Below are 228,255 nucleotides of genomic sequence, written 5' to 3' on the forward strand. Positions count from 1 at the left end.
GCGACGAAACGCTGGATGTAATCGTAGCGGTTCGTGCAGATGCCGGAAGAGAGACCATAGGCGGTGGAGTTCGAGATCCGGATCACCTCGGCGATGTCGTYSGGCACGCGGATGATCGGGATCACCGGGCCGAAGGTCTCCTCATGCACCAGCTCGCARGTGTAGGGGATCCTGTCGACCACGGTCGGATGGAACAGCGCCCCTTCAGCCCGCTTGCCATGGAGAACCTCGGCGCCCTTGCTCACCGCGTCGTCGACGCGGGCCTGGAAGAGCGAAGCCGAGCGGGCGTTGATGACGCAGCCGACATCGGTGGCGGGGTCCATCGGATCGCCGCATGTCAGCTTCCTGGCCTTCTCGACGACGAGCCTGGAGAAGGCGTCGGCGACGCTCTCGACCACCAGGATGCGCTTCACCGCCGTGCAGCGCTGACCCGAGTTCTTGGTCGCGCCGGTGACGGCGAGTTCCGCCGCCTTGTCGAGATCGGCATCCTCCATGACGATCAGCGGATCGTTGCCGCCGAGCTCCAGCACGATGCGCTTGTAGCCGGCGGTGTTGGCGATGTGCTTGCCGACGCGGACCGAGCCGGTGAAGGTCACCAGATCCGCATCGGGATCGGTGATCATCGCATCGCCCATGGTCGAGGGGTTGCCGGTGACGACCGAGAGCATCTCCGGCGGCAGCCCGGCCTCGTAGAGCACGTCGGCCAGCGCCAGCGCGGTCAGCGGCGTCAGTTCGGTCGGCTTCAGCACGAGGCGATTATTGGTCGCGATCGCCGGGGCCAGCTTGTGGCTGACCATATTGAGCGGGTGGTTGAATGGGGTGATCGCCGAGATCACGCCGAGCAGCGGCTGGCGCGTCGTGAAGATCTTGCGCGCCTTGCCGTTCGGCGAGATGTCGCAGGAGAACATCTCGCCATCGTCCTTGATGGTGAGTTGCGCCGCGAAGGACCAGACGTCGTAGGCGCGGCTGGCCTCATAGAGCGAGTCCTTCCAGCACAGGCCGGCTTCCGCCGTGATCAGCCTGGCGAAGAGTTCCTTGCGGTCGCGCAGCAATTCGGCGGTCTTCTGCAGGATCTGCTGGCGCTCGTAGCGCGAGAGCGTCGGCTTGAACGCCTTCGCCTGGGCGAAGGCCTCGCGGACATGCTCGGGCCGGGCGGCCGGGATCAGGCCGACGACGCTGTCATCGTAGGGGTTCCTGACCTCGACCATGTCGTCGGTCGTGACCAGCTTTCCGGCGATGCGCATCGCCTCGCGCCGCACCGGCGGCTTCACCGTCGCGTTCATCTCAGTTCACCAGGTTCAGGGCGACGTCGAAGACGTCGAAATTGCGCAGCGTGCGTCCATCAGGCACCGTGATCGGCCGGTTGGCGATCATCGGCACGCGCTGCTCGGTGATGCCGCCATGCGAGCGCAAAGGCTCGGTCAGGCCCGAGAGATCATGCTTGTCCGGCGAGGTGCCGATGACCTTCTGGCGGGTCGAGACGACCACGACATCGCCGATCCGGTCGGCCGGCAGTTCGAAGCGCTCGCAGGCTTCCGCCGACGTCACCGCCAGCGCGATGCCGTCGAGGCCGGAGATGCGCGCCGCGACCTCTTCCTGGCTCACGCCATCGGGCAGATAGACCGTGGCGAAGGAGCCGAGCGCGCCGTGATGGACCACGTAAGGGTCGGTGATCGGCAGGATCACGCGCATCGTGCCCCGGCCGTACCACTCGTCCATCAGGCTCTGGAGATAGACGACATCCGGCTCGCCATTGGCGAGATGCTTGTCGTTCATGCCGTGGTCGGCGGTGATGACCAGCGTGCAGCCGAGCGCGTCGAGCTTGCCGACATAACCGTCGAACATGGCGTAGAACGAGTCCGCCATCTCCGAGCCCGGCCCCGCCTTGTGCTGCACATAGTCGGTGGTCGAGAGATACATCAGGTCGGGCTTGAAGGTCTCCAGCAGCTTGACGCCGGCGGCGAAGACGAACTCCGAGAGATCGGCCGAATAGACTGACGGCACCGGCTTGCCGACGAAATCGAGCACGTTCTCGATGCCGTTCTCCGCCTTGTTGGCCTTGTCGGCCTTCTCCGAAGAGAAGGCGATCGCGCTGCCCGAGGCGAAGTCCAGGCCCTTGCCGAGCAAAGTGCGCAGCTTGTCCTTGGCGGTGACCATCGCGACCTTGAAGCCGGCCTTCTGGAACTCGGCCAGGATGGTGGGCGCCCGCAGGAAGCGGGCGTCGTTCATCATCACCTCTTCCCTGGCCTCGCGGTCGTAGAAGAAGTTGCCGGCGATGCCGTGCACGGCCGGCGGGCGGCCGGTAATGATCGAGAGGTTGTTCGGGTTGGTGAAGCTCGGGATCACCGAATAGGCATGGGTACTGGCGCCGGTCTTCATGATCCGGTCGAGGTTCGGCGTCAGGCCCTTGGCGCTGGCGGCTTCGATATAGGCCGGCTCCGAGCCGTCCATGCAGATCACCACCGTCGGGCGCCGCGGCCGCGCATAGTTGCGACCGTTCGCAACAACATCCGAGCCGATCTTGGAATGTGCGTTCATGACCAACTCCTTGGGTTCGGCGTCAGGCCCTTGGCGCTGGCGGCTTCGATATAGGCCGGCTCCGAGCCGTCCATGCAGATCACCACCGTCGGGCGCCGCGGCCGCGCATAGTCGCGACCATTCGCAACAACATCCGAGCCGATCTTCGTGTGCATTGTCATCTCAGGGCTCCTTACGCGGCCGACTTCAGGCCGACGCCCATTTCATCAAGGACATCCGACACCGTGGCGACGAAGGCGCGCATGTCCTGTGCGCCCAGCGCGCCGATGCAGCCGATGCGGAAGCTGTCCGCGACCGTCAGCTTGCCGGGATAGATGACGTAGCCGGCATCCTTCAGCGCATCGTAGAAGCGCTGGAAGACGAAGTTCTTGTCCTCCGGCATATGGAAGGTGACGATGATCGGCGCCTGCCGGGCCGCCGGCAGCAAGGTGCGGAAGCCGAGCCCTTCCATGCCCTCGATCAGGATGCGGGCGTTCTCGGCATAGCGCTCGCCGCGGCCTGCGACGCCGCCCTCGGCCCAGAACTCCTGCAAGGCCGCGTGGAAGGCGACGATGACATGGATCGGCGGGGTGAAGCGGTACTGGCCGGTGCGCTCGAAGCCGGCATTCTGGTCATGGAGGTCGAGCACGAGCGTCGTGGCATTGCCCTTGGTCTCGGCCAGCGCGCTCTTGCGGGCGATGACGAAGCCGAGGCCGGGAACGCCCTGGATGCACTTGTTCGAGGAGGCCGCGACGGCGTCGAAATAGACCTCGCGGCTGTCGAGCGGCAGCGCGCCGAAGGCGCTCATCGAATCGACCAGCAGGCGGCGGCCATGGCGCTTGGCGAGCGCGGCGATCGCCTCGACCGGGTTGCGGATGCCGCTCGTCGTCTCGCAATGGACCGTGAAGATATGGGTGATGGCGGTGTCCGCCACCAGCATGCGGTCGATCTCGGCGAGGTCGGGCGGCGTGTCCTCGGCGGTCTCGTGCACGGCGACGGCGCGGCCGGCGATCTCGACGATGCGCTTGGCGCGCTGGCCATAGGCACCGTTGATCAGGATCAGGATCTTGCCGTCGCGCGGCACGAAGGTGGTCAGCATCGCCTCGACGGCAAAGGTGCCGGAGCCCTGCATCGGCACGGTGACGAAGTCCTCGCCGCCATGGATGATCTTCGGAAGCTCCTCCAGGACCGCCTTGTTGATGCCGACAAAGGTCGCGTCGCGCGAGCCCCAATCATGCACCATCGTCTCCTTGATGGCCTTGCTGGTGGTCAGCGGGCCGGGCGTCAGGAGGAGCGGATCACCGGTTTCGGAGGAGGCAGGGCGGCGGGCCTGGGCCATGATGGTCTCGCGATGTCGTTGCGGCGGATGATCGCGAAGCTAGGAGTGCCGTTGACATAGGTCCAATACATCGTTTCCATATCCCCTATAGACAGGATCTATAGAATATGGCCATCAGTTATTCCGGACTTGCGGCCTTCCATGCCGTGGCGGAGGCGCAGAGCTTCACCGGCGCGGCGAAGACGCGCCATGTCAGCCAACCCACCCTCTCCGCCCAGGTCCGCGGGCTGGAGGATGCCTATGGCGTCAGGCTGTTCGACCGCGCCGGCCGGCAGGTGAAATTGACCCCGCTGGGGCAGAGCCTGTTCGTGGTTACGGCGCGGCTGTTCGCAGCCGAGGATGAGGCAGAATCGCTTCTCGCCGGCAGCCGCACATTGCAGCGTGGCCATCTGCGGATCGCGGCCGACAGCGCCACCCATGTGATGCCGGCGCTGGCGCGGATGCGCGAACGCTATCCGGGCCTGACCTTCTCCCTCAGCATCGGCAACTCCTCCGAAGTCGTTGACCGGATCATGGATTTCGCCGCCGACGTCGCGATCACCGCGCGCGCCAATTCCGACCCGCGCATTCACAGCGTCAGGCTGCGCTCGGACGATCTGGTCGCCTTCGTCTCCGACCAGCACGAGCTGGCACGGCACGACCAGATCCCGATCGAGGCTTTCGCCGGCCAGGACATCGTGCTACGCGAGCGCGGCTCGATCACGCGGGAGGTCTTCGAGAGCCGGCTTTCGCTCGCCGGCATCAAGCCTGCGAACCTGCTGGAGGTGCAATCGCGCGAGGCCGTGCGCGAAGCCGTCGCCTTCGGTTTCGGGATCGGGGTGGTGTTCGCGGCGGAGTTCAAGCCGGAGGCCGGCCTGAAGCGGATCATCATCACCGGGGCCGATTTCGATGTTGGCGAATACATTGTCTGCCGGGCCGAGCGCCAGCGCCTGCCGCTGGTGCGCAGCTTCTTCGAGACCGTTCAGGACGTGATCGGTTCGCGCTGAGAAAGCCTGCGCACGCGCTTGTTCGAAAGCCCGTCGGCGGAGTACCCTTTGCGGGTTTCGGCCCCTATCGCGGCCCTGCGACCGGAGCTGCCGTTACCGCGCAACCGAATTCCGCCGCCGATGCGGTGAACCAGGCCCAGAAGCTTCCCGCCATGCTGCGCGGGACCAGGATCTCAAACACAGAACCATCCGGCCCGTCGGCGAGCCGCCAGATCTGCACGCCGACATGGGCGATGCTGGTCAAGGCGACATCGCCCACCGCGAAGGCCGCAGGGTGGAGATCGAGCATCACGCCCTTCGCCAGCAGATCGCGGACACGCGGCCCCGAGAGCCTGACGGCGGCGCGCGCATCGCTCTGGTCGCTGACGGCGCCATGGGGGGCGAGCTCGGCGAGGAGCCCGGCAAAGCCGTCACGCGAGGCGGCGCGCAGCAGCCATTGGTCCGGACCAGCCCAGATCGCATCATGAGCCTGACCCGAGGCGATCTTCGGCGCCTGCGGCAGCGCGATGCCGAGCCGCGCCTCGACGATCCGCGACAGGGCCGGCGCCGCGCCCGGCGCGGCGATCAGGGTCGCCAGCCCGAAGCCGTCGAGCAGCGTCGCGAGGACGCCGGCCCCTCCCGTTGCACCGAAGGAGCCGGGCTGCGCGATGCCGGCCCAGGCACCGCGCGGCGCCCAGGAAACCGCTGTCGACACGGTCGCGATCTCAGCCATGGAGGCGGGCTCCTTCCGGATCGACGAAGATGGGCGAACAGATCTCGACGACGATGTCGCCGTTGCGGACGGGGTCGTAGGCGCGCACGCGATCGCCGATGCGGGCTGCGCCTCCCTTGATCAGGCCGAGCCCCATCCAGTGGTTCAGATGCGGGGAATAGGCGACGGAGGTCATGTAACCCTCATCGTTCTCCATGATGTCCGCCTTGCCGATGCCGATGAAATGGGCGCCGGCGCGCAGGCGCTGCGTTGGATCGACCGGCCTGAAGCCGACGAAGGACGGCCTGTCCTTCTCGACGAGAGCCGGACGGCCCGCCATCAGGCGGCCGAGATAATCCTTCTTTCCGGACATCATCTTGCCGAGGCCGAGATCGCGCGCCGTGGTCTGGCCGTTGAGCTCGTTGCCGGCGACATGGCCCTTCTCGATACGCATCACGCCGAGCGCCTCGGTGCCGTAGGGCGTGATGCCAAAGCGCTCGCCCGCGCGCATCAGGGCTCGCATCATCGCGTCGCCATAGTCGGCCGGAACGGCGAGTTCATAGGCCAGTTCACCCGAGAACGAGATCCGGAAGAGCCGGGCCGGGATGCCGCCACCGACAGTGACAGCGCGCGCCGCCAGATAGGGAAAGGCCTCGTTCGAAATGTCATGCGCGGGATCGACCACGCCACGCAGGGTCTCGCGCGCCTTCGGCCCGGCGACAGCGACCTGCGCCCATTGCTCGGAGACCGAGACCATGCGGATGTCGAGCTCCGGCCAGAGCACCTGATGGCAGAATTCCAGATGCTGCATCACCTTGCCGGCATTGGCCGTCGTGGTCGTCATCAGGAAATGGCTGTCGCCGAGGCGGGAGGTCGTGCCGTCATCCATGACGAAGCCGTCCTCGCGCAGCATCAGGCCGTAGCGCGCCTTGCCGACCGGCAGCGCCTTCCAGCCGTTGATGTAGACGCGCTCCAGGAATTCGGCGGCGTCCGCGCCCTGGATGTCGATCTTGCCCAGCGTCGAGACATCGCAGAGGCCGACGCCGGCCCGCACGGCCTGGACTTCGCGATTGACGGTGGTCAGCCAGTCGGTCTCGCCGGGCTTCGGATAGTACTGCGCCCGTAGCCACTGGCCGGCCTCGACGAAGACGGCGCCCTGCTCCTTCGACCAGTCATGGGTCGGCGCCAGCCGTACCGGCCGGAATTCCTTGCCACGGTGATGGCCGGCAAGGGCGCCGATCGCCACCGGCGTATAGGGCGGCCGGAAGGTCGTGGTTCCCGTCTGCGGGATCGTCTTACCCGTCTGCTCGGCCATGATGGCGAGGCCGGAGAGGTTCGAGGTCTTGCCCTGATCGGTCGCCATGCCGAGCGTGGTATAGCGCTTGAGATGCTCGACCGGCCGGAAGCCCTCGCGCGCCGCGAGCTCGACATCCTTGTCGGTGACGTCGTTCTGGTAGTCGACGAAGGCCTTGCCTTTCGCACCCTTCACCCGCCAGACCGGCTGCAGCGCCGTCGCCTCGGGATCGGTCATCGGCACCGGCCCCGCAGCGGCCGGCTTCAACCCAGCCTCGGCAGCGGCCTCCCAGCCAAGCCGGGCACCATCTTCCAGCGCCTGCGCCAGGGTGAAATGCCCGGCCGCGCTGCCGGCGACCGCGAGCCCCGCCGGCAGGGTTCCCGGCACGAAGCATTGCAGATCCTCGTCCCAAACCGCCTTGCCGTTCTGATGCGAAGTCAGGTGCAGCGTCGGGTTCCAGCCGTTCGAGACGGCGAGCAGGTCGCAAGCGAGCGCCGTCGTCGCGCCGGAGGCATCGCGAATGGTGACGCCGTCGAGCTGACGGCCGCCCCGCGTGCCTTCGATCACGCCGCCGGCAAACAGCCGCGCCCCGAGCTTGTCGGCGAGCGCCTTTCGTGCCGGATCGGCTTCACCGCGCGCATCGACGATCGCTGCGACCTTGCCGCCGGCAGCTGCGATGTCACGCGCCGTCGTCCAGCCATCGTCGCCGGCCGTGAACAGTACCGTCTCGCGCCCCGGCAGAACGCCATAGCGATTGACGTAAGTACGCGCCGCGCCGGCCAGCATGACGCCCGGCACATCGTTTCCGGGGAAGACGATCGGCCGCTCCAAGGCGCCCGCTGCGAGGATCGCCCGCCTGGCATGGATGCGCCAGCCGCGCTGACGCGGCTGATGGGGCGCCGGCTCGGGCAGATGATCACCGACGCGCTCGACGGCGCCATAGATGCCGTGATCGTAGAGGCCGAAGACGGTGGTGCGCGGTATGATCCGCACCTCCGGCAAGGTTTCGAGCTCGGCCAGTGTCGCGGCCAGCCATTCGGCGGCCGGCTTGCCATCGATCTCGCGCTTCTCCACCAACAGGCTCCCGCCGAGGCGGAAATCTTCGTCGCAGAGGATGACGCGGGCGCCGCTGCGCCCCGCCGCCAGCGCGGCCGCGAGGCCCGCAGGGCCACCACCGATCACGAGCAGGTCGCAGAAGGCGAAGGCCTTCTCGTAATGGTCCGGGTCTTCGAGGCCGGCCGCACGGCCGAGGCCGGCGGCACGGCGGATCAGCGGCTCGTAGAGCTTCTCCCAGAAGGCTGCCGGCCACATGAAGGTCTTGTAGTAGAAGCCCGCGACGAGCGCCGGCGAGACCAGCCCGTTGAGCGAGAGCAGATCGAAGGCGAGCGAAGGCCAGCGGTTCTGACTGGCGGCATCGAGCCCGTCGAACAGCTCGGTGACAGTGGCGCGGGTGTTCGGTTCGCGGCGCGCGCCGGAGCGGAGTTCCACCAGCGCGTTCGGTTCCTCCGGTCCGGCCGAGAGCACGCCGCGCGGGCGATGGTATTTGAAGGAGCGTCCGACAAGGCGCACGCCATTGGCGAGCAAGGCCGAAGCGAGCGTGTCGCCGGCAAAGCCCCGATAGGGCTTGCCGTCGAAGCTGAAATTCAACGCCCGATCGCGGTCGACCAGGCCGCCGGAGACGAGCCGGAAGGACTGCCCGCTCATGCTGCCGCTCCGGTCTTGCGCGACTTCGCGGCCTCGACCGCAGCGATCGCATGGTTGCGGGTATCGCGGGTCACGACCAGCCAGGCGTGGCAGCCGGCGCCGTGATACCAGAGCTCGCGATGCGTGCCGGCAGGGTTTTCGCGCTGGTAGACATAATCGGTCATCGCGGCTTCGGTCGCCGCCATGCCGTCGGGCCGCTTGAGATCGGCCGCGCCGAGATAGGTGAATTCCTGGGCGTCGCGCGCGCCGCAATGGGGACAGGTGATGCGCATGGCAAGGTCCTCGGCAGCGCGCGGTCAGTGCAGGTTCGGCTGGGCGCCGGCGCCCTTTTCGTCGATCAGTCGCCCGGTGGCGAAGCGATCGAGCCGATAGGCGGCCGCGACCGGATGCGGCTCTCCCGTCGCGATCAGATGCGCGAAGCAGAAGCCCGAGGCCGGCGTCGCCTTGAAGCCGCCATAGCACCAGCCGGAATTGAGGTAGAGCCCATCCACCGGCGTCGTGTCGATGATCGGCGAGCCGTCCATCGACATGTCCATGACGCCACCCCAGTGGCGCAGCATGCGCACCCGGCCGAGGCCCGGCCACAGCGCCATGGCCGATTCCATCACGTCCTCGATCACCGGCAGGTTGCCGCGCTGGGCGTAGGAGTTGTAGCCGTCGATATCGCCGCCGAAGACCAGCCCGCCCTTGTCCGACTGGCTGATGTAGAAATGCCCGGCGCCGAAGGTGACGACGGTGTCGATCAGGGGCTTGAGCCCCTCCGACACGAAGGCCTGGAGGACATGGGTCTCGATCGGCAGGCGCAGGCCGGCCATCGCCGCCACCCGCCCCGAGTTGCCGGCGACCGCCATAGCGATCTTCTTCGCCCGGATCGGCCCGCGCGAGGTCTCGACGCCGACGGCCCGTCCACCGACCATGGTGATGCCGGTGACCTCGCAGTTCTGGAGCATGTCGACGCCGCGACTGTCGGCGGCGCGCGCATAGCCCCAGGCGACCGCATCGTGCCGGGCCGAGCCGCCGCGGCGCTGCAATAGCCCGCCCTGCACAGGGAAACGGGCATTGTCGTAATCGAGATAGGGCAGCATCGCCCTCACCTGCTCCTGGCCGAGCAGTTCGGAATCGACCCCGGCGAGCCGCATCGCGTTGCCGCGCCGGGCGAAGGCGTCCCGCTGGGCGTCCGAGTGATAGAGATTGATCACGCCACGCTGGCTAACCATGGCGTTATAGTTCAGGTCCTGCTCCAGCCCTTCCCAGAGCTTCATCGACAATTCGTAGAACGGCGTATTGCCGGGCAGGAGATAGTTCGAGCGGATGATCGTGGTGTTGCGGCCGACATTGCCGGAGCCGAGATAGCCCTTCTCCAGCACCGCGACATTGGTGATGTCGTGCCGGCTGGCGAGGTAATGCGCCGTGGCGAGGCCATGCCCGCCGCCGCCGATGATGATGACGTCGTATTCGGCTTTGGGCTCAGGGTCGCGCCAGGCCGGCGTCCAACCCTTGTGGCGCCGGAAAGCCTGGGCGAGCAGTGAGAAAGCGGAATAGCGCATCGGATGATCCGGTCGATCTTGTCATCGAGAGATTGACCGACATAAGTTCGACGACATGCTTGATAGCGACATGCGATTGTCTGGAAGCGACGACGGCACACCGACCCATGTCGGCTTCCTGCTGATCCCGGATTTCGCGCTGCTGCCCTATGCCTCGTCGATCGAGCCGCTGCGGGCCGCCAACCGGTTGTCGGGGCGCCCGCTCTATCGCTGGAGCCATATCTCGATCGACGGAGCGCCCGCCCCCGCATCGAACGGCGTCGCCATCGCGGCAGATGCTCCTGTCGGGGCCGAGCTCCGGCTCGACTACCTGTTCGTCTGCGCCGGAGGAAACCCCGCGCTCTTCCACCACCAGCCGACCTTTTCCTGGCTGCGGCAGCTGGCAAGGCGGGGCGTCCGGATCGGCGGCGTCTCGGGCGGCCCTTATCTGCTGGCGCGGGCCAACCTGTTGAGCGGCTACCGGTTCACGATCCATTGGGAGCATGCGGCCGCTTTCCTGGAAGAGTACCCGCGCCTCGACCTGCGCCGCTCGCTCTACGAGATCGACCGCGACCGGCTGACCTGCAGCGGCGGCACGGCCCCGCTCGACATGCTGCACGCCGTGATCGCCCGCGAGCATGGCAGCGACCTCGCGCTCGCCGTCAGCGAGTGGTTCCTGCAGACCCAGGTCAGGGAGGGCGCAGGGCCGCAGCGCATGCCACTGCGCGAACGGCTGGGCATCGCGCATGCGCCTCTGCTGCGGGTCATCGCCCGCATGGAGCAGACGCTGGAGGACCCGGAGCCCCGCGAAGCCCTCGCCCGCCTGGCCAATGTCTCGCTGCGCCAGCTCGAACGCCTGTTCCGCCAGCATCTCGGCCGGTCGCTGGGCGAGCACTACCTGGCCTTGCGCCTCGACCGGGCGCGCGACCTGCTGCGGCAGACCAGCCTGTCGATCCTGGAAATCGCCCTTGCCTGCGGCTTCGCCAGCGCCAGCCATTTCTCCCGCAGCTATAGCGGGCGCTTCGGCCATCCTCCCCGATCGGAGCGGCTGCCCCACCACCCCATCGCTCGGCGCTAAACGTCAAGAATGCGTCGCATGGGGTCAATTCTGCGTACCGATCCACCTGAAGTCTAAGGCTTCAAATAAAACACAGGGGATCGCGACCGATGAACAAGCTCACCGCTCTCGCGCTGGCGGTCGCCGCCACGCTTGCCGCCGCACCTGCCATGGCGCAGGACACCCTCGCCAAGATCAAGGAGAAGGGCGTCCTCACCGTCGGCGTGAAGAACGACTACAAGCCCTGGGGCTTCCTCGATCCGTCAGGCAAGATCGTCGGCCTCGAAATCGATCTCGCGCAGGAGGTTGCCGCCAAGCTCGGCGTCAAGCTGGAGATGGTGCCGGTCATCGCCGCCAATCGCATCGAGTTCCTGCGCCAGGGCCGCATCGACATGATCGCCGCAACGCTCGGCGACACGGCCGAGCGACGCAAGCAGATCGGCATGATCGAGCCGAACTACTATGCCGGCGCCACCAACGTGCTCGCGCCCAAGAGCGCGGGCCTCAAGAAATGGGAAGACCTGAAGGGCCGCAAGGTCTGCGCCGTGCAGGGCGCCTATTACAACCGCCGCGTCTCGCAGGTCTATGCGCCGGAACTCGTCGTGTTCCCGTCGGTTCCGGACGGGCTGAACGCGCTGCTCGGCAACAACTGCGTCGCCTTCCTCTTCGACGACACGCTGATCGTCTCGACGCTCTCGGGCGGCGACCCGAAATGGGCGAATTACGAGATGCCGCTCGTCTCGGAAGACCCGCAGCTCTGGGCCATCGCCGTGCGTCTCGACGATCTCGACGGCGCTTTCGGCAAGCTGCTCAAGGAGATGTCGGTCGAGTGGCACAAGAGCGGCAAGCTGCTGGCGCTCGAGACCAAATGGGGCATCAAGCAGAGCCCCTACCTGATCGAGACCAACAAGAAGCTGAAGGGCTCGTAAAGCCGCCCGCCGATCCTGCTGCCTCCCTCGTCATTCCGGGCGAGCGAAGCGAGACCCGGAATCCATCGTAAAGCACCGACGCCGATCGATGGATTCCGGCTCCGCGCCGCTCGCGCGGCTTGGCCGGAATGACCCGGAGCCAAACGGAAGAGCTCATGATCGCAGCCTTCTTCGAGCGCCTGAACGATACGCAGGGGCTCAACTTCTCGATCTTCTACGATGCTTTCGATCGCTCCCGCTTCCTCACGGGGTTGTGGACCACGACCTATATCTGCGTCGTCTCGATCCTGGCCTCGCTGGCGATCGGGCTCATCGGCGTCTGGGTTGCGGGCAGCGGCTCGCGGCTCGGCCGCCTCGTGGTGCGGATCTATGTCCAGTTCTTCCGCAACACGCCGCCGCTGGTGCAGCTCTCCTTCTTCTATTTCGCCGTCGGCAGCATGCTGCCGACGGTCTCGGACGGTTTCGGCGGGCAGTCCCCGCTGGTCAGCGGCACGGGCTGGGCGATCATCGCCTTCTCGCTCTTCGCCGGGGCGTTCAATGTCGAGATCTTCCGCGCCGGGATCGAGGCCGTGCCCGAGACGATGGTCGAGGCGGCGGAATCGCTCGGCTACACCCGCTTCCAGCTCTGGCGCCAGATCGTGCTGCCGCTGGCCTTCCGCATCTGCCTGCCGGCACTCAACAACAACCTCGTCAATCTCGTGAAGACCACCACCCTCGCCTATGCGATCGGCGTGCCCGAATTGCTCTACGCGGCATCGCAGATCTGGTCTGAGATGTTCAACGTCCGCGAGATGATGAACGTGCTGCTCGTCGTCTATGTGCTGCTCGTCGCGGTGCTGGTCTGGGTGATGCATCGATGGGAGAAGGCCATGCGCATTCCGGGCTACATGCCATGAAGGCGGGCGCCACCGACCTCCCGGTCCTGAAACCGTTCCGCGCCGCGCCGATCGCGCCCAGCGGCCTTGCCGCACCGGCCCTGCTGAGCGCCGGCCTCGTCGCGGGCACGGCAATCGTCTTCGCCGCCTCGCTGGCCGTGGCGCAGGCGACCGGGCCAGCGGCGCGTGACGGCGCCGTAACCATCCTGTGGCGCTGGGCGCCGCTGATCTTCCAGGGCTTCCTGTTCAACCTGCTGATCAGCTTCCTCTCAATGGCGCTGGGCACGGCAGTCGGCGTGCTGTTCGGCATCGGCCAGGTCTCGCCATCCGCGGCGCTGCGCAAGCCGGCCTGGGCCGCGACGCAGTTCTTCCGCAACGCGCCCTGGCTCGTCCTGCTGTTCTACGCGATGTTCCTGCTGCCCTTCGAGATCAGGCTCGGCCCGGTCACCATCGCCTTCCCGGCCTGGATCAAGGCGATCATCGGACTGGCGCTGCCGGTGGCCGCGAACGTCTCCGAGATCGTGCGCGGCGGCATCCGCTCGATCCCCTCCGGCCAGTGGGAATCGGCCGAGGCGCTCGCCTTCACCCGCCGGCAGACGATGTGGATGATCATCCTGCCGCAGGCCTTCAAGCGGATGCTTCCGCCCTGGATGAACCTCTATGCCATCCTGACCATGGCGACGACGCTGATCTCCGTCGTTGGCATCCAGGACGGGCTGACGGTGACGCGCGCCGCGCTCGTCGCCGAGAGCCGGCCGGAGCTGATGCTGCCGATGTACCTGCTGCTGCTGCTGATGTTCTTCGCCTATTGCTACCCGATCGCACGCCTCACCATGGCGCTCGAACGCCGCTTCAACGTGAAGGGATGACCATGGTCGCCAGACACCAACTCGGCGAGCCGGTCGTCGTCATCGAAGGGGTCGAGAAGGCCTTCGGCGCCTTCCCGGTCCTCAGGGATGTCAGCCTCACCATCCGCCGCGGCGAGACCGTCTGCGTCATCGGCCCCTCCGGCTCGGGCAAGTCGACGCTGCTGCGCTGCATCAACGCGCTGGTGCCGATCAACAAGGGCTCGATCACCGTCGCCGGCCGGCAGGTCAACGATCCCGCGCTCGACAAGCTGGCGCTGCGCCGCGACGTCGGCATCGTCTTCCAGCAATACAATCTGTTCCCGCACAAGAACGCGCTGCAGAACGTGATGATGGCGCCGATCCATGTGCTGAAGCAGGACCGGGCCGAGGTCGAAGAGCGGGCCAGGCGCCTGCTCGCCAAGGTCGGGCTCTCGCACAAGCACGACGCCTATCCGGGCGAGCTCTCGGGCGGCCAGCAGCAGCGCGTCGCGATCGCCCGCTCGCTGGCGATGAACCCCAAGGTAATGCTGTTCGACGAGGTCACCGCCGCGCTCGACCCCGAGACCAAGAAGGAGGTGCTGGTCACAATCCGCGATCTCGCCGCCGAAGGCATGACCTGCATCCTCGTCACCCACGAGATGGGCTTCGCGCGCGAGGTCGCCGACCACGTCTATTTCACCGATGGCGGCGTCATCGTCGAGCATGCGCCGCCGGCAGACTTCTTCGGCGCGCCGCGCGAGCCGCGCACGCGCGCCTTCCTCGAACAGGTGCTCTGACACGCCACACCGCACCAACCGGGCCGAACCTCAGCCGGTATCGACCCGAGACTGAACAGCGTCATTCGCAAGGGTGATCCATGAACGTCCCGGCCTCAGACCCCAAATCCGTCACCGGCAAGCCCCTGCCCATCGACGAGACTGTCGACGTGCTCGTCGTCGGCGGCGGACCGGCCGGGCTTGAAGCCGCGATCGGGGCCGCGGCGCGCGGGCTCGGTGTCCTGCTGGTCGACGAGAACCCGGTCGCGTTCACGACGATGGGCGACGATGTGCCCCTGCATTTCGGGCAGGGCATGGCGGCGAATGCCCGCAACCGCAACGCCATGATGGAGGCCTTCATCGCCTCCGAACCGCGGATCGAGGAGGCTTTCGAAGCGGGGGTCGACGTCCGCCTCGGGACGGCCTGCTGGGGGCTCTACGCGAACGGGCCGACGCTCGGCTGGATGCCCGGCCTCGTCGCAGGCCTTGCCGACGCGGAGCGCAGCGTTCTGGTGCAGGCCCGGCACGTCATCCTTGCCTGCGGCCGGCGCGACATGGGCCTCGGCTTTCCCGGCTGGGAGAAGCCGGGGGTGCTGGGCGCCACCGCTGCCCTCAATCTCGCGACGCGCTACGGCGCCTTCGGCCCGCGCAAGGTGGTCATTCTCGGCTCGAACACGGAAGCGCTGGCCACCGCGATCGCCTTGCGCGAGGCAGGCGTCACGATCGCAGCGATCGTCGAGCAGGCGCCGAAACCTGTGGGCGACGAGGACCTGCTGGCCAGCCTGCGCCAAGGTGGCACGGACATCCTGACCGGCCATGTCGTGCGCGAGGCGACGGGCCGCGACGCGGTCGAGGCGGCGATGGTCGCAAGACTGGATGAAAACGGCCGGCCGACCGGCGACGAGCGCGCCATCGCCTGCGACGGCATCGTGCTCGCGGTCGGCACCACGCCGGTCGTGGACCTGCTCGATGCGGCCGGCGGCAAGCTGTCGTTCCAGGCCGGACGTGGCGGCTATGCCCCGGTTCTGGATGCGGATCAGCGCACCAGCCTCGCCCATGTCCATGCGGTCGGCGATTGCGCCGGGATCTGGCCGGCCAAGATCCGCGACCGCGCGATCGCCGAGGCAGAGGCCGCGCGCGCCGTGGCGGCGCTGGGTCAGGTTGCGACGGGAACCAAGTCCGAAAACCCACCGGCGCCCGCCTATGATATCGGCGACTACCGCCTGGCCTGGGTTCGGACGAGCGTGATCGAGGCGCGGGCCGAATTCCACGTCTGCCAATGCGAGGAGGTGACGGCCCGCGAGATCCTCGAGGTTCGCCCGCCGCGCTATCTCGACTGGCGGGACGAGCGCCGCAACGACCGCTCGCTGTCGGCGCTGCTCGGCGAGGGCCCGCCCAATCCCGACCAGGTCAAGCGGCTGACGCGGGCCGGCATGGGGCCCTGCCAGGGACGCCGCTGCCGCGAGCAGGTCGCAGGCCTGCTGGCGCTGGGCGCCGCGCAGCCACTTTCCGCGATCCCGCTCGCCGGCTACCGCGCCCCGGTCAGGCCGATGCCGCTGGCGATGACGGCGCATGTGCCGGAGGCGCCCGATCAGGCCGAGCATTGGGACACCTGGTTCGGCATGCACGCGCAATGGGTGCCGTTCTGGGAGGTGCCGGAGCGCTACACCGTCGCGAGCAATGACGCGACCGGCCCCGTCGCAAGCGAGTGAGAGCCATTATGAGCGCGATCAAGGGAGCTTCGGTCGTCATCGTCGGTGGCGGCGTCACCGGCCTCTCCGCCGGCTGGTGGCTGGCGCGTGACGGCGTCGACGTGCTGGTGCTGGAGAAGGGGCTGATCGGCTGGGAAGCCTCCGGCCGCAATGGCGGCGGCTGCTCGCACCACCATTCGCCTCTTTTCGTCGAGGAGCAGCGGCTCTGGCCGCTCATGGACGAATTGCTCGGTTACCCCACCGAGTTCAGGGGCGAGCGCATCCGCCTCGCCGCCAGCGAGCACCAGATGGCGCTCTATGGGCGCGCGCTGCGCAATGCCGAGCGGCAGGGCTTCCAGTCGGCGGTGCTCGACGTCAAGCAGGCCAAGGAGATGGTGCCGCTGGCGGGCGACACCGTCGTCGGCGGCTATCACTACAAGTTCGGTGGCCATGCCAATCCTCACCGCACGCTGCAGGGCTATGCCTGGGCGATGCAGGACCATGGCGGGCGTATCCTGCAGCACACCACCGTCACCGGGTTCCGCAGCGAGGGCGGGCGTGTCACCGCGGTCGAGACCGATCGCGGCCCGATCGGCTGCGACAGCCTCGTGCTCGCGGCCGGCCCGCAGACGGGGCGCTTGTCGGCGATGCTCGGACAAGAGGTGCCGGTGCAGTCCGCCCGCTGCGAGATGATCGTGACGGAGCCCCTGCCCCTGATGCCGCTCGGCGGCGTTGACGGCTGCGGCCTCTACGGCCGCCAGACGCTGCGCGGCAACCTCGCCTATGGCGGCGGACCGCATGAATGGCTGGCCATGGCCGAGGAAGGCACGCCGGCGAAACCGACCACCCCGCTGATGCTGCACATGGGCAAGCGCCTCGCCGAGCTTCTGCCGAAGGCCGCCCATGCCCGCATCATCCGCTCCTGGGCCGGGGTGATCGAGAACACGCCGGATGGCCGCCCGGTGATCGACCGGCTCGATGCGCAGGCGAATGTCGTGGTCGCCACGCTGTCGAGCGTCGGCTTCGGCCTGTCGCCGGCGAGCGGCCACGCGATCCGCGATCTCGTGCTCGACGGGGCCTGCAGCTTTGCCGACATCTCCTCCTTCAAGCTGTCGCGCTTCGCCGAACTGGAGCCTAACTGGCGCGAGCTGCAGGGCTGGCAGGCATCAGCCGCGACGGCCATGCTGAGTGCGTGAAACCCCGCTCGACGGCCGTTGTCAGCCGCCCTCCCGAATTCGGTCGAGCACGGCATCCTTGAAGGCAAACCGTTCGGACCTGATATCGATGTCGTAGCTGGCTGCGAACGGGGGCTGGGGCTGGCACGACAGCGTCACGATGACGACGTTGGCCTTGCGGTTCACATAAAGCGTCTGCCCGGCGAAACCCACGGCGACCATGGCGCCGTCGGGGTCGATCCACCAGCTGTAGCCGTAGCCATCGGCACCATAGCTGTTGGTCGACGGGTCGAGGGTGAACACGCGCGAACCGGCGTCGTCGAGCCAATTCGGTGGCAGGACGGTCTCGCCGCCGATCACGCCGCCATGCAGCAGAAAAAGCCCGAACCGGCCGAAGTCCCGCAGCGCCATGCCCGCACGGCTGCCGCCGATCTCCTGGCCGCCCTCGGACTCGAGGGTGTAGAAGGCATCGAATTCCATGCCGAACCGCGACCAGATCTTGCTGGACATGTAGTCGGCCAGCGTCCGGCCCGTAGCTGCCGAGAGCAACGCACCGAGAACATAGGTATCGCCGGTGTTGTACAGAAACTGCGAGCCCGGCTTGTGCAGGCCGCGCACGCTTCGCATCAGGGCCAGGACGCCTCCCGGGACCTTGTCGCCGAGCGACTTGCTGTAACGATTCACATGGGAATTGCGGTCGGTGTAATCCTCGTTCCAGTCGACGCCCGACGACATGGTGATGAGATTGCGGACGCTGACCGCGTCATAGGCGCTGCCGCGCAGCGCCGGCAGATAGAGCGAGACCGCATCGTCGAGGCTCGCGATCGCCCCATCCTGAAGAGCGGCGCCGACCAGCGTCGACGTCAACGACTTGATCATCGACATGGATGACCATCGCAGATGCTCCTCCAGGCCCAGCGCATAGCGCTCGAGCCGGATCGCATCGCCCTGCAAGACGAGAAGCCCGGCGACATTGGCCCGATAGATATAGTCGTCGATGCCCCGGCGCTCGCCGCCCGTTTCGTATTCGACCGCGATTTCGGCAGCCCGCTTGAGCGGAAAGGCCTGCTGGCCTCGCCGAATGGACCGGGTGGCGAACATGCTGTCGACATTGCGGTAGGCATGGGCCTGCCATGTCGGCGAGAGCAGGAGGAAATCTTCGCCCCGCGGAACGTAACGACGCGGCTCCGCCTTGTCGGTGCTCATGTCCGGCGCACTCCATAGAACAGCGGCAGGCCCTTCTGCACGCCCGTCAGATTGCTGCGATAGGCGGTCTGCTGGTAGTAAAGGCCGGTCGGTGCGTATGGAACCGCCTCGAAGGCGACCCGCTGGATCTCGGCGCAGATCGCGGCCTGGGCCTTTTCGTCCGCGGCCCGGAACCAGTCCATGCGGAGTTCTTCGAGCCGCGGGATATCGGACCAGCCGAAGATGGCGGAGGTGCCGCTCCCACGCAGGAAGTTGTTGCTCGACGGGTTGAGCAAGCCGACGCCCGCGGTGAACGTCCCGACAATGTGCCATCCGCCCTTGTCGGGGGTCTCCCGGTTGTTTGCGCGGGCAAGCACCGTGCCCCAGTCCATCACCTGCATGTCGATGTTGAAGCCGGCCCGCTTGAGCGCGTCGGTCACCACCTCGCCCTGTGCCTTGAGCGTGGCGATATCGCCCGGCACGAGGTAGACGAGAGGCTCTCCCTTGTAGCCGGCCTCCTTCAGCGTGCGCTGCACGAAGTCCCGATCCGGCGGCTCCTTCTGCGCGTCGAGACCGATCGTGCTGGCCATCGGTGTGCCGGGAAGGAAATACCCGACCTTGTCGCGCCAGTATTTCGGGTCCTCGCCGATGACCGCGGTCATCACGTCCTTCTGGCTGATGGCTGCCAATGCGGCCCGCCGGATGCGCACATCGCTCGTCGGCCCCTGCAGGAAGTTGAAGCGGATCACCCCGGCCGAGCCGAACGTGTCGATCAGATCGAGCTTGACGTTGTCCTTGGAGGCGAGCAGGTCCCAGTAATCGGAGGCGGGCTGCTCCCACCAATCGATTTCCCCGGTCTGAAGCGCCGAGGCGGCGGTCGCGACATCGGGCATCACCACCCACTCGACCCTGTCGAAATGAGCGATCTTGGGGCCGGCCAAGGCGCTGGTCTGGCCCCCCTGGCGCGGCACGTAGCCCGCGAATTTTTCATAGGCGAGGCGACTGCCCGGCACCCTCTCGCCGGGAACGAAGCGATAGGGGCCGCTGCCGACCATCTCCGTCACCTGGACGGTCGCCTCCGTCAGCGCGAGCCGCTCCGGCATGATGACCGCATTGTTGGTCCCGAACTTGCCCAGGGCATCCGGCAGCATCGGGAACGGCGCCTTGAGCCGAAAACGGACCGCCCGATCCGAAACGGCCGAAAGCTCGTCCGTGAGCGCCGCCAGGACCTGGCCGACATTGTCGCGCTTCCACCACCGTTTCAGGCTTGCGACCACGTCGCGGGCGAGAACCGGCGAACCGTCATGGAAGCGCAGCCCCTCCCGCAAGGTGAGCGTCCACTCCAACCCGCCCTGCTCGACGAGATGGCCCTCGACCATCTGCGGCTGGGCCCGGTTATGCTCGTCGGCTCCATACAGCGTGTCGAAGATCAGCATCGCGTGGTTTCGCGTGACATAGGACACGCTCATGATCGGATCGAGAATGGCGACATCCGATTGCGGGGCGAATTTGAGGACGGAGGCACCTTGGGCTCGCACGATGGACGGCATGCTCAGGGCGGATGCCATGCCGGCGAGAAATCCGCGTCTTGTGGCCATTGTCGTTCCCCTCCAGAATTTGTTTGTCGTCATGTCAGCGGGTGCCGCCCGGCGCGCGCCGGTTCCGGCAGGTCGAGATCGAGCAGTGCCGAGCTGAGGCCCTTGCCGTGGGCGTCAAGCGCCAGCGAGCGTGTCACGCCGCCGCCGAGGGCGCCCTTCATGACGAAATTCAGGGCGCCGAGCGCAGGCAGCTCGTAACGCGAGACAGGGCCGCTCGCGACGCCGGCGAAGAGCGCCGCCACGCGCGCTGCCGTGACGTGTTCGGCGATGAAGGGGTAATCGCCTTCATCGAAGGCAATGACGGATATGGTCGCGACGTTGCCCTTGTCGCCGGTCCGGGAATGCGCGATCTGGCGAAGCTTCATGGCATCAGGCCTCGAAGAAGCTGAGCTGGGTGGAGACGATGCTCTGGGGCACCAGGGCCGAAGCGATCGCGATGACCGGCCTGACCGATTTCCAGCCCCCGCCGCCGCCGGCCGGGCCGTTGGTGTAGAGCGTCTCGACCTCGTCCCCGATCGCCCTGGCGCTGTCTGCGGCATCGGTGCGCGCGGCAACCCGGATGCGGACCTCGTAGGGCTCGCCGCCGCGCGACAGCTCAGCGCCGTGCAAGGCGTCGACGCCGATCAGATCGAAGCGGGCTTCCGTCATGGGGACGCCGCAGAGCGCTAGGCGTTCCCGCACGATCTCGAGCGCCAGGCGGCCACGCTCGACTGCGCCGGCCCCCGCATAGGACATCTGCCCCTCACCGACGAACCCGTCGCGATAGCCGATGGAGACCTTGAGCAGGCCGGTGCTGGGCTCTCCGCGCCCGCCTTCGACAGCCACGCGATCGGCTCCTGCCGAATGGACACGCACGCGCGAGAAATCGGCGACGACGTCAGGCTCAAGATAGCGGGCAGGATCTTCGATCTCGTAGAGCAACTGTTCCTTGACCGTGGCGGTCGTCACGGCTCCGCCGGCCGTGTCCAGCTTGGTGACGATCAGGTCGCCGTTTTCGCTGACTTCCCCGATCGGAAAGCCCAGCCGCGCGAGACCGGGAACATCCTTCACGCCCGGATCGGCGAAGTAGCCTCCGGTGATCTGTCCGGCACATTCCAGCAGATGGCCGACCAGCACGCCCTTGCCGAGCTTCTCCCAGTCGTCCGGCTTCCAGCCGAAGGCATGGATGAGGGGCCCCAGGAACAGGGCGGGATCTGCCGCGCGACCGGTAACGACGACATCCGCCCCACGCCCAAGCGCATCGGCGATCGGGCGCGCGCCGATATAGGCATTGGCCGAGATCACGCGATCCCCGAGATCGGCCAGCCTGCCGCCTTCAAGGAGCGCGATGTCGCTGCCGCGAATCTGTTCGAGAACGTCGTCGCCCGTCACCGCCGCAACCTTGAGGCCGGTCAGTCCCTGGCGGCGCGCGACGTCGCGGACGAGTTCGGCAGCCGCCAGCGGATTGGCGGCCCCCATATTGGTGACGATCCGGGTCCCGGCGTCGCGGCATGGCTGAAGCACGGCGAGCATGCGCCGTTCGAGCAGGGGATCGTATCCTTTGGACGGATCCGCGAGCCGCGCCTGCTGGGCCAGCGCGATCGTCCTCTCGGCAAGGCATTCGAAGACGAGATAGTCGAGGCGCCCGTTTCGGGCGAGCTCGATGGCGGGCTCGATCCGATCCCCCGCGAAACCTGCCCCAGCGCCAAGTCTGATCGATCTCATGCCGCACAGGCTGAGGGCTCAGTTACGATTAAACAATTGAAATAATTCAATCTCTACAATAGCTTTTTCCTATGAATGTCAGCTTCCGCCAGATCAAGGCTTTCGTGGCCGTCGCGCGATTGAACAGCTTCACGCGCGCAGCTGCGTTGCTGCATGTCGCCCAGCCGACCTTGACGGTGCAGATCCGGAAGCTCGAGGAGGCGCTGTCGGTCCGGCTGTTCGAGCGGACGTCGCGGTCGGTCACCCTGACCCAGACCGGGCGGGACCTGCTGCCGGTTCTGGCGCGTCTGGTCCAGGACCTGGATGGCGTGATCGGGGACGTCCGCAACCAGGGAACCGGCTATCAGGGCCTGGTCAGGATCGCCGCGCTGCCGACCGCCGCCGCAGGCCTGCTGCCCAGGGCCATCAAGTCATTCCGCACGGCCCATCCAGGAGCCGATTTTCGCATCCGGGATGTCATCGCACGCCGCATCCTGTCCCTGGTCGAGGCGGAGGAGGTCGATCTCGGGATCACCGGCGGTCCGGCGAACACAGGTAATGTCGACGTGCTGCTGGCTTTCGAAGACAGCATGCATGTCGTCTTCCCCCACGCCCACCCGCTTGCGGAGGCGCAAGCGGTGACGCCTGACCTGCTCCTGCTCTACCCGCTGATCATGATGGACCCCGATACGAGCGTCCGGGCCGTGGTGGAGGCGGGCTTCCACGCCGCCGGCCTGATCCCGACGGCGGCGGGGGAAGCGACCTACATGATGACGGCGGCCGGGATGGTGCAGGCCGGGCTGGGCATCACCTTCCTGCCTTCCTCGGCCAAGGAGATCGATGCATTCCCGAACCTGCGCTCGCGCCCGATAGAGGCCGTCGGCTTCGTCAGGCAGATCAGCCTCGTCAAGAAAAGCGGCAGGCCGCTGCCTTCGCTGCCCGCCCTGTTCGCGCGCCATCTGCGCGAGATGATCGGTCCGTGATGGCGAGCGCCGCAAGAGCCGTCATTCCAACGGCACCCGGCCAATGTCGCAGCGGGCGGTCGCTCATCAAGGCAGCTTGGCCGCCTCGGCGCGAAGCGCCACGACCCGAGATTGGATCAGCACGACCTACCGCGAGCCGGCCGAAAGCAGCGCGCGCGGCGCCGACGTCAGGCGCCGCCCACCGCGTGCCTCCACGACAACGGTCTCGCTGAAGCCCAGGCCACCGGCCGACACATACATGTGAAAGACCATGCCCTCCTCCAGCTGCCAGCGCGCGTTCGGCAGGAAGACGCGGGAGAAGTCGCTGGTGCGCGGGGTACGGCCATAGAGACCGAGCGCATAACCGGTGACGTTGTCATAGACCGGGCGCAAGCCCTCCGCGAGCACGGCGCCGCGCAGGATCGCATCGACCTCGCAGGCCAGGGCGCCCGGCCGCATCGCCGCAATCTGCCGATCCTGCAAGGCGACGAGACGCGCGGCGAGCGGCGACAGCCCGCGCCGGTCCGTCCCGATCAGCACCGGCCGCATCAGCCGCGCACCGTAGTTGCGCCGCTTCGGGATCAGCTCGACATGCAGGATGTCGCCTTCGGCCAGCGGCTGGGCCGTCATCACGCCATGAAGAAACTCGTGATCGCCGACGCCCGGCACGATCGGGCCGGTCTCGCCGGTATCGGCTCCGTTCTCCAGGAAACAGGCGGCCGCGACCGCAGCCGCGGCACGCGGCGAGATTCCCGGCAGCGCCTTCGCGGCAATGGCCGCCATCGCCTTGTCGGCGATTGCCGCCGCCTCTACGATCAGGGCGATCTCGGCCGGCGACTTCACCGCCCGCAACAGATCGCTCGCACGCGGCAGGTCGACGAAGCGCGCATCGGGCAGGAGCGCGGCGAGGCGCTCGCGCGTCGCCGCGGTGAAACCGTAGGAGGCGTGGTCGGCGCCGATCCGAGCCTGCGCGAAACCGCGCCGGCGGATCTCGTCGGCCATGGCCTGATGCGGCTCCGATGTATCCGCGAAGCCGACGATATCCCCGAACCAGCAGGCATCCCGGCACGGGCCGGCGTCGAGTTCGCGCAGCACGAACCAGGGCTCGCCCTCCCTTGGCAGGAAGGCGGCCCGGTACATCGTCTCGGAGACCGTGTAGCCGGTCAGCCATGCCAGAAACTCGGCATGGTCGACGAGCAGCAGTTCGGCGCCCGCCTCCGTCATCGCCGCGCGGGCCTTGGCGACCCGCCCTGCGAACTCCTCGGACGGAAAGAGCGGGCTCACGCGACTTCGCAGATATCGAGGATGGTCAGCAGGTAGATGCGGACCATGTCCAGGAAGTCGCGGATATCGACGCGCTCGTCGGGCATGGTGTTGTAGCGCCCACCCGGCCCGCAGACGATGCCCTCCATCCCGGCCTCGGCATAGAGATGGCCGGCATCGGTGCCGAAGAAGCCCGGCGGCTTGATCGCGCCGGTCGGCTGCTTCTCGCCGCGCACCGCCTCGTAGGCCGCGTTGACGGTCTTCACGATGCGGGCGTCCTTGGCGACCTCGAAGGCCGGCATCGACTGATGTCCTTCCTTCTTCTCCACGCGAATGGAGGTCTTCAATCCCGGGAAGCGCTGCTCCAGCCCGGCGAGTTCGCGCTGCATGTCGGCGAGCGCGCCCTCCTGCGTCTGCCCGGGCGCGAAGCGGCCCGAGCCCTTGAGCTTGCAGTAATCCGCCACCTGCGGCGCGCGCCATTCATGCAATTCCTTGCCGAGCGCGCCGTGAACGACGCCGACATGGACGCGGTTGATCGATTCATGCTCGGCCGACGGCGCGCCCGAGAACGTCATGGCGTTGAGCCGCGGGATCAGGTCGCAGGCTGCCATGATCGCGTCGACCGCCTGCTCGCGCTTGGAGAGATGGCGGGTGTTGCCGGTGAGTTCGATGATGAAGGAGAAGGCGCAGGCGTGCATGGTGACGGCCTGCAGGTCGGTCGGCTCGCTGTTGACGAAGTAGTCGGCGCGGATGCCGTTGCGGATCGCCGCGACCGTGCCGACGCCGCCCTGCAATTCGCCGACGACGAAGGTCAGGATGACGTCGCCCTTCAGCTTCACGCCGGCGTCGATCAGCGTCTTGACCGCGCAGTAATAGGCCGCGTCGCCCGCCTTCATGTTGGAGACGCCGATGCCGTAGATGAACTCGTCGTCGACCACACCGCCCCAGGGATCGACGGTCCAGCCCTCGGTCGCCGGATTGGTGTCGAGATGGCCGTTGAACAGCAGGCTCTTGCCGCCGCCCGTGCCCTTCCAGCGGCCGATGGCGTTGGCGCGGCGGCCCTCGTCGAAGGCCTGCGCCTCCGCCTCGATGCCCATCGCCTTCATCTGGCCGACGACATGGTGGACGAGCGCCTTCTCGCCCTCGGTCTCCGAATAGCTCTTGTGCTTCACCCAGTCGGAAAGGAGCGCGAGGCAGGCTTTCTCGTCGAGCGAATGGATCAGGTCGCGGGGATTCATGCGTATGGCCTCGAATGTCAGGCGGCCGTGGCCGGGGCGGGCACGGCTTCGAGCAGGGATTGGGTGTAGGGGTGGAGGGGGCCGGTCGAGAGCGCGGCGATATCGACGAGATCGACGAGGTCGCCGCGATACATCACCGCGATCCGGTGGGCGATCTGGCGCACCAGATTGAGATCGTGGGTGATGAACAGATAGGCCGTGCCGAAGCGCTTCTGCAGATCGACCAGAAGCTCGACCACAGACGCCTGCACGGAGACGTCGAGCGCCGAGGTGATCTCGTCGCAGATCACGAGCCTGGGCTTGGAGGCGAAGGCGCGTGCGATGGCGACGCGCTGCTTCTCGCCGCCGGACAACTGATGCGGATAGCGCTCGGCGTAAGCCGCCGGCAGCCTGACCTGCTCCAGCAATTCGCCGATCGCAGCCGCGTCCCGGCGGGAGCCCGGCTCGCCATAGAGCGCGAGCGGCCGCGACAGGATCTCCCGGATGCGCTGGCGCGGATTCAGCGAGGAATCCGGGTGCTGGAAGATGATCTGGACATCGCGGCGATAGGCCCGGTCCATGTCGGAGAGCCCGGTGATCCGGCGGCCGGCGAAGCGGATCTCGCCCTCGAAGCGGTTGAGGCCCGTCATCGCCTTGGCGAGCGTCGACTTGCCCGAGCCGGACTCCCCGACGATGCCCAGGATTTCTCCGGGCATTACCGACAGGCTGACCTCCCGGTTGCCCGTGAACTGCGTGTTGGCGCGACCGAGCAGAGCCCCGAGGAAGGGCTTGCGGCCATAGAGCACGCTGACCTTCTCGACCTCGACCAGCGGCTTCGTTGCTTCGGGCGCGCTTGTCTCGACCAATCGGCGGTCCGGCCGCGGCACGGCAGCGAGCAGCTTGCGGGTATAGGCATCCTGCGGCCGGGCGAAGACGTCACCGAGCGCCCCCTCCTCGACGATCCTGCCGCGATGGATCACCGCGACCTTCGTGGCGATCTGCGAGACCAGCGCGAGGTCATGCGAGATGTAGAGCGAGGCGACGCCGGTCTCGGCCTGCAGCTCCTTGAAGAGGTCGAGAATCTGCCGGGCCGTGATGACGTCGAGCGCGGTCGTCGGCTCGTCGAAGATGATGCATTCCGGCTGGCAGGCGAAGGCGGTGGCGATGACCACGCGCTGCTTCTCGCCACCCGACGCCTCATGGGGGTAGCGCCGCATCATCTGCTTCGGGATCTTCAGGCCGACACGGGCGAGCCGTTCCTCGCCCTCGGCCCAGGCCTGTTTCCGCGTCAGGCCACGATGGCGCACCAGCACTTCGGCGAGCTGCTCGCCGAGCGGCAGGGTCGGGTTGAGCGAGGTGCTCGGGTCCTGGAAGACCATGCCGATGCGCTTGCCGCGGATCGCCTCGATCTCGGCTTCCGAAGCCTTGAGCAGGTCCTGCCCGGTCAGGCGGATGGCGCCGGCCTCGCGCGCGCTCGCCGGCAGATAGCGCATGATCGCCCAGGCGAGCGAGGTCTTGCCGGAGCCGGATTCGCCGACGAGGCCGAGCACCTCGCCCTTGGCGACCTGGAGCGTCACGTCGTCGAGGGCGCGCATGAAGCCGGTCGGCGTCGCGTAGTCGAGACCGTAGCCGGCGATGTCGAGGATCGTTTCGCTCATCGCTCAGGTCCTCGGGTTCAGCGCATCGCGCAGGCCGTCGCCGAGCAGGTTGAAGCCGATCGCGACCAGCGCGATGGCAAGGCTCGGCCACAGGATCATCCAGGCGCTCAGATGCATGAAGCGGCGGGCCTCCGAGACCATCAGCCCCCATTCGGACGCCGGCGGCTGGGCGCCCAGCCCAAGGAAGGACAGCGTCGCGAACAGCATCACCGCGAAGGCGACGCGGATCGTCATCTCGACGATGATCGGCGCCACCACGTTCGGCAGCATCTCGCGCCCGACGATGAAGGCCGCACTTTCGCCCCGCGCCACCGCGGCATTGACGTAATCCTGCTTGCGCACGGACAGCGCGACCGAGCGCGTCACCCGCGCCATGCCGGGCGCGAAGGCGAGCGCGATGGCGAGCAATGCGTTGAGGCTGCTCTTGCCGAGCAGGTTCACGATCAGGAGCGCCAACAGCAGGCTCGGGATCGACATGATCGCGTCGACCGTGCGCATGATCGCCTCGTCGCTGCGCCCGCCGAGGAAGGCCGAGACGGTGCCGATCACGGCGCCGACCAGTGTGCCGAGCGCGGTCGCCAGCACCGCCATCACGACGGTGGCGCGGGCGCCGTGCAGCAGGCGGCTGAGGATGTCGCGGCCATACTGGTCGGTACCGAGCCAGAACTGGGCGCTCGGCGGCTTGTAGCGCATCAGCGGCGCCATCTTCTCGGGATCCTGCGGCGCGACCCAGGGTCCGGCGATCACGACGAGCAGGATCAGCCCGACGATCAGGAGGCCGAGCGCGCCTTGCGGCGAGCGCAGCATGCGCCTGAGGATCTCAATCATACTGGATCCTCCGGTCGAGCCAGGCATAGCAGATGTCGGCGAGGAAATTGGCGACGGCATAGGTCGTTGCCATGATCAGCACCCCGGCCTGGATCGAGGGCAGGTCGCGCGCCTGGATCGCGACGATGAGCTGGCGGCCGATCCCCGGCAGGGCGAAGATCTCCTCGACCACGATGACGCCGCCGAGCAGATAGCCGACATCGAGCGCGACGATCGTAATCGTCGGCAGCAGTGCGTTGCGCAGGCCATGCTTGAACAGCACCTGCCGCTTCGACAGCCCTTTCAGACGTGCGGCGCGGATATAGTCGGAGTGCAGCACGTCGACGAGTTCCGAGCGCACCATGCGCGAGACATGCGCGATCAGGATCATCGAGACCGTCAGCACCGGCAGGACGAGATGCTTCAAGCCGCGCAACGGGTCCTCCGTCAGCGGCACGTAGCCCGTCGCCGGCAGCCATTGCAGCCAGTCGGCCAGCACGAGCACGACCAGCGTCGCCGTGACGAATTCCGGCACGGAAACGCCGACATAGGACAGGAAGCTGACGCCGAGATCGGCCGCCCTGCCCCTTCTCACCGCCGCGACGATGCCGAGCGGGATCGCGACGGCCAGCATCAGCAGGATCGAGAACAGGGCGAGCAGCAGCGAGCGGCCGAGCGCCTCGATCATCGCCGGCGCGACCGGCTGGCCGGTGCGCATCGAGACGCCGAAATCGCCGCGGACGACACCGCCGAGCCAGTGCAGATACTGCATCCAGATGGGGTCGTTCAGCCCCATCTTGGTCCGCAACGCCGCCAGCGCATCAGGCGTCGCGTTCTCGCCCAGCATCATCACGGCAGCGTCCGCCGGCAAGACCTGAGTGATCGCGAAGACGATCAGCGACACGACGAGCAGCGTGTAGCCGATCAGCAGGATCCGCTTGAGGATATAGGCCGGCGACACGCTGGCTCGCTCCGCTCGGGCTCAGCCGCGCTTCGGCGCGTTGGCGCCGAGCGAGACGTGGTCGAGCCGGAACACGGCGCCGCGCGGGTGAAGCTGATAGCCCTCGACCCATTCGCGCTGGGCGCCGAGCAGGTCGAAGAAGGCCGGGATGATCGAGGGCACCTCGGCATTCATCAGCTTCTGCGCCTCGGCATAGAGCGCACGGCGCTTGGCTTCGTCGACGGTGGCCCGTGCCTCGAAGACGACCTTGTCGAAGGCCGCATTGTTCCAGCGCGTCTCGTTCCAGGCGGCGTTCGAGGTGTAAAGCAGCGAGAAGATGGCGTCGGCCGTCGCCTGCATGTTGTAGAAGCCGACATAGAAGGAGCCCTTCTTCCAGACCTGATCGAGATAGGTCGCGTGCGGCATGGTCTCGACCTTGATGTCGAAGCCGGCGGGCTTGGCCATCTCGCGCAGGGCGACGGCGAGCTGGGTGCGCTGGCCGGGCCGGTCGGAGGCGATCAGGGTCGCCTCGAGCCCCTTGGGATAGCCGGCTTCCGCCAGCAGCGCCTTGGCCTTGGCGATGTCGGCCTTCTTGGCCGGGAGATCGGCATAGAAGCGATAGGCCGGGTTGAGCGGCGTATCGTTGCCGGGCGAGCCGAAGCCCTCGGTGACGAAATCGACCATGGCGGCGCGATCGACGGTGAGAGCCAGCGCCTGGCGCACGCGCACATCGTTGAAGGGCTTCTGGTCGCAGCCGAAATTGACGTTGCAGAACTGGCCCGACGGCACGCGCAGCGCCTTGACCCCGCTCGCCTTCTGCAGGCGGCCGAATTCGGTCGGCGGGGTCGTCGAGATCAGGTCGGTATCGCCAGCGATGAGCGCTGACGCCTCGGCGCTGACATCCGGGAAGACGAGGATCTCGATCCTGTCGAGATAGGGCCGGGCCTTGTCGTAATAGGCGTCGTTGCGGGCGACGACGATCTGCCGCTCCGGCTCGAAGGAGACGAGCTTGAACGGGCCCGTGCCGACGGCTTCGCGGTCGAGCTTCTGGAGACCGCCCTTGATGACCGCGGCCGGCACGATCTTGGCGTTGGTGTAGGCGAGCGTCACCGGCAGATCGGCGAAGGGAGCCGAAAGGCTGAAGACGACGGTGGCATCGTCCTTCGCCACGACCTTGGCGATCGGGCCGACGTTCTGGCGGGCCGGCGAGGCGGTCTTGGCGTCGAGGATGGCCTCGAAGGTCGCGACGACATCGGCCGCCGTGCAGGGCGAGCCGTCATGGAAGCTCAGGCCCTTGCGCAGGGCGAAGGTCCACTCGGTCAGGTCAGCGGAATTCGTCCAGGATTCAGCAAGATCAGGCTCGGCGCTCATGTCGGGCTTGAGCCGGGTCAGGTTGGAGTAGAGCAGTTCGGCGACGAGGTATTCCGGGTTCACGCGGGTGACGAGCGGATTGAGCTTGGAAACCGCCTGGTCGACGCTGACGCGCAGCGTGCCGCCCCGGCGCGGCGTCTGCGCGAAGGCCGGAACGCCGGACAGGGCAAGGCCGCTGAGAGCGGCGGAAGCGGCGAGGAAATCGCGACGATGGATGCTCGGCATGGAACGCTCCTTCAGCTCTTGGGGGATAGATCGGGGTTGATGTCGGGCCTGAAATCGGCGGCGAGATAGGACAGCACCGCCTGCGCCAGCGAGACGATGTCCGGCACCGTGGTGTATTCGCCCGGTGAGTGGACGTTGCGGTCGGGCCGGCCGAGCCCGCCGAGCAGCACCTCCTGCCGGCCGGTCGCGCGCTGGACCCAGCCGAAATCGGAGCAGCTCGCCGCGCCCCATTTGCGGAAGTCCTCCGGCGCATAGCCGAAGCCCTGCCCCATCGCGGCCTGCCAGCGCGGCCAATGCGGCCCGACCGGGTCCGCGGTCGGCATCAGATGCCCGACCAGCGCCGTCTCGACCGAGAGACCCGGCACGGCGGCGGTGCTGCGGCGGATCACCGCCTCGATCTCGGCCAGAGCCTCCTCGAAGCGCTCCTCCGGGGCATAGCGCCGGTTGAGCGTCAGCTCGACGAGGGCCGGAACCTGGCCGCCGGCCGTGCCGCCCTGGATCGCGGCGAGGTTGAGCTGCGCCGCGAGCGGCGGCTTGCCGGGCGGCGGCGGCAGGGCCGAGATCCGGGTCGCGATCTGCGCCTTCAGCTCCGTCAGCGCGTTGAGCAGCGGCAGCGTTCCCTCGATCGCGTTCAGGCCGGAGCCCTTGCGGTTGCCTTCGCCGGCATGGACGGCTTGGCCGTGGATGCGGACGAGCAGGTTGAACAGGCCGAAGCAGCCGGCCCAGACCCGCGCCTCGGCGCTGCCGTTGAAGTTGAGGATGTGCTCGGGAAGGCGGCCCTGCTCGGCGAGGTAGCGGATGCCGGGATAGAGGCCGCCCTCCTCGTCGGTGCAGAACAGCAGCATCGGGTCGTAGGCGAGTTCGACGCCGCAGGTCCGGGCCGCGCGCAACGCCAGCAGGATCGCGGCGACGCAACCCTTCATGTCGGCCGCGCCCAGGCCGATCAGGCGATCGCCGTCGCACTCCATGCGCAGCGGATCGGTTTTCCAGCCCGCCGCGGCCGGCACCGTGTCGACGTGGAAATAAAGGCCGCAGACCGGCTTCCCGCCGGCGCGACTGGCGATCAGGTTCGTGCGCGGGCCGGCTGCCGGTCCATTCGGCACCTTCCACAGGCTCTCGGGCACCGTGACCCGTTCGGCCTCGAAGCCGAGCGGGGCGACGAGCGCCTCCATGAGGTCGGCGAAATCATCATAGCCCAGGCCGGGCGGGAACGAGGTGTCGACCGCGATCATCCGGCCGAGCCCGGCGACCGCATCGTCGGCATTGGCGGCAATCCAGCCGCAGGCCTCGGCCAGCGCCGTCTCGTTTTGTCGGAGGGATACAGGCTCGACCATCGTTCAGCCCAGCGACGCCGCGCTTGTCCGGCGCCCGTGTGATCTGCGATGGAGCAATCGAAATGCCGCTTCTGGCAATGCCATTTGCGGTCCCCTCTCTTTCATATAAACTATATAGAAATAGGACTCAGCGGCATGCCCCCTGTCAATGCCAAAAATGCGACGGCCTCTGCGGCCGGAACGGGCAGCGATGCCAGAGCCGCGGCGCCGACCCTGCCGAATTTCGGCGCCGGCGAAGCCGCGCCGCTCTATGAGCGCGTGAAGCGCCATATGTCGGAAGCGATCCTGGTCGGCGAATGGCAGCCGGGGATGGTTCTTCCCAGCGAGACGTCCCTCGCCCAGGGCTTCGGCATCGCGGTCGGCACGGTGCGCCGCGCGATGAGCGATCTGGTGGCGGAGGGATTGCTGACGCGCCGCCGCAAGACCGGCACGGTCGTGACCGGCCGGACGCCGCATCACAGCCTGCGCTTCTTCTTCCAGTATTTCCGCCTGCACCGGGCCGATGGCAGTCTCGTCCACTCGACCAGCCGATTCCTGAGCGTCGAGGCCCTGCCCGCTACGCCGGCACAGGCGGAGGCGCTGCAGATCAGGGCCGGAGGCGTGATCAGGATTCGCCGCGTTCGCCATGTCGATGGCCGCCCGGTGATGCACGACAGGATGATCATGGCACAGGAACGGCTGCCGGACTGGCCGTGCGGCACCACCGACCTGCCGCCCCTGCTCTATCTCCACCTGCTGGAACGCTACGGTATCCGGATTTCCGCGGTTCGCGAACAGATCACCGCCGATCTCGCCGATGACGAGGATATCGCGCTGCTCGAACTCGGCGGGCGTGAAGCCGTGCTCACCATCGACGAGGTCGCCTACGATCAGGCGGGCGTGCCCACCATCCTCGGATGGCACCGCGCGACGACGGCCGCTCACGCCTATGTCAACGAAGTCAGATAGGCCCGTGCCACATCCGGACGCGGGTTCGGCGCCAGCCTCCGGGTGGTCTCGCTAGCCGAGCGCTTGACTGGCGAGCGCGATGCGGCGCGGACCGCCCGGGATCGACGGCATGTAGGGGGCCCGTCCCAGCCCCATCGATGTGGCGCTGTCGTGGATCTGCATGCCGCTGGCGACGAGGAAGTTGGTGAAGGCGGTATTGCAGGCCGGCGTGTCGGCTCGCAGGAACCTGCCGGCATGGACCTCGACATAGGGGCGCGAGACCGCGATCGCATCGGCCTCGGTCGCAGCGATGACCGGGCCGATGACGTGCCCTCGTCCGAACGGCCGGCAAAGGGCGAAGGAGACGATCTCCTCGTTGCGGATCAGGACATGTCCCTGGGATACCGGAAGCAGGGAACCGAAAACGGCGGAGCGATCCAGGCCGATCGCCGCGCAGTCGAGCCGCAGAAGACCGTCGTGATCCTCGGCCTGGAGCGGACGAAGCGAGCCTTCCGTCCTGGCGAAAGGCATGACCTTTCCAGGATTGAGCGCATCCGGGGCGGCCTCCCCCTGACAACGCAGGACCTTCTGCTCGTACCCGTAGCCGAGCGAGCGATAGAGCCGCTTCGCCTCCCGCGTCGCGGTGAGACCGAAAACGACTCCCGGATTCAGCTCATGCGCCTTCTCCATGAGCCAGCTTCCCGCCCCTTGCTCCTGCAGGCGGGGCAAGGTGATCAGCATGCAGACCATGGCGAAATCCGGCCTGTAGCGGAGCCACATCACGGTTCCGACGACCCGTCCGATCTCGTCGACGGCGGCAAGCCCCTGCCCCAGATCGAGCAGCATCTGCCAGTCGCCTTCCCGATGCGGCCAGCCCACCGAAACGGACAGCGCATGCAGCAGCGTGGGATCGACCTGCCTGATGTCGCGCAAGCTGAGCTCGAACGTGTCGATATGCAGTCGGGCGATCGTCTCCAAATCGCAGCCTCCGCCGTGTCCACGGCTCTGCCCGTCTGTCGATTCCAGCCGGGTACCGATCGGTTCTAAACCAATCCCGCAACAGGAAGCACCGTTATTCCACGGCAATTCGGCAGGGAAGTCCGCGAGGCGGTGCCGAAACGATGCGAAGGCCGGTGCGCCGGCCCTATCATGTCGCCAACGCCGCCTTGACCCGGAGCCGCCCGTGACGGGATGCGCGAACGGCTCGGCGCAGAATTCGTGCAGGAACAGCCTGATCTTCCGATCTCACGGAGCCCGCCTTGACCTTCCTCTTCAACTCCACCGATGAGCGGGCCCGGGTGTTTTCGGCGCGCTTCGCCGAGGAATTGCCGGATATCCGCTTCCTCAAGGCCGGCGATGCCTATGATCCCGCCGATATCCGCTATCTCGTCACCTGGACGGCCCCGGACGATCTCCACCGCCTTGCCAATCTCGAAATCCTGTTCTCGATCGGCGCCGGGATCGACCAGATGAAGACGGACGGATTGCCGCCCGGCGTCCTCGTCGTCCGAATGGTCGAGGAGGGCATCACCCGGATGATGCAGGAATACGTGACGCTCGGCGTGCTCGCCCTGCATCGGCAATGGCCACTCTACATCGCCCAGCAGAACGCCGCGCATTGGGAGGCGTATGATATCGTATCCGCCACCGACCGCCGGATCGGCGTGCTCGGCCTGGGCATGATGGGATCGGCCGTCATCGACCGCCTGAAACCTTTCGGCTTTCCGATATCCGGCTGGAGCCGCTCGCCGCGATCGATCGACGGGATACGCTGCCTTCATGGCGCGGCGGGCCTGTCCACCCTGCTCGCCGAGACCGATATCCTGATCTGCCTGCTGCCGCTCACGCCCGAGACGACCGGCATTCTGGATGCGGAGCTCTTTGCGCAACTCCCCGTTGGGGCGGGCCTCGTGCATGTCGGTCGCGGCCAGCATCTCGACCAGGCCGCCCTGCTCGATGCACTCGACAGAGGCCATCTGTCCGGCGCCGTGCTCGACGTCACGGAGCCGGAGCCGCTTCCGCCCGGCCATCGCCTGTGGAGCCATCCCAAGGTGATCCTGACGCCGCATATCGCCAGCAAGGTGGAGGCCGAGCCCGCGGCCAGGGCCGTCATCGAGAATATCCGTCGCCATCGCTCCGGCCTGCCGCCGATCGGCCTGGTCGATCGCAGCCGCGGCTACTGAATCCCCCCTGCCCAACGAAAGGCTTTCCCATGTCTCTCCTCGTCAAGCTCGACCTCGCCGGAACCGGCGAGCCCAAGCATTCAAAGGCGGCCGCAGACCGCCTGATCTCCGGCGATCCCTCCTTCAAGACCTGGGCGCAGGACGAATCCCGCAAGGACCCCGTCCGCACGGGCGTGTGGGAAGCCACGCCGGGCGAGACCCGCTCGATCAAGGGCGAGACGATGGAGTTCTGCTGCATCCTCTCCGGCGTCGTGGAGCTGACCGAGGAAGGCCAACCGCCGCGCATCTTCCGCGCCGGCGACAGCTTCGTGATGAAGCCCGGCTATGTCGGCGTCTGGAAGACGATCGAGACCGTCCGGAAGATCTACGTCATTGCCGGCTGACGCCGTGCCGAAGAATCGGCCGCACCGGGCGGGGCAAACGGGATTTCCGATCGGCGCCGGCACGTTCAGAGGCGCAAACTGCGGGTGTGGCCGATCTAGCCTGACACGCCCGCCAGCTGGAGATCCGCCGTGTCGCTGAGTTTCGACCCCTCCTCGGTCACGCTGCCGCGCGGCCATTTCATCGGCGGCGAATGGGTCGATGCCAAGGATGGCATCGACCTGCATCGCCCTTCGGACGCGGCCGCTTTCGCCGCTTGCCCTGTCGGCGATGCCAGCCTCGTCGACCGCGCCGTGGCCGCCGCGAAGGCAGCCCTGGCCGAGAGCGGCTGGGGGCGCCTGGCGCCGCGGGAGCGTGCCCGCGCGCTGCATCGCTGGGCCGACCTCATCGAGGCGGAAGCGGAAACGCTGGCGCGGCTGGAGGCCGTCGCCTCGACCCGGCCGATCTCCGAGCTCATGGCGGGCGACGTCCCTGTGACGGCCGAGCAGATCCGCTTCTTCGCCGAATTCGCCGATAAGGAAGGCGGCAATCTCGTCCCGACAGGCTCCGGCAGCTTCGGCATGATTGCGACGGAGCCCTATGGCATCGTCGGCGCGATCACGCCCTGGAACTTCCCGATCAACATGGCCGGCTGGAAGCTCGGCCCCGCACTCGCGGCCGGCAATGCCGTCGTGCTGAAACCTTCGGAGATGACGCCTTTCGCCACGCTCTACCTGGCGGAACTGTCGGTGCGGGCCGGCTTGCCGGCGGGCCTGGTCAATATCGTGCTCGGCGACGGCCGGACCACCGGCACCGCGATCACCGGCCATCCCGACATCGCCAAGGTCTCGTTCACCGGCTCGACCGCCGCCGGCGCCGCGATCATGGAAAACATCGCCCGTACAGGCATCAAGCCGATGACACTCGAGCTCGGTGGCAAGAGCCCGCAGCTCGTCTTCGCCGATGCCGACCTGCCGCTCGCGGCCGGCGCCATCGCCCGCAGCATCCTCGGCAATGCCGGCCAGGCCTGCGTCGCCGGCTCGCGGCTGATCGTGGCGGAGAGCGTCGCGGAGGAGCTCGTCGGGCTCATCGTCGAGCGCATGCGGGCAGTCCGGCCAGGTCCGACCTGGGACGCCGCGAGCGCCTATTCGCCGATCATCTCCGAGCGACAGATCGGCCGCATGGCTGGCATCGTCGATGCGGCAGTGGGGCGCGGCGCCAATTGTCGTCTGGGCGGCGAACGCCTCGACCATGCCGGCTATTTCTATGCGCCGACCGTGCTGGAGGGCGTCGACGCCAGTTCGCCCGCCGTGACCGAGGAAATCTTCGGACCGGTCCTGACCGTCCAGACCTTCCGAGAGGAGGAGGAAGGGCTCGGGCTCGCCGATCATCCGACCTATGGGCTCTGCGCCGGCCTCTACACGCGCGACCTGTCGCGGGCCCTGCGTGCGATCGACCGCCTGCAGGCCGGCACCATTTGGGTCAACCGCTATGGCCGCTCGCGGGACCACATCCTGCCGACCGGAGGCTACAAGCAGTCCGGTCTCGGCAAGGACCTCGGCCGCGAGGCCTATCTCGCCAATCGCAAATCCAAGAGCGTCCTGATCGCCGTCTGAGGAGACTGCACCGTGAAATCCTACAAGATCGCCCTGATCCCGGGCGACGGCATCGGCATCGCCGTCATCGACGCGACCTGGCAGGTGCTGAACAAGGCGGCGGCCGGCGCGGGCTTCGCGCTCGACGGCACGAGCTTTCCCTGGTCCTGCGATTTCTACGAGAAGACCGGCGCGATGATGCCGCCGGACGGCATCGAGACGCTGCGCGGCTTCGACGCGATCCTGCTCGGTGCGGTCGGCTGGCCGAAGCGCGTGCCGGATTCGGTCTCTCTCCACGGGCTCCTGCTGCCGATCCGCAAGGCCTTCGTGCAATATGCCAATATCCGCCCGCACCGGCTGCTGCCTGGCGTCGAGGGGCCGCTGCGCGCCAGTGCCTTCGACATCCTCTGCATCCGCGAAAACACCGAGGGCGAGTATTCGGGCGCTGGGGGCCGCATCCATAACGGCACGGGCGACGAAGTCGCGGTCGAGACGGCGATCTTCACCCGCAAGGGCGTCGAACGCATCCTGCGCTTCGGCTTCGAGCAGGCCCGCAAGCGCCGCGGCAAGCTCGCCTCGGTGACGAAGTCGAACGCGCAGAAATATTCGATGGTGTTCTGGGACGAGGTCACCGCCCAGGTCGCGGCCGACTATCCCGATGTCGAGGTCGCGAACTACCATATCGACGCCATGGCGGCGCGGATGGTGATGGCGCCGGAAAGCCTCGACGTCGTCGTCGCATCGAACCTGTTCGGCGACATCCTGACCGATCTCGGCGCAGCCATCCAGGGCGGGCTGGGCTATGCGGCTTCCGCCAATATCAACCCCGAGCGCAACGCGCCCTCGATGTTCGAGCCGGTGCATGGCTCGGCCCCGGACATCGCCCATCTCGGCATCGCCAACCCGATCGCGGCGATCTGGTCCGGCGCGATGATGCTGGACCACCTCGGGGAATCGCGCGCGGCAGCCGCCGTGATCAGCGCTATCGAAGCCGCAACCGCTCGTGGCATCGGCACGAAGCCCGGCCAGCACAAGACAACCGAGATCACCAGCGCCATCGTCGCGGCGCTGGGTTGAGAGGACAGCAGAGATGACCATCGAAGGCCTTCGCGACCCCGGACTCGTGCAGGAAGCCTGCCTTGTCGGCGGCGAGTGGATCGGCGCGGCCTCGGGCCGCACGCTCGACGTCGTCGATCCCGCCACGCAAGCGGTTCTCGGCACGGTGCCGGACGCCGGCACGCCTGAAACCCGCGCCGCGATCGACGCCGCCACGGCCGCTTTCGAGAGCTGGCGCGCCCGAACCCCGGCCGAGCGCGCGGTGCTGCTGGAAGCCTGGCATGGCCTGATGCTCGAGCATCTCGAGGACCTCGCGCTGATCCTGACACGCGAGCAGGGCAAGCCGCTCGCCGAGTCCCGCGGCGAGATCCGCTACGGGGCTTCCTTCGTGAAATGGTTCGCCGAGGAAGCCCGGCGCATCTACGGCTCGACCATCCCCGCCCCGACCGCCGACCGGCGCATCGTCGTGCTCAAGCAGCCCGTCGGTGTCTGCGGCATCGTCACGCCCTGGAACTTCCCGAACGCGATGATCACCCGCAAGGTCGCGCCGGCGCTTGCCGCCGGCTGCACCGTCGTGATCAAGCCTTCGGAGCTGACGCCCTATTCGGCGCTCGCGCTCGGCGTGCTGGCGGAGCGGGCCGGCATCCCGGCCGGCGTCGTCAACATCGTCACCGGCCTGCCGACCGAGATCGGCGCCGAGCTCACCGGCAATCTCGGCGTTCGCAAGATCTCCTTCACCGGCTCGACGCGCGTCGGCGCGCTCCTGATGCGACAGGCCTCCGACAGCATCAAGCGGCTCAGCCTGGAGCTCGGCGGCAACGCACCCTTCATCGTCTTCGACGATGCCGATCTCGACCTCGCGATCGACGGCATCCTCGCTTCCAAGTTCCGCAATGGCGGCCAGACCTGCGTCTGCGCCAACCGCATCCTGGTGCAGGACGGCATCTATGACCGCTTCGCCGAGAGGCTTTCGGCCCGCGTCACGGCGATGAAGGTCGGCCCGGGGACCGAGGCCGGCATCGATATCGGCCCGATGATCAATGCCGCGGCGCTGGAGAAGATCGGGCGCCATGTCGATGACGCCCTGGCGAAGGGCGCCAGGCGTCTCGCAAGCGCGGCCGGGATGCCGAACGGCAAGCAATACGCCACGCCGACAGTCCTGGGTGAGGCGACGACCGAGATGCTGCTGGCGAGCGAGGAGACTTTCGGCCCGGTGGCGCCGCTCTTCCGCTTCCGCAGCGAGGCGGAGGCGATCGCCGTCGCCAACGGCACGCCCTTCGGCCTGGCCGCCTATTTCTTCACGCAGGACATGCGCCGCTCCTGGCGCGTCGGCGAGGCGCTGGAATTCGGCATGGTCGGCCTCAATACCGGCGCGATCTCGATGGAAGTCGCCCCCTTCGGCGGCGTCAAGCAGTCCGGCCTCGGCCGCGAGGGCTCGCAGCTCGGCATCGAGGAATATCTCGAGGTCAAGGCCTTCCACATCGGCGGTCTCTGAAAACAGAATGGGCGCCGGGAGTTTCCCGGCGCCTGTTCACGCTGTCGCGACAGTGCGATGCGCTCACTCAATCCGGTCGAGCGCCTTGTAGTAAAGCCCCACCAGCGGCAGGAACCAGGGCTTGCCGAAATGGCCCGGAACCGGCGGCCAGGACAGCCCCTTCAGCGGGTTGCGATCCGGCCGGCCGAGGATCGCATCGGCCATGATCATGCCGAGATGGGTCGACATCTGCGCGCCGTGCCCGGAATAGCCCATCGCGTACCAGACACCGTCTTCGTAGCCGGCGCGCGGATAACGATCCTTGGTCATGTCGACCAGCCCGCCCCAGCAATAGTCGATCTCGACATCCCTGAGCTGCGGGAAAATGCCGGCAAGGCTCGCACGCAGGATGGCTCCGCTCTTTGCATCGGAGGTCTGGTCGGAGGTGGCGGAGAAGCGCGCCCGGCCGCCGAAGATCAGCCGGTTGTCGGGGGCGAGGCGGAAGTAGTTGCCGATGTTCAGCGAGGTCACGGCCGTGCGGTTGCCCGGCATGGTCGCAGCGGCCTCGGCTTCGGTGAGCGGCCGCGTCGCGATCAGGAAGCTCCCGACCGCGATGACGCGCCGGCGAAACCAGGCGAAGGGGCCGGAGGTATAGGCGCCGGTCGCGACCAGCACGTCCCTGGCGGAAACGCTGCCGCGCGGCGTGTCGAGGATATGTCGCCCGGCCTCCTGCCGCCGCCCGGTGACCGGGGCGTCTTCATGGATGACCGCACCATGACGCACCGCGGCGGTGGCAAGCCCGGCGACGAAGCGGCCCATATGCATCATCGCGCTCTTCTTCGAGAGCATCGCGCCATGGAAGCCATCGGAGCCGATTTCGCTCTTGAGCTCGGCCCGGCTCAGCATCGCGGTATCGGGATCGGCCTCGCGATGCAGCACCTCGAAATTGCGGGTGAGCGAGGCGACATGCTCCGGCTTCGAGGCGAGCTTGAGCTTGCCGGCGCGGCGGAAGGCACAGTCGATGCCCTCCTCCGCCACGATCCGCTCGATCGTATCGACCGAGTCGTCGAAGGCCTTGTAGAGCGCGACGGCGCGCTCTGTGCCGAGCGCTTCCTTGGCACCGACGAAGCTGTGGGCGAGGCCGTTGTTGAGATGGCCGCCATTGCGGCCCGAGGCGCCGTAACCGACGCTTCGGGCTTCCAGGACGACGACTTTCGCACCGGCCATGGCCAATTGGCGCGCCGCCGCGAGACCCGTGAAGCCGCCGCCGATCACCGCCACGTCATAGCTGCCCTCGACCGGCCCGGAAACGGCGCCGTCGAAGGGCGCCGCCGTATCATGCCAATAGGACTTGAACTGCATCGCGCCTATGTCCCCTGCCCTTGCCTCAGAGGCCGAAGACGCCGGGCAGGCCGCCGATGTCCTTGATCTCGGTATAGCCGTAATACGGGTTTGCCGGCTCGTGCCCGCGATTGACCCAGACCTTGTTCCTGATGCCGAGATCATGGGCCGTCATCAGATCGTAGCGGAACGAGGACGAGACGTGGCAGACGTCCTCCGGCCCGCAGCCCAGCATGTCGAACATGTACTCGAAGCCCTTCATGCGCGGCTTGTAGGAGCGAGCCTGCTCGGCCGTATAGACGGCATGGAAGGGGGCGCCGAGCCGGGCGACATTGTGCGGAATCTGGTCGTTATCCGCATTGGAGAGAATGACGAGCGGGATTTCCTTCGCCACCTTTGCGAGCCCGGCCGGCACGTCCGCATGCGGGCCCCAGGTCGGCACCTGCTCGTAGATCCAGCGCGCATCCTCGGGGCGGAAGGCGACGCCGTTGCGGCGACAGGCGCGCTCCAGCGAATTATAGACGACCTCCTCATAGGGCTTCCAGTCGCCGAGGATCTCGTCGAGCCGATAGGCCGAGAAATTCGTGATGAAGCGCTGCATGGCCGGCTCGTCCAGCTTGTCGCCATAGAGCGCGCGCGCCGCCTTATCCATCGCGAAATAGATCAGCGTGCCGTGGCAATCGAAGGTGACGAATTTCGGCTTGAAGACAGTCATCCGCGCAAATCCCCTGTGGCGAAACGGTTGTGGCCGTTGCACGGATCATAGACGGGCCTCAAACGGCGCGAGCACCGCATTGCCCGCGGCGGGAAGCACAAACTGCCGTCCGCCCCCGGGGCTGTGGCACAGTGTTGCGCCTCCCCACCGCGGCCGATGTGCCTCGCGAGGCGGCCCCCGCCCCTTTCCGCCTGGCCGTGGCATTCCATGCGGTCGCCGCACGTTCCTACGGCCGAAGATATCGCCTGAGCCCGTTCCTCGGGAGGAACTGCGCCGGCATGCGGCTTATCCATGATGCAACGGATACGAAGCGAAGCAGCATGGACCAGGAAACGATCGATCTCGTCGCGTTCGAGGAACGCCATCTCGACGGCGCCCTTCAGCTCTCGCGCGAAGCGGGCTGGCCTCACCGGCGCGAGGACTGGGCGATGCTGCTCGCGCTCAGCAATGGCTTCGTCATGCTCCAGGGCGAGGTCGTGGTCGGCACCGCCATGATGACCCCGTTTGCCGACGAATCCGCCAGGATCGCCATGGTGATCGTGGCTGCAACGATGCGGGGCCGCGGACTCGGCCGCCGGCTGATGGATGCTGCCTTGCAGGCTTGCGGCGAGCGGGAATGCTGCCTCACGGCGACTGCAGACGGCCTGCCCCTCTACGAGAAGCTAGGTTTCCGCGCGGCTGATGAGATCCGCCAGCATCAGGGGCATCTCCGCGAGGGGACAGCGATCCCGGTCCCGATGCGCGGCATCGCATGGGCGCGTGCCGAGGATTTCGCCACTATTGCCGCCCTCGACCGCCAGGCGCTCGGATTCGATCGCCGCACCCTGCTCCACCTCCTTGCCGAGACCGCGCAGGTCGCGATCCTGCGCGAAGGAGACCGCATCACCGGCTTCGGAGCCTTGCGCCCGTTCGGGCGCGGCGAGGTGATCGGCCCCGTGATCGCGGAGACCGAAACGCAGGCGCAAGCCATTCTGTCGTTCCTGATCAATGCCCGGGCCGGCACCTTCCTGCGGGTCGACACGCCCTTGCCCGCCGGGCTCTCCCCCTGGCTCGCCGCGTGCGGCCTCGCGCATGTCGGCGGCGGCATCGCCATGCGCCGCAACGCGGCAAGCCGACAGCCGATCGGGCCCGCGAAACCCTTCGCTCTCGCCAGTCAGGCGCTCGGATAAGCTGGAGAACCGCCATGTTGAGCAATTCCCTGATCGAACTCGATCGCGAACACTGGATTCATCCGGTCGCCTCCTATCGCGGCCATGAGAAGGCCGGGGTTCGCGTGCTGCGCTCGGCGAAAGGCGCGACCATCACGGATGCCTCCGGCAAGCAGCTCATCGACGGATTCGCCGGGCTGTGGTGCGTGAACGCCGGCTACGGGCATGACAGCATCGTCGAGGCCGCAGCGAACCAGATGCGCGAGCTGGCCTATGCGACGGGCTATTTCGGCCTCGGCTCCGAGCCCGCGATCCGGCTGGCGGCCGAGCTCGCCGAGCGTTCGCCGGGCGATCTCAACCGCGTCTACTTCACGCTCGGGGGCTCGGACGCCATAGACAGCACGGTCCGCTTCATCCGCTACTACCAGCAGGCGCGCGGCAAGCCGCAGAAAGACCAGTTCATCTCGATCGAACAGGGCTATCACGGTTCGTCGACCGTCGGTGCCGGCCTCACCGCCCTGCCCGTCTTCCATGCCGGCTTCAGCGTGCCCTATGACTGGCAGCATAAAATTCCGTCGCATTACACGTACCGCAACCCGGCGGGCTCGGCGCCCGACGCCGTCATCGCCGCGTCGCTGGCGGCGCTCAGGGCCAAGGTCGAGGCGGTGGGCGGCGCCGAGCGGGTCGCAGCCTTCTATTGCGAGCCGATCCAGGGCTCCGGCGGCGTGCTCGTTCCGCCGCCCGGCTGGGTCAAGGCGATGCGCGAGCTCTGCCGCGAGCTCGACATCCTCTTCGTCGCCGACGAGGTCATCACCGGATTCGGGCGCACCGGCCCGCTCTTCGCCTGCGAGGACGAGGACATCGTCCCCGACCTGATGACCGTCGCGAAGGGGCTGACCTCCGGCTATGTGCCGATGGGCGCCGTGCTGATGTCGCAGAAGGTCTACGCGGTCATCGCCGACGGCGCGGGCGCGGCGGCGGTGGGCCATGGCTACACCTATTCGGCCCATCCGGTCAGCGCCGCAGTCGGCCTCGAGGTGCTGCGCCTTTACGACAACGGCCTGCTCGACAATGGCCGCAAGGCCGGTGCGCGTCTGATAGCCGGGCTGGAAAGCCTCGGCGATCATCCCCTCGTCGGCGAGGTGCGCGGCCGCGGCATGCTGGCCGCCGTCGAACTCGTGACCGACAAGGCGAGGAAGACGCCGCTGCCGGCCACTGCCGCGCCGGCCCAGCGCATCTTCGACCGCGCCTGGGACAAGGGTCTGGTGATCCGGGCCTTCGGCAACGGTGTGCTGGGCTACGCGCCGCCGCTGTGCTGCACCGACAGCGAGATCGACGCGATCGTCGAACGGACCCGTGCGACGCTCGACGAGACGCTGGCCGACCCGGATGTGCGCGCCGTGATGGCGTGACCGCCAGGTCCATCACGTCATCGGGAGCGGACGCAGCTTCTCCTCGCGCCCGCTTCCGCAACAGCCGATATTCCGCGAACTCCGCGAATTCGGAATTTTGTGCCGCCCGGTTTTCGACATTCGGTGAATCCGGCGAGCCAGCGGTGGGAAACTCATTCACGGCCGGCGCAGAGCGGCCGGGGAACAGAACGCAACCGTCGCGACCAGCGACCGAGCAACCCCGAGGCGACGCGACCGCGCTCGCCGACGATCACGGATACCCGCGCGCAAAAGCGGGAGAAGCGGAGAAGCGATGGCTAAGGGTTTCGGCGACTTCCGCTACATGACCTTCGACGTCGTGGGCACGCTGATCGATTTCGAGGGCGGCCTTGTCGGCAGCCTCGAAGCCATCGCCCGCGAGGCCGGGGTTCCCTTCGACGGCGGGGAGGCACTGAACCTCTACCGCGCCGCCCGCTATATGCCGGATGTCCAGCACTTCCCCGACGATCTCGTCCGGGTCTACGGCGTGATCGCGCCGAAGCTCGGCCTGCCGGCAGGCGAGAGCCATGCGCGGCGCCTGCGGGACGCCGTCAAGGACTGGCGCCCGTTCCAGGACAGCACTGATGCCCTCGCCCGGCTGGCAAAGCGCTACAAGCTGATCGCGATGACAAATGCCCAGCGCTGGGCTTTCGAGCATTTCTCCCGCGCCCTCGGCAACCCGTTCCATGCCGGCTTCACCGTCGACGACACCGGCACCGAGAAGCCGGACCCGGCCTTCTTCGAGCAGGTCTTCGCCTTCGTCGAGAAGGAGGGCGGCTCGCGCGAGCAGATCCTGCATGTCGCGCAGAGCCAGTACCACGACATCGGAATCTCCCGGAAGCTCGGCCTGACCAATTGCTGGATCCAGCGGCGCCACGCGCAAGCCGGCTATGGCGGCACGATCGAACCTGAACGCTTCACCGAGCCTGACTTCCACTTCACCTCGATGGGCGCGCTCGCCGATGCCGTCGAGAGCCGTCTGGTGGCTTGAAGGAACCCGCAACGAAGAAGACCAACGCCGGCGCAACGGCGCAAATCAGAAGAGGGGAATGAGCATGACCGACAAGATTTCTTCCAGCTGGACGAGCGCCGACGACGCCATCGTCGAGAATGCGATCCGCCGCGGCGCCAGCCGCCGCGACCTCCTGCAGATGCTGATGGCCGGCGGCCTTGCCGCTTCCGCCAGCAGCCTCGTGCTGGCGCGCGCCACCTCCGCGCTCGCCGCCACGCCGGTGAAGGGCGGCAACCTGAAGGCGGCCGGCTGGTCGTCCTCGACCGCCGACACGCTCGACCCCGCCAAGGCTTCGCTGTCGACGGACTATGTCCGCTGCTGCGCCTTCTACAACCGCCTGACCTTCCTGGACGGCGAAGGCAAGCTGCAGATGGAGCTCGCCGACAAGTTCGAGACCAAGGACGCCAAGGTCTGGACCGTCACGCTCAAGAAGGGCGTCACCTTCCATGACGGTAAGCCGCTGACCTCGGCCGACGTCATCTATTCGCTGAAGCGCCATCTCGACCCCGCCGTCGGCTCGAAGTCGAACTCGCTCGCCAAGCAGATGACCGAGTTCAAGGCGGTCGATCCGCTGACCGTCGAGATCACGCTCGCGGCGCCGAACGGCGACCTGCCGACCATCCTGTCGACACACCACTTCATGATCATCGCCGACGGGACCACGAATTTCGCCAAGGCAAACGGCACCGGTGCCTTCACCTGCGAAAGCTTCGAGCCCGGCGTGCGCTCGATCGCCGCCAGGAACAAGAACTACTTCAAGTCCGGCGGGGCGAACCTCGATTCCTTCGAGTTCTTCGCGATCACCGACGACACGGCGCGCGTCAATGCGCTGCTCTCCGGCGATATCCATATGGCCGCCGCGATCAATCCGCGCTCGATGCGCCTGGTCGAGAGCCAGCCGAACGTCGTCTTGTCGAAGACCACGACCGGCAACTACACGAACCTCAACATGCGGCTGGACATGGCGCCCGGCAACAAGGCGGATTTCGTCGCCGGCATGAAGTATCTGCTCAACCGCGAGCAGATCCAGAAATCGGCTTTGCGCGGCCTGGCCGAGATCGCCAACGACCAGCCCGTTCCGCCGATGAACGTCTATCACAACAAGGATCTGAAGCCGAAGGCGTTCGATCCCGAGCGGGCCAAGTCGCTGTTCCAGAAGGCCGGCGTGCTCGGCCAGTCGATCCCGATCGTCGCCTCGGACGCCGCCGGCTCGTCGGTCGACATGGCCGTGCTCGTCCAGCAGGCCGGCAACGCGATCGGCATGAAGTTCGACATCCAGCGCGTTCCCTCGGATGGCTACTGGTCGAACTACTGGCTGAAGGCCCCGGTCCATTTCGGCAACATCAACCCGCGGCCGACGCCGGACATCCTGTTCTCGCTGCTCTACGCCTCCACGGCGCCGTGGAACGAGAGCCAGTACAAGTCCGAGAAGTTCGACAAGATGCTGCTGGAGGCGCGCGGCTCGCTCGACGAGGCCAAGCGCAAGCAGATCTACGGCGAGATGCAGGTGATGGTCGCCGACGAGGCCGGCACCGCGATCCCGGTCTACATCTCGAATGTCGACGCGATCTCGAACAAGCTCAAGGGCCTGCTCCCCAACCCACTCGGCGGCATGATGGGCTACGCCTTCGCCGAGTACGTCTGGCTCGAAGGCTAAAGCCCTTTTTCTCCTGCGGGCCGGGCGCGTGCGTCCGGCCCCCTTTTCGTGTCACACTCCACCTGGAGGTGTCAGCTGCGGGAGCGTCGATGAACCTTCACCTGTTGTCCCTGCTGGGCGGACGGCTGCTCGTCGCGCTGCTGACGCTGCTGATCGTCTCGTTCGTGGTGTTCTGCGCCACCCAGATCCTGCCCGGCGACGTGGCCGAAGTGCTGCTCGGCCAGGCGGCGACGCCGGAGGCCGTTGCAGGGCTTCGCACCGCGATGCATCTCAACGACCCGGCGATCCTGCGCTTCTTCCGCTGGCTCGGTGGAATGCTGACCGGCGATCTCGGCATATCCTACGCCAATAACCGGCCGATCGCGGAGCTCATCGCTGGGCGGCTCGGCAATTCGCTCCAGCTCGCGGCCGCGACCGCCCTCTTCTCGGTGCCGATCGCGCTCGCGCTCGGGATCACCTCCGCCATGCTGCGCGGCACGCTCTATGATCGCTCGGTCACGATGGCGACGATCACGGTGATTTCGGTGCCGGAATTCATGATCGCCACGGCGGGCGTGCTGATTTTCGCCGTCTGGCTGAAATGGCTGCCGGCGCTGTCCTTCGCGCGTGACGTCCACTCCTTCGGCGAGATGCTGCGCATCTATGCGATGCCGGTATTCACGCTGAGCTTCGTCATCTCCGCGCAGATGATCCGGATGTCGCGCGCCGCCGTCGTCGAAACCCTCGACACGCCCTATGTCGAGATGGCGCAGCTCAAGGGTGCCTCCCGCACGCGGGTCGTGCTGCGCCATGCGCTGCCCAACGCGCTCGGCCCGATCGTCAACGCGGTGGCGCTGTCGCTCTCCTATCTGCTCGGCGGCGTCATCATCGTCGAGACGATCTTCAACTATCCCGGCATCGCCAAGCTGATGGTCGATGCCGTGGCGACGCGGGATCTGCCGCTGATCCAGAGCTGCGCCATGATCTTCTGCGTCGTCTACCTGCTGCTGATCACGACGGCGGACGTCATCGCCATCCTGTCGAACCCGAAATTGCGCTGACCATGGCAACCGACGCCACCACCACGACCCTCAAGCCGCGCCGGGCGGGATATCGGTTCAACCTCACGGGCTGGATCAGCCTCGTCATCATCCTCGCCTGGGCTGCGATCGCGATCCTTGCGCCCTACGTGACGCCCTACGGCATCAGTGACATCGTCGACACCGACTATTTCGGCCCGATGAGCCTGCAGTTCCCGCTTGGGACGGACTACCTCGGCCGCGACATGCTCTCGCGCATCCTGTTCGGCGCGCGCTACACCGTCGGCATCTCGCTGGCGGCGACGCTGATCGCCTGCTCGATCGGCGTCACGCTCGGCATGGCCGCTGCCGTCAGCGGCGGCTGGTTCGACACGGTGCTGAGCCGCTTCATCGATGCGCTCAGCTCGATCCCCAGCAAGCTGTTCGCTCTCGTTGCCGTTGCCGGCGTCGGTTCCTCGATCCCCGTCCTGATGCTGATCCTCGGCATCATCTACACGCCCGGCTCCTATCGCTTCGCGCGGGCGCTCGCGGTCAACGTCAACACCACCGATTTCGTCACCGTGGCGCGCATCCGCGGCGAGAAGCTGAGCTACCTGATCCGCGCCGAGATCCTGCCCAACATCATCGGGCCGGTGCTCGCCGATGTCGGCTTGCGCTTCGTCTTCATCGTGCTGCTCTTGTCCGGCCTATCCTTTCTCGGGCTCGGCGTGCAGCCGCCGGAGGCCGACTGGGGCTCGCTAGTACGCGAGAATATCGGCGGCCTGCCCTTCGGTGCGCCGGCTGTGATGGCACCCTCCTTCGCCATCGCCAGCCTGACGATCGCGGTCAACCTGCTGATCGACAACCTGCCGCAGAAAATCCGCGACCGGAGCGAATGATGAGCCCTCTCGTCGAAATCCGGGACCTCAAGGTCGAGGCGACCACCGATGCCGGCCGGCGCGTCGAGATCATCAAGGGCGTGAGCTTCGAGATCGCGCCGGGCGAGATCGTCGCGCTGATCGGAGAGAGCGGCTCGGGCAAGACCACGATCGCACTGACCCTGCTCGGCTATACGCGGACCGGCTGCCGCATTGCCGGCGGCAGCGTCAGCGTCGACGGGCGCGACATGGCCAACCTGCCCGAGAAGGATCGGGCGAAAATCCGCGGCGTCACGGTCTCCTATGTGCCGCAGAGCGCGGCCGCCGCCTTCAATCCGGCGCAGCGGATCATGGACCAGGTGATCGAGATCACCCGCATCCACGAACTGATGCCCCGTGCCGAGGCCGAAGCCAAGGCGGTGGACCTGTTCCGGGCCTTGTCCCTGCCCTCGCCGGAGACGATCGGCACGCGCTACCCGCACCAGGTGTCCGGCGGCCAGCTCCAGCGCCTCTCGGCGGCCATGGCCCTGATCGGCGACCCGAAGGTCGTGATCTTCGACGAGCCGACGACCGCGCTCGACGTCACCACGCAGATCGAGGTCCTGCGCGCCTTCAAATCCGTGATGCGCCAGGGCCGGATGGCCGGCGTCTACGTCTCGCACGACCTGGCGGTCGTCGCCCAGATCGCCGACCGCATCGTCGTGCTGAAGGGCGGCGTCATCCAGGAAATCGGCGCCACGGCCCAGATCCTGTCGGCGCCGGAACATCCATACACCCGGGAACTGCTCGCGGCCTTCGCGCCGCCCGGGCGCGTGCCCGTACAGGTCACAAGTCCGGAAGACGCGGTTCCGCGCCCGGTGATGGAACTCGCATCAGTCAGCGCCGGCTACGGCAAGCTGCAGGCGGACGGAACACCGCTGATCCTGGCGGTCGACAAGGTCAGCTTCAAGCTGGAGCGCGGGCGCAATCTCGGCATCATCGGAGAATCCGGCTGCGGCAAGTCCACGCTTGCGCGCGCGATCGCCGGCATCATCCCGCCCTCCTCCGGCACGATCGCCTTCGACGGCAAGCCGATGGCGCCCCGCGCGCAGGACCGGAGCGCCGATGAATTGCGCAAGCTCCAGATCGTGTTCCAGTCGGCCGATACGGCGCTCAATCCGGCCAAGCCGATCGAGGATATCCTAGGCCGGCCCCTCACCTTCTACCACGGCCTGCGTGGCGCCGCCCGCGACGCGCGCATCGACCGGCTGCTCGAGCTGGTGCATCTGCCCCGCGCCCTGAAGCACCGGCTGCCGAGCGAATTGTCGGGCGGACAGAAGCAGCGCGTGAACCTGGCCCGTGCGCTCGCCGCGGACCCCGAGCTGATTCTCTGCGACGAGATCACCTCCGCGCTCGACACGGTGGTCGCCGCCGCCATCATCGAACTGCTGAAGGACCTGCAGCGCGAGCTCGGCCTGTCCTATCTCTTCATCAGCCACGACCTGACGACGGTGCAGGCGATCTGCGACGAGGTCGCGGTCATGTATCGTGGCGTGAAGGTCGAGCAGCTGCCTGCGGACCAGGTCGGCAGCACCACCGGCCACCCCTATTCGCGCCTGCTGATGTCGTCCGTGCCCAAGCTCGACCCGGCCTGGCTCGACAAGCTCGAACGCGACCCGGAACTCGTCGCGGCCTTCGCGAAGCGCTGAGGCCGCCTCAGGTCGCGACCGTGGCCGTGACCGGAAACAGGCTGGTCAACGGCATATGCGGCTTCACGATCGGCGATTTCAGCACGACGAAGCTGAAATACTTGTCGATGCCGATATCGAGGTCGATCAGCCGCTCCATCAGGGTCTGGTATTCGATGATGCCGCTGGTGACGAACTTCACGAGATAGTCGTAACCACCCGAGACCAGATGGCATTCGATCACCTGATCGAGCTTCTCGATGGCGGCCAGGAAGCGGGCGAAGTCGATCTGCCGGTGGTTCTTCAGTGTCACCTCGGTGAAGACGGTCAGGGTCTGGCCGAGCTTGCCGACGTTGATGCGGGCGGAATAGCCGGTGATGTAGCCGTCCTGCTGCAGTTTCTTGACGCGCATCAGGCAGGGGCTCGGCGACAGATTCACCAGCTCGGCCAGCTCGACATTGGTGATCCGGCCGTTCTTCTGCAGCTCGTAGAGGATCTTGATATCGATCTGGTCAAGCTTCATGCGGGCCTCGTCGGGCTTGGCGCTGCCGGGGCGGCGCGCCCGCCGGCTCTTCGACGGACCATGCCGCAAACCGGCACATGCGGCAATCCGGCAGCAGATAATGCCGCGCTTAAAAAACAGGCGCGCAGGGGGCTTGCCCGATATTCATCGCGAAATCAGGCGATCAAAGCGAAGGAAATGCCGTGCGGGTGCGATCTGCGGTGCACGGACAGTTTCGCCGCCGGTTAGTCTCCTGGCAAGGAGACCGTGATGCCGGCGCCACTGTTCGAGATCGAGACCAGCCCCGCTTTGCCCGAGAGTGCCGATGTCGTCGTGATCGGCGGCGGCATCGTCGGCACCTGCGCCGCCTATTATCTCGCACGGCGCGGCGTGAAGGTCGCGCTCATCGAGAAGGGCCGGATCGGCGCCGAGCAGTCGAGCCGCAACTGGGGCTGGTGCCGGCAGCAGAACCGCGACGCGCGCGAACTGCCGATGGCGACCGAAAGCCTGACGCTCTGGGATCGTTTCGCCGGGGAGATCGGAGAGGATCTCGGCTTCCGTCGCTGCGGCCTGCTCTATCTGAGCGATGACGACGCACAGCTCGCCAGCTGGGCGAAATGGCGCGATTTCGCCCGCGGCGAGGGTGTCGTCACCAACATGCTCTCGCCGGAGGAAGCCTCGAACCGCGGCAGCGCGACCGGGAAGCGCTGGAAGGGCGGCGTGTTCTCGCCGACGGATGGCACGGCCGATCCTGCCCGGGCCGCACCGGTGATCGCGCGCGGCATCCTCAAGTCCGGCGGGACCGTGCATCAGTTCTGCGCGGCGCGGGGCATCGAGACGGCGGGCGGTCGCGTCTCGGGCGTCGTGACGGAGAAGGGCACGATCCGCACAACGACCGTGATCCACGCTGGCGGTGCCTGGGCGTCCTCATTCCTCAACCAACTCGGCATCCGCTTCCCCCAATCCTCTGTCAGATCGTCGATTCTATCCGTAGCCCCCGGCGCAACCGGCCTGCCGGACGCTCTGCATACGGCCGCGGTCTCGGTGACCCGGCGCAGCGATGGCGGCTACACGCTGGCGATCAGCGGCGGGGCCCGCGTCGACCCGACGCCTCAGCAATTGCGCTTCGCCCGCCAGTTCGTGCCGATGTTCCTGCGGCGCTGGCGCAACCTCGCCATCGGCGGGCTGGACGGCTGGAAGGCCGGCCACGAGACGCTCGGTCGCTGGAAGCTCGACGCGCCGACGCCGATGGAGGCCAACCGCATCCTCGATCCGACGCCCGATCCGCGCCAGATCGCCGAAACCCATGCGCGGGCGCAGCGTCTGCTGCCCGCCCTGAAGGCCGTGCCGGTCGCGGCGCGCTGGGCGGGCTATATCGACTCGACGCCGGACGGCGTGCCGGCCATCGGAGAGCTCACGGGCCTGCCGGGCTTCATCCTCGCAGCCGGGTTCAGCGGCCACGGCTTCGGCATCGGTCCCGGCGCCGGTCACATGATCGCGGATATCGTGACCGGTGCGAAGCCGATCGTCGATCCGGCGCCCTATCGGCCGGAGCGACTGGAGGGCTCGGCCTTCGGCAAGGTGGCCGAGTTCTAGACCGGCGGAACGGTACACGCCCGGATCGCATAAGCCCGGCTTATGGGCCCGGAAAAAATCCGTCTTTTCGCTCGCTGCGCCGGGCACGGATGCTGCATGGGCCAGTTCGGAAAGACGAGCGAATTCGAAGCAAAAAGGGGAATGGGATGATCGGGTTCAGGACAACGGTCGCGGCGCTCGCCATGATGGCCGCCGCGGCGACCGCCCAGGCACAGACGGTCTACAAGGTCGGTTCGACGCCGACGGGCACGCCGTTCACCTTCCTCGACGCCAAGACGAACACCATCCAGGGGATGATGGTCGACGTGATCGAGGAGATCGGCAAGGACGCCGGCTTCAAGGTCGAGATCCAGCCGATGCAGTTCTCGACCCTGATCGCCTCGCTGACCTCCGGCAAGATCGATATCATTTCCGCCGCCATGTACGGCTCGCCGGAGCGTGCCAAGGTCGTCGACTTCAGCGAGGACGTCTACGCCTATGGCGAGGGTCTCGTGGTCAAGTCGGACGACTCCAAGGATTATGCCGGCTTCGCGGATCTCAAGGGCAAGAAGGTCGGCGGCCAGATCGGCACGCGCTATATCGACGCCCTCAAGGCCTCGGGCGCGCCAGCCGAGGTCGGCGCCTATGACAGCCTGCCCGACATCCTGCGCGACGTCTCCAACGGCCGGCTCGATGCCGGCATCGGCGACTATCCGATCCTGGCCTACAACCTTGCGCAAGGGCGCTTCCCGCAACTGCGGCTGGTCAAGTCCTACAAGCCCTCGGTGCCGGGACCGATCAACATCGCCGTCAAGCAGGGCAATGCCGAGCTGCTGGGGAAGATCAACACCAGCCTCGCGAACATGAAGAAGGACGGCCGCTTCGAGACGATCCTGAAAAAGTGGGGTCTCTGAGCGCGCGCCATCGATCCAGTCATGACGCATTTTCTCAGCCAGGTTCCGACATACCTGCCGATCCTGATGCAGGGCGTCTACCTCACGCTGCTGGTCACGCTCGGCGCCTTCGTCCTCGCGACGGCGCTGGGCCTGGTCTGGGCCTTCATGCGGGTGAGCGGCATCGCGCCGCTCGCCTGGACGGCGCGCACGATCATCGTCATCGTGCGCGGCATCCCGGGTATCGTCACCCTCTTCTACATCTACTTCGTGCTGCCGGATCTCGGCCTGTCGCTGACGGCCGTCCAGGCCGCCATCATCGGCCTCGGCATCGCCTATTCGCCTTATATGGCCGAAGTCTTCCGCTCCGGCATCGAGGCGATCGACCGCGGCCAGACGGAAGCAGCGCTTTCGATCGGCATGGGCTGGGGCCTGCTGATGCGGCGCGTCGTCCTGCCCCAGGCGATCCGCGTGGCGCTCCCGCCCTATGGCAGCACCATGGTCATGCTGCTCAAGGATTCCTCGCTCGCCTCGACGATCACCGTCGCGGAGCTCTCTCTGCAGGGCAAGCTGCTGGCATCCTCCACCTTCGAGAACACCACGATCTTCACGATGGTCGCCCTGATCTACCTCGCGATGAGCCTGCCGCTCACCGCCTTCAACGGCTGGCTCGAACGCCGCCTGAGGCAGGCCCGATGAGCATCATTGAACTGCGCAACATCAGAAAATCCTTCGGCACGGTCGAGGTCATCCACGATGTCTCCTTCTCGGTCGAGAAGGGCGAGGTGGTCTGCATCATCGGACCGTCCGGCTCCGGCAAGTCGACCCTCCTGCGCTGCATCAACGGCCTCGAGACCTATCAGGGCGGCTCGATCGCGGTACACGGGCAACGGGTCGACACAGGATCCTCCGCCATCCGGCAGTTGCGGACCCGCGTCGCCATGGTGTTCCAGCGCTTCAACCTGTTTCCACACCGGACAGCACTGGAAAATGTCGCGGAAGGCCCGATCTTCGTGAAGAAGGAGCCGCGCGAGGAGGTGCTGAAGCGCTCGCGGGATCTGCTCACCCGTGTCGGGCTCGGCGCCAAGATCGACGCCTATCCCGCCCAGCTCTCCGGCGGCCAGCAGCAGCGCGTCGCGATCGCGCGTGCGCTCGGCATGAAGCCCGACGCGATCCTGTTCGACGAGCCGACATCGGCGCTCGATCCGGAGCTCGTCGGCGAGGTCCTCGCCGTCATGCGGTCGCTCGCCGACGAAGGCATGACGATGGTCGTCGTCACCCATGAGATGGGCTTTGCCCGCGAGGTCGCCGACCGCGTGCTGTTCCTCGATGGTGGCGTCCTCGTCGAAGAAGGGCCGCCCGACGAAGTTCTAAGCCGTCCGCAGAACCCGCGTACGCAGGATTTCCTGCGGCGCATCCTGCCTTCGTGAGGACATACGCATGGCTCGCCTGACCGGCCCGTTCTTCAGCGATGATGCGGTCGACACACCCTATTGGTGGGATGCTGCGAAACCGGCAGCCCCGGCAGCGACCGAACTGCCGGCGCAGAGCGAAGTCGTGATCGTGGGGGCCGGCTTCACCGGGCTCAACGCCGCGCTGACGCTGGCCCGGGCCGGCAAGCAGGTCACCGTGCTGGATGCGGAAGCGCCCGGCTGGGGCGCCTCCTCCCGCAATGGCGGCATGCTCGGCCCGGGCTGGGCCACCTTCGACACCGCGATGGCCTATGGGCCGGACAAGGCGCGTGCCATCGTCGAGGAAAGCTTCCTCGCCCTTCAGCACGTCAAGGATGTGGTGGCCCGCGAAGCCATCGCCTGCGATCTCGCGGTGGTCGGCTATTTCCGGGGCGCGATGACGCCGCGCCTCTATGAGGCGATGGGGCGCAATCTCGACCGCATCCGGCAGGTCATGCCCTGCGATGCCTACCTGGTCCCGCGCGCCGAGCAGCAGGGCGAAATCGGAACCGAGCTCTACCATGGCGGCCTCGCCATGCCCGGTTATGCCGGCTTGCACCCGGCCCGCTATGTCGCCGGCCTTGCCGAGGCTGCACGCCGCCTCGGCGTGCAGATCATCGGCGGCGCCCGCGTCACGGCCATTGCGTCGCAGGCCGGTGGGTTCAGCCTCTCCGTCGGGAAGCGGACGATCACGGCGAAGCAGCTCCTCGTCGCGACCAACGGCTATACCGGAGCGCTCCTGCCCTTCCTGCAACGGCGGATCATTCCGATCCGCAGCGCGCTGATCGCGACCGGACAGCTCCCGGCCGAGGTGATGGATCGCCTCATGCCGAAGCGGCGCATGCTGGCGGGCAGCCAGCGCGTCGTGACCTATTACCGCCCCTCGCCCGACGGGACCCGGATTCTCTTCGGCGGGCGCGTGCTCAAGGTGACCGGCGAGGATGTCGGCCACGCCAATGCTACCCATTTGCGCAAGCAGATGCTGCAGGTCTTCCCCGAGCTGGAACGGACGCCGATCACGCATTACTGGCACGGTCAGACCGGCTTCACCTTCGACAAGCTGCCCCATCTCGGCGAGCAGGACGGCGTCTTCTACGCCTGCGGCTACAATGGCACCGGCATCGCGCGGGCGAGCTGGTTCGGCCACAGGATCGCCCAGCGCATGCTCGGCAGCACGGACGCACCCAGCGCCTATGCCGACCTGCCCTTCCGCAGCCGGCCGCTCTATTACGGCAAGCCCTGGTTCCTGCCGCTCGCCGTGCTCTTCTACGAAATGCGCGATCGCTGGGACCAGCGATAGATCGGGGAGAACGCCCAGCGGCGGTTGAGACTGGACATCCGCCTCGACGGCGGCGATGTCTGCGCTATCGCCGTTGATGGGACGACAGATGCGGGCGCGCCAACTCGAAGTCTTCTGCACGCTGATGCGCTGCGGCACGGTGACCGGCGCGGCCGCGATGCTGAACATCTCGCAGCCGGCGCTGAGCCAGATCCTGCTCCATGCCGAGGACCAGCTCGGCTTCAAGCTGTTCAACCGCGTGCGCGGCCGGCTGGTGCCGACGCAGGAGGCCGAGGAGCTCTACTCCCAGGCCGAGCACATCTTCGGCGAGCTCGATGCGCTCAGGCGCCGGACGATCGACATGCGGCACGGCCGCACCGGCCTCGTCCGGCTCGCCGCCTCGGCGCCGCCCTCCATGTCGATCGTGCCGCGCGCCCTGACCGCCTTCAGGGAGGAGCATCCCGAGATCGTGGTGCGCTCGCTGATCGCCTCGCAGACGGCCATCGTCGAGATGCTGCGCAATGGCGAGGTGTCGCTCGGCATCGCCATGAACAACCTGCCGCATGCCGGCATCCACGCCGAGACGGTGGGGCGCGCCACGCTGGTCTGCGTCGTCTCGTCCGAGCATCGGCTGGCGGGGCTGGACTGCGTCCGTTTCGCCGATATCAGCGACGAGACCCTGATCTCCTATCGCGCTGACACCTTGCCGGGCCGGCTGCTGGCCGCCTCGGCGGAAGCCGAGGATTTCGCCTATGCACCGGCGATCGAGATCGATCTGTCGATCACGGCCCTGCCCTATGTGCGCGACGGGCTGGGCATCGCCATCGTCGACAGCCTCCTGCCCTGGGAGCAGTTCAACGGCGTCGTGACCCGGCCGTTCGAGCCCCGGATCGAGGTACCGATCGCGATCCTGACCAGCAATGACCGGCCGCTTTCGGCCAGCCATGAATTGATGCGCGATTGCCTGCGCGCCGCCTGCCGGGACCTCGGCCGGCCCGGCAACGCCTGAATACGCCGCTCTACCCCTCGACAACCGCATCCTGAAGCAAGGCTGCGACCGGAACCGGCCTCACCGGGGCCTGGCCGCGCAGCCGGCCCGCCGCTGCGACACAACCATGGCCCGCGCTGTCGGCGACGATCTCCGCCGCGGCGATCTCGCAATAGCGTCCCTGGCAGCGCCCCATGCCGACACGCCCCAGCGATTTCGCGCGATTGACCTCGCCGCCGCCGAAATCGACGGTCTTGCGCAATTCGCCGGCCGTCACGCCTTCGCACCGGCAGATCACCGTCTGATCAGGCAATCCCGCCGCCGTCTCGGCCGGCCAGGGAAAGGCCTCGGCGACGCCGCGTGCGAAGCGGCTCAATCGCGAGAGACGGCGCCTGTCGCCCGCCATGTCCGGTGCCGGCAAGCCAAGGTCCTGCAAGCATGCCGCGGCGGCCAGGCGGCCGGCGACCTCAGCCCCGTCGGCGCCGAGAATCCGGAGGCCGTCACCGGCAAGATAGATGCCCGGTATCGCCCGGCCGACCGCATCGGCCTTCGGCATCCATTGCCGCCAGGTTTCGTCATAGGCGAAATCGCAACCCGCCAGGTCCGCGAGGCGGGTCTCCGCCCGCAGATGCCAGCCCAGGCCGACCGCATCGCAGGCCGTGCGCTGCTCCCGGCCACGTGCGTCGCGCCAGAGCAAGGCAACCGGGCCGCGCTCATCGGCCTCGATACGCTCCAGTTGGACACCGGCATGGTAGAGCCCGGCAAGGCGCCGGCGCATCATCAACCCGCGCAAGGCAAAGAGCGGCCTCGCCGACAGACCGGGAAAGCCGCGCAACTGCCGGCGAATGGGCGCCGTGTCCAGCACCGCCGCGATCCCTGCCCCGGCCTTCAGCAACTGCACCGCGAGCAGGGTCAAGAGCGGCCCCGACCCCGCCAGAACGAGGCGCCGCCCCAGCGCCGCCCCTTGCGCCTTCAAGGCGATCTGCATCGCGCCGAGCCCGTAGACGCCCGCATTCTCCCAGCCCGGCACGGGCATGACGCGATCCATCGCTCCGGTCGCGAGGATCAGCCGATCATAGGCGATCCAGCGCGAACCCGCCCCGTCGAGCACCTGCAACCGCCCGTCCGCGATGGCGACGACGGAGCTGCGGGGATGATGAGCGAGGCGGCCTGCCGCCGCCATGGCGTCGAAGGTCTCGTGCAGCGCGACCGCCTTCGCGGCCTCCGAGCCGTAGAGGGTCTCGGGCGGGCGCGTGAAGCCTTGCGGCGGCCTGCGATAGATCTGGCCGCCCGCCCGCTCGCCCTCGTCGATGACAACGGGCTTCAGGCCTGCGGCGACCAATGTCTCAGCGGCGCGGATGCCGGCAGGTCCCGCGCCGACGACGACCACGCGCAGTTCGTCGGGACCGCTCACGGCCAATCGCCGGGAATGTCGGACAGGAGGCGCATGCCTTCAACCAGAGGCGTCGAGCAGGCCCGCAGCCGCGGCCCATCCTCCTGCCAGATCCAGCAATCCTGGCAGGCGCCCATCAGGCAGAAGCCGGCGCGAGGCTCCGGGCCGAACTCGGAACGGCGCAAAGCCGGCGCAACCGAGAGCACCGCGCTGAGCACGGTGTCGCCCGCCAGGGCGCGATGCTCGCTGCCGTCGAGGACGAAGCGCAGCGGCGCGCGATCCATCTCCGTCAGCCGAACCAGCCGCCCCATCGCCTTTCCTGCAGCCATGGTTATTCCGCAGCCTCGGCATAGGATAGCCGAGGCTGCGGCATCTCGGGAAACCGGACCCTGGCTGCGGCAAAGGCCTCATCCACACCCTGGGCACCGACCCTGCCGGTCATGCGACGGAAGATCTCGGTCTTGGCGAAGAAGCGCCAATGGGTCGGCAGGCCGGCGAGGATCGCCGTCAGCCTGTCATAGGCGCCGGGCGTCCATTGCGCCTCGTAGCCCTCGCGCTCCGGGCCGAAGTGGAAATGGCCGGATACCGGCGAGCGGTCGGCGCGCCTTGCCTTCGTCGCTTCCTCGTCCAGGACTTCGCCTTGCATGACGACGCCGTAATCCCGCTCCGCCGCTTCCGGCGAGACATAGCCACGCACGACATCCTCCGCGACGCGCCAGGCCTCGCGGTCGAACGGGTGCCCCCGGCCACCGCCGCCGGCCGAGCGGATTTCCAGCACGTCGCCGGGCTGGAGGACGGCGGTATCGATATTGCCGAGCCGCCGCGCTTCCGGCTGCCCCGGGTTGACCACCATGTCGGAGAGGCCCGCGGCCTTTCCGCCCAGCACGCCCCAAGGCCGGAAGAAGCTGCGGTCCCGGTTGCGGGCGGTGATGCGGCTGTCGGGCGCGAACACGCGGAACGCCATTTCGGTGGCAAGGCCACCGCGCCAGCGCCCGGCGCCGCCGCTGTCCTGCGCCAGCCCGTATTTGACGAATTCCACCGGCGTCTCGGTCTCGGTGATCTCGATCGGCGTGTTCTTGAGGTAGGCCGCGTCGGCGCCCGAACCGTTGGTGCCGTCGCGATGGGGCATGCCGCCGCCGCCGCCCACCACCGGGTTGACCGCGGCGATGACGGTCCGGCTGGTGCGCTCGTCGGTGGTCATCACGTTGACGATGCAATTGTTGCCGGCGGGCGCGGCCGGCAGCCGTTCCGGCACAGCCTGGGAGAACGCCCCGAAGATCACCGAGCGCAAACGCGCACAGGTGAGCGAGCGCATGCCGACCGCCGCCGGGAAGACCGGGTTCAGGACCGTCCCCTCGGGCGCAATGCAGGTGAAGGGGCGCGTCAGCCCGGTATTGAGCAGGATCTTCGGGTTCAGCGTGTAGAGCACGTAGTAGACCCCGACCAGCAGGATCGTATGCCGGGGATTGCCGCCGCTCGGCACGTTGAGCGAGGAGCCGAGTTGCGGATCGGAGCCGGTGAAGTCCAGTACCGCCTCGTCGCCGCGGATGGTGAGCTTGAGCTTCAGGCGGCAGGGATTGGCCTCGACCGAGTCCTCGTCGGCATAGTCGGCGAACTCCCAGGTGCCGTCCGGCATGCCGCGCAGCACCTCGCGCGCCTGCGCCTCGGCGTGGTCGAGCAGCGCGTCGACGCCTTCAAGGAAAGCATCACGGCCGAACTTCTCGATCATCGCCAGCACCTTGCGCTCGCCGGTGTTGAGCGCGCCGACCAGTGCCTTGATGTCGCCGATGTTGAGGTCCGGCTTGCGCACATTGGTCGTCATGATCCTGAGGATCTGCTCGTCGAAGACGCCTTCGTTGACGAGCTTCATCGGCGGGAAGCGGATGCCCTCCTGATGGATCTCGGTCAGCGCCCGCGAGAGCGAGGCGGGCACCGCGCCGCCCATATCGGTGTTGTGGATGTGGCCGCCGGTCCAGGCGACGATCTCGCCCCCGTGGAAGACCGGCTTCCAGAGATGGGTGTCGGGTGCGTGGGTGGCGACGAAGCAGGAATAGGGATCGTTGGTGAAGGCGACGTCGCCCGGCTTGTAATCGTCGACCATCGCCAGTGCTGGCGCCCAGGACAGCCCGGGGTACCAGGTCGCGCCCAGCTCCATCGGCACGGCGAAGGTGTCGCCGCGCCGGCTGATCAACATCACCGTGAAATCCTCCGTCTCCTTGACGAAGGCGGAATGGGCCGTGCGATGCAGCGTATGCGCCATGTTCTCGGCGGCGGCGCGCGCATGATTGGCGAGCACCTGAAGCTTCATCCGGTCGAACATCGGCATCACTCCGCGAAGGTCAGGTGCAGGTTGAGATGGCTGTCGATCCGCGCCGTGGCTCCGGCGGGGATGGCGACGGTGGTATCCTCCTGCGCGACGACGGCCGGCCCGGCGAAACGGCTGCCGGGTTTCAAGTCGGCCCGGCGATAAAGGCCGACAGCCCTCCGGGCGCCGCCGGTATGGATCGTCAGCTCGCGCTCCGGTACGGCGACCGCATCGACCGCCTCGGCCTCCGGGAAAGCGAGAGCCGGGCCGGCGCCGATGGCCGAGAGGCGCAGGTTCACGATCTCGACGCGCCCATCCGGATCGTCGAAATCGTAGATGCGCGCATGCGTGCGATGGAACTCGGCGGCAATTGCCGCCGGGTCGCCGGCCTCCAGCCAGGCTGGCAGCAAGGGGACCTCGATCTCGTAGCTCTGGCCGACATAGCGCATATCCGCCGAAAACCTGAGATCGGCGGGGCCGGCATGCCCCTGGGCCGCCAGCCAGTTGCGCCCATCCTGGATCATCACGGCCGCTGCCGCCTTCAGTTGCGGCAAAACCGCAGCCGAGAGTTCGGCGAAAAGCGTGCGGACGAAATCGCCGCGCAGATCGGCGACGAGGCCGCCCAGCGCGGAGACGACGCCCGGCCGGCGCGGCGCCAGCAACCTGTTCATGCCGAGCTCGCGTGCGAGGAAGGCACCGAGCATCGGGCCGCCGCCGCCGAAGGGCATCAGGGTGAAATCCTTCAGGTCGACGCCAGCCCGCGAGGACAGCTTCTCGACCTCGACGAACATCTCGGAAACGGCGATGTCGAGGATCGCCTGCGCCGTGTCCTCCAGCGGCCGCCCGAGCTTTTCGGCCAGCCGCCCGACGGCAGCGCGGGCGAGGCCGGCATCCATCTTCAACTGGCCATAGGCCATCTCGCTATGGCCGAGCCAGCCGCAGACCACCATCGCGTCGGTGACGGTCGCCTGCTCGCCGCCGCGGCCATAGCAGGCCGGCCCCGGCGTCGAACCGGCCGATTCCGGCCCGACGCGCAGCACGCCCTGTCCGTCGACCGAGGCGATCGAGCCGCCACCGATGCCGATCGAGCTCACCGAGACGGAGGGGATATAGAGCGGGAACTCGCCGATCATCTCGCCGGTGCCGTATTGGGGCTCGCCGTCGATGATCAGGGCGAAATCGGCCGAGGTGCCGCCGATATCGAGCGTCAGGACCCGCTTCTCTCCGGCCTGTCGCGCGAACCAGGTCGCCCCGATGACGCCCGAGGCGGTGCCCGAGAGCAGCATGGAGACGCAGGCGCGCTTGCCCTCGCCAGCGTTCATCACCCCGCCATTCGACTTGGTCAGGAGCGCGCGGGCCGGCACGCCACGATCCGCGAGCCGCTGTTCCAGCGCCGTCAGGTAGCCGGCGATGCGGGGGTGCACATAGGCGTTGAGAATCGCCGTCGTCGTCCGCTCGTATTCGCGGATGACCGGCCAGACCTCGGCCGAGGTGAAGACGAAGAGTTCCGGAGCCAGCCGGGCGATCTCGGCCTTGACCGCCTCCTCCTGCGCGCCGTCGCGCCAGGCGTGCAGGAAGGCGATGACGATGCCGACGGCGCCCCGCGCCTTCGCCGAAGCGACAGCGGCTGCGACCTCGTCGAGATCGGGCCTGACCGTCTCGCGCCCGTCAGAGCGCATGCGCGCCGGGATGCCGAACACCCTGTCGCGGGTGATGAGCTGCTCCGGGCGGCAGCAGAACAGCGAATAGGTCTCGGGCATGCGCAGCCGGGCGAGCTCGATCACATCCTCGAAGCCGGCGTTGGTGAAGAGCGCAAGCGGCGCCCCCTTGCGCTGGATGATGGTGTTGACGCCGACCGTCGTGCCGTGGACGAAGCGGGTGACGGCGCGGGGATCGAGACCCTCGCGCTCGGTCAGCAGCGAGAGGCCGGTCATCAGCTCCGCGCCGGGATCGTCCGGCGTCGTCAGCACCTTCAGCGACGCGACCTGGCCCGAATGCGTTTCGAGCGCGCAGAAATCGATGAAGGTGCCGCCGATATCGACACCGACCTTCCAGTCCGCACTCGGCACAGTTCCGCCGTCCATGTCCGCTCCTCTTGCTGGCGGCCGGAAGCTGACATGGAAGCGGCGGCGTGGTCCAAGAGACATGCGGGGCAGGACCATAGGTTGGACTTATGACCTGCCGGCCATCGCGTCTTTGACGGTTCCGTGCGCCCGCGTCAGGTTCGGTGGCGTGGACATTGCCGCCTTTGCGGCAAGAGGCTGGACATGGATGTGATCGTGCTCGGCGGCGGCCTGATGGGGACTGCCGCAACCTTCTTCCTGAGACGGCGCGGCCTGAAGGTCACGCTGATCGAACGCAACCGTGTCGGAACGGGCGCCACCGTCGCCTCCTTCGGCAATATCCGCCGGACCGGCCGGCATCTCACGCAATTGCCGCTGGCGCATCGCTCCCGCACACTCTGGGGCGAGGCGGAGCGCCTGCTCGGCCGCGACGTCGAATTCCGCTCCACCGGCCATCTCCGGCTAGTCTTCGAGGAGGACGCGCTGGTGGACATGCGCGCCTATGCCGATGCCGCACGGCCCTGGGGGCTCGAGCTGGAGGAACTCGGTGCCAACGAGATCCGCGCGCGCTTTCCCGGTCTCGGCCCCGGAGCGATCGCGGCTTCCTTTTCCCCGCATGACGGCTCCGGCAATCCGCGCCTGATCGCGCCGGCCTTCGCCGATGCGGCGCGGCGGCTCGGTGCGGAGATCGTCGAGGACTGCGAGGTCGGCCGCATCGAGAAGACGGAAACCGGTTTCCGCGTTTCCACGTCGAAGGGCGTGTTCGAGGCCGGCAAGCTGCTCAACACCGCCGGTGCCTGGGGCATGCAGATCGCCGCGCAATTCGGCGAGCCGGTTCCCCTCACCCCGCGCGGGCCGCAGATGGGCGTCACCGAGCCCCTGCCCCATCGCATCCTGCCGGTCGTCGGCATCTGGACCCGTCGCCACGGAACCGACGCCTATTTCCGGCAGGTCGAGCGCGGCAACATCGTCTTCGGCGGTGCAGCCGAGCGCGTCGATGTCAATCTCGATCCCGGCCATGCCAGGGCCGATCCGGCGCGGCTGCCGGCGCAGCTTCGCGCGCTCAGGCAATTGCTGCCGGCCCTGGAGAAAGTCTCGGTGATCCGCACCTGGTCGGGCTGCGAAGGCTATCTCGCCGACATGCTGCCGGTCATGGGTCCATCGGACACGACGCCGGGCCTGTTCCACGCCTTCGGCTTCAGCGGGCACGGCTTCCAGCTCGGTCCGGGCGTCGGCGACACGATGGCCGAATTGATCGCGACGGGCACCACGGAGATCCCGCTCCACGACTTCCGGATCGAGCGCTTCGCCAAGGCGGAAAGCGGCCGCAGCCCCGCCGCGGCTTGATCCTGACGACCGCTCAGAGCTTCGAGCAGAGCCGATAGGCCTCGTAGATCGCGGAATAGAGGTCCCGGCTCGAGACCGCGTCGCCGATGCGGTGCAGGAGGAAGCCTCCCGGCGCAGGAGCGGCCGCCTCCGCGCTGCCGAGCATGAAGGCGATATCGGTCACTCCGTCATTGGCGGAAAGATGCCGCAGGTCGTGATAGATCTCGGCGGCCGGCAGCGTGCCGTATTCGACGACGACCTGGCTGGCCTCGACCTGGGTTTCCGCGCCGGTCAACTCGTTGCGGAACGTGGCCTGCAGCGCGTTGCCGCGGCGCTCGACCTTCTCCAGCCTGACATCGACGAGCGAGCGGATGCCGAGTTCGGCGAAGCGCTTCCGGAAGCTCGACTTGTCGATATAGGACATCTCTACGGCTAGTGCGTCGTCGGGCGTCGCGATGCAGACGGCCTTGCCCTGCCGGGCGAGCTGTAGCGCACAGGACGCCGCCGCCTGCCGGCCGGTGCCGTCATAGACGAGCACGTCGGCCTTGCCCGGCACCGTGCCGGTCAGCACATCCCAGACGCTGTCGCAGAGGTCCGAACCTTCGAACCAGTCGGTATCGGGAATGCCGCCGGTGGCGACGATCACGAGATCCGGCATCTCGGCGCGAACCGCATCGGCCTCGGCATAGCAATTCGTCCGGACATCGACGCCGAGCCGTTCCAGCTCGGCGATGCGCCAATCGACGATGCCGATCAGGTCGCGGCGCTCCTCGGCAGCCGTGGCGACGAGCAACTGCCCGCCGAGCTTCGCCCCAGCCTCGAACAGCACGACCGAATGCCCCCGCTCGGCGCAGACACGCGCGGCTTCGAGCCCGGCCGGTCCGCCGCCGACCACCACGGCCTTCAGCCGGCGCGAGGTCGGCGCGACCTCATGGCCGAGCACGGTTTCGCGACCGCTGGCGGCGTTATGGATACAGTTGACCTTCTTGTAGAGGCAGTACGAGGCGCCAACGCAGGGCCTGATGCGCTCCTCCTCCCCGCGCCTGATCTTGTTGACCAGATGCGGGTCGGCGATATGGGCACGGGTCATGCCGACGAGGTCGACGACCCCCTCGCGGATCGTATGGCGCGCGGTCGCCACGTCGCGGATGCCGCCGGCATGGATCAAGGGCAGCTTCGTCTCGCGGCGGAACTGCGCCACCGAAGCGAGATAGGGCGCGTTTCGCTGGAATAGGCCGGGCATGTTGTCCTCGGCCAGCGCGAGGTCGGTATCCATGCGGCCATAGATGCAGTTGAAATAATCGATATGGCCTTCGCGTTCGAAGATCCGGGCAAGCTCGAGGCAATCGTCGAAATCCGAACCGTCTGCGACGCCCTCGTCGATCACGAAGCGGATGCCGACGATCGCCTCGTCGCCAACGCGCTTGCGGATCGCCTCGTGGACCATGAGCCCGAAGCGCGCCCGGTTCTCGGCCGAGCCGCCGAAACCATCCGCGCGCTTGTTGGTGCGCGGCGAGAGGAACTGGCCGATCAGATGGCCTCCGGTCACGGTCTCGACGCCGTCGAGCCCGCCCTGCAGGCAGCGCAGCGCCGCATCGGCATAGTCCCGGATGATCCGCGCGATATCCGCGTCGTCCATCTCCTTGGGGAAATTGCGGTTGCGCGTTTCCCTGACGCGCGAAGGCGCCAGCACCGGAAGCCAGTTCCAGCCATAGGAGGTGGCGCGGCGACCGAGATGCGACACCTGGCACATCACGGCGGCGCCATGGCCGTGAATGCGCTCGGACAGCGCCGCCAGATGCGGAATGATGCGGTCACTGGAGAGATCGAGCTGGCCGCCACCCCAGCTGGAATCCGGCGAGGTCATGGCGGAGCCGCCGATCATCGTCATGGCGAGGCCGCCGCGGGCCTTTTCCTCGTGATAGCGCTGATAGCGTTCGAGCGGCAGGCCGCCTTCGTCCAGCATCGAGGCATGGCTGGTGCTGACGATGCGGTTGCGCAGCCGGAGGCTCTTGATCGCGAAGGGTTGAAGCAGGGGGTCGCCGGCGACAGCCGAACGACGATCTGCTGTGACGATGGCCTCGTTCACCGAATGATCCCTCTGTGGCCGAACCAGTATTGGTACAACGCCACCCCGCGGCCTCGACGATGCAGGAGGCGCCGGCCCGATCCCGGGCCCGTCGACGCCGATGATGACGATGTTCCTGGAACAGGAACAGATTGAAAAAGCCTGGGAGAAGCATACGCTCAGCGTATGGCTCAACTGTCCCGTCTCGTCCCGTCCGCACGCGGGCTTCTGGTATTCGAAGCCGCGGCCCGGACCGGCAGCTTCACCGCCGCGGCAGCGGAATTCAACGTCAGCCAGCCTTCCGCCAGCCGCAGCGTCGCGGAACTGGAAGCCGCCATCGGAGCGAAGCTATTCGAGCGGCGCGCCCGTGGTCTAGCAATGACCGTGGACGGCAGCGACCTCTACGCCGTCGTCGGCGATGCCGTCGGACGCATCGCGGAAACCATCGAGGCGATCCAGCGACGACAGCACGGGACAAAGCCCATCGTCACACTGTCTATGTCGAGCTCTTTCGTGGCCCATTGGCTGCTGCCACGCCTCGGCGAATTCCATGCCGCCTTTCCGCAGATCGATATCCGGTTCGATCTGATCCCGGGCGTCCTGCGCGGCGTGCCCGACAATGTCGACCTGGCGACACGCATCATCGCGGACGATGACCCGAACTACCATCGCTGGTCCTTTGCGCCCGAGATCGTCTTCCCGGTCTGCAGCCCCGCCTATCTCGAGGCGCGCGGCAAGCTGGATCACCGAGGCGACGGCGCCGGGCATGTGTTTCTCTGGCTGAGCGACCACGCCACGCATGAATGGGCCAGGGAATGGGGCAATGTCGCCCATCGCAACGCCTCCAAAGGGGTCTGGCACGAGTTCACGGACTATTCCGTCATCCTCCAGGCGGCGCTGAACGGGGACGGCATCGCCCTGGGCTGGCTGAGCGTCGTGTCGAGCAGCCTGGTGAAGGGCACATTGGTGCCGGCTTCGGACCTCGTCATCCGGACCGGCCGGCACCACAGCCTGATCGCGCCCCGGTCGAGGCCCCTCAACCCGATCGTCGCCGAGGTCGCGCTCTGGCTTCGCAGCAATCTCGCCCGGGAACTCGAGGCGTTGGACGAGACCTTTCGCCCGCGCTGAGTTTGCCGGAATGCCGGGAGAACAACCTGCCTGTCGCCAGGGCGTGCGGCATCACGCCGATGGCCCAGCGCGGATGCAGGGCAACCTCGAGCCCGGCACGCCACGATGCCTTCAGGGGAATGCCGAAACCGTTGCGGGCGTGCTGGGCAAGAATTTCCGCGAGTTCCGTTCCATGGCGTTCGGCGAGGACGAAAGCTGCTCCTGACCGACCAAACGATGTGCGATCGCCGTCGTCCATCCCGGAAACCGCGATGGAATCAGCAACAAGAGCACCGTCTGCAGTCATCCATCTCGGAAATCGTCGTCCTAAGAATCCAAACCAACCTGAAAGTGATGGTTGTTGCCGTTCATCCGACGTGGTTCTGCGGAGATGATTTGGTCCACCTCCTGCTTGAACTCTCCCCAGCGACCGTAATCGCGACCGCAGCCGCTGCACCGTACAAGAGCCGAGTCGATGAGCTCCGTAGGAAGAATGACGGAGATGCTGCCACAATCATCGCACGCGAATTTCGATAAGGTTGTCACACCTAGCATGTGCGTCTCCCAGCATGTCCGGAGGCAACTTCAGCGCCCCTTGCGACCAAGTCCGTAGTCGAGCCTATCTCAAGAAAAAATTCTTGATGGTTGGCAAGATCACGGATGACCGGTTCGATCGTGAGCCGGCCTGCCCTCGACACCGGTTCGATGGCTGATGTGGGGTCGAGGACCCGGCAGGGGACGTTGGGGCGGAGGCTCCGAAGCAACTCCCCGCCGATCAGAACTGCGCGTTCGACTCCGAGGGCTCGGCGCCTATCTCTCCCGGAATGCTCGCGCGATCTGGTCCGCAAGCGGCTTGGCGAAATAGGAGAAAACCGTCCTCTGCTGCGTGCGCACAAAAACCTCGACGGGCATGCCCGGCCCGACCTTGGCCCCCTGGAGTCGTGCGAGTTCGCCGTCCAGGATGGCGACGCGAAGGGTGTAGAAGTCTTGCCCAGTCCGCTGATCGACGGTGAGATCGGGAGATACGCGGGACACTTCGCCCTCGATCTCAGGCGTGGTCCGCTGGTTGAGGGCCGAGAAGCGCAACCCGGCGCGCTGTCCAGAGTATACCTGCTCGATATCCTGAGGCCGCACCCTCGCCTGCACCGTCAGACGATCAGAGGCGGGCACGATCAGCATCAAGGTTTCGCCCGGAGAGGCGACGCCGCCAATTGTGTGAACCGCCATCTGGTGCACGGTGCCGGATTGGGGAGCCCGGATATCCACGCGCTTGAGCTGGTCCTCCGCTGTGACTTTCCGTTCAACCAGCTCGGAAATCTTGCCACGAAGATCGGCGAGCGTCTTGCCGACTTCGGTGCGAAGATCCTCATCGATCTGAAGGATCTGCAGCTCGGTCTCAGTGATCCTGCCTTTGGCCTGAGCCACTGATGAGACCAGGGTGCCTTTCTCGCCGGTGATACGTGCAGCATCCCGCTCCAGGGCGTTCAATCGGGTGATCGAAACGAGCTTCTTGCTGTGAAGGTCGCGCACGCCCTCGAGCTCCTGCGCGATGAGGCTGGCTTCGCGGTCCTTCGCGACGATCTGCTCCGAAAAGGCCCGGATCTGATCCCGCATCTGGCCGATGCGTTCGAGGTGCTGGGCCTTCAAGCCCGATCGCGCTGTCCCTCGCAGCTCGAAGAGCCTGCGCTCTCCGCTCAGGAGTGCTGCGACATCCGGCGATCTTTCTGCTGCTGTCGACAGCTCGCGGGGAAAGGCGACTTCGGTAGCTCCGTCGCGCTCGGCTTCGAGTCGCGCTTGTTGCGCGAGGGCCTCGTTGAGAGCCTTGCTCACGACGGCGAGGTTGGCCTGCGTCACGGTTTCGTCGAGGCGGATAATGACGTCGCCTGCTTTGACGCGGTCACCGTCCCGGACGCGCAACTCGCTGATGACCCCGCCAGTGGGGTGCTGCACCTTCTTCACTTCCGACTCGACAACGAGCGAACCATGCGCGACCACCGCGCCTGAAAACTCGGTTGTCGCAGCCCATCCGCCCACGCCGATCAGCAGGGTTCCAAGGCTGATTCCGACCGCCAGAACATGGCGCTGGATCGAAAGCCGCGTGGGGTGAGAGACGTCGTCCAATATTCTAAGCTCCATCAGCTTCTGCTCGCTGCGCGATCGAAAATGCCAGCGGATTTCGGCACCGCCTTCAAGCTCGTGGAGAGCACCTCGTCCTTGGGACCGAAGGCCTGGACTCGTCCGTCCGCCATCACGAGGACCTGATCCAACGCTGTCAGGGCGCTCGGCCGGTGGGCGATGACCACCACGACGCCGCCCCTTCGGCGAACTTGGAAGATGGCGTCGGTCAGGGCCTGCTCGCCTTCGGCATCAAGGTTCGAGTTCGGCTCGTCGAGCACAACCAGAAAGGGATTCCCGTAGAGAGCTCGCGCAAGGGCGATGCGTTGCCGCTGCCCCGCCGAAAGAGCCGTTCCGCGCTCGCCGATCTGGGTCTGATAGCCTTCCGGCAGGCGCTGGATAAGCTCATGGACGCCCGACGCCTTGGCGGCTTCAATGATGCGCTCGGCCGTCGCGTCGCTGCGGAAACGTGCGATGTTGGCGGCAACGGTACCTGAAAAGAGCTCGACCTCTTGAGGGAGATAGCCGACATGATGCCCAAGCTCCTCCGGCCGCCAATGACGCAGAGAAGAGCCATCCATGCGGACGGTGCCGGTCAGGGGCTGCCAAACGCCAACAAGCATGCGGGCAAGCGAGGACTTCCCGGACGCGCTCTGCCCGATGACGCCGAGCCCCTGCCCCGCCCGAAGCGCGAAGCTGACATTGGACGCCGTCAGGCGCTGCCCGCCGGGCGGAGAGACGGACGCAGCCTCGACGGTGATCAGTTCCGTCGGAGCAGGCAACGCGAGCGCAGGCGCCTGAGACGGCTGGGCTTCGAACATCTCCTTCAGCCGGCCCCACCCTTGGCGCGCCCTGACAAATCCCTTCCAGTTGCCGATGGCAAGATCCACGGGAGCGAGCGCGCGCGAGGTCAGGATCGAGCTCGCGACGATGATGCCAGCCGTCGCTTCCTGCTGAATGACGAGGTAGGCGCCGACGCCCAGCACGATCGATTGCAACAGCATGCGCAGCACTCGGGACGTTGAGGCAAAGCCCCCTGCAACTTCGGCGGCGCGCTGATGTTGAAGCCGATGCTCGTCGCTGACCACCTTCCAGAGCGCGCCCATCTCGCCGCCCATGCCCATCGCATGGACGGCCTCGGCGTTGCGCCGCCCGACTTCTGCGATGGAAATCCGGTGGGCGGCAGCCCCGCTCGCCGCCGTCGACGGCTTTTGTGTGAGCCGCTCCGTAAGGACCGTTAGCGCGACCAGAACGATGGTGCCGATGAGCGCCGTAGCGCCAATCCAGAAGTGGAATAGAAAGCACAGGCCCAGGTAAAGCGGGATCCAGGGAAGATCGAACAGCGCTCCCGGCCCGCCGCCTGACAGGAAGCCGCGAACCTGGTCAAGGTCGCGCATCGGCTGCAGGCCCTCGCCAGCATTCTTGGCCTGGAGCGGCCCCGAGAGGATCGCCTGGAAGACCTTTCCATTCAGCCCTTCGTCAAGAGCGCAGCCGATCCGCAACAGAAGGCGACCGCGCAGGATGTCAAAGAGCGCGTAGAACACGTACAGCATGACGATCAGCAGCGTGAGGCCCACGAGCGTCGGAATGCTGCGGCTCGGCAGGACCCGGTCGTAAATCTCCAGCATGTAAAGCGAGCTAGCGAGCGTCAGCAGGTTCAGGGCCCCACTCAGGACCGCGATCGCCACAAATGCTCCGCGCCATTGGGAGATAGCCGCGGTAAGCGGAGACCGCGCGAGCGTCTCTCCTAGACGGATGCCGAAAGCAACCATCTTCTCTCGTCCTGCGTGCGCACGCGTCGCGCCCTGGGCGGAAGGCGAAAGGCTGGCAAGGCGCCTGAAAAGCGCACGTCCGTGTGCCCTCAGCGTGACGGCGCCCTGAACGAGAAAAGTTGAAGCGGTCTGCTGGAGATTGCGGGCCGGGAGGAGATGAAGCAATGGAGCCTCGTCGGTTCAAAGGAAAAGGTGCGCCGCTCAAGACCCGCGACTCCACCGAGAAAGATTCTTGGCGGTGGCACTCCGCACCAGCCATTCAGGCGCTTGGACGCTCCGGCTCGAGGCGGCGCGTCATCCTGGTCGTTTTCGCTATCCCGAGCCTGGAAGCCACGGGAGGCCGTTTTTGACCGGCTCGCGCGGGCGCGAGCCGGAATAATGGTGATGGTCAATCCCGTCAGAGAATGAAGTGATCTCGGCTGAGGTTGATTGCCTGGTTGAGTTCGATCTGGAAGTCGGCGTGGCCGTCCCCATTCACATCGCCCTGGATGATGGTGTGGTGGCCGCTATGGAAGTAGGACACCGAGTTTGCCTCAACCACGCTCGTCTTGCCGGCAAAGTGGAAGACTTGATCTCCCCTGACAGCCGTGTTGGCGTCGATCAGGCTGAGGTCGAGCTTGTCCGCGCCGCGCTGGAACCACTCGATCACGTCCCGGTTGCCGGCTCCCGGAAGGCTCTCTGATACCGACCGGAAAATGAACGTGTCGGGCCCGGCGCCTCCCGACATCGTATCGGCTCCCAGGCCGCCGATCAGCTTGTCGGCTCCGCTGCCGCCGAGAAGCGTATCGTTTCCTGCACCGCCGTCGATGACGTCCGCACCGGCATTCCCGTGGATCCAGTCATTCCCGCTCGTGCCGACCATCTTGTCGGCCTTGTCGGTTCCGAAAACCTTGGCTGTCTCGACAGGATTGTCCGGCTTGGTTGCAGGATTGTCCGGCTGGGTTACGGGGGTGTCAGGCTGGGTCGCCGGATTGTCCGGCTGGGTCGCCGGATTGTCCGGCTGGGTTCCCGTACCAGGATTATCGGGTAGGGGCTTGGAACCCGTCGCCATGCCACTCTCGAAGCTCCCGAGATCCGGAGCCTTCCCGGCATAGGAGAGCCCGACATCCTTGCCCTTGTCGACCAGCGTGCTGCCGGATGAGAGGTGAAGGAAGTCCGTCGTGGGAAGCGAGCCGTCGGCAGCACGCGCGCCACGCGCACCCGCATCGTTGAGGGAGACGAAGTCGTTGCTCGTCGGGGCGGTAAAGTTCCAGGAGTTGTTCGACGCGCTTCCGGCACCTGAGACCGCGACCTTGCCGCTGCCCGCCGAGAGGTTGTTGACGAAGCTGTTGTGGCCAGACCAGTAGGCGTAGTTATACGCCCCGTTATTGTAGGCCGAATTATTCTGGAGAACGCTGTCGAGGGTGGCATCGTTCTGGTCGAAGCCGTTCGACAGATTGCCCCAGGAGACGTTGTTGATCACGGTGTGGCCGCCGGATTCGGCGCCGCCGCCCGGCCGCTGGCCACCGAGCTTGAAGCCGTTGCCATCGCCCTCGGCCTTGCCCGAGGCGTCGTAGCCGTTGTTGAAAGCCCAGTTGCCCTCGATGAGCACACCGGCGCCCTTCGTGCCATCCTGGATATTGAAGAAATCGAAGCCGTCGTCGGAATTGTTCCAGGCGCGGTTGCCGCGCAAGACGTTGCCGGCGCCGCTCGTGCTGATCTGGAAACCGTCAGCGTTGTCGCCGCTCAGGTCGTGATTGTCGTGGGAATCGATATTCTGGAAGAGATTGTTCGAGCCCGGCCCGAAGAGCGAGACGCCCTTGCCTTCCCACTGGGACAGCCGGCCGTTGTCGTGCACGTCGAGCCGCTCGATGATGTTGTTGTGGGACTCGTCACGGATCACGATGCCGCCCATCGGCCCGCCGCGAACCTCCAGCCCGGAAATGTTGTTCCAGGAAATGCTCGACCCATCGAGCACCCAGCCGCCGGCGCCGGAGCGCCCGTAGTACTCGCTCGACGTCATGTGCGAGCCGTCCAGGATCGGCTTCTCGCCGGGGTAGTTCGTGACCGTGATCGGCCGGCCGCTTTCCCCGTCATTCGTGAGCTGGATGCCATCTTTCAGGCTATAGACGCCACCCCGCAGATAGATGGTGTCCCCCGGCTTTGCCAGATCGTGGGCATATTGCAGGGAGGCAAAAGGCCGGTCGAGAGTGCCGGCCTGGCTATCGGAGCCAGTGGGTGAAACGTAGAAGATAGTCATAGCGCCCTTTCTCAACAGGGGAACATCCGGCGCCACGTCGCTTCGACGTGCCTCCGGCCCCTGATCAGTAAAAAGCTCGCCGTCCCCGCAGATGCAGGGCCAGTGAGCCGCGTTATGGGATTGACTCCCGCTTAAGCGGACGAGGAGGCATCGGGTGATCAACGCTGCCCGACACCGAACATCAGCAAACTCACAAGCCATGCTTGCTGATTGTTGAATGCTTACGAGTCAGGCATGCGCCACGACGTCAAGCATCCCTCGCATGGCGAAATAGCAGCCGCATCGTCGCGACTACGATTCCATTTATTGGGTAGCCATCGGCATGGGTTGCCCTGGATGTTTTCCAGGGAGCGGAGTTATGGCTGCCTCGATCTCCGGCAGCCGAATCAAACATAGGATATGAATGCGCGGCCGTCTTGGCCTGACCCGCCATATCCGTTGAGTTTCAAGCCAAGCGCGATTTGGGACAATGCGCCGCATCGCCATTCATCGGCCGGCGCCGCGCTTCAACTCCCGTCGAAACGCCGTCGGCGTCTTGCCTGTCCATCGCTTGAAGGCCCGCACGGAAGCACTCGGCTCGCGGTATCCGAGCAGCCAGGTCACCTGCGAAACCGTCGATGTTCCGTCGCGGAGATATTGCACCGCGAGCTGGTAGCGCAATTCGTCGAGGACCTCACTGAAGCTGATGCCCAAATCAGCCAGTCGACGCGTCAGGGTGCGGGCGCTCGTACCGAGGTCTCGCGCGATGGCCTCGACCTTTGGCGTCCCATGTCGTAGCCGCGGCATGATCGCATTCTCGACCCGGGTGCGCAGGGAGCCGGCTTCCCCAGCAGAATACGGAAACGCCTTCCGATGCAGCCCTGCCAGGAGCTCCTTCAAAAAGTGATCACCGGTCGTCAGAGGCAGTTCTTTGGTGTCCCGAGCGAAGGCCAGAAGGTCCAGCTCCGCGCCGAAGTCGATCTGAAGGCCAAAGTAGCGTTCCATCTCGGCGACCCGGCCCGGGCGTGAATGAACCATCGACGCCGAGGTCGGCACGAGTTCGCGGCCAGTGAACAAGCGGCATTGTCGCAACGTGGTTGTCAGCCAGAATTCGGCCTGGTGGCGATCGAGGTGCCGCTCAACCCCGACATAGCTAAGCTCAAGGGACACCCCTTCCCCGCTGCCTTCGCGGATCTTCAAGGCCTCGTTCGCGAACACCCCATACAGTTCCTGATAAGCCAGAGCCTCCGCGAGGGTCTCGGCCGACGCCATGATGTAGTGAACGAAGCCGAGCGCCCGCAGATCAAAACTCTGCGCGAGGTGAAAGCCGAGGAGATCATCGCCCAGCTCGTCGGCCGCGATATTGAGGAAGGCGATTTGCCGGCGCACGGGGACGCGCTCGTCGGGATTGTCCAAGAGCGAAGGAGATAGCCCGGCCTCGATCATCCGCGGCTCGGGATCGATGCCCTGAGCGGAAAGCTGAGCCGCCGCCAGTCTGGTGAGCACCGCGACGGCGGTCGGCGCCTGCTCACGCCCGCGCTCTGTCGAAGATCCGGGCGACGGAAACATGACTTTCTCGGTACAGGCGAATGACCGACATCTGGTTCTGCGGGTCTCGGTCCCGAGGTCGAGTTAACTAGAATGCCCCAGTGGAGCACTTGACCGGTATCAAGTCGCGTGAGGCTCGGGGATGAAACGTTCGTCAAACAAAATGACGAAACGGGATTCTTGCCGCGTCCGGTTCACGCGGCGCAATTCTCCCTTCGGTCGCGATTTTGCGCCTAATGGGAGGCAGGATCTGGTTCTCGTCCGGATGTTCTCGCGCCGAGCAATGGCTGGCTGTTGATGAGACACGCCTCATCAATTCGCTATCGCGAGTTTCGCTTCGCTGGGCTTCGGTTCGACACCAGGACCCGGGAACAAGGCGCCGGTTCGACCACTCAGACGATATCCGATCAGACCTAACCATTCCCGCGTGGCGAGATCCAGACGCTCAAGGCCCTGACTGACGACGGTGAACGGCTGCTCAAGATCCCGAGTTCCATTTGTCTGAAAGTCGACGGGATAAGGGATCACGCGGAAACCTACCTGCTCGAAGCTGCCCATCGCCCGCGGCATATGCCAGGCGGACGTCACGAGCAGCCAACGTTCGCCTGGGCTGGGCCGCACGAGATTCCGTGTTTCGCGCGCATTCTCCCAAGTGTTATGGGACCGGGTCTCGATGGTGAGACGGTCCCCGGGCAGTCCGAGAGTCTTCAGGTACTCGGTTGCCGTCCATGCTTCCGGCGGCAACCTCGATCCGATCCTGGAATTGCCACCGGAGTAGACCAGCCGCGCACCTGGATAGCGCCGCGCGAGATCCATGAAGGCAAAAATGCGCTCCGCAGCTCCGTTGAGCGCGAACTCGCGTCGCGCCGCGGATCTCGTCACTTCCAGCGCGCCCGACAGCACGATAATGCCGGTGATGGGGCGACCGTCGTCGACGAAAGCAGGAAAACGTTGCTCCAGTGGAAAGATCGCCCAGTTGCCGACAGGCAGGAGGCCGGCTGCCAGGATCCCGAAAATACCGCCCCCCGCAAGCGCCAACCCCACCCGTCGCCAAGGGGTCGCCACCATGACGATCAGGCCCAGAAGCCCCATCATCGCAATTCCGTTTGAGGGTGCCAGCAGCCCGCCAATCTGGGACATGACATGAAACATGCGTTCACCGAGGCCGGCACATCACGAAGACCTCACTTATGAGACGTGCAGGCCGGAGCCGCCGGAGCGCTGCGGGCGTTTCCCGAGGAACTCTCCTGTGTCGCCCCGACGGTAGCCGGCATGAGCCTTCAGGTTCACACGCGTGAGTACAGCGAAGATTTTAGGTCTTGGCCCACCGCTCAGCAGTGCGGGCTTCATCAGCAGTTCGATTGCGTTTGCAGCAACATCGCGGCGGGTGCTACCCCAACGGACGGCAAAGAGAACGCCGTCCACCCTTGCCGCGAGAATGCGGATACCAGCGGATTCAAAAACGCCCGGCGCGGCGATGATCATGTAGTCGTAGCGGTCACGCAGTTTGTCGAGGCTGTTTGCGAGCTGACTGCCGACAAGGGAAGCCGTGTTGGCATCTCCGATCTCATCGAGGGCGAGGCAGTCGAACCCGAGAGCGGAGTCGCGACGGATTTCCAACGAAGCGCGTTGAGCCGAGACGTCGCTATCCAGGTTCGTTTCGCTGCTGAGGCCGGTCAGTTTCACGTCCTGGCGCGGAGCGTCGGCACATATCAACAGCACCCGTCGTTGAAAGCGGGCAGCGTACGCCGCAATGCCGACCGCCAACGCCGTTTTTCCCTCGCCCGGTCCGCTGGATGTGACTGCCAGGATCTTTCCATCGCCCCGATGCTGAATGACCTCGAGCGCCACCGCGGCGACAGCCTCGATCGCCTGGTCATAGGGCGGAGACGGACATTCGGGCAGCCGCCAGCGGCCATTGTACCGCCCCTCTTCGGCCTCCGGGACCAGGCCGATGCACCCGATTCCCAGGGTGGTCGCGAGCTCACGCTCGCTTCGTAGGCTGCGATCCATGCGCTCCAGAACGGAAGCAGCCCCCCCTCCGAGCGCCGCGAACGCGATCATCGCGGCCGAGATGTAGAGGTAAGGGCTGAGCGAACTCGGGCGCTGCGGTACCGAAGCTTGAGCCAGGATCTGAACTCCCGTCGAGCTCGGATCTTTCAGCTGCTGTTGCTGACGTAGGAGATCCCGGACGACATCGGCAGCCGTCGTAGCACGCCTTTCGAGAGTCTGCCGCTCGCGACGCTGAGCGAGGTCGGCGCCGGATGCAGCCTGCAGCGAAGCAATGCGCTCAGCGAGGGAGTGCTCCTGCAAGCGGAAGACGTCGACATCGTGCTCCAGACGTTGCAGGCGCTGCTCGGAGTCCGCGCCAGACACTGTGGGCTTGGCTGCTATCGTTCCGGAGTTCACATCGGCTTGGCTTTCGGGCGCCGTGATCGGCGCGACGGCGCGCGCGAATTGAGTGCCAACCAGAGGTTCACGCAGAAGCGCATCGATCTTTTCCGGCGGTGCCCCCGAAAGCTGCAGCTTTCGAACCTGCTCGAGTCGCTCCTGCCGGCGCAACAGCTCGGATCTCACCAGCTCCAGCTGACGGGACGCCTCAGCGGTCAGCTCACCCGCTGCTGCGTCCGCGCTTGGCGTTCCGTGCGCCGAGACGTGCGCCCGGAGCGCCTCGTCCGCGGCTTCGAGCTCGGCCTGCGATTGGATCAGGCGATTGTCCAGCCCTGTTCGAAGCGCGTCCGCCTGCTGCTGCATCCTATCCGTCAAGCGATCGACATGCGTCTGCACGACCTGATTGACGATGATCGCTGCTCTTTCGGGGTCGACGTCCCTGTAGCTGATCGAGATCACGTTGGAGCGCCGTTCCTGCCGGACAAGAAGGGAGTTCTTCATGGCGTCCAGGCTTGGCAGCCCGTTGGCAGCCTGCAAGGCCTCCGGAGGATTTGGACTCGGAAGAACGACGTTCTTGAGGCCTTTCCCGATCGCGACAAGCGAGCCCCGCAGCCGATCCCCCAGCGTCGGGTGCGCCATCTGGGACACGGCACGCGCCGACACCGCCTTGTACTGCGGCAGGTCCGGCAATGCCTTCAGCACGTCGCGCAGGCGGGCGTCCGACGTGAGCGTCGCGATGTGCGTGTCCACGACGGTCTCAAGCAGGCCGGCCGCCATCTGAGCTTGGGTGGGCTCAAACATGAACTGCGCGGTGGCCGTATAAGCGGGGGGAACAACGAAGGCAGCGACGCCTGTCAGAAGCGTGCCGGCCAAAACAACCTTCGCGATGAAAAGCCTGCGTCGACGAACGAGATTGATGATCTCGTAGAACATCTGCTCTGGCGGCAGGGACGGCTGCGTGTCGGCCCCGAGGGCTGCGCGACTGGACAACCTCCCGATCGGGATGAACTCGCCTGGGTTCTGACTCATGCTGATCGACTCTGCTTTCGTTCATCGAACTGGCGTCGCAAAGCGGGCTAGCTGTCGAGCGAATGCTATTGCTGCGCAGGCAGCTGCAAGTTGACCGAAATCAAGACGAGTTGTGGCAGCGCGCCTAGCCTTCATGCTCCATTGAAGGAGGCTGGCATGAAGGCAGTCATTCAAGCAGGCGGCAAGGGCACGCGCTTGATGCCCTACACATCCGTTCTTCCGAAGCCGCTCATGCCGATAGGGGCGCGGCCAGTTCTCGAGCTCCTGCTTAGATGGCTTCGCCGCAACAACATCGAGGACGTCTACATCACGACGGGCTACCTCGGTCACCTGATCCGCAGCTTCTGTGGCGACGGTCAGCAGTGGGGCCTCAAGATCACCTACTCACAAGAGGTCGAGCCGCTGGGCACCGTTGGGTCGCTGACGCTGCTGCGGGAGCATCTGGACGGCACCTTTCTGATGTTGAACGGTGACGTTCTGACCGACCTCAACCTTCCAGCCTTCGGGTTGGCGCACCGCAAGCATGGCGGCCCGCTGACGATCGCCACGACGGTCCGATCCACCCGTATGGATTTCGGTATCATCGAAGATCTGGAAAACCGCATCACGAGTTTCACGGAGAAGCCCACGCTGTCCAACAGCGTGAGCATGGGCGTCTATTGCATGGAGCCCGATGTCATCAAGTACATCCCCGCGGGCATCCCCTTCGGCCTCGATGACCTGGCGCTTTGCTTGCTCGAGAAAGACGTTCCCATCCACGTCTTCAAGCATCAGGGGCTTTGGCTCGACATCGGACGCGTCGAGGACTTCCACAACGCGCAGGACATCAAGTGGGAAGAGCGGGCGCCTTCGCTGCTCGCAGTGGCCAGCTAACGCCACAACTCCGCACGACGTCCGAAACACTCGTCAGGAAAGCAGCGTACATGAAAGCAGAGCCCACGCTTCTCGTCTCGGAGCCCATCCTCGGATCGCAAGAAAAGGCCGCTCTCGCCGATGTCATCGACAGCGGCTGGATCACAATGGGCGAGCGGGTGAGCAGTTTCGAGCGCGCTTTCGCCGAGGCGCACGCAGCCGACGATGCTGTTTCGGTGAGTTCCTGCACAGCCGGGCTGCATCTCATCCTGCATGCTCTTGGGATCGGCCCGGGCGACGAGGTTCTCGTTCCGGCCCTCACCTTCGTGGCGACGGCGAATTGCGTGCTCTATGTCGGCGGCACGCCGATTTTCGTGGACATCGAGTCTTCGGCGCAGCCGCTGATGTCCATCCAGGACGCTGCCGCCAAATGCACGCCCCGGACGAAAGCCGTGATCCTCGTTCATTTCGCAGGATACATGGTCGATCCCGAGCCATGGCAGGCCTTCGCGCGTGAGCGGGGCCTGATGCTGATCGAGGACGCCGCTCATGCCTCCGGGCTTCCGGGCGCCGGTGCAATCGGCGACGCCGCGGCGTTCAGCTTCTACGGAAACAAGAACATGACGACGGCGGAAGGCGGGGTGGTCCTCGCCCGCGATGCCTCCCTGCTCGACACCATCCGGCGTGCGCGAGGGCATGGGCTGACGAGCGGCACCTTCCAGCGGCGCTCCAGCCGGACGCCGATCTACGATGTGACGATGCTCGGCTTCAACTACCGGCTCGACGAGTTGAGGGCCGCCATCGGCCTCGTCCAGCTCGGCCACCTTAAAGAGTGGAATGCGAAACGGAAGATCCTGGCGGAGTCCTATCGGCGGCGCATTGGTGAGAATTGCCCCAGCGTCGCCATCCCTTTCGAAGCGCGGCGACCTTCCGTCCATCACATCATGCCGGTGGTGCTGCCGGCTTCCTCCGACCGTCAGGATGTGATCGATCACTTACGTGCGAAGGGCATCCAGACCACGATCCACTATCCGGCAATCCATCGTCTTTCCTTCTATCGCGGCCTCTATCCAGACGTGAATCTTCCCCGGACCGAGGCCTTCACCGATCATGAGCTTACGCTGCCGTTGCACCCGCGCATGGGGCTCGATGATGTCGAAAGAGTTACATCGGCACTTGCGGACGCGCTTGGCGAGCGCGTTCCGCCCGCAGCGTTCGTAATGCGAGACAAAAGCAAGCACGCCAACCTCGCAAGTGGCTGAGGAGTTCCTTCACATGAACGGACAAGGCTTCTTGGGACTGCCGGTCGCCGAAACGGCGCAAACGTGGCTCAGGCGAGCCGCCGATATTCTGCTAGCCGGCGCTGCGTTGTTTTTGCTGGCGCCGCTCATGCTGCTCATAACGATCGCCATATGGCTGGAATCCGGGCAGCCAACGCTGTTCTGTCAAACTCGACTTGGACAGGGCGGCCGGCGTTTTCGTATGTACAAGTTCAGGAAGTTCCATGCAGACGCCGGCCAGGCAGGCTGCCCGTTGACGCTTGAGCAGGACCCCCGGATGACCCAGGTCGGGCGCCTGCTTATGAAGACGAAGCTCGACGAGTTGCCGCAGTTCTGGAACGTGATCAAGGGCGACATGGCGATCGTCGGACCACGGCCGGAGAGCCTTGCTTTCGCGGATTGCTTCCATAACGGCTGGGAAGAGTTGCTCAGATACAAGCCCGGCCTCGTCGGCCCGTGCCAGATCATATTCCGGAACGAGGCCGCCGCCTTCCCGAAAGGTGCCGACGTCAACGAGTTCTATCGCACCGTCGTGTTTCCGCTGAAGGCGCGCATCGACCTTGACTACTTCCGCAGCAGAAGCCTGGCATCGGATGTCGTGATCATGATCAGGAGCTTCCTGGCGATCTGCGGCTGGGCCTCGGTCGCGAGCGCAGGCCTCAGGCAAGTCGAACGCCGCGCCTGAGCCAGTGCAAGCCTAGAATATCTAGTCCAGGAGGTCATGCCATGTCCTATGATGGTGCAAAGGTGCTTGTGACGGGCGCCGACGGCTTCATCGGCTCGCATCTCACCGAGGCGCTCGTGAATTGCGGCGCCAGGGTCACGGCTTTAACCCTCTACAACTCCTTCGACAGCCATGGCTGGCTGGACGAAATCCCGGAGGCGACCAAAGCCCGGCTCGATCTCGTCCGCGGCGATGTCCGCGACGCTGCCTTCATCTCGCGCGTCGTGCCGGGTCAAGACATCATCTTCCATCTCGCAGCGCTGATCGCCATCCCGCACTCCTACGCCGCCGCGCAGACTTATGTCGAAACGAATATCCTCGGAACCCTGAACATCCTCGAAGCTGCCCGCCAGAGTGGGACGGAGCGGATCGTCCATACCTCGACGAGTGAGGTGTATGGAACGGCGTTGAAGATGCCGATCTCGGAAGAGCACCCGTTGCAGGGCCAATCTCCCTATTCGGCATCCAAGATCGGTGCCGACATGATGTCGGAAGCTTTTGCCCGGTCATTCGGGTTGCCTGTCGTGACGCTGCGTCCTTTCAATACATTTGGTCCGCGGCAGAGCGAGCGGGCGATCATTCCGACGCTCATCCGGCAGGCTCTGGATCCGAACTGCGACGCCATACGGGTCGGCGACACGACGCCGGTGCGCGACCTCACCTTCGTGGAGGACACCGTAGCTGCCTTTTTGATGGCGGGATCATCCCCGGATCTGGAGTTCGGCCGAGCTTACAATGCTGGAAGCCAGCGCGGCGTGACAGTGGCCAACCTGATCGACCTGGTGCTCGAACTCTCCGGCACTTCCAAACCGGTGGTCCAAGAGGGCGTCCGGATGCGACCTGCCAACTCGGAAGTGCGTGCGCTTCTGGCGGACTGCAGCCGCTTCGCGGCGGTTACGGGCTGGCAGCCACGGACCGGCCTGCGCGAGGGCATCGGGCGCACCACCGAATGGTGGCGGACCCGCCTCGCGATGGGCCGGGTGCGCTCGCAGAGCAATTTCATGACCTGATCTCGCCGCCCTGCCTGGACCGCCGCGCGGCACCGGCTCCAGAACCGATACGAGGCTCTCGATGGGACATCCATCTGCGCGCAAGGGCTGGGCAGCGACACTGCTCATGGCCGGCATGGCTTTGCTCTGGACGCATGGAGCTTGCCGCGCTGAATATCTGCTCTCTCCCGGCGACGTGGTCGAAATCGCCGTCGCGCCAATGCCGGAGCTGCGGCAGCGTATGCCGGTGCAGCCCGACGGAACCATCATCATCCCGATGCTAGGGGCAGTGATGGCGGCAGGATCGGCCCCGCAGGTGCTGCAGGACCGGGTCGAGACAGCCTTCGCAGCGAAAATCCTCCGCCAGCGAATGCCCGACGGGCGCGAGCGGATCGTGTTGCTTCAGCCTGGCGATGTCACCACGGCAGTCGTCGAGTACCGGCCCATCTACGTGAGCGGCGACGTGCTCAACCCGGGGCAGTACGCCTATCGGCCACAGATGACGGCGCGCCATGCCATTGCTCTCTCAGGCGGCCCGAGCACAGTACGGGGCCGTCCCGGGCAGTCAGGCGTCGAGATCGCGGAGGCGGAGCGCGAATACCGAACGGCGACAAGCGCGCTGGCCAAGGAGCATGTTGTCTCCTGGCGGCTTGCCGCGGAACTCGATGGATCCGAAACGATCAAGGAACAGCCCCTCGGGTACCTGTCCATATCGGCCGCTTCGCTTGCCGACTTTCTGCGCGTCGAGACCCGTTACCTGCAGGTTCGCCTCAAGGAAACCAAGAGCGAGCGGGCCTATCTGGAGAGTATGGTGCGACAGGCCGGCGAGCAGATCGAGACTCTCACCACGCAGGTGCAGGGGGAGCAGAGCGGCCTCCAAGCCGACATGGCAGAGCTTGAACGCGTGAACAAACTCTTCGGCACCGGCAGCTTGCCGAGCCCGCGCGTCACGGATAGTCGCCGGGCCGTCCTGCTGTCGTCGACCCGGCGCCTTCAGACGATTGCCAACCTGACCCAGGTCAAGCAACAGCGGGATGAACTGCTTTGGCGCCTGGACAAGGTCGACACCCAAAGGCGCATCGACGTGCTACGCGAAAGCAGGGAATCGCAGCTGCGTATGACCGAGCTGAGAGCGCGGCTCGACGGCGCGACAGAGAAGCTTCGTGTGCTTGGGCAGATGGTCGTCCTCGAGACGGGCGCCAACGTCGCGCGGCCGGGCGTCACGATCATCCGTAAAGCTCGAACGAACTGGGATCGCATTCCCGCGTCCGAGGACACGGAGCTGATGCCGGGCGACACCGTCGAAGTCGTGTTCCGGCGTGAGGATGCTTCGACGGCAGCGGTGCAGTGAACCCACTCCGGAGACCTTTTCTTCACGCGAACCGGTGTCCGCTGCGCTCGAAAATGCTCTCGCGATGACATGGCTTCGGTCGCACTGATCCACCGGTGCGACAAAGCAAAGCCGGCGTCAGTCGCTGTGAACCGCCTCCGGGAAACCCGGCGCGGTTCAGATCTCCTCTCAGAGCATGCTTGGCTGCCGGCCGCACGCACATGGGCGCCTGCCTTTACTGGATCGGGCGCTCCCTGGTGCGAGCCTCGTTCGCTATGTCAAGCATTGCCTCAAGCTGGGCGAGCGTCGCTGGCGAGAAGATCAAATTCATGATCTGGCCGCCGGACATCTCAAGGCTGATCATCGTTTCGCCTCGAGGGGTGGCCGTTATCGCGACCGCCTGGACATCGACGACATCAAGGTCGATCTCCGGCAACAAGATCTGCTTCTGCCCCATTAGTCCCCTACCGTCGTGGGGGCCCCACTGCGTCAGAGATGCGCTTTCCGATCTCGTGCTTTTCGGCCGTGCCGTCGGCTTCGAGTTGTGCTTCCCGACTTCCGGACACTATTGGCAGAACCTTTCAGCGAATTGATCCTCATCAAGACTGCGAAGCCCGGCCGACGTAGGGTTTCGATCGCAGCGAGAGGAGGCCGGCGATGAAAGCTGTCATCCAAGCAGGTGCCCGGCGCAAGCGGCTGATGCCCATCAGCGCCAAGCCTGTGCTGGAGTTCCTGCTGCGCTGGCTACGACGATACAACGTCGACGCCATGAACCGGGAAGCGGGCAAGAGCGCGCGCGTCTTTGTGGCCCGCCACCATGACTTGGCGGCTCACCTCGGCTACCTGCCCGTCGCCGTGGACATGCCCCGCCGCCGTGCATCGCGCGGAACCAGCGGGCCGCCTCGGGAGGTTACGCGGTGACGGCCCGAACGGCGCGGCAATCGCTCGTGCATGTCGCGTCCTGGGTCGGCGGTGCCGGTCTCCTGTCGCTCGTTGCCCTCGCGCTCCTGATCTTGAGGAACCCATCCGTCCCCGTAATGCTCATCGGCTTGGCCGTCGTGGCGACGATCGGCCTGCTGCTGCTGCGAAACCCGCTTGCCGCGCTCCTGCTCGCCGCGTTCGTGCTCCTGCTGCCGCCAGGGGACCTTCGGGTGGAGGGGATCTACATGCTCGCCAGCAACGGCACGGTCGTCGCAGCTCTTGGGATCTGGCTCGTCCGGGCGCTGAGCGGGAACGAGACGGTCAAATGGAACCCCACTTGCCTTCTCCTCGCGCTGTACATCGCATGGGGGCTCGTGACGCTGCTCTGGGCGCCGGATCTCGTCGAAGGTCGCCGCAAGCTGATCGCCTGGACGTTCAGCTTTATCCTGCTGTTTTTGATCTGCAACGAGGTGAGATCGCTGCCGGCAGTAGACCGCTTCATGCGGATGTTGAGCTTGATGGGCTGGCTCATGATCCTTTGCGGGATTTATACGGCCCTGTTCACCGATTTCGTGTTTGGAACCAGACTGAAAAGTTTCAACATGAATGAGAATACCTTGGGCGTCATGCTGATCATGGCACTTCCCGGGGTCATCTGGCCGGTGATGCGAAGTGACGGGCCTCGCCGGAGGTCCATGCTCATCCTGGCAATAACCTACATGCTTTGCGCCGTGGCGTTGATCGCACTCAGCGGATCGCGAGGAGGCGCGATCTCGGTCGGCCTCCTGTTGCTGATGCTGCTGTTCTTCAGACCCGCGCGGAAATGGGCCGTCGGCGGCGTCGCGCTCATTCTCTGCCTGTTCCTCTTCGCCCCGTTCCTCTTCGACACCCTCATTCAAAGGGCTGTCGAAGGAGATGGCGGCGAGCTCGGCGGACGGTCTGTCTTGTGGGAAGCAAGCCTTCTGTTCATGCGCGACCATCTGCTGACCGGAGCCGGCATCGGCAACGGCCCCTTCAGGCTGCACCCCTACATCGCGTCGCTGACCAGCGAGGTCAATCACCGCACGGATCTGCCCAGCCACCAGCCGTTTCTCGAGGTCGGTGTGGACACGGGTCTGGTCGGGCTGATCATCTACGTCTGCATGATCGGATCCGCGATACGGAGTTTCGTGCGCTCCCGCTCCTGTTGGTTGCTCTCTCCCTCCTGTCCGGACGGATACTACTTGACCGTGATCGGAGCCACGGCGGCGTACGGGTCCACATGGCTCAAGGCGGGAGGGTTGGAAAATCACGCCAGCCTCATCGTGATACTCGCCCTGCTCCTGATCCCGTCCTTAGTGCAGGAGGCCGACGATCGAAGCGCACAGGAGGGCGGCCCCTGGCTGTCGAAGCGTCGTCATGACCGCGGCTAGCGAGGGGGCGATGAACGCGCGCGCAGCCGCCCCGCCGCGTGACGAGGCCAGCGGGCGGTTCGTCGTCAACGTCGGCAGCAGCCTCGTTTACATCGTGCTGAACACCGGCATCATGTTCTGGTACATCCCTTTCCTGCTGAAGCATCTCGGGGTTGCGGCCTACGGGATGGTTCCCCTGTCGTCCTCCTTGGTCATGTTCGCGATGATCGTATGCGAGGGGGTGAACGGTGCGATCTACCGCAACCTGGCGATCGATCTGAACCGTGGAAATCTGCCCGCCGCGCAAAGGACGTTCAACAGTGCCGTGATGCTGACGATCGCGGTCAGTTGCTTCCTGCTGGTTCCGATGGCCCCGGCGGTTTGGCTCTTTCCCCAACTCTTCGAGGTGCCGCCGGACCTCGAGGGCGCGGCGCGGTTCCTGCTCGCGGGCTCCTTCTTCACCGCCCTGACATTCCTCGTCGGAAGCCCTTTCGACGCATCGAGCCTGATCACTCACCGGTTCGACGTCCGCAACGCCATTCGGTCCGCGGTTGCCTTGAGCAGGGTCGGGGTCGTGGCCCTGTGCTTCCTTGTCTGGCCGGCGAGCCTCCTGCACGTCGGCCTCGGCCTGATCGCCTCCGCCCTCCTCGGCCTGGGCAGTTGCGTGATCGCGTGGCGACGGCTGACCCCGCAGTTGCACCTGCATCTCGCAGATGTGGATCCCCACCACTTCCGGCCGCTGTTGAATTTCGGCGCCTGGTCGGCGGTGAACACGGCCGGAATGCTGCTGCTCATGCAGGTCGACCTCCTCATCGTGAACGCATTGTTCGGTTCAACCATGACCGGTCGTTACGGCGCATTGCTTGCTTTCGCGGTGCTCATGCACACGCTGGCCGAGGTGGTCACACCGATTTTCAGCCCGATGATCATGGCCCGCTACGCCATCGGCGATGTCACGGGTGTGCGCAGACTGCTGGAATCCGCCGTCGGCTTTCTCGCCTTCGGGCTGGCCTTGCCGGTCGGGCTCCTCTGCGGACTCGGCCGGCCGCTCCTGTCGCTGTGGCTCGGGCCGGATTTCGCCGAACTCGACACGCTCCTGGCAGTCCTCGTGGCTCATCTGGCGGTGAATCTGGCGGGCCGGCCGATCGGTTACCTCCTCACCGCGCACAACAAGGTGAAGCAGCAAGGTTTGGTGACGCTGGCGCTTGGCGTCGTGAACATTGGGCTGGCGGTCGCGCTCGCCCTCTGGGCCAATTGGGGCGTCCTCGGCGTCGCGGCGGCAACCGCGATCGTTTGGACCTTGAAGAACACGCTCATCCTTCCGGTATACGCCGCACGCGTGCTTGGCTTGGACTGGTGGGCGTTCCTGCCCCGGCTCGCGGGTGGAGCTGCGGCGGTGCTCGGGATAGCGCTGGCTTGCAGGGCACTTGCCGCCGAATGGCCACCGCTCGATTGGATCAGTCTCGCGGCGATGGCCGGCGCGATATCGGCACTATACTTGATCATACTCATAGGTTTCATCATCCGCCCCGACGATCGCAAGCTGATCTCGCGGCTCATACTTCGGAGGGCACATGATTAACTGGCGCCGCCCCATGCTGAAGTTCTACGACGAGCGCGTCATGAACCGCCCGATCCCGCGATGCCGCACCTTGATCTCGGACTTTTATGCCCTGCCCCGCGAAGCGCGGCGAAACCTGCGGGATCAGCGTCTGACGCAACTGCTCAGGCACGCAGCGCGACACGTGCCGCACTACCGAAAGTTACTGGTCGATCGGGAGATCGCGCGTGGTGACGTCATTGATCTCGCCAGCTTCGGGAAGGTGCCACCGCTAACGAGGAGCTTCCTGCAGAACTCCCCTGAGAGTTTGAAGAGCGACGACTTGAGCTCGAGACATTCGTACAAGAACAGTTCCGGGGGAAGTTCGGGAGAGCCCGTCGCCGTGATCCAGGACCAGGATTACAACGCGATGGGTATCGCCATGACCGAGACGTATCACGGCTGGGTCGGAAGGGACGCCGGCGAGTCCCTGGTCAAGCTTTGGGGGTCCGATCGGGACGTGGTGTCCGGTACTCTGGGGTGGCGCAACAAGCTCAGCGGCTTCGTTCGCAACCAGAAATGGGCGAACTCGTTCAAGATGAGCGAGACGGCGATGTTGCGCTATCTGGATTGGATTCGGCAATACCGTCCCGTTCTCATCGAGGCATACGCGGACAGCGCCTTCGAACTTGCTCGCTTCGCAAATGCCCGCGAGACCAGGGTCTCCGGCGTGAGACACGTCATTACCAGCGCGGGCACGCTGCACCCGTTCATGAGGGAGGAGATTTCGCGCGCGTTCGGCTGTCCGACGCTGAACAGATACGGGTGTCGCGAAGTTGGCGACATTGCCGGTGAGCGGACAGAGAACGGTGGCCTGGAGGTGTTTGACTACTGCAACCTCGTCGAGGTCGTGAAGCCTGACGGTCAGCCCTGCCAGGAAGGGGAAGAGGGCGAGGTCCTCGTCACCAATCTCACGAATTTCGCGATGCCGCTCATCAGGTACAGACTCGGGGATCGCGCCGTGGTCGGCAAATTCTCCGACGGTCCCTTGCCGTTCGTCGAACAATTGCAGACGGTGTCGGGACGCCAGACGGACGCGTTTATCTTGAGGGATGGAACGGCCGTATCGGGAATCTTCTTCGTTTATTTTCTCACAGTCTTTCACGAGGCCGGTTGGCTTCTCAAGACGCAGATCGTCCAGCGCGACTACGACGACGTCGTCGTCAAGATGGTCGTGAAGACGGCTCCGGCGCAATCCGCTTTGGACGAGATCGCCACCTCGCTTCGGATTTTGCTGGGCCAGTCGTGCAACATCAGTTTCGAGACGCTGCAGGAAATTCCCCCTCTGAAATCCGGAAAGCACAGCTACGTCGTTTCACTCGTAAAGCGACCATAGAAGGTGATCGCCCGGACAACCCAGGTCATGTAGATCTGTATCTGGAGCCATTGAAAAAGGCTGTCTTCGCGCGGCTCTCTTGATCCTGGTCGCGATTGGGGATCGGCCAGCTGGACATGGGTAAGAACCGACCGCTGTTTCACTCGCCCGGCAGCGCACTGGGCAGGCGGGCTTATGGAACAGCGGTCGGTTTTTGGGATGCCACAGCACAGGTGACGCCCTGACGCACTTACGCGACAGCGCCCTGTAAACGGGACTGCGCTCGCCGATGCTGAGCTGGTCCTGCCGCATAATGGCGGCACCAGGCTTCCAGCATCAGCAGGCGCCACAGCAGCAGGCCGAAATCCCGGCTCCGCCCCGAGCTGTGCAGATCAAGTATCCGCTCCACCCCTCTCAGGCTCCAGAACCCCCGCTCTCTGCTGTCGCGGTCGAGAAGCCTTTCCCTGACCATGGCGCGGCCGGCCGGTTCGCGAAACCAGTCGCCCAGGGGAACGCCGAAGCCCCGCTTCGGGCTTCGGCCGGTAACCTCCGGGAGAAATCGGGCGGCGAGAGCCCTTAGAGGCAGCTTCCCCTGGGAGTGATCCAGCAGGCATGCACGGGGCAGGCGCGCGGCCCATTCGACGATGCGGACATCGAGGAGCGGCGACCGAACCTCGATCGAATGAGCCATCGATGCCCGGTCGACCTTCACCAGCACATCGTCGGGGAGATAGAGGCTATAATCGAGTTTCTGCTGGCGCGCCGTCAGCGGAGCGCCGCGGCTCATCCGCCATCTCTCCCATACCGGGCTGCTGGCGTTCCGCAGAAGCGGCTGCAGATCCGGGTGAATGCAATGGTCCATCATCGGATCGTCAGGCAGCTCGTCGAAAACCGCCGCCGCTCCCCAATCCGGCAAGCTGAGCTTGGAAAGCTGGTAGCGGGCGAGCGACGCCTGCGGCAAAAGGCGGCTCGCCGCACCCAGCGCGAGGCCGAAACGGCCGGCTGCTCGGATCAAACCTTCCCGGCGGGCGCTCTCGACATAGCGGCGATAGCCGCCGAACGCCTCGTCGCCGCCGTCTCCGGAGAGAAACACCGTCGCATGGCTCGCCGCCGCCTCGCAGAGCGTGAAGCTCGGCAAGGCGGACGGGTCGCCGAAGGGTTCGTCGAAGAGCCAGGCCAGCCGGTCGATATCGCTGAGCCCGCCGGCGCGTTGCGGGATCACGCGGTGCTCAAGCCCGGCATGGGCCGCGGTTGTGCGAGCGAGCGCACTTTCGTCCCATTGCTCTTCCGCGAAGCCGACGGTCAGAGCGAGCGGGGCTTGTCCCGTCTTCGCCGCCATGGCTGCGACCAGGCCGCTATCGATTCCGCCCGACAAGAAAACACCGACGGGAACGTCGCTGCGGAGCCGAATGCGGACCGCGTCGAAGAGCAAACTCTCGAGTTCATCCAGTTCGGCGGGGCTGGCGCTTCGCCGAGCGGGATCGTCGTTGAGGGTCAGGTCCCAATAGGGTGCCAGCGATGCCGCATGGGGCCGGTCGAGCGAGCCTGCGAGGACATGGCCCGGCGGCAGCTTCCGGTATCCCTCGAAAATGCAGGTTTCGCCCGGCAGGTAGCCGAGCGCGAGATACTGCGCCACCGCGGAACGGTCGATCTCCCGGGGCGCGTCAGGACAGGCCAGCAAGCCCTTCAGTTCCGAGGCGAACCGCAGGTGGCCTTCCTGATCCCAGTAGTAGAGGGGTTTTACGCCCAGCCGGTCACGGGCAAGCATGAAGCTCCGCTGCTTCGTGTCCACAAAGGCCAGTGCGAACATGCCGTTCAGAAGCGGCAACGCGCCCGCCCCGAGGCGCATGAGCAGCCGCAGCAGCACCTCCGTGTCGGATCCGCTCTGGAACGCCTCGCCTGCGCGCTCGAGCTCGCGGCGCAGCTCGAGATAGTTGTAGATCTCGCCGTTGAACGCCAGCCAGCAGCTCCCGTCAGGGCTTCGCATCGGCTGATGCCCAAGGGGGCTGAGATCCAGGATGCTGAGGCGGCGGAAGCCGAGGCTCCAGCCGTCTCCCCCCTCGATTCCAAGATCGTCAGGACCGCGATGTTGCAGGGGCACAGTCATTGCGGCGGTCAGCTCGGGGCCTGCCGCTTGTGCCGGTCCGAACCAGCCGCAAATGCCGCACATCGTTTCTGTTTCGCCTTGCTCGCCTGCACGCCGCCGGGATGGAAGCGCATCGACGCCAGCCATGGACCCGAGCGGGTCAAGCCTGTCTGGCGTCAACCGAGTAGGCGCTATCGGCAGCAAACTGAATATGACGCGCGTCAACTCGGCTCGGAGGTCATTCGTTTATCAACTGACCCGCGCAGATAGCCGCCTCGCAATCACGGAGCCGAGTGCTCCGATGCAGAGGACAGCAGGAGCGCATGAAGACGCAGGCTTAGGCCAGAGGACGACTTCCCGCATGGCGCCGGGGGAAGCGGGCCCGGGTCCGGGACGTGGTCGGGAGACGTGCTCGATGCAACCTTCGTTAAAGGGGCAGAGCCTGCGGTGGTGCTTTTTCTCGCCTGGCCGCCGTTCGATCGACGTGCTCGGTGGCGATTCACGGACCTCTGGCGGGGCCGAGGCCCAGGTGGCCCATCTCGCAGCTGCGATGGCAGAGCTCGGCCATAAGGTGAGCCTGATCTACGGCGACGGAAGCCAGCGCTGCCCACCAACGGAACTTGCCTCCGTCACCTGCATCGACGCCGCGCCACGATGGCTGAAACCTTCGAGCATCGCAGCGTTCTGGCGCGTGCTGAGGGAAATTTCGCCAGATGTGATCTATGCGCGGCTGCCGAGCGATTTTCTGGCGCTGCAAGGGCTGCTTGGCCGTTTCGACGGGCGAGCGCGCTTCATTTACGCGCTTGCTCACGACGACCACAGCCGACCCTGGCAGGCCTATTCCTACAGGCGTTGGCTGCACGCTCCGCTTTACGCCCTAGGCCTTCACAGTGCTGAGGCGATCCTGGCGCAGCATGAGGGGCAGCGAGCTCGACTTGCCCACCGTTTGCAGGGCCGGACGATTTGCGTGCCGAATCTGGTGCGGTCCTTCGCCTCTGTCCCGAGAGATTTCGAGGGCACGTCGATCGACGCCATTTGGGTCGCTCAGATCCGCCCGGAGAAACGTCTCGAGAGATTCCTCGACCTTGCGGCTTCGACGCCGGATCTCTCATGCAGCGTCGTCGGCGGGTTCGATCCGACGTTGCCCGCAGCCTCCCGTGTCGAGCTCGAGCAACGGATTCAGTCGTTGAGCAACGTCACCTATCGGGGGCCGCAGCCGGCGGATGTCGTGCTGTCGCTGCTCGCTCGCAGCAAGGTCCTCGTGAACACCTCGAGCGGAGAAGGCTTTCCGAATTCGATGCTGGAGGCGTGGAGTCTGGGAGTGCCAGTCGTTTCGCTTGCAGTGGATCCTGGCGGCATCATTGAGCAGCAAGATATCGGCCTTCTCAGCGGAGGCGATGTCGAACTGCGCAACGACGTGCGGCTGCTGACGCGGCGTGGGTCGCTGAATGATCGGATCGGCGTCCGCGCGTTAGCCTATGTAAAGGGCCGGCACAGCCTCGAAGCTGTCTGCGCCGCTCTCTCGCCGGCGATCTTCGGGTCTCCCGTCACAGCCGGCGCCCATCGCGCTGAACATTCCAGAGAAGCCCTGTCATGATGCTGGGAAGCCTTCTCAGCGCGGCAGGCCGTCCCGGCACCGCTGCCGCCGCACGCCCCGGTGCCCCGAGGGCGGTCGCAGTCCTTATCGGGCAGCTTTCGCAAGGCGGCAGCGAAAGGCAGCTCTACATGTTCCTGGCCCACTGCGACCGCACGCGCTGGACGCCTACCGTCTACGTCTCCGGACAACTGGGTTTCTGGGAAGCTCCCATCCGGGCCCTGGGCATTCCCGTCGTACTGCTGGCCGGGGGTCGAATAGCCAAAATGGCGCAATTGCGCGCCGCCTGCGTGGCGCAGGGCGCGACATGCTTTTTCTCCTGGTCTTCGTACACCAACGCCTTCGGTCTGGCCCTCACTGGGACGGGTATTCAGCGCGTCGGATCTTTCCGCAATGCGTTGTTCGCCGACCTGCCCACGCGCCTCCGATCGGTCTGGGCTTGGGCCAGCCTCGCTGGCGTCTCCACGGCCATATGCAATTCCCGCGACACCTTCGAGCAGCTTTCGAGCCACAGAACCGTGTGTCCCAAAGCAGCTTACGTGCCGAACGGGGTCGAGACCCCAAGCCCGAGCGAGGTTGCTGCGTTGCGCGCGCAATGGCGGGGCCGGCTTGGTCTTCAAGAGGACACCGTCCTTATCGTGGGGGTCGGTCGGCTCGCGAGCCAGAAGCGCTTCGACCGCTTTCTCGACATCATCGACAAAGTCAAAACGGATGGCCCGGTGCAGGCTGTCATCGCCGGCGAGAACCTCGGCTGCCGTGGCGATCTCGAACGCCAGATCGAAGCTCTGGGCCTTCAGAACATCGTACGCCTCGTCGGCGCGGTGCCGGATGCCCGCGAACTGATCTGCGCCGCCGACATCTTTCTTCTCACGTCCGATTACGAGGGCACGCCGAATGTCGTCCTGGAGGCGATGGCAGCCGGAAAGCCCTGCGTGGCGACCCGCGTCAATGGAGTCGGCGAGTTGATCGAGGATGGCGCAACCGGGTTCACAGCGACGCAGGATACGACGGAGCTGGCGCAGCACGTTTCCCGTCTCGTTGCCGATCCGGAGCTGCGCCGACGCGTGGGTCAGGCAGCCTGCGCAGCCGTCGAGGAGGCGCGAAGTCCAGTCGAAATCGCACGCGAGCTTTGGTCATTCTGTGAGCAACCCACCTGAGACCTTGAAGCCAATGCATGTCGCCTTCTTTGTCGACCAAGTATTCTGGCGCGAGGGGCCTGTCCTCTCGACCGAGGAGTCGTTCATCCTCTTCCCGGCGAGCTTCGCTGGCTTCGTCGACCAGATCACTTTCATTGGACGCGAGGCGCCGACCCCTGGGCGGGCTCCTTACGTCCTGGACGGCTCCAACTTCTCTCTATGCGCGCTGCCATTCTATCCCAACCTGTACCGGCTCTGGCGGGCCGACCCCCGCATGTATCGTCGGATTCGCGAATCCGTGCGTGAGCAGTCCAAGAACTGGGATGTGCTCGTCATCTGCGGCCCCCACCCTATTGGCCAGCTGGTCGCCCGAATATGCATCGCTCAAGGCATCCCGGTTGTCCTGATGGTGCGCCAGAACCTCATCGAGCAAATGAGCGCCCACCGCGGGTTGGAGCGTCACGCCGCGATGCTCGCCGCCCACCTTCTCGAATGGGATTTCAAGCGGTTGGCCCGCGACCGGACGGTCTTTGCGGTCGGCGAGGAGATGACGAAGGCCTACAGCCGCTTCTGCAACCGCGCGCACAATCACTTTCCCTGCCTCGTCGACCGTGCACAGTTCGAGATGTTCTCGCAGATGTCCGCGGGATCCGATCCCAAGCGCCTCATCAAGGTCTGCCGGTTGGCTCCGGAGAAGGGACATCGGTTCCTGTTCGAGGCCATGGCGCAGCTCAACCAGCGCGGCCTGCGCTGCCATGTCGATCTCGTCGGCACAGGGGCCATGGACCAGGAGCTCCGGGAATTGGCTTCAAAACTCGGCGTTGCGTCGCAGGTGACGTTTCACGGCTATGTTCCCTACGGTCGGCCGCTCTTCGACCTCTACGAGAAGGCGGGAGCCATGGTCCTGTCCTCCACAACCGAGGGTTTCCCGCAGGTCATCAACGAGGCCTTGTCCATCGGCCTTCCAACGGTCGCGACGACAGTGGGGGGAATTCCCTCGTTTCTCACGGACGGAGAAACCGCTCTGCTGGTGCCTCCGCGGGACGTCCCTGCGTTGGCCGGGGCGATCGAGAAGATGGTGCGCGCGCCAGAGCTTCGTGAGCGCCTGCGACGAAACGGGCGTGCGCTGATGCAAGACAACATCCTTGAAGTGAATCGGGCCCGTGTTCTCGGGGGTGTTCATGACGAGATCGCTCGCCGCCGAGCATAACTATCGCTGCGCAATCGGTGACCACCCGAGCACAGCTCCACCGTGTCGCCCGACGGTCAGCGTTATCGTGCCCGTCTACAACGAGATCGATTGCCTTGACCGGCTCGTGGCAGACTTGCTCGCCCAAGATTACGAGCGGATTGTCGAATTCTGGTTCGCGGATGGTTGCTCGCAGGACGGGACCTACGAGGCTCTGCTGCGGCTCAGCGACGTGGATGACAGGGTCCGTGTGATTAGGAACCCGAAACGCGGACCGGCGGCCGGCATAAACTTGGCGCTGGAGCGGGCGACGGGGGACATCGTAAACCGGCTGGACGCGCATGCGCGCTATGACCCCGATGTCGTGACAAACAGCGTCGAGGCGCTGCTGGCAACGGGCGCCGGAGGCGTGGGCGCCATCGCACGCCCCTCTGCCGGCAGGACACTGATCGGCCGTGCCATCGTCGCCGCGCATAAGAGCCCTTTCGGAGTAGGCGTCGCGAAATTCCGCCGGGACGGCGCGGAAGGCTGGGCCGACGCGATTTGGAACGGCTGCTATTGGAAGCACATCGTGGATCGCGTGGGGCTGCTGCGGGAAGATCTGCATCGCGCCGAGGATAACGACTTCAACGCGCGCATTCAGGGTTTGGGGTATGGCCTCTACCTGTCGCCCGCAATACGGGCCTGGTACCTGCCGCGGCAAACTCTGAGGTCGCTCTGGAGGCAGTATTTCGCCAACGGCATCGGGGTGGTCAGAGCTGCCCGGGAGAGGCCAGATGCCGTTAGCTGGCGGCATTTCGCTCCGCTTGCGCTGGTCCTCACATTGAGCTGTGCCGCCCTGATCACAATTGCGTGGTCGGGGGGGCTTCCTGGTCTGATTGCTTTGCTGGCTTACCTGGGCGTTCTGGCTTTCGCCACCCTTCTCGCGGCGGCACGAGAACGCGGCGCGCATCTGCTGCTCCTCCCTGTGGCGCTGGCTACGCTTCACTTCAGCTATGGGTTTGGATCCCTCTGGGCCCTTGTGGCGAGCCCCTTGGCCGCGCTCTTTAAGCGATCTCGCCTCGTTTAACACTGTGTTAAGATCTCACATGCATGATTCGCGGTAGCGATCGGGCAGAGACCCCTTCATCGTCGCGCACTGACGAACTACGACGTTCGCCTTAGTCCGAGGGCTTACGCCTCGAGCGTAAGGTCTAATCCTTCTGCGTGATTGGCAGGGTTGAGAGAACGAATACCTTGGTTGCGATCAAGGGATCGCAACATGCTTCAGATCGCTACAGCTTCTCATTCGCTGCTGGAGGAACGCTCGCCAAGCGCGAGGGATATCCGCCACAGAGTGCTTGCTCGCAACGCCGTCCTCTTCTGGCAGGACGAACGACAGCCGCAAGCCATCGAGATTGTCGAGGGCACCGTTCGGGCCGCGCGTCTCTGGAGCGATGGTTCGCGCCAAATCCTGGCATTCTTTTGGCCCGGCGACATTATCCAGGCCGCGGCTCTGCAACGCTATACTGCGGAGGCCGTCACGCGCTGCGTGCTGAGGCCGCGCAGTCATGAGGAGGCCGGCGCTTTGGAGCCGTCGGGCACGGACCAGGCGCTTCAGGCGTCCATCTGCCTCCTTGCTGCCACCGGCAAGAAGAGCGCCACGAGCCGAATGGCGTGGTTCCTGCTCCAGATCTACGAACACCTTCCGCAGGATCCGCGGCGCGCGGAGGCGCTCCGTTTCACAATTCCCCGCAATGACGTCGCTGATTACTTGGGGATGTCGATGGAAACCGCGTGCCGAACACTAGCGGCATTCCGGGCGCGCGGTTTGATCGATCTTCCGACCCGGAAAACCATTTGCTACCGAGACATGGCGCAGCTCGCTCGGGTCGCTCAGTCACCCAAATGGGAAGATGCCGAAGCCTGAAGGCAATGGCCGTCCGCTTGCGACAATTCCAAAAATTTGTGGTATATGAGCGTCATAATAGGTCGAGGGGCATGTGCTGATCCGACGGCGCGGCAGACGCCAGGGAGCCAGGCACGACAATGTGGCGTATCCTGTTAGCCGATGACCATGGGATTTATCGCAAGGGCCTTCACCTGGCCCTTCAGCGCGCATTTCCCGATGCCGATCTCCTGACAGCGGACTCGCTTCCGACAATCCTGTCCACAGTCGAGGAGAATCCAGACCTCGATCTTCTTATTATCGACCTGCATATGCCGCGCCGCATTCCGGTCGAGGGCCTCAGCGACTTGAGCGCAAACTGCCGGAACATCCATCTGGTCGCGCTGTCCGCGTCCGAAGCAGCGACTGACATTCTGGAATGCCTTGCCTGCGGATTTCACGGATATATTTCAAAGCTTCAGACTGACGAGGAAATCATTGCGGGCATAGAGGACGTCCTTGCCGGAAAAATCTATGTCACGCCGCGCCTGGCCCTCACGAAGGGACTTTCTTCATGGCGCGAGATGGTAAAGGTGACCGAGTCCAGTCGCTCGCAACTCATCCGCCTGACGAACCGCCAACGGGATGTCCTCGCCCTACTGGCGCGGGGTAAGTCCAACAAGGAAATTGCGCGCGAACTCGCCATCGCGGAGGCGACTGTCAAGATCCATGCGGCGGCGGTCATCCGTGTGCTTGGAGCCACGAACAGGGCCTCCGCGGCGCTGTTTGCTCAACAGTGGCTTGAAAGGAAGGAGTAAGGGCCGTGATCGGGAGCCCCCATTCCGACGGAGTGCGGAGCCTACAAGTCCAGAGCTGTGGTGAGGACATACTCCAAGCCTTCCGGCGAAAGTCCGAGCGTCGAGGTCCCGCCGGTGATCGCTTTGCCGTCATCACATAAAATTGAGGTTCCGAACCCGCGTTTGCAGCTTCCCGTCGCTTGAGGCCCGTCCCGTTCAAGCCATTGCAGGCACAGGCTCGCGCGGGTGCTGTCAATAGGTTGAATGCTCCAACGGACCAGCACCTTCCCTGTCGGGCAGCTCAAGGCTCCATGCTTGACGGCATTTGTCGTGAGTTCGTGAATGATTATCGAGATCGACTGCGCAAGCCCACTACGGAGCCCAACCAACGGCCCGACCAAGTCAAACTGATTGGAGCGGCAATACGGAGAAAGCTCGAGGCGGACGAGCTCCTCCAACGAGCAATGATCCACGCCCATTCGCGTGGATACATCAGCGTTTGCGATAGCGCGAAGGCGCCCTTCCAACGCATCGCATAATTCTGCCACTGTCGCGCTACTTTCCGCTGTCAGCTTGATGATAGACAAAACTAACGGCACGAAATTGTCGAGCCGATGCCGAAGCTCCTTGTTATCGAGACTAAGAAAATAGAATTGATCAATAAGCTCTTCCACAGATCCAGGGTTGCAAGAATTCATCAATTCTCCATTACATTTAGAGATAACTTGGTATAACATAGAAAATGAATTAAATAGCTTATTTGATCGTGGTGAACTTGTATTCAAACTCGATAATTTCGAGTGAACTCTGACCGAGGCCTGTCTTTTTGCTATTACAGGCTTCGATTTATCTCTTGATGGACTTGAGCCCATGCGAGATCCTCGGCTGATGAATGTAGCCTGCACCAATAATATCTGATTTCGGTCAATAAAACAATTCTAAGGGGCAGTTAGGTTAACTCGCCGCTGCGCGGTTGGTTTCACTCGTAGCCCCAACGCGCCGACGCCGGTGGATCCCGGCTTTGGACCCTGGAGGATTTGCCCAATGGTGTCTCGCCGCAGTTTTCTCCTCAACGCTGGTAGCCTCGCTGCCTCAGGGCTTTATGGATTAGAGGCATTCGGCCAAGCTTCGGCAGTGAGCCGTAACGCTTCAAGTGCGTCTACCCCGAGCCAGGCAAACGGAACCTGCCGTACGTTCTACGTCGCGCCCACCGGCGAGGACGGCGACTATCCGGAGCGGGGCACGATCCAGCGTCCGTTCGCCACGCTTCCTCACGCCTTCGCCCATGCCTACGGCGGCGATACGATCCTGCTGCGAGGGGGAGAATACGGCTTCGACGGTGCCGCCGAAGGATGGCTTCTCGCTGGTCGCGACGGAGAGCCGGGACGCCCGATCGTCATCGAGAACTATCCCGGCGAGTCTCCCGTGATCGACGGAGCCGCAATGAGGCCCCCGACAGAACGGTATCAGGCGTGGCCTTCGCGCAAATCAGCGGGCGGGTTTGCGCTTGTTATCATGGATGCTTCCCACCTGACCCTGCGCGGGCTCACCGTTCGCCATGGCCCGCTGGGCGGATGCTTCGTCAACGGCACCCATCACGACTTGTTGATTGAGCGCTGCGTCTTTCGCGACAATGGCTGGCTCAACGACGAGTATGGCACCGGCCTGGGCATCCTCGGGAAAGGCGATCACAACATCGTGCGCAATTGCGACTCCTTCGGCAATCACGGCGGAGGACCGGGCGCAACGGGCGGAAATGCCGATGGGATCTCGGTTTCGCTCAACGACAGCACCGGCACCATCGTCACCGGTAACCGCGCTTGGCGCAACACGGACGATGGCTTCGACTTCTACAACACCTCGAGGGCCAAGGACAGCCTCAGCACCTCGCCATGCCTTATCGATCAGAACTGGGCCTTCGAGAACGGATACAACTCCGACGGCTCGATCGGCCCTAACGAGACTGGCGACGGCTGCGGTTTCAAGCTGGGGGGGCGGCGCCCAGGCGCCACCGGATTCTATGGCGGCCACACGGTGACCCGGTGCCTTGCTTGGAACAACAAGACAAGCGGCTTTGATGACAACAGCTATAATGGCGGGCTGCAGCCGATGGCCATCTTCAACAATGTCTCCTTCAACAATGCGCGCGGTGAGGTTGGCTACGCCTTCATCATCCAGCGTAATGCGAGCACGGTGCTTCGGAACAATATAGCCTTCACAAAAGACGGAAGGCACGACTTCGATATCGCGCTTGAGTCTCAGTCGCACAATGCAAGCAACGGTGCGGCCTTAAGGTCCCTCTCGCCAACGAATTTCAGCGTGTCTTTGAACGACTTTCAGTCCATCGAAGATGCAATTGCGCGCGGTCCCCGCCAGGCGGACGGTTCCCTGCCACTCTCGGGCTTTTTGAGACTGGCGAAGGGGAGCAGGCTGATTGGCGCAGGAAGCCCACTCGGGCTGCCCCCCAACATGCCTTCGAACGGGGACGTTGTCAGTCTCGGGGCCTTCGAGGCGCCATAGCAACGGCCCAGCGCTTCCTGCTCTGCGCGGCTCGCGCCGCGAAGGGCGAGAAGCACAGTAGGGATCAGGAAAGCCACGACGACTGGCTGCGCGCCTGGAAGGGGCTCGGCCTCGCGTTCGGCGACGTCAACCCGAGGACAAAGAACAGCCTCGCCGAGGGCTTCCGCGACATTCGAAATCTCGTTTATCCGGGGGGCAACGAGCGAATCCCCTGCCCTGTTGACCTTCGATCACTCGCACGCGACGGCCGATGACACCCCTGTCATCGCATGTCCTGTCCAGGTTGGTGGGCCGGGCCGGATCAATTTGCGAGCGCCTATGCGATTGAAATACTGACCTAATTCTCAATTACTCATCCTTGGCTATCTGATCCTTAAGCGGCTTGATGATGGACTGGAGCGCCGCCTGCACCTTGCTGACCAATGAGGACGTGCTGGCAGTCAAGGTTTTCCTCTTCTCGCCAGACCCGTTAGGCCGCAAAACAAGCCGAACGCCTTCGCCCTCCCGTATGCCGAGCGCGTGTTGCAGGTGAAAGCCGCCCGTCAACGGCCAAGCGCGACCGCTTCCCATGACGGTCATCGCTCACGCACTGTGACTGTATTTCCGCTTCTCCTTTCATAAATCGCCCCGAAACGCCGGTATCTCAAAGTCGTTCGTACCGAGATAATGAGCAGGACACCGCTATGGGGTTGCCCTGCATCGTTGCCTGTCGCTCCTATGCATGTACTCTTGGCACACTGAGGATCGTAACGATGACGATTGAACGAGCCGAAAGCCTCGACCGTCGCGATTTTATGATCGCGGCAACGGTCGGTGCGGCCGTAGCGCTGAAGGCGGAGCAGGCACAGGCGCAATCCGCCGCGGTAGCGCCGACGGCTTCTCCCAGCGCAGGATCGGGCACCGTCTATACGGGCGATATCATCGACGGCAAGCGCGTGATCAGCGCCCTCGATGTCGCGGACCTCGCGCCCGGCAAGCACAGCTTCTACTTCCAGGGCGTGCAGATGCCGACGGGCCAGCATTGGTACGTGTCGGTGATGGTGGCCAAGGGCGCCGCCCCCGGCAAGCGGCTCGGACTGATCAGCGGCATTCACGGCGATGAGATGAGCCCGATGCACACCGTCCAGTCCGTGATGAGGCAGCTCGAACCGGCCGGGATGTCCGGAACGGTGCTGGCCGTGTTCGACGTCTCGCGCCCGGCGATCGAAGGGATGGAGCGGCGCTGGCCGAGTTCCGGGCGCGGGATCGACCTCATCGATATCAACCGGCTGTTTCCCGGCAATGAAAACGCCCCCGACGCACCGAGCCGCCATGCGGGCCTGGTGTTCAATCGGTTGCTCCGCGCGAATCTCGATTACGGCATCGACTTCCATACCGCCGCCACGGGAATGGACATGACCGCGTTCCATCTCGCGCGCATGGATCTGCCCGAGGTCAAGGCGATGGCCGAGCTCTACCCGATCGAGCAGATTTTCGACAATCCCGCCTACCCCGGACTCCTGGCAAATGCGCTGATCGCGGCGGGCATTCCGGCCTTCACGCCCGAGATCGGCCGGCCGCGCGTGTTCGATCACGAGATGATCGCGCTCTTCGTCGAAGGGACGATGAATGTCCTCAAGCATCACGGCATCGTCGCCGGGGCCATCGGCAGGACGGGCAAGGATTCGAACGTCTTCGTCGCCGACGGCATGCTGCCGATCGTCACGAACAGAGGCGGTTTCGTCGAGCTTCTGGTCAAGCTCAACGAGGCGGTCGAAGCCGGGCAGAAGGTCGCGGTCCAGCGCAACACCTTCGGAGAGGTGGTCGCGGAATATACGGCACCGCGCAGCGGCAAGGTCGGCGCCCGCAGGACCGACGCCACGGCCGAGGCCGGTACGCCGATCGTATTCATGCTGTTCGATAGTGCTCAAGCGGTCGGCGGCGACGTGGTCGTCGAATGAATCGCCACATGCCAGGTCGACGAGCAGGAGGAAGCCAATGCTGAGACTGGGCGAGAAATACGGCCATCTGGCGCGTCGTGCCGGCTGCGGCTGCTGCAATCCCGACCTTCACAAGGCCTCCCGCCGCCTCGCGGCGTTCTCGCGGCGTGGCCTGCTCGGCGGCGCGGCCGCCGCCACGGTCGCCGGCTTGCTGCCCCGCTCCGCCGGGGCGCAGACCTCCGCGCCGCCCAGCCGGATTCTGTTCCGCGAAGCCCGGCTCTTCGACAGCGTCTCGGGCCAGGTGAAAGAGCGCGCGCAGCTCCTGGTCGAGAACAACCGGATCGCGTCCGTCGATTTCAGCAATGCTCCGCCCCCCGGCGACGCCACCGTCATCGCCTGCCGCAACGGGGTTCTCCTTCCCGGCCTCATCGACGCACACTGGCATGCGATCTTCGCCGCCGTGCCGCTGAACATCCTGCTCAACGGCGATCCGGGCATCATCTTCGCCGCCTCGACCGCCGAGGCCAACCGCACCTTGCTGCGCGGCTTCACCACGATCCGCGACCTGGGCGGCCCGGTCTTCTCCTTCAAGCAGGCGATCGACAGCGGCGTCATTCCCGGCCCGCGCATCTTCCCCTCCGGGGCGCTGATCACCACCTCCGGCGGCCATGGCGACCTGCGCTTGCCGAGCGAGATCCCGCGTGACGGCGGCCGGCTGAGCAAGGGCGAGCTGATAGGAGGGGCCGCGATCGTCGACAGCCTCGGCGATCTCAAGATGCGGGTGCGCGAGCAGCTTCTCCAGGGCGCCTCGCAGATCAAGCTCATGGGCGGCGGCGGCGTCTCCTCGCCGCGCAGCCCGCTGGACATCCTGACCTTCAGCGAGGACGAGCTTCGCACGGCCGTCGCCGTGGCGCAGGACTGGAACACCTATGTGACTGTGCATGCCTACACCTCCCGCGCCATCCAGCGCTCGCTGGCGGCCGGCGTGACCTCGATCGAGCATGCGCATCTCATGGACGAGGGCACGGCGAGGATGATCGCGGAGAAGGGCGCGTGGCTGAGCACGCAGCCCTTCCTCAGCATGGAAGACGCGGACTCGCAGAGCGGGCCGGGCGTCGAGCGCGCCCAGCAGATCTTTGTGGGAACGCCCAAGATCTACAAATTCGCTCGTAGCCTCGGCATCAAGACCGCCTGGGGCTCCGATGTCCTGTTCTCGCCGGCCCTGACCCAGCGCCAGAACATCATGCTCACCCATCTGAGCAACTGGTACACCAACGCAGAAGCCCTGCAGATGGCGACCTCGGGAAACGCTGCGCTGCTGCATCTCTCCGGCCCCCGCAATCCTTACCCGGCGCCGATCGGCGTCCTCGCGGAGGGCGCCCTCGCCGACATCCTCGTCGTCAACGGCAACCCGCTCGACGACTTCAAGCTGCTCGAAGACCCGCACCGGAACTTCACCGTGATCATGAAGGACGGCCGGCTCCACAAGAACCTGTTGTGACGCAATCGAGTCGGCTCCGGAGCATGCGCTGTCGTGGTTTTCTCACAGGGTAGAGCCAAGACGCGCGAGCGCCATGGCGGGTTCAAACCACGCCGCTTCGAAAGGCAATGGAGGATGGGGCGCGTGAATGAGCATGGAGCATGTTCAAGGCCCGGTTCGCACCGCCATCTTCGGCAAGCGCTCCACCAGAGCCATGGCGGCCTGATGTTCAACCCGCCGGCCCCGGGCACGGTGAAACGGAGAGCCGGGAGCGAGCCCGAGTGTCCGACACGGTACGAAACGCGAAGCAAATGACGAGAGAATCCGAAACAGTCATCCTGCTTCATGGTCTCGCACGAAGCAGATCGTCACTTCTGCTCATCGAAAAGCTGCTTTCGGCTGTTGGCTACAACGTCATCAACGAAACCTACGATTCAACGGACCACGCGATAGAAGGCCTGCTGAGCCACGTCGAGAACGCCGCCCGAAGCTGCAACGTGGAGCGGATGCATTTCGTAACCCATTCGATGGGAGGCATCCTCCTGCGTGCCTGGCTACGGCAGAACCGTCCGCGCGAGCTCGGGCGCGTCGTGATGCTGGCCCCGCCCAATCACGGCTCGGAACTGGTGGATGGGCTCGGTCGCCTGCCGGCTTTCGAGCTGATCAACGGACCCGCCGGCCGACAGCTTGGAACGGATCCGGACAGCCTGCCCAACATCCTGCCCAAGGCAGATTACGAGCTGGGCATCATCGCTGGAACACTCTCGCTCAACCCGCTCCTGTCGCATTTCTTCGCCGGCCCGAACGACGGCAAGGTCTCCGTGGAGAGCACGAAGCTCGATGGCATGACCGATCACATCGTGCTGCCGGTGACCCACACCTTCATGATGAACAACCCGCTGGTCGTCGCCCAGGCCGTGACCTTCATCAGGACCGGGCGCTTCAACCACGATCTGACGATGTCGGAGCTCGCCCAAAACGTCGCAGCCTATCTTCAGGGCGAGAAAAGCGGCTTCTGAAGCCTTCGTTCGGCGCGCTCGGGCGCGACACTCTTGCCGCCCCCGCGGTCAGCCCCCGCGATTGTCGTAGGGGCCCTCCTCTCCGTCCCCATCGTCGGTCCTGCGCTGAGCTTTTTCCAAGAGATGCCGCTTCAACGAAGCCAGGCTCTCCTGCGACCAGTTCCGGATATCGGCAACTGCGACCCAGGCATCGACATAGTGCTGGGGGGCATAGACGTGCCCGTAGCCCATCGGCGTCCGCGTCGCGAAAGCCATGTCGAGCGCGAGCTGCAGACCCGTCACGATCGGATACCAGCGGAACTCCGGGGAAACATCCGGGCCGCGCACCGGCTCGAGCCAGGCGGGCCGCCGGAAGAAGGAGTTCCGGTCGAAGAAGGTGACCGCGTCGCTGGCATATTGGAGATAGACGATCCGCAGGACGCCCCAAGGCGTCTCGGGGGTCACGCGCGGACCCTCCTGGTTCATGAAGCGGACGAAGCGACCGTCACGATATTCAGGAAGCCAGGCGGGGGAGCCGGGATTGCGCCGATCCGTGATGCTGCGCCAGAAGCGGCTGCCGAAGGGAGGGCCGCTCCACAAGGCGCCGTCGACCGGGTCACCGATCATGTCGAGCAGCTCGACCGAGCGCTCCGAATTCATCGAGCCAAGGCTCAGCCCGTGCAGATAGAGCCGTGGCCTGCGGTCCTTGGGCAAGCCCGTCCAATAGCCGTACACCTCGGCGAACAGCGCCTGCGCCGCCTCCGAGCCATATTCGGGTTGGGCCAGCAGCGACAGCGGGCTCGACAAATAGGAATACTGCAGTGCCACGCTGACGACGTTGCCGTCGCCGAGATATTCGATCGGGGCGATGGCGGAAGGGTCGACCCAGCCGGTGCCGGTCGGCGTGATCACGACGAGGATCGCGCGCTCGAAGGCGCCGGCGCGCTTTAGCTCCTCCAACGCCAACCGTGCCCGCGCCTGCGCAGATCCGGCGGCCCGCAGCCCGACATAGAGCCTGATGGGCTGCGAGGCGGGCCTGCCTGTCATCGCCGCAATCTCGGCCGTGCTCGGCCGCGAGGCTACGAATTCCCGGCCCGCACGCCCCAATTCCTGCCATTTCACAAGCGAGGCGGCACTTCCCGACTGGAGCGGGTCGATCGGTTGCGGGCTGGTCGGCTCGATCAAGGCGTCGCGCTCGCGGAAGGAGGAATCGAGCATGCGAAAGCTGATGCGGACCAGGAAACCATTCGCCAGCGTCCACAGCAGCAGCGTCGTGATCGTGAGGCCAGCGGCGAAGGCGACGCGCCGCGGCATGAAGCGCAGCGGTCGCCGCGCCAGGAACAGGGCGACAAGCCTGAACAGCCGCCCAAGAGCCAGCAGCACGGCGAAGGTCGCGAGCGCGATCAGGCTGACCTGAAGCGGATGGGCGCTGTCGATCGGCTCCATCGCCATCACCTTGCGGATGGAATTCTGCCACCGCGCAGCGTTGGCCAGAAAGATCACGGCCACCGGCAGGCAGACGCAGGCGATGACGATATTGCCGATGCGCCGCATGCGCTCGTTCGGCTCCGGCATCTCCAGATACGCCCAAAACCAACGCCAGGCCGTGCCGAGACCGTAGCCGATGGCAAAGCAGACTCCTCCAAGAACCCCTTGGGTCAGAGCAGTGCGCGGAACGAGCGTCGGGGTCAGCGAAGCCGCAAACAGGAACGTGCCCAGAGCCAGTCCGATGCCGGACAGGTTACGGCTCCAGCGCAGCGGAAGGAGAAGCATTCTCGTGCGATAGCCTGTCATCTTACCTGCCGAAAATGGGATTTGCTGCGTTCAACCAGCCGGTTGGGGTCCATAGCCGGCCTCGGAGAGCAAGTGGGTGAAGGCGGCGACATTCAGAAGCGCCAGACCAGCGGCACGTAGAATACGGCCATGACGAAGAACCAGAGCATCAGCGGCGCTCCGAGCTTCCAGTAGCTGGTGAAGCTGTAGCCGCCCGGCCCCATCACCATCATGTTGGTCGCGGTCGCGATCGGCGTCAGGAACGAGGCCGAGCCGGCAATGCACAGGCTCATCAGCACCGGGCGCGGCGAGACGCCCAGGCCCGCGGCGGCCGCCATGGCGATCGGAATCACCAGCATCGTCGTCGCCGTGTTGCTCATGACCTGGCCGAGGCTCGCGGTCAGCACGAAGAGGCCGCCGAGGAAGACGAAGGGGCCTGCTCCACCCGTCAGCGTCACCAGCTGGTCGGCCACCACCTTGGCCGCCCCCGACTGCACCATTGCCGTGGAGAGCGGCATCATCGCCGCGATCAGGATCACCGTCGTCCAGTTGATCGCGCGATAGGCCTGCTCCACCGTCATGATGCCGGCGAGGATCAGGGCACCGGCGCAGATGAGTCCGGCCACCGCGGGCGGCAGGATGCCCGTCGCGAGCATCGCGACGAGGCTGGCCAGCACGGCGAGCGTCACCCCGGCGCCGGCCCCCATCGGCACTGCCTGGCGCCGGACCAGATCGGGCGAGTTGACGACGAGCACGTCGGGGTCGTCGAGGCGCAAATCCAGCGCCTCCCAGGTCCCTTCGAGGAGCATGGTGTCGCCGGCAAGCAAGGTCTCGCCCGGCTCGACGTCGACGCCGGCTCGCTGCACGGCCAGCACGACGAGATCACCGCTATCGGTCACCATGCCCGGGAACAGCGCGCGGCCGATCAAGGCCGAGCGCGGCGGGATCACCACCTCGGCGAGGCCGGAACGGCGACTGAACAACCCCGGCTGCGTACCCTCCTCGCGCAAGGCCAGATGCTTGTCGGCAGCCAGCGTCGCGATCGCCTCTGCATCGCCGCGTACGAGCAGGTAATCGCCCTCGGAGACCGCCGGGGCCCGTAGCGGCGTCCGCGTTTCTCCCGCCTGTACGGCCATGAGGTTGAGCCGCCCGGCCGACCCGACATCGATCTCGTCGGGTGGGATGCCGACATAGGTGGAGGTCGACCGCACGCGCAGCCGGAAGACGCCGTCGCTCAGCCCGTAATGCTCGACCAGGGTCTGGGCGTGCCGGCTGAAATCGGCCGGCAGCCGCGCGCTGCTCTGCTGCGGCAACAGGCGCTTGCCCAGCAGCAGGATGATCGCGATGGTCCCGACCAGAAGCGGCAACCCGACCAACGCGAACTCCGCGAAGGCGAAGCCGGGGAGCCCCGCATCCTCCAGCGCCTCCGACACCAGGATGTTCTTCGGCGCCCCGGTCAGCAGCAGGTTCGCGCCGGCATGGGAGGCGAAGGCGAGCGGCATCAGGAGCTGCGCCGGCGATTGGCGCAGGCGGACCGCCGCCATGACCGCGACCGGCATCAGCGCCGCGACCGCGCCGCTGCCGCTGATGAGAGCACTCAGACAACCGGCCGCGACCATGATGATGACCAGCAGCCGTGTCAGCCCTTCAGTTCCCGCCTTCGCGATCAAGTATTGTCCGGCCCAGGCGGTGATGCCCGTTCTTTCGAGCGCAGCGCTGACAATGAAGAGACTGGCAACGAAGAGGGCGGCGCGGTCGCCGAAGCCGGCGAAGGCCTGGTCGAGCGTGACCACGCCCGTCGCCCACAGCGCCAGCGCCGCGCCGATCGCGACCACGACGACCGGCAGCCTGTTCCAGGTGAACAGCACGATCGCGGCCACGGTGACGAGGGCGGTGCTCTGGATCGGTGTCACGTCGAGGCCTCCTGCCGCCCTTTCAGGCCTGCAACATCAAAACGCCGCCAAGCAGGATGGCAAGAGCGATCAGGGCGAACCCGGCAACGGGCCAGCGGCGAAAATGGGCGTCGATACCCCCGATCCGATCCGAAAAGCGGCGGGCAACCGGTTGTGCGGCTTGTGCGAGGACGATGATGTCGCCTTCCGGAATCGCACCGAGCCGTTGCGGCAATCGATGGACGAACAGCATCGCGACCGCGCCGAGCAGCATCGGCCAGGTCACCTTCCAGAGCGCCTCCGGCTGGAGCAGGCCGGAAACCGTTTCGCCGGAAACCGCCGGATAGAGCGACCACGGGATGAGGAAGGCGGCAGCCACCACGACCAGCCAGGGCAAGAGCTGCCCGAGCGCCGGCGATCCCGCCGTATTGCCCGCCGTGTCGCGGCGCAGGATCAGCAGGAAATGCAGCATCAGCGCGGTGCTGCCGGCGCCGGCCAGCGTCATCGCGCCAGCGAGCCAGCCATAGCCGAACAATGGCTTGGTCGCGAGCTTGGCCAGCGCACCGCTGGTCAGCGGCATGCCGCCGAGGCTCAGCGCGAGCACCGCGGTGAGCAGCAGCGCGAGCCTGAGGCGGCGCCCTCCTGTCGTGGCGAGGACGCCGACGCCCAGGAACAGCGCGCCCTTCACCAGCGTGTGGTGAACGGCGTAATAAGCCGTCAGGTTTGTGACGGCAGGATCGGCGGTGTCGAGGCCGACACCAAGCAGCACGGCCAGCAGCCCCATCTGGCTCACAGTGGAATAGGCCAGCACTGTCTTCGCCCGCGCCTGGGTGATGCCGACGATGACGCCGTAATAGGCCGTGACGAGGCCGACCCCGATCAGCACGGAGCCCCAGAGCGGCGCCCCGGCCTCGAAGGGCAGGAAGCGGATCAGCCCGATCACGCCGGCCTTGACCACCACGCCGCTCAGCACCGCCGAAGCCGGTGTCGGCGCCGCCGGATGCGCCAAGGGCAGCCAGACATGCAGCGGCACCAGCCCCATCTTCAGCGCGAAGCCGATGATGAACAGCGCGAGGGTGCCGTCACGCATCGGCGAGGCCGGCAGCTCGGCGACGACGCTGCGGATCTGCGGATTGGCGTCGGGATGCATGGCCGACAGCATCACCAGCGCGATCAGCAGGAAGGCCTCTCCCAGCAGAGCGAGCCCGACATAGATGACACCGGCCCGGTGTGCGGAGGCGCTCTGCTCGTGGATGATCAGCCCATAGGCGGCAAGGCTCGCCAGGGTGAACAGCAGGTAGAAATTCACAACGTCGCCGACGATGAAGAGGCCGAGGCTCCCGGTGAGGGTCAGCAGCCACCAGATTGCGAAGCGCGACGCAGCCGGGTCGCGCGCCATGAGCGAGGCCGCGTAGGCGCCGGCAGCGCTCCACAGCAGCGCGGCGCCCCCGAGCAGGATCGCGCCCGGCTGGTCGAGCACCAGCGTCAGCCGGAACGGCGCCGGGAAGAAGGCGAAGCGACCTTCCGGTACGAGGACTGCCGCCGCGAGGGCCGGCAGCGGCGCGATGACGACCACGGCCAGGGCCCTCGCCCGGAACCGCGCGGACAGGCAGCAGATCGCGAGCACGAGCGGGAAGAACAGCGCTGCGGCGAGAAGCAGGCCGGCGCTGCTCATGGCGCCCATGCCATGTTGAGGCCATCGCGGCCGATCTGCAGGAAGCCGAAGGGCCGCAGCGGCACGAAACCGATCAGCACGGCTGCAATGGCCAAGGCGAGCGCCGCGCATTCGAGCCGGCGCGGCACGGCACGGCGCGCCACGATCGGAACGGTGGGGACGGCCAGCGCCTTGTCGATCACGCGGAAGACGTAGGCACCGGCCAGAACCCCGCCGGCCAGGATGGTTGCTGCCAGCCAGGGATTCCCCTGGATCACTGCGGCCGTCAGCAGCAGGCATTTGGCGATGAAGCCGCCGCTCGGCGGAATACCCATCAGCGACAGACCCGCGAGGCCAAAGGCGGCCGCGCTGATCGGCAGCACCCGGCCGAAGCCGCCGAGATCGGCGATGCGATCATGACCGAAGGCCTCGGCAATGACGCCCGCCGCCAGGAACATCGCCGCCTTCGCCAGCGCATGGGAGACCAGCTGGAGAGCGCCGCCTGTCCAGGCGATCGTGCCCCATGGCGGCAGGTCCGCGCTGCCGGCGGCCAATGGGAAGACGATGAAGAGATAGCCGATCTGCGCCACGGTCGAATAGGCGATCATCAGCTTCAGCCGCGCCTGCCGGAGCGCCATGACGCTGCAGAACAGGATCGAGGCGGCGCCGAGGACGGCGAGCATCTGGCCTGCGATCGCGGCCGCCTGCGAGGGCGCGACGTCGAGCACCAACCGCAGGATCAGGAAAACCGGCGCCTTGATCACCAGCGCCGACAGGACGGCGCTCGCCGGAGCCGGCGCCCCGGCATGGGCCGGCGGCAGCCAGAGATGCAACGGAAACAGCGCCGCCTTGGCCAGAAGCCCGACGATCATCAGCGCCAGCGCAACCGCGAGCGCCAGGTCCTGCCGGCCAAGCTGCGCCAGCGCGAGCAGGTCGAGCGTGCCGTACTGGCCGTAGATCAGGCCGGCCCCAAGCAGATAGAGCAGCGAGCCGATCAGCGCGAACAGCAGATAGCGCAACGCCGCCGTGACGGTCTCAGCCCGGCCGTCGAGGCAGACCAGCGGCACCGCCGCGAAGGTCAGCAGCTCCAGCGCGACATAGAGGTTGAACAGATCCTCGCCGACGAAGACGGCATTCAGCGCGCTCCAGAGCGCCAGCAGCATCACCCAGAAGGTCGTCTGCGCCCGTCCGCCGCCAGCGTCCGCCTGGAGCCCGTGCTGGATATGCGCGAACAGGCCGACCGCGACCACGACCAGCGCCGTCATGACCAGCATCGCCCCCGATAGCCCGTCGGCCCGCAGAGCGATGCCAAGCGGCGGCTGCCAGGCGCCGACGACATAGGAAAGCGCTTTCCCGCTCGATATCAGCTCGGTGGTGATGGCGATGGCGACGACGAGCCCTGCCGCAAACGTCGCCAGCGCGATCCGGGCCGCGCTGCGCGGCCCGCAGGCGAGGATGGCGAGCACCGCGCAGACCGGCAGGATCACGGCCAGGACCAGCAGGAAGCCGCCCGGCGTGGTGGCATGGACGAGCGGCGTCACAAGCCACTCCGCGATTCATCAGGTGCCGCTCGGTCGCCGACAGTCAGCTCGGCGAGCCGCTTCAGCAAGGCGACGGCCAGTGCGCTGGCAGAGAAGGCGACGACGATGCCGGTGATCACCAGGGCCTGCGGCACCGGGTCGGCGTCGAAGCCCGGGCCGGCGCCGCGCCGCGCGACGGCGCCGAAAACGAGGAAGATGCCCGCGCCGAGGATGTTGCAGCCGACGATCCGTCGCAGCAGCCCGGGATGGGTGATGACGGCGAACAGGCCGATACCGACGAGCGCTGCCCCGCACAGGCCGAACAGGACGCCGGGCTGAAGCACCGCCATCATCGCGCCGGCGCCTTGCGGGCCGGCCCCGCGACCAGCATGGCGAGCGCCGCAGCGACGGAGAGTGTCAACGCCGCCTCGATCGCCAGGATCAGGGGTTTCGCCAGTGCCTTCGGATAGGCGAGGAAGCCGTCGGCGAAGGCGAAGCCGAGGAAGGCGATCGCCAGGAACAGGATCGGCCCGCCGGCCAGCACCAGCCTTAGCAACCACCGGGCCGTGTCGGGGGGCGGATGAAGCCCCGCCATCATCACCAGCAGCCACATCGCCGCGAGCACTGTCCCGGCCTGGAAGGTGCCGCCCGGCGCATCCGCCCCGACCCAGAACATGTAGACGCCGATGACGACGCCGAAAGGCGGCAGGACACGCCCGAGATAGGCGAGCGGCCCCGGAACGGCGGCGGGCTTCACATCGGGAGCGCCGCCCCAGACCGCGTCGGGCGCCAGCGACCAGACCCCGATCAGGGCGAGCAGCACCACGACCTTCTCCAGCAGCGTATCGAGCGCGCGAAAGGCCAGCAGGACGGCGGTGACGGGATTGCCCAGGCCCGTCGCGGGAAGCGCCTGCGCGGCGGCCGGCGCGAGCGTCGGTGCCGGTGTGGAGAAGGTCAGCACGGCGAAGCCGAGCCCGGCGGAGATTGCGGCGCAGCCCGCAGCGACGGTGAGCTTGCCCGTGCGCGTCACCGGCTTCGCCTGCTTGCCGCGGCCGCGCAGGGCAGCTTCCGCCCGCAACAGCAGGATCCCGGTCGCGCCGCCGCCGATCGCGATCTCCGTCAAGGCGACGTCGGGCGCCGACAGCCGGACCCAGGCCAGCCCGAGCAGCAATCCGAAGGCGAGGAAGGTGATGATCGCGCTGCGCTCGTCCGGCTCGACGACGACGCGAAGCGCGAGCATCAGCAGCAAGGCAACGAGCGCAAGGTCGAACAGCGCCATCATCGCTCGGTTCGGTCGCGATGGACCGCACGGGCGAGCAACTGGCTCGCCGTTGCGGCCGAAAGCTGCGCGAGCAGCCAGATGCAGACGAGCTTCAAGCCGCCCGCGATACTCGCCGATTGCGGCAGGAGACCGAGCACGATCAGCCCGAGCCCGAGATTGTCGGCCTTGCTGATCGCATGCAACCGGCTCAGCGTGTCGGGAAACCGCAGCAGGCCGAGCGCGCCGGCCAGGAAGAGCAGTGCCCCCACGCTCACCAGGACGACGGTGACGGTGTCGAGAAGGGCGCTCATGGTTGCTCTCCCGACGAAGTGCGGTCCGCGTCCTGCCCAGCGGAGCCCAGGACGAAAGCCACGCAGGAGAACGCCGCGAACAAAGTGAGCAGCAGCGCGACATCGCTCGCAGCCGCAGAGCCGGATGCCACCCCCAGCAGCAGAAGAACCGCCGCTCCGCCGGTCCCGAGCAATTGCACCGCCATCATGCGTTCGGCCGTGATCCGGGAGCGCAGCACGCGCAACAGTGCGATGGCCGTGACCGCCAGGATGAACAACGCCGCAGTGGTCAGAAAATCAGCCATCACGCCGATCCCGTTCGAGGATTCGGCGGAAAGCGACCTCGTCGGCCGCAACCTGCTCGGCCACGGCCTCACGCAGATCGAGGCAATGGATATGCAGGGTCCCGTCGCTCTCAATGGCAACCGGCAACTTGCCCGGCTGCAGGCTCATCACCGCGCAGGCGGAATCGCGCGCCATGCCGTCGGGAATGCTGGAACGGCAGGTCGCGAAGCCCGGCCGCAAGTCGGGTTCGCGTGCAAAGGCGCGCCGCGCCACGTCGAGCCCGGCGGCCACCGATTGCGGCAGGAAGCGGATCAGGAACCGCGCGAGGCCCGCTGGCGAAAGCTTACCGCCGGGTGGCCACAGCGCCGTACTGGCCCAGACTCCGGCGGCGCTGGCGACGAGCCCGACCGGCAGGTCCATCGGTGCGGGGCCGATCAGGGTCACCCACAGCAGCAGCAGGCAAAGCCCCCGGATCAGGAGAGCCGGGAGCCGCACGTCGTCGGCCGCGGCCGCTCCACCCATCGTCTCGCCCGCCTCCGGTCGATACCCTGCCCCGTTCAGCATGAGGGTAGCGCCCACCTCCCCGGGCAACATCAGCCCGATGTCTCATGACTGTGCGCCACGTCCCATTTCTCAGTGCAGTGGCTGGCAGGAAGGCGCCCGATCTGCGCAGGATGGCGGCTCGCTCTGTCCGGGGACCGCATGCCGCAGCTCGATCTTCCCTCGACGCCTGCCGCCCGGCCGGCCGCATCATCATGCCGATGATCATCGAACCGCGGCACGGCGACGCGGAAGACGACGCGAGCAGCACCAAGAAGCACTCGCTGATCGCCATCGCGGGCAGCCTGCTTGGCGAGATCAGCCTGCCCAAGCTGGCGCTCGCCTGGGTTCTGGGTGCCCTGCTGCCGAGCCTCCTGCTGGGCGCGGCCCCCCTCGTCATGTCGGCCTGGGTCGCGTCCGTGTCAGGCCGCGTGACGGCACTCGCCGGGGTCGGCTCGCTGGTGCTGCTCGCTTTGGTCGGCGCCGTCGGCTGGTACGGTTTCCGGCCGCTATTCCGCCTGGCGGAGAAGAGCTTCTGGTCGCTGAACGCGCTTGTGGTGCAGCCGGGCTACGCCATCTGCCGCGAGGGGCTGCAGCATCTCGCCGAGCGCTTCATCCCCGCCGCCGCCGCTCCGGGCAGGCGGGCGACCTGGCGCGCGGGCAGCGCGATCGGCGCGGGGCTGGTCGGTTGCCTCGTTGCCGGCGCGGTTGCCGCCATCGTCTGGCCGGCCACGCGCTGGTCCGGCGGCTTCGCCGACTTCGTCGATCCGGTCCGGCTCGTCCTTCCCGCCCTCGCCAATGCCGTCGTGCTGATGTCGCTCTATCTGGCAGCGGCCTCGCTGCTCTGGGGTATCGCCGACGGGTTCATGGACCAGCCGCAGGATCTCGACGGCTTCGACACCGTGCCGGCCTCGGCCCGCCGGTGGCGCGTCGCGCATCTCTCCGACGTCCATGTCGTCGGCGAGCGCTACGGCTTCAGGATCGAGAGCGGGCGCGCCGGCCCGCGCGGCAACGAACGCTTTCGCCAGGCGCTCGAGCGGCTGGCTGAAATCCATGAGGCCGAGCCGCTCGACCTGCTGCTCATCACCGGCGACATGACAGACGCCGGGCGCTCGGCCGAATGGGCCGAGTTCCTCGACGCCATGTTGCGCCACCCCGCTCTCGCCGAGCGCAGCCTGATCCTGCCCGGCAACCACGACGTCAACATCGTCGACCGCGCCAATCCTGCCCGGCTCGAATTGCCGGGCAGCCCGGGCAAGCGCCTGCGCCAGATGCGCACGCTCTCGGCCATGGCGGCTCTCCAGGGCGAGCGCGTGCAGCTTTTCGACGACAGCCGAAGCCACCTCGCCGGCAGTCTCGCCGCCACGCTGGAACCGCATCGCGGCAGGATCGCCGCTTTCGCCGATTCGGGGGGCTTGCGCCTCTCAATCGGCCTCGCCGCGATCTGGGAGGATGCCTTCCCGATGGTGCTGCCACCGGCCGAGCCCGACGGACTCGGCGTCATCCTGCTGAACTCCAACGTGGAAGCGCATTTCTCCTTCACCAACGCACTCGGCCTCGTCGCCGAGGAGGATATGCAGGCGTTGCTCGCCGCGACCCGCGCCTTTCCGCAGGCGCGCTGGATCCTGGCGCTCCATCACCATCCGGTCGAATATCCGCGGCCGGCAAAAGCGTTTTCGGAGCGCATCGGCACGGCCCTGATCAATGGCAGCCGGCTCCTGCGGCTGCTGCGACCGGTCGCCTCCCGAATGGTCGCGATGCATGGGCACCGCCATATCGACTGGATCGGCCGTTGCGGCGCGCTGAAGATCGTCTCCGCGCCGTCGCCGGTGATGGAGGCGACGGATGACGAACCGACCTGCTTCTACATCCACACGCTGGCGGCGGCGCCCGGCGGGATAGCGCTGCTGGAACCGCAGCGCATCGTGATCGAACCCGCGCCGCCCGCCGTCATGGCGTGACGGACGAGCCTTCCGCGATCTTCTCGTCCTTCTGTGGCGAGCCGAAGATTTCGGCCAGCCACAGCGTCGACGGATGCAGGGCACAGAAGGTGAGCAGAGCGATGGTGATCGGCACGCCGATGAAGGCGCCGAAGACCCCCCAGAGATAACTCCAGAAGAACACCGAGAACAGGACGGTCGCCGGCGAGATCGAAAGGGCGCTGCCGGCGACCCGCGGCTCGACATAGCTCCCGACCACGAACTGGATCAGGTTGAGGCAGGCGAAGACCGCGATCACCGCTTGCCAGGAGCCGAACTGCGTCATGGCGAACAGGGTCGGGAAGACCGTCGCGACCAGCGGGCCCAGGAACGGGATGTAGTTGAGCAAAAAGGCGATGAAGCCCCATTCCTCGGCCAGTTGCAGGCCGACAGACTTAGCGAAGGCCCAGACCAGCACGCCGGTGATCACGCTCATTGCCGTCCGGACCAGCATGTAGCGGCGGATCTTGACCGCCGTCGCGATGCTGCCGCGCAGCAGCAGGTCGCCGGTGGCGCGATTGCGCATGCTCCTGAGCTTGCGGCCGAACTCATCGACTTCGAGCAGGCCGAGGAAAACATAGACCAGCACCACCAGCCAGAAGCTCATCGTGCTGTTGAGGCGCCCCGTGACGGTCTGGGCGGTGCGCAGCATCCAGCTGACGCTGAACGCCTCGGACCAGGCCCCGGCGACCGCGATCCCGTGCCCTTCGAGCCAAACCGTGACCTGGTCGTAGAAGGTCTGGAAACGGGCGGCATCGCTGACGATCCAGCGGCCGACACGGCCGAAGGCCCAAGCGATCAGGGAGCCGAAGCCGACGAAGGCGACGACCATGACCACGACGCAGACCGCCAGCGCCAGAAGGCGCGGCAGGACGCCCTGCAGGGCCTTCTGCAACGGCCAGACCAGCGCGATGATGAACAGCGCGAAGGCGACCGGCGCAAAGACCGAGCTCGCGATCGACAACGCCGCCACCACGATGATGGTGGCGACCACGACCAGACCGGCCTGATGGATATTGCCGCTCGTCATGATCCTGTCCGTCCTCGCATCGGCGGCAATATCGAGGTTGTGCGGCCGTTCAGCATGAGCACCGGTCAGACCCCCTTGGTGAGTTCGGCGAGATCGAGCGTCGAGCGCTTGCCGATCTCGTTGCGATTTGCCTGGTAGAAGGCCTCTGCCGAACGTCTGCCCTCGTCGTGCAGCATCGTCAGGAACTCCCATTCGGCATTGAGCTTCGAAGAGTAACCGAGCTCGGTCATGGCGTCGCTGGTGATGCGGTGGACCCGCATCCGCGCCCAACGCGCACCCTCGCCGCCCCCGGAAAGCGCCTCGCGTTGCAGGAGCGCCATCATGCGGAGCTCCTTCAACAGAACCGCGTTGAAGGAGACCTCGTTGAGACGGTTCAGAATGTCACGCGCCGTCCGCGGCGTTCCCGGCCGCTCCACCGGATTGATCTGGACGAGGATCGTATCGCTGGCATTGCTCTCCTCGATCAGCGGCGTCATGGTCGGGTTGCCGGAATAGCCGCCGTCCCAATAGCTCTCGCCGTCGATCTCGACCGCCTGGAACAGGGTCGGCAGGCAAGCCGAGGCGAGCAGCACTTCAGGCGTGATCTCGGCGTTGCGGAAGACGCGATTGCGGCCGGTGCGGACATTCGTCGCGGAGATGAACAGCTTGATCGGGCTTTTCGCGATGGCGTCGAAATCGATCACCTCGGCAAGAATCTCTGTCAGCGGGTTCGTGCCCGCCGGATTGAGGCTGTAGGGCGAGACGACCCGGGACATCATGTCCATCGCGACAAAAAACGGTGAGGTGTCGAGCGTCCAGCGCCCGAGCAGCACGTCCAGCGGCGAACGCTGGAACGGGCTGAACTTCGCCGCCTCGGAGACCTTCCGCCAGAACTGGTTCAGCGCCTCGCGCGCGCCACCCCGTCCGCCGGTGACATAGCCGGAGGCCAGGACCGCCGCATTCATCGCCCCGGCCGAGGTGCCCGAGATCGCCTCGATCGTCAGCCAATCCTCCTCGAGGATCCGGTTCAGCACGCCCCAGGTGAAGGCACCATGCGCGCCCCCACCCTGCAAAGCGAGATCGATATCGAGCGGCTGGCGCGGCGGGGCGCTCGCGCCGCCGGCTTGGCTGGAGGAAGCAGGCGTCTTGCTCACGACATCACCGTTGTTGGCGGAACCGGCCGCGTCATGACGACTTCACCAGCCCCGAGAAACCCGCGACCGCGAGCAGGCTCAAGGCCCAGCCGACGATCGATTGGAAGTAGAAATAGCTGATGGCGACGCGCCCTCCGGGCTTCGCCGGATTCGGTCGCCAGAAACTGCGCTGGCCCATGTCCAGCACCGGCAGCAACGTGTCGAGCGAATACATCCACGGGCTGAAGGCGGGGTAGCTCGAGGCTTCCCAGCGCTGCCGGAAGCAGTCAAGCTGGGTCTGGCCCGGCACAGCCAGCCCTTGTGACGGACCGCTGGCGACCAGCGGTCTCTGCTCCCCATGCGCGATGCCGCACAAGGTCCATTCCGGCGCGCGCAGCACGACGGCGCTGTTGGGCATCACCGCGCCCTGGCCCTCCGCATAGGCGAAGATCCCGACGCCTGCGAGCCAGAAGAACACAAGCCAGACGAGCGCGAAGAGCGGCCTGCGACCATAGCCGAGCGTGATCCCGAGGATACCGTCGGCGACGAAGAGAAGCGCCCGCCAGACCGGACTTTCCGTCCGCGCCCGGCGGGCCCGGCGCTGCAGCCTTTCCTTGATGACGAGCACCGAGCTGGCATCCTCGCCATGCCCCATCTCGCGGAAGACCGCCGCGAGCTGCTCGTAGGGTTGCGGCCAGAAATCCTCGCCCCAGCGTGCGGGTATCTGGCGGGCGAGCCAATCAAGGCGGCTGTCCGCATCGACCGGTCCATCGATGAAGGCGCCGTAGCGGCAGCGGTTGAGCAATAATTCGCCTGGCTTCGGCCAGGAGGCCGCCTCGTCATGGATCGTGCCGATCGAGGCACCGGTCAGCGCCAGCGTGCCGTCCAACCGAGCGTCGCGGCGCAAGAAGAAGGCGCCCTTGATAGCCGCCCGGCTGGCGTCGAGGGCGGTATCCCCGGCATGATCGACAAGCGTACCGGAACAATCGAGATCACCAGCGATAGCGGACCCGGTCAGTCGCACCTCGCCGGTGACGTGTGCGTTTCTCAGCACGATGCTGCCATGGCAGGTGATCTCGGTCGCGTCGATCGCGGTTCGCTCGAAGGCCGGAACGGTCGCGCCCGCGGCGTCGAGATCGGCCGCCAGGACCGCGCCGGCCAGATTTACGCCGCCGCGCAGGGTCGCGCCGCGCAGGAGCACGTTGCGCACCTCCAGGCTGCGGCCCAGCAGGGCATAACCGCTGCGATTGCGGATCGTCGCTCCGTCGCATTCGAGGTTGCCGCCGAGGCGCGCCTGGTCAAGGTTGATCCCGCCCTCGACATCCGCCCCCCGAAGGTAGATGCCGCCGCGCGCCTCGAGTCGCTCGGCCTGCAGGCCGGGTAGCCGAGAGCCGTCCAGAAAGAGCCGGTTGATGATGGCGGCGCGCAGGATCGGCGCTGCCTCGAAATGGCAATCGTTCAGGCCGATGTCGCGAAAGATGCGACAGGCCTCAAGGTCAAGAACCTCGGAAATCCAGGCGCCATGAACGAGTACGCCCTTCTCGTGCGGCCGGCAGCCTGCCTCGCCGCCGAGCATCAGGAAGCGCAGGAACGAGGCGCGCACGATACGCGCCGGATCAGGCTCGGCGGGCAGGACCCCGTTGCCGAGCCTGTCGAAGCTGCCGGACTGGAGCTTGGCGACGATCTCCTCCTCTGCCGGAAGCAGAGGCCGGAAATCGTCGAGGCGCACGGTCGAGGCTGCCCAGACGGCAGCCTCTGCACCCAGGCTCCAGTCGAGGGTCACGCCGGCGATGCCTCGGCGCTCGCCGCGGCCGAGAGGGCTTCGCGCAGCTGGGCTTCCTTCGTTTCGTCGAAGGAGGTGCTGATCAAGGTGCCGCCGACGCCCTTGAGATCGGCCAGAACCTTGTCCGTCGTCATCTTGCGGATCAGCAGGAAGAGGCCAGCCGTGTTCGGCTGCAGCGCCGAAGCGGCATCTTTCATGAACTTGTCGTTGATGCCGATATCGGTGAACTTGCCGCTCAGCGCGCCCGAGGCGGCACCCAACGCCGTGCCGACCAGCGGCGCCAGGAAGATGAAGCCGATCAGCGTGCCCCAGAGCGCGCCCGAGGCAGCACCCGTCGCGGTCAGATTGATCATCTGGTTGAGCTTTACCTGACCCTTCTCGTCCTTGACCACGACGACCGCATCGCCGAGCTCGATCAGATACTCGCGCTGGAGCGAAAGGACCTTCTGGCGAACTTCCTCAGCCTTCTGTTCCGTCGGGAAGGCGATGAAAACGAGATCACTCATGAATGGAGCTCCTGCTTGAGCGGGGAGAAAAGATCGCGTGCCCCGGCACCGCTCGTGCCCGGCCGACCAGGAATTCCGCCAATAACGGCACCGGACGCCCTGTCGATCTCCTCCGCTGTGCCGTCGATGCGGTTCCGGCGATGTCCAGATGCGCCCAGGGATAGGCGGTGGCGAAGCGGGCCAGATTGGAGGCGGCCGTGATCGCATCGGCGGGACATTCGATCTCTTGATCGGCCTCAGCGTCCTGGCCCGCGGGTAATGGCGGGTCATCTTCCCACAACGGAAGCTGCCATACACCGTCGCCCGATATCCCACCGCATTTCGACAGTTCCGATGCCAAGCCTTCGTCATTGGCGAACAAGCCGCTGGCATGGCTGCCCAGCGCGATGAAGCTTGCACGGCTCAGCGCAGCGACGGTGATGACACAGCTCGGCGAAAAATGAGCGGCGTAGCCGAGCACGTCCCCCAGGAGCGAGGGCTTCCGCGCTCGGTGGCCGTCATCCCTGTCGATACATGATGCTCCACGCTGGCTGGCGACGATGAGACCCACGACATTCAAGGCGAGCCCCAGCCGCTCGACCGTCCGCATCGCGCCCAGCACGCTCCCGATGCCGTGCATGTCGCAAGCTGAAGGAGGCGCGAACGGCTCGTGCTTGGCAGGCGCCTGGAGCGCCGCGACATCGTCACCGATCAGGACGATCGGGCGGCCAGCCGCCTTCCGATGATCGCTCCTCACGACGAAGAGCTTGCAGGCGCCGGCCACAGCGTTCTCTCTTGCCAGAAAGTGCGTCATGCCATGCCTCTCGAATTCGTGCCTCCCCAGCACATCGAGGTTGAAGCCGAATTGGTTCGACATCGCCTGCAGCGTCCGCGCGATGAAAGCCGGCGTGCACAGGTCCGGTGAGAGATCCCCCAGCTCCTTGGCGAAGGAAACGCCCTCGCCGATCGCCACGCCCTGCCGCAGCGCTCCGACCAACTCCGAAGTCAGGGCCTGTGGCACGAGCAGCGTAATGGTGCATTTTTCGCCCCGGATGTTTCGATCGGGCAGCCCGAAGTCGAAGCGGCCGTCGGCGAGAATCCGCGCGGCCTGCTGCATCCGCCAGCTGAGCGCCCGGCGGGGCACCTCGTTCTCCGCGAGCGTGACGACCACCTCCGCGACCGGATCGTCGTTCAGGGCTACGGCCACCGCCGCGAGCGCCTGCCGATAGGCCCTGTCGGAAAACCGCCCGGCTTTGCCAAGGCCGACCAGCAGAAGGCGATGCGCCGCGACACCGGGCAGCTTTCCGATCAGGCAGGTCGCGCCGACGGTTTCCCCAAGGCCAGCCTGGTCGAGGATGGCTGCGAGCCGACCGGCCGACCGATTGTTCACCGCCCGCGCCGAACCCATCAGCGGACCGTCGCAGAAAACCCCCAGGACGAGAAATTCCGTCCCGAGTTTCTCTGCTTCTCCGGCTGCCGGAACGATCTCCATGGATGCCCTCTGCCAAGGAAACTGCAATGTCGGTGGGCCAAATTCTGGAATGCCGCTGTTCGCCATCCGCATCGGCCTCCGCCCGCGACGGTCACGGCGACACGGCCGCCTGCTGCCGCGACGAAGGCAATTGCCCAGGCAACAGCCTGACGCGCTGGCCGGGATGCAGGGCTTGAGCGCCAGCCGATACGATGATTTCGCCGGGCGCCAGCCCCTGGGAGAGGATGATCGTGCCGGCATCGAACCGCAACACATCGATATCGCGCAGGGAAACGGTCGATTTGGCGGGGTCGACGACCCATACGGCGGGCGAACGGCCTTGCTGGGTCAGTGCGCTCGCCGGAATGGAAACGATCGCCGCGGTGGTGAGTTCGATCGTGCCGACGACCGTCGAGCCGAGGCGCATCGCCTCCGGCGGGTCTTGCAGCCCGACCCGAACGGCAAAGGTGCGCGTCACCGGATCGGCCTGCGGCGCGACTTCGCGCACCGAGCCATATGCCGTCACAGCAGGAGCATCAGCCAGCGCGACACGGATTCGGGCATCGCTGAGATGGGTGTCGAGCACCGCTGCCGGCACGTTGAACACCGCGTCGCGGCTGTCGTCGCGGGCAATTTGGACGACGACCTGACCCGGCTGGATCACCTCGCCGGGCTCGATCCGGCGCGCGGTCACGACGCCCGCAACATCTGTGCGCAACGCAGTGAACCCAAGGCGATCTTGCGCCAATTCGACCTGCGCCTCGGCATTTTCGAGCGTGGCCTGCGCCGTTTCCTGCGCCCGCCGGGCTTGATCGTAGCGCGGCCGGGTCGTGAAGCCTTGCGCCATCAGGCGTTCCTGGCGCTCGAAGGTGCTGCGCGCCGTGCTGACCTCGCCGCGCGCGGCTTCCAGTGCCGCCTTGGCAGCCGCCAGCGCATTCTGTTCGAGAGCGGGGTCAAGTCGGGCGATGACCTGCCCCGCCTTCACCTGGTCGCCGACATTGACCGGGCGTTCAAGGACACGCCCGCCGATGCGGAAGGCGAGCGAAACGTCCTTCTTGGCCTGAATCTCGCCACTGAGCTGGACGTCGTCGGAGAACTGCCCCGCCTCCACCGTGACGACGCCGACCGGCCGCCCCTCCGCCTGCGGTGCCTTCTCATCGCCGCAGGAGACGAGGACCGCCCCCAGCAACGTGACGGCGGCAATGCGTCCGATACCTCTCGCAAGCATCCGCCTCGTGATGATCGCGCTCATGATCGGGAGGCTCCCGCACTGGCCATCCGCTTCGTCTTGCCGTTGCGTGCGGTCGCGGCGCCGAAAACGGTGACGTAAAGGACGGGGAGGAGGACGAGGGTCAGCACCGTCGCGACCAGCAGGCCGCCCATGATCGCGAAGGCCATCGGCCCCCAGAACACGGTCGGCGCGATCGGGATCATGCCGAGCACCGTCGAGATCGCGGTCAGCACGATCGGCCGGAAGCGCGTGCCGGCGGCGTCGACCGCGGCCTCGACCACGCCCTTGCCGGCCGCACGCTCATCCTCGATCTGCCCGACCAGGATCACCGCGTTCTTGGTGATGATGCCGATCAAGGCGAGGATGCCAAGCAGCGCGACGAAGCCCAGCGGTTTGCCGGAGAGCAGCAGCGCGGCGACGACGCCGATCAGGCCGAGCGGCGCGATGCTCAGCACAATCGCGAAGAGCCGGAAGCTCCTGAGCTGCGCCATCAGCACCGTGAACATGATCAGCAGCATCACCGGGATCACCGCGATGACCGAGGCTTGCGACTTGGCGCTTTCCTCGACCGTGCCGCCGACGGCAATGTCGTACCCTGCGGGCAGTGTTTTCCTGAGCCCGTCCACCGAGGATTGCAGCGCGCCGACCACCGCGTCCGGCAATATCCCGGGCGGCACATCGGCCGAGACCGTCAGGTTGGGCACGCGATCACGGCGCCAGATCAACGGCGTGTCGAGGCCGTAGCTGAAGCTCACGAACTGCGAGACCGGCACCGAACGGCCGCTCGGCAGCGCGACCTGCATGCTCCGCAACGTGTCGAGCGAGGCCCGCTCCGCATCCTGCGCCCGCACGACGACATCGACGAGATAGATGGAATCCCGCACCTGCGTCACAACCGTCCCCGAGACCACCGTGTTGACGATGGCGGCGACAGCCGCGGAGCTGAGGCCAAGCCGGCGCGCCTCGTCCTGGTCGACGCGCAGGCGCAGTTCGCGGGCGGGCTCGATCCAGTCGAAATTGATCTGCTGCGCCTTGGGATTTGCCGCGACCACCTGTGCCAACTTCATCGCGATGGTGCGGACCTCGGCGATATCGGGGCCGCTGACGCGGTACTGCACCGGCCAGCCGACCGGGGGGCCGAGTTCGAGCGGCGAGACACGCCCGACTACATTGGGGAAGTCCTTGGCGAGAAGGGCCTCGAGCTTCTTCTGCAGCCGCTCGCGCGCCGCCACATCCTTGGCGACGATCACGGCCTGGCTGAAGAAGTCGTTCGGCAATTGCGCATTCAGCGGCAGGTAGAAGCGGATAGCGCCGCGGCCGACATAGGTGCTCCAGCGCTCGACATCGGGATCGCCCTTCAACGAAGCCTCGAAGCGGTTGACCATGTCCTCGCTCGCATAGATCGAGGCGTTCTGCGGCAACGTGAGATCGACGAGCAGCTCCGGCCGGTCCGACGCCGGGAAGAACTGCCGCGGCACCAGCGGCAGCGCCAGGAGCGAGGCGGCGAACAGACCGAGCGTGACCGCGATCGTGACCCAGCGCAGCTTGATCGCGCTTGAGAGAAAGCTTCGGAAGCCGCGCTCGACACGCCCCGGCTCCTTTTGCTGCGCGGAGGCGTCTGGCGCTTTCAGCATGGCGACGCCGAGCACAGGTGCGAACAGCACGGCCACGAACCAGGAGACGACCAGCGCGATCGTCACCACCGCGAAGAGCGAGAAGGTGTATTCGCCGGCCGAGCTTGCGGCGAAGCCGATCGGCACGAAGCCGGCGATCGTCACCAGCGTGCCGGCCAGCATCGCGGTGGCGTACTTCTCGAAGGCAAAGGTCGCCGCCTTCATCTTCGCCTCGCCGGCGGCGAGTCGCGTGACCATGGCGTCTGTCGTGGTCATCGCATCGTCGACGAGCAGCGCGAGCGCGATGATCAGCGCACCGAGCGAGATGCGCTGCATGTCGATGCCGGCGACCAGCATGCAAGCGAAGACGATGGCGAGCGTCAGCGGTATCGCGAGAGCCACGACGAGGCCCGGCCGCACGCCGAGGCTGATGAAGCTGACGACCAGGATGATGCCGACGGCCTGCCAGAGCGACATCATGAAATCGTCGATCGCGTGCGAGACCGTCACCGCCTGGTCGGCGACGAGATAGGGCTCGATGCCGAGAGGCAGGCCGGCGGTGACCTCGGCCATCGCCTTCTTGATGTTGTTGCCGAGCGCCAGGATGTCGCCGCCGTCGCGCATGGCGATGCCCAGCCCGATTGCGTCACGCCCGTTCACCCGGAACATCGGCGTCGGCGGATCGGCATGGCCGCGCCTGATAGTCGCGATGTCGGCCAGCCGCACCATACGGTCGCCCACCGGGAAATTGATGCCGAGCAGATCCGCCTCCGATTGGAAGGCGCCGGAGACGCGCACCGAGAACTTCTCGTCCTGCGTCTGCACCTCACCGGCCGGTCGCACGACATTTTGGGCCTGCAGAGCCCCGAGCAGCGCCGAGCGATCGAGGCCGAGATTGGCCAGTTCCCTGACCGAGAACTCGATGAAGATGCGCTCGTCCTGCGCGCCGACGATCTCGATCTTCGAGACGTCTGGCACGAGCAGCAGCCGCGAACGGATGGCCTCGACATGGTCGCGCAGGTCGCGGCTGGTGAAGCCGTCCGAGGTGAAGCCGTAAATGATGCCGAAAGTGTCGCCGAAGCGGTCGTTGAAGAACGGCCCGAGCGTGCCAGCCGGCAACGTGTGCCGCATGTCGGCAATCAGGTTGCGCACCCGGTACCAGGTGTCCTGGACCTGGCGGCCGGGAACGTCGCCCTTGAGGTTGACGAAGATCGTCGTCACGCCCGGCCTGGTGAAGCTGCGCACGCTGTCGAGCCCGGGGGTTTCCTCGAGCTGCCGTTCGAGGCGTTCGGTCACCTGGCTCAGCGTGTCTTCCATCGTGGCGCCGGGCCAGATCGCGGAGACCACCATTGTCTTGATGACGAAGGCCGGATCCTCGTTGCGGCCGAGCTTGATGAAGGCGAAGACCCCGGCAGCGACCGCGATGATCATGAGGTAGATCACGACCGAGCGGCTCTTCAGCGCCCATTCCGAGAGGTTGAAGCTCATCGCGGCTCCGCTCCGATCAGGCGTACGCGCTGGCCTTCACGTAGAAGCCCGGCACCAGCGGTGACGACGATGTCGCCTATGTCCAATCCCTTAGAGATCTTGGCGGCCGCCGGATCCGCGCTCGCGACCTCGAGCTTGCGCAGCGAAACGGTCAGGTTCTTAGGGTCGACCACCCATACGCCGGTGGCCTGGTCGCGCCGCGCCAGCGCCGTCGCGGGGATGGTGATGGCCCCGCCTTCGGCGCCACGGATCGAGCCCGAGACGGCTGCGCCGAGACGGAAGGCCGGGGACGGGTCGGTCAGGCCGACCCTGATCCGGAAGGTCCGAGTCACGGGATCGGCCTGCGGCGCAATCTCGCGCACCCGGCCGGTGGCCTCCGCACCGGCCTCCCCGGCCAGGGCGACGCGCACTTGCATATCGGGCGTGAGCTGTCGCACCAGATCGGCGGGAATCTCGAAGACGGCGTCGCGGCCCTCCCGTCTTGCGAGCTGGACGATCATGCGGCCGGCTGAAACGACTTCCGAAGGTTCCGCACCGACCCGCGTGACGACGCCCGGCGCATCGGCCTTCAGCGTTGTGAAGCCGACGACGTCCTCCGCAGACCGGACCCGTGCCTGGGCCGCGTCGACTTGGGCGCGCGCGGCGGTGAGTGCCTGTTGCGCGCTCTCGAAATCCGCCTGCGTCGTGATGTGGCGTTCGAGCAGATGGCTCTGCCGCTGGAACTGGTTTTCCGCCTTGCGCAGATTGCCCTGCGCCGCAGTCAACGCGGCCTGAACGGAGCGGAGATCGTTAAGCTCGTTCTCGGGGTCGAGTCGCGCGACGGTCTCCCCCTCGCGGACGGTCGCGCCAAGACCGACCAGGCGTTCCGCCAGGCGACCGCCGATGCGGAAGGCCAGCGACGCCTGGTCCTGCGCCTCGATATGGCCGGTGAAGGCGAGATCGGGCGCCTGGCGTGGCGGCTCGACGGTCACGGTCCGAACGAAGCGAACCGGCGCCGGAGCCTCCTTCTCCTCACGGTTGCAGGAGGCGACGGCGAGCGCGATGGCGGTCACGACCGCAAGACGGCCCAGCCGCGATGAAGCCTCGCTGTGCCTCATGCCCGCTCCCTCGCAGCCTCCTGCCGCTGCAGCGGCGCACCCTGGCATCCCAAGCCTTGCCTCTGCATCGAACCCTTCCCCTGACGGCCGCGCCCCCGCATGCCAACGGGCGCGTTTACGGCCCGCAAAGCCCTTTCAGGACGACACAGAGAGGCTAGCAACCCCGAAGAAAAGGCGGATCAGCTCAGAATCCCAACTCTGGGCTGGTCATCCCATTGTTGGAAAAGGCCGAGTTCCTTGGGGTCAGGGCAGGCGGTTCTCGAGCCGCGGTGCGCGCAGGGCGAAAGCGACAGGCAGCAGCAGCAGTAATCCAACGGCAGCAACCGCGGCCATCACCAGGTAGATCTGCTCCCCCCAGCTTTCGTAGAGCCGGCCGGACAGCGTCGTCAGAACGGCCATCACGCCGGCCCACCCGCCGGCGAGCCAGGCCTGGGCGCGCGCCTGCATGCTGCCCGGAGCCAGTCTCGTCAGCAGGAAGATGCTGGCAAGATGAGTGGCCCCGAACGTCAGGCCCTGCGTCACCTGAAGGCACATCAGGGTGGAGAGGTCGGGATCCCGCGACATCGCTCCCCAGCGCAGGATCGCCGTCGCGGCCGACGCCACCAACAGGCCGGCTGCGCTCGCGGCTCCGTTCATGCGGTAGCCCAGGCATGAAAACACGACGACCTCGGACAGGACGCCGAGAGCCCAGAGCCCGCCCATCGCGGCGCCGGAAGTCCCGATCGCCTGCCAGTGCAGCGTGCCGAAACCGTAGAACGCCGCGTGGCTCGCCTGCACGAACGCGGCACCGGCAATCGTGCAGACGAGAAGCAGCGGATGCGCCGGCCATGCGGCGCTTTGCGCATCGTCTCGCGGGCGGTTCACGGTACCCGTTATGCAACGGGCGGCGGCAACGGCGGTGAGAATCGCCGAGACCAGCAACAGCACAACGATCGCGTCGGTCGAGAACCATTCGAGCGACCAGCCGGCCGCGAGATTGGCGGCGGCGAAGCCGAGCGATCCCCACAAACGGATACGGCCATAGGCGAGTTCCGACCGCGGCCCCCCGGCGAGGCGGCCGAGAGTCATGACATCGGCCAGCGCGATCAACGGTCCCTGCGCCAGGGCGATGGCGATGACGACGAGGAGGATCGGCCAGAAGCCGCGCGCGACGGTCAGGAGGCCAGTGCCAGCCGCAACCAGCATGGCGCACAGCGTGAGCGCCACCGCAATGCGCCCGCTGCGGTCGGCGAGCGCTCCGACCACGGGATTGGCCACGACCCGGACCAGCAACGGGGTCGCCAGGATGATGCCGATCGCGTCACTCTCGAGCGACTGCGCCTGGAGCCAGAGCGGGAAGAACGGAAGATTGACCCCGAGCTCGAAGAACAGAATTGCGTAAAGAAGCGAAAGCCGCCCGGTGGGCACGCCTGTCATCAGGCCCACTCCCCGAGCGGCGGGTTTGGGCTCGGCCGGTCAGATGGCCGCGTTTTCGGGCGTGATGGAAGCCGCACCGGTCAACCCTGGCCCAGCCCTTCCCGTTCATCGGCGAAGGAGCGGACGATCCCGCGCTCGCGCGCCTCGGTCGGGCTGTAGCCGAACTCCCGCCGGAAGGCCCGGCTAAAGGTCGAGTGATCGACGAATCCAACCTCGTTTCCGATGGCGTGGATGGAGAGCATTTCACGCTGGGAACTCAGGCGGAGATGCGCCTCGCGCAGGCGCTCTCTATTGATGAAATGAGCCACTCCGCCGCTGTTCTCGAAAAGCCGATACAGTTTCGAGCGGGACATCGCCAGCAGGCGGACCAGCCGCTCGGGACCGAAATCCGGGGCGGCCATGTTCTGGCGCACGACGGCGCGCGCCCTGTCGATGAGAGCCGCCCCCAAGGCGGAGCGCGCAGGCTCCTGATAGGTCGATAGGGGCGTGATGCAGGCCGCGATGAGGGCCCTTGTCGGCATCTCCAGGTTTGCGGCGTGCTCCGGGGTGACGTGAGGCAGATGCCGGACAAGGCCGTCCATGTAGTCGCTGAGCAGCGGTGCGAAATCCGGGCTCACCTCGACACCGTGGGCTCCATCGAGGCGCTGCTCATCGACCGGGCGCTGATCACGCGGCAGATACAGGGTGATGACCTCGCTGTCCTGCGCCTGGCCCTCATAGGGCAGCGCCAGCGAACGAAAGCTCAGCTCTCCCCGCGCCGAGCCGTCGGCTGCCACCGCCCGCGCCAGCACCACACACCAATGGTCCAGATAGGATTTGGGGTGGTGCCGCCATTGCCGGCCCGGCGCGCCCGAATAGACAACACGTGTCAGAACAAGCTCCCCCAGGGTCCAGGACGAGAATGCAGCGGCAAATCCCGCCGACCGCTCCCCTGTCGGAAAAAGCTCGATCGTGTCCTTGTGCAAGGAACGCCAGGCGTCGAACTGGTCCTTAGCCTGAAGCTCCATGGTGCAAAACTGCGCCACAGAAAACATGCTGACGTCCTTCCTCACCCCACCATGAGAGAAAGCCGGCATCAGATACTCCAATTACTCTGCGGCTTTGCGCAGGCCACAGAAGCAGGATCTGATCCTAACACTGGTCGCATTTGGACGAAATTGATCTAAATCAACAGGGCAATCCGGAAGTAGAGTTATCTAACAACAGTCTAAAATTCGAATTACCGCCGAATATCCGTCAATATTGGCTTTCGCCGCCCGACCCGTCAACCCTATGGCGTCGTTGCTGCATCGAAGACTCGGATTGGCGCGGTGACCAGAAGAGTCGCGGCCGAGCTGATCGCCCCCGCCGCCGCCAGGGGCGCCGGGACGTCGAAATCGGTGATCACCTGTCCCTGCAGCAGCCGGTCGCCGATGAGGCGCACTGCATCCGGGCTCGCCGCGAACAGGTCGTGGTTGAGGCGGTCGCCCGCATTGATCGCGGAGAGGTCGATCACGGTGATCCCGGAGAATCCGGCGAACTGGTTGCGGTATTCCTCCTGCGTCGGGTCGATGCCGCCGAGCCGCGTCGCACCGCGCGCGATGAAGCGGGAGACCTGCAGTGCCCGGTCGTGCTGGGCCGTGAACAGCGTGATCTGCGGTCGCTTCGGCCCCATATCCTCGATCTGGCGGCGGAAGACGCCGACATCGAGATCCGGCGACGCCAGGATGAGATTGGTGATCTTGCGCGGGACGCCGCCGCTTTTGAGCGCGATCTGCCGGACCGCCTCGACGGCGGGCCAGCTTCCCATCGAATGGGCCAGGATCACGATCTCGCGGACAGAGGGGGCGGCGGCCGCGACGCCCAGCAGGTCCGCGAGGTCGGAGCGCGAATAGGACGCATTGTCGAAGTCGCGGCTGTAGTCGAGCAGGTAGCCGCGCGAGGGCCAGGAGAAGAGAACCGGCGAGGCATCGGCGTCGGCATCATGCGCCAGTTGCGCGAAGCGGAAGACGGCTCGGTCGAACGGCGTATTGAAGCCGTGCACGAACACGAAGACGCGCTTCGAGCGTCCGCTCGTCGACCTGAACCAGTCGGCGAGCTTGGCTTTCGGCAGCGCCGTGGAGGCGGTGACGGTGAAATCCGTGGCGGGATTCCCGGGAACCGATCGTGGGAGCTGGATGCTGCCGACCTCACGGTTGCGCGGGATCGAGACGACGATATTCCGGAACGAGACGCCCTCGCCCCGCTCGCCGCTGAACAGGACGCCGGCATCGGCGGAGGGCGCGCGCGTCGTCGCCGCCAGCATGTTGACGCTGTCGGTGCCGGGGACGGGCGCCACCGGCTCCAGGAGCCCGCGCGGCGTCGATGCGCAAGCCGCCAGACCGGCGGCGAGCGCGACGAGCAGGAGCCAGGACAAACGCGCGCGAGCGGAGCGCTGGCACCGCTCCAGCCATGTCACGCCGTTCATCTCGACGCCTCGAACATCCCTTCCCCCGCATCCTGGCCCTGGTCCGGCATCGTTCCGCCCCGGTCGATCATCGGCCGACAAAGGCCCTCACCGCGACGGACCGTAGAAAGCCCCCCCGCCGGCGGCAAGCCCACACCCCGCCTACGGGCGCGAGGAAGGAGACTTTGGGACAGAAGGCCCAAAGTTTGGGATTCTCTGCCGATGCTCTCCCGGCTCCCGGACTTAAGGTTCCCCCATCACGCTCGGAGCTTTGCGGGTGCCGGAGTCTTCGGCACATCGGCCGCGGGTTCGCTGCTGAAAGCCTGGGCTCAAGGGGGGAATGCGATGACCACTGCCACCGTCGCGCCGAAAACGACCATGCAGAGGTTTCTCGACACCGTCGAGAAGGTGGGAAACATGGTTCCCCACCCCGTTGTCATCTTCCTGATCCTGATCGGCATCGTCATTGCCCTCTCGGCTGTGCTGGGGCTGTTCGGCACCGCCGTCACCTACGAGCGGATCAACCCCGACACCCATAAAATCGAGGCGGCGAGCACGGCGATCCGGAGCCTGCTGACCATCGACGGCATCCGCTTCATGTATTCGTCGCTGATCCCGAATTTCATGAGCTTCACGGCCGTCGGGCTGATGATCGTCGCGATGATCGGCGCCGGCGTCGCCGAGGAATCAGGGCTCGTCACCGCGCTGATCCGCAAGCTTGTGATCGTCTCGCCGCACTGGGCGCTGACCTATATCCTCGCCTTCGTCGGCATCATCGCCAGCATCGCGGCCGATGCCGGCTATCTCGTCCTGATCCCGCTTGCCGGCATTGCCTATCTCGCTGTCGGCCGCCATCCGGTCGCGGGCCTGGCGCTCGGCTTCGCAGCGGTCGCCGGTGCCTTCACCGTCAACATGCTGATCAAGCCGCTCGATGCGGTTCTGGTCGAGTTCACCAACGACGCCGCCCGCCTTGTCGACCCCAATCGCACGATCGGCCTCGCATCCAATCTCTGGTTCTCGATCGCCTCGGTGCTGTTTCTGACCGTCATCATCGCGTTCATCACCGACAAGATGATTTCGCCGCGCCTGGGCAGCTACGATCCGAAGTTGGCGGCCGAGGGAACAGTCACCGAGCAAGGCGCCGTGCTGTCCGAAGCGGAGTCGCGCGGTCTTCGCTTCGCCGGTCTCGGCCTCCTCGGACTGATCGCGGTGTTCTGCCTCCTCACGCTCCCCGCGGGCGCGCCCCTGCGCAATCCGACCACCGGAGAGTTGATCGGCAACTCGCCCTTCATGAACGGCCTGATCGCGCTCATCATGCTGATGTTCCTGGTCACCGGTTGGGCCTATGGCATCGGCGCCGGCACGCTGAAGACCCTGGCGGAGGTCATCGCCGCGATCGAGAAATCGATCAAAAGCATGGGCGGCACGATCTTCCTGTTCTTCGTGCTCAGCCAGTTCGTCGCCTACTTCACCTACACCAATATCGGCACGGTCATGGCGCTGAGCCTTTCGGGCGTGCTCCAGGCCGCCAATATCGGCGCCCTGCCGCTGCTGCTCGGTTTCATCGTGGTGGTCGCGATCATCGACCTGCTTCTCACTGGCGCGATCGCGAAATGGGCGATCTTCGCCCCCGTCTTCGTGCCCCTGCTGATGAAGCTCGGCGTCGAGCCGGAAGCCGTGCTCGCGGCCTATCGCATCGGCGATTCGCCGATGAACGCGATTACCCCGCTCAACGCCTATTTCGCCCTCGTGGTCGGCTTCATCCAAAGATACGACAGGAATGCCGGCGTCGGCACCGTGGTCTCGCTGATGCTGCCCTATGTCGTGTGGATGTTCGTGCTTTGGACGGCTCTGTTCGCCGTCTGGAAGATGCTCGGCCTGCCTTGGGGGCTCTGAGCCCCATCGCAGCCCTCCCCGTCGCCAATCCAACCCGTTCGGATGCAGATCATGACGACACCCGCCATTCCCCTCGACGTCGAAGCCGCCATCGCGCATCTCATGCGCTTCCTCTCGGTCGAGGGCGTGACCGGCAAGGAAGCCAATATCGGCGCTGCCGTCAGCGAGGCGCTGAAGGCCGTCGGCGTGCCGGCCTCGGCCATCCGCTTCGACGATGCCAACAAGCGCATCCCGCTGCCGACCGAAACCGGCAACCTCATCGTCGACCTGCCCGGCACCAAGGCCGGGCCGCGCCTGCTGTTCTCGACCCATCTCGACACCGTGCCGCTCTGCGCCGGGGCCAAGCCGAAGCGCGAGGGTGACCGCATCGTCTCCGAGGGCACCACCGCGCTCGGCGGCGATGCCCGCACCGGCGTGGCGCTGCTCGTCGTGCTGGCCGAGACGCTGATCAAGAACAAATTGCCCCACCCGCCGATCACGCTGCTGTTCACGGTGCGCGAGGAAAGCGGGCTGCACGGCGCGCGCGAGCTGAACCCGAAGGATCTCGGCGGTGCCGTCATGTGCATCAATGTCGACGGCCAGCTCGCCTCCGAATTGCTGATCGGCGCGGTCGGCCAGGAGAACTGGGAAGTCGAGATCACCGGCAAGGCCTCCCATGCCGGCGTCGCGCCCGAAAAGGGCATCTCGGCGACGCTCGTCGGCGCGATCGCACTTGCGGAAGCTCGCCGCGAGGGCTGGTTCGGCAAGATCGTGAAGTCCGATGGCCGCGGCACCAGCAATGTCGGCATCTTCGGCGGCAAGGGCGGCACGGTCGCCGCCGGCGACGCGACCAATGTCGTCACCGACTATGCTTACATCCGCGGCGAGGCGCGCAGCCCCGAGGCCGCTTTCGCCACCAAGATCGCCGAGGCCTTCAAGACCGCCTTCGCCAAGGCTCAAGGCGAGGTGAAGGACGATGGCGGCGAGACGGCGAAGGTGACGTTCACCCACAAGCCGGCCTATCCACCCTTCGAGCTCGCCAAGGATTCAGCTGTGGTCAAGCGCGCTGCCAAGGCGCTCGGCATCCTGGGTATCGAACCGAACTACCTGTTCTCCAATGGCGGCCTCGATGCCAACTGGCTCGACAAGCACGGCGTCCCGACCATCACGATCGGCGCCGGCCAGGCCGAGATCCACACGATCAAGGAATATGTGAATCTCACCGAGTACGAAAAGGGCTGCCGTCTCGGCATCCTGATGGCGACGCTCGAAGACTGAGACCCTTCAAACGGGTCTGCGGCCGAGAACACCCCCAAGGAGCTGATGCGTGAGTCCGATCGCCTATACCGGCATCATCGTCGCCATTACCGTGGTCCTGTTCGTCACGAACAAGGTGCCTGTCGTGCTCGTCGCGATGGGCACGGCGCTCGGCCTCTGGGCGACCGGCGTGCTCACCCTGCCTCAGGCGCTCGCCGGGCTTGGTGATCCCGCCGTCATCTTCATCGCCTCCCTGTTCGTCGTCAGCTCCGGGCTCGAGGTCACGGGTGTCACCGCCTGGGCCGGCCAGCTCCTGATCAAGGGGGCCGGAGAGGAAAGCCGGACGCGGCTCCTGCTGCTCATGATGGGGCTGGTGTCACTTCTGGTCGCGCTGATCAGCCTGAACGGTGCGGTCGCTGCGCTGCTGCCGGTCGTCGTCGTCACCGCCGTCCGCCTGCGACGCAACTCCTCGCAATTGCTGATGCCGCTGGTCTTCGCCGGACATGCCGGCTCAATGCTCGCTTTGACCGGCACACCGGTGAACGTGCTGGTTTCCGAGGCCGGGCTCGATGCCGGCGTCGGCGGCTTCGGCTTCTTCGAGTTCGCGCTGGCCGGCATCCCGCTGCTCGCCGGCACCATGGCGATCATCATCCTGTTCGGGGAGAAGCTTCTGCCCCAGCGCAACGGCGCGACCATGCCGGCCGATTTCAGCCGCCACGCCAGGACGCTGGTCGAGCAATACGGGCTGGCGAGCGGCGTCCATCAACTACGCGTCCGCGCGACCTGCCCCTATGTCGGGAAGCGCTCCGACGAAGTCGACCTCGGCACATGGTCCGGGCTCCAGCTCGTTGCGGTCCAGGACGGCGACACGGCCGGGCCGCTGCGTCGCACGACGATCGCCGAGGGAGACCATCTGCTGCTGCGCGGCGATGCCGAGGCCGCGGCCAATTTCGCGGCGCAGATGCACCTCGCGTTCCGCGAGGAAGGCGCGGGCGATGGCGAAGAAACCCTGTTCAACCGCCGCTCCGGCCTGGCCGAGGTGGTGATCCCGCCGCGCTCAGGCCTGATCGGCCAGACCGTGTTCCCCGGCATGGTCACCGAAAGCGGCGACCTGATCATCCTGGCCGTGCAACGCGGCGCGAGCGAGGCTCCAAACGCCGGCAAAACCAAGACGGCCGGCGTCGTGCTGCAGGCTGGCGACACCATGCTGCTGCAGGGCACCTGGAAGGCGCTCGACACCCATCTCGACGATCCCGACGTCCTCGTCGTCAGCTCCCCGGAACTGGTGCGGCGCCAGGCCGTGCCGATGGGTCCGGGCGCCAAGCAGGCGATCATCATCCTGTTCGCGATGGTCGTGATGCTGGCCACCGGCATCGTTCCGTCTGCCGTGGCGGGCCTGCTGGCGGCCGGTGCGATCATCCTCTGCGGCATCATGACCGTCGAGCAATCCTACCGCGCGATCAGCTGGACGACCGTGATCCTCGTCGGCGCGATGATGCCGCTCTCGACCGCGATGATCCAGACCGGCGCAGCGAAGATGCTGGCCGACCACCTCGTCTCGATGGTGGGCGACGCCGGGCCGACCGCGCTGCTCGCCGGCCTGTTCGTCCTGACCGCGGTGCTGGGCCAGCTCATCAGCAATACCGCGACGGCGCTGATCGTCATCCCGATCGGCGTCGCCGCAGCCACCGCCATGGGCATCTCGCCGCGGCCGGTGCTGATGAGCACGGCGGTCGCCGCAGCCGGCGCCTTCCTGACGCCGATTGCGACGCCGACCAATCTGATGGTGATGGGACCAGGCGGCTACGTCTTCAGCGATTACTGGAAACTCGGGTTGCCGCTGCTGATCTGGTTCTTCGTCGTGGCGGTCTTCATCGTGCCCCTGATCTGGCGCTTCTGAATTTTCGCAAGCAACCGAACGATGGCGGCACGCTCCGCTCGCTCTTTTAATTAGCCCCCGTCAATCAAAGGCACAGGCAGATCATCTTGCCGCTTCCACAAAAAACGAAGACACCGACTGGAGTTCGATTACCGAACTCTGCTCCGACCGGGAACGATCGCGAGCATTGGCATGGCAATGGTACCAGGAGCCATAGCTCCACCGAGCGCACATAACGATCAAGGTAATTGACGAGATGCAGATGGAACGCAGATCATTTTTGATTTCACTTGTCGGCGGCGTGCTGATTGCGGCGACAGCGAAGGCGGCGCCGGTCGAGACACGATCCGCAGTGGCGACAAGCGCGCTCGACACGCTGGATGCCGAATTCACGCAAGGCCCGCCGCAGCCGCGGTCACCGGGCGCGGCTACCCTTCCCGCTCGGCCAGAAAATCCGCGGCCGCGCCGGAAGAACTGGCATCGCTATCGCCAGCGCAACCGCCGGCCGCTGCCCCCGCCGCCCCGGCACCGCGGGCGCCGCTGACGGCAAATCGGAACAGCCTCTATCCCGTGTGCGGGAGCCAGCCCGTCAGCCTCGTGGGCCTGCACTCGGGCGCGCCGCGCGCCACACAAGCGGGCGAGCCGATGTCAAATCCGGCTCCAATCGCGGAGACCTGTCAGGACGGCGAGGCTGGGCGTCGTGGCCGCACACGGCCCCGGGAGCGGCGAAGGCGCGGGGCGCGCCATGGCTGGTTGTGCTGCCGGGGGCGAAACTGCCGCTTCCGATTATAGTACAGTTGCGGGCGTTGGCTGAATGCCACATCGACCTGGTCCAGCGCACGCGCCGTCCCTTCTGGCAGCGCTGCCTCGCCTGTCGCGGCAGCGCCGATGGCAATGTCGAACAAAGCCGAACCGGCCAGCCCGAGAAGTCCAGACAGAACCAGCCGTCTGCTCACCATATCATGCTTCTCCTGCCACCAGCGCACCGGGCGCCAGCCCGACATACGCCCCAAGCCAATCGGTCAGGTCTCTGCCCTCGGGCTCCCAAACTCCCGTCAGGCGAAGCAACGGGCCGGTCATTCCCGACGATCGTCGGGCCAGCGGGCTTGTTTCAGAACGTCAAGGGCAGCGCGCCTCGAACACGCGCCCATGGCGGTCACGATAAAGGCAGTTGTTCGGAGTGGTCGCCCGGCCAATCACGGCGCCCGTGACACCGCCCACAGCGGCACCGATCGCCGCTCCACGCCCACCTCCCGCAATGCCGCCAACGATGGCACCGGTCCCAGCGCCAATGGCCGCACCGCCGAGGGTCCGCTGATCGGCAGAATTGGCATTGCACCCCGCAAGAGCCAAGCCGATGACGAAGACTGCAATTTTCGCGCGCATCCCTGTCCGTCCTTCTCAAAATCAATGGGCCTTCGGCTTCGCAAGAAGCGGGTCCCACAATGATGGAACGCCATCGCAAGCGATCTTCCGAGGCTGCCGCAAGCCTAGGCTGCGCAACCGAAAATGCATCCGCAGAGAATCTCAGGGCCTGTACTCAACATCCCAACCTGTCCCCCCCGGCCTGCTGACGGCTTCATGGACCTGGCGGTTAGGCTGATGCAGCCGATCGTCGAGTGCCTGCAAACCACGTCGTCAAGCTAGGCTTGCGAACGCCCACGGGACCGAGTTCCGAGAGGCTCTCCATCGGTATCATCCCGTGGTTTGGTTGTGAGGTCGGCGTTCATGGCATCGTCAGTGCGACGGCGCGCGTTTCCGCTACGCGGTGGGCAGCATCCATGGGGTGACGCCGTTGTCGGCGATGAGCTTCTGGAACTGTCCGCTGGCGTACTGCGCTGGAGTTGGAGTCGACCCGGCTTCAGAAGACCTACAGCCCGGTCAACATCGCCACCGTCCGTGACGTCATGCCAGCCGTCGCGAAGGGCGCGCCAAATTCAGAAAGAACAAACCGAGGCGAAAAGTGTAATGAGCCTGCGCCGGAAAGTGTAGCGACCGGGCGGCCAAGCAAGCTAAGGCTTTGATTTATATGGCGCGGGCGACGGGGCTCGAACCCGCGACCTCCGGCGTGACAGGCCGGCCGAATATGGGCTGAGCGCGCAATCATTCGGAAATCCGTTCCACGGATGTCCCTCGGGATTTCCGATTCTTCCGAACGGCTTTTCCCCCTCGCTCCGGAGGGCAGCGCTTTGAAGGAGATTGTGATCGACAGCTTCGCTGGCGGCGGCGGGACAAGCGAAGGCATCAAGGCGGCTATCGGACGTGATCCAGACATCGCCGTGAACCACGATCGGTTCGCTCTGGCGATGCACCGGATCAACCATCCTGAGACGCATCACCTGGTGGAGGATGTGACCGAGATCGACTCAATCGGCATGTGCGCCGGTCAACCGGTCGGCATGTTGTGGATGTCGCCGGACTGCAAGGACCATTCGAAAGCCAAGGGCGGCAAGCCGCGCGACAAGAACATTCGTGGGCTGGCTTGGTCCTGCTTCGGCTGGGTCAAAAAGCTTCCGAGGTGGCAACGTCCGCGCGTCGTCTTCCTGGAAAACGTCGAAGAGTTTCAGGATTGGGCGCCGCTCACCCCTGACGGCAAGCGCTGCCCGATCCAGAAGGGCTCCATCTTCAAGGAGTTCGTAAAGGCATGGGAGGCGCTCGGCTACGTTGTCGAGTGGCGCGAGCGGCGAGCATGGTGGAGCGGTGCGGCGACCATTCGCAAGCGGCTCTACATGGTCATGCGGTGCGACGGTGAGCCGATCGTCTGGCCGGAACGGACCCATGGTAACCCGAACGATGCCGGCGACGCAGCGCTGATCGCCGCCGGGCAACTCCAGCCTTGGCGCACCGCCGCCGACATCATCGACTTCAGCCTGCCCTGCCCTTCGATCTTCGACACCTCGGCCGAGATCAAGGCCAAGCTCGGGATCCGCGCCAACCGGCCGCTGGCTGAGAACACCATGGCCCGGGTTGCCAAGGGCACCATGCGCTACGTCGTCAACGCGGCGAAGCCCTTCGTGGTCAAGGTGAACCACACCGGCCGGTCCGATGCTCGCGATCGCGACATTGATGCTCCGCTCGGCACGGTGACTGGCAAGCGCGACGACGCGCTCGTGACCCCATTTGTCACCTATGCCCAGCAGGGCGGCGGTAACCGCGATGCGGCCGAGCCGCTGCACACGATCACGGCTTCGGCGAAGGACCAGAATGCGATCGTCACGCCGTTCGTGACGAAGTTCGTCACCGGATCGACAGGGCACGCGATCGATGAGCCTGTTCACACCATCACAGCGCATGCCAGCGACACGCATGACGGCGGCGCGGCGCCCATGGGCATCGTGGCGCCGGTCTTGGTCGGCTGCGGAGGCAGGGCGGCACAGACAGAGCCCAGGCCCGGCGACGAGCCTATCCTGACGCAAACGGCGAAGGCTGACCTTTGCCTCGTCGCGCCGGTACTCACCTCCTACTACGGCCCAGGCCAAGGCAGCACTGATCGTTCTGCGCCGACCGGCGTCCCTCTGGCGACAGACACGGCCGGCGGGAACCGGCACGGCCTTGTGACCCCGTTTCTCGTCCCTCGCTATGGGGAGCGAACCGGCCAGGAGCCGCGCACCAGGTCGGTAGAGGAGCCGGCGCCGGTCATCGTGCCGACTGGGAACGAGGGCAGCCTTGCGGCCGTCCATCTGTCTCGGCAGTTCGGCGCGTCGGTTGGGTCGGACGCACAGGAGCCCGTCGGGACGATCACTGCCGGCGGCGCGGGCAAGGCGGCTGTGGTCGCGGCGTTCCTCGCGCAGCACAATGGCGGTCCTCGCCCGGGCGCCCCGGCTCATTCGGCTGAAGAGCCGCTGTCTACCATCGCAACGGCGGGTGCGCAGCAGCAGGTCGTCGCAGCCAGCATGCTCAACATGCGGGGAAGCGACCGGCGCGACGCCAGCGCGGAGGAGCCGCTTCGCACGGCATCGGCCGGCGGCAACCACGCCGCGACGGTCTATGCCTTCCTCGCGAAATACTTCGGAACCGGCCTTCCCTCGCAGTCAGTCGACGAGCCGCTGCACACCGTCTCTACGAAACCACGGCACGGCTTGGTGACAGTGACTGTCGCGGGCGTGGTCTACGCCATCGTCGATATCGGCATGCGGATGCTCACGCCCCGCGAGCGCTTCAACGCTCAGGGCTTCCGCGCCGATTACATCATCGATCGCGGCATCCTGGAGGATGGATCGCCGGTCAGCTTCACTCTCGAGCAGCAGGGCTACATGTGCGGGAACAGCGTCTGCCCGTCGGAAGCCGAGGCCCTCGTCGCTGCGAACTATCAGGCCCGTGACCGCGCCGGGCCGAAGCGCCCTGCCCCCATGCCGATGTTCTTGGAGGCTGCGGAATGACCCAGATCTTCCCTCCGAATGCGGACACCCCTGCCAAGCGCAGGTCGTTCCTCGAATACTATGTCGGCGTGCTGTCCCGAGAAGCTGACGCTCGCCCGCAGTTCGATTGCCAGTGGATGCGCGATGGCGCGGCTCGCGCTCTTCGTGAAGCCGAGGCGATCAATCCTGTCCCCGCACAAGGCGATCTCTTCGGGAGGGCCGCAGCATGAGCGGGGTCGACATTGCAGGGCTCGTGTCCGGGTGGCGCAAGGCCATGGAAGGCGTTTCGGCAGGGCCGTGGCGGCACTATCGCAACAAGTTGCGCCCGCAGTTCGGCGGAATCATCAACGAAGTCCAGTGCCGCTCGAAGACGCCTGTCGTTGCGTGGCCGGGGTTCGAAGACAGCAAGCGGAAAGAACCCAAGCACGCCATCAACGCCGCTTGGATCGCCCGCTGCTCGCCTTCCGGCATCTCCGCTCTTCTCGACGCCCTTCTCGCACAGGTCGCAGAGCTGGCGGAGGCGCGTCGGGAGGTTGGCCGGAAGCACGACGAGGCCAATCGCTACGTCAACGAAATGATCGCATGGCGGTCGGCTTTCCAGCGAGTGACGCCCGGTGGCTCGGAGTTCACCAGCCCTGAAGCCGTGCGGGATTGGGCCGACATGCTCAAGGAGCAGGTGTTCGAGGCCAACAAGAAGGCCGTGCTTTCCAAACGCCGCGCCGTCGAAGCCACCCGCCAGCGCGACGAAGCCCTAGCCGCCCTCAAAGCCTCGGAAGAGAGGGGGGAAAGGCTTTCTCAGGAGTTGGCATCCGCGCGCTGTCCTCAAGAACCTTGGCTGGCCACACCCGAGCGGATCACGCAGAAGTATCTGCGGCGCTACCCAACCAGCAAAGCGACGCGCTCGTGGGCCGGCTGCATGGTCCATATCTCCACGGAGCACGGCGTCTGGTGCATCAACGGCCAAGGTTACACTCGCGCCGGCAAGTTCGACGCTTGGGTGCTCCCCTTCGAGGAGGCGCGGGGGCATGTCGCACACTGCGGCCCGGAAAAGGAAGCCGCGTTCATCAAGGTGGTGCAGCCTATCGGTTCTGGCAGTCAGCTCGCGGATGCCACAAATAATCCCCCCTCCGATCCAGGGACGGAACAGAGGGAGGCGGGACGTGGCTGAGCACGAAAGCTGCATCGGCGGCTCGGACGATTGGTACACCCCTCGCGACATGCTGGATGCGATCGGGCTGACGTTCGATCTCGACCCTTGTTCTCCGGGCGCAGGCCATTGGGTGCCGGCGCGCCAGATCTACACGAAGGCAGATGACGGCCTCGCGCAGCCGTGGCGCGGGTTGGTCTTCATGAACCCACCCTTCGGCGGCAGAAACGGACATGTGCCATGGCTGGAGAGGTTCTTCGACCACCGCAACGGTATCGCCGTGGTCCGAGCCTACACCTCGTCCGAATGGTTCCACGAAACGGTGGCGCCGCGAGCGGAAGCCCTTCTGTTCCCGAAGGGCAAGACGCAGTTCATCCCGAGCGACGAGGTTCGCGAGCGTCTTGAGCGCGAGGCTGCCGCCAAGGGCAAGGTCTGGCGCAATGCTCCGGGCCACGGCGTCGTGCTGATCGGCATGGGCGATACCGCCATCAATTCCCTGCGCAACAGCGGACTAGGTCTCTTCATCGATCGCCGCGAAAACCTCACGGAGGCAGCATGACCGCGCCCGAAACGAACGACGCATCAACCCGGCCCCCGAATGTCCCAGCAGGAGCTACTCCCGGTCCTTGGAAACCGACGCCCGTCTGGCTGCGGTGGTTCGGCAAGCAGACGTATCGCCGCCTTTGGTACTGGGGGCACGTCGGCGGCTGTTTCGCTGAGTGGGAATATGGAGCCCGCCCATGACCACCCCCTCAACCTCCGCGCAGGGGCCGGTGGCCGAAGCTGTGATCGGCGACGATTATCAGAGGCCAGATCAAGACCATCCGACCTTTGGTATCACTATCACAAATGCTTGGCGCAATATTCGTGGCAAGCCACAGCCCCATGGCAACATGATCGAGGTCTATCGGACGAAGGAGGTTCGAGATCGCGTCCTCTATTTGCTTCAGACTTATGGGTTGGAAGGCACCTCCCCTGCCGCCATCCCGCGCGCCGAAAACACCGGCCGATACCTCGCCGAGACCAACGACGGGCGGCTCCTCTATCTCAACCACGCGAACCAGTGGCAGGAGATGCCCAACATCCTCGTCAAGCCCGCCTCTGAGCCTGCGGGCGGGGGTGTGCGGGAAGCTTTAGAGGACCTTATCGCTATCCTCGCTGGCGACACCCGGTCTTATGTGATCGAAGCGGTAGCTGCGGCCAAAGCCGCCCTCTCGTCCTCTGCCGGCCCTGCGGCGGAGAATTGGAAGGACGACCCGACCGCTGACGAACGGTGGAACGCCGGTTGCGACTTCGCGATGACGCGGCTGTGCGATTATCTCAAAGTCGATCCGGCTTCCGTCCGATGGGACGCCGCCACCGAGACGGTCGACGGCGACGTGTCGGCAGTGATCGGCAACATCTTTACCGCTCGCTTCGGAGAGGACTGGTCTCCTGCCGGCCCTGCGGTTGGGTGGGTTGGAGATATTACCCTCCAAGGGCTCAAGGCTGGCCGGGAAGGCAAAATCTACCCGGCGGAACCGTGCTCAATCGGAGCGACCGCCCTCTACGCGCATCCCGCGCCCGCCACGGTGGAGAGCGCGACATGGCACGCGCTCGACGAGGACGGCAACGCAGAGCTTCGCGTAAACGGCAAGCGGATCACCAGCTTCCCGAGCTACCCAGCCGCGCAAGAGGCAGCCGAACGGATCAACGCCGCCCTAGCGCCCGCGACCGAGGGGAGGAAGTCGTGAAGGGATCTGATTTTGATGTCGGCATCCGCGAGCTATCCTCACCTGAATTCTACATCGTGGATCTGCGGCACGATTGGTTGCGGCGTCCGTGCATCTCGTTCTGGCGACCGTCCAACGCAGGGTATGCGTACCCTCTGACTTGGTCTGGCCGCTACGGCGAAGAGCAGGTTCGTCATGGCTCGGGCTATGGCGCCTGCTACCGTAAAGAGGAGGGCGGCAAGCTGGTCCGGTTCGCGGTCGAATGCTCCGTCGTTGAAGCCATGGGCGTGCCGGCGCCCCCAAAGATAGTCGACAACGATGTCGGCCCCGTCGTGTTGAACACAGCGGCTAACCGCAAAGCCCTTCGTCTCGCGCATCTCCGCTCTGACAGTTCTGGCCGGAACCTCGCGGATGCGCACTCAAAAGACCCCTCCCGCCCCGCCATGCCGAAGGAGGAAGACACCCATGGGTAAGCTGACAAAGGCAAGACGTGAGATGCTGCAAGACCTGCTCGATGGTCCGAAGTCGGGGGCCGACCACTACCCACCCAACAAATGGGCTCTGGCCAACGGTTACGTGACCGCCTCGCCCGCGAAATACAGCGGCACGATCTTCACCATCACCCCCGCAGGCCGCGCCGCCTTGGAGCCCCGCGATGAGCGCTGAGCTGGACGAGAAGGCGACGACCGACGGCAGAACGCTCGCTCTGGTCGAGCTGCTGTCCATCCTCTGGCAGGAGCGCAGGGTCATTCAAGATATGGCGGAAGACCGCAATGTCTCGGATGCGGATTTGAGGTCGTTCTGCCGCCTGATCGCACTGCCGCCGACCCGCGAGGATTTGGCTTGGGCTATGAAGCAGATGGAGCAGACCCCGTGACCGAGGCCGAGATGCCCGACCATATTCCCGATACCGGCAAAATGGTCTCCGCCCCATGATCCGCCCCAACGGCTTCACCATCGGCCTCACCTTCATGGCACTGGTGCTGGTCGGGATATATGGGTGGCTGACAGGGGCCTGGCGATAACCTCTAGCCCAACTCGCCAAGCTCTAGCCTGAAGCATTCTTCTAGATGCCGGCTCCCGCTGCTTTCTCGTGGAACGCGAGACCCACTCGGCTATCTTGAAATGCCAGACGGACGATAACTAGGTCCGCGAGGCGCCGCGGGCGGGGGGGCTACTCGATAGGTGGGTTGCACGGCCTTTTGCCTTTGCTGGAGACCAAAAATTGCGGCGGCGGCACCTGCCGCGACCCCCAAATTGCGCAACCCAGCATCGTTGGATACAGAACCTTGGTTGCGGTTAGCTGGAGTTGGAGCAGGTTCTGCGCTCGGCTTATACACCAACTGAGTTCCATATGGGCCAGCTCCGCACTCGCCGCAGCAGTTCTCGCAGCCCTCTTGCCCAGAAAGAGAAGAACCGAAATAGGTACGACGCCCCCCTTGATTTGGAAATTCTGCACCAAAGCAGATTCTCTCTCCCTTTCGGCAGGACATTTTGTACTCAGTCATTTTCTCATCTTGCAGGACATATGCTTTGCCGAGCGCGGGCCAAACGCCCTTTGCCGGGCCGCGGTTTGAAAATCCCAAATTGAAAAAGCGAATATGAACAGTCTTCCCTGCCACATTCTTTATCTTAAATATTATTCCGTTTGGATTACTTTGCAATCGGCCACTCGCCGTTGCGAGTGATTTTTCGACCCTCTCACGCTCGTCTGATTTTCTTTTTTCCTCTGCTTCCCTCAGCTTGAACTCCCTTTCAATTTCTTCAGCACGTTCCTTTTCTTCGGCTTCAATCTTATTCCTCGCGAGTTTTATAGCATTAAAAGCATTGTGGTACGTCTTCGAGGAATCCTCCTGTTCCCGTTTTCGAAGCGCTTCTGAGGCTTCGACCGCCTTCAATACACCCGCGAAAGATTGCAGATTCGGAGGTATCTTGGAGTCATTAATTCCGGCAACGGTATCGAAAACGTTGTACTTATAATGACGACTCAGTTCGCCTGAGAAATGGCTCACAATTCCTGAAGCCAAAAATTTGATTATGGACTCGCCGTCGGGCGAATAATACGAATTTAACGTAATAAAACATGAACAACCAACATTCCAAACCAAATGATTTGAATAAAACTTGTCATTTTCTGCGAAAACAATTTTGCACTCTACCGCTATGTCCCATCTTTCAACCATTTTTCGAGATGCCTCGCTCGATCGCTTCGCGAGAGAATCGAAATCGCCCGCGCATACCTTTAACTCTGAAGCCCCCACGAACAATTGAGCAGTAACGTATGAAGAATAATCAGTCGCATCATTCTGCTTCAGATCGACCTTAACAGACCCATTAATAACCCTTCCGTATCCGTCGAACGGAAGCCCCAGAAACAATTCGATTCTTTTCTGGCCAAGCTTCACTTCAAACTCGGCAGATTCGGCCGAAGCGATTTGAACGAGGGAAAAAAGGGCAATAAAAATCAGTGCAACAAATCTCGCCATCAAGTAACGCTGGCTGCACGTCGAATTCGGGGCCCAGTCATGGCTCGGCTCAATCGGAATCGTAGACATCGAAACAAGTTCTCCTCTCGACAAACTTATTTCTATTTACACGGGAATCTATCGACTAGAGCGTCAATCAGGTGCCGCGGATAAGATGTAACTCTTTCGTCTTGGATCCATTTATTCTTAGAAACCCAGTTTTGCAGTAGAGGAAAAAAATCGTCGCTCCAGTTCAGAAAATTCGGCGGCGTACAGAAAAGCGGTTTTTGTCTTTGCTCAATGAGCCGAGCATTTACCCAACCGAGTGTCAGGCCAGAAAATTTTATCGGGCTTTTCAGCGCAGACGCCTCCTTTTCATCCAGAAGAACTTTCATCGTGGGGGCCTCTTGCGCAAAGCCGACCTGCATCCATGCACATAGAGTTAAGGTACATAATGTTAGTATAAACGTGCTTTTTTTGACTAATCCTGGTCTCACAGCTTTCCTGCCAGATTTCAGCGTTGAACGGGAATGTCACTTCCGCCGGCATTGTAGGCACCCGAAAGTGACCTTGCGTAAAATCGGAAATTCGATCAGAGCGAGCCGGGTTGTCAACACGCCGTCCGGCTCGATCACATATCGATAAGCATACGAGCACAGCCATTGCCACCCAACTGGCTGCGACGGGGGCTCTTCCGCCTAGCCGAGCCTCACCTGACTAAACAAGTGCAGAGCCGCATGCCGTGCCCCGCTACTCAGCATTACCGCGATAAGTCGGCTCCCAAGGGCTGTTAGAACAGATCGCCCTGCTTCGGCGGGTCGATCGTCGGAAACAGCTCGGTCGTATCCAGCTTCATGCCGCGTGCGACGATATCGAGCGAGCCATCAGGTAGCGGTCGCTGGAGCGCCCTCGCCTGCTCCCACGGCGCAGTCATCCAGGTCTCGCACTCCTCGGGCGTCGTCAGGATTACAGGCATCGCCTTCGGATGGACGGCGCCGACCTCGGCATTCGGATCAGTCGTCAGGAAGGCGTAGAGGTCGATGGTCTCTTCACCTGTCTTGATCTTGCGGACGCTTGTCCACTGCCGAGCCCAGATGCCGGCGAAGAACGCGGTCGGGCGCTCCTCGCCGAATGCGAACCAGACGTCCTGCTTCGTGCTCCAGTCGAACTCGCTGAAGCTGTTGAACGGCACGAGACAGCGGTTCTCGACGCCCAACCAGCGCAGCCAATGCTTGCTAGCAGTCCTTCTAACGTTCGTGGTGCCCTTGTCCGGCTCCATCCTCAGGATCTCGTCGAAATCTACATCTTTGCCCTTTGCGCGGAGTTTGTCCGCCCGTGCCGATGCCGCATCGAGCAGCGCCTTCTTCGACGACGGCATGCCCCAGCGCGTCATGGCCAGGCGCGGGCCGCCCTCGTCGTTCCTGACGATCGGTGCCGCGTAGTCCGGGAAGATTCCCGGCAGCGGCGGCACGTTTACGCCGGCATCGTCGAAGTTCGCGAACAGCTTCCTGATCGCCTCGACGTTCCGGGTGTGGCTGTAGAGATTGCACATAGAGCCTCCGCGGTCGGCCTATCCTGCATCCCGCGATGGCTCGAACAAGTCCCCCTGCGGAATCGGCGGCTTCGGCCGATGGTGGAACAGGTAGTAATCGCCGCCGTGGTCGACATCGCCGAGGTAAGGGCCGCTGACCTCGCAATCGTAGTGCTCGGCCATGGCGTTCAGCCAGTTCACCCCCGTCGTCGGGCTGAAGTCGTCCACGGAGCATCCGCCGATATGGCCTTTGTCTCGCGTCTCGATCAGCGAGGCCTTAACGCCCTCGATCGCCTCCGGATTGACGAATTCCGAGCTGATGTAGGCTTTCGGGTCAAAAGCCTGCTCGGCATCGTCAAACTTATTCTCCCCCAACGCGCTTCCGCCGGGGCTGCCGGCTCGGCTCTGCTGGTAGCTGCTCATCCTTGCCTCCCTCGATCAGGTTGAGCCCGACCATCGACGGCGGCAGATCGGGCGGGTCGGGCCGGAGCAGGTCGGGGCAGTAGCCGCCGCATCTCATCCCGTACTTCTGCGGCTTGCGGGCTGGGTTCCAAGGGCGCCACTCGCAGCCCTCCATGAAGGCGACGACGATCGACCCGATCGTGATCCGGCTGCCGTGTTTCGCTGCGATATCGGCAAGTTTGAAATTGCCACCCCGCCGGCACCAAGGGCACCGCAGGCGCACGACCACCCACGGATAGTCCCGCAGCGGCGTCTCTTCGTCCGGCGGCTTCATCGCTCATTCGGCCTCGCGGGCTGGCCGCGCTCCCTCCGAAAACCGACCGCGCAGGAAACCAAGTGAGGCTGCTCTGTCAGCGTCCCTCAGAAGCTCTTCGCGATTGTGAAGAAGCGCTCGGATCGCGGCGCGCGCGTCGCCTCCGAACTCCGCCAAGACGGAATCGATTTTGCCCTCCACGGGCTTTTGTTCAGGCGCCTGTTTTGGCACGGCTGATGACATGGCTTGCGTCCTCGGGTATGAGAACATTATGAGAACAAACTACATCAGGGAGTCAAGCCATGGCCAGCGTCGACACGTTCTTCCTCCAGCCCTTCAAGACACATCGGAAGCGCCTGGTACCGGCTCAGCGCGTGCTGGCGAAGACGAAGCATCATGCCCTGAATGAGGGCGAGCGCCTGGGCCGGACCGCGGAAGGCGTAGCCGTCATCCACGTGACCGCCGACGATGAAACCGGCGAGGTCAGCGCGCTCGACGTCCTGGCGCGCCACGGCGCAATCCCGGAGGAGTTCGAGGAGCAGATCAGGGCACTATGAAACGCAACCCGCGTCGCGCCTACAACAAGGACGGCAGCGAAATCCAGCCCGCCACCGTCGCGAGCCATATGGCCCTTGGGCGCCGGAGAATCGAGATCTACTGCAACGAATGCCATCACCATGCGAATGGCATCGATGCCAGCGGACTGCCGCCCGAGACGCCCATCCCGGATATCTGCCTGCGCTACCGCTGTTCTGTCTGCGGCTCGAAGAACCTTATGTCACGGGGCGACACCCATGAGCACTACGAGTTGATCGAAGCCGCCCGAAAGGGAACTATCTGATCTCGATCCAGTTCGCTCATCCAGGCTCAGCGCCATGGCCTGTGTGGCGGTGCATCCGCCCGATCAGGAGCGAAACATGACATCCAACGATGGCGAAAAAATTGGTTCCGCGAGTGAAGAATCGGGGGCTGGGCTGGTCTCCCGATTGCTCGAAATCATCGCGGCAGAAGGGCTGATCAAGCCCGACCTTTTGGATACCTGTGCCAAGGTCGATGAAATTGGATTCACGATCGACGACCTGACGCTTATCGGGAATGCCATCGAACGCGAATTCGACTGCGACATGATACCGGATGAGGCGATGCAGCGATGCCGAACGGTGCGCGAACTCGTCGTACTGATTGGCCGACGGATAAAAGACGCCGGCGCCGGCGATTGAGAGTTCTATGCGGCGCTCGAATCTGGCAGTTCGCCACGATGCCCTTTCCCCCAGACAACCCTCCGCACGTCTTCTCCATCCTCACCGGCCGCGAGGTCTCGACCTGGTCGGAAGAGTGGAAGCACGAATGCGAGGTCAGGTATCGGGCCAACATGTCGCTGGCGCAGAGGAATGAAGCTCTGGATGGCGTCAAGGACGGCATGCGTGGCGTTCGGCAAATCCGCGGCGATGCCGCCGTCGCGCAACTGCGCGCTGAGATCGATCGGTATGCCGCGCTGAAGGCTAGGCCCTGAAACGAGAAAGCCGCCATCCCGAAGGATGTCGGCGGCGTCACGATGCCTTCTTAGTTTTTCCTCGCGGCTGGAGGCTCCTGCGAAGCGCCTCCATGATATCGATGACGTTGCTTTCGCTCTCGCCGTCCACCTGCTTCGCTTTGCCCTTCCGGGTCGGCCGCAGCGCCTTCTTCTTTTCCGCAATGATGTCGAGCAGAGCGCTTTGAACCGGATCCGACACCATCGTCGGCGACCAAGGTTTGGTATGCCCCTTGATGAAGCTCTGCACGAGTGGGACTAAGCTTGCGTCGGCTTTCTCAGGGACTTCCGCGAAGTAGGAAGCTTCCGGCCTGACCTCATCGCCGAACCTAAGTGTCCAGACCACAATGCCCTCGCCGCGCGGCTCTAGCACGATTGCGCGCTCTCGCCTGCCGATGACGAGCCGTGAGATCCCCAGCACCTTGTCGGCCGCCATGGCGTCTCGGATCACCGCGAACGCTTCGTGGCCGACCGGATCGTCGGGCATCAGGTAGTGAGGCTTTTCGAGGTAGACCCATTCGATGCTGTCGCGCGGCACGAACTTCTCAATGTCGATCGTTTTGACCGTATCGAGTGCGACCGCGTCGAGCTCGTCATCGGTTAGCATGACGTAATCGTTCTCGCCGCGCGCGTAGCCCTTGATCTCGTCATCATCCTTGACCGGCTTACGCGTGACCGAGTCGACGTATTGAGAAACGACGCGGTTGCCGGTCGCCTTGTTCAAGGTGTGGAAGCGGACCTTCTCGCTTTCGGACGTGGCCGGCGACATTGCGACTGGGCAGGTGACGAGCGAGAGCTTGAGGTAGCCTTTCCAATAGGGACGCAAAGCCATGATGAATCTCCTCAACTCGCCTTGCGTTGCGGATGCCGTGAGGCCGGTGCCGACGCGCGCCTAGCGTTGGGAGCTGTCCCGCGATTGGCGTTTGCCGCCGGCCGAGTGTGCGCCCCCTCCGCCATCGCCTTGGCGCTTTCGCGAAGGGCGGCGAGAAGGTCATCCGGTTTCGAAACCTTGACCTGCTTGCGCTTCGGCACGGCCCTGCCTTCAATCTTGGCCTTGACCAAGTCCGCCAACGCGGCCTCGTATCGGTCGTCGAACTCCGCGGGGTCGAACGATCCCTTCTTCGTGGCGATGATGTGCTGTGCCAGCTCGAGCATCTCGCCTTTGATGCGAAGCTTGGGCATTTCCTCGAATGCCTTCTCCGACGAACGCACCTCGTAGTCGTACTGCAGGGTCGTCGCGATCAGACCCTTGCCGTGCGCTCGGATCAAAACCGTCCTGACGCGCCGGAAGAGCACGGTCTGCGCGAGGGCAGCGACCTTGGATTTCGCCATGGCGTCGCGCAGCGCGATGAATGCGTCGGAGGACAGCCGGTCGGTCGGCACGAGGTAATACGGCTTGTCGAAATAGACGTCATCGACATCGGAGCACGGGATGAAATTTTCGATGGCGAGCGTCTTGTTACTCTGGGGAATGGTGGCCGCGACCTCCTCCGGATCGATCATGACGTATTGGCCATTCTCGACCTCGAAGCCCTTGGTCTGGTCCTCGCGTTCCACCGGCTTGCCGGTCTCGCTGTCGACGAAGATTCGATTGACGCGATTTCCGGTAGGCTTGTTCAGCGTATGGAACGCGATGCGATCCGAAGTGCTGACGGCGGTGTAAAGCCCCACGCCGCAACTCACCTCGCCGAACTTGATGAAGCCTTTCCACTGCGCACGGTGACCAGCCATGGCGAACTCCTGACGCAACTCCACAACGAGTCGCGAACGGGCGGCGAGCGGAATCGTTCCTGCTACGGGTGATCTACGCTCAGAGGCGCCAGTGTCTGCTCATCCACCATGCGATGGCGACCACTGCCATCATGCCGCCGGCGATCAGTATCGGTTCCACTCCGCGCTCCTTCACAGGTAGCGTAACGGCGCGGAACGGCGGCGAAGCCCCCAAATGGTAAGAGATGCCTCAAATGAAAAAGGCCCGGCGCCGCGCGAGCAGGCCGGGCCAAGAGTTGATCGTCGGGGGCCTGTCCGCTAACTCGCTGCGAGTGCGACCGAGCGGGGCGGCGGATGTCAGGCAAGGTTCTTTGGATCGAGCGAATTGCGCCACGGCCTGGCGGCCCTGAGTATCCGCATCACTCGAAGAACGGGTATCAGCTGGCAGACCCGAAGCATGGTACTCGCCAGCATCTCGCGGCGAATGCGATCTTCGCCCAAACCCTCGAAGAAGCCGCAGCTCTGATAGAGCGCGGATTTTGGATCTGGATGAGCCAACCCGGCAAGCGGCCATCGCTCATCTCGCCAGACGCAGTTTGGGTTGAATACGCAAGACAAAAAAACCCCCGCCAGCCGGAGCTGACGGGGCCGAGTTTTGAATCTGTCCGAGGTGGTACGGGAGATTAGGGGAACGCGATCGCTGGCATCATGTTCCGCGTCTTCGCCGTGCGGGCGTGGTCTCTCCGAGGTGCTTCAGCATCTCCTGCGCCATCAGCTCGGCGCGACGGACAATCTCGGCGTCTTCGGCGCGCTCCTGGCTGAGAAGCAGCATCTTCTCCAGAGCTGCGGCCGTGCGCTCAGCGGCATCTGCGGACCTGCCCTGCGCCGTGGCGAGATCGCGAATGGGCTGCATGTCGGCGATTGAAAGGCCAGGGATGATACGGTCACCACTGGCAGTCGTCGGGCTCTTCAGCTCCTTCAGGTATTTCCAGATGCCCAGGATGCCGATGCCGACGCCGGCGACGACCGTAGCGACGATATTCTCGGTGGTGAGTGCGCTAGCGTCCATCCGATACGGCCTTGTCCATGCCCGCGGCATCCTTGGTCGCCGCGACGATGTTCATCGCGTCGAGCACAAGCAGGCCGGGGTACACAGCAAGGCCAGTCGTCGCCGCGTCGGATGCCCAGAGGCCGAAGCTGATCTGGAACCAGAGAAAGCAGGTTAGGAAGGATGCCAGCGCCCGGACGTGCGGCGACCATCTGCCGTACCAGGTGCCGGCGAACGTGCCGTTGATGATGAGCGCCAGCAGGCGGAAAGTGCCAACACCGATCGCGAACCAGCCCCAGGCGCCTTCGCTCATCATGGCCGCCATCTGCGACCATGCGCGGTTGCCGGCGAAGGTTGATGCCGGCGAGATCAATATCCAACCCCACGCGACCATGATGCCGGCCAGGACCCATTCGGATCGGCGGGCCGGGAAATGGTCGGCGATCCCGAGATAGAGCCGCGTCGGTAGCGGATGATTCCGGTATGGCATCATGCTCCCGCCTTCCAGCCGCAGGCCCCAACCCCTTTGGCGTTGTGCTGATCGACCTGCGAGCGCGTCTCCAGGGTGTCCCGAGAAGAGCCGTAGATCGGCGCGAAGATCCGGCAGCCGTCAGTCACGGTCGAACTGCTGCACGCGGCTGCGGTCAGCGCCACCGCGCAGGCGATCAACCTCTTTACGTGCCGCATCGGCCTGCTCCTGTTGCTTGCGTTCGATTTCGACGAGTGCGCCGGCGGCGCCTTCCCGGCGCTGCTGGCAGCCATAAATGCCGCCGGCGAGCAGGAGGCCGAGGACAGCCCAGGCCTGCCATGGCGTGTTGCGGGCAGCGGCGGCGAGCGCGACCAGGACAGTCATGCCGCGACACCGGCAGGCAGATCGAGCGCGTCAGCGAGGCGCTTCGCCTTCCGGCTCGCATACCAGCGATAGGCGACGCCGCCGGCTGTCAGCACCACGCCGGTAATGACCAGGGCCGTGACCACATTCGCGATCCAGGTCGAGCCCGCAGCCAGCGGATCGAGAGTCTGCCGCGCCTGCTCCAGCACGCCGCCGAGCGTTCCGGTACCGACACCGGCGCCGGTAGCCGCATCGGCCGCGCCCTTGCCGGGCAAAGGCTTTGCCTGGTCGATCGTCGCCTTGGCATTGCCGCCGGTGAAGGTCGGCTGCGGCCCGACCGAGCCCGTCGCCCAGGCCTGTCCGATCTGCTGAACCTGCGCCACGCGCGCCGACCAGCCCTTGCGAAAGGTCGGCCAGATCCTCAGCGCCTGCAGGAAGGCGATACGGCGATCCAGCATGGCAGCGATCAGTCGGTCGTGATCCGGATGGCGCTCGATCGCAGCGAGGGTCGCCTCGCCGATCTGGCCGTCGACCTTGATCGAGCCGAGCGCGCGCTGCAGCCATTTCACAGCCTGCTCCGGCCCCGAATTCACGGCACCATCGAACACCGCATAGTCGACCCCGGCCGGCAGCTTGTCGCCCTTGACGGCATTCCAATACTGGCGGCGATAGATGTCCTGCAGCTCGTTCTCGTCGATCAGCCGAACCGAACGTTTTGAGACGTGGCGTCGCTGTCGATAGGCGTCATAGACGCGCTGCGTCACGCCCTTCATCGTGGCGCCACCGGGATCAGCAGGATGGTTCGAGAAGCCACCTTCATGCACCAGGGCGCGCGAAAGCGCCGGCGCGAAATTCTGCGCAGTCATTTAGATGCTCCGAGCATGAAAAGCCCGCGGTGCGGCGAGCGGAATCAAGGCCCTCAAGAAAATGGGGAGCCTTGCGAGAGACGAAGTTTCAGATGATGATCGAACGGTCCGCAGCGCCGTTCGATGCGGCGGGTTGTGTGCGAGTGCCAGCGCTGACATCTCTCAGTTTCGGCTCTGAGCAAGATGCCGCGACAGGCAGACGCCACCTGCAATCAGGGAGCGCGATTTCGTGCAGCACTGGCCGATTTCGGCACGTCAGATCCTCGCCCTGGCGCTAGCGCTTGCCTCTATCGGTCCTCTGCCGGTTACGGCGAAAACTGAATTCAGGATCGTCGAACGGTTGCCAGATGGAAGCATTGCTCCGGCCATCGCCAGTGCATATGAGGCCGCGCAGCCTGGAACGGACGAAAATGGCGTCGTCTCGTTCATCCTCGAAAACGGCCGGCGCTACTACCACCCCTTTAATGTCGCGACGCAGGCGCTTGCGGACAAAGGCCTCGAGGGGACCGCCGGCTTATACATCGAGACCATAGTAGCGCAGCGTCCAACCATGTCGCCTGCCCAGCTTGCCGCTCTCAAATGGCTCGTCGACAACAAGGTCGATCTACCCGAAGGCGGCATCACCTGGTCCTATCCGCTCCCGCTTTACTATACCACCTTCACGGTCTTCCCAGGCTGGAGCTCCGCTTTCTCAGAAGCGAGGGCTATCCACGCACTCATCTACGCAGCCAGGGTGAGCCGGGATCGCCAATATCTAGACCTCGCCGTCAGAGCCGCCAAAGCCTATGGAACCCCCATAGAAGACGGGGGCCTGGTCGGAAGAGTGGATGGACTTCCATTCTATGAAGAGGTCCCGGTCCCCGGCGAGCACAGCCCTCACATTCTGAATGGCCACCTCTATTCCTTGGTTGCTCTCTATGACCTTGCCAAGGAAACCGGAGATCCGGCGATCAAGTCGATTGCTGATCAGGGTTTGGCGACCATCGAGAAGCTCGCGTCGCTCTATGACACCGGTTACTGGACGAAATACGACCTGGTGCCGCGGGTCACAGGCATCCTGTTCCTCGTAAAGGGTGAAACAGAGCCCGTAACTGTCAATAGCGGCGCAGTCATCGCTCCAACGGGAGAGGAGCTGCCGTTGGAGCTTGTTTCCGTCGACAAGGCAAATTCGCTCTTCAAGGCAAATTTGCCGGGTCCTATCTTTCTGAACGATGCTCGCAATCAGACGTACCGGCTCAGAATCGACTTTTCCGGCCGCCTCTCCGGCGTCGGCCTTGCAGGGCTGCGTCCGGACATTAACGAATACTATCGGTTGAGTCCGGACACTGCTCCGTCGTCGTCTGCGGCTGGAACGGCGACCTACATCATCCCGATCCAATACCTCTCTGATTTTAAGCTTTCGCGCATCTATCAGCGCTGGCATTCCAGGCTCATGAAGCGCTTGGGCGAGCAGACGGGAAGCAGCTGGTTTCTATCCGTCGCCGATCGATGGTGGGGCTATGACCTGGCCACCGAGCGAGATCAGAGTCAGGCAGGGGCATCTGGACCCATTTTGCGAGATGCACCCGGCCTGCCCGCTCGATAGCAAGTCATCGTCCGGGAGGCGCCGTGGCGCTTCTCCCGGACGATTACACATCATCCTGTCAGCTGATGTTCCAGCTCTGGGGCGTAGCCCAGGCCGACGACCCCGGAGCCGACACATAGTCCTCGAGCTCCGGAAAGAAGTAGAGAAGATGGCTGGTGTAATAGGTGCCGAGCGCCACGGCGGTCTGCACATTGCTGTTCAGCGTCGCCACGTTCGTCCGTCCGGAGTTGAAGGCGAAGAACGACTTCGTATGGCCCGACGACGGCGGATAGCCCCGAGTCAGGCCATCCAGCGTCTGCCCTTTCACCAGTAGGCCGATCGTCGGATCGGCCATCAGGTGCACACCGGATGCGGTCATGAAGATCTGGGCATGGTTCCCGACGGCGCCGCCATTCCAGCCGATGAGCTTCGGCTCTGCACCCGGCGTCGGGCTCAACAGACGATAGAGCTCGATCGCCAGGATGCAGTAGTTGTCGCAATTGAGGTCGGCGGCGGCGAGATTGCTGGCGAGGTCGAGGCCGCCGCCGTTGCCATAGGGCTTGAGGTCGAAGGCGAGGATCGTCGCGAAGGCAAGTTTCAGCTGATCCTCCGGGAGCGTCTGCAGCGCGGCCGGCAGATCGGCGATGAAGATCGAGCGAACCGAGGCATAGAGACCGGGAACGGTGCCGGCGGCATCGGCGATCACGGCCGCATGGGTGGAACTCGACAGATAGGACATTGCAGTCTCCAGACATGAAAAAGCCGCCCGGAGGCGGCGGGTGGATGGGGTGGTGGGGCGGACCCGTGTGCGCCGCTTCAGAGCAGCGCGGCAGCCATCCAGAGGTCTCGCCGGGCCAGCTCGTCGAAGCCGAGCAGAGCGCCGAGCTTCGGACACAGCGGATGGCCGAATTCGTACTTCGTAGCCGAGGAGAGCAGCATGCGCGCGGCAAAGCGCTCCTCTGCCGGCAGCTTGTCGATCGCGGTTTCCAGCGCCGCCGGCGGCTCGCCGCGCGCCGCCCAGGCCAGCGCCTCGGCCTCACTGATCTTGCCGAGCTCGGCGAGCTGCTGCGCGAACTGGCGGTCGGAGATCGTAGCCACCGCAGGGCCGGGCAAATCGGCGAGAGAGGCTAGGTGCTCGGCCTGCTCGTCCGGCGTCATATCAACGATCACGGTTTCGGTGATGAACCTGGCCGAGGCTTCATCGCCTTCGCCAATCTGGACCTGACGGAGTTCAACAACGGCGCGCAGCATCACATTCTCCCGTACATTTCGTAGCGGACCTGCTCGATATTCCCGGCCCCCTGGACCTGACGGAGTTCAACAACGGCGCGCAGCATCACATTCTCCCGTACATTTCGTAGCGGACCTGCTCGATATTCCCGGCCCCGTAGAAGAAGCGCGCGGCCCCGATCCGCGAGGCGGAGGCACCAGCGGCCATCAGCCGCGATCCGCCGCGCATGACGTTCAGCGCGCCGCCGGTATTGTTGGAGCAGAGCCCGAAGACCTCGAGGAGGTGGCTGTAATTCAGCACGTCGGTTGCGCGCAGCAGGATGCGCGTCGAGGCGTTGGAACCCGATTTGAGCTGGCCGACCGGGATGACCGGCAGCGCGGAAGCGCCCGCGGACGCGACCGCAGTATCGGCGCCGGCGGAATCGACGTTGTGATGGGCATAGCGATAGTCGGTCGCCCCGGAATAATAGGCTGCTGTGCTGGCGCCGAGGCGCATCTGCATGATCTCGCCCGCCGTCACAGGCTGCATGTGGTGCAGGTAGATCTCAANTCGGCGCCGGCGGAATCGACGTTGTGATGGGCATAGCGATAGTCGGTCGCCCCGGAATAATAGGCTGCTGTGCTGGCGCCGAGGCGCATCTGCATGATCTCGCCCGCCGTCACAGGCTGCATGTGGTGCAGGTAGATCTCGACCTCGCGGAAGCCGCTGGGGATGGCGATGTCCAGCGTGGCGACCCCCGCCGCGGTGCCGTCGGCAAGGCGGTAACCCGAGACCGGATAGTCTTCGCCGGTCGAAATCAGCTTGCGCAGGATGCCGTCCGCGTCGGCATAGAAGCGGCTGGTGCCGGCCGGTGGCGCAGCCGGCGCGACCACATGAGCCATGTCGAGCGCCTGACCTAGGCGTCGATATCTGGCATCGGCATAGTCGCGGCGGACCGCGTGAAGGTCATCTGCGGTAAGGCCGATCGGCAGCGGCTCGTCGCTGAAGATGGCCGACGGAATCGTGACGTAGACGCTCTTCGTCCCGGCGCCGAAATTGATCTTGGCGGTCGAGCCGAGCGAATTGGAGAGCACGGTGGTGCGCGCCAGCGTGGTGCTGGCGGTCAGCGTGCCGATGCCGACCTCCCAGCTCGAGCCCATCTCGATGCAATACCAGCAGGTATCGTTCACCAGCATGGCCTGTGCGAAGGTCCGGCAGCCGGACACTGCGCCGGCGAGCGCCATCGAGCCGGTTCCTGTCGTGGTCGAGNTACCAGCAGGTATCGTTCACCAGCATGGCCTGTGCGAAGGTCCGGCAGCCGGACACTGCGCCGGCGAGCGCCATCGAGCCGGTTCCTGTCGTGGTCGAGGTCTCGCGGACCCGGTCAGCAACGCGTAAGGCCATCAGAGGCGCTCCGTCAGCGTGAGAGACTTGGAATAGATCGGCTCGCCGTCGAGCCAGCCCATCGGCTGCAGGACCGGGCTCACCTCGTCGACGAGGCCCCAGAGCGARTCCCGGCCGAGATTGGCGCTGTCGAGATCGGTGATCAGCAGCAGNGGCCATCAGAGGCGCTCCGTCAGCGTGAGAGACTTGGAATAGATCGGCTCGCCGTCGAGCCAGCCCATCGGCTGCAGGACCGGGCTCACCTCGTCGACGAGGCCCCAGAGCGAGTCCCGGCCGAGATTGGCGCTATCGAGATCGGTGATCAGCAGGAGGTCGCGCGAGGCGCCGTTCTCGCGATCCATCTCTTCGAGCCAGGACAGGCGTTCGCTGGCGCGCAGCGCCCCGAACGACAGCGTGACGGTGCGATGGCGCACGTCCCGATCGACGAAGATCTGGCCGCCGCGGCCCGTGGTGCGTCGCGAGCGGTCAAGGAAGTTCCGCGACCAGTCGAAGGAGAAATTGATGCGCGGCGCGTGGCGCTGCCCRAYGAAGAGCCGGCCGGCCTCGACATAGTCRCTKGGCGAATCCAGATCGATCCGGATGAAGCGACCCTCGACCGGAGCCGGCAGCAGCGCGACCTGCGTGCCATAGGCCGGGTCGACCGCATCCGTTACCGGTCGCCGACGAGCCCGGTATTGTCGAGAGCCGAGACGCGGATGCGGGCGACATGGCCGAGCGCCAGCGTCAGCCCGAAGAGCCCGATCGTGTCGAGCATTTGCAGTGAGCCGAGGTCGCAGATCAAAAATTGCGCAGCCCCGTCCAGCGAACGCCACTTCCGGGCGACATGCACGTTCTGCAGCAGCGAGACCGGCATGCGCGCGGCACCACTGGACGCAGCGAGGCTCCCGGCATCGGCCAGGTTGCGAAAGGCTAGGGCTGAGGACATCAGGCGAAACCCGTGATCTCGACGGTGTTGGCGTCGCAGTCCTCGGAGACGGCGACGATGCGCAGGAGCCGGCCGGCGCCGAGATCCCAGCGCGGATAGGTGACATGCACGACGCCACCAACCTCGTGCTGGAACGGGCGGCCGTGGACGGTGAAGCGGTAGAGCGAGCTCGGCCGGCCGAAGAGGTCGAGGCGCCGCTCGGCTTCGGCGAAGGCGTCGGATTCGTGATGAAAGAAGCTCTCGATCACGGCCGCGTCCTGCGCGAGCGGATGGCGGGCGAGGATGGTTCGGTCATCCCACTGCGCCACCGACCAGGGCGCGGCGAGACGAGCGACAGTCGCCGCTAGGACCAGTCCCGCCAGATCCGTCTGGACGGTCCAGTTGCGGGCATAGGCCGTGCGGTAGCGCCAGGGCGGCGGGTTGATCGCGCCCGGGGGCCGCAGCCTGTCGATCGTCAGCAGGTCCTCGCGGCCATATCGACCGCTCGGCACGCCATCAGGCAGATCGAACCGCCCGACACCGAAGCGGCCGTCGCGACCGAAGCCGCTGAAACCGCCGATACCGGCAACGAGGCGTCCGACGACGTCGGCGACGCTCTGGCCGTCATCCGCGCCCAGCCAGTAGCCGACCGGCGCCGGCTGCAACGCGTCGAGCGCCGCGAAGGCGTAGGAATCGAGATCGTCCGCGACCAGGCGGGTGCGGGCGAGCAGCAGCCGCTCGACGATGCGCGCCGTGCTCGACACATAGACGCTGCCGGCCTTGTCGCCGCTGAGATCGACCGTGACAGTGCCGGCAGGCTGCGCGCCGAGCCGGACCTTCCCCGCCGCCAGACAGGTCGCGTAGCTGCCCGGCGCCACCGTCGCCAGCGTCAGCGAGTTGTAGCTGCCATGGTCGACGCCAGCAGTGAGCGCCGCGCCACGGTCTCGGACGGCGAGCACGGCCTCGATCGGCCCGTCGTTGAGATCGTAGATCAGCAGCGCGGGATCGAGCAGCGGCGGCGAGACATTGATGAGCTCGCCGAGCGCGGCCGGTCGACGCTTGCCCTTCAGCTCCTCACCGCCCTCGATGCCCCCGGTCCCTGCATAGACCGCGTCCTGTGCCGGCACCTCGATCAGGTTGCCGCGATCTCGCACTGAGACGACGACGGTGTCTTCCTGAATATCCCAGCCCGCCATGGTGCCGCGAAAGACGGTCTCGAAACGGCGATAGGCGGAGCCGGCGCGGCCGAGCTTCAGGGTGAGATCGCGCCCGTCGACCGCATAGCCGGCGAGGAAACTGTCATAGGCGCCATCGGTGTTGATAAGCACCATCTCGCCCCAGCCAACCGTCAGCGCGCCGATCTCCTCGCCGGAGAGCAGCGAGCGCTCGAAGCGCAGCGCCTGCTGCAGAGTGCCCCAGATCGGCTCGCTCGCCGGATCGTCGTCGGGTTGCGTCGCCATCTCGGCAGTGCCGGCGAACAGCCGGAAGGTGGAGGATTCGGAGACCTGCGAAGTCAGGATCGCGCCGCCGAAGGCGAAGTTGGCGAGCGGCAGGTCGGCGAGCGGGTTCCCCGCGATGACGCCGGCGGCGATCACGAGATCACCCCATAGGGCGCGACCGAGATCTCGGCCACGATGACGAAATCCTTCACACCGGCATCCATCATCTCGGAGAAATCGTTGGTGCCGTCGACCTCGCTTTCCAGCACGATCACGGCCTCGCAGAGCAGCGGATAGCGCCGCAGCTCCGTGAGGGCGAACTCGCCAAGGGGTGATCCGGCCAGCATCAGGCGAAGGAAAACTGGATCTGGCCTTCGAGCAGCATGAACGGATCGCCGGAGACGATCAGCCGTGCCACGCTGAGCGGCTGGCGGGTCAGGAGGTTGCCGGCAGCGCCCGCATCGCAGAGGCCGACATGGGTGACGACGCCCCAGCCCGCAGAGGGCGTGGGGAAGGTGATGACCGTGGTGTTGACGATCAGCCCCGAGGTCGTATCGGCATCGCTCAGCGCCGCCGAGATGTTGACCCGGGCATAGGAGCCGCCGGATACCTCGGCGGCGAAGGAGCCGGACAGGCCGGGATCAGCCGTGAACAGCGCGAGATAGACCGGGCTTGGCATGGTCCAGGCGGTGTGCCCGACAAGGTGATCGCCGAGCTTCTTGCGGGCATAGGACGTCAGGTTCGCCATGATGTGTCCTCAGGCGGCCGGCCGGTTGGCAGCCAGCCGCGTTTCGTTGGTCAGCCTGTCGACCGCGCCCTTCACCTTCTCGGCGCCGTCGCCTTCCGCGGTGATCAGGGCTGCCACGAGCCGGGCGAGATCCGCCCGCAGCGCCGCGATCTCGGCTCGCTGGCTGGCGTTCTCGCTGCGCAGCGCGGCGAGCCCATCAACGATGCGGGTATCGGCGGCGGCCATGGGCGGGGGCGCCGTCATCGCGCCCGTCGGAATCTCCGAGGCGCTCAGCGTCGGCGAACCGCCGAACAGCTTCTGCAGCCCCATCAGGTCCGTGTTCACCGACCGGAACGCATCCTGATAGCCACCGGCCGAGCCGTAATAGGCACGGGACGCTTCGAGCAGGGCCTGGGCATATTGCGTGACGCCGTTCGCCGATTCCGCGTTGCCGGAGCGAGCCATTGCCAGCTCGCGCTGATAGGAGGCCTGCGCCTCGCGCAGCCGGTCGGTCGGCGACAGGGTCGAGGAGGAGCCGCCGCGCAGATCGTCGAGATAGCGCTGGATCGAGTCGATCGAGGCGCGCTGCTGCTCGACGATCTGGTCGTTGAAGTCCTTCACGACCTTGGCACGCTCGGCCGCCAGCGTGCGCTCGAGCAACAGGATATGCTCGCCTCCGGCCGCGATCTCGTCCTGACGCTCACGCGCCGCGCGGCGATTGAATTCGGCCAGCGCCCCCGCCAGCGTCGAATTGTCGTTCGTCGCGGCGAAGAGCCGGTCCTCATAGCCTTGTGCCCGCTGCGCCGCCGCGGCGAGGCGGTCCTCGAGGCTGCCCAATGCGCCCGTGAAAGCGTGGACCCGGCCGTTGAGCTCCGGGAACATCCCGACGAGGTTGGTGAAGGCGTCTCCGGTCAGCCTCGCATTGTCGACGATCTGCTGCGCCGCGGCGGCAAAATACTGCTCGACCTGGTCGGTGGGCAGGCCGAGGCGGCCGGCATCGGCGCGCAGCGTCGAGCGCTCGACAAAGAGGTCGACGACATCGTTGATGTAGCCGCGGCCGAGCGCGTCATTGAGCTTGCCTTGCAGGTCGTTGGTGAAGCTCTGCCGCAGGTTCTGCATGGCCTTCACCACGCCCTGCTGGATCGCCGCCGCCGCAACTTCCGACGAGAGGCCGAGATCCGTCAGCACATCCTGCAAGCCGGCAGCCGTCCCGGTGATCCGCTCCATTTCGGTCTGGACTGCGGTCAGGCGGGTCTCGCCGACAATCAGGCTCAGCGCATAATCCTGGCTCGCCTTGCGAGCCATCAGCACGTTGGCGCCGACCGTCTGCGTATCCGTGACGAAGCCCTTCAGCGCCTCGCCGACCTGCTTGATCTGGCTGCGCGCCTGCATGAAGGGGCCGTTCGGTCCCGAGCCCGCATCGAGCGAGCGCAGCGTATCGCCAAAGGAGCGCCAGAACTCGCCTGCCATCTTGTCGAGATAGGTGCCGAGGTCGCGCTCCATCGCGAAGACGGCGTTGGTGTCGCCAGCAAGCTGCGCCGTCTTCGCCGCGTTGGTGAAGCTGGAACGCGCCTCGCGGAACGAGCCAGTCAGCGATCCTTCGGTCTCGCCGCGCCAGATCGAGCGCTGCCGCATGACGTCCGGCTGAATCTGCTCCCAGTTCTGCTGGTACTCCATCGCAGCCTGAATCATCTGCTGGCGGCGCTGCTTGCCGGCAGCCTGCTGGCCCATGATGCCGCCAAGCACGCCGCCGGCCGCGCCGATCAACGCTCCGATCGCCATGCCGGGAAGCCCGAATGCTGATCCAGCCGCTGCGCCGGCCAACGCGCCGCCGAGCGCCCCCATGAGGGGCGACTGCGACTGCTGGCCCATACCGAAGCCGGCGAGGCCCGCCACACCAACGGCCGCGATACCGCCAAAGCTTGATCCGCTGGCCGCCGGCGCTCCACTGACGGTTGACGTCGCACCGGCTCCGCTGCTGGCGCCGGTGATCCATTTCCAGCCGTCGGTGAACGCCTTCTCAATGCCCTTGAAAAAGGTCGAGGGCGACAGCGAATTGTCGTTCGAAGCGGTGAGGCTGCCGAAATTGAAGCCTTGACCCGACAGCAGAGGCTTCAGGATCTGGTTTTCGATCAGGCGCGTGCCGAGCCGGGAGAAGCTCTTCAGCGCATTTTCCGCGACACCCTTGAATCCTTTGTCGGCGTTCGAGAACAAATCATCGAAGGCGCCGCCAAGGATGGTCGACAGCTCCTTGCCGAAGTCGACGAAGCGATCCTTGGTGGAGTTGAGGTCGGCTTCGACCTTGGCGTTGTCGATGATGCTCTTGCCGATGTCGCTCTTAGCATCGACCCCAAGTTTCCTGACCTGCTGCTCTGCGCGGAGAGCCGCCACGGCGCGGTTCCGCTCCTCCGTCGAGCGGCCGAGCAGGGAGACCTCGAGCTTCAGCATCTCGATCTGGTCGCGCTGGTTCGACAGGATGCCAAGCGCCTGCATCTCGCGCTGCGCATTGTTCGCCGCGACCATGGCCCGTTCGTATTCCTGAAGGCGGGCATTCATATCGCCCTGATCCTTCACTCCGAGGGCGAGAAGCCGCGCCTTCTCCGCCTCGAGCGTGGTACGGCGCTGGAGCAGCTCGGAAGCCTGCTGCTCGGACAGGCTGCCGGCTTTAACCTCCGCGTTGACCCGGCTCTGAACGGAAACCTGTTCACGCTGCTGCGCTAGCTTCTCGGCGAGAAGGCGCTGGGATTCGGCAATCTCCTTGTTCACCCGCTCCAGGAAGATGGCCTCAACATCGCCGCCTGTGTTTCGGGCCTGCTGTTCAGCCTCCTTGCGGATGCGTGCGACCTCGGCAGCTGCAGCCCCGCCTTCTCGCAGCGCCGCAGTCTGCGCCTTCGAAACGGCGATGCTGTCCTGGATCGCCCTCGACTGCTCGTTCAGCGTGGTGATGCCCTTGGCCGCGACTTCCCGCTGGGCCTGCTTTGAAAGGAGCCCGATATGGGCCTGACAGAACTCCTGAAGTCCGTCTCCGAAAAGGACGATCGCACCAGTGCTGATGTGCTGGCCGCCTTCGTCAACGCGGACTGCTTCGCGCGCCAGCAGCTCGCCAACCGTTCCGCTTTCGATGGCGCCGACATCCTGCGCCTCGGCCGCGTGCTGAATGAGTACGCCGACATCAATCGACCAACGGATGTGTTCCGCAAGCAGCAGCCATCCGTCGGGCAGCCCGCGCGACCCCTCGCACCCGGCCCCGCCGTCGCTGAGCAAGCCGCGTGATGGCCGATCAGCACAAGTTCTGGCTTGTCTGGGGCGTCGGTAAGCCCGTCCCGACCATGCAGCACCCGAACCCGCTGTTGGCCGAGACGGAGGCCAAGCGGCTCGCTCTGAAGCACCCCGGCACGATGTTCGTGGTGATGGAGTCGAGCAAGGCATGGCGCACCGCGGAGCCGCGCGTCGAGCCGATCACGCTCTGGCTCGCGCCTGATGCGTTCGACCCGCCCGCTGAGCAGCCGCCCTCTCCGCCTCCCGCCGATTACATGGCCGGAGCCACACCAGAGGTCGCCGCCGAGGAACCCGTCTTCTGATGATCGCTCTGGCGATCCTGATCATCGCCCTTTTGGCGAGCACTCCGCTGGCGAACCCCGGTCATTTGAAGCCGACCGTCCGCCAGTCCTCACGGGGGCCACCGCAATGGCCCGGGAACATCTCCAACCCGCCGCTCGCCCCAGACAAGGGGTCTGGTCAGCGAGCCACCTGAAAACAGAACGGGGAGCGTTGCGGCGCTCCCCTAGCCCAAACCGAAAGAACCGCCATGAGCGATACCGCCGAGAACGACTGGTCTGCATGGGCCGCCCTGAAAGCCAACAAGGGCTCGCCGAAGCCTGATAGCGACATCTTCGCGGGCTTTTGGAAGCTGCCGAACGGTATCGCAGGCACGGCCTTGCCCGTCGCGACGTGGAAGGACGGCGCGTGGCTCGCGTCCATCAATGGCGCCGATGCAATCGATCGTGATTGCGGTGCAGAGTGGTCGGGGTTCCTCGCCAAGACCTGGCCGAAGCTCGTCGCGGTCGAGCACGAGGCCTATCTGGCCGCGCTCGACAAAGGCGTCTGGCCGGACGGAACGCCGCTCAAGAAGGATCAGCGCGGCGGTATGGGCGACAACGCCCCGCCGGAAGGCAGCGTCGAGGCTCTGCTCGCCGAGGCAGCGGGCCATCTCGAATCCGCACGCAATCTTGTGAAGGCAGGCGGAGCAAAGACCGAGGAGGACGCCGATATCGCGTCGAATCTCGCGAAGACGCTGACCGAGGCCAAGGCCAAGGTCATCGCCGCGCACAAGGTCGAGAAGCAGCCGTGGCTCGATGGCGGCCGCGAGGTCGACAACAAGTTCTTCCCGACGCGCGACGGGCTCGAAACCGCAGCGAAGACCATCAAGGACCGGGTCATCAATCCGTTCCAGGTCGAGCAGCGCCGCCTTCGCGACGAGGAGATTGCTCGAAAGCGCGCTGAGGCCGAGGCTGCTGCTGCAGCCGGCCGCGAAGCAGAGCCACCACCATCGGCGGCCGAGCCGGAGAAGGTGTCCAGCGGCTCGCGTGGGCGGAAGACGTCACTGGTCGAGCGCCGCTACGGCGAGATCACCGACCACGAAGCCTTCGCTGCCTTCCTCGGCAAGATGAAGAGCGTTGTCATCCTCAGCGCGCTCGAAACGGCCGCCAATAATCTTGCCCGAAACCACGGCGTCGGCGAGACGCCCGCACCCGGCGTCATCGTCCGCTCCCGCATGGTCACTGTCTGAGGTCCGATATCATGAACGCGCTCGTCGAACTGCAGCCGCCACGCCTGCCCTACCATCCCGCCGTCGAGGATCGCTTCCAGATCGACAAGAGCGGTTGGAAGGCGCTGGTCGAGGCTGTCTACCCGCTCGCCAAGACACCCGACTCCGTCGTGATGGCGCTGTCCTACTGCAAGGCGCGCAAGCTCGATCCGTTCAAGAAGCCGGTTCACATCGTGCCGATGTGGGACTCGAAGAAGAAGGCCTACGTCGAGACGATCTGGCCTGGGATATCGGAAGTTCGGACCACGGCGTTCCGCACCGGACAGTATGCCGGCTGCGACGAAGCCGAGTTCGGCCCGACCATCGAGAGGACGTTCACCGGCAAAGTGAAGAAGGGCGACGGCTGGGTCGACCAGACGGTCACGGTCGAGTTCCCGGAATGGTGCCGGATGACGGTGTATCGCGTGCTGGGCGATCGCGTCTGCAAGTTCGTCGGCCCGAAGGTGAAGTGGCTGGAGAGCTGCGCCACGATCGGCAACACCGACCTGCCGAACGACATGTGGCAGAGCCGGCCCGAAGGCCAGATCGAGAAGTGTGCCGAAGCAGCTGCGCTGCGCAAGGCGTTCCCGGAGGAGCTCGGCAACCAGCTCACCGCAGAGGAGATGGAAGGACGCCGCGTCGAGGGTGATGTCGCCGTCGCCGAGGTGGCCGAAGTCTCTCAGCGCCGCCTGCCGCCTGCACCGCCCGTTACCCGCCAGATTGCGCATGTCGAGACCGGCGCCCCCGAGACCGGCGAGGTCCAGCAGGATGAACCGAGCCGCGATGAGCCGCAGCAGGAAGTCAAGCCTGCACGTCGCGCCGCGCCGAAGCCCGCCGAAACCAAGCCGGAGAACACGAAAGTCACGAGCGGCCGCCAGCCGGCGCAGCAGCAGGATCAAGGCGAGCAGCAGCAGGATGACGCCTACGAAGGCCAGGCGCTCCTAACGGAGCTGCAGGAGACCTTCGACCAGATCGACAGCGTTGATGCCTTGGACGCCTATACCGGCGGCAAAGGGCGCGGTCTCACGATCTACAATAGCCTGACGCGGTCGGATCAGGAGGATGCGCAGCGCCGGTACGAGTTGGCGAAGGCGCGGATCAAGGCGGCGGACGAGGCCGAGGAGGTCGCCGCGAACGAAGCGGCCGCAGCTGAGATGGGCGATCCGGTTGGCCCCGATGAGCGCGGGCATCCCGACGACGACTTTCCGGGCGACAAGCCGCCCAAGGCTGCGGCGCAGACGGAGAAGAAGCCCGAGAAGATAGATGCCGCCGAGCTCGAAGCTCATATCCGCGGCTACATCGAGACCATGACCGACGCCGAGGCGCTGAAGAAGCGCTGGTATGGCGACGATGAGAACCGGGAGATCCTCGACGACAAGACGCGTCAGGCTCTTCGCACGCTCTGGAAGGCGCGCATGGACGATCTCCGCGCCGCCGAAGGTCAGGGCTGAGCCATGGCCAAGCGCGCCCAGAACAAGCCGGTGACGATTCTGCGGGTGGTGCGCGGCGGGTACGAGCCCGTCGCAGCCATCGACGCGGAGTTCCATGCCGGCCTGCCTCTGGGCGCGGAGGTCACCGCCACGATCGACCGAGCGAAATCGAACGATTCCCTACGTCTTTACTGGGGCTTCCTCGGATGGGTCGTCGAGAATCGCGACGAGTTTGGCAACTCGCGTGCCCTTTCAAACGCCCTACTCGTCGAGACAGGGCATGCCGAGAGCTTCAACCTCATGGACGGTTCCCTACACGTCTTCCCGCAAAGCATAGCGGAGATGGATGCCGCCGAATTCCAAGCCTTCTGCACCAAGGCATTCGACCGAATCTACGGCGAGTTCGATCTCGACGTCGAAACCTACAAGGCCGAGATGGCGGACAAGGCCGGAGGGCGCCGCTGATGCGCGCCGCCGACCATCGAAATCTGGTTGCCGACGAGAAGGCCTGCGAGCAGTGCGGGTTGTCGATGCAGCGAGGGGCTTACGGCAAACAATACTGGGCAAGCCGCCGATACTGCTCGTGGGCCTGTCATGCCAAAGCGCGGAACTCTGATCGTGAGGCACTTTTCTGGCAGCGCGTCAGGAAGTCGAGGACTGCGGATGGCTGCTGGCTATGGGCTGGCCTGCTCGATAAGGACGGGTATGGCCGAGTCACATATTTCGGCGTTACCGGCCGGGCCCATCGGAAAGCCTACGAACTGGTCTGCGGCGCCATCCCTGATGGCATGCTCCTCCGCCACTCGTGTGACAACCCTAGATGCGTGAACCCGAGGCATCTTACGGTTGGAACCGTAGCCGACAACTCCGCCGACATGGTCGAGCGCGGTCGCGCGGTCGTGCGTATTGGCAATCTAAACACAGCGGCGAAGCTCTCTGAGTCTCAGGCCCGTTCAATTTTCACTGACACCCGCCATCACCGCGAGATCGCCTCTGAATACGGGGTCTCGTCTGAAACCGTCTGGGATATCAAGAGCGGGAGATCATGGTCGCACCTTCGATTGAGGGGGGAGCGCCGGTGACAATCGCCCGTCGCAAGCTCACCGCTGTCGACAAGTTGAAGATTGTCGTCGCGCAAGCCAAGTGCTCGCTGTGCGGCGAGAGCCTAGTCAATCTGAGCGAGGTGGATTTCGACCACGCTCACGCACTAGCCCTCGGCGGCGCTGATGAGATCGAGAACCTGCGTGCGGTCCATCGTGAATGCCACGCCGTGAAGACCCGCGGTGCCGGCGCGACCACCGCCGGCTCCGACATCGGGAAGATGAAGAAGCTCCGCCATCTCGTCGCGAAGGAAACCGCGTTCCGAGAGCGCGTCCTCGCCAAGGGCGGCCGGGCCGTCGAGGCCAAGATCAAACCCAGGGCCGGCAAGCGTGCATGGCCTTCCCGCCCCTTCCCCAATCGCAAGAGGAGTAAGCTGTGAGCCGAGCCCTCCAAATGAAGGACGCGCCGCCGGGCTCTACCAGCCAGCTTCGCTTCGCCACCCCCTCTTTCCCGTTGAGGGTTTCGGCGGCTGCCGGCGTGTCGCTCAAACCTCCTCCCATGGGAGCGCCGGCAGCTTCGCCGAGGCAGTACCTCTACCGGTGGGATCGCTGCGGCCGGAAAGGCCAGCGCTGCTATGTCTTCGCGCGGGGCACCATGAACTCCGTCGGCCTCGTGTTCGACGATGGTTTCCGCATGATCACCTCCGGCAACGCGCTGAGGAGGGCTTAGCCATGGCGCGCGCACGCCTGATGCTGGTCAGCGAAATCCTTGGCGACGGCACGCTTGCTGATGCCGGCCGGCTGATGAACATCAGCGAGGCGGACATGCGCGCCAAGCTGGCAGCGCTGATCGCGCGCGGCTTTCCTCAGCCCGATGACACCACTGGAATGGTTGACTTAGACGCTGTCGTTCAATGGCGCCGCTTGCGGCACCCATCACTCTTCGGCCTGAATAGCGACCAGCCGGGTGCGCAAGGCACTGGCTCGGTCATTGCGGACCGATTGAAGAGGATGCGTGCCAATGCCCAGGCGAGGCGGTAACGCGATGAAGGTGCCCTACTACTACGAGCGCAAGGGGCGGGCATACTGGGAACCGCGGGGCAAGGTCCCGCCGGGCTTCGCTGCTCGCCCTCTCGGGCCGGCCGGCGATGAAGCCCGAATGGTTGCGGCCAAGCTCTATAACGCCATGTGGAAGGCGCGCCGCGGCGGCGCCGGCGATGAGCAGGACAACAAGCCGAAATACCCGAAGGGCTCGATCGGTGAAGCCTGGGAGCTTTACCGCCGCACGCCCGAGTGGCCGAAGAAGCAGCCGCGCACCCGTGAGGAGTGGGATCGCGTCTGGGCTCGGCTGGAGGCTGTGTTCGGGGATCAGAAGCCGAAGACCGTCACGCTCATCGATGTCAGCGAGTGGCGCCAGCTCGTCGAGGAGACGGTGTCGCTGCGCGAGGCACATCGCTGCATCAAGATCTGGCGCGCGCTGTGGCAGGTCATGGCGGCGATGAAATACTGCGACGCCGAGAACGACCCTTCCTTCGGCGTTCGGAACACGGAGCCCGCGCCCAGGTCTCAGGAATGGCAGCTCGCGGAGATCGTGCGGATCGGCAAGCGAGCATGGCGCGAGGGCTACAAGGGCCTCGCCGCGGTCCTAGCCGTGATGTGGGACGGGATGATGTCACCGGTCGACGCGCGCACCATCAAGCCCGCCCATCGGATCAGGCACGGCAACCTGCAGGCGTTCGCGATCACTCGCGGCAAGACAGGTGCCCTCGCCTACGCACCCATCACCCGGCGCGCAGCGAAGGTCATGGATGCCTATCTGGCAGATCGGAAGGTGGTCGATCTGGAGCGCCCACTATTCAGGACCCGACGCGATTCGGACTACCGGAAGAACAGCCTCGCTGAGGACTTCCGCGACATCCGGAATCTCGTCTACCCGGGCGACACCAGGACGCTTACCGACATCCGTCGATCGGGCGCGCTGGAGGCATCAGCCGGCGAGGTCGACCCGAAGGCGCTGTCCGATGTGATGGGCAATACCTTGGCTCAGTCGAAGGCTTTGCAGCGCACATATACGCCAGCTCAGATCGCCACAGCGTCCACTGTTCCTGAAGCTAGACGACGCGGCCGGCGGGCAAGATCCGCGAACGAAAGTAGCCCGTAATTCCGAAATTGCCGGCTGGGCGATTCCGAACTGAGGCGTTCCGAGATTTTCGAGAGGAAGAAAAGATGAGTATCTTCAGAGAGATACATGGCGCGGGCGACGGGGCTCGAACCCGCGACCTCCGGCGTGACAGGCCGGCACTCTAACCAACTGAGCTACGCCCGCGCAGGGCGGCTGGGGCATTCGCCGTCAGCGACGTGGTGAGTATTGCCCCCGACCGGAAGTGTCAAGCGAGTGACGCCGGCAAAATCGCATCTGGGGAAAATTATCCTCGCCCTCTCCTGTCACTCGGCTGCGTCACCCTCGTTCCAGGGCGATGCCAGGCAGGGATCGAGCAGGACGTGGCGGCTGTCCTGGCGGTTATATCCGCCGCGCAGGACTGCCTTGTCGCCCAGCTTCAGGTCGCCGGCGCCATAGGTCACGCACAGAACCCGGACGCCCGGTGCGGCACAGACCGCGACATACCAAAGCGCACCGTCCGTCCGGATGAGACTCACCGTTCCCGCGATCGCCATGTCGACACGCGAATCGCGTGGCACCGAATCCGGGAGCTGCGCCGCGATGCTCTCGCAGCTCGCCGGCTTGCCGGGCTGCTCCGGATGGGAAAAGGCCGGACGATCGACGAAGAAGGAATCGGGCAGGAGCGACTGCGCCGCAGCCTGCCCTGCAGCGAGGACGAGGCCCAGGCAGGTGCCTGCCAGTACGTAGCGCAGGACGGGACGAGAACGGGTCAAGCGGCTGATCTCCATGAGCCCGGCAGGGTGACGATGAAGATGGCGGAATTCGGCCGACGGCAAGCCTTGGCAAGACGCTCGCCCGACAATGCTTGCGATGCGGCGGCCGAGGCCTTAAAGGCGACCGCGAGGGGCGGTTAGCTCAGTTGGTAGAGCATCTCGTTTACACCGAGAGGGTCGGCGGTTCGAGCCCGTCACCGCCCACCAGATCCGTCAGGCAGCAGCCCTCGCAGCCTGCTGGCCGCTAGCCAGTTCGCTCCGCACGTCGCCTGGCGGCGGCATCGAGCCGGGCGACACGGCGGAGCGCTTCTTCGACATCGGCCGAACCGGCCAGATTCAGCGGATTCAGCGGATGATCCGCCTCCGCCAGCGCCCGACGTACCGGCGCGGGCAGGCTATCGAATGCAGCCCATCCATCCGGTTTCGGCCTGCGTTTCGGAAGCCATCGCAGCTTCATGGCCCTCTGATCGAACTGCCTGCGGAGAAGCAGGCTTAAAATGAACCTGAGCGGGCATTGCGGCAATGACCGCCCTTAACGCCCAAAAGAAAACCGCCGGCGCTTGCGCGCCGGCGGCTCCTGTTTCCGAGGCCGGAAATCAGTGGGCGACGAGGCCCGCCGCGTCGTCGTCCGCGCCCTTGGGCGGCACGGCCTTGAGATCCTCTTCCCAGACGATCGGAACCGGCTGGCGGGTCAGCGCATGCTGGAGCACCTGCTCCATGCGCGCGACCGGGATAATCTCCATGCCATCCTTCACCGACTTCGGCAGGTCGATCAGGTCCTTGGCGTTCTCCTCGGGGATCAGCACCTTCTTGATGCCGCCGCGAAGCGCCGCCAGGAGCTTCTCCTTCAGACCGCCGATCGGCAGCACCCTGCCCCGCAGCGTGACCTCGCCGGTCATGGCGACGTCCCGGTTGGTCGGGATGCCCGTCAGGATCGAGACGATGGTGGTCGCCATCGCGATGCCGGCCGACGGCCCGTCCTTCGGGGTCGCCCCCTCGGGAACGTGGACGTGGATGTCACGCCGGTCGAAGAGCGGCGGCTCGATGCCGAAATCGACGGCCCGCGAGCGGACATAGGATGCCGCCGCCGAGATCGATTCCTTCATCACGTCGCGCAGGTTGCCGGTGACGGTCATGCGGCCCTTGCCGGGCACCATGACACCCTCGATCGTCAGCAATTCGCCGCCGACCTCGGTCCAGGCCAGACCGGTGACGACACCGACCTGATCCTCCGTCTCCGCCATGCCGTAGCGATAGCGCGGCGGGCCGAGATACTCCTCGAGCAACGGCTCGTTGACCACGACCTTGGCCTTCTTGCCGAGCACGATGTCCTTCACGCCCTTGCGGACCGTGTTGGAGAGCTCGCGCTCGAGGTTGCGGACGCCGGCCTCGCGGGTATAGCGCCGCACCAGCGTCTGCACGGCCTCGTCCGTGATCGACCACTCCTTGCCGCTGAGCCCATGCTTCTTGATCGCATTCGGGATCAGGTGCTTGCGGGCGATCTCCGTCTTCTCTTCCTCGGTGTAGCCGGCGATGCGGATCACCTCCATCCGGTCCAGCAGGGCCGGCGGGATGTTCAGCGTGTTCGCCGTCGTCACGAACATCACGTTCGACAGGTCATAGTCGACCTCGAGGTAGTGATCGTTGAAGGTCGAGTTCTGCTCGGGGTCGAGCACCTCCAGCAGGGCCGCCGAGGGATCGCCACGGAAGTCCTGGCCCATCTTGTCGATCTCGTCGAGCAGGATGAGCGGGTTGGAGGTCTTGGCCTTCTTCATCGACTGGATGATCTTGCCGGGCATCGAGCCGATATAGGTGCGGCGGTGACCGCGGATCTCGGCCTCGTCACGCGCGCCGCCGAGCGACATGCGCACGAACTCGCGGCCGGTCGCCTTGGCGATCGACTTGCCGAGCGAGGTCTTGCCGACGCCCGGAGGGCCGACGAGGCACAGGATCGGACCGGCGAGCTTGTTGGCGCGCTGCTGCACGGCGAGATATTCGACGATGCGGTCCTTGACCTTGTCGAGGCCGAAATGATCGTCGTCGAGCACCAGCTGGGCGGCGTTGAGATCCTTCTTGATCTTCGAGCGCTTGCCCCACGGGATGCCGAGCATCCAGTCGAGATAGTTGCGCACCACGGTCGCTTCCGCGGACATCGGCGACATCTGGCGCAGCTTCTTCAGCTCGGCCGTCGCCTTGTCGCGGGCTTCCTTGGTGAGCTTGGTCTGAGCGATGCGCTCTTCCAGCTCGGCCAACTCGTCACGGCCTTCATCGCCGTCGCCGAGCTCCTTCTGGATCGCCTTCATCTGCTCGTTGAGGTAGTACTCGCGCTGGGTCTTCTCCATCTGGCGCTTGACGCGCGAGCGGATGCGCTTCTCGACCTGCAGCACGGACATCTCGCTCTCCATGAGCGACAGGACCTTCTCCAGGCGATGGGCGACGTTGGTGATCTCCAGCACGCCCTGGCGATCGGCGATCTTGACCGCCAGATGCGAGGCGACGGTATCGGCGAGCTTGGTCGGCTCGTCGATCTGCGTGACCGCAGCGACGATCTCGCCCGAGATCTTCTTGTTGAGCTTCACATAGCTCTCGAACTCGCTGACGACCGAACGGGCGAGCGCCTCGACCTCGACCTTCTTGCCTTCTTCCTCGGCCAAGCCGGTGGCCTCGGCCTCGTAGAAGGATTCGCTCGCCGAATAGGACGCGGCCTTGGCACGGCCGACGCCTTCGACAAGCACCTTCACGGTGGAATCGGGCAGCTTCAGCAGCTGCAGCACGCGGGCGAGCGTGCCGATCTCGTAGATCTCGTCGGGCTGCGGATCATCGTCGCCGGCGTTCTTCTGGGTCGCCAGCAGGATCAGCCCGTCCGTCTTCACCACTTCCTCGAGCGCGCGGATGGACTTCTCGCGGCCGACGAAGAGCGGGACGATCATGTGGGGGAAAACGACGATGTCGCGCAAAGGCAGCACCGGGAAGGTGCCGGCCTCGCCTGGGACGAAGGGAGCGCGTGGCGTCGAGCCAGTCATGGCAATTCCTTTGCAGTTGCGCCCGGCGGACCCCCGAGATGGGCGGAACGATCGGACGTGTGCGGCCAAGGCGACCATTCGCCTCTCCGCCCTCGCGCATCGCACCCTATTAGGCATGCGACTCTCGCAAGTGCACCTAAAGTGGAGACTTCCTCGCCGGCTTTCAAGCGAGGTATCCGGCCCATGCACCGCTGTCCTGCAACGGACGAGGGACGGATGCCGCGAGAAGAGGTAGTTCAATCTCGCGCAGGGCTGTTGCGATGCGAAACCGCGAGCGGCCCATGCCCATCACAACGCAAAACGCGCGCCAAGGGCGCGCGTCCTGTTGTCGCATTGCAGGAAAGGTCAGGAGGCCGAGGCGGTCTTCGTCTCGTCCTCGCGCTCCGCATAGATGAAGAGCGGGCGGGCCTTGCTCTCCACCGCCTCGGGGCCGATCACCACCTGCTCGACGCCTTCGAGGCCGGGCAGTTCGTACATGGTCTCGAGCAGGATGCTCTCCATGATCGAGCGCAGGCCGCGCGCGCCGGTCTTCCGCTCGATCGCCTTGCGGGCGATCAGGCTGACGGCCTCGTCGGTGAAGGTGAGCTGGGTGTCCTCCATCTCGAACAGGCGCTGATACTGCTTGACGAGCGCGTTCTTCGGCTCGGTCAGGATGGTCTTCAGCGCCGGCTCGTCGAGATCCTCCAGCGTCGCTAGGACGGGCAGGCGGCCGACGAATTCCGGGATCAGGCCGAACTTCAGGAGATCCTCGGGCTCGACCTGACGGAAGATCTGGCCGATGCGGCGGTCGTCCGGGGCCTCGACCTTGGCGCCGAAGCCGATCGAGGTGCCCTGCCCGCGGCTCGAGATGATCTTGTCGAGACCGGCGAAGGCGCCACCGCAGATGAAGAGGATATTGGTGGTGTCGACCTGCAGGAATTCCTGCTGCGGATGCTTGCGCCCGCCCTGCGGCGGCACGGAGGCGACGGTACCTTCCATGATCTTCAGCAGCGCCTGCTGGACGCCCTCGCCCGAGACGTCGCGGGTGATCGAGGGGTTGTCCGACTTGCGGCTGATCTTGTCGATCTCGTCGATATAGACGATGCCGCGCTGCGCCCGCTCGACATTGTAGTCGGAGGCCTGGAGCAGCTTAAGGATGATGTTCTCGACATCCTCGCCGACATAGCCGGCCTCGGTCAGCGTCGTCGCATCGGCCATGGTGAAGGGCACGTCGAGGATGCGGGCGAGCGTCTGCGCAAGCAGTGTCTTGCCCGAGCCGGTCGGCCCGATCAGCAGGATGTTCGACTTCGCGAGCTCCACGTCGTTCTGCTTCGTCGCGTGCGAGAGGCGCTTGTAATGGTTGTGCACCGCAACCGAGAGCACCTTCTTGGCGTGCTCCTGGCCGATGACATAGTCGTCGAGGACCTTGCGGATCTCCTTGGGAGTCGGCACGCCGTCCTTCGACTTCACCAGCGCGGATTTGGATTCCTCGCGGATGATGTCCATGCAGAGCTCGACGCATTCATCGCAGATGAACACGGTCGGGCCCGCGATGAGCTTGCGGACCTCGTGTTGGCTCTTGCCGCAGAAAGAGCAGTAAAGCGTGCTCTTCGAGTCGCCGCCGGGCTTGTTAGCCATCGTCCATCTCCAGTTCGGGAGCCGGGAGCCGCATCGCCAGTGGCGGATGCAGCCGTCGTCTCTCCGTCATATCTAAGCGCTCAGATCACGATGATTAGGTTAACGGCCCGTTCCGGTACATTCGGATACGCAGGGCCGGCCCAAGCCGGATCAGATTGGAGCGCTCGTCCGCTCACCCCCGGCCCCATGCAAACACGGGGCCGATCCTCAATGCAATATGGGGGCTCCGGAAGGCCGGGCCAACCCACAGGATCGCGAGCGCCGCGATCAGGCCTCGGGCTCGGCGCGGCGCTCCATGACCTTGTCGATCAGGCCGAAATCGCGGGCCTGCTCGGCGGTCATGAAATTGTCGCGCTCCAGCGCGGCGACGATGTCCTCGTAGGGACGCCCGGTATGCTTCACGTAGATTTCGTTCAGCCGCTTCTTCAGGCTCTCGACTTCCCGGGCGTGGATCAGGATGTCGGTGACCTGACCCTGATAGCCGCCGGAGGGCTGGTGAACCATGATGCGGGCGTTCGGCAGGGCGAAGCGCATGTCCTTGGCACCGGCCGTCAGCAGCAGCGAGCCCATCGAGGCGGCCTGGCCGATGCAGACGGTAGTCACCGGGCAGCGGATCAGCTGCATGGTGTCGTAGATCGAGAGGCCGGAGGTCACCACGCCGCCGGGCGAGTTGATGTAGAAGGAGATTTCCTTCTTGGGGTTCTCGGCCTCGAGGAACAGGAGCTGCGCCACGATCAGCGACGCCGAGTAATCCTCGACCGGGCCGGTCAGGAAGATGATGCGCTCGCGCAGCAGGCGCGAATAGATGTCGAAGGCGCGTTCACCGCGGCTCGACTGCTCGACCACCATCGGGACGAGATTGTTGTAGGTCTCGAGCGGATCGCGAAGCATGGATCTGTCCTTGAGGTGGAGCGCTGGGGAAGCCAGCGAGATGTCGAATCAGCGGTGTCTAGGCAGACACTCACTTAAGCACGGCAGTCGCGGCTGAAAAGGGAAGCGCCGCCGGTCGCGAAGGCCGGCGGCGCGATAGCTGTCGTTAAGGTTGCCGTGAGGCTCAGGCGGAGGCGTCGTCGGCCTTCGCCTCGGCCTTCTTCGCCTTCTTGGCGGCGGCCTTCTTCGGCTTGGCCTCGGCGGTGTCCTCGGCGTCCTCGTCGGCGTAGAGCGCCTCGCGCGAAACCGTCTGGTCCTCGACCTTCACCTGGCCGAGCAAATGGTCGACGACCTTCTCCTCGAAGATCGGGGCGCGGATCTCGGCGAGAGCCTGCGGGTTCTTGCGATAGAATTCCCAGACCTCCTTCTCCTGGCCGGGGAAGGAACGGGCGCGCTCGATCAGGGCCTGGGTGACCTCGTCATCCGAGATCTGGACCTTGGCCTGCTCGCCGATCTCGGCCAGCACGAGGCCCAGGCGCACGCGGCGCTCGGCGATCTTGCGGTAGTCGGCGCGGGCGGCGTCCTCGGTGGTGTCCTCGTCGGCGAAGGTCTTGTTGGCCTGCTTCATGTCGGCCTCGACCTGGCCCCAGACGCTGGTGAACTCCTGCTCGACCAGGGTCGGCGGCAGCTCGAAGGCATATTTGCCGTCGAGCGCGTCGAGCAGGCCCTTCTTGAGCTTGCGGCGCGACTGGGCGACGAAATCACGGCCGATCTGCTCGCGCACGGCTTCCTTGAGCTTGTCGAGCGACTCCATGCCGAAGCCCTTGGCGAGCTCGTCGTCGATCTTGACGGCGTCCGGGCCCTGGACGTCGGTCACGGTGACCTCGAACTCGGCCGGCTTGCCGGCGAGGTTCTCGGCCGCATAGTTCTCGGGGAAAGTCACCTTGACGGTGCGGGTCTCGCCAGTCTTGGCGCCTTCGAGCTGCTCCTCGAAGCCCGGGATGAACTGGCCGGCGCCGAGATCGAGCGGGATGCCCTCGCCCGTGCCGCCATCGAACTTCTCACCGTCGAGCGTGCCGACGAAGGAGATGATCAGGCGATCGCCCTTCTCGGCCTTGGCCTTCTCGCCCTTCGAGGTGTAGCTGCGGTTGCCGGCAGCCATGCGCAGAAGCGCGGCATCGACATCGGCGTCCGGAACCTCGGCGACCGGCTTCACCAGCGAAACGTCCGAGAGGTCGGCGAGCTCGATCTTCGGAAGCACTTCCAGCGCGACGGTGAAGGCGAGATCGCCCTTGGCCTCCATCGCGGCCTCGATCTCTTCCTTGTTCTCGGGGAAGCGGATCTGCGGCTCGAAGGCGAGCTTCAGGTTGTTGTCGGCGACGATCTTCTGGTTCGCCTCGTTGACGGCGTTCTGCAGCACGTCGGACATGACCGAGCGGCCATAGAGGCGGCGCAGATGCGCGACCGGCACCTTGCCCGGGCGGAAGCCGTTGATCTTGGCCTTGCCCTGGAGGTCCTGGAGGCTGCCATCGAGCCTGGTCTTCAGGTCGGCGGCGTTCAGCACCACCTGGAATTCGCGCTTGAGGCCCTGGGACAGGGTTTCGGTCACGTTCATTTTTGTACCGCCAACAGCTCGTTTACGTCTCAATGTCCAAAGCGCGACGCCGGTTCGACCGCCGCCGCGCTCGCGAAAAAACTAGACCGATGGTGCGGGCGGAGGGACTCGAACCCCCACGACTTTCGCCGCTGGTACCTAAAACCAGTGCGTCTACCAATTCCGCCACGCCCGCCGGTCCGATAGCGCTGCGCGCGAGCAAACGCAGCGCGGCCATCGTCAAGCCGCAGGCCTATACGCATTTCGACCGGGCCATGCAGCAAAAAAATGACGGTTCTGCAAAACAGGCGCTGCGCCGGGCATTTCGCCGGGGGACCCGAACCGGCTCTCGCCAGAGCGGGCCGCCCGGATTATGCGGTATGGCATGACGAAACCGCCCGCCGCCGTCCCGCTCCCGCTCACGCGCCGCCAATGGCTGGCGGGGCTCGGCGGAGCCTGCCTGATCGCGCCCTCAGCGGGTTTCGCGCAAGCTCCCGCCCCGACCATCAAGCCGGCAAGCGAGCCGCAGCGACGGACGCTCGTCGCCGCGCCAGCGAAGGCAAGGCTGCGTCCGTCACCGCCGGTCGATACGGAAATCTGGACATTCGACGGCAGCACGCCGGCCCCGCCCCTGCGAATCAAGCAGGGCGAAACGCTGGCCGTGAAGCTCGAGAACAAGACGACGACCCCGCTCGACCTGCACTGGTACGGCCTGCGCGGCGAGGCCGAACGGGATGGCGCCGCCAGCTTCACGCGCCCGCCCATTGCGCCGGGAGAGACCGGCGAGTTCCGGATCACGCCGGCGGATTCGGGCACCCTGCTCTATCGCCCGCTCCGGGCCGGCAGTTCATCCGAACCCGCTGGCCGGGGCCTGAGCGGCCTCGTCATCGTCGAGGAGAAGGAGCCGCCTCCGGTCGATCTCGACCTGCCCGTCCTCATAACCGACTGGCTCCTCGGCGACGACCAGGCGCTCCAGCCCTTCGTGCTGCAAGGGAATGCCTCGGCCTCGGCCGGGCGCCTCGGCAGCTGGCTCACCGTCAACGGCCGCTCGCCGCCGCAGCCGATCTCGGCCCGGCCCGGTGCGCGGATTCGCCTCAGGCTCGCCAATGCCTGCAATGCCCGGATCATGCGACTGCGCTTCGACGGCGGAAAGACGACCGTGATCGCGGTCGACAGCCAGCCGACCGAGAGTTTCGAGCCTGTGCGCTCGCAGCTGCCCTTCGCGCCGGGTACCCGCTACGACGTCATCCTCGATATGCCGATAGAGGTCGGCGCCGCCGTCCATGTCAGCGCCCTGATCGGCGGCGGGTTGCCATTGGTCAGGATCGTGACGGCGGGCGAGCCGCAGGTGCCGCCCGCAGCGATGCCCGCCCTGAAGCTCAACCCTGCCCTGCCGCTGGGCGTGCGGATGCAGGATGCGCTGCGGCCCGAACTCGTCATCGAGGGCGGCGCCAGGCAGACCGAGGACCAGAAGCTCGATTTCACCGGGCTCGACCTCGCCCGCCCGTGGCGGGTCAATGGCGGCACGGGCTCCTTCGAAGGCAAGCCGCTGTTCAGCGTGAAGCGCGGCACGCCGATCGTCATGGCGATCGACAACCGCACCGCCTTCGTCCAGCCGTTCCATGTCCACGGCCACAGCTTCCGGCTGCTGCATCCGCTCGACGACGGCTGGGAGAACTATTTCCTCGACACCGTGCAGATCCCGGAACGCAAGAAGCTGCACATCGCCTTCATCGCCGACAATCCGGGCCGCTGGCTGATCTCGTCGACGGTGCTGGAGCGCTTCGACCTCGGGCTATGGAGCTGGTTCGAGGTGACGTGAGGCCGCTCCTCAGAGGCCCAGCCGATCGACCACGTCCTGCACGATCGCGTCCTTGCTGTCCTCGACCGAGACGACCAGCGGCTTCTCGTCCGCACCCGGCTCCTCCAGCGCGGCGAACTGGCTGTCGAGCAGAGTCGGCGGCATGAAATGGTGCTGGCGGGCGGCCATGCGCCGGCCGATCAGCTCGCGCGAGCCCTTGAGATAGACCAGCGCGACATCCGGCCGGTCGCCGACGATCACCTGCCGATAGGCGCGCTTCAGCGCCGAGCAGGTGACGATGCCGTGCTCGCCCTTGGCCCGGAGATCGTCGATCCAGGCGGCGATCGCCGCGAGCCAGGGCTTGCGATCCTCGTCGTTCAGCGGCGTGCCGCCGGCCATCTTGGCCACGTTCTCGGGGGGATGGAAGGAATCGGCGTCGCGGAAGGGCCAGCCGAGGCGCTCCGCCAGACGCTCGCCGAGCGAGGTCTTGCCGGAGCTCGCGACGCCCATGACGACGATGACGGCCGGGCGGCCACCGCCTGCTGCCTCTGCCACCGTATCAGCCCTGCTTCTTGGGTTCGACATGGCCGCCGAAGCCGGCGCGCATCGCCGAGAGGATCTTCTCGCCGAAAGTGTGGTCGACGCGCGAGCGGAAGCGCGCGAACAGCGCCGAGGTCAGCACCTCGGCCGGGGTCGCGGTCTCGACGGCGGCGTCGACCGTCCAGCGGCCCTCGCCGGAATCCGAGACGTTGCCCGTATAGGAGGAGAGCTCCTCGTCGGCGGCCAGCGCCTCGGCCGTCAGGTCGAGCAGCCAGGAGGTGACGACCGAGCCGCGGCGCCAGACCTCGGCGATCTCTGCCGTGTCGAAGTCGAAGCCGTATTCGGCCGGCAGGCCTTCCTTGGCCGAGGCGTTGCGCAGCAGGTCGAAGCCCTCCGCGAAGGCCTGCATCATGCCGTATTCGATGCCGTTATGGACCATCTTGACGAAATGGCCGGAGCCGGTCGGGCCGCAATGGAGATAGCCCTGCTCGCTCGTCGGGTTGCGGCCCTCGCGATGCCGGGTCGGCTCGATCTCGCCCTTGCCGGGCGCCAGCGTCGCGAAGATCGGTTCCAGCCGGTCGAAGGCTTCCTTGTCGCCGCCGATCATCAGGCAATAGCCGCGATCGAGGCCGTGGACGCCGCCGGAGGTGCCGATATCCATGTAATGGATGCCCTTGGCCGCCAGTTCCTTGCCGCGGCGGACATCGTCCTTCCAGAAGGCATTGCCGCCGTCGATCAGCGTGTCGCCGGCGCCGACGAAACCGGCGAGCTCGGCCAGCGTCGCCTCGGTGATCTTGCCGGCCGGCAGCATCACCCAGATGGCGCGCGGCGCCTTGAGCTTGGCGACCATATCCTTGAGATCGCTGGCCAGCGTCGCGCCGTCGGCGGCGAGCGCCTGGCCCGGCTTCGGATCACGATCATAGACCACGCATTGATGGCCGGCGCGCATCAGCCGGCGCACGATGTTGCCACCCATCCGGCCGAGGCCGATCACTCCAAGCTGCATGTCAGATACTCCGCAAAGCCGGCTTTCGCTGCTTCAAGCATGGAGGCGGCGGGCGGGGCAAGCCGATGCGACGCAGGTCTCAACCCCGGATTTGCTGCTGCAAGGCCCGCCAACGCCCCGGCGTGACGCCATAGGCGCGGCGGAACTGGCGGGTGAAATGGCTCTGATCGGCGAAGCCACAGGCGAAGGCCAGGTCAGCCAGAGGCGTGTCCTCCGCCAGCATGCGACGGGCACGGTCGAGGCGACGCATCACGAGGTAGTTATAAGGGCTGGTCCCGAAAGCCGCGCGGAACTGGCGCGCCAAGGTGAAGCGATCGAGCCCGGTCATGGCTTCCAGGCGGCTCGAATCGACAGTCTCGGCGGTGTGCGCGTCGAGATAGTCCCGAGCGCGCTCAAGGGCCCTGTTTTCGAGCCGCAACGGCCGAGCACGCGCCGCCGAGGGATCGAGCGCCAACAAGGCCTGCGCCAGCCGTTCGAGGAGATCATCGACCGCCAGAAGATCGAGCGGCTGATCGAGATCGCGCAGCGCGCGGGCGATCGCCGCGACCAAACGCGGCTCCTGAGAAACCGCTGTAGATATGAAGGGCAGTGCCCGGCCGCCCTCGCCCACCGCCTGCCGGATCAGGCGCGGCTCGACATAGAGCATGCGGTAGCTGAAGCCGCTCTCGATGCCGGAGCGGCCGTTATGGACCTCGTCGGGATGCAGGACGATGGCGTGGCCACCGAGGCTGTCGCGCCTTGCGCCGCGGTAATCGAAGGATTGCACGCCGGAGAGCGTCAGCCCGAAGGCATAGGTGTCGTGGCGGTGCGGATCATAGGCATAGCCTCGGAAGAACGCTTCCATGCGCTCGATTCCATCAGCGCCGGTGCCGAGCCGGACCCAGTCCCGCTCGGGTCCGCACGATCGTTCAAGACGGGCCTTGCCGGCCTCGGTTAGCGATGCGTCCATGCGTTACGATACCAAGATCGCCATCGTGGTTCGCGATGATCTCGCAACCTGGCAAAAACTCAATGTCGCCAGCTTCCTCGCCGGCGGACTCGTCGGAACCGCTCCGGAACTCGCGGGCGAACCCTACAGGGATGGCTCAGGCCGCTTCTACGGTCCGCTGGTCCGCCAGCCAATCCTGATCTTCGCGGCAAGCGCAGCGGAGCTCACGACTATGCTCCAACGGGCGCAGCAGCGCGGCGTCCGGCCGCATCTCTATACGAAGGACCTGTTCGCAACCGGCAATGACATGGACAACCGCGCCGCTGTCGCTGCGGTTGCGACGGATGCACTCGACCTCGTCGGTCTCGGCCTGCATGCCGAGCGCAAGGAGATCGACAAGATCACCAAGGGGCTGAAGCTGCACGGGTAACCGCTTGCAACGCATGCTGTTCGCGCAGACTTGCCTGCCTCATCCCTGTGCAACACGCGTATCGCTCTCCGCATTCACGGTCTGGATCGCGACTTTCGTCGTGCTCATCCAGTGCATTTTTTGGCATTTACGAGTCCCCGAGAATCGCCTTAGCCTCCTTCTTGTCGGTAACAACTGAAAGGAGGTGATCCAGTGTCTCATTGTCATCAACCGCTGGTGCAAGGCGGGCGGATCTGGACCTCTTCTTGCTGGGGTTTCTATTCCGCGTGAGTTTTCGCACCTTCAGATCCGGTTCGCCGGGTCGCGGTTCGGCAATGGAAGGGCAGCTCGCAAGGGCTGCCCTTCTTGCTTTCAGGCCGCCAAAGCTGGCGCCCGGCCGCAAGCCGTGGCAGACAGGCGGCGTGTCACGCTTTTCCCTGCCCAATGCCCCGAGTACCGGCCGTGTCCGTTCCTGATCCGAGCCGCGAGGCCATTCTCGACTTCATCGAGGAAGAGCGCGCCGCCGGCCGCGAGGTCGGCCGGCGCGAGATCGCGAGGGCTTTCGGGCTCGATGGTGGCGGCAAGATCTGGCTCAAGCGCCTGCTCAAGGAGATGGCGGAGGAAGGCGAGATCGGCGGCGACGGCAAGGAGCGCCCGGTCCATCCGCGCGGCGCGCTGCCGCCCGTCCTGCTCTCCGAGATCAAGCGCCGCGACCGCGAGGGCGACCTCGTCGCCCAGCCGCTGGAATGGGACGAGGCGGAGAGCGGAGCGCCGCCGCAGATCCTGATCGAGCGCACCCGCGAGGGACGCCGCAAGGACAAGTCGGCGGGGCCTGCGCCGGGCGTCGGCGATCAGGTCATCCTCAAGCTGACGCGGCTGCGCGGCGTCGAGGGCTTCGGCTATTCCGGCCGGGTGCTCAAGGTGATGGGCAAGGCGAAGGCCGCCGTGCTCGGCATCTTCCGCGCCCTGCCCGACGGCTCCGGCCGGCTGGTGCCGATCGACAAGAAGGCGCAGGGGCGCGAGGCGATCATCCCGAAGGGCCGCACCGCCGAGGCGCAGGATGGCGACCTCGTCTCGGTCAGCTTGCGCCGCGAAAGCCGCTTCGGCCCGCCCGAGGCGCATGTCCGCGAGCGGCTGGGCTCGATCAAGTCGGAGCGCGCCGTCAGCCTGATCGCGATCCACGCCCATGGCATTCCGCATGAGTTCCCGCCGGCCGCCCTTCAGGAAGCCGCGAATGCGCCGCTCGCAACGCTCAAAGGGCGCGAGGACTGGCGCGAGCTGCCGCTCGTCACCATCGACCCCGCCGACGCCAAGGACCATGACGACGCGGTCCATGCCGTGCCGGACGACAACCCGGACAATCCCGGCGGCTTCGTCGTCACCGTCGCGATCGCCGATGTCGCGGCCTATGTGACGCCGCATTCGGCGCTCGACCGCGAGGCGCTGGAGCGCGGCAACTCGGTCTATTTCCCCGACCGTGTCGTGCCGATGCTGCCGGAGCGGATCTCGAACGATCTCTGTTCCTTGCGCGAGCACGAGGACCGGCCGGCGCTTGCCGTCCGGCTCGTGCTCAAGGCCGACGGCTCGAAGAAGAGCCATTCCTTCCACCGCGTGCTGATGCGCTCGGCGGCGAAGCTCTCCTACCAGCAGGCACAGGCCGCCATCGAGGGCAGCCCCGACGAGAAGACCGCGCCGATCCGCGAGAGCGTGCTGATGCCGCTCTGGGCGGCCTATGGCATTGCGGCCCGCGCCCGCGACCAGCGCCAGCCGCTGGAACTCGACCTGCCCGAGCGCAAGCTGATCCTGAAGCCCGACGGCTCGGTCGATCGCGTCATCGTGCCGGACCGGCTGGCGGCGCATCGGCTGATCGAGGAATTCATGATCCTCGCCAATGTCGCGGCGGCCGAGACTCTGGAGAAAGCCGGCAGCCAGTTGATCTATCGCTGCCATGACGAGCCCTCGCTGGAGAAGATGCGGGCGCTCGGCGAAGTGCTGGCCTCGATCGGCATCAAGCTGCCGCAGGATGGGGCACTCAGGCCCGTGCTGTTCAACCGCATCCTCGGCATGATCAAGGGCTCGGAGAACGAGACGCTGATCAACGAGGTCGTGCTGCGCACGCAGGCCCAGGCCGAATATGTCGCCGAGAATTACGGGCATTTTGGCCTCAACCTGCGCCGCTACGCCCATTTCACCTCGCCGATCCGGCGCTATGCCGACCTGATCGTGCACCGCGCCCTGATCACGGCGCTGAGGCTCGGCGACGACGGCCTTCCGAAGAGCACCACGCTCGCGGAGCTGCGCGAGGTCGCGACGCGCATCTCGGCAGCAGAGCGGCGCGCCATGGCTGCCGAGCGCGAGACCACCGACCGGCTGATCGCGCATTTCCTCGCCGACCAGATCGGCGCGAGCTTTGACGGACGCATCGGCGGCGTGCACAAGGCCGGCCTGTTCGTGAAGCTCGACGGCACCGGCGCCGACGGCTTCATTCCGGCCTCCACGCTCGGCGGCGACTACTATCGCTATGACGAGGCCGCGCATGCGCTGATCGGCGAGCGCACCGGCGAGAGCTGGCGCCTCGGCGACCGGGTCCATGTCAAGCTGGTCGAGGCTGCGCCGGTCGCAGGCGCGCTGCGCTTCGAACTGCTCTCGGAGGGACGCGTCGTGGCGACGGGACGCACCGGCAAGCGGCGCGGCGGCGCAGCCCCCTTCGGGACGAGCCGACCGGCGAGCTTCGGCAAGAAGGGCAAGCCGGGCGGCGGTGGCTTCGGCAAAAGCAAGCCGGGCAAGAGCAAGCCCGGCAAGAGGCGGTGATGGGCGTCCAGATTCACAGCGCCGAAGCGCATCTCGACGCGCGCGACTGGCGCCAGGCCGTCGCGCGCGGCTTGAGGGGCCGCTGCCCACATTGCGGGAGGGGCCGGCTGTTCCGCGCCTTCCTGAAGCCGGTCGACACCTGCGAGGCCTGCGGCGAGGACCTGCATCACCAGCGGGCTGACGACCTGCCGCCCTATATCGTCATCACCATCGTCGGCCATATCATCGTCGGCGGCCTGCTGCTGGCGGAGAAATTCGGCGACTGGCCGATGTGGCTGCACATGGTCGTCTGGCCGGCGCTGACTCTGATCCTGTCCATCGCAATGATGCAGCCCGTGAAGGGCGGCGTCGTCGGCCTGCAATGGGCCGTGCGCATGCACGGCTTCGGCGGCGAGCCCGACCGGCCCGAACGCCAGCCCCTGCCTTCTTCGGAATCACATTCATGACCGATCACACCGTCACCCTGACCCAGGCCGAGCGGGCGCGCACCACCGCCAACCAGCGTCCCAAGGACGCCGCGACCATGATGATCCTGGATCGCAGCGGTGCGCGGCCCAAGGTGCTGATGGGCAAGCGGCATGCGGGCCACAAATTCATGCCGGGCAAATACGTCTTTCCCGGCGGGCGGGTCGATGCCGGCGACCGGCTGATGGCCGCGACCGGCGCGGTGCCGCAGATCTGCGAGGACCGGCTCGGCAAGCGCTGCCTGCGCCCCAGCGCCGCCAAGGCGCGGGCGCTGGCGCTGGCCGCCATCCGCGAGACCTTCGAGGAAACCGGGCTGCTCTTCGGCTCCGACGAGTTCGGCGCGCCGGAAACCGCGCCGGCCGGAAGCTGGAGCGACTTCGCGGCGCAGGGCGTCTTCCCCGACCTGTCGGCCGTCACCTTCGTCGCCCGTGCGATCACGCCGCCGCGCCGGCCAAAGCGTTTCGACACCCGCTTCTTCGCGATCGACGCCTCCGCCGTCGCCAAGCGGATCGACGGCATCATCGGCCCCGATTCGGAGCTGGTCGACCTGGTCTGGGTCGATTTCGACGAGGCCAAGGAGCTCGACCTGCCGACGATCACCAAGGTGATCATCCAGGAGGTCGAGGCCCGCATCGAAGGCGGCTTCGCGCCTTATCTGCCGGTCCCGTTCTACTGGGAGAAGCGCGGCAGCTTCGTGCGCGAGGAGCTTTGAGGGCCATTCGCGTCGCCAAGCTATTCTTCCTTGACTTCGCCGGCCCGTTGCGGCATTCCCCGCGCTGACGGTTTGCCGGGTTCGCCCGGCCATTTTCTTTTCCGAGGGCCTCTGGCCCGCATGGCTCGAGGATAGACCCATGGCCAAGGCCGTGACGATCAAGATCAAACTGCTTTCGACCGCCGACACCGGCTTCTTCTACGTGACGAAGAAAAACTCGCGTACGATGACCGAGAAGATGTCGAAGAAGAAGTACGACCCCGTCGCGCGCAAGCACGTCGAGTTCAAGGAAACCAAGATCAAGTGAGGCGATAGCCTCCCGATCTGATTTCGCTTTGAAAAACCGCCCTTTCGGGCGGTTTTTTCGTTTGGAACTTCAAGGTCGCGGCGGCCGGATCAATCGCCGCCGCAGGCCTAAGAACGGCGCCACCTCGCGCCTACCCGCAATAGGCGCGGACGATCCTGCCGGTCTTCGGGTCGGTCTCGATCGTCACCCGCTCCTTGCGATAGTCCATCGTCACGCCCTGCCCCGGCCGAATCTGCCGGACGATCGATGCGCCCGTGACCTGCTGGGCCTCGGCATCACTGATGCGCCCCTTGCCCGCCAGCGTCTCGGCCGCATCTTCCCGGCATAGGCCGGGCAAGCCGGGCGCAGCTCCCACAGGAGCCTGCTGCGCATCGCTCTGGCAGGCCGCGAGCATCAGTGCGGCAAGCGACAGGGTTCCAGCGGCAAGGCATCTCCGACCAGACATCGAGGCAATTCCTTTCATCGCAATGGAACGACGCCGGAAGGCTCTACAAGCGCCATGCGGCGCATCCATGGCGGGCGGCCGAGCCGTTCAGACGACCATGGCCGACCCATCCAGGCTGGCGGGAAGCTGGGGCCGCCACATCGCCAGAGCGCTGCGGCCGGCTTCGGTGAGCGCGTAGATACCGCGCCCGGACCGCTCGAACCAGCCATAGACATTGCGATGCAGGATCTTCTGGGCGTCCGGACAGGAGGGCTTGAGGTCCCGCGGCCGCTTCGGCTCCCCGGCCATCGCCGCGGCACAGGCCAGCGCCTGCTGGCGATAAGCCGTCATGATCGGCCGGCGCGTGCCGCCGCCCATCGCCGGATCGCCCTGGCGGCGCTTGTGCTCATCCACCAGCCGCGAGCGCCGGCGCGGGTCCTTGCGCGGCGTGGGCGCCACCGGAGACACCAGGATATCGACATGTCCGGATTTGGAGACCCCGAGCAATCCGAAGCCGAGTCGCCGGCAGAGGTTGCGATAGCGCGGATCGCTTTCGCGCCCCTTGCCCCTGGCAGAGAGCTGGGCTGCGAGCCAGATCTCGTCGCCGAGGCTCATCCGGTCGACGCCCTGCAGGATGAGCTCGAGATTGAAGCTCAGCTTCAGCTCGCCGATCACCACGACAGACGGATCATCGTCGCGCAGGCCGACGAGATCGCAATGCCCGATCTCGCCCTTCACGGCGTAGCCGAGCCCTTCGAGGAAGCGCTTGACGGGCAGATAGAGCGATGTTTCCACATCCACCTCCGGACAACAGAACGGCATAGATGCCAGACAGTCGTTTCGGAGAGGCAAACGGTGCCGCGCATTCTCAGGCGCGCACCACCCGCGTCGCGATCGCCAGCCCTGCCAGCGCCATCTCGTCGATCTCGATGCCAAGCCCGGGCACTTCCGACACCTGATAGCCGTCTCCGACGATCATCGGCCCCTGCCGGACGAACTGGCTGCGCGAGGGCGGATTGTCGTTCTCGTAGGATTCGAGGATCACGAAATTGGGCACCAGCGCCGCCAGCGTCACCGATGCGGCGATCGCAACGGGTCCGTGCGGATTATGCGGCACGACGCCGATATTGTAGGTCTCGGCCGCGTTGGCGATCTTGATCGCCTCGGTCAGCCCTCCGACGCGGATGATCGAGGGTTGCACCAGCCCGACCGCCTGCCGCTCGATGATCTCCGCGAATTGCCGGCGGGAATGCAGCCTTTCTCCGAAGGCGATGCGGGTCCGCGTGGCCGATGACAGCCGTGCCAGCGCATCCGCGCTCTGGAACTCGGTCGGTTCCTCGACGAAGACGAGGTCGCAATCAGCCACGCCGGAGCAGAACTGCGCCGCCGAGGCCCAGTCGAGCCGGCGCCAGAGATCGACCATCAACCCGATCGACGGGCCGACGGCGTCGCGAACCGCCCGTACCTCCGCCACCGCTTTCGGGACGTCGTGCTGCCGAACGCGATACTGGAGCTGATCGGCGGTCCCGAACGGATACCATTTCAGGGCGGTGGCGCCGCGCGAAACCGCGTCCTGCGCCTTCCGGATCAGGTCCTGCGTCGACCGGTATCCGGCCCACCACTGATTCAGGTAGACGCCGACGCGATCGCGCACGGCGCCGCCGAGGAGCTTGTGCACCGGCAGGCCGTAAGCCTTGCCGGCGATGTCCCACAGCGCCTGGTCGATCGCGGCGAGCGCCGCCATGCTGCTGGCGCCCTCGCCCCAATAGACCTTGTCCTTGAGCAGTGCCCAATGCTTCGCGACCGTGGTCGGATCCTGCCCCGCTATGGCCCGAAAGCCTTCCTCGATACCGGCGGCGACAGACGGCCAGCGATGGTCGAGCGTCGCCTCGCCGAAACCGACGATTCCCCGGTCGGTCTGGATGGCCGCGTAGAGGTAATGCTTGTTGGCATCCGCGAGCACATAGGTTCGCAGTTCGGCGATTTTCATGGCCCGTCCCCTGCGCCCTGCTCCGTGCGATTACCGGCCGGCCGCGGCCGTCACGATGATCTCGACAAGGACGTCCGGCGCCCCCATCTCGCACTGAGCCGTCGCGCGGGTCGGCGCGGCGTTCGGTGCGGTCCAGGCATTCCAGATCTCGTTCATGCCCTCGAAATCGCGAGCGAGATCCTTGATCCAGATCTGCGCGGTCAATACGCGGCTCTTGTCGGTTCCCGCCCTGGCGAGGAACTGCTCGATCTTTTCGAGCGTCTGCCGGGTCTGCCCCTTGATGTCCTGGCTGCGATCGTCGGCGGTCATGCCGCCCACATAGACGACGCCGTTGTAGACGACGACGCGGCTGCGGCGCGGATCGGTTTCGATGCGGACGATGTCGTTCATGGTCTTCTCCTCGTGGTGAAATGGGGGACGGGAATTCAATCGACGAAGTCGCCGAGCATGACCGGCTTGATCGGCGCCCTGATGCGGTAGTAGCCCACGTCGTCAGGGGTCGCGCCGCGCGCCTCGGCGATGATCTCCGTCACCGTCAGTCCGCACAGACGCCCCTGACAGGGCCCCATTCCGCAGCGGCCGAACGCCTTGGTCTGGTTCGGGCCGCGGCAGCCGAGCTCGACATAGCCGCGGATCTGCCCAGCCGTGACCTCTTCGCACCGGCAGACGATGACCGCAGGGTCACGCGGGATGCGGTTCGCATCGGCCGGCCGGTAGAGGCTGTTCAGGAAGCGCCGGATATGGCTTTGCCGTTCGAGTAGAGCCAGCAGCGCCGCGCGCCGGCCGGCGTCGACGGCGCGGCCGGTACGCTCCGCGACGGCGAGCGCCGACAGCCTTCCCTGGGTCTCCGATGCCTGCGCACCGACGATCGCCCGGCTGTCTCCTGCAACGTAGATCGGCGTTTCGCCCAGCCGGCCCCAACGGTCCGTTTCGGGCAACCAGCACAGCTGTTCGCCGTCCCAGCGATGGGCCGCCCCCGTCGACCATGACAGCTGCGTATTCGGCACGACGCCCTGATGCAGCAGGACCAGCGAAGCAGGCAGCGTCACCCGCCGACCGCGATGGAGAAAGGAGAGGCCCTCGGCTTGCCGCTCACCCTCGATCGCGAGATCGCTTGCGGCAGAATAGAACCTGACGCCGTGCCGGCGCAGCGTCGCGAACAGCTTGAGGCCCTTGGCGAGATCGCGCCAGCCGCGCAGGGCACCGACACCGTGCCGTATGGCGCCCAGATAGCCCGACCCTGCCGTCGTATCGACGATGGCCGCGATCGTCACGCCGGCGCAGAGATATTGCCAGGCGAGGAGGTAGAGCAACGGGCCGCAACCGGCCAGGACGACCGGCCCGCTGGGCAGGGCGCCGGAGCCTTTCAGCAGGATCTGCGCGGCGCCTGCTCCGAGGACGCCGGGAAGCGTCCAGCCCCGGATCGGAAACGGCCGTTCCATGGCGCCGCTGGCGAGCAGCACGGCCTTGCCGACGACCTGTCGCGATCGTCCATCCGCGACATAGTCCACGGCACCGTTCGGTGCGACGTTCCAGACGGTTGCTCCCTGCAGATGCCCGGCACCGCTGCCGCGGAACTCGGCCGCGAGACTGCGCCCGGCCTCGTAATCCCTGCCGAGAACCGCGATGCGATCGGCGGGCGCGGCTTCGATGTTGCGATAGATCTGCCCGCCGAGCGCCGGCTGTTCGTCGAGAACGATGACCGAGAGACCGAGCGCGCGCGCCTCGCAGGCCGCAGCCATGCCCGCCGGCCCGCAACCGACGACGACGAGATCCGCCGCAGCGCTCATGGCTCTTCTCCCGGGCTGATTGCGTCGAGATGGGCCGCACCGAGCTGGCGCGCGACGACCATCCCTTCGCGGACGGGAATCAGGCAGCTTTGCCGCGCCGGCACCCCGTCGATCTCGACGAGACATTCAAAGCAGACGCCCATCATGCAGTAAGGGCCGCGCGGAACACCGCCGACGACGCTCGACCGAAATTCCCTGACGCCGCCGACGAGCAGGGCCGCGGCAACCGTGATGCCGGCTGGAACCCGCAAGGGCGTGCCCTCGAAGACGATCGTGACCGAGGCGCCGGCCGGCGCGTCCGGCACGGTGAAGAGCGGTTCAATGGTCATGGGAGAAGCTCGCATCGGCGTCCAGGAAGCGATCGCCGGTGAACACCTCGAACCCGGCCGGCACCTGCGAGAGACCGGCCATCCAGGGGCCGAGGACGTAGCAATGGGCCGCCGCGAGCGTGACGCCGCTATGGCTGGTGGCGAGGAAGGCCCCGGGGCAGGACACCGATTCCTGGTAGATCGGGTAACCGTCCGGGGTCAGCGGCCGCAGGGCGCCCCAGGCCCGGACAAGGCGCGCGCGCGCCAGGGCCGGAAAGGTTTCGACCGCGCGGCGTGCCAGCACCTCGATCTTGTCGGTCGTCGTGCCGTCGTCGAGGCCGACATCCTCGGAGGTCGAACCGATCTGGACGCTGCCCTCCCGCGTCTGCCGGCACTTGTTCGTGGGGTAGTCGAGGAACGGCTTCAGCCGCTCGGTGATGAGGACCTGGCCGCGCGTGGATGCGATGGGGGCGTGCAGGCCGACCTGAGAGGCCAATCCGGCATTACCGAGTCCTGCCGCGAGCACGATCCGGTCGCTCTTCCAGCTCTGGCGATCCTGCGAGACCGCCTCGAAGGACCCGTTGGCGGGATCGTGCCTGATCTCGGCAATGTCGACGCCGGTGATCACATCCGCCCCGCGATGGCGCAGCGCGGCGTGCAGGCCGCGCAGCAGCATCAGGGGATTGGCATGGCCATCGAGCGGACAGAAGCTCCCGCCCACCACGGCCGGCCCGATCCCGGGGAGATATTGCCGGAGCTCGGAGGGGTCCATCATCTTGAAGGGGATGCCGCCGACCTCGCGATCGATCCGTTCCAGAAGATCGGCGCGCGCCCTGACATCGGCATCGTTGAAGCCCAGCCAGAAGCCCCCCGGCTGTTCGAGACCGGCATCGACATCGGTCAGATCGACCAGTTCCTTCTGCAGGTTCGGCCAGAGCTTCAGCGCATCGCGGCTCCAGCTCGCGTAGCGGGGCATCTTGCCGCCCTTGCTCGAGACCCAGACCAGGCCGAAATTGCCGCGCGAGGCGCGAAACGCGGTATCTCCCTGGTCGAGAACGCGGACGCGCATTCCCGCCCGCAGCGCTCCGTAGGCAATGGCGGCCCCGACAAGCCCGCCCCCTACCACCGTCATCGTCTGGCTGCTCATGTCCGCAACTCCGGTCCAGACCGGCTTTCGTCTCGAATTTCGGGCGCAACTGTCCTGCCGGCGCCGATCGGGCGACCGGTCGGGACGGTCGTTTCGGCTATTTCTTTCCGATGAGAACCCTGTCCAGGCCGACCATGCGGTCGAGGATGAACATGAAGGCCATCGTTCCCAGGATCAGGATGGTGGAGACCGACGTCGTCACCGGGTCCGTGAGCTGGGATATGCGGTTGTAGAGCGCGACGGGCAGCGTCGTGGTTCCGGGCGTCGCGACGAAGATCGTCATCGTGACCTCGTCGAAGCTCTGGATGAAGGCGAGCACCCATCCCGCGGCAACGCCCGGCAGGATGAGCGGCAGGAGAATGCGGCGGAAGGCGACCGCTCGCGAGGCGCCGAGCGACCGGGCGGCCGTCTCCGCGTCACGTTCGAGCCCGATCACGGCGGCGAGCGTCAGCCGCAGCGAGTACGGCACGACGGTGATCGCATGAACGAGCACCAGGGCCACGAAGGAGCCGGTCCACTCCATGATCGAGAAAAAGCGCAGGAAGGCGACGCCGAGCACGACATGGGGGATCATCAGCGGCGACATCAGGAACGCCATCAACCCGTCGCGTCCGAAAAACCGATGACGGGCGATCGCGAGCGCCGCGGGCACGGCGACGATCGTCGCCAATGTCGCCGAGGCCAGACCGAGCCAGATCGACAGCCAGAACGCGCTGATGAGTTCCGGCGCCGCCAGGATTTCCCGATACCAGCGCAGCGACATGCCGTCGAAGGGCATCGACAGGTATTCCTTGTCGGAGAGCGAGACCAGCATCACCACGACCAGCGGCGCCAGGATGAACACGGTGAGCAGCGCATGGAAGATCAGCGCCAGCGGTCCGTTCCTTGAGATGTCCCGGCCGCTCATGCGAACACCTGCTTGAAACGCCGCTCGACGAGCCGGTTGCAGCCGACGATGATCAGGATGTTGGCAAGCAGCAGCAGCACCGCGATCGCGGCTCCGAGCGGCCAATTCAGCGAGTTGAAGAACTCGTCGTAGAGCGTGGTGGCGACGACCTTGACCCTGCGCCCGCCGATGATCGCCGGGGTGGCATAGGCCGATGCCGCCAGGGCGAAGACGATGATGGCTCCGGACAGGATGCCGGGCATCAGCTGCGGCAGCATGATGCGGCGGAAGGTGGTGAAAGGTCCCGCTCCGAGCGAGCGGGCCGCGTGCTCGATCTGCCCGTCGAGGCGCTGCATGGCGCTCCACACGGCGATGACCATGAAGGGCAGGAAAACATGGGTCAGGACGATGATGACGCCCGTCATCGAGAACAGCAGCCGGATCGGCTCATCCACCAGGCCGAGCCCGCGAAGCACCGTGTTCACCACGCCCTGGCTGCCGAGCAGCACCGACCATCCCAGCGTGCGCACGACGACGGAGATCAGCAGCGGTCCGAGGATCACGACGAAGAAGGTGCCGCGCCAGACCGGCTTCATCTTGGCGAGGATCAGGGTCTCGGGCACCCCGAGGACGATGCAGATCAGCGTGACGGCGAGCGCCATCCCGCCCGTCCGCAGGAAGATTTCCCGGTAGTAGCCGTCGAGCAGGATTTCGAGATAGTTGCCGAAACCATAGCTCTGCTGGATGCCGCGCATGCCGTCGAAGGCGTTGAACGACAGTATCGCAGTCAGAACCAGCGGAATGGCCAGCAAGGCGAGAAAGAGCGCGAGAGCCGGCAGCGAGAGCAGCCAGGGCAGGCCGCGGCTGGTCTGGGGGGTCGAGCTAGCCATCGGAACGCTCCGTCGCGATGACGCGCAGATCCTCGGCGTTCCAGCTCACTCCGATCGTTTCCCCCTCCTCGGGCTGCACTGTCCCGGTATTCTGCTGGGTGATACGAAGCATGCCGAGTTCGGTCTCGATTTCGTAGATCCACGACCCGCCGAGGAACAGGCGGGTACTGACACGCCCCTGGAGGGTGGCCTGGTCTGGCGAGCCGAGGCGCAGGCGCTCCGGACGGACGAACACGGCGATCTCGGGCCCCGCCTGATCTTTCGCGACCCTGGTCCGGAACGAGGTCGGTCCGACCCGGACGGTCGCCTCGTCGGCGATCCGGCTTTCGATCCGTCCGCTCAGCACGTTCGTGTGCCCAAGGAAGCTCGACGCGAATTGCGATGCCGGCCTGTCGTAGACCTCCTGCGGCGTGCCGAGCTGCGCGATCCCGCCATTCGTCATGACGGCGATCCGGTCGCTCATCGTCATCGCCTCGACCTGATCGTGCGTGACCAGGATCGCGGTGATGCCGAGCCGCCGCTGCAGGGAGCGGAGCTCGACATGCATTTCGCCGCGAAGCTTGGCGTCGAGATTTGACATCGGCTCGTCCAGCAGGAGAACCCGCGGACGGATGGCCAGGGCGCGGGCGATGGCGACACGCTGGCGCTGGCCACCGGACAGCTCACTGGGATAACGCCCCTCGAGACCAGCCAGGCGAACCATCGCCAAGGCCTCTTCGACCCGTCGCTTCAGCTCTCCGCGCTCGACCCGGCGCATCTCGAGGCCGAAGCCGATATTCTGGGCCACGTTCATATGCGGAAAGAGCGCATAGCTCTGGAAGACGACGCCCATGTCGCGCTTCTCCGGCGCGATGCTGGTCAGGTCCTGCCCGTCGACGACGATGCTCCCCGTCGTCGGCGGAACGAAGCCCGCCACCATCTGCAGGGTCGTCGTCTTGCCGCAGCCCGATGGGCCCAGCAGCGAGAGGAATTCGCCTTCGTTCACATCCAGGTCCACGCCGCGAACGGCCTGGACCGGGCCATAGCTCTTCGACAGGGCGCGCAGAGACAAACTGCTCATTTCGATGGGCCTTCGCTTCGACGGCTGCGGAGATCGGGCGCTTGCGCCCTTATCTCTCGATCGTGCGGTTCCAGCGATTGGTCCACTCGGCGCGGTTCTTGTTGATCTCGCTCCACTTGACCGAGATCATCCTGCCGACGCGCTCATCGCCGTAGGGGACCTGCGCAGCCAACTTGTCATCCAGCTTGGTCTGGCGATTGGTGGGGCCGAAGCCTTCCGTGGCCAGCTTCGCCTGGATCTCGGGCGTGACGAGATATTGCAGGAAAGCCTGCGATGCTTCGGGAAGACTGTTCTGGACCACCGGGCAGGCACCGAGCACGAGCGCGGGCGTCCCCTCCTTCGGATACACGAATTCCATCGGGAAGCCGGTGTTCTTCAGTGCGATCGCGCGGCTGCTGCCCCAGACGGCTACGTCGACATCGTTGTTCTGGAACATCTCGGCGAGCTTCGCGGGCGAGGAAGACCAGCTCAGGACGTTCGGCGCCAGCGATTTCCGGATGGAGTCGAAGCCGGGCTCGATATTGCTCTCGTCGCCGCCGTTGATGCGGGCGAACATCACGAGCGTATGGACTCCGTAGGTGCCGGACAGTGAGGAAGCGGTCAGGCGCCCCTCCAGCTTCCTGTCGGTCAGGTCCTTCCAGGAGGTCGGCGCCGGCCAACCCTTCTTCTTGTAGTTCGCAGCATTGTAGGCGATGCCGGTCGCCACCAGCCCGACGCCGATGCCATTTCCGCCGAACTGGGCGAACGGATAGATATCCTTGTAGATCGGGGCGTCGCTCAGCTTGTCGCAATAGCCGAACTGGATCGCCTGATAGAGCGGCCCGTCATCGAAGATGGCGACATTGATCTCCTGCTTGCCGGCCTGAGCCTGCAGCTTCGCGACGATCTCGCTCGAAATCCCGGGAACGTAAGTAATCTTGACGTTATGCTTGGATTCGAACTCGGGAATGATCTGGCTTTGGAAGAGTTTCTGCGTGCTGCCGCCGGGGCCGGCGACATACATGGTTTGCTGAGCCAATGCGGGGGAAGCAAAAGCCAGGGTTCCCGCCAGCAACAGATTACGAAATCGATTCATGACCCCTCCGAATTTTTTATCTGATCTGAGATGCGGCGCGCGCTCCTCCCGCACCACGATCTCATGAGCAGGCAGGCTATGAACCGCCTGTCATTAGAGCAAATAGAAATACACCGGGGGTCTATGCAGTTATGATATAGGCTTCGCCTTCGGCCGCCGCGGATTTCCAGGCCCCGTTCCGGGAGCGGATTGACGCCCGTCCCGGCGCGGTTTTCGCTATTTTTTGCCGCGCTCCCGCACAGCCGAGAGGGCTGCCTTCTCCTCCATCGTCACGGCCTTGAGGATCTCGATGAAGCTGGCGACCAAACGGTTTTCCGGACGCCCCTTCGGATAGATCAGCAAGGCTTCATGCTTGATCGAGGGGCGGAAGGGGCGCATGACGACGCCCAGATGCCGGTAGTCCTGCGCCGCGAGTGGATTGACGATCGCCACGCCGAGCCCTTGTGCGACCAGCGAGCAGGTGATCGTACTGAACGGCGTTTCCAGGGTGATGCGCCGATCGATTCCGGCCTTCGAGAACACCTCGTCGACGTTCGAACGGCCGTGGTCGTTCTGCGCGAAGGAGATATAGGGCTCGTCGGCGAGATCGGCCGGGCGTACCGCCGCCTTGCCGGCCAGGCGATGCTCCGCCGGCATCAGGCAGACCCCGTCGACGCTGTAGAGCTCCTCGCTGGAAAACCCGTAATTCTCGTAGAGATGCGATACGATTCCGACATCGCAGGACATTTCATCCACCCATTGCGACACCGCCGCCGAATGTCCCGCATGAATCGAAATGCCGGTTTCCGGATAGATTTCGGCAAACCGCTTGATCGAGCGCGGGATCAGGCCATGTGCCAGGGTCTGGATCGATCCGATCCGCAGCAGGCCTCCGCTGAACCGGCGAATGCGGTTTGCCGCCTCCTCCAGTCGCCGGAGGCCGTGGAAGCTGCGCTGAACCTCGTTGAAGAACGACAAGCCGTCCGTCGTCGGCACGACCTTTCCCGGCATTCGCTCGAACAGCTGTAACCCCGCGGCCTTTTCCAGTTGCGCGATCGAGCGGCTCACATTCGGCTGCGACGTGTGGAGAATCCGGGCGGCGGCCGTGGTCGATCCGGTGATCATGACCGCGCGAAAGGCCTCGATGTGAGAAAACCGCACTCCCTTGCGCTCCCTTAAGGCGATGTCGTGAACGGGTTCAGCTCCAGCTTTTCGCGAGATCGTCGACGAAGCTCGTCGCCATCATCCTGGCTTCGGTCGCGAATTCCGAGATGAGCGGGAGGTTCCGCGCATCGCGCCCGAAGCAGACCAGGAAGTCCAGCGGTATGGTCGGCTCGAACGGCCTGACGACCACCTGCTTTTCCACGCCTGCGATGAAGAGCGGATGGACGAGCGACACGCCGAGGCCGGCTGCGACGAAATGGCAAAGCGTCGAATTCGAATCGGCCGTCAGGACGACATTGGATCGAACGTCATAGGCGTCGAACATCGCCGAAACCTTCTGCCCCGTATAGGTTTCCGTGTTGAAGGCGACGAACGGGACACCGTTCAGGTCATCGGGGCGGACGACCTTGCGCTCGGCGAGCGGATGCCCCAGCGGCATGATGCAGAGCAGCGGGTGCTCGAACAGCGGTTCGGTGACGATGAACCGGTTCTCGACGCGGGCGGTGACGATCCCGATGTCGAGGACGCGCGTCAGGACATATTCGGGAATCCATTGCGAGCTGGGCGACTTGATCCAGCAATAGACATTCGGATTGCGCTTGAGGAAGCTCATCGTGGTGCGCTGGATATAGGCGCCGCTGAGCGCCGGGATCACGCCCACGACCAGGCGCCCCTGATCTTCGCGCTTGATCAATCCGATCGCGCTTTCGACCTGGCGCACCCCGACGAAGATGCGGGCGACCTCCTCATGCAGCCGCAAGCCCTGCGCAGTGGGAACCAGCCGGCCCTTGTAGCGATCGAAAAGCTTGAGACCGTTGTCCTTCTCCAATTGCATCAGGAGCTTACTCGCGGCCGGCTGCGAGATGTAGAGCGCCTCGGCCGCGCGGCTGACCGTGCCGTGCTCGATCAGAGCCTTGAAGATCTCGATCTGCCTCAGGTTGAGCGCGCGGGGCATGCTATAACTCTGGGAATAGAGTGCGGTCGGATTTCTATTGGACATAATAGTATGCCGCTCCCTACCGTCGTCAACACGGAGGGAACATCATGCGTGGGTCAAGGCTGACGAGGCATTTCGGGGCGGCAAGGCGCGCCTCGGCCGGATCCCGGGCCGGATCATGGCCCCTGGCGACCGGCCGTTAAGAGCCCGGGCCCCGCGTCGAGACATCCGGAAGGCATTTTCATGTTCAGGAAGCTGGATCAGGACACGGGCAGTTCGCTGACGGTCCATGTCGATGGACATCCCGTCCTCGCCATCGCCGGTGAAAGCGTTGCAGCCGTGCTCCTGCGGCAGGCGCCGTTCTGGGCGCGGACAACGCCGGTTTCGGGCGCGCGGCGTGCCCCCTACTGCATGATGGGCGTGTGCTTCGACTGCCTCGCGGTGGTCGACGGCGTGTCGTCGGTCCAGACCTGCCTCGCGCCGGTTCGAGAGGGCATGCGCATCGAGCGCCAGCAGGGCCGGCCGGACGTGACATCATGAGCCGGCGTGTCGATCTCCTCATCGTCGGGGCCGGCCCGGCCGGAATGTCGGCAGCCGTCGTCGCCAAGCGGCATGGTCTGGATGTGCTCGTCGTCGACGAACAGCCCTCGCCCGGCGGGCAGATCTGGCGGAATATCGAGACCGTGGCCGCAACCGCGCGGGCCGACCTTCTCGGCAAGGCCTATGCCGAAGGTGCGGCCGTGGTCCGGCAGTTTCGCGCCAGCGGTGTCGATTACGAGCCGGGCACGCAGGTCTGGCATGTCGAGGCGGGAGCCCGCGCCTTTCTGCGCCGCGGCGGCTCCGCCAGCTCCGTCGCAGCCGATCGCGTGATGTTGGCGACGGGCGCGCAGGAACGCCCGGTGCCCTTCCCAGGCTGGACGCTGCCGGGCGTGATGACGGTCGGCGCGGCACAGATCGTCCTGAAGTCCTCGGGCCAGGTTCCCGACAAGCCGGTCTGGATCGCCGGCTCCGGTCCGCTTCCACTGCTCTATGCGGTCCAGCTGCTGCAGGCGGGCGGAGAGATCGCCGGCTTCCTCGATACCACGCCGCCCGGGCGGGCCGTGGCAGCCATGGCGGCATTGCCCGCGGCCCTGTTCGGCGCGCCGGGCGATCTCCTGAAGGGGCTGGGCTGGATCATCCGGCTCAGGCGGCAGGTTCCCTGTGTCCGGCATGTCGCCGAGATCGAGGCGATCGGCGAGCACGGGCTCGAACGGATCCGCTACGTCACGGCCGACGGCCGCGCCGCGACTGTTCCGGCTGACCTTCTCCTCGTCCATGAAGGCCTCGTCCCGACGATCCATCCCACCCTCGCGCTCGGCTGCCGACACGTCTGGAACAGCGAGCAGGACAGCTTCGCCCCCGAACTGGACGGCTGGGGGGAGACATCGGAGCGGCATGTCTTCGTCGCGGGAGACGGGGCGGGCATCGGCGGCGCCAGGGCCGCCTGCCTGCGGGGCGAACTCGCAGCCCTCGGGATCGCGGCCAGCACGGGCCGGCTGTCCGAAGCGGCGGCGGAAGCCCTCGCGAAGCCGATCCGCTCCCGCCTGGCGGACGCGCTGTCGCCACGCGCATTCCTCGATCGCTACTATCGCCCGCGAGCGGCCGTCTTCGTTCCAGCGGACCGGACCATCGCCTGCCGCTGCGAGGAGGTTCGCGTCGCAACGATCCGCGAGCAGGTCAGCGCCAGCCGGCCCGGGCCGAACCAGGTCAAAGCCTTCACCCGCGTCGGCATGGGCCCGTGCCAGGGTCGCCAATGCAGCTACACGGTCGCCCATGTGCTTGCGGCCGCCGAAGGCCGGGCCGTGCCCGATCTCGGGCTCTACAGGGTCCGCCCGCCGCTCAAGCCGGTCACGCTGGGCGAGCTCGCCGCGCTCGACATGATGGATTCCGTACCATGAGCGGGAAGGCCATCGACACGCTCGTCATCGGCGGAGGGCTTCACGGCCTGTCGGCCGCCCTGCATCTGGCGCGGGCGGGGCGCCGCGTCACGATCCTCGAGAAATCCTGGGTCGGGCGTCACGCCTCGGGAGCGAGCGCTGCCGGTGTCCGCACGCTCAACCGCGACCCCGCCGAGATCCCGATCTCCCTCGAAGCCATGGAGATGTGGCACGGCATCGCGGGGCTCGTTGGAGACAGCTGCGGCTTCCACGCCCATGGCCAGCTCAATATCGCCGAACACGCGCACCACCTGCCCAAGCTCGAGAGCCGTCTCGCCCGCATGCGGGAGGCCGGATACGAGCATGAGGAGCTGATCGACCGGGCCGAGCTGCTGAAGCTCGTGCCGGCGATCTCGCCGCATTGCGTGGGAGCCCTGATCGCCCGGCGCGACGGGGCCGCCGACCCGCACCGGACCCTGCTGGCGTTCCGAAGGAGCGCCGAGGCGGCTGGCGTGACGATCCGCGAGGGCGTCGGGGTCGATGCGATCGAACAAGCCGGGGACGATTGGCACCTGCGCACGCCTGCCGGGGATTTCGCCGCGCCGACGGTGATCAATGCCGCCGGTGCCTGGGCGGGCAAGATCGCCGCGATGCTGGGCGACGACATCCCGCTCGGGCTCAAGGCCTCGATGATGATCGTCACCGAGCGCATCGCGCCGCTGCTCAAGCCCGTGATCAGCATCGTCGGGCGGCCGCTCTCGTTCAAGCAGTCCGAGCAGGGAACGCTGGTCATCGGCGGCGGCCTGCAGGGCCGGGCCGATATCGAGGCCCAGAAGAGCTTCGTCGACTTCCAGGAACTCGCCAAGGGCGCGCGCGCCGCGACGGACCTGTTCCCCTCCATCAGCGCGCTGCGCATCGTCAGGACCTGGGCCGGCATGGAGGCCACGACGAAGGATCACCTGCCGGTGATCTGCGCTTCGCCGAACGCGAAGGGGGCCTTTCACGCCTTCGGCTTTTCGGGACACGGCTTCCAGCTCGTGCCGGTGGTCGGCGCGATCATGGCCGATCTTGTCATCCGCGGCAGCACAGAACGATCGATCGAGGGCTTCGGCGCCAAGCGGCTCATGCAGCAGCGCGCGGCGGCGTGATGCCGGACAACCAGAGGGAGTGAAGGCGAGATGTACCGGATCGGTGTGGACGTGGGCGGGACATTCACGGACTTCGTCATGGTCAATACGGAGGGCGGCCCGACAGCCTTCCACAAGGTGCCGTCGACGCCGGACGACCCGTCGCGGGCGATCGCGTCGGGCATCGTCGAGATGCTCACGCTCAACGCGGTTTCGCCGGAGGATGTCGGCTATGTCGGCCATGGCACGACCGTCGCCACCAACATGGTGATCGAGCGGCGCGGCGTTCCGACCGGCCTCCTGACGACCAAGGGCTTTCGCGACGTGCTGGCGATCGGCCGCCAGACCCGGCCCTCGCTGTTCGACTGGTCGGTGCGCAAGCCCACGGAACTGGTCGAGCGGCACCGCCGGGTCGAGGTCGACGAGCGTCTCGACAAATCCGGGACGACCTTGGCGGCGCCGGACCTCGCGGCGGTGGAGAAGCTCGTCGTCCAGCTACGGGACAGCGGCGTCAAGGCGGTCGCGGTCGGCTTCCTGCACTCCTACCGCAACCCCGAGCACGAGCGGGCGGTACGCGACCTGATCAAGCGGGTCGCGCCCGAGCTCTATGTCAGCGTCTCCTCCGAGGTCGTCGCTGAATTCCGCGAATACGAGCGGTTCTCGACCACCGTGCTCAACGCCTATGTCGGCCCGCATACCCAGAAATATCTGCACCGGCTGCGCGAGAAGATCGCGTCCTCCGGCATCAAGGTCGAGCCGCTGACCTTCCACTCCAATGGCGGGCTCCTGCCGGTGCAGACCGTCGAGGAACTGCCGGTGCTGACCTGCCTCTCGGGACCGGCGGCCGGGGTGATCGGCTCGGCCCGGATCGGCGCCGAGATCGGCGAGAGCGAGATCATCACCTTCGATGTCGGCGGCACCAGCACCGACGTGTCGCTGATCACCGGCGGGCGGGCGCAGTTCACCTCGAGTCGGCTGGTCGCAGGGCATCCGGCCAGGATGCCGATGGTCGACATCCATGTCATCGGCGCCGGCGGCGGCAGCATCGCACGGCTCGACGATGCCGGCGCGCTGAAGGTGGGACCGACCAGCGCCGGCGCGATGCCGGGGCCGATCTCCTATCTGCGCGGCGGCACCGAGGTCACGCTGACGGATGCCAACATCGTGCTCGGCCGGCTGAACCCCGTGGCGCTGCTCGAGGGGCGGATGAAGGTCGATCGCGGCCTGGCCTATGCGGCGATCCGCAGCCAGATCGCCGATCCGCTCGGCATCTCCGTCGAGGACGCCGCGCATGGCGTCGTCAGCATCGCCACCGCCAATATGAGCCGGGCGATCCGCTCGGTCTCGATCGAGCACGGGCACGATCTCGCCGGTTTCACGCTCTTCGCCTTCGGCGGCGCCGGCCCCCTGCACGCCGCCGATGTCGCGGAAGAGTGCGGCCTCAACAAGATCGTCGTGCCGCAGGAGCCCGGCACGCTCTGCGCGCGCGGCGTCCTGCTGTCGGATCTCAGCCGCGACTACGTCCGCACCGCCCTGATCCGCGTGAACGGCGAGAGCTGGGCCGAGCTCGTCGCGCTCGGCGCCGAGCTCTCCGAGGCCGGGCGCGCCTGGCTCGCCACGGAAGCCATTCCCGATGCGGCCAAGGAGCTGCATTTCACGCTCGATGCGCGCTATCGCGGCCAGAGCCACTACATCCCGGTGCCTCTCGACACGCTGAGCGACGGCACGCTCGACGCATTCGCGAGCAGCTTCCATCGCGCCCATGCCGACCAGTTCGGCTACAGCCTGGAGGGCCGCGACATCGAGGTCGTCAATGTCCGGCTCAAGGCGGTCTGCCACGTCAGGAAGGGCGAGAGCGCCGCTCCCGCGCAAGGTTCATCGCTCGATGCCGCCCGGATCGAGACGCGCCAGGTCTATCTCGGCCCCGAGCGCGGCTGGGTCCACACCCCGATCTTTCGGCGCGCGCTCCTGCCCGCCGGCGTGCCGTTCGAGGGGCCGGCGATCGTCGAGGAGATGAGCGGCACGACCGTCGTTCTCCCGCGCCAGAGCGCCGAGGTCGACAGCTTCGGCAACATCCATATCACGCTGCAGCGTTGAGGACCCGATCATGACGATGCCCAACAGAGCTGCCGGGTCGATCGCCGGTTTCGATGCGATCGCGATGGAGGTCTTCGCCAACCGCCTGCTCTCGATCACCGAGACCATGGCGATCAACATGATGCGCTCGTCCTTCTCGGCGCAGATCAAGGAGCGCCGCGACTTCTCGGTCGGGCTGTTCGACGGCAAGGGCCGGCTGGTGGCGCAGGGAACGCATATCCCGGTCCATCTCGGCTCGCTGATGGGCGTGGTCGAAGGGTTGCTCAAGCGCTATCCGCGTGAGGAGATCCGCCCCGGCGACGCCTTCATCTCCAACGACCCCTATGCCGCCGGCGGCACCCATCTGCCCGATATCGCGGTCGGCACCCCGGTGTTCCAGGGCGATGAGCTGATCGCCTTCGTGGTCAATATCGGCCATCACACCGATGTCGGCGGCGCCGTGCCGGGCTCGACCTCGCCGACGGCCCGCTCGATCTTCGAGGAGGGCCTGCGCCTCCCGGTGATGCGGGTCTGCCGCGAGGGCGAGGTCGACGAGGACCTGCTCAACCTGATCGCGCTGAATTCGCGCCTGCCGGAGGAGCGCCTGCTCGACCTGCGGGTCCAGATCGCGACCAATGCGCGGGGCTCCGATGCGGCGCTGGAACTGGTTCGCAGGATGGGCGTGGACGGCTTCAAGGCGCGCATCCATGACCTTCTCGCCTATACGAAACGCCGGCTCGATCTGCGCATCGCCGGGCTCGCAGCAGGAGCGCCCAGCCGCTTCACGGCCTGGCTCGATGATGACGGCCTGCCCGACGGCGAGATGGTGCCGCTTTGCGCCGCCGTCAGCGTCGAGGACGGCAAGCTCGTGATCGATCTCACCGGCAGCGGACCGGAGGCGCGGGGGGCGATCAACATTGCCGAGAACGCGCTCAGGGCCACGGCCTATTACTGCGTCAAGGCGCTGCTTGATCCCGAGCTCATGGCGAATTCCGGCATGATGGATTCGATCGTGCTCAGGGCGCCGGAAGGCACCATCGTCAATCCGCGTTCGCCGGCGCCGGTGGGCTCGCGCACCATCGCGTGCCAGCGCCTCGCCGGCGCGATCTTCGGCGCCTTCCAGCCGCTGGTCGATCCGGACACGCGGATCGCCTCGGCCTATGACGTGCTGCCCTCCTTCGGCTTCTCCGGCCACCGCCCCGAGAACGGCAGCTTCTATATCTGCGGCGAAACGGTCGGCGGCGGCGGCGGTGGGCGCTGCGACGGCGACGGCATGGACGGGGTCCATGTCCATGTCACCAACTCGCTCAACCTGCCGACGGAGGCGATGGAGAACGAATTCCCGCTGCATGTGGAGGAATACACATTGGTCCGGGATTCCGCCGGCTGCGGCCGCTGGCGCGGCGGCATGGGCATCGCCCGCACGGTGCGGGCGCTGCATGACAGGACCAATCTCGAAGCGCGCTCGGACCGGCACAAGGCCGGCGCGCCCGGTGCGGAAGGCGGCGGGCATGGCGGCGTGGGCCGCGTCACCCGCAACCCCGGAACGGGACGCGAGCAGGCGCTTCCCTCGAAGATCGCCCAGCTCCTGATCGACACCGGAGAGACGGTGCGCATCGCCACGCCGGGCGGTGGCGGCTTCGGGAATCCGGCCGAGCGGCCGGTCGCGCTGATCGCAGCCGATCTGCTCAACGACATCATGACCGAAGAGCACGCCCGGACAGGATATGGCGATGCGCTGGTCGACCAGGCCCTGACGCTTCTCCGGGAGGGGCGCCGGAAGTCGGCTGCGTAGCCGGGCGCGCTCGCAGGTCCCGCTGCAGCCTCAAGATTCAGCGGGAAAGGCCAGCGTCTCCAGCGAGTCTCGACGCATGCCGCGAGCGCCCCGGCGCTCCGGCCACGGGCCTGGCTTCGCTGCGAAATCTATAACTTGAAGAATACAAGCCTAAAAATTTCGACTTGGACTTATAGGCCGAAGATGGGGAGGCTGGCTCGGGCGCGGTGGAAAGCCTTGTGCAATGCCGCCGATCCAGTCGGCTCGCAGCCTCGGAGGGGCGCTTCGGGCCCACAGGCGGAAAAATGCCCCGCCGATGTCAACCGGAGCCGGACGGGCTCATCCGCAATGGAATGATGGTCCTGCAGTTCGGCAGCCATGCAATTCCAACGAAAACAAAAAGGGAGAGGGTTATGGCGAACAATCGAAGCACGTCGTACGGACGGCATTTCGCGACGGACCGTCGTCAATTCCTGCAGGGCAGTGCCGCGCTCGGTGCCGGCCTGCTCGTTCCCGCAGCCTTGTCGAAGGCCGCGAACGCAGCCGCCCCCGGTACGATCACCTATGCCTTGTCGGCCTATCCGCCGAACCTGCGCCCGTTCGACTGGTCCGGCCAGGCGGCGGTGACGGTCAAGGCCCTGCTGTTCCGCGGGCTCCTCTGCTTCGACGAGAAGGGAGCGGTGCAGCCCGAACTCGCCGAATCCTGGGAGCAGCCTGACTCCAGGACCTATCGCTTCAAGCTCCGCCCGAATGCGGCCTTCCAGAACGGCAAGCCGGTCACCGCCGAAGACGTCAAGGCCTCGTTCGATGCCATCCGCGGCGAGAAGTCCACGGCCTATGTCCGCCAGGCCTTCCAGGCAGTCGAGACGATCACGGTCGAGGACCCGAAGACGATCCGCATCGTGCTCAAGCAGCCGACGCCCTCCTTCATCCTGGCGCTGGCCGGACAGATGGCGCCGATTGTCTTCGCCGGAAAGATGGACAATCCCGATGCCATGATCGGTGCCGGCCCCTACAGGCTGGAAAACTCGGAAAAGGGCGTATCGCTGACCTTCAAGGCGAGGACCGATTTCTACCGGCCCGGCCAGCCCGCGACCGAGACCGTCCGCTTCGTCGCCTATCCCGATGACAGCCTGCGCATCGCGGCCCTGAACGCCGGCGACGTCGACATCATCGAATATGTCCCGTGGCAGAGCATGAAGGGCCTCTCGCAGACCAAGGGGCTGACACTGCAGAACTCGCTCGGCTCGTTCATGTACGTGGTCTTCAATCTGAAGGAGGGCCCGTTCACCGATCCGAAGGTGCGCCGCGCCGTGGCTCACGCCGTCAAGCGCGAGGACATCGTCAAGGCGGCCTTCTTCGGCGCCGGCAAGGTCCTGGACGGCGTGCCGCTGCCAGCCGGCTCGCCCTATGCCGTCCCGGAGCTCGAGCATCTCTGGCCCTATGATCCCGACCGCGCCCGGAGCCTGCTGAAGGAGGCCGGCGCCCAGAACGTCCAGGCGACGCTGCTGGCGACCAGCACCTACGGCTTCCACAAGGACATCGCCGAGATCATGCAGCAGCATCTGGCGGCTGTCGGCATGCAGGTGAAGCTCAGCCTGCCGGAATGGGGCGTCCGGGTCAGCCAGGGCAATGAAGGGCGCTATCATTTCGCCGTTAATGGCGGCGGACCGGACCTCGGCGATCCCGACGATCTGACCGCCTTCTTCGGCTCGGGCTCCGATTCCTACCGCCGCTCCTTCGGCCTGTCCGACCCGAAGCTCGACGCATTGCTGAACAAGGGCCGCCACGAGAGCGACACCGCCGCCCGCGTGAAGATCTATGCCGATCTGCAGCGTGCGGTCGCCGACAGCGTTCCCGTCACCTTCCTCAATTTCCGGGCGCAGGGCTGGGGCGTGCGCGACCGGGTAAAGGGCTTCAAGGTGCTGTCGGACCAGATGAACAATCAGGTCGGCATGGCCTTCGACACCGCCTCGGTCGGCTGAGCGGGCAGAGGGCACAGAGCCGCATCATGCTCGCTTACATTGTGAAAAGGTGCGCGGTGGCCGCCGTGATGATCTTCATGGTCGCCACCGCCGTGTTCATGATCCTGCATGTCGTGCCGGGTGATCCGGTCGAGGTCATGCTTTCGGCCGATGGCGGCAAGCCCGACCCGGCCGTCGCGGCCGAACTGCGCGCGCGCCTCGGCCTCGACCGCCCGCTTGCGGAGCAGTATGCGAGCTATCTGTCGCGCCTGGCGCGCGGCGATCTCGGCAGGAGCTTCCTCGACAACGAGCCGGTCCTGAAGAACATCGCGCAGCGCCTGCCGCGCACGCTCGAACTGATCGGCGCGGCGACGATCCTGTCCCTGCTCGTGGGGATCCCGCTCGGCGTGCTGGCCGCGCGCAACCGGGGTCGCGGGATCGACCGGGTGCTGGGCACCGCGACGAGCCTCGCCTTGTCGGTGCCGACCTTTGTGCTCGGCACCCTGTTCATCCTGGTGTTCGCGCTGCTGCTGCGCATCGCGCCGGCCGGCGGATTCGTGCCGTTCAGCCAGTCCCCGGCGACGCATCTCACGCTGCTGCTGATGCCGGCGACGGCCGTTGCCGTCGGATTGTCGGCGATCATCATCCGCATGACACGCTCCACCGTGCTCGACGTGCTCCAGCAGGACTGGGTGCGCACGGCGCGGGCGAAGGGCCTGCGGGAACCGCGCGTCCTGCGCCGCCATGTCGTGCGCAATGCGCTGGGGCCCGTCCTGACGGTGACCGGCCTCCAGATGGGCTCGATGCTCGGCGGCACCGTGCTCGTCGAGTTCATCTTCAACTGGCCGGGCATGAGCGGCTTCCTCGTCAGGGCCGTCGAGCACCGGGACTATCCCGAGGTCCAGGGGGTGGTGCTCGTCACAGCGACGCTCTTCATCGTGCTCAATCTCGTCGTCGACGTGCTTTATTCGGTTCTCGATCCGCAGGTGCGCGCGTCATGAACGGCTTGCTCGCCCTCCTGTGGCGGAATCCCAAGGCGCGCCATCTCGCGCCGTCGCTGATCGCGCTTTTCATCCTGATCCTGATCGCCGTCCTGGCGCCGGTGATCGCTCCCTACGACCCCCTGACCCTGGATATCGGCGGGCGGCTGGCACCGCCCTCGGTCGAACATTGGCTGGGGCAGGACGAGTTCGGCCGCGACGTCCTGAGCCGGCTGCTCTACGGCGCGCAGGTCTCGCTCAGCGTTGCTCTCGCGACCGGCGCGGTGGCGGCCCTCGTCGGCGTCAGCGCCGGCATGATCGGCGGCTATTTCGGCGGCATCGCCGAGGTGCTCACCGTCCGCACGGCGGAATTCATGCTGTCCTTCCCGCCGATCCTGCTGGCCCTGCTCGTCATCGCCCTGACCGGCCCCGGCACGGCGACGCTGATCGTCACACTCTCGGTCTTCTATGCGCCGGAATTCGCCCGGATCGCCTATGGCGAGGTCCGCGCCGTCAGGCAGAAGGAATATGTCGAGGCGATGCGCGCCATCGGCGCGGGCCCGTCGCGCATCCTGCGGCGGACGATCCTCCCCAATATCGCCGCGCCGCTCTTCGTGCAGTTCTCGCTGGTTGTCGCCTCGGCGATCGTGGTCGAGTCCGGACTGAGCTTCCTCGGGCTCGGCATCGTGCCGCCGACGCCGTCCTGGGGCCTGATGATCCGCGGCGCGCGCGCCTATCTGGAGATCAATCCGCTCGGCCTGGTCTGGCCCTGCGCCGCGCTGGTGACGACGATCTTCATCGTCAACGCGCTCTGCGACGCGGTACGCGACGTGTTCGATCCCCGCACGACCAAGCTGAAGGGCCTGCCCGAGGGCAAGGAAGGCACGGGCGGCCTGCAGGACCGCAGCGACGTCCGCCTTCCCGAGGACGTCCAGCTCTCCGTGGCGGGGTTGCGGACCGAGTTCGCCACGCCGAACGGCGCCGTGGCCGCGGTGAAGGACATCTCCTTCGATCTCAGGCGCGGCGAGACGCTGGCGGTGGTCGGCGAATCCGGCTCCGGCAAATCGGTCACCAGCCTGTCGATCATGGGGCTGCTGCCGAAGGGCGTCGCGCGCGTCACCGGCGGGCGGATCGCCTTCGCGGCGAAATCGGGCCAGACCTACGACCTGGCCGATCTCCCGGACGAGACGGCCTGCTCGCTGCGCGGCAGCGATATCGCGATGATCTTCCAGGAGCCGATGACCAGCCTCAACCCGGTCTACCGGATCGGCGACCAGATCGCCGAGGCCATCCTGGCGCATCGGGATTGCTCGCAGGCGGAAGCGCGCAGGCTCGCCCTGGAGATGCTGCGCAAGGTCCGCATCTCGGACCCGGAGCGCCGCCTCGACCAGTTCCCCTTCGAATTGTCGGGAGGCATGCGCCAGCGCGTGATGATCGCGCTCGCCTTGGCCTGCAAGCCGAAGCTCCTGATCGCCGACGAGCCGACCACGGCGCTCGATGTCACGATCCAGGCGCAGATCCTCGAGCTCATCAAGGATCTCCAGAAGGAAGAGGGCATGGCGATCCTCTTCGTCACCCACGACATGGGCGTGGTTGCCGAGATCGCCGACCGGACCGTCGTCATGTTCAATGGCGAGGCGGTCGAAGCCGGGACCACCGCCGAGATCTTCCGGCGACCGCAGCATCCCTACACCAAGGCGCTACTCGCCGCGGTTCCGAAGCTCGGCGCCATGAACGGCCGCGAACGGCCGATGCGCTTCCCGATCGTGGATCGCAGCACCGGCACGTCGGATGTTCCGACGGAGGTTCCAGACACCGTCAGGGACCAGGAGCGCCCTCTCCTTCAGGTCAGCAATCTGACGACGCGCTTCCCGATCCGCTCCGCCATTCGCGGCCGGATCACGGGGCGGGTGCACGCGGTCGAGAACGTCTCCTTCGACCTCCGCGCGGGCGAGACCCTGGCGCTGGTCGGGGAATCCGGCTGCGGCAAGTCGACCACGGGCCGCTCCCTGCTGCGGCTGGTCGAGCCGGAAGCCGGCTCGATCCTGCTCGACGGCGTGGACATGCTGAAGCTGGGCGCCGACGAACTGCGCGAACAGCGCCGGCGCATCCAGATGATCTTCCAGGACCCGTTCGGCAGTCTCAACCCGCGCGAGACGGTCGGCAGGGCGATCGCCGAGCCGCTCGTCATCCACGGCCTCGCCACGCCGGCCAAGGCCCGGGACAAGGTCGCGGACCTGCTGGAGCGGGTCGGGCTGCAAGCCGACATGGCCCGCCGCTATCCTCACGAATTCTCGGGAGGGCAGCGCCAGCGCATCTGCATCGCCCGCGCATTGGCGCTCGAACCGCGCCTGATCGTCGCCGACGAATCTGTCTCGGCGCTGGATGTGTCGGTCAAGGCGCAGGTGGTGAACCTGATGCTCGACCTGCAGGCCCAGATGGGGCTGAGCTACGTGTTCATCTCGCATGACATGGCGGTGGTGGAGCGTGTCAGCCACCGTGTCGCGGTGATGTATCTCGGCGAGATCGTCGAGATCGGACCCCGTGCCGCGATCTTCGGCAATCCGCAGCACCCCTATACGAAACGGCTGCTCGCCGCGGTGCCGATCGCGGACCCGGAGCGCCGCCACCAGCCGCGGCCCGTCTCCGACGCCGAGATCAGAAGCCCGATCAGGCCGGCCGATTTCGAACCTCCGATCCGCCAGTACCGGACAGTCTCGCCCGGGCACTCGGTCATGATCTGGGGAGACGAGTGGGCGCGCGACGCAACATAGTTGCTCCGGCCCCGCTCGTCGCAGGAGCCATCCTGTCCGGCTTCAACGCGTTAGAGCGTGCTCCAGCGCAATCTTGAAGACGCCCGGAGCGGCCTGAGTCACTCCCACTCGATCGTGCCGGGCGGCTTGCTCGTCACGTCGTAGACGACGCGGTTGATGCCCTTGACCTCGTTGATGATCCGGGTCGCGGCGCGGCCGAGGAAGTTCATGTCGAAGGGATAGAAATCCGCCGTCATGCCGTCGACCGAGGTCACGGCGCGCAGCGCGCAGACATGGTCATAGGTGCGGTAATCGCCCATCACGCCGACGGTTCGCACCGGCAGCAGCACGGCGAAGGCCTGCCAGATCACGTCGTAGAGGCCGGCCTTGCGGATCTCGTCGAGATAGATCGCATCCGCCTTGCGCAGGATGTCGAGCTTCTCCCTGGTGATCTCGCCGGGGCAGCGGATGGCGAGGCCCGGCCCCGGGAAGGGATGGCGGCCGACGAAGGCCTCGGGCAGGCCGAGCTCGCGGCCGAGCACACGAACCTCGTCCTTGAACAGCTCGCGCAGCGGCTCGACGAGCTTCATCTTCATGCGCTCGGGCAGGCCGCCGACATTGTGGTGGCTCTTGATCGTGACCGAAGGACCGCCGGAGAACGAGACGCTCTCGATCACGTCGGGATAGAGCGTGCCCTGCGCCAGGAAATCGGCGCCGCCGAGCTTGGCGGCTTCGGCATCGAAGACATCGATGAACAGCCGGCCGATGGTCTTGCGCTTGGCTTCCGGATCGGCGCCGCACTTCGCAAGTTCGGAGAGAAAAAGCTCTTCGGCTTCAACGTGGACCAGCGGGATATTATAGTGATCCCTGAACAGGCGGACGACCTCTTCCGCCTCGTTCATCCGCATCAGGCCGTGATCGACGAACACACAGGTGAGCTGGTCGCCGATCGCCTCGTGGATCAGCACCGCCGCCACCGCCGAGTCGACGCCACCGGAGAGACCGCAGATGACGCGGCCGGTGCCGACCTGCTCCTTGATCTTCTTCTGCATCTCGGAGCGATAGGCCGACATGCTCCAGTCCGGCTTGCAGCCGCAGATCTCGACGACGAAGTTGCGCAGAAGCTTGCCGCCATCGGGGGTATGGACCACCTCGGGGTGGAACATCGTCGAGTAGAAGCGGCGCTCCTCGTCGCTCGCCACGGCATAGGGGGCGTTCTCGGAGGTCGCCTTGACGGTGAAGCCGGCCGGGAGCTGCGTGACCCGGTCGCCATGGCTCATCCAGACCGGATAGCGGCCGCCCTCCTCCCAGACACCTTCGAACAGCGCCGAGGGCGTGACGATCTCGACATCGGCGCGGCCGAATTCGGCAGCATGCCCACCCTCGACCTTGCCGCCGAGCTGATGCGCCATGGTCTGCTGGCCATAGCAGATGCCCATCAGCGGGATATTGGCCGAGAAGACCGCTTCGGGAGCGCGCGGGCTGCCCTCGTCCGGCACCGAGGCCGGGCCTCCCGAGAAGATGACGCCCTTCGGCTTCATGCGGGCAAAGGCCTCGGAAGCGGACTGGAACGGGGCGATCTCGCAATAGACGCCGATCTCGCGGATGCGCCGCGCGATCAGCTGCGTCACCTGCGAGCCGAAATCGATGATGAGGATGGAGTCGTGATGGGGCTGAGCGCTCGTCATCGCGTTCCGTTAATGGATCGCGCGGGCGCACGCAACGGGGCCGCGCCCGAACGCATGGCGGCTCTACCGCTAGGCCTTGGCGGCATCCTCGATCAGGTCAGAAATCTCGGCCGGGCGCGAGGCGAGCGAGGCGTGGCTGGCATCGAGCCTCAGGGTCTTCTGCGGACGCATGCGCTGCGCCATCATGACCTGGTTTTCGGGCGCGATCATCCGGTCGGCGCTGGAGATCTGGTACCAGTTCGGCTTCTTCTTCCAGGCCGGGGCCGTCACGGTGTCGCCGAAGGTCGAGCCGAGCGGCGCCTTCTGCGTGATCGCCATCACCATGGCTTCGTCGGCCGACAGGTCCTGACAGAAACTCTCCCGGAACTTGTCCGGCTTGATCCAGAGATAGCCGTCGCTATCCGGCGCGATGTTGGGGAAGGCCTGCGGCGGCCTGGCCTGGCTGATACCGCCCGCGCTTTCGCCGGCATCGGGCGCGAAGGCCGCGATGAAAACCAGGGCCTTGACGTTCGGCAGGTCGCCCATCTCGGTGATGACCTTGCCGCCATAGGAATGGCCGACGAGCACGACGGGGCCTGCGATCTGCCGCACCATCTTGCGGGTGCGCTCGGCGTCATCCGCCAGCGAGGTCAGCGGATTCTCGACGGCGTGAAGATCGGCATGGCCGCGCCGCGACAATTCGAGAATGACCTTCGACCAATGGGCGGCCCCGCCCCAGAAGCCATGAACCAGAACGATCGCGGGCTTGTTGGGCATGTCACCATCTCCCATCCCGGCCGGGGAAGGTCCCGGCCGAACACGTCGCCGAGTGGAAACCTCGCAGAGTTTCAGCAGAGTGTCGATGCGGAAGCGCAGCCGCTAACGCTCATGCGTTGCGCGACAGGCAGGCCAGATAGAACCCATCCGTGCCGGTGCGCCGCGGCGAGAGCTGCAGGCCGTGGGTGGTGGCGAAGCGGGCGAGCAGGGAGAAGTCGCTTTCGGCGCCCCTGAGCACGTCGATCGGCGCGATTGCGGAGAAGCTCGCATGCTTGGCGAGGAAGGCGCGGATGGCCTCGTCGTTCTCCTCCGGCAGCACCGAGCAGGTGATGTAGGCGACGCGGCCGCCCGGCTTCACCAGCCTGGCGGCGCGGGCCAGCACCTCGGCCTGGTCCTTGATGCGCTCGGCCAGTGCGCCCGGGCGCACCCGCCATTTCGCATCCGGGTTGCGCCGCCAGGTACCGGAACCGGTGCAGGGCGCGTCGACCAGGACGAGATCGACCTGCCCCGCGATATCGGCGAAGGGCTCGTGGCCGCGCGAGCGGGGAATGCGAACCTCGACGATGCCGGCGCTCGAGCGGGCGAGCCGGTCATGCAGGGGCGCGAGGCGGCGGCTGTCGAGATCGGTGGCGTAGAGGCTGCCGCGATTGGCCATCAACGCCGCGAGCGCCAGCGTCTTGCCCCCTGCCCCGGCGCAGAGATCGATCACGGTCTGGCCGGGCCGGGCACCGGCGAGCAGCGTCACCAGTTGCGAGCCCTCGTCCTGGATCTCGAATGCGCCGGCGAAGAAGCCGGGCTCGGTCTGCAGCGACGGACCGCGCCCGTCATGGCCGGGCTGGAAACGCAGCGCATCCGGAGACCAGGGCCCCTGCTCCGGCTGGAGATGGGCCAGATCGTTCAACACGGCGTCCCTGCTCGCCTTCAGGCGATTGACGCGCAGATCGATCGGCGCGCGCGCGGCCAGCGCCTCGCCCTCAGCGATGGCGACCTCGCCCAATCCCGCTCGGAAAGAAGGCCAGAGCCATTCCGGCACGTCGGCCTGCACCCATTCGGGCGCGCCCTCGACCGAGAAAGCCGTGAGAAGCGCGGTCTCGTCGTCGCTCAGCGGCTCCGGCGCGTGATTCTCGCCAGAGCAGAGTTCCGCGATCTCCGCGACGCCGAGGCCGCGCAAACCCGCGAGCATGCCGAGGACGAGCGCACGCGGCGTCTCCGACGCCATCGCATAGCCGGAGGAGGCCTTGCGCCGGAGCGCGTCATAGACCAGCGAGGCGATGGCTGCGCGGTCCTTGGAGCCGGCGAAACGGCGCGACAGGCCCCAGTCCTTCAGGGAATCGGAGGCCGGCCGGCGGCGCTCGACGATATCCTGGAGCACCTCGATGGCAGCACTGATCCGGGCGGCTGGGGTCATGACGTTTCAATCCTGGCGCCGGACGGCTTCCGGGCGCCGCAAACACGGTGTCGAACATGTTTCGACCGATTCAAGCATGACGCCGGGGCATAAGCCTCCCATTGCCACACTCTTGACGCGGTCGTTCCACAAGCGGAAAGACGATGCAACCGCATGTCGCGGCCATTGGGATACACACACATGAAAAGCGCCAGCCGCATCGTCATCCTGAGCCTCGTCGCGCTCGGCCTCGCCGCCTGCGCCACCCAGCAGCCGGACTACACTCCGCCGGCCTCCAAGCGCCTCGACGCCAAGACGACCCTCGAGAACCGCCGCTGAGATTTCGCGGAGCGGCAAAGGCTGGCTGCGTCGCGGCCGACCGATCCCGCTCGCATCGGCAATCGCACCAAAACCCGCGCCGGCTTCTGCCGGGGCGGGTTTTTATATGGGCGACGCGATCGGTAGAAGACCCGCGGCACGCGGCCGCTCAACTTTCGGCCAACTGTCATCGGGACAGCGCCGATGCTAGCCTTCCACCAGGGTGGAGGAACGGTCGATGATGCGCTTCGGGGCTCTCTCGCTAACTCTTCTATCGCTCGCGCTGGCAGATGCGGCGGCAGCCCAGCAGATCTATCGCCACGAGCCGGCCAAAGGGCTGATCCGAGCCGGTCAAAAGATACTGGTCGATGACGGCAGATGCCCGCGAGGACAGATCCTCGAGGTGACCGGCGGCACAAATCCGAGCCTCAGGGCCCGGCAAGGCCAATCGACGGAGCGTGAACGTCGTTGCATTCCGCGCGGTTGAGCGGCGACAGTTTCGACCAGATGCCGCGCCACACGCTTCCGCGCGGCGCCCCAGACCCGCCCCAGATTCACCAAGTGCCAGCCTTCATGCCGGCGTCATATCCGCCGACCTAAGTTCGCCGGCATTTCCGCAAGACCGGGTCAGGCCATGACAAAGAGCTTCCTTCTCTCGACCACGCTCCTTGCCGCGCTGTCCTTCCAGGCACCGGTCGCGCTTGCGCAGGCGGCTCCGACGCTGTCCGGCCAGAAGCCGCTGGTCATTGCCCATCGCGGCGCCAGCGGCTACCTGCCCGAGCATACGATCGAGGGCTACAAGCTCGCGATCGAGCAAGGCGCCGACTTCATCGAGCCCGACCTCGTCTCGACCAGGGACGGCGTGCTCGTCGTCCGCCACGAGCCGATGCTATCAGGCACGACCGATGTCGCGGATCGCCCGGAATTCGCCAATCGCAAGACCACCCGCAAGGTCGACGGCGTCGACACCACGGACTGGTTCGCCAATGACTTCACCGCCGCCGAGATCAAGACGCTGAAGGCGAAGCAGGCCTTCGCCGATCGCGACCCTTCCCATAACGGCAAGTACCAGATCCCGACCTTCCAGGAGGTGATCGACCTCGCCAAGGCCGAAAGCGCCCGCACCGGCCGCACCATCGGCATCTATCCCGAGACCAAGCATCCGACCTATCACGCCGCGCTCGGCCTCGCCTTCGAGGACAAGCTTTTGGACATGCTCAAGGCCGCCGGCTGGACCGACAAGACCGCGCCGGTCTTCATCCAGAGCTTCGAGACCGCGAACCTGAAATACCTGCGCCCGAAGACGCAATTGCGCCTCGTCCAGCTCGTCGATGGCGACGGCGTCGACAAGGACGGCAAGGTCACGCTCGCCGCGCCCTTCGACCGGCCCTATGATTTCGCCGTGCTGGGCGACAAGCGGACCTTCCAGGACATGCTCTCGGCCGAGGGCCTCAAGGAGATCGCGACCTATGCCGACGGCGTCGGCCCCTGGAAGCCCTATCTGATCGGCGCCAAGCAGACGATCGGTGCGGACGGCAAGCCGCAGGACCTCAATGGCGACGGCGCGATCGACGAGCGCGACCGCACGCTGATCGCCCCGACCAATGTGGTGAAGGACGCCCATGCCGCCGGCCTGCTGGTCCATAGCTGGACCTTCCGCAGCGAGCCGAAGCGGCTGACCTCCGATTTCAAGAGCGATGCGGGCGCCGAGTACAAGGCGTTCTTCGCGCTCGGCCTCGACGGACTGTTCTCGGATTTCCCCGATCAGGCCGTGAAGGCGCGCGACGGCAAGTAAGCCCGATCTTGGCAGAAGGCCCGCGACGCCAGGCGTCGCGGGCCTTCTCATGGGGAGATGTCGCGCCTTCCGGCACGGCTGAACTCAATCGCAGACGCGGGTCGTCCGACGCACGACGCCGCGCGGTGTCTCGCGCTCGGTCGTCACGGTGCGGCAGTCGCGGCGCGAATTCGCACGGCGCCATTCACGCTCGCGATGACGGTCGTACCGGTCGCGCCGCTCCTCGCGGATTTCGCGATCGATGGCCCGCTCGCGCGGCGAGCGCGTATCGACGCTGACGCCGCCGGGGCCGACATTGATCGACTGGGCATAGGCTCCGCCACTCATCAGAAGCGCGACAAGCAGGGCAGGAACAAGACGTTTCATGACGTATCCTCCGTTCCCGTCACCAACCGGTTACGCAAGGATTCGTTCCGACATCCCCTGAAACGCAAAACGCGCCGGCAGAGCCGGCGCGCTTGCGGTTTTCGATGGGAATACCCGCTCTCAGTGCAGGATCTGCGAGAGGAAGAGCTTGGTGCGCTCGTGCTGCGGGTTCTTGAAGAACTCGTTGGGGGTGTTCATCTCGACGATCTGGCCGGCATCCATGAAGATGACGCGGTCGGCGACCTGGCGGGCGAAGCCCATCTCGTGGGTGACGCAGAGCATGGTCATGCCCTCGTCGGCCAGCGAGACCATGGTGTCGAGCACCTCCTTGACCATCTCGGGATCGAGCGCCGAGGTCGGCTCGTCGAACAGCATGATCTTCGGGCTCATGCAGAGCGAGCGGGCGATCGCCACGCGCTGCTGCTGGCCGCCCGAGAGCTGGCCCGGATATTTATGGGCCTGCTCGGGAATCTTGACGCGCTTGAGATAGTGCATGCCGATCTCCTCGGCATCCTTCTTGGGCATCTTGCGCACCCAGATCGGCGCCAGCGTCAGGTTCTCGAGGATCGTCAGATGCGGGAACAGGTTGAAGTGCTGGAAGACCATGCCGACGTCGCGGCGGATCTCGTCGATCTTCTTGAGATCGTTGGTGAGCTCCGTGCCATCGACGATGATCTGGCCCTTCTGATGCTCCTCCAGCCGGTTGATGCAGCGGATCATCGTCGACTTGCCCGAGCCGGACGGGCCGCAGATGACCAGCTTCTCGCCGCGGCTGACCTTCAGGTTGATGTCGCGCAGCACATGGAACTCGCCGTACCACTTGTTGACGCCGATCATCTCGACCGCCGTCGCCGTGTTCAGCGAGGTCTGCTTCAGGGCCGCGGGGCGGGAGTCGGTCGTCTTGGTTTCTGCCATTGCCATGGTTGTCGTCCCTCTCAACGTTTTTGGCCGGCGGCGAGGCGCTTCTCGACCGCGATCGAGTAGCGCGACATTCCCCAGCAGCACAGGAAATAGAAGATGGCGGCGAAGGCGTAGCCTGTCGACCGTGTCGTCGGCGTCGCCCAGGTCGGATCGATCAGCGTCGCCTCGATGGTGCGCAGGAAGTCGAAGATGCCGACGATGGTGACCAGCGTCGTGTCCTTGAACAGCCCGATGAAGGTGTTGACGATGCCGGGAATGACGATCCGCAACGCCTGCGGCAGGATGATCAGGCGCATCATCTGCCAGTAGCCGAGGCCGAGCGACATCGCGCCCTCGTACTGGCCCTTCGGCATCGCCTGCAGGCCGCCGCGCACCACCTCCGCCATATAGGCGGCGGCGAAGAGCGCGACGCCGATCAGCGGCCGCAGCAAACGGTCCGGCGAATATTCCTGCGGCACGAAGAGCGGCAGCATGGTGTTCGCCATGAACAGCACCGTGATCAGCGGCACGCCGCGCACGAACTCGATGAAGATCACCGAGAGCAGCTGGATCGCCGGCAGCTTGGAGCGGCGGCCGAGCGCCAGCAGCACGCCGAGCGGCAGCGAGAAGACGATGCCCACCGCCGAGATCAGGAAGGTCACGGTCATGCCGCCCCAGAGGCCGGTATCGACGCGCGGCAGCCCGATCCTGTCGGCGAGCACCGCCAGGAGCCCGAAGACGACGAGCGAGATCAGGATCAGGCGCTTGGGCCGGTAGAAGCGCTGCCAGGCCGGCATGGCCTCCTCGACCGCGAGCTGGCCCTCGCCGATCCAGAACTTCATCAGTCCCGGCGCGAAGGAGAGCACCAGATAGAGCACCGCCAGCGCGAAGGTGACGAGGATCAGGAAGCGCAGGAAGCTCTCCGCGCGCTCGCCGCCAAGCAGCAGGATGAAGGCGCTCGCCGGCATGATGACGAAGAAGAAGAAGAAGCCGACCTTCTTCAGCGGCATTTTGTTCCAGAGCAGCCAGACCACGCCGAGCGCGAACATCGCGAAGACGATGTTGACCCGCCAGCGCTCCGCCACCGGATAGGAGCCGTAGATGAAGTACTGGGTGCGGTCCGCGATATAGGCCCAGCAGGCGCCGACCGGGCGCCCGACCTTGTCGGCGAGGCAGGCATCGCGGTTCGTGCCGGTCCAGACCGCATCGAGGAAGTAGAAGCGGATCATCCCCGGAACCGTGTCGATCACCAGCCAGACGCAGAGCAGCGTCAGGATGATATTGAGCGGGCTCGAGAACAGGTTCGTCCTGATCCAGGCCAGCGGGCCGGCGACGGAGAGCGGTGCCGGCTCCTGCTCGAGGGTTTCCCTGCGGACGAAGGCGTAGGGCGCGTTTTCGGTTGTTGCGTCGGTCATCGCGCGGCCCTCACCGTTCCACCAGCGCCATGCGCTTGTTGTAGATGTTCATGAACAGCGATGTCACCAGCGAGATCGTCAGATAGACCGCCATCGTGATCGCCACGACCTCGACCGCCTGGCCGGTCTGGTTCAGCACCGTGCCGGTGAAGACCTGAACGAGATCGGGATAGCCGATCGCGACCGCCAGCGACGAGTTCTTGGTCAGGTTGAGGTAGTTGGAGGTCAGCGGCGGGATGATGACGCGCATCGCCTGCGGAATGACGACAAGCTTCAGCGTCGGCCCGTTGCGCAGGCCCAGAGCATGGGCGGCCTCGGTCTGCCCTTTCGACACCGCGAGGATGCCGGCGCGCACGACCTCGGCGATAAAGCCGGCCGTATAGGTCGTCAGGCCGATCAGCAGCGCGACGAATTCCGGGAAGATCTGGACACCCCCGCGCAGATTGAAGCCGGCGAGTTCGGGATAGACGAAGGTGACCGGCCGGCCCAGGACGAAATAGATCAGCGCCGGCACGACCACGATCAGGGCGAGCGCGACCCAGCCGATCGGATATTGCCTGCCGGTCGCGGCCTGCTGCTTGTGCGCCCAGGAGCGGAAGATGAAGGTGGCGACGAGACCGATCAGGAACGCCCATATGATCAGGCTGCCGCCGGGACCCAGGTGCGGATCGGGAAGGTAAAGGCCGCGGTTGTTGAGCAGCGCTCCGGCCGGCAGCGCGATCGACTGGCGCGGGTTCGGCAGCGGCTTCAGCACCGCGTTGTACCAGAAGAACAGCTGGAGCAGCAGCGGGATGTTGCGGATGACCTCGACATAGATCATCGCCAGCTTGGAGATGACCCAGTTGTTCGACAGCCGGGCGACACCGACGAAGAAGCCGAGGAAGGTCGCAAAGATGATGCCGAGCCCGGCGACCAGCAGCGTGTTCAACAGGCCGACGATGAAGGCGTCGCCATAGGTCGAGCCGCCCGCGGCCGAGAACGGGATCAGCTTCTGGTTGATGTCGAAGCCGGCGGCGTTGTGCCAGAAGCCGAAGCCGGAGGCGATCTTCTGCGCGCGCAGGTTCTCGATCGCGTTCGAAGCCGCCGACCAGATCAGGAAGACGACGATCGCCACCAGAGCGGCCTGATAGACATAGCCCCGGACCTTCGGGTCGTAGAATAACGACGCCTTGCCGGGTGATACCTGTTCGCTCGGAATGCTCGACACCTGTCACGCCCTTTTTGTTTCGCTTGTCGTGGCCGGCGATCCTGCAGCGGTGCGGTTGCGCTGCGGTCGTCTTGTTGTCCGTGCCACTCTTCTGGTTTTGCGAACGGCGCCCGGCCGGCAGGCCGCGCGCCCTTCCCTTACGTCCCGGCCCGGCGCAGCGCGTTGCGCTGCGACAGGTATCCGGCACCGGCGGCCGCCGGCGCGATGATGTTCCTCATGCGGTTCCCCTGTTCGGAGCGGGTTCGTCCCGCCCTCGGCCAGCCAGCAAGCTTCGCGCCAACCGGCGCGACACCTGCCTCGATTCCTTCGTCTCGCACAGGGCTGCCTCGCCCTGTCCCGTCATCTTTCGAACCGGCCGCCCGCCGGTCGTCTTCAGCGGATCGGCGGAGCGTATTGCAGGCCCCCCTTGGTCCACAGCGCATTCTGGCCACGTTCGATCTTCAGAGGCGAGTCCCGACCGAGATTTCTCTCAAAAGATTCACCATAATTGCCGACATGGCGAACGATGCGATAGGCCCAGTCGCGATCCAGGCCGAGTGCCTCGCCGAAATGACCCTCCAGGCCGAGCAGCCGGCGGACGTCAGGCCGCTCCGAGGCCCGTATGGAATCGACATTGCCCTGGCCCACGCCCAGCTCTTCGGCATCGACCATGGCGAAGAGCGTCCACTTCACCAGGTCGAACCATTGGTCGTCGCCATGGCGGACGGCGGGGCCGAGCGGCTCCTTCGAGATCGTTTCGGGCAGGATGACGTGCTCCTGCGGCGCTGCCAGCTTCATCCGCTGGATCGCGAGCCCGGCCCGGTCATAGGCATAGGCGTCGCAGCGGCCGCTGGCATAGGCGTCGACGGTCTCCTCGCTGCCTTTGAAGGTGACGATCTCGTATTTCAGACCGTGGCTGCGAAAGAAGTCGGCAACGTTGAGCTCGGTCGTCGTGCCCTGCTCGATGCAGACGGACGAGCCCGCAAGCTGCACGGCAGAAGTCAGACCGAGCCTGGCACGAACCATGAAGCCTTCGCCGCCATAGAAATTGATGCCGGTGAAGTTGAGACCGAGTGCGGTATCGCGCGCCATCGACCAGGTCGAGGTGCGTGACAGGAGATCGACCTCGCCCGTCTGGAGCGCGGTGAAGCGGTCCTTCGACAGGAGGGGAATGAATTTCACCTTCTCGGGATCGTCGAAGATCGCGGCCGCGACGGCCCGGCAGAGATCGACATCGAAACCGGTCCAGCGCCCCTGCCTGTCGGGAATGGAAAACCCCGCCAGCGAGGGAGCCACGCCGCAGATGACGGCGCCGCGATGCCTGACCTGCTCCAGCAGGCCGCCTGCGGGCGCCGCTCGTCCACTGTCGGGCGCGAGGGCGGCCATGGCGGCCAATACCAGCGCAAGGATGGTCGGCATCCCGGCCTTTCCCATGGCGGAATCAGACCCGGGTGACAGCGGCGGCGACACTACCCGGCAATCGACATTCAGATGATCGCGGCCGATCAACGAGGACCGCTTCGGTGAGCCCATGCGAGAACGGGGCGCCGGTCAGACAACCGGCGCCCCGCATGCCTCTCAGCGAACCGGCGGGGCGTATTGCAGGCCGCCCTTGGTCCAGAGACCGTTCTGACCGCGGGCGATCTTGAGCAGCGAGCCCTGGCCCACGTTGCGCTCGAAGGATTCGCCGTAGTTGCCGACATGCTTGACGATGCGGACGACCCAGTCCGGCGTCAGGCCGATCTGCTCGCCGAACTTGCCCTCGGTGCCGAGCAGACGCTTGATCTCGGGGTTCTCGGACTTCAGCTGCTGGTCGACATTCGCCTGGGTGACGCCGAGCTCCTCGGCGTTCAGCATGGCGAAATGGGTCCACTTCACCAGGTTGAACCACTGCGGGTCGTTGTTGCGGACGGAGGGGCCGAGCGGCTCCTTCGAGATGATCTCGGGCAGAACGAGATGCTCGTCGGGGTTCGTCAGCTTCAGGCGTTCGGCATAGAGGCCCGAGGCGTCCGTGGTGAAGGCGTCGCAGCGACCGGCATCGTAAGCCTTGACCGTCTCGTCCGAGGTCGCGAAGGCGACGACTTCGTACTTGAGGTTGTTGGCGCGGAAATAGTCGGCGAGGTTGAGCTCGGTCGTGGTGCCCTGCTGGGTGCAGACCGACGCGCCCGAAAGCTGCAGCGCCGAATTCACGCCGAGCTTCTTGCGGACCAGGAAGCCCTGGCCGTCATAATAGTTCACGCCGGTGAAGAGCAGGCCGAGCGAGGCGTCGCGCGTCATCGTCCAGGTCGAGTTGCGGACGAGCACGTCGACTTCGCCCGACTGGAGCGCGGTGAAGCGGTCCTTGGCCGAGAGCGGGATGAACTTCACCTTGCTGGGATCGTTGAAGATCGTCGCGGCGATGGCACGGCAAAGATCGACGTCGAGCCCCTTCCAGTTGCCCTGCGCATCCGGCACGCCGAAGCCGGCGAGGCCGGTGTTCGAGCCGCAGTTGAGAATGCCGCGCTGCTTGACCTGCGCCAGCGTGGCCTGGGCCGAAGCCCCCGTCGCGGACATCGCCAGGCCGATGCCTGCTGCAAGGGCGGCTGCTACAAACTTCTTCATCGGTACTCTCCCGTTGGAACCCCTGTCCGGCTGATGCCGGAAGATTTGTCTGGTCCCGCCGCCGGCGGCTTTTTCGCCGCTCGGTTCATCCCGCTTTCGCGCGGCGTCCCCATATCATCGCGTCGATTGCCAGAGCGACTCATGAGCGTCAAGCAACCGCCATACGCATGAGCCGCCCCTTGTTCGCTGCATATATCACATGCGAGTTTGTGGGGAGTGGTCAAGCCCGGCCACAATTTTTCCGTTTTTTGGCCGTGCCTTTCCATGAAAAAGCTGACTTCGCCTGAATTTGCGCGCCTCGGCGAGCGCACGCGCCTCGTCCTGGCAGGCCGCGACCCCGCCGACAGCTACGGGTTTGTCAATCCGCCTATCGTACGAGGCTCGACGGTGGTCTATCCGAACACCGAGGACTTCCTGGTGCGCAAGGCGCGCTACACCTACGGCACGGACGGCAACCCGACGATCGACGCGCTGATCGCCGCCGCCAACACGATCGAGGGCGGCGCGGGCGTCGTCGTGACGCCATCGGGCCTGATGGCCTGCACACTTGCCTTTCTCGCCATGCTCTCGGCCGGCGATCACGTTCTGGTGACGGACAGCGTCTACCGGCCGACGCGGATCTTCTGCGATACCTTCCTGAAGCGGATGGGCGTCGAGACGACCTATTACGACCCGCTGGTCGGCGCCGACATCGCCAAGCTGTTCAAGCCGAACACCAGGGCGATCTGGACCGAGGCTCCGGGCTCGCAGACCTTCGAGATGCAGGATATCCCGGCCATCGTGGCGGCTGCGCGTGAGCGCGACATTCTCGTCGCGATGGACAACACCTGGGCTACGCCGCTGTTCTTCGATGCCCATGGCTTCGGCGTCGACCTCTCCGTGCAGGCTGGTACCAAATATTACGCCGCCCATTCCGACGTGCTGATCGGCACCGTCTCGGCCCGCACGCCGGAGCTGTTCAAGGCGTTGCGCGCAACCTGGGGCCAGCTCGGCCTGATCATCGCCCCGGAAGACGCCTTCCTGACGCTGCGTGGCATGCGCACGATGGCCATCCGCCTGAAGGAGCAGATGCCGGCCGGCATCGCCATGGCGGAATGGCTGCGCGCGCGGCCCGAGGTCGCTCAGGTCCTGCACCCTGCCCTGCCGGGCGCGCCCGGGCACGAGATCTGGAAGCGCGATTTCACCGGCGCCTCCTCGCTCTTCACCTTCGAATTGAAACCGGTCTCGATGAAAGCCGTCGGCGCGATGCTGGACGGGCTGACATTGTTCGGGATCGGCGCGTCCTGGGGCGGCTATGAGAGCCTCGTCCTGCCCTTCGACTGCAAGAGCTATCGCACTGCGACCGGGCCCGGCTTCAAGGGCCCGACGATCCGCATCCATATCGGGCTGGAGGACATCGAGGATCTCAAGGCCGATCTCGATGCCGGCTTCGCGCGGTTGCGGGCGGTCGGCTGAGCGTGGGCCACCCGGCCGTCATTCCCGGGCGAAGCGCAGCTTCGACCCGAGAACCTCAGGACGAGAAGGCGCCGGAACCTTCGGCGTCATTGCGAGCGCAGCGAAGCAATCCAGGGGCGGCAGCGCTCGACGTCCCCTGGATTGCTTCGCCGCTTCGCTTCTCGCAATGACGGCTGGAGCCCTTTCCGGCGATAGATGTTCGGGTCAAGCCCGAGCATGACGCCCAGTGAGGAGCGCTTAGAGCCTGCCGATCTCGAAATCGCGGCCGAGCAGCTTCGCGAGCTGCTTGAGCCGCCCCTCGACACGCTCGCTCGCCAGCGCCGACAGATCGTCGGGAAACCGCAACAGCAGGCGATTGTCGACGCAAGCCGCCGGAATGCGCGGCAGGATGCCCGCCATGCCGGCCGAAAGCAGATAGGCGACGCGGAAGATCGCCGCGATCAGCAGCGCTCGCGCGAGAATGGCCGGCGGCAACAGCGTCTTCAGTCCCGCCGCCCCCGGCGAGCTCGCCTTCATCCCGGCATAGCGGTGGAAGATCGCCAGCGCCAGGAAAGCCCGCCCGACATGGTCGATGCCGGTGAAATAGGCATGGGCGATGACGTTCATGCTCTGCTCGCCGCGATAGTCAGGATGGGCGCGCCAGCCGATATCGGAGAGCAGGCAGACGGTCTCGATCATCCGGCCGGATGGCTCGTCCTGCGGCAGGCCGGCCGTTTCGAGGATGCCGCGGGTCCAATTGATCAGCTCGGCCGCATGGCGCGGATCGCGTGCGCGCAGCAGGTTGTAGTCACGCGCCGCCTGCAAGAGCGGATCGGCATTCTGCTCCTCCGGCGAGAGCTGCTCGTGCAGCAGGCCTTCGCGCACGCCCTGCGCCGAGATGATGATGCCCCGCGGCTTGCCGCGCTTGATCAGCTCATCGAGCACCAGCGCGCCATAGGCCAGCAGCGGACGGCGGGCCGACGAAACCGAATCGATCGCATCGAGCACCGAGGCATCGGCCCGCTCGACCAGCTTGACGAAATCGGCGACGTCGCGCGTCGGCACGGCATAGCCGTGCATCACGTTGAGCGGATAGGCCATGCGGTGCTGATGAAGAGTGGCAAGCGCGCGCCAGGTCCCACCGACGGCATAGAAGTCCCGCCCCTTCATCGCAGCGAGCTGCGGCAGCTTGTCGAGTTCGTCCTTGACGATTTTCTCGGCAGCCCTCAGCGAGCCCTTCGAGCGGTCGAGCAAGGCAAGACCGCCGAGCGGCACGCTGGCGCCCTGCCCCACCGAACCGCCTTTGACCGAGATCAGCTCCAGGCTGCCGCCGCCGAGGTCGCCGACGACACCGTCCGGCACATCGAAGCCCGAGATCACGCCGAGGCCGGAGAGCACGGCTTCGCGCCCGCCCGAGATCAGTTCGATCGGCTGGCCGATCGCCTCCTCGGCACGCGCGATGAACTCGGGCCCGTTGCTGGCATAGCGCGCCGCCGCCGTCGCGATAACGCGGAGTTCCCCGACATGCATGGCTTCGCAGAGGATGCGGAAGCGGACCAGCGCGTTGATCGCCTTGGCGATGGCATCGTCGGCGAGGCGTCCGGTCGTGGCGACCTGGCGACCGAGACCCGCCATCTCCTTCTCGTTGAAGACCTGGGCGGGCGCGCGCGCCAGCATCTCGTAGACGACAAGACGGACCGAGTTCGAGCCGATATCGACGATGGCAATGGTATGGGAGAGCGCGAGCCGCCCCGGCGCGTGCCTGGGCTCAGGCCTTGCGTCCCCCTCGGCGTGCGAGGGAGCGGGGACTTGAATTGGAGAGCGATTTTCCACGTCCGGACAGACTCGGGTTCGTCATGAAGTACTTATGCGCATTGAACGGCTCTTCGTTCGGCGCGGGGACAATGCGGCGCGAGCCGCCATCGGGCAATATCGTCCAGCTCTGCTCGTTGTCGAGCAGGTTGGCCAACATGATCTGATCCAGCAACTGCTGATGCACCGTCGGATTCAGGATCGGGGTCAGCGCCTCGACGCGGCGATCGAGATTGCGCGGCATCAGATCGGCCGAGGAGATGTAGATCTTGGCCTTGGGTCCGGGCATGCCGTGGCCGGCACCGAAAGCGTAGATGCGCGTATGCTCGAGGAAGCGGCCGATGATCGACTTGACGCGGATATTCTCGGACAAGCCGGGCACGCCCGGCCGCAGGCAGCAGATGCCGCGCACGACGAAGTCGATCTCGACGCCGGCCTGGCTCGCGTCATAGAGCGCGTCGATGATCTCCGGGTCGACCAGCGAATTGCACTTGCCCCAGATCGCGCCCTTGCGGCCGGCCTTCACATGGGCGACCTCCTCGGCGATGTCGGCGAGCAGACGCTGCTTCAGGCCAGTCGGCGAGACGGCCATCCGTTCCAGCCCGGCCGGCTCGGCATAGCCGGTGATGAAGTTGAAGACGCGGGCGACGTCCTGCGCGATCACCGGATCGGCAGTGAAGAAGGAGACATCGGTATAGATGCGCGCCGTGATCGGGTGGTAGTTGCCGGTCGCGATATGGCAGTAGCTGACGAGCTGACCGGCCTCGCGGCGCACCACCAGCGAGAGCTTGGCGTGGGTCTTGAGCTCGATGAAGCCATAGACGACCTGGACGCCGGCGCGCTCCATCTCCTTGGCCCAGCGGATATTGGCTTCCTCGTCGAAGCGAGCCTTGAGCTCGACCAGCGCCGTCACCGACTTGCCGGCCTCGGCCGCTTCCGTCAGCGCCTTGACGATCGGCGAGTTCGATGAGGTGCGGTAGAGCGTCTGCTTGATCGCGACGACATTGGGATCGCGCGCCGCCTGCTGCAGGAACTGCACGACGACATCGAAGCTCTCATAGGGATGGTGGACGAGCAGGTCCTTCTGGCGGATCGCAGCGAAGCAATCGCCGCCATGCTCGCGGATACGCTCAGGGAAACGGGCATTGTACGGTTTGAACTTCAGGTCCGGCCGGTCGACGCCGACGAGCTGCGAGAGCTCGGTCAGGCCGATCAGGCCGTTGACCTCGACGACCTCGTCGCTGTCGACCTTGAGCTCGCGCACGATCAAACGGCGCAGATGGTCCGGCATGCCGGTCGAGAGCTCGAGCCGGATCACCACGCCGAGGCGGCGCTGCTTCAGCATGGTTTCGAAGACGCGGACGAGGTCCTCTGCCTCCTCCTCGATGTCGAGATCGGAATCGCGGATGATGCGGAAGGAACCCGCCCCCTTCACCTCGTAGCCGGGGAAGAGCTTGCTGATGAACAGCGAGACCGCGTCGTCGAGCGCGATGAAGCGATG

General features: G+C 65.8%; 204 protein-coding genes, 3 tRNA genes and 1 pseudogene (1 of these 208 only partly in view). 98 read left to right on the forward strand and 110 right to left on the reverse strand.

Annotation, left to right across the window (positions count from 1 at the left end):
* The 4 genes from phnY to ASE61_RS00015 all read right to left on the reverse strand — a co-directional run.
* On the reverse strand, positions 1-1,283 hold a 1,283-nt coding region (gene phnY / locus ASE61_RS00005; RefSeq protein WP_061963427.1), incomplete at its 3' end, for a phosphonoacetaldehyde dehydrogenase.
* Position 1,284: 1 nt separating this feature from the next.
* Entirely contained in the window at positions 1,285-2,538 is a 1,254-nt protein-coding gene (gene phnA, locus ASE61_RS00010; protein WP_061963433.1) for a phosphonoacetate hydrolase, read from the reverse strand.
* Positions 2,535-2,699: a hypothetical protein gene (locus ASE61_RS26215; protein ID WP_156406934.1), complete on the reverse strand. Its 165-nt coding sequence runs from the start codon at positions 2,697-2,699 to the stop codon at positions 2,535-2,537. The genes phnA and ASE61_RS26215 overlap by 4 nt, the downstream gene beginning before the upstream one ends.
* Before the next feature lie 11 nt (positions 2,700-2,710).
* Positions 2,711-3,856: a 2-aminoethylphosphonate--pyruvate transaminase gene (locus ASE61_RS00015; RefSeq protein WP_061963442.1), complete on the reverse strand. Its 1,146-nt coding sequence runs from the start codon at positions 3,854-3,856 to the stop codon at positions 2,711-2,713.
* Between the two features lie 107 nt (positions 3,857-3,963).
* Here ASE61_RS00015 and ASE61_RS00020 point away from each other — a divergent pair, with 107 nt between their 5' ends.
* Positions 3,964-4,842, forward strand: a complete 879-nt coding sequence (locus ASE61_RS00020) for a LysR substrate-binding domain-containing protein (RefSeq protein WP_061963444.1) — start codon at positions 3,964-3,966, stop codon at positions 4,840-4,842.
* 64 nt (positions 4,843-4,906) lie between these two features.
* Here the strand turns inward: ASE61_RS00020 and ASE61_RS00025 are convergent, their stop codons facing one another.
* Genes ASE61_RS00025 through ASE61_RS00040 form a run of 4 tightly spaced genes read right to left on the reverse strand, consistent with a single transcriptional unit; the run spans position 4,907 to position 10,078 of the window.
* Positions 4,907-5,554, reverse strand: a complete 648-nt coding sequence (locus tag ASE61_RS00025) for a sarcosine oxidase subunit gamma (protein WP_061963446.1) — start codon at positions 5,552-5,554, stop codon at positions 4,907-4,909.
* On the reverse strand, positions 5,547-8,531 hold the full coding sequence (locus tag ASE61_RS00030; protein WP_061963448.1) for a sarcosine oxidase subunit alpha family protein: 2,985 nt from the start codon (positions 8,529-8,531) through the stop codon (positions 5,547-5,549). Before ASE61_RS00030 ends, ASE61_RS00025 begins: the two co-directional genes overlap by 8 nt.
* Positions 8,528-8,803 carry a sarcosine oxidase subunit delta gene (locus tag ASE61_RS00035; protein ID WP_061963450.1) on the reverse strand — a complete coding sequence of 92 codons (276 nt, stop codon included), beginning with the start codon at positions 8,801-8,803 and terminating at the stop codon, positions 8,528-8,530. The genes ASE61_RS00030 and ASE61_RS00035 overlap by 4 nt, the downstream gene beginning before the upstream one ends.
* A gap of 24 nt (positions 8,804-8,827) precedes the next feature.
* On the reverse strand, positions 8,828-10,078 hold the full coding sequence (locus ASE61_RS00040; RefSeq protein WP_061963451.1) for a sarcosine oxidase subunit beta family protein: 1,251 nt from the start codon (positions 10,076-10,078) through the stop codon (positions 8,828-8,830).
* Positions 10,079-10,148: 70 nt separating this feature from the next.
* Between ASE61_RS00040 and ASE61_RS00045 the strand changes: the two genes are divergently transcribed.
* From ASE61_RS00045 to ASE61_RS00075, 7 genes are all read left to right on the forward strand, one after another.
* Positions 10,149-11,135: a GlxA family transcriptional regulator gene (locus ASE61_RS00045; RefSeq protein ID WP_244492673.1), complete on the forward strand. Its 987-nt coding sequence runs from the start codon at positions 10,149-10,151 to the stop codon at positions 11,133-11,135.
* Between the two features lie 89 nt (positions 11,136-11,224).
* On the forward strand, positions 11,225-12,043 hold the full coding sequence (locus ASE61_RS00050; RefSeq protein WP_061963455.1) for a transporter substrate-binding domain-containing protein: 819 nt from the start codon (positions 11,225-11,227) through the stop codon (positions 12,041-12,043).
* 155 nt (positions 12,044-12,198) lie between these two features.
* On the forward strand, positions 12,199-12,939 hold the full coding sequence (locus tag ASE61_RS00055; RefSeq protein WP_061963457.1) for an amino acid ABC transporter permease: 741 nt from the start codon (positions 12,199-12,201) through the stop codon (positions 12,937-12,939).
* Entirely contained in the window at positions 12,936-13,787 is an 852-nt protein-coding gene (locus tag ASE61_RS00060) for an amino acid ABC transporter permease (protein ID WP_061963459.1), read from the forward strand. Before ASE61_RS00055 ends, ASE61_RS00060 begins: the two co-directional genes overlap by 4 nt.
* Positions 13,784-14,542 (forward strand): amino acid ABC transporter ATP-binding protein, encoded by a 759-nt coding sequence (locus ASE61_RS00065; protein WP_413813513.1) that lies wholly within the window; start codon positions 13,784-13,786, stop codon positions 14,540-14,542. Before ASE61_RS00060 ends, ASE61_RS00065 begins: the two co-directional genes overlap by 4 nt.
* An 80-nt stretch (positions 14,543-14,622) precedes the next feature.
* Entirely contained in the window at positions 14,623-16,233 is a 1,611-nt protein-coding gene (locus ASE61_RS00070) for an FAD-dependent oxidoreductase (protein ID WP_061963463.1), read from the forward strand.
* An 8-nt stretch (positions 16,234-16,241) separates the two neighbouring features.
* On the forward strand, positions 16,242-17,408 hold the full coding sequence (locus ASE61_RS00075) for an NAD(P)/FAD-dependent oxidoreductase (RefSeq protein ID WP_061963464.1): 1,167 nt from the start codon (positions 16,242-16,244) through the stop codon (positions 17,406-17,408).
* 21 nt (positions 17,409-17,429) lie between these two features.
* Here the strand turns inward: ASE61_RS00075 and ASE61_RS00080 are convergent, their stop codons facing one another.
* Genes ASE61_RS00080 through ASE61_RS00095 form a run of 4 tightly spaced genes read right to left on the reverse strand, consistent with a single transcriptional unit; the run spans position 17,430 to position 21,874 of the window.
* Entirely contained in the window at positions 17,430-18,593 is a 1,164-nt protein-coding gene (locus ASE61_RS00080; RefSeq protein ID WP_061963466.1) for a serine hydrolase domain-containing protein, read from the reverse strand.
* Entirely contained in the window at positions 18,590-20,170 is a 1,581-nt protein-coding gene (locus ASE61_RS00085; RefSeq protein ID WP_061963469.1) for an ABC transporter substrate-binding protein, read from the reverse strand. Before ASE61_RS00085 ends, ASE61_RS00080 begins: the two co-directional genes overlap by 4 nt.
* A 29-nt stretch (positions 20,171-20,199) precedes the next feature.
* Positions 20,200-20,535, reverse strand: a complete 336-nt coding sequence (locus ASE61_RS00090) for a hypothetical protein (protein WP_061963472.1) — start codon at positions 20,533-20,535, stop codon at positions 20,200-20,202.
* A 4-nt stretch (positions 20,536-20,539) separates the two neighbouring features.
* Positions 20,540-21,874: an acyclic terpene utilization AtuA family protein gene (locus ASE61_RS00095; RefSeq protein ID WP_061963476.1), complete on the reverse strand. Its 1,335-nt coding sequence runs from the start codon at positions 21,872-21,874 to the stop codon at positions 20,540-20,542.
* 71 nt (positions 21,875-21,945) lie between these two features.
* Here ASE61_RS00095 and ASE61_RS00100 point away from each other — a divergent pair, with 71 nt between their 5' ends.
* Entirely contained in the window at positions 21,946-22,836 is an 891-nt protein-coding gene (locus tag ASE61_RS00100) for a LysR family transcriptional regulator (RefSeq protein WP_061963478.1), read from the forward strand.
* Positions 22,837-22,962: 126 nt separating this feature from the next.
* Here the strand turns inward: ASE61_RS00100 and ASE61_RS00105 are convergent, their stop codons facing one another.
* The 7 genes from ASE61_RS00105 to ASE61_RS00135 are packed head-to-tail and all read right to left on the reverse strand — an operon-like array spanning position 22,963 to position 31,630.
* The gene (locus tag ASE61_RS00105; protein WP_082616980.1) at positions 22,963-24,099 is read right to left on the reverse strand and encodes a M24 family metallopeptidase; all 1,137 of its coding nucleotides are present in this window, start codon (positions 24,097-24,099) and stop codon (positions 22,963-22,965) included.
* Positions 24,096-25,316 carry a M20 family metallopeptidase gene (locus ASE61_RS00110; RefSeq protein ID WP_061963480.1) on the reverse strand — a complete coding sequence of 407 codons (1,221 nt, stop codon included), beginning with the start codon at positions 25,314-25,316 and terminating at the stop codon, positions 24,096-24,098. The genes ASE61_RS00105 and ASE61_RS00110 overlap by 4 nt, the downstream gene beginning before the upstream one ends.
* A gap of 17 nt (positions 25,317-25,333) precedes the next feature.
* Positions 25,334-26,953 (reverse strand): dipeptide ABC transporter ATP-binding protein, encoded by a 1,620-nt coding sequence (locus ASE61_RS00115; protein WP_061963482.1) that lies wholly within the window; start codon positions 26,951-26,953, stop codon positions 25,334-25,336.
* A gap of 3 nt (positions 26,954-26,956) precedes the next feature.
* Complete coding sequence (locus ASE61_RS00120) at positions 26,957-27,781, reverse strand: ABC transporter permease (RefSeq protein WP_061963484.1); 825 nt, start codon at positions 27,779-27,781, stop codon at positions 26,957-26,959.
* Entirely contained in the window at positions 27,774-28,721 is a 948-nt protein-coding gene (locus tag ASE61_RS00125) for an ABC transporter permease (RefSeq protein ID WP_061963486.1), read from the reverse strand. Before ASE61_RS00125 ends, ASE61_RS00120 begins: the two co-directional genes overlap by 8 nt.
* A 21-nt stretch (positions 28,722-28,742) precedes the next feature.
* Complete coding sequence (locus ASE61_RS00130; RefSeq protein ID WP_061963488.1) at positions 28,743-30,296, reverse strand: ABC transporter substrate-binding protein; 1,554 nt, start codon at positions 30,294-30,296, stop codon at positions 28,743-28,745.
* Positions 30,297-30,307: 11 nt separating this feature from the next.
* Positions 30,308-31,630 (reverse strand): M20 family metallopeptidase, encoded by a 1,323-nt coding sequence (locus tag ASE61_RS00135; RefSeq protein WP_061963490.1) that lies wholly within the window; start codon positions 31,628-31,630, stop codon positions 30,308-30,310.
* A 135-nt stretch (positions 31,631-31,765) separates the two neighbouring features.
* Between ASE61_RS00135 and ASE61_RS00140 the strand changes: the two genes are divergently transcribed.
* Positions 31,766-32,578 carry a GntR family transcriptional regulator gene (locus ASE61_RS00140; protein WP_082616981.1) on the forward strand — a complete coding sequence of 271 codons (813 nt, stop codon included), beginning with the start codon at positions 31,766-31,768 and terminating at the stop codon, positions 32,576-32,578.
* A gap of 51 nt (positions 32,579-32,629) precedes the next feature.
* On the opposite strand, the gene ASE61_RS00145 is transcribed toward ASE61_RS00140, so the two are convergent.
* On the reverse strand, positions 32,630-33,535 hold the full coding sequence (locus tag ASE61_RS00145) for a GNAT family N-acetyltransferase (RefSeq protein ID WP_061963492.1): 906 nt from the start codon (positions 33,533-33,535) through the stop codon (positions 32,630-32,632).
* Positions 33,536-33,816: 281 nt separating this feature from the next.
* Here ASE61_RS00145 and ASE61_RS00150 point away from each other — a divergent pair, with 281 nt between their 5' ends.
* The 5 genes from ASE61_RS00150 to ASE61_RS00170 all read left to right on the forward strand — a co-directional run bounded on the left by ASE61_RS00150 (position 33,817) and on the right by ASE61_RS00170 (position 39,246).
* Positions 33,817-34,740, forward strand: a complete 924-nt coding sequence (locus tag ASE61_RS00150) for a 2-hydroxyacid dehydrogenase (protein ID WP_061963494.1) — start codon at positions 33,817-33,819, stop codon at positions 34,738-34,740.
* A gap of 29 nt (positions 34,741-34,769) precedes the next feature.
* Entirely contained in the window at positions 34,770-35,123 is a 354-nt protein-coding gene (locus tag ASE61_RS00155; RefSeq protein ID WP_061963496.1) for a cupin domain-containing protein, read from the forward strand.
* Between the two features lie 129 nt (positions 35,124-35,252).
* Complete coding sequence (locus tag ASE61_RS00160; RefSeq protein WP_061963498.1) at positions 35,253-36,716, forward strand: aldehyde dehydrogenase family protein; 1,464 nt, start codon at positions 35,253-35,255, stop codon at positions 36,714-36,716.
* A 12-nt stretch (positions 36,717-36,728) separates the two neighbouring features.
* Positions 36,729-37,772, forward strand: a complete 1,044-nt coding sequence (locus ASE61_RS00165; RefSeq protein WP_061963500.1) for a tartrate dehydrogenase — start codon at positions 36,729-36,731, stop codon at positions 37,770-37,772.
* Between the two features lie 13 nt (positions 37,773-37,785).
* Positions 37,786-39,246: an NAD-dependent succinate-semialdehyde dehydrogenase gene (locus ASE61_RS00170; protein WP_061963502.1), complete on the forward strand. Its 1,461-nt coding sequence runs from the start codon at positions 37,786-37,788 to the stop codon at positions 39,244-39,246.
* Between the two features lie 63 nt (positions 39,247-39,309).
* Here ASE61_RS00170 and ASE61_RS00175 read toward each other — a convergent pair whose 3' ends face one another.
* Positions 39,310-40,587 (reverse strand): NAD(P)/FAD-dependent oxidoreductase, encoded by a 1,278-nt coding sequence (locus ASE61_RS00175; protein ID WP_061963504.1) that lies wholly within the window; start codon positions 40,585-40,587, stop codon positions 39,310-39,312.
* 25 nt (positions 40,588-40,612) lie between these two features.
* Positions 40,613-41,281 carry a haloacid dehalogenase type II gene (locus tag ASE61_RS00180; RefSeq protein WP_061963506.1) on the reverse strand — a complete coding sequence of 223 codons (669 nt, stop codon included), beginning with the start codon at positions 41,279-41,281 and terminating at the stop codon, positions 40,613-40,615.
* 320 nt (positions 41,282-41,601) lie between these two features.
* On the opposite strand from ASE61_RS00180, the gene ASE61_RS00185 reads away from it, so the two are divergent.
* The 7 genes from ASE61_RS00185 to ASE61_RS00215 all read left to right on the forward strand — a co-directional run bounded on the left by ASE61_RS00185 (position 41,602) and on the right by ASE61_RS00215 (position 50,092).
* Positions 41,602-42,450: a GNAT family N-acetyltransferase gene (locus tag ASE61_RS00185; protein WP_061965421.1), complete on the forward strand. Its 849-nt coding sequence runs from the start codon at positions 41,602-41,604 to the stop codon at positions 42,448-42,450.
* A gap of 14 nt (positions 42,451-42,464) precedes the next feature.
* Positions 42,465-43,841, forward strand: coding sequence for an aspartate aminotransferase family protein (locus ASE61_RS00190; protein ID WP_061963508.1), 1,377 nt, complete (start codon positions 42,465-42,467; stop codon positions 43,839-43,841).
* Positions 43,842-44,133: 292 nt separating this feature from the next.
* Complete coding sequence (locus tag ASE61_RS00195) at positions 44,134-44,850, forward strand: HAD-IA family hydrolase (RefSeq protein WP_061963510.1); 717 nt, start codon at positions 44,134-44,136, stop codon at positions 44,848-44,850.
* A 64-nt stretch (positions 44,851-44,914) separates the two neighbouring features.
* A complete protein-coding gene (locus ASE61_RS00200; protein ID WP_061965423.1) occupies positions 44,915-46,528 on the forward strand; it encodes an ABC transporter substrate-binding protein in 1,614 nt (537 codons plus the stop codon).
* An 89-nt stretch (positions 46,529-46,617) separates the two neighbouring features.
* Complete coding sequence (locus ASE61_RS00205; RefSeq protein ID WP_061963512.1) at positions 46,618-47,568, forward strand: ABC transporter permease; 951 nt, start codon at positions 46,618-46,620, stop codon at positions 47,566-47,568.
* Between the two features lie 2 nt (positions 47,569-47,570).
* Positions 47,571-48,425: an ABC transporter permease gene (locus tag ASE61_RS00210; RefSeq protein ID WP_156406935.1), complete on the forward strand. Its 855-nt coding sequence runs from the start codon at positions 47,571-47,573 to the stop codon at positions 48,423-48,425.
* Positions 48,425-50,092: an ABC transporter ATP-binding protein gene (locus ASE61_RS00215; RefSeq protein ID WP_061963517.1), complete on the forward strand. Its 1,668-nt coding sequence runs from the start codon at positions 48,425-48,427 to the stop codon at positions 50,090-50,092. Before ASE61_RS00210 ends, ASE61_RS00215 begins: the two co-directional genes overlap by 1 nt.
* 7 nt (positions 50,093-50,099) lie before the next feature.
* On the opposite strand, the gene ASE61_RS00220 is transcribed toward ASE61_RS00215, so the two are convergent.
* Positions 50,100-50,594, reverse strand: coding sequence for an Lrp/AsnC family transcriptional regulator (locus ASE61_RS00220; protein ID WP_061963519.1), 495 nt, complete (start codon positions 50,592-50,594; stop codon positions 50,100-50,102).
* A 249-nt stretch (positions 50,595-50,843) separates the two neighbouring features.
* Here ASE61_RS00220 and ASE61_RS00225 point away from each other — a divergent pair, with 249 nt between their 5' ends.
* From ASE61_RS00225 to ASE61_RS00250, 6 genes are all read left to right on the forward strand, one after another.
* Positions 50,844-52,169 carry an NAD(P)/FAD-dependent oxidoreductase gene (locus tag ASE61_RS00225; protein WP_061963521.1) on the forward strand — a complete coding sequence of 442 codons (1,326 nt, stop codon included), beginning with the start codon at positions 50,844-50,846 and terminating at the stop codon, positions 52,167-52,169.
* Positions 52,170-52,315: 146 nt separating this feature from the next.
* Complete coding sequence (locus ASE61_RS00230) at positions 52,316-53,062, forward strand: ABC transporter substrate-binding protein (RefSeq protein ID WP_061963523.1); 747 nt, start codon at positions 52,316-52,318, stop codon at positions 53,060-53,062.
* Positions 53,063-53,083: 21 nt separating this feature from the next.
* On the forward strand, positions 53,084-53,740 hold the full coding sequence (locus tag ASE61_RS00235; RefSeq protein ID WP_061963525.1) for an amino acid ABC transporter permease: 657 nt from the start codon (positions 53,084-53,086) through the stop codon (positions 53,738-53,740).
* Between the two features lie 2 nt (positions 53,741-53,742).
* Positions 53,743-54,471, forward strand: a complete 729-nt coding sequence (locus ASE61_RS00240; RefSeq protein ID WP_061965425.1) for an amino acid ABC transporter ATP-binding protein — start codon at positions 53,743-53,745, stop codon at positions 54,469-54,471.
* 10 nt (positions 54,472-54,481) lie between these two features.
* Positions 54,482-55,792, forward strand: coding sequence for an NAD(P)/FAD-dependent oxidoreductase (locus ASE61_RS00245; protein ID WP_061963527.1), 1,311 nt, complete (start codon positions 54,482-54,484; stop codon positions 55,790-55,792).
* A gap of 88 nt (positions 55,793-55,880) precedes the next feature.
* Complete coding sequence (locus ASE61_RS00250) at positions 55,881-56,780, forward strand: LysR family transcriptional regulator (RefSeq protein WP_061963529.1); 900 nt, start codon at positions 55,881-55,883, stop codon at positions 56,778-56,780.
* 10 nt (positions 56,781-56,790) lie between these two features.
* Here ASE61_RS00250 and ASE61_RS00255 read toward each other — a convergent pair whose 3' ends face one another.
* From ASE61_RS00255 to ASE61_RS00270, 4 genes are read right to left on the reverse strand one after another with little or no spacing between them, the layout of a single operon-like run.
* Positions 56,791-58,173 carry an NAD(P)/FAD-dependent oxidoreductase gene (locus ASE61_RS00255; protein WP_061965427.1) on the reverse strand — a complete coding sequence of 461 codons (1,383 nt, stop codon included), beginning with the start codon at positions 58,171-58,173 and terminating at the stop codon, positions 56,791-56,793.
* Positions 58,170-58,481, reverse strand: coding sequence for a (2Fe-2S)-binding protein (locus ASE61_RS00260; RefSeq protein WP_061963531.1), 312 nt, complete (start codon positions 58,479-58,481; stop codon positions 58,170-58,172). The genes ASE61_RS00255 and ASE61_RS00260 overlap by 4 nt, the downstream gene beginning before the upstream one ends.
* Before the next feature lie 2 nt (positions 58,482-58,483).
* Entirely contained in the window at positions 58,484-60,472 is a 1,989-nt protein-coding gene (locus ASE61_RS00265) for a hydantoinase B/oxoprolinase family protein (RefSeq protein ID WP_061965429.1), read from the reverse strand.
* Positions 60,473-60,477: 5 nt separating this feature from the next.
* A complete protein-coding gene (locus ASE61_RS00270; RefSeq protein ID WP_061963533.1) occupies positions 60,478-62,541 on the reverse strand; it encodes a hydantoinase/oxoprolinase family protein in 2,064 nt (687 codons plus the stop codon).
* 183 nt (positions 62,542-62,724) lie between these two features.
* Between ASE61_RS00270 and ASE61_RS00275 the strand changes: the two genes are divergently transcribed.
* On the forward strand, positions 62,725-63,867 hold the full coding sequence (locus ASE61_RS00275) for an NAD(P)/FAD-dependent oxidoreductase (protein ID WP_061963535.1): 1,143 nt from the start codon (positions 62,725-62,727) through the stop codon (positions 63,865-63,867).
* 13 nt (positions 63,868-63,880) lie between these two features.
* On the opposite strand, the gene ASE61_RS00280 is transcribed toward ASE61_RS00275, so the two are convergent.
* On the reverse strand, positions 63,881-65,935 hold the full coding sequence (locus ASE61_RS00280; RefSeq protein ID WP_244492675.1) for an FAD-dependent oxidoreductase: 2,055 nt from the start codon (positions 65,933-65,935) through the stop codon (positions 63,881-63,883).
* 165 nt (positions 65,936-66,100) lie between these two features.
* Here ASE61_RS00280 and ASE61_RS00285 point away from each other — a divergent pair, with 165 nt between their 5' ends.
* Complete coding sequence (locus ASE61_RS00285; RefSeq protein ID WP_061963537.1) at positions 66,101-67,042, forward strand: LysR substrate-binding domain-containing protein; 942 nt, start codon at positions 66,101-66,103, stop codon at positions 67,040-67,042.
* Positions 67,043-67,115: 73 nt separating this feature from the next.
* Complete coding sequence (locus ASE61_RS27345) at positions 67,116-67,247, forward strand: hypothetical protein (RefSeq protein ID WP_274532837.1); 132 nt, start codon at positions 67,116-67,118, stop codon at positions 67,245-67,247.
* Positions 67,248-67,831: 584 nt separating this feature from the next.
* Here ASE61_RS27345 and ASE61_RS00290 read toward each other — a convergent pair.
* The 6 genes from ASE61_RS00290 to ASE61_RS00315 all read right to left on the reverse strand — a co-directional run bounded on the left by ASE61_RS00290 (position 67,832) and on the right by ASE61_RS00315 (position 78,094).
* Positions 67,832-69,142: an HlyD family type I secretion periplasmic adaptor subunit gene (locus ASE61_RS00290; RefSeq protein WP_244492676.1), complete on the reverse strand. Its 1,311-nt coding sequence runs from the start codon at positions 69,140-69,142 to the stop codon at positions 67,832-67,834.
* Between the two features lie 14 nt (positions 69,143-69,156).
* The gene (locus ASE61_RS00295) at positions 69,157-70,908 is read right to left on the reverse strand and encodes a type I secretion system permease/ATPase (protein ID WP_061963542.1); all 1,752 of its coding nucleotides are present in this window, start codon (positions 70,906-70,908) and stop codon (positions 69,157-69,159) included.
* 397 nt (positions 70,909-71,305) lie between these two features.
* The gene (locus tag ASE61_RS00300; RefSeq protein WP_061963544.1) at positions 71,306-73,147 is read right to left on the reverse strand and encodes a right-handed parallel beta-helix repeat-containing protein; all 1,842 of its coding nucleotides are present in this window, start codon (positions 73,145-73,147) and stop codon (positions 71,306-71,308) included.
* Positions 73,148-73,633: 486 nt separating this feature from the next.
* Positions 73,634-74,695 carry an AraC family transcriptional regulator gene (locus ASE61_RS00305; protein WP_061963546.1) on the reverse strand — a complete coding sequence of 354 codons (1,062 nt, stop codon included), beginning with the start codon at positions 74,693-74,695 and terminating at the stop codon, positions 73,634-73,636.
* Between the two features lie 291 nt (positions 74,696-74,986).
* A complete protein-coding gene (locus tag ASE61_RS00310; RefSeq protein WP_061963548.1) occupies positions 74,987-75,826 on the reverse strand; it encodes a YdcF family protein in 840 nt (279 codons plus the stop codon).
* Positions 75,827-75,862: 36 nt separating this feature from the next.
* A complete protein-coding gene (locus ASE61_RS00315) occupies positions 75,863-78,094 on the reverse strand; it encodes a GumC family protein (protein WP_061963550.1) in 2,232 nt (743 codons plus the stop codon).
* Between the two features lie 156 nt (positions 78,095-78,250).
* On the opposite strand from ASE61_RS00315, the gene ASE61_RS00320 reads away from it, so the two are divergent.
* The 5 genes from ASE61_RS00320 to ASE61_RS00340 all read left to right on the forward strand — a co-directional run bounded on the left by ASE61_RS00320 (position 78,251) and on the right by ASE61_RS00340 (position 83,290).
* Positions 78,251-78,967, forward strand: coding sequence for a nucleotidyltransferase family protein (locus ASE61_RS00320; protein WP_061963551.1), 717 nt, complete (start codon positions 78,251-78,253; stop codon positions 78,965-78,967).
* Positions 78,968-79,017: 50 nt separating this feature from the next.
* A complete protein-coding gene (locus ASE61_RS00325) occupies positions 79,018-80,208 on the forward strand; it encodes a DegT/DnrJ/EryC1/StrS family aminotransferase (protein ID WP_082616983.1) in 1,191 nt (396 codons plus the stop codon).
* Between the two features lie 13 nt (positions 80,209-80,221).
* Entirely contained in the window at positions 80,222-80,911 is a 690-nt protein-coding gene (locus ASE61_RS00330) for a sugar transferase (RefSeq protein ID WP_061965433.1), read from the forward strand.
* A gap of 41 nt (positions 80,912-80,952) precedes the next feature.
* Positions 80,953-81,960: an SDR family NAD(P)-dependent oxidoreductase gene (locus ASE61_RS00335; RefSeq protein ID WP_061963553.1), complete on the forward strand. Its 1,008-nt coding sequence runs from the start codon at positions 80,953-80,955 to the stop codon at positions 81,958-81,960.
* Between the two features lie 106 nt (positions 81,961-82,066).
* Positions 82,067-83,290 (forward strand): polysaccharide biosynthesis/export family protein, encoded by a 1,224-nt coding sequence (locus ASE61_RS00340; protein ID WP_061963555.1) that lies wholly within the window; start codon positions 82,067-82,069, stop codon positions 83,288-83,290.
* A 214-nt stretch (positions 83,291-83,504) separates the two neighbouring features.
* Here the strand turns inward: ASE61_RS00340 and ASE61_RS00345 are convergent, their stop codons facing one another.
* Positions 83,505-83,726 carry a hypothetical protein gene (locus ASE61_RS00345; protein ID WP_061963557.1) on the reverse strand — a complete coding sequence of 74 codons (222 nt, stop codon included), beginning with the start codon at positions 83,724-83,726 and terminating at the stop codon, positions 83,505-83,507.
* Positions 83,727-83,926: 200 nt separating this feature from the next.
* Between ASE61_RS00345 and ASE61_RS00350 the strand changes: the two genes are divergently transcribed.
* From ASE61_RS00350 to ASE61_RS00365, 4 genes are read left to right on the forward strand one after another with little or no spacing between them, the layout of a single operon-like run.
* Entirely contained in the window at positions 83,927-84,190 is a 264-nt protein-coding gene (locus ASE61_RS00350) for a hypothetical protein (RefSeq protein WP_061963559.1), read from the forward strand.
* The gene (locus ASE61_RS00355; RefSeq protein WP_061963561.1) at positions 84,187-85,602 is read left to right on the forward strand and encodes an O-antigen ligase family protein; all 1,416 of its coding nucleotides are present in this window, start codon (positions 84,187-84,189) and stop codon (positions 85,600-85,602) included. The genes ASE61_RS00350 and ASE61_RS00355 overlap by 4 nt, the downstream gene beginning before the upstream one ends.
* 10 nt (positions 85,603-85,612) lie before the next feature.
* On the forward strand, positions 85,613-87,163 hold the full coding sequence (locus tag ASE61_RS00360) for a lipopolysaccharide biosynthesis protein (RefSeq protein WP_162260040.1): 1,551 nt from the start codon (positions 85,613-85,615) through the stop codon (positions 87,161-87,163).
* A gap of 13 nt (positions 87,164-87,176) precedes the next feature.
* Positions 87,177-88,517, forward strand: coding sequence for a phenylacetate--CoA ligase family protein (locus tag ASE61_RS00365; protein ID WP_061963565.1), 1,341 nt, complete (start codon positions 87,177-87,179; stop codon positions 88,515-88,517).
* Between the two features lie 229 nt (positions 88,518-88,746).
* Here ASE61_RS00365 and asnB read toward each other — a convergent pair whose 3' ends face one another.
* Positions 88,747-90,729 carry an asparagine synthase (glutamine-hydrolyzing) gene (asnB, locus tag ASE61_RS00370; RefSeq protein ID WP_082616985.1) on the reverse strand — a complete coding sequence of 661 codons (1,983 nt, stop codon included), beginning with the start codon at positions 90,727-90,729 and terminating at the stop codon, positions 88,747-88,749.
* A 268-nt stretch (positions 90,730-90,997) separates the two neighbouring features.
* Here asnB and ASE61_RS26220 point away from each other — a divergent pair, with 268 nt between their 5' ends.
* The 6 genes from ASE61_RS26220 to ASE61_RS00400 all read left to right on the forward strand — a co-directional run bounded on the left by ASE61_RS26220 (position 90,998) and on the right by ASE61_RS00400 (position 97,186).
* Positions 90,998-92,179, forward strand: a complete 1,182-nt coding sequence (locus ASE61_RS26220; protein WP_061963569.1) for a glycosyltransferase family 4 protein — start codon at positions 90,998-91,000, stop codon at positions 92,177-92,179.
* Positions 92,176-93,333, forward strand: coding sequence for a glycosyltransferase (locus ASE61_RS00380; RefSeq protein ID WP_061963573.1), 1,158 nt, complete (start codon positions 92,176-92,178; stop codon positions 93,331-93,333). The genes ASE61_RS26220 and ASE61_RS00380 overlap by 4 nt, the downstream gene beginning before the upstream one ends.
* Positions 93,334-93,346: 13 nt before the next feature.
* Positions 93,347-94,522 carry a glycosyltransferase gene (locus ASE61_RS00385; RefSeq protein WP_061963575.1) on the forward strand — a complete coding sequence of 392 codons (1,176 nt, stop codon included), beginning with the start codon at positions 93,347-93,349 and terminating at the stop codon, positions 94,520-94,522.
* Positions 94,494-95,570 carry a glycosyltransferase family 2 protein gene (locus tag ASE61_RS00390; RefSeq protein ID WP_061963577.1) on the forward strand — a complete coding sequence of 359 codons (1,077 nt, stop codon included), beginning with the start codon at positions 94,494-94,496 and terminating at the stop codon, positions 95,568-95,570. The genes ASE61_RS00385 and ASE61_RS00390 overlap by 29 nt, the downstream gene beginning before the upstream one ends.
* A 192-nt stretch (positions 95,571-95,762) precedes the next feature.
* A complete protein-coding gene (locus ASE61_RS00395) occupies positions 95,763-96,410 on the forward strand; it encodes a helix-turn-helix domain-containing protein (RefSeq protein ID WP_061963579.1) in 648 nt (215 codons plus the stop codon).
* Between the two features lie 119 nt (positions 96,411-96,529).
* Complete coding sequence (locus ASE61_RS00400) at positions 96,530-97,186, forward strand: LuxR C-terminal-related transcriptional regulator (protein ID WP_061963580.1); 657 nt, start codon at positions 96,530-96,532, stop codon at positions 97,184-97,186.
* Positions 97,187-97,227: 41 nt separating this feature from the next.
* Here ASE61_RS00400 and ASE61_RS00405 read toward each other — a convergent pair whose 3' ends face one another.
* On the reverse strand, positions 97,228-97,863 hold the full coding sequence (locus ASE61_RS00405) for a sensor histidine kinase (protein ID WP_162260041.1): 636 nt from the start codon (positions 97,861-97,863) through the stop codon (positions 97,228-97,230).
* Positions 97,864-98,209: 346 nt separating this feature from the next.
* On the opposite strand from ASE61_RS00405, the gene ASE61_RS00410 reads away from it, so the two are divergent.
* From ASE61_RS00410 to ASE61_RS00430, 4 genes are all read left to right on the forward strand, one after another.
* Positions 98,210-99,685, forward strand: a complete 1,476-nt coding sequence (locus ASE61_RS00410) for a right-handed parallel beta-helix repeat-containing protein (RefSeq protein ID WP_082616987.1) — start codon at positions 98,210-98,212, stop codon at positions 99,683-99,685.
* 752 nt (positions 99,686-100,437) lie between these two features.
* Positions 100,438-101,625: a succinylglutamate desuccinylase/aspartoacylase family protein gene (locus tag ASE61_RS00420; RefSeq protein ID WP_061963589.1), complete on the forward strand. Its 1,188-nt coding sequence runs from the start codon at positions 100,438-100,440 to the stop codon at positions 101,623-101,625.
* Positions 101,626-101,662: 37 nt separating this feature from the next.
* Positions 101,663-103,105 (forward strand): metal-dependent hydrolase family protein, encoded by a 1,443-nt coding sequence (locus tag ASE61_RS00425; RefSeq protein WP_061963591.1) that lies wholly within the window; start codon positions 101,663-101,665, stop codon positions 103,103-103,105.
* 260 nt (positions 103,106-103,365) lie between these two features.
* The gene (locus ASE61_RS00430) at positions 103,366-104,103 is read left to right on the forward strand and encodes an alpha/beta hydrolase (RefSeq protein WP_244492677.1); all 738 of its coding nucleotides are present in this window, start codon (positions 103,366-103,368) and stop codon (positions 104,101-104,103) included.
* A 48-nt stretch (positions 104,104-104,151) separates the two neighbouring features.
* On the opposite strand, the gene ASE61_RS00435 is transcribed toward ASE61_RS00430, so the two are convergent.
* The 9 genes from ASE61_RS00435 to ASE61_RS00475 all read right to left on the reverse strand — a co-directional run bounded on the left by ASE61_RS00435 (position 104,152) and on the right by ASE61_RS00475 (position 113,321).
* Positions 104,152-105,855, reverse strand: a complete 1,704-nt coding sequence (locus ASE61_RS00435; protein ID WP_061963595.1) for an alpha/beta hydrolase — start codon at positions 105,853-105,855, stop codon at positions 104,152-104,154.
* A 113-nt stretch (positions 105,856-105,968) separates the two neighbouring features.
* Complete coding sequence (locus ASE61_RS00440) at positions 105,969-107,768, reverse strand: SLC13 family permease (protein ID WP_061963597.1); 1,800 nt, start codon at positions 107,766-107,768, stop codon at positions 105,969-105,971.
* 22 nt (positions 107,769-107,790) lie between these two features.
* On the reverse strand, positions 107,791-109,422 hold the full coding sequence (locus ASE61_RS00445) for a complex I subunit 5 family protein (protein ID WP_162260042.1): 1,632 nt from the start codon (positions 109,420-109,422) through the stop codon (positions 107,791-107,793).
* Positions 109,419-110,942 carry a complex I subunit 5 family protein gene (locus ASE61_RS00450; RefSeq protein WP_061963601.1) on the reverse strand — a complete coding sequence of 508 codons (1,524 nt, stop codon included), beginning with the start codon at positions 110,940-110,942 and terminating at the stop codon, positions 109,419-109,421. The genes ASE61_RS00445 and ASE61_RS00450 overlap by 4 nt, the downstream gene beginning before the upstream one ends.
* Positions 110,939-111,274, reverse strand: a complete 336-nt coding sequence (locus ASE61_RS00455; protein ID WP_244492678.1) for an NADH-quinone oxidoreductase subunit K — start codon at positions 111,272-111,274, stop codon at positions 110,939-110,941. The genes ASE61_RS00450 and ASE61_RS00455 overlap by 4 nt, the downstream gene beginning before the upstream one ends.
* On the reverse strand, positions 111,271-112,200 hold the full coding sequence (locus tag ASE61_RS00460) for a hydrogenase subunit MbhD domain-containing protein (RefSeq protein WP_244492679.1): 930 nt from the start codon (positions 112,198-112,200) through the stop codon (positions 111,271-111,273). The genes ASE61_RS00455 and ASE61_RS00460 overlap by 4 nt, the downstream gene beginning before the upstream one ends.
* Positions 112,200-112,493: a monovalent cation/H(+) antiporter subunit G gene (locus tag ASE61_RS00465; protein ID WP_061963605.1), complete on the reverse strand. Its 294-nt coding sequence runs from the start codon at positions 112,491-112,493 to the stop codon at positions 112,200-112,202. The genes ASE61_RS00460 and ASE61_RS00465 overlap by 1 nt, the downstream gene beginning before the upstream one ends.
* Positions 112,490-112,777, reverse strand: a complete 288-nt coding sequence (locus tag ASE61_RS00470) for a monovalent cation/H+ antiporter complex subunit F (RefSeq protein WP_061963607.1) — start codon at positions 112,775-112,777, stop codon at positions 112,490-112,492. Before ASE61_RS00470 ends, ASE61_RS00465 begins: the two co-directional genes overlap by 4 nt.
* The gene (locus ASE61_RS00475; RefSeq protein WP_162260043.1) at positions 112,770-113,321 is read right to left on the reverse strand and encodes a Na+/H+ antiporter subunit E; all 552 of its coding nucleotides are present in this window, start codon (positions 113,319-113,321) and stop codon (positions 112,770-112,772) included. Before ASE61_RS00475 ends, ASE61_RS00470 begins: the two co-directional genes overlap by 8 nt.
* A 191-nt stretch (positions 113,322-113,512) precedes the next feature.
* Between ASE61_RS00475 and ASE61_RS00480 the strand changes: the two genes are divergently transcribed.
* The gene (locus tag ASE61_RS00480; RefSeq protein WP_061965437.1) at positions 113,513-115,258 is read left to right on the forward strand and encodes a metallophosphoesterase family protein; all 1,746 of its coding nucleotides are present in this window, start codon (positions 113,513-113,515) and stop codon (positions 115,256-115,258) included.
* On the opposite strand, the gene ASE61_RS00485 is transcribed toward ASE61_RS00480, so the two are convergent.
* The 11 genes from ASE61_RS00485 to ASE61_RS00535 form a co-directional block, all read right to left on the reverse strand.
* Complete coding sequence (locus ASE61_RS00485) at positions 115,248-116,306, reverse strand: AI-2E family transporter (RefSeq protein WP_061963611.1); 1,059 nt, start codon at positions 116,304-116,306, stop codon at positions 115,248-115,250. The two genes, ASE61_RS00480 and ASE61_RS00485, sit on opposite strands and share 11 nt — an antisense overlap.
* A gap of 65 nt (positions 116,307-116,371) precedes the next feature.
* Positions 116,372-117,439 carry a patatin-like phospholipase family protein gene (locus tag ASE61_RS00490; protein WP_061963613.1) on the reverse strand — a complete coding sequence of 356 codons (1,068 nt, stop codon included), beginning with the start codon at positions 117,437-117,439 and terminating at the stop codon, positions 116,372-116,374.
* 31 nt (positions 117,440-117,470) lie between these two features.
* On the reverse strand, positions 117,471-119,201 hold the full coding sequence (locus ASE61_RS00495; protein WP_061963615.1) for a hypothetical protein: 1,731 nt from the start codon (positions 119,199-119,201) through the stop codon (positions 117,471-117,473).
* Positions 119,198-119,707, reverse strand: coding sequence for a DUF1269 domain-containing protein (locus ASE61_RS00500; protein WP_061963617.1), 510 nt, complete (start codon positions 119,705-119,707; stop codon positions 119,198-119,200). Before ASE61_RS00500 ends, ASE61_RS00495 begins: the two co-directional genes overlap by 4 nt.
* Positions 119,700-121,178: a M17 family peptidase N-terminal domain-containing protein gene (locus ASE61_RS00505; RefSeq protein ID WP_061963619.1), complete on the reverse strand. Its 1,479-nt coding sequence runs from the start codon at positions 121,176-121,178 to the stop codon at positions 119,700-119,702. The genes ASE61_RS00500 and ASE61_RS00505 overlap by 8 nt, the downstream gene beginning before the upstream one ends.
* Before the next feature lie 91 nt (positions 121,179-121,269).
* Positions 121,270-122,409, reverse strand: coding sequence for an efflux RND transporter periplasmic adaptor subunit (locus ASE61_RS00510; RefSeq protein WP_244492680.1), 1,140 nt, complete (start codon positions 122,407-122,409; stop codon positions 121,270-121,272).
* Positions 122,406-125,489 (reverse strand): efflux RND transporter permease subunit, encoded by a 3,084-nt coding sequence (locus ASE61_RS00515; RefSeq protein ID WP_061963621.1) that lies wholly within the window; start codon positions 125,487-125,489, stop codon positions 122,406-122,408. Before ASE61_RS00515 ends, ASE61_RS00510 begins: the two co-directional genes overlap by 4 nt.
* A complete protein-coding gene (locus ASE61_RS00520) occupies positions 125,486-126,460 on the reverse strand; it encodes an efflux RND transporter periplasmic adaptor subunit (RefSeq protein ID WP_244492681.1) in 975 nt (324 codons plus the stop codon). Before ASE61_RS00520 ends, ASE61_RS00515 begins: the two co-directional genes overlap by 4 nt.
* A 369-nt stretch (positions 126,461-126,829) precedes the next feature.
* A complete protein-coding gene (locus ASE61_RS00525; protein ID WP_061963625.1) occupies positions 126,830-128,002 on the reverse strand; it encodes an MFS transporter in 1,173 nt (390 codons plus the stop codon).
* An 80-nt stretch (positions 128,003-128,082) separates the two neighbouring features.
* Positions 128,083-129,036: a helix-turn-helix transcriptional regulator gene (locus ASE61_RS00530; protein WP_156406938.1), complete on the reverse strand. Its 954-nt coding sequence runs from the start codon at positions 129,034-129,036 to the stop codon at positions 128,083-128,085.
* 236 nt (positions 129,037-129,272) lie between these two features.
* On the reverse strand, positions 129,273-130,448 hold the full coding sequence (locus ASE61_RS00535) for an alpha/beta hydrolase (RefSeq protein ID WP_082616992.1): 1,176 nt from the start codon (positions 130,446-130,448) through the stop codon (positions 129,273-129,275).
* Between the two features lie 324 nt (positions 130,449-130,772).
* On the opposite strand from ASE61_RS00535, the gene ASE61_RS00540 reads away from it, so the two are divergent.
* The 4 genes from ASE61_RS00540 to ASE61_RS26225 all read left to right on the forward strand — a co-directional run bounded on the left by ASE61_RS00540 (position 130,773) and on the right by ASE61_RS26225 (position 135,982).
* The gene (locus tag ASE61_RS00540) at positions 130,773-132,323 is read left to right on the forward strand and encodes an AbgT family transporter (RefSeq protein ID WP_061963629.1); all 1,551 of its coding nucleotides are present in this window, start codon (positions 130,773-130,775) and stop codon (positions 132,321-132,323) included.
* A gap of 51 nt (positions 132,324-132,374) precedes the next feature.
* Positions 132,375-133,580 carry a M20/M25/M40 family metallo-hydrolase gene (locus ASE61_RS00545; RefSeq protein ID WP_413813514.1) on the forward strand — a complete coding sequence of 402 codons (1,206 nt, stop codon included), beginning with the start codon at positions 132,375-132,377 and terminating at the stop codon, positions 133,578-133,580.
* Positions 133,581-133,629: 49 nt separating this feature from the next.
* Complete coding sequence (locus tag ASE61_RS00550; protein WP_061963633.1) at positions 133,630-135,459, forward strand: SLC13 family permease; 1,830 nt, start codon at positions 133,630-133,632, stop codon at positions 135,457-135,459.
* Positions 135,460-135,694: 235 nt separating this feature from the next.
* Positions 135,695-135,982 (forward strand): hypothetical protein, encoded by a 288-nt coding sequence (locus ASE61_RS26225; protein ID WP_156406939.1) that lies wholly within the window; start codon positions 135,695-135,697, stop codon positions 135,980-135,982.
* 575 nt (positions 135,983-136,557) lie between these two features.
* Here ASE61_RS26225 and ASE61_RS25815 read toward each other — a convergent pair.
* A complete protein-coding gene (locus ASE61_RS25815; RefSeq protein WP_082616993.1) occupies positions 136,558-136,824 on the reverse strand; it encodes a YMGG-like glycine zipper-containing protein in 267 nt (88 codons plus the stop codon).
* A gap of 803 nt (positions 136,825-137,627) precedes the next feature.
* On the opposite strand from ASE61_RS25815, the gene ASE61_RS00555 reads away from it, so the two are divergent.
* From ASE61_RS00555 to ASE61_RS00590, 8 genes are all read left to right on the forward strand, one after another.
* Positions 137,628-139,817 carry a DNA cytosine methyltransferase gene (locus ASE61_RS00555; RefSeq protein ID WP_061965443.1) on the forward strand — a complete coding sequence of 730 codons (2,190 nt, stop codon included), beginning with the start codon at positions 137,628-137,630 and terminating at the stop codon, positions 139,815-139,817.
* A complete protein-coding gene (locus ASE61_RS00560) occupies positions 139,814-140,026 on the forward strand; it encodes a hypothetical protein (protein ID WP_061963636.1) in 213 nt (70 codons plus the stop codon). Before ASE61_RS00555 ends, ASE61_RS00560 begins: the two co-directional genes overlap by 4 nt.
* The gene (locus tag ASE61_RS26230; RefSeq protein ID WP_061963638.1) at positions 140,023-140,964 is read left to right on the forward strand and encodes a hypothetical protein; all 942 of its coding nucleotides are present in this window, start codon (positions 140,023-140,025) and stop codon (positions 140,962-140,964) included. The genes ASE61_RS00560 and ASE61_RS26230 overlap by 4 nt, the downstream gene beginning before the upstream one ends.
* A complete protein-coding gene (locus tag ASE61_RS00570; protein WP_061963640.1) occupies positions 140,957-141,502 on the forward strand; it encodes a DNA N-6-adenine-methyltransferase in 546 nt (181 codons plus the stop codon). The genes ASE61_RS26230 and ASE61_RS00570 overlap by 8 nt, the downstream gene beginning before the upstream one ends.
* A gap of 181 nt (positions 141,503-141,683) precedes the next feature.
* A complete protein-coding gene (locus ASE61_RS00575; RefSeq protein ID WP_061963642.1) occupies positions 141,684-142,676 on the forward strand; it encodes a hypothetical protein in 993 nt (330 codons plus the stop codon).
* The gene (locus ASE61_RS00580) at positions 142,673-143,128 is read left to right on the forward strand and encodes a hypothetical protein (RefSeq protein ID WP_061963644.1); all 456 of its coding nucleotides are present in this window, start codon (positions 142,673-142,675) and stop codon (positions 143,126-143,128) included. Before ASE61_RS00575 ends, ASE61_RS00580 begins: the two co-directional genes overlap by 4 nt.
* On the forward strand, positions 143,121-143,321 hold the full coding sequence (locus ASE61_RS00585) for a hypothetical protein (protein WP_061963646.1): 201 nt from the start codon (positions 143,121-143,123) through the stop codon (positions 143,319-143,321). The genes ASE61_RS00580 and ASE61_RS00585 overlap by 8 nt, the downstream gene beginning before the upstream one ends.
* Positions 143,311-143,532, forward strand: a complete 222-nt coding sequence (locus ASE61_RS00590) for a hypothetical protein (protein WP_061963648.1) — start codon at positions 143,311-143,313, stop codon at positions 143,530-143,532. The genes ASE61_RS00585 and ASE61_RS00590 overlap by 11 nt, the downstream gene beginning before the upstream one ends.
* A 238-nt stretch (positions 143,533-143,770) precedes the next feature.
* On the opposite strand, the gene ASE61_RS26235 is transcribed toward ASE61_RS00590, so the two are convergent.
* The 4 genes from ASE61_RS26235 to ASE61_RS00605 form a co-directional block, all read right to left on the reverse strand.
* On the reverse strand, positions 143,771-145,210 hold the full coding sequence (locus ASE61_RS26235) for a hypothetical protein (protein ID WP_156406941.1): 1,440 nt from the start codon (positions 145,208-145,210) through the stop codon (positions 143,771-143,773).
* Positions 145,211-145,910: 700 nt separating this feature from the next.
* Positions 145,911-146,672, reverse strand: coding sequence for an SOS response-associated peptidase (locus ASE61_RS00595; protein WP_061963650.1), 762 nt, complete (start codon positions 146,670-146,672; stop codon positions 145,911-145,913).
* 18 nt (positions 146,673-146,690) lie between these two features.
* Positions 146,691-147,074 (reverse strand): hypothetical protein, encoded by a 384-nt coding sequence (locus tag ASE61_RS00600; RefSeq protein WP_162260044.1) that lies wholly within the window; start codon positions 147,072-147,074, stop codon positions 146,691-146,693.
* Complete coding sequence (locus ASE61_RS00605; RefSeq protein WP_061963655.1) at positions 147,013-147,387, reverse strand: hypothetical protein; 375 nt, start codon at positions 147,385-147,387, stop codon at positions 147,013-147,015. The genes ASE61_RS00600 and ASE61_RS00605 overlap by 62 nt, the downstream gene beginning before the upstream one ends.
* Before the next feature lie 281 nt (positions 147,388-147,668).
* Between ASE61_RS00605 and ASE61_RS00610 the strand changes: the two genes are divergently transcribed.
* The 4 genes from ASE61_RS00610 to ASE61_RS00625 all read left to right on the forward strand — a co-directional run bounded on the left by ASE61_RS00610 (position 147,669) and on the right by ASE61_RS00625 (position 148,879).
* A complete protein-coding gene (locus ASE61_RS00610; RefSeq protein ID WP_061963657.1) occupies positions 147,669-147,923 on the forward strand; it encodes a hypothetical protein in 255 nt (84 codons plus the stop codon).
* Complete coding sequence (locus tag ASE61_RS00615; RefSeq protein ID WP_061963659.1) at positions 147,920-148,207, forward strand: hypothetical protein; 288 nt, start codon at positions 147,920-147,922, stop codon at positions 148,205-148,207. The genes ASE61_RS00610 and ASE61_RS00615 overlap by 4 nt, the downstream gene beginning before the upstream one ends.
* Before the next feature lie 76 nt (positions 148,208-148,283).
* Complete coding sequence (locus ASE61_RS00620; RefSeq protein ID WP_156406942.1) at positions 148,284-148,586, forward strand: hypothetical protein; 303 nt, start codon at positions 148,284-148,286, stop codon at positions 148,584-148,586.
* Between the two features lie 38 nt (positions 148,587-148,624).
* A complete protein-coding gene (locus ASE61_RS00625; RefSeq protein ID WP_061963663.1) occupies positions 148,625-148,879 on the forward strand; it encodes a hypothetical protein in 255 nt (84 codons plus the stop codon).
* Positions 148,880-148,916: 37 nt separating this feature from the next.
* Here the strand turns inward: ASE61_RS00625 and ASE61_RS00630 are convergent, their stop codons facing one another.
* The 6 genes from ASE61_RS00630 to ASE61_RS00655 all read right to left on the reverse strand — a co-directional run bounded on the left by ASE61_RS00630 (position 148,917) and on the right by ASE61_RS00655 (position 153,353).
* Complete coding sequence (locus ASE61_RS00630) at positions 148,917-149,729, reverse strand: Ku protein (protein ID WP_061963665.1); 813 nt, start codon at positions 149,727-149,729, stop codon at positions 148,917-148,919.
* 11 nt (positions 149,730-149,740) lie between these two features.
* Positions 149,741-150,628 carry a Ku protein gene (locus ASE61_RS00635; protein WP_061963667.1) on the reverse strand — a complete coding sequence of 296 codons (888 nt, stop codon included), beginning with the start codon at positions 150,626-150,628 and terminating at the stop codon, positions 149,741-149,743.
* Positions 150,629-151,313: 685 nt separating this feature from the next.
* Positions 151,314-151,676, reverse strand: a complete 363-nt coding sequence (locus ASE61_RS00640; protein WP_061963669.1) for a hypothetical protein — start codon at positions 151,674-151,676, stop codon at positions 151,314-151,316.
* Positions 151,666-152,028: a hypothetical protein gene (locus ASE61_RS00645; protein ID WP_162260045.1), complete on the reverse strand. Its 363-nt coding sequence runs from the start codon at positions 152,026-152,028 to the stop codon at positions 151,666-151,668. Before ASE61_RS00645 ends, ASE61_RS00640 begins: the two co-directional genes overlap by 11 nt.
* A gap of 237 nt (positions 152,029-152,265) precedes the next feature.
* Positions 152,266-152,508: a hypothetical protein gene (locus ASE61_RS00650; protein ID WP_061963673.1), complete on the reverse strand. Its 243-nt coding sequence runs from the start codon at positions 152,506-152,508 to the stop codon at positions 152,266-152,268.
* Positions 152,505-153,353, reverse strand: coding sequence for a glycoside hydrolase family 108 protein (locus tag ASE61_RS00655; protein ID WP_061963675.1), 849 nt, complete (start codon positions 153,351-153,353; stop codon positions 152,505-152,507). The genes ASE61_RS00650 and ASE61_RS00655 overlap by 4 nt, the downstream gene beginning before the upstream one ends.
* 229 nt (positions 153,354-153,582) lie before the next feature.
* Between ASE61_RS00655 and ASE61_RS00660 the strand changes: the two genes are divergently transcribed.
* Entirely contained in the window at positions 153,583-154,938 is a 1,356-nt protein-coding gene (locus ASE61_RS00660; protein ID WP_061963677.1) for a D-glucuronyl C5-epimerase family protein, read from the forward strand.
* 58 nt (positions 154,939-154,996) lie between these two features.
* Here ASE61_RS00660 and ASE61_RS00665 read toward each other — a convergent pair whose 3' ends face one another.
* From ASE61_RS00665 to ASE61_RS00710, 8 genes are all read right to left on the reverse strand, one after another.
* On the reverse strand, positions 154,997-155,656 hold the full coding sequence (locus ASE61_RS00665; protein WP_061963679.1) for a hypothetical protein: 660 nt from the start codon (positions 155,654-155,656) through the stop codon (positions 154,997-154,999).
* Between the two features lie 77 nt (positions 155,657-155,733).
* Entirely contained in the window at positions 155,734-156,168 is a 435-nt protein-coding gene (locus tag ASE61_RS00670; protein WP_061963681.1) for a hypothetical protein, read from the reverse strand.
* Positions 156,169-157,689: 1,521 nt separating this feature from the next.
* On the reverse strand, positions 157,690-157,944 hold the full coding sequence (locus tag ASE61_RS00685; RefSeq protein WP_061963687.1) for a hypothetical protein: 255 nt from the start codon (positions 157,942-157,944) through the stop codon (positions 157,690-157,692).
* Positions 157,945-158,180: 236 nt separating this feature from the next.
* Positions 158,181-158,456, reverse strand: coding sequence for a hypothetical protein (locus tag ASE61_RS00690; protein ID WP_061963689.1), 276 nt, complete (start codon positions 158,454-158,456; stop codon positions 158,181-158,183).
* Positions 158,456-160,030 (reverse strand): hypothetical protein, encoded by a 1,575-nt coding sequence (locus ASE61_RS00695; RefSeq protein ID WP_061963691.1) that lies wholly within the window; start codon positions 160,028-160,030, stop codon positions 158,456-158,458. Before ASE61_RS00695 ends, ASE61_RS00690 begins: the two co-directional genes overlap by 1 nt.
* Positions 160,027-160,221, reverse strand: a complete 195-nt coding sequence (locus ASE61_RS00700) for a hypothetical protein (protein ID WP_061963693.1) — start codon at positions 160,219-160,221, stop codon at positions 160,027-160,029. The genes ASE61_RS00695 and ASE61_RS00700 overlap by 4 nt, the downstream gene beginning before the upstream one ends.
* Positions 160,221-160,622 (reverse strand): hypothetical protein, encoded by a 402-nt coding sequence (locus ASE61_RS00705; RefSeq protein ID WP_061963695.1) that lies wholly within the window; start codon positions 160,620-160,622, stop codon positions 160,221-160,223. The genes ASE61_RS00700 and ASE61_RS00705 overlap by 1 nt, the downstream gene beginning before the upstream one ends.
* Positions 160,623-160,631: 9 nt before the next feature.
* Positions 160,632-163,367, reverse strand: a complete 2,736-nt coding sequence (locus ASE61_RS00710; protein WP_156406944.1) for a hypothetical protein — start codon at positions 163,365-163,367, stop codon at positions 160,632-160,634.
* Between the two features lie 228 nt (positions 163,368-163,595).
* Between ASE61_RS00710 and ASE61_RS26240 the strand changes: the two genes are divergently transcribed.
* The 10 genes from ASE61_RS26240 (at position 163,596) to ASE61_RS00755 (ending at position 170,039) form a co-directional block, all read left to right on the forward strand.
* Positions 163,596-163,874, forward strand: a complete 279-nt coding sequence (locus ASE61_RS26240) for a hypothetical protein (protein ID WP_156406945.1) — start codon at positions 163,596-163,598, stop codon at positions 163,872-163,874.
* Positions 163,874-164,182: a hypothetical protein gene (locus ASE61_RS00715; RefSeq protein WP_061963699.1), complete on the forward strand. Its 309-nt coding sequence runs from the start codon at positions 163,874-163,876 to the stop codon at positions 164,180-164,182. The genes ASE61_RS26240 and ASE61_RS00715 overlap by 1 nt, the downstream gene beginning before the upstream one ends.
* A gap of 227 nt (positions 164,183-164,409) precedes the next feature.
* Complete coding sequence (locus tag ASE61_RS00720) at positions 164,410-165,390, forward strand: hypothetical protein (RefSeq protein ID WP_061963700.1); 981 nt, start codon at positions 164,410-164,412, stop codon at positions 165,388-165,390.
* 11 nt (positions 165,391-165,401) lie between these two features.
* Positions 165,402-166,859: a phage recombination protein Bet gene (bet, locus tag ASE61_RS00725; protein WP_061963702.1), complete on the forward strand. Its 1,458-nt coding sequence runs from the start codon at positions 165,402-165,404 to the stop codon at positions 166,857-166,859.
* A 3-nt stretch (positions 166,860-166,862) separates the two neighbouring features.
* Positions 166,863-167,303 (forward strand): hypothetical protein, encoded by a 441-nt coding sequence (locus tag ASE61_RS26750; protein ID WP_061963704.1) that lies wholly within the window; start codon positions 166,863-166,865, stop codon positions 167,301-167,303.
* A 65-nt stretch (positions 167,304-167,368) separates the two neighbouring features.
* On the forward strand, positions 167,369-167,920 hold the full coding sequence (locus tag ASE61_RS27525) for an HNH endonuclease signature motif containing protein (RefSeq protein ID WP_413813521.1): 552 nt from the start codon (positions 167,369-167,371) through the stop codon (positions 167,918-167,920).
* Positions 167,884-168,318 carry an HNH endonuclease gene (locus tag ASE61_RS00740; protein WP_082616997.1) on the forward strand — a complete coding sequence of 145 codons (435 nt, stop codon included), beginning with the start codon at positions 167,884-167,886 and terminating at the stop codon, positions 168,316-168,318. The genes ASE61_RS27525 and ASE61_RS00740 overlap by 37 nt, the downstream gene beginning before the upstream one ends.
* A gap of 14 nt (positions 168,319-168,332) precedes the next feature.
* Positions 168,333-168,608: a hypothetical protein gene (locus ASE61_RS00745; protein WP_061963710.1), complete on the forward strand. Its 276-nt coding sequence runs from the start codon at positions 168,333-168,335 to the stop codon at positions 168,606-168,608.
* 2 nt (positions 168,609-168,610) lie between these two features.
* On the forward strand, positions 168,611-168,919 hold the full coding sequence (locus ASE61_RS00750) for a hypothetical protein (protein WP_061963712.1): 309 nt from the start codon (positions 168,611-168,613) through the stop codon (positions 168,917-168,919).
* A 4-nt stretch (positions 168,920-168,923) separates the two neighbouring features.
* Positions 168,924-170,039 carry a hypothetical protein gene (locus ASE61_RS00755; protein WP_061963713.1) on the forward strand — a complete coding sequence of 372 codons (1,116 nt, stop codon included), beginning with the start codon at positions 168,924-168,926 and terminating at the stop codon, positions 170,037-170,039.
* Positions 170,040-170,127: 88 nt separating this feature from the next.
* Here the strand turns inward: ASE61_RS00755 and ASE61_RS00760 are convergent.
* A tRNA-Asp gene (locus tag ASE61_RS00760) sits at positions 170,128-170,204 on the reverse strand.
* Positions 170,205-170,323: 119 nt separating this feature from the next.
* Positions 170,324-170,773, reverse strand: a complete 450-nt coding sequence (locus ASE61_RS00765) for a hypothetical protein (RefSeq protein WP_156406946.1) — start codon at positions 170,771-170,773, stop codon at positions 170,324-170,326.
* Positions 170,774-170,904: 131 nt separating this feature from the next.
* On the opposite strand from ASE61_RS00765, the gene ASE61_RS00770 reads away from it, so the two are divergent.
* Positions 170,905-170,980 (forward strand) — tRNA-Val (locus tag ASE61_RS00770).
* 389 nt (positions 170,981-171,369) lie between these two features.
* Here ASE61_RS00770 and lon read toward each other — a convergent pair.
* The 5 genes from lon to ASE61_RS00800 all read right to left on the reverse strand — a co-directional run bounded on the left by lon (position 171,370) and on the right by ASE61_RS00800 (position 178,073).
* A complete protein-coding gene (gene lon / locus ASE61_RS00780) occupies positions 171,370-173,796 on the reverse strand; it encodes an endopeptidase La (protein WP_061963719.1) in 2,427 nt (808 codons plus the stop codon).
* Between the two features lie 345 nt (positions 173,797-174,141).
* A complete protein-coding gene (gene clpX, locus ASE61_RS00785; protein ID WP_061963721.1) occupies positions 174,142-175,413 on the reverse strand; it encodes an ATP-dependent Clp protease ATP-binding subunit ClpX in 1,272 nt (423 codons plus the stop codon).
* A 267-nt stretch (positions 175,414-175,680) separates the two neighbouring features.
* The gene (locus ASE61_RS00790; protein ID WP_061963723.1) at positions 175,681-176,304 is read right to left on the reverse strand and encodes an ATP-dependent Clp protease proteolytic subunit; all 624 of its coding nucleotides are present in this window, start codon (positions 176,302-176,304) and stop codon (positions 175,681-175,683) included.
* Positions 176,305-176,467: 163 nt separating this feature from the next.
* The gene (gene tig / locus ASE61_RS00795) at positions 176,468-177,898 is read right to left on the reverse strand and encodes a trigger factor (RefSeq protein WP_061963725.1); all 1,431 of its coding nucleotides are present in this window, start codon (positions 177,896-177,898) and stop codon (positions 176,468-176,470) included.
* Positions 177,899-177,988: 90 nt separating this feature from the next.
* Positions 177,989-178,073: transfer RNA gene (locus ASE61_RS00800), tRNA-Leu, on the reverse strand.
* A 189-nt stretch (positions 178,074-178,262) separates the two neighbouring features.
* Between ASE61_RS00800 and ASE61_RS00805 the strand changes: the two genes are divergently transcribed.
* Entirely contained in the window at positions 178,263-179,699 is a 1,437-nt protein-coding gene (locus tag ASE61_RS00805) for a multicopper oxidase family protein (protein ID WP_061963727.1), read from the forward strand.
* Positions 179,700-179,708: 9 nt separating this feature from the next.
* On the opposite strand, the gene ASE61_RS00810 is transcribed toward ASE61_RS00805, so the two are convergent.
* The 3 genes from ASE61_RS00810 to ASE61_RS00820 form a co-directional block, all read right to left on the reverse strand.
* Entirely contained in the window at positions 179,709-180,233 is a 525-nt protein-coding gene (locus ASE61_RS00810; protein ID WP_244492682.1) for a gluconokinase, read from the reverse strand.
* A 4-nt stretch (positions 180,234-180,237) separates the two neighbouring features.
* Positions 180,238-181,224 carry a phosphogluconate dehydrogenase (NAD(+)-dependent, decarboxylating) gene (gene gnd, locus ASE61_RS00815; protein WP_061963730.1) on the reverse strand — a complete coding sequence of 329 codons (987 nt, stop codon included), beginning with the start codon at positions 181,222-181,224 and terminating at the stop codon, positions 180,238-180,240.
* 79 nt (positions 181,225-181,303) lie between these two features.
* Positions 181,304-182,068 carry an AraC family transcriptional regulator gene (locus ASE61_RS00820; RefSeq protein ID WP_244492683.1) on the reverse strand — a complete coding sequence of 255 codons (765 nt, stop codon included), beginning with the start codon at positions 182,066-182,068 and terminating at the stop codon, positions 181,304-181,306.
* A gap of 103 nt (positions 182,069-182,171) precedes the next feature.
* On the opposite strand from ASE61_RS00820, the gene ASE61_RS00825 reads away from it, so the two are divergent.
* From ASE61_RS00825 to rpmG, 5 genes are all read left to right on the forward strand, one after another.
* On the forward strand, positions 182,172-182,582 hold the full coding sequence (locus ASE61_RS00825) for a DUF2000 family protein (protein ID WP_061963733.1): 411 nt from the start codon (positions 182,172-182,174) through the stop codon (positions 182,580-182,582).
* A 423-nt stretch (positions 182,583-183,005) separates the two neighbouring features.
* A complete protein-coding gene (gene rnr / locus ASE61_RS00830; RefSeq protein ID WP_061963735.1) occupies positions 183,006-185,372 on the forward strand; it encodes a ribonuclease R in 2,367 nt (788 codons plus the stop codon).
* Complete coding sequence (locus ASE61_RS00835; RefSeq protein ID WP_061963737.1) at positions 185,372-185,818, forward strand: DUF983 domain-containing protein; 447 nt, start codon at positions 185,372-185,374, stop codon at positions 185,816-185,818. Before rnr ends, ASE61_RS00835 begins: the two co-directional genes overlap by 1 nt.
* Positions 185,815-186,549: an NUDIX hydrolase gene (locus ASE61_RS00840; RefSeq protein WP_061963740.1), complete on the forward strand. Its 735-nt coding sequence runs from the start codon at positions 185,815-185,817 to the stop codon at positions 186,547-186,549. The genes ASE61_RS00835 and ASE61_RS00840 overlap by 4 nt, the downstream gene beginning before the upstream one ends.
* A 139-nt stretch (positions 186,550-186,688) precedes the next feature.
* On the forward strand, positions 186,689-186,856 hold the full coding sequence (gene rpmG, locus ASE61_RS00845) for a 50S ribosomal protein L33 (RefSeq protein ID WP_038367996.1): 168 nt from the start codon (positions 186,689-186,691) through the stop codon (positions 186,854-186,856).
* A 130-nt stretch (positions 186,857-186,986) separates the two neighbouring features.
* Here the strand turns inward: rpmG and ASE61_RS00850 are convergent, their stop codons facing one another.
* From ASE61_RS00850 to ASE61_RS00910, 13 genes are all read right to left on the reverse strand, one after another.
* Positions 186,987-187,301, reverse strand: coding sequence for an I78 family peptidase inhibitor (locus ASE61_RS00850; RefSeq protein WP_061963742.1), 315 nt, complete (start codon positions 187,299-187,301; stop codon positions 186,987-186,989).
* Between the two features lie 87 nt (positions 187,302-187,388).
* Positions 187,389-188,075, reverse strand: a complete 687-nt coding sequence (locus ASE61_RS00855) for a DUF2161 domain-containing phosphodiesterase (protein WP_061963744.1) — start codon at positions 188,073-188,075, stop codon at positions 187,389-187,391.
* A gap of 73 nt (positions 188,076-188,148) precedes the next feature.
* Positions 188,149-189,270, reverse strand: a complete 1,122-nt coding sequence (locus ASE61_RS00860; RefSeq protein WP_061963746.1) for a mandelate racemase/muconate lactonizing enzyme family protein — start codon at positions 189,268-189,270, stop codon at positions 188,149-188,151.
* Between the two features lie 30 nt (positions 189,271-189,300).
* Complete coding sequence (locus ASE61_RS00865) at positions 189,301-189,660, reverse strand: RidA family protein (RefSeq protein WP_061963748.1); 360 nt, start codon at positions 189,658-189,660, stop codon at positions 189,301-189,303.
* A 35-nt stretch (positions 189,661-189,695) separates the two neighbouring features.
* On the reverse strand, positions 189,696-191,060 hold the full coding sequence (locus tag ASE61_RS00870) for an NAD(P)/FAD-dependent oxidoreductase (protein WP_061963750.1): 1,365 nt from the start codon (positions 191,058-191,060) through the stop codon (positions 189,696-189,698).
* Positions 191,057-191,389, reverse strand: coding sequence for a (2Fe-2S)-binding protein (locus tag ASE61_RS00875; protein ID WP_061963752.1), 333 nt, complete (start codon positions 191,387-191,389; stop codon positions 191,057-191,059). The genes ASE61_RS00870 and ASE61_RS00875 overlap by 4 nt, the downstream gene beginning before the upstream one ends.
* Positions 191,379-192,515, reverse strand: coding sequence for an NAD(P)/FAD-dependent oxidoreductase (locus ASE61_RS00880; protein ID WP_061963754.1), 1,137 nt, complete (start codon positions 192,513-192,515; stop codon positions 191,379-191,381). The genes ASE61_RS00875 and ASE61_RS00880 overlap by 11 nt, the downstream gene beginning before the upstream one ends.
* 97 nt (positions 192,516-192,612) lie before the next feature.
* Positions 192,613-193,407, reverse strand: coding sequence for an ABC transporter permease (locus ASE61_RS00885; protein ID WP_061965447.1), 795 nt, complete (start codon positions 193,405-193,407; stop codon positions 192,613-192,615).
* An 11-nt stretch (positions 193,408-193,418) separates the two neighbouring features.
* A complete protein-coding gene (locus ASE61_RS00890) occupies positions 193,419-194,291 on the reverse strand; it encodes an ABC transporter permease (RefSeq protein WP_061963755.1) in 873 nt (290 codons plus the stop codon).
* Positions 194,284-195,351, reverse strand: coding sequence for an ABC transporter ATP-binding protein (locus tag ASE61_RS00895; RefSeq protein WP_061963758.1), 1,068 nt, complete (start codon positions 195,349-195,351; stop codon positions 194,284-194,286). The genes ASE61_RS00890 and ASE61_RS00895 overlap by 8 nt, the downstream gene beginning before the upstream one ends.
* 49 nt (positions 195,352-195,400) lie before the next feature.
* Positions 195,401-196,426, reverse strand: a complete 1,026-nt coding sequence (locus tag ASE61_RS00900) for an ABC transporter substrate-binding protein (RefSeq protein WP_061963760.1) — start codon at positions 196,424-196,426, stop codon at positions 195,401-195,403.
* Positions 196,427-196,642: 216 nt separating this feature from the next.
* Positions 196,643-197,566: a LysR substrate-binding domain-containing protein gene (locus tag ASE61_RS00905; protein ID WP_200959582.1), complete on the reverse strand. Its 924-nt coding sequence runs from the start codon at positions 197,564-197,566 to the stop codon at positions 196,643-196,645.
* 37 nt (positions 197,567-197,603) lie between these two features.
* Entirely contained in the window at positions 197,604-198,524 is a 921-nt protein-coding gene (locus ASE61_RS00910; protein ID WP_061963763.1) for a LysR substrate-binding domain-containing protein, read from the reverse strand.
* A gap of 225 nt (positions 198,525-198,749) precedes the next feature.
* Here ASE61_RS00910 and ASE61_RS00915 point away from each other — a divergent pair, with 225 nt between their 5' ends.
* The 9 genes and pseudogenes from ASE61_RS00915 to ASE61_RS00950 all read left to right on the forward strand — a co-directional run bounded on the left by ASE61_RS00915 (position 198,750) and on the right by ASE61_RS00950 (position 211,117).
* Positions 198,750-199,046: a (2Fe-2S)-binding protein gene (locus tag ASE61_RS00915; RefSeq protein WP_061963765.1), complete on the forward strand. Its 297-nt coding sequence runs from the start codon at positions 198,750-198,752 to the stop codon at positions 199,044-199,046.
* A complete protein-coding gene (locus tag ASE61_RS00920) occupies positions 199,043-200,443 on the forward strand; it encodes an NAD(P)/FAD-dependent oxidoreductase (protein ID WP_061963767.1) in 1,401 nt (466 codons plus the stop codon). The genes ASE61_RS00915 and ASE61_RS00920 overlap by 4 nt, the downstream gene beginning before the upstream one ends.
* Complete coding sequence (locus ASE61_RS00925) at positions 200,440-201,570, forward strand: NAD(P)/FAD-dependent oxidoreductase (protein ID WP_061963769.1); 1,131 nt, start codon at positions 200,440-200,442, stop codon at positions 201,568-201,570. The genes ASE61_RS00920 and ASE61_RS00925 overlap by 4 nt, the downstream gene beginning before the upstream one ends.
* Before the next feature lie 30 nt (positions 201,571-201,600).
* Positions 201,601-203,646, forward strand: coding sequence for a hydantoinase/oxoprolinase family protein (locus ASE61_RS00930; protein ID WP_061963771.1), 2,046 nt, complete (start codon positions 201,601-201,603; stop codon positions 203,644-203,646).
* A gap of 10 nt (positions 203,647-203,656) precedes the next feature.
* Entirely contained in the window at positions 203,657-205,420 is a 1,764-nt protein-coding gene (locus ASE61_RS00935) for a hydantoinase B/oxoprolinase family protein (protein ID WP_061963773.1), read from the forward strand.
* 392 nt (positions 205,421-205,812) lie between these two features.
* Complete coding sequence (locus ASE61_RS00940; RefSeq protein ID WP_162260046.1) at positions 205,813-207,384, forward strand: ABC transporter substrate-binding protein; 1,572 nt, start codon at positions 205,813-205,815, stop codon at positions 207,382-207,384.
* A 26-nt stretch (positions 207,385-207,410) separates the two neighbouring features.
* Positions 207,411-208,364: an ABC transporter permease gene (locus ASE61_RS00945; protein ID WP_061963775.1), complete on the forward strand. Its 954-nt coding sequence runs from the start codon at positions 207,411-207,413 to the stop codon at positions 208,362-208,364.
* Positions 208,361-209,182: pseudogene (locus tag ASE61_RS27350) on the forward strand (ABC transporter permease); the annotation flags it as partial. The gene ASE61_RS00945 and the pseudogene ASE61_RS27350, both read left to right, overlap by 4 nt.
* A gap of 54 nt (positions 209,183-209,236) precedes the next feature.
* Positions 209,237-211,117, forward strand: a complete 1,881-nt coding sequence (locus tag ASE61_RS00950; RefSeq protein ID WP_061965451.1) for an ABC transporter ATP-binding protein — start codon at positions 209,237-209,239, stop codon at positions 211,115-211,117.
* Positions 211,118-211,215: 98 nt separating this feature from the next.
* Here ASE61_RS00950 and guaA read toward each other — a convergent pair whose 3' ends face one another.
* From guaA to ASE61_RS00965, 3 genes are all read right to left on the reverse strand, one after another.
* Positions 211,216-212,784, reverse strand: coding sequence for a glutamine-hydrolyzing GMP synthase (guaA, locus tag ASE61_RS00955; protein WP_061963777.1), 1,569 nt, complete (start codon positions 212,782-212,784; stop codon positions 211,216-211,218).
* Between the two features lie 69 nt (positions 212,785-212,853).
* Positions 212,854-213,540: an alpha/beta hydrolase gene (locus ASE61_RS00960; protein WP_061963779.1), complete on the reverse strand. Its 687-nt coding sequence runs from the start codon at positions 213,538-213,540 to the stop codon at positions 212,854-212,856.
* Positions 213,541-213,649: 109 nt separating this feature from the next.
* Positions 213,650-214,948: an RsmB/NOP family class I SAM-dependent RNA methyltransferase gene (locus ASE61_RS00965; protein ID WP_061963781.1), complete on the reverse strand. Its 1,299-nt coding sequence runs from the start codon at positions 214,946-214,948 to the stop codon at positions 213,650-213,652.
* A 180-nt stretch (positions 214,949-215,128) separates the two neighbouring features.
* Here ASE61_RS00965 and ASE61_RS26850 point away from each other — a divergent pair, with 180 nt between their 5' ends.
* From ASE61_RS26850 to ASE61_RS00970, 3 genes are all read left to right on the forward strand, one after another.
* Positions 215,129-215,266, forward strand: coding sequence for a hypothetical protein (locus ASE61_RS26850; protein ID WP_170843263.1), 138 nt, complete (start codon positions 215,129-215,131; stop codon positions 215,264-215,266).
* Between the two features lie 217 nt (positions 215,267-215,483).
* The gene (locus ASE61_RS25825) at positions 215,484-215,732 is read left to right on the forward strand and encodes a DUF6719 family protein (RefSeq protein ID WP_200959583.1); all 249 of its coding nucleotides are present in this window, start codon (positions 215,484-215,486) and stop codon (positions 215,730-215,732) included.
* A gap of 147 nt (positions 215,733-215,879) precedes the next feature.
* A complete protein-coding gene (locus ASE61_RS00970) occupies positions 215,880-217,040 on the forward strand; it encodes a glycerophosphodiester phosphodiesterase (protein WP_061963783.1) in 1,161 nt (386 codons plus the stop codon).
* Positions 217,041-217,124: 84 nt separating this feature from the next.
* Here the strand turns inward: ASE61_RS00970 and ASE61_RS00975 are convergent, their stop codons facing one another.
* The 6 genes from ASE61_RS00975 to ASE61_RS01000 form a co-directional block, all read right to left on the reverse strand.
* Positions 217,125-217,406 (reverse strand): hypothetical protein, encoded by a 282-nt coding sequence (locus ASE61_RS00975; protein ID WP_061963785.1) that lies wholly within the window; start codon positions 217,404-217,406, stop codon positions 217,125-217,127.
* 120 nt (positions 217,407-217,526) lie between these two features.
* On the reverse strand, positions 217,527-218,321 hold the full coding sequence (locus ASE61_RS00980; protein WP_377848949.1) for an amino acid ABC transporter ATP-binding protein: 795 nt from the start codon (positions 218,319-218,321) through the stop codon (positions 217,527-217,529).
* A gap of 20 nt (positions 218,322-218,341) precedes the next feature.
* Positions 218,342-219,721: an amino acid ABC transporter permease gene (locus ASE61_RS00985; RefSeq protein WP_061963788.1), complete on the reverse strand. Its 1,380-nt coding sequence runs from the start codon at positions 219,719-219,721 to the stop codon at positions 218,342-218,344.
* Between the two features lie 10 nt (positions 219,722-219,731).
* Positions 219,732-220,919 carry an amino acid ABC transporter permease gene (locus ASE61_RS00990; protein ID WP_061965453.1) on the reverse strand — a complete coding sequence of 396 codons (1,188 nt, stop codon included), beginning with the start codon at positions 220,917-220,919 and terminating at the stop codon, positions 219,732-219,734.
* Positions 220,920-221,300: 381 nt separating this feature from the next.
* Positions 221,301-222,326 carry an amino acid ABC transporter substrate-binding protein gene (locus tag ASE61_RS00995; RefSeq protein WP_061963790.1) on the reverse strand — a complete coding sequence of 342 codons (1,026 nt, stop codon included), beginning with the start codon at positions 222,324-222,326 and terminating at the stop codon, positions 221,301-221,303.
* Positions 222,327-222,485: 159 nt separating this feature from the next.
* A complete protein-coding gene (locus ASE61_RS01000) occupies positions 222,486-223,508 on the reverse strand; it encodes an amino acid ABC transporter substrate-binding protein (RefSeq protein ID WP_061963792.1) in 1,023 nt (340 codons plus the stop codon).
* 264 nt (positions 223,509-223,772) lie between these two features.
* Here ASE61_RS01000 and metC point away from each other — a divergent pair, with 264 nt between their 5' ends.
* Entirely contained in the window at positions 223,773-224,963 is a 1,191-nt protein-coding gene (metC, locus tag ASE61_RS01005) for a cystathionine beta-lyase (RefSeq protein ID WP_061963794.1), read from the forward strand.
* A 237-nt stretch (positions 224,964-225,200) separates the two neighbouring features.
* Here the strand turns inward: metC and ppx are convergent, their stop codons facing one another.
* Together ppx and ASE61_RS01015 are read right to left on the reverse strand one after the other, a co-directional pair.
* Positions 225,201-226,775 (reverse strand): exopolyphosphatase, encoded by a 1,575-nt coding sequence (ppx, locus tag ASE61_RS01010; RefSeq protein WP_274532840.1) that lies wholly within the window; start codon positions 226,773-226,775, stop codon positions 225,201-225,203.
* Positions 226,711-228,255, reverse strand: the 3' portion of a protein-coding gene (locus tag ASE61_RS01015) for an RNA degradosome polyphosphate kinase (protein WP_061965455.1). 651 nt of this gene lie beyond the right edge of the window; the window shows 1,545 of its 2,196 coding nt (coding positions 652-2,196); its start codon lies off the right edge, out of view; the stop codon is at positions 226,711-226,713. Before ASE61_RS01015 ends, ppx begins: the two co-directional genes overlap by 65 nt.

The organism is Allobosea sp. Root670, assembly GCF_001429415.1.
In the GTDB taxonomy this organism is placed as follows: Bacteria; Pseudomonadota; Alphaproteobacteria; order Rhizobiales; family Beijerinckiaceae; genus Allobosea; species Allobosea robiniae.

What these genes read in the sequence shown, in the direction of transcription:
- phnA (WP_061963433.1), bottom strand. Translation starts at nt 2,538, where the DNA reads ATGAACGCACATTCCAAGATCGGCTCGGATGTTGTTGCGAACGGTCGC.
- ASE61_RS26215 (WP_156406934.1), bottom strand. Translation starts at nt 2,699, where the DNA reads ATGACAATGCACACGAAGATCGGCTCGGATGTTGTTGCGAATGGTCGC.
- ASE61_RS00015 (WP_061963442.1), bottom strand. Translation starts at nt 3,856, where the DNA reads ATGGCCCAGGCCCGCCGCCCTGCCTCCTCCGAAACCGGTGATCCGCTC.
- ASE61_RS00020 (WP_061963444.1), top strand. Translation starts at nt 3,964, where the DNA reads ATGGCCATCAGTTATTCCGGACTTGCGGCCTTCCATGCCGTGGCGGAG.
- ASE61_RS00025 (WP_061963446.1), bottom strand. Translation starts at nt 5,554, where the DNA reads ATGGCTGAGATCGCGACCGTGTCGACAGCGGTTTCCTGGGCGCCGCGC.
- ASE61_RS00030 (WP_061963448.1), bottom strand. Translation starts at nt 8,531, where the DNA reads ATGAGCGGGCAGTCCTTCCGGCTCGTCTCCGGCGGCCTGGTCGACCGC.
- ASE61_RS00035 (WP_061963450.1), bottom strand. Translation starts at nt 8,803, where the DNA reads ATGCGCATCACCTGTCCCCATTGCGGCGCGCGCGACGCCCAGGAATTC.
- ASE61_RS00040 (WP_061963451.1), bottom strand. Translation starts at nt 10,078, where the DNA reads ATGCGCTATTCCGCTTTCTCACTGCTCGCCCAGGCTTTCCGGCGCCAC.
- ASE61_RS00045 (WP_244492673.1), top strand. Translation starts at nt 10,149, where the DNA reads ATGCGATTGTCTGGAAGCGACGACGGCACACCGACCCATGTCGGCTTC.
- ASE61_RS00050 (WP_061963455.1), top strand. Translation starts at nt 11,225, where the DNA reads ATGAACAAGCTCACCGCTCTCGCGCTGGCGGTCGCCGCCACGCTTGCC.
- ASE61_RS00055 (WP_061963457.1), top strand. Translation starts at nt 12,199, where the DNA reads ATGATCGCAGCCTTCTTCGAGCGCCTGAACGATACGCAGGGGCTCAAC.
- ASE61_RS00060 (WP_061963459.1), top strand. Translation starts at nt 12,936, where the DNA reads ATGAAGGCGGGCGCCACCGACCTCCCGGTCCTGAAACCGTTCCGCGCC.
- ASE61_RS00065 (WP_413813513.1), top strand. Translation starts at nt 13,784, where the DNA reads ATGACCATGGTCGCCAGACACCAACTCGGCGAGCCGGTCGTCGTCATC.
- ASE61_RS00070 (WP_061963463.1), top strand. Translation starts at nt 14,623, where the DNA reads ATGAACGTCCCGGCCTCAGACCCCAAATCCGTCACCGGCAAGCCCCTG.
- ASE61_RS00075 (WP_061963464.1), top strand. Translation starts at nt 16,242, where the DNA reads ATGAGCGCGATCAAGGGAGCTTCGGTCGTCATCGTCGGTGGCGGCGTC.
- ASE61_RS00080 (WP_061963466.1), bottom strand. Translation starts at nt 18,593, where the DNA reads ATGAGCACCGACAAGGCGGAGCCGCGTCGTTACGTTCCGCGGGGCGAA.
- ASE61_RS00085 (WP_061963469.1), bottom strand. Translation starts at nt 20,170, where the DNA reads ATGGCCACAAGACGCGGATTTCTCGCCGGCATGGCATCCGCCCTGAGC.
- ASE61_RS00090 (WP_061963472.1), bottom strand. Translation starts at nt 20,535, where the DNA reads ATGAAGCTTCGCCAGATCGCGCATTCCCGGACCGGCGACAAGGGCAAC.
- ASE61_RS00095 (WP_061963476.1), bottom strand. Translation starts at nt 21,874, where the DNA reads ATGAGATCGATCAGACTTGGCGCTGGGGCAGGTTTCGCGGGGGATCGG.
- ASE61_RS00100 (WP_061963478.1), top strand. Translation starts at nt 21,946, where the DNA reads ATGAATGTCAGCTTCCGCCAGATCAAGGCTTTCGTGGCCGTCGCGCGA.
- ASE61_RS00110 (WP_061963480.1), bottom strand. Translation starts at nt 25,316, where the DNA reads ATGAATCCCCGCGACCTGATCCATTCGCTCGACGAGAAAGCCTGCCTC.
- ASE61_RS00115 (WP_061963482.1), bottom strand. Translation starts at nt 26,953, where the DNA reads ATGAGCGAAACGATCCTCGACATCGCCGGCTACGGTCTCGACTACGCG.
- ASE61_RS00120 (WP_061963484.1), bottom strand. Translation starts at nt 27,781, where the DNA reads ATGATTGAGATCCTCAGGCGCATGCTGCGCTCGCCGCAAGGCGCGCTC.
- ASE61_RS00130 (WP_061963488.1), bottom strand. Translation starts at nt 30,296, where the DNA reads ATGCCGAGCATCCATCGTCGCGATTTCCTCGCCGCTTCCGCCGCTCTC.
- ASE61_RS00135 (WP_061963490.1), bottom strand. Translation starts at nt 31,630, where the DNA reads ATGGTCGAGCCTGTATCCCTCCGACAAAACGAGACGGCGCTGGCCGAG.
- ASE61_RS00140 (WP_082616981.1), top strand. Translation starts at nt 31,766, where the DNA reads ATGCCCCCTGTCAATGCCAAAAATGCGACGGCCTCTGCGGCCGGAACG.
- ASE61_RS00155 (WP_061963496.1), top strand. Translation starts at nt 34,770, where the DNA reads ATGTCTCTCCTCGTCAAGCTCGACCTCGCCGGAACCGGCGAGCCCAAG.
- ASE61_RS00170 (WP_061963502.1), top strand. Translation starts at nt 37,786, where the DNA reads ATGACCATCGAAGGCCTTCGCGACCCCGGACTCGTGCAGGAAGCCTGC.
- ASE61_RS00175 (WP_061963504.1), bottom strand. Translation starts at nt 40,587, where the DNA reads ATGCAGTTCAAGTCCTATTGGCATGATACGGCGGCGCCCTTCGACGGC.
- ASE61_RS00180 (WP_061963506.1), bottom strand. Translation starts at nt 41,281, where the DNA reads ATGACTGTCTTCAAGCCGAAATTCGTCACCTTCGATTGCCACGGCACG.
- ASE61_RS00185 (WP_061965421.1), top strand. Translation starts at nt 41,602, where the DNA reads ATGGACCAGGAAACGATCGATCTCGTCGCGTTCGAGGAACGCCATCTC.
- ASE61_RS00190 (WP_061963508.1), top strand. Translation starts at nt 42,465, where the DNA reads ATGTTGAGCAATTCCCTGATCGAACTCGATCGCGAACACTGGATTCAT.
- ASE61_RS00195 (WP_061963510.1), top strand. Translation starts at nt 44,134, where the DNA reads ATGGCTAAGGGTTTCGGCGACTTCCGCTACATGACCTTCGACGTCGTG.
- ASE61_RS00200 (WP_061965423.1), top strand. Translation starts at nt 44,915, where the DNA reads ATGACCGACAAGATTTCTTCCAGCTGGACGAGCGCCGACGACGCCATC.
- ASE61_RS00205 (WP_061963512.1), top strand. Translation starts at nt 46,618, where the DNA reads ATGAACCTTCACCTGTTGTCCCTGCTGGGCGGACGGCTGCTCGTCGCG.
- ASE61_RS00210 (WP_156406935.1), top strand. Translation starts at nt 47,571, where the DNA reads ATGGCAACCGACGCCACCACCACGACCCTCAAGCCGCGCCGGGCGGGA.
- ASE61_RS00215 (WP_061963517.1), top strand. Translation starts at nt 48,425, where the DNA reads ATGAGCCCTCTCGTCGAAATCCGGGACCTCAAGGTCGAGGCGACCACC.
- ASE61_RS00220 (WP_061963519.1), bottom strand. Translation starts at nt 50,594, where the DNA reads ATGAAGCTTGACCAGATCGATATCAAGATCCTCTACGAGCTGCAGAAG.
- ASE61_RS00225 (WP_061963521.1), top strand. Translation starts at nt 50,844, where the DNA reads ATGCCGGCGCCACTGTTCGAGATCGAGACCAGCCCCGCTTTGCCCGAG.
- ASE61_RS00230 (WP_061963523.1), top strand. Translation starts at nt 52,316, where the DNA reads ATGATCGGGTTCAGGACAACGGTCGCGGCGCTCGCCATGATGGCCGCC.
- ASE61_RS00235 (WP_061963525.1), top strand. Translation starts at nt 53,084, where the DNA reads ATGACGCATTTTCTCAGCCAGGTTCCGACATACCTGCCGATCCTGATG.
- ASE61_RS00245 (WP_061963527.1), top strand. Translation starts at nt 54,482, where the DNA reads ATGGCTCGCCTGACCGGCCCGTTCTTCAGCGATGATGCGGTCGACACA.
- ASE61_RS00250 (WP_061963529.1), top strand. Translation starts at nt 55,881, where the DNA reads ATGCGGGCGCGCCAACTCGAAGTCTTCTGCACGCTGATGCGCTGCGGC.
- ASE61_RS00260 (WP_061963531.1), bottom strand. Translation starts at nt 58,481, where the DNA reads ATGGCTGCAGGAAAGGCGATGGGGCGGCTGGTTCGGCTGACGGAGATG.
- ASE61_RS00265 (WP_061965429.1), bottom strand. Translation starts at nt 60,472, where the DNA reads ATGTTCGACCGGATGAAGCTTCAGGTGCTCGCCAATCATGCGCGCGCC.
- ASE61_RS00270 (WP_061963533.1), bottom strand. Translation starts at nt 62,541, where the DNA reads ATGGACGGCGGAACTGTGCCGAGTGCGGACTGGAAGGTCGGTGTCGAT.
- ASE61_RS00275 (WP_061963535.1), top strand. Translation starts at nt 62,725, where the DNA reads ATGGATGTGATCGTGCTCGGCGGCGGCCTGATGGGGACTGCCGCAACC.
- ASE61_RS00285 (WP_061963537.1), top strand. Translation starts at nt 66,101, where the DNA reads ATGGCTCAACTGTCCCGTCTCGTCCCGTCCGCACGCGGGCTTCTGGTA.
- ASE61_RS27345 (WP_274532837.1), top strand. Translation starts at nt 67,116, where the DNA reads ATGCAGGGCAACCTCGAGCCCGGCACGCCACGATGCCTTCAGGGGAAT.
- ASE61_RS00295 (WP_061963542.1), bottom strand. Translation starts at nt 70,908, where the DNA reads ATGGTTGCTTTCGGCATCCGTCTAGGAGAGACGCTCGCGCGGTCTCCG.
- ASE61_RS00300 (WP_061963544.1), bottom strand. Translation starts at nt 73,147, where the DNA reads ATGACTATCTTCTACGTTTCACCCACTGGCTCCGATAGCCAGGCCGGC.
- ASE61_RS00305 (WP_061963546.1), bottom strand. Translation starts at nt 74,695, where the DNA reads ATGTTTCCGTCGCCCGGATCTTCGACAGAGCGCGGGCGTGAGCAGGCG.
- ASE61_RS00310 (WP_061963548.1), bottom strand. Translation starts at nt 75,826, where the DNA reads ATGTTTCATGTCATGTCCCAGATTGGCGGGCTGCTGGCACCCTCAAAC.
- ASE61_RS00315 (WP_061963550.1), bottom strand. Translation starts at nt 78,094, where the DNA reads ATGAGTCAGAACCCAGGCGAGTTCATCCCGATCGGGAGGTTGTCCAGT.
- ASE61_RS00320 (WP_061963551.1), top strand. Translation starts at nt 78,251, where the DNA reads ATGAAGGCAGTCATTCAAGCAGGCGGCAAGGGCACGCGCTTGATGCCC.
- ASE61_RS00325 (WP_082616983.1), top strand. Translation starts at nt 79,018, where the DNA reads ATGAAAGCAGAGCCCACGCTTCTCGTCTCGGAGCCCATCCTCGGATCG.
- ASE61_RS00330 (WP_061965433.1), top strand. Translation starts at nt 80,222, where the DNA reads ATGAACGGACAAGGCTTCTTGGGACTGCCGGTCGCCGAAACGGCGCAA.
- ASE61_RS00335 (WP_061963553.1), top strand. Translation starts at nt 80,953, where the DNA reads ATGTCCTATGATGGTGCAAAGGTGCTTGTGACGGGCGCCGACGGCTTC.
- ASE61_RS00340 (WP_061963555.1), top strand. Translation starts at nt 82,067, where the DNA reads ATGGCCGGCATGGCTTTGCTCTGGACGCATGGAGCTTGCCGCGCTGAA.
- ASE61_RS00345 (WP_061963557.1), bottom strand. Translation starts at nt 83,726, where the DNA reads ATGGGGCAGAAGCAGATCTTGTTGCCGGAGATCGACCTTGATGTCGTC.
- ASE61_RS00350 (WP_061963559.1), top strand. Translation starts at nt 83,927, where the DNA reads ATGAAAGCTGTCATCCAAGCAGGTGCCCGGCGCAAGCGGCTGATGCCC.
- ASE61_RS00360 (WP_162260040.1), top strand. Translation starts at nt 85,613, where the DNA reads ATGAACGCGCGCGCAGCCGCCCCGCCGCGTGACGAGGCCAGCGGGCGG.
- ASE61_RS00365 (WP_061963565.1), top strand. Translation starts at nt 87,177, where the DNA reads ATGCTGAAGTTCTACGACGAGCGCGTCATGAACCGCCCGATCCCGCGA.
- asnB (WP_082616985.1), bottom strand. Translation starts at nt 90,729, where the DNA reads ATGGCTGGCGTCGATGCGCTTCCATCCCGGCGGCGTGCAGGCGAGCAA.
- ASE61_RS26220 (WP_061963569.1), top strand. Translation starts at nt 90,998, where the DNA reads ATGCAACCTTCGTTAAAGGGGCAGAGCCTGCGGTGGTGCTTTTTCTCG.
- ASE61_RS00380 (WP_061963573.1), top strand. Translation starts at nt 92,176, where the DNA reads ATGATGCTGGGAAGCCTTCTCAGCGCGGCAGGCCGTCCCGGCACCGCT.
- ASE61_RS00385 (WP_061963575.1), top strand. Translation starts at nt 93,347, where the DNA reads ATGCATGTCGCCTTCTTTGTCGACCAAGTATTCTGGCGCGAGGGGCCT.
- ASE61_RS00390 (WP_061963577.1), top strand. Translation starts at nt 94,494, where the DNA reads ATGACGAGATCGCTCGCCGCCGAGCATAACTATCGCTGCGCAATCGGT.
- ASE61_RS00395 (WP_061963579.1), top strand. Translation starts at nt 95,763, where the DNA reads ATGCTTCAGATCGCTACAGCTTCTCATTCGCTGCTGGAGGAACGCTCG.
- ASE61_RS00400 (WP_061963580.1), top strand. Translation starts at nt 96,530, where the DNA reads ATGTGGCGTATCCTGTTAGCCGATGACCATGGGATTTATCGCAAGGGC.
- ASE61_RS00405 (WP_162260041.1), bottom strand. Translation starts at nt 97,863, where the DNA reads ATGAATTCTTGCAACCCTGGATCTGTGGAAGAGCTTATTGATCAATTC.
- ASE61_RS00410 (WP_082616987.1), top strand. Translation starts at nt 98,210, where the DNA reads ATGGTGTCTCGCCGCAGTTTTCTCCTCAACGCTGGTAGCCTCGCTGCC.
- ASE61_RS00420 (WP_061963589.1), top strand. Translation starts at nt 100,438, where the DNA reads ATGACGATTGAACGAGCCGAAAGCCTCGACCGTCGCGATTTTATGATC.
- ASE61_RS00425 (WP_061963591.1), top strand. Translation starts at nt 101,663, where the DNA reads ATGCTGAGACTGGGCGAGAAATACGGCCATCTGGCGCGTCGTGCCGGC.
- ASE61_RS00435 (WP_061963595.1), bottom strand. Translation starts at nt 105,855, where the DNA reads ATGCTTCTCCTTCCGCTGCGCTGGAGCCGTAACCTGTCCGGCATCGGA.
- ASE61_RS00445 (WP_162260042.1), bottom strand. Translation starts at nt 109,422, where the DNA reads ATGAGCAGCGCCGGCCTGCTTCTCGCCGCAGCGCTGTTCTTCCCGCTC.
- ASE61_RS00455 (WP_244492678.1), bottom strand. Translation starts at nt 111,274, where the DNA reads ATGATGGCGGTGCTTCAGCCCGGCGTCCTGTTCGGCCTGTGCGGGGCA.
- ASE61_RS00460 (WP_244492679.1), bottom strand. Translation starts at nt 112,200, where the DNA reads ATGGCGCTGTTCGACCTTGCGCTCGTTGCCTTGCTGCTGATGCTCGCG.
- ASE61_RS00465 (WP_061963605.1), bottom strand. Translation starts at nt 112,493, where the DNA reads ATGAGCGCCCTTCTCGACACCGTCACCGTCGTCCTGGTGAGCGTGGGG.
- ASE61_RS00470 (WP_061963607.1), bottom strand. Translation starts at nt 112,777, where the DNA reads ATGGCTGATTTTCTGACCACTGCGGCGTTGTTCATCCTGGCGGTCACG.
- ASE61_RS00475 (WP_162260043.1), bottom strand. Translation starts at nt 113,321, where the DNA reads ATGCTGAACGGGGCAGGGTATCGACCGGAGGCGGGCGAGACGATGGGT.
- ASE61_RS00480 (WP_061965437.1), top strand. Translation starts at nt 113,513, where the DNA reads ATGCCGATGATCATCGAACCGCGGCACGGCGACGCGGAAGACGACGCG.
- ASE61_RS00485 (WP_061963611.1), bottom strand. Translation starts at nt 116,306, where the DNA reads ATGACGAGCGGCAATATCCATCAGGCCGGTCTGGTCGTGGTCGCCACC.
- ASE61_RS00500 (WP_061963617.1), bottom strand. Translation starts at nt 119,707, where the DNA reads ATGAGTGATCTCGTTTTCATCGCCTTCCCGACGGAACAGAAGGCTGAG.
- ASE61_RS00505 (WP_061963619.1), bottom strand. Translation starts at nt 121,178, where the DNA reads ATGGAGATCGTTCCGGCAGCCGGAGAAGCAGAGAAACTCGGGACGGAA.
- ASE61_RS00510 (WP_244492680.1), bottom strand. Translation starts at nt 122,409, where the DNA reads ATGAGCGCGATCATCACGAGGCGGATGCTTGCGAGAGGTATCGGACGC.
- ASE61_RS00515 (WP_061963621.1), bottom strand. Translation starts at nt 125,489, where the DNA reads ATGAGCTTCAACCTCTCGGAATGGGCGCTGAAGAGCCGCTCGGTCGTG.
- ASE61_RS00525 (WP_061963625.1), bottom strand. Translation starts at nt 128,002, where the DNA reads ATGACAGGCGTGCCCACCGGGCGGCTTTCGCTTCTTTACGCAATTCTG.
- ASE61_RS00530 (WP_156406938.1), bottom strand. Translation starts at nt 129,036, where the DNA reads ATGTTTTCTGTGGCGCAGTTTTGCACCATGGAGCTTCAGGCTAAGGAC.
- ASE61_RS00535 (WP_082616992.1), bottom strand. Translation starts at nt 130,448, where the DNA reads ATGAACGGCGTGACATGGCTGGAGCGGTGCCAGCGCTCCGCTCGCGCG.
- ASE61_RS00540 (WP_061963629.1), top strand. Translation starts at nt 130,773, where the DNA reads ATGACCACTGCCACCGTCGCGCCGAAAACGACCATGCAGAGGTTTCTC.
- ASE61_RS00545 (WP_413813514.1), top strand. Translation starts at nt 132,375, where the DNA reads ATGACGACACCCGCCATTCCCCTCGACGTCGAAGCCGCCATCGCGCAT.
- ASE61_RS26225 (WP_156406939.1), top strand. Translation starts at nt 135,695, where the DNA reads ATGCAGATGGAACGCAGATCATTTTTGATTTCACTTGTCGGCGGCGTG.
- ASE61_RS25815 (WP_082616993.1), bottom strand. Translation starts at nt 136,824, where the DNA reads ATGCGCGCGAAAATTGCAGTCTTCGTCATCGGCTTGGCTCTTGCGGGG.
- ASE61_RS00560 (WP_061963636.1), top strand. Translation starts at nt 139,814, where the DNA reads ATGACCCAGATCTTCCCTCCGAATGCGGACACCCCTGCCAAGCGCAGG.
- ASE61_RS26230 (WP_061963638.1), top strand. Translation starts at nt 140,023, where the DNA reads ATGAGCGGGGTCGACATTGCAGGGCTCGTGTCCGGGTGGCGCAAGGCC.
- ASE61_RS00575 (WP_061963642.1), top strand. Translation starts at nt 141,684, where the DNA reads ATGACCACCCCCTCAACCTCCGCGCAGGGGCCGGTGGCCGAAGCTGTG.
- ASE61_RS00585 (WP_061963646.1), top strand. Translation starts at nt 143,121, where the DNA reads ATGGGTAAGCTGACAAAGGCAAGACGTGAGATGCTGCAAGACCTGCTC.
- ASE61_RS00590 (WP_061963648.1), top strand. Translation starts at nt 143,311, where the DNA reads ATGAGCGCTGAGCTGGACGAGAAGGCGACGACCGACGGCAGAACGCTC.
- ASE61_RS26235 (WP_156406941.1), bottom strand. Translation starts at nt 145,210, where the DNA reads ATGTCTACGATTCCGATTGAGCCGAGCCATGACTGGGCCCCGAATTCG.
- ASE61_RS00595 (WP_061963650.1), bottom strand. Translation starts at nt 146,672, where the DNA reads ATGTGCAATCTCTACAGCCACACCCGGAACGTCGAGGCGATCAGGAAG.
- ASE61_RS00600 (WP_162260044.1), bottom strand. Translation starts at nt 147,074, where the DNA reads ATGAGCAGCTACCAGCAGAGCCGAGCCGGCAGCCCCGGCGGAAGCGCG.
- ASE61_RS00605 (WP_061963655.1), bottom strand. Translation starts at nt 147,387, where the DNA reads ATGAAGCCGCCGGACGAAGAGACGCCGCTGCGGGACTATCCGTGGGTG.
- ASE61_RS00610 (WP_061963657.1), top strand. Translation starts at nt 147,669, where the DNA reads ATGGCCAGCGTCGACACGTTCTTCCTCCAGCCCTTCAAGACACATCGG.
- ASE61_RS00615 (WP_061963659.1), top strand. Translation starts at nt 147,920, where the DNA reads ATGAAACGCAACCCGCGTCGCGCCTACAACAAGGACGGCAGCGAAATC.
- ASE61_RS00620 (WP_156406942.1), top strand. Translation starts at nt 148,284, where the DNA reads ATGACATCCAACGATGGCGAAAAAATTGGTTCCGCGAGTGAAGAATCG.
- ASE61_RS00625 (WP_061963663.1), top strand. Translation starts at nt 148,625, where the DNA reads ATGCCCTTTCCCCCAGACAACCCTCCGCACGTCTTCTCCATCCTCACC.
- ASE61_RS00630 (WP_061963665.1), bottom strand. Translation starts at nt 149,729, where the DNA reads ATGGCTTTGCGTCCCTATTGGAAAGGCTACCTCAAGCTCTCGCTCGTC.
- ASE61_RS00635 (WP_061963667.1), bottom strand. Translation starts at nt 150,628, where the DNA reads ATGGCTGGTCACCGTGCGCAGTGGAAAGGCTTCATCAAGTTCGGCGAG.
- ASE61_RS00640 (WP_061963669.1), bottom strand. Translation starts at nt 151,676, where the DNA reads ATGGACGCTAGCGCACTCACCACCGAGAATATCGTCGCTACGGTCGTC.
- ASE61_RS00650 (WP_061963673.1), bottom strand. Translation starts at nt 152,508, where the DNA reads ATGACTGTCCTGGTCGCGCTCGCCGCCGCTGCCCGCAACACGCCATGG.
- ASE61_RS00655 (WP_061963675.1), bottom strand. Translation starts at nt 153,353, where the DNA reads ATGACTGCGCAGAATTTCGCGCCGGCGCTTTCGCGCGCCCTGGTGCAT.
- ASE61_RS00665 (WP_061963679.1), bottom strand. Translation starts at nt 155,656, where the DNA reads ATGTCCTATCTGTCGAGTTCCACCCATGCGGCCGTGATCGCCGATGCC.
- ASE61_RS00670 (WP_061963681.1), bottom strand. Translation starts at nt 156,168, where the DNA reads ATGCTGCGCGCCGTTGTTGAACTCCGTCAGGTCCAGATTGGCGAAGGC.
- ASE61_RS00690 (WP_061963689.1), bottom strand. Translation starts at nt 158,456, where the DNA reads ATGTCCTCAGCCCTAGCCTTTCGCAACCTGGCCGATGCCGGGAGCCTC.
- ASE61_RS00700 (WP_061963693.1), bottom strand. Translation starts at nt 160,221, where the DNA reads ATGCTGGCCGGATCACCCCTTGGCGAGTTCGCCCTCACGGAGCTGCGG.
- ASE61_RS00705 (WP_061963695.1), bottom strand. Translation starts at nt 160,622, where the DNA reads ATGGCGAACCTGACGTCCTATGCCCGCAAGAAGCTCGGCGATCACCTT.
- ASE61_RS26240 (WP_156406945.1), top strand. Translation starts at nt 163,596, where the DNA reads ATGGGCCTGACAGAACTCCTGAAGTCCGTCTCCGAAAAGGACGATCGC.
- ASE61_RS00715 (WP_061963699.1), top strand. Translation starts at nt 163,874, where the DNA reads ATGGCCGATCAGCACAAGTTCTGGCTTGTCTGGGGCGTCGGTAAGCCC.
- ASE61_RS00720 (WP_061963700.1), top strand. Translation starts at nt 164,410, where the DNA reads ATGAGCGATACCGCCGAGAACGACTGGTCTGCATGGGCCGCCCTGAAA.
- bet (WP_061963702.1), top strand. Translation starts at nt 165,402, where the DNA reads ATGAACGCGCTCGTCGAACTGCAGCCGCCACGCCTGCCCTACCATCCC.
- ASE61_RS26750 (WP_061963704.1), top strand. Translation starts at nt 166,863, where the DNA reads ATGGCCAAGCGCGCCCAGAACAAGCCGGTGACGATTCTGCGGGTGGTG.
- ASE61_RS27525 (WP_413813521.1), top strand. Translation starts at nt 167,369, where the DNA reads ATGCAGCGAGGGGCTTACGGCAAACAATACTGGGCAAGCCGCCGATAC.
- ASE61_RS00740 (WP_082616997.1), top strand. Translation starts at nt 167,884, where the DNA reads ATGGTCGCACCTTCGATTGAGGGGGGAGCGCCGGTGACAATCGCCCGT.
- ASE61_RS00745 (WP_061963710.1), top strand. Translation starts at nt 168,333, where the DNA reads ATGAAGGACGCGCCGCCGGGCTCTACCAGCCAGCTTCGCTTCGCCACC.
- ASE61_RS00750 (WP_061963712.1), top strand. Translation starts at nt 168,611, where the DNA reads ATGGCGCGCGCACGCCTGATGCTGGTCAGCGAAATCCTTGGCGACGGC.
- ASE61_RS00755 (WP_061963713.1), top strand. Translation starts at nt 168,924, where the DNA reads ATGAAGGTGCCCTACTACTACGAGCGCAAGGGGCGGGCATACTGGGAA.
- lon (WP_061963719.1), bottom strand. Translation starts at nt 173,796, where the DNA reads ATGACTGGCTCGACGCCACGCGCTCCCTTCGTCCCAGGCGAGGCCGGC.
- clpX (WP_061963721.1), bottom strand. Translation starts at nt 175,413, where the DNA reads ATGGCTAACAAGCCCGGCGGCGACTCGAAGAGCACGCTTTACTGCTCT.
- ASE61_RS00790 (WP_061963723.1), bottom strand. Translation starts at nt 176,304, where the DNA reads ATGCTTCGCGATCCGCTCGAGACCTACAACAATCTCGTCCCGATGGTG.
- tig (WP_061963725.1), bottom strand. Translation starts at nt 177,898, where the DNA reads ATGAACGTGACCGAAACCCTGTCCCAGGGCCTCAAGCGCGAATTCCAG.
- ASE61_RS00805 (WP_061963727.1), top strand. Translation starts at nt 178,263, where the DNA reads ATGACGAAACCGCCCGCCGCCGTCCCGCTCCCGCTCACGCGCCGCCAA.
- gnd (WP_061963730.1), bottom strand. Translation starts at nt 181,224, where the DNA reads ATGCAGCTTGGAGTGATCGGCCTCGGCCGGATGGGTGGCAACATCGTG.
- ASE61_RS00820 (WP_244492683.1), bottom strand. Translation starts at nt 182,068, where the DNA reads ATGGAAGCGTTCTTCCGAGGCTATGCCTATGATCCGCACCGCCACGAC.
- ASE61_RS00825 (WP_061963733.1), top strand. Translation starts at nt 182,172, where the DNA reads ATGCGTTACGATACCAAGATCGCCATCGTGGTTCGCGATGATCTCGCA.
- rnr (WP_061963735.1), top strand. Translation starts at nt 183,006, where the DNA reads ATGCCCCGAGTACCGGCCGTGTCCGTTCCTGATCCGAGCCGCGAGGCC.
- ASE61_RS00835 (WP_061963737.1), top strand. Translation starts at nt 185,372, where the DNA reads ATGGGCGTCCAGATTCACAGCGCCGAAGCGCATCTCGACGCGCGCGAC.
- ASE61_RS00840 (WP_061963740.1), top strand. Translation starts at nt 185,815, where the DNA reads ATGACCGATCACACCGTCACCCTGACCCAGGCCGAGCGGGCGCGCACC.
- rpmG (WP_038367996.1), top strand. Translation starts at nt 186,689, where the DNA reads ATGGCCAAGGCCGTGACGATCAAGATCAAACTGCTTTCGACCGCCGAC.
- ASE61_RS00850 (WP_061963742.1), bottom strand. Translation starts at nt 187,301, where the DNA reads ATGTCTGGTCGGAGATGCCTTGCCGCTGGAACCCTGTCGCTTGCCGCA.
- ASE61_RS00860 (WP_061963746.1), bottom strand. Translation starts at nt 189,270, where the DNA reads ATGAAAATCGCCGAACTGCGAACCTATGTGCTCGCGGATGCCAACAAG.
- ASE61_RS00865 (WP_061963748.1), bottom strand. Translation starts at nt 189,660, where the DNA reads ATGAACGACATCGTCCGCATCGAAACCGATCCGCGCCGCAGCCGCGTC.
- ASE61_RS00870 (WP_061963750.1), bottom strand. Translation starts at nt 191,060, where the DNA reads ATGAGCGCTGCGGCGGATCTCGTCGTCGTCGGTTGCGGGCCGGCGGGC.
- ASE61_RS00875 (WP_061963752.1), bottom strand. Translation starts at nt 191,389, where the DNA reads ATGACCATTGAACCGCTCTTCACCGTGCCGGACGCGCCGGCCGGCGCC.
- ASE61_RS00880 (WP_061963754.1), bottom strand. Translation starts at nt 192,515, where the DNA reads ATGAGCAGCCAGACGATGACGGTGGTAGGGGGCGGGCTTGTCGGGGCC.
- ASE61_RS00890 (WP_061963755.1), bottom strand. Translation starts at nt 194,291, where the DNA reads ATGGCTAGCTCGACCCCCCAGACCAGCCGCGGCCTGCCCTGGCTGCTC.
- ASE61_RS00895 (WP_061963758.1), bottom strand. Translation starts at nt 195,351, where the DNA reads ATGAGCAGTTTGTCTCTGCGCGCCCTGTCGAAGAGCTATGGCCCGGTC.
- ASE61_RS00900 (WP_061963760.1), bottom strand. Translation starts at nt 196,426, where the DNA reads ATGAATCGATTTCGTAATCTGTTGCTGGCGGGAACCCTGGCTTTTGCT.
- ASE61_RS00910 (WP_061963763.1), bottom strand. Translation starts at nt 198,524, where the DNA reads ATGCCCCGCGCGCTCAACCTGAGGCAGATCGAGATCTTCAAGGCTCTG.
- ASE61_RS00915 (WP_061963765.1), top strand. Translation starts at nt 198,750, where the DNA reads ATGTTCAGGAAGCTGGATCAGGACACGGGCAGTTCGCTGACGGTCCAT.
- ASE61_RS00920 (WP_061963767.1), top strand. Translation starts at nt 199,043, where the DNA reads ATGAGCCGGCGTGTCGATCTCCTCATCGTCGGGGCCGGCCCGGCCGGA.
- ASE61_RS00925 (WP_061963769.1), top strand. Translation starts at nt 200,440, where the DNA reads ATGAGCGGGAAGGCCATCGACACGCTCGTCATCGGCGGAGGGCTTCAC.
- ASE61_RS00930 (WP_061963771.1), top strand. Translation starts at nt 201,601, where the DNA reads ATGTACCGGATCGGTGTGGACGTGGGCGGGACATTCACGGACTTCGTC.
- ASE61_RS00935 (WP_061963773.1), top strand. Translation starts at nt 203,657, where the DNA reads ATGACGATGCCCAACAGAGCTGCCGGGTCGATCGCCGGTTTCGATGCG.
- ASE61_RS00940 (WP_162260046.1), top strand. Translation starts at nt 205,813, where the DNA reads ATGGCGAACAATCGAAGCACGTCGTACGGACGGCATTTCGCGACGGAC.
- ASE61_RS00945 (WP_061963775.1), top strand. Translation starts at nt 207,411, where the DNA reads ATGCTCGCTTACATTGTGAAAAGGTGCGCGGTGGCCGCCGTGATGATC.
- guaA (WP_061963777.1), bottom strand. Translation starts at nt 212,784, where the DNA reads ATGACGAGCGCTCAGCCCCATCACGACTCCATCCTCATCATCGATTTC.
- ASE61_RS00960 (WP_061963779.1), bottom strand. Translation starts at nt 213,540, where the DNA reads ATGCCCAACAAGCCCGCGATCGTTCTGGTTCATGGCTTCTGGGGCGGG.
- ASE61_RS00965 (WP_061963781.1), bottom strand. Translation starts at nt 214,948, where the DNA reads ATGACCCCAGCCGCCCGGATCAGTGCTGCCATCGAGGTGCTCCAGGAT.
- ASE61_RS26850 (WP_170843263.1), top strand. Translation starts at nt 215,129, where the DNA reads ATGAAAAGCGCCAGCCGCATCGTCATCCTGAGCCTCGTCGCGCTCGGC.
- ASE61_RS25825 (WP_200959583.1), top strand. Translation starts at nt 215,484, where the DNA reads ATGATGCGCTTCGGGGCTCTCTCGCTAACTCTTCTATCGCTCGCGCTG.
- ASE61_RS00970 (WP_061963783.1), top strand. Translation starts at nt 215,880, where the DNA reads ATGACAAAGAGCTTCCTTCTCTCGACCACGCTCCTTGCCGCGCTGTCC.
- ASE61_RS00975 (WP_061963785.1), bottom strand. Translation starts at nt 217,406, where the DNA reads ATGAAACGTCTTGTTCCTGCCCTGCTTGTCGCGCTTCTGATGAGTGGC.
- ASE61_RS00980 (WP_377848949.1), bottom strand. Translation starts at nt 218,321, where the DNA reads ATGGCAGAAACCAAGACGACCGACTCCCGCCCCGCGGCCCTGAAGCAG.
- ASE61_RS00985 (WP_061963788.1), bottom strand. Translation starts at nt 219,721, where the DNA reads ATGACCGACGCAACAACCGAAAACGCGCCCTACGCCTTCGTCCGCAGG.
- ASE61_RS00995 (WP_061963790.1), bottom strand. Translation starts at nt 222,326, where the DNA reads ATGCCGACCATCCTTGCGCTGGTATTGGCCGCCATGGCCGCCCTCGCG.
- ASE61_RS01000 (WP_061963792.1), bottom strand. Translation starts at nt 223,508, where the DNA reads ATGAAGAAGTTTGTAGCAGCCGCCCTTGCAGCAGGCATCGGCCTGGCG.
- metC (WP_061963794.1), top strand. Translation starts at nt 223,773, where the DNA reads ATGAAAAAGCTGACTTCGCCTGAATTTGCGCGCCTCGGCGAGCGCACG.